This window comes from Enterobacter sp. AC1 (assembly GCF_050434705.1).
Classification (GTDB): Bacteria; Pseudomonadota; Gammaproteobacteria; order Enterobacterales; family Enterobacteriaceae; genus Enterobacter; species Enterobacter cloacae_L.
In genome coordinates this window covers 115,344-311,131 of the sequence record NZ_JBNDIZ010000006.1, presented here as the reverse complement: position 1 = coordinate 311,131, position 195,788 = coordinate 115,344, and the positions used below count along the sequence as shown (strand labels likewise).

Annotated in this window: 185 protein-coding genes, 2 tRNA genes, 1 rRNA gene, 1 other RNA gene and 1 pseudogene (1 of these 190 only partly in view); 94 read left to right on the top strand and 96 right to left on the bottom strand. The window is 55.5% G+C overall.

What is annotated here, in order from left to right:
- A 5S ribosomal RNA gene (gene rrf / locus M2433_RS18185) occupies positions 1 to 97 on the top strand; the annotation flags it as partial.
- A gap of 142 nt (positions 98 to 239) precedes the next feature.
- Here the strand turns inward: rrf and M2433_RS18180 are convergent.
- The 7 genes from M2433_RS18180 to M2433_RS18150 form a co-directional block, all read right to left on the bottom strand.
- Positions 240 to 998, bottom strand: coding sequence for an amino acid ABC transporter ATP-binding protein (locus tag M2433_RS18180; RefSeq protein ID WP_050859728.1), 759 nt, complete (start codon positions 996 to 998; stop codon positions 240 to 242).
- Positions 999 to 1,005: 7 nt separating this feature from the next.
- Positions 1,006 to 2,109 carry an amino acid ABC transporter permease gene (locus tag M2433_RS18175; protein WP_059312125.1) on the bottom strand — a complete coding sequence of 368 codons (1,104 nt, stop codon included), beginning with the start codon at positions 2,107 to 2,109 and terminating at the stop codon, positions 1,006 to 1,008.
- 9 nt (positions 2,110 to 2,118) lie between these two features.
- On the bottom strand, positions 2,119 to 3,300 hold the full coding sequence (locus M2433_RS18170) for an amino acid ABC transporter permease (protein WP_429055688.1): 1,182 nt from the start codon (positions 3,298 to 3,300) through the stop codon (positions 2,119 to 2,121).
- A gap of 67 nt (positions 3,301 to 3,367) precedes the next feature.
- The gene (locus tag M2433_RS18165; protein ID WP_429055690.1) at positions 3,368 to 4,393 is read right to left on the bottom strand and encodes an amino acid ABC transporter substrate-binding protein; all 1,026 of its coding nucleotides are present in this window, start codon (positions 4,391 to 4,393) and stop codon (positions 3,368 to 3,370) included.
- Positions 4,394 to 4,867: 474 nt separating this feature from the next.
- Complete coding sequence (locus M2433_RS18160) at positions 4,868 to 5,089, bottom strand: lipoprotein (protein ID WP_008502867.1); 222 nt, start codon at positions 5,087 to 5,089, stop codon at positions 4,868 to 4,870.
- Between the two features lie 303 nt (positions 5,090 to 5,392).
- Positions 5,393 to 8,638 (bottom strand): efflux RND transporter permease subunit, encoded by a 3,246-nt coding sequence (locus M2433_RS18155; RefSeq protein ID WP_429055692.1) that lies wholly within the window; start codon positions 8,636 to 8,638, stop codon positions 5,393 to 5,395.
- 11 nt (positions 8,639 to 8,649) lie between these two features.
- On the bottom strand, positions 8,650 to 9,789 hold the full coding sequence (locus M2433_RS18150) for an efflux RND transporter periplasmic adaptor subunit (protein WP_429055694.1): 1,140 nt from the start codon (positions 9,787 to 9,789) through the stop codon (positions 8,650 to 8,652).
- A gap of 387 nt (positions 9,790 to 10,176) precedes the next feature.
- Between M2433_RS18150 and envR the strand changes: the two genes are divergently transcribed.
- On the top strand, positions 10,177 to 10,896 hold the full coding sequence (gene envR / locus M2433_RS18145) for an acrEF/envCD operon transcriptional regulator (protein WP_429055695.1): 720 nt from the start codon (positions 10,177 to 10,179) through the stop codon (positions 10,894 to 10,896).
- Here envR and M2433_RS18140 read toward each other — a convergent pair.
- The 14 genes from M2433_RS18140 to M2433_RS18075 all read right to left on the bottom strand — a co-directional run bounded on the left by M2433_RS18140 (position 10,812) and on the right by M2433_RS18075 (position 23,729).
- Positions 10,812 to 12,893, bottom strand: a complete 2,082-nt coding sequence (locus M2433_RS18140) for a putative bifunctional diguanylate cyclase/phosphodiesterase (protein WP_429055697.1) — start codon at positions 12,891 to 12,893, stop codon at positions 10,812 to 10,814. The two genes, envR and M2433_RS18140, sit on opposite strands and share 85 nt — an antisense overlap.
- A 139-nt stretch (positions 12,894 to 13,032) precedes the next feature.
- Positions 13,033 to 13,197 carry a DUF2556 family protein gene (locus M2433_RS18135; protein WP_023309432.1) on the bottom strand — a complete coding sequence of 55 codons (165 nt, stop codon included), beginning with the start codon at positions 13,195 to 13,197 and terminating at the stop codon, positions 13,033 to 13,035.
- Positions 13,198 to 13,376: 179 nt separating this feature from the next.
- Positions 13,377 to 13,673 carry a DNA-binding transcriptional regulator Fis gene (fis, locus tag M2433_RS18130; protein ID WP_000462905.1) on the bottom strand — a complete coding sequence of 99 codons (297 nt, stop codon included), beginning with the start codon at positions 13,671 to 13,673 and terminating at the stop codon, positions 13,377 to 13,379.
- A gap of 23 nt (positions 13,674 to 13,696) precedes the next feature.
- Complete coding sequence (gene dusB, locus M2433_RS18125; protein WP_047347654.1) at positions 13,697 to 14,662, bottom strand: tRNA dihydrouridine synthase DusB; 966 nt, start codon at positions 14,660 to 14,662, stop codon at positions 13,697 to 13,699.
- A gap of 330 nt (positions 14,663 to 14,992) precedes the next feature.
- Positions 14,993 to 15,733 carry a carbonic anhydrase gene (locus tag M2433_RS18120; protein WP_429055718.1) on the bottom strand — a complete coding sequence of 247 codons (741 nt, stop codon included), beginning with the start codon at positions 15,731 to 15,733 and terminating at the stop codon, positions 14,993 to 14,995.
- A gap of 127 nt (positions 15,734 to 15,860) precedes the next feature.
- Positions 15,861 to 16,742 carry a 50S ribosomal protein L11 methyltransferase gene (gene prmA / locus M2433_RS18115; protein WP_429055720.1) on the bottom strand — a complete coding sequence of 294 codons (882 nt, stop codon included), beginning with the start codon at positions 16,740 to 16,742 and terminating at the stop codon, positions 15,861 to 15,863.
- Between the two features lie 11 nt (positions 16,743 to 16,753).
- Complete coding sequence (gene panF / locus M2433_RS18110) at positions 16,754 to 18,205, bottom strand: sodium/pantothenate symporter (protein ID WP_429055721.1); 1,452 nt, start codon at positions 18,203 to 18,205, stop codon at positions 16,754 to 16,756.
- Positions 18,195 to 18,437 (bottom strand): YhdT family protein, encoded by a 243-nt coding sequence (locus tag M2433_RS18105; protein WP_429055722.1) that lies wholly within the window; start codon positions 18,435 to 18,437, stop codon positions 18,195 to 18,197. Before M2433_RS18105 ends, panF begins: the two co-directional genes overlap by 11 nt.
- 108 nt (positions 18,438 to 18,545) lie before the next feature.
- Positions 18,546 to 19,895, bottom strand: a complete 1,350-nt coding sequence (gene accC / locus M2433_RS18100; protein ID WP_023333644.1) for an acetyl-CoA carboxylase biotin carboxylase subunit — start codon at positions 19,893 to 19,895, stop codon at positions 18,546 to 18,548.
- 10 nt (positions 19,896 to 19,905) lie between these two features.
- Positions 19,906 to 20,367 (bottom strand): acetyl-CoA carboxylase biotin carboxyl carrier protein, encoded by a 462-nt coding sequence (gene accB / locus M2433_RS18095; protein WP_010436174.1) that lies wholly within the window; start codon positions 20,365 to 20,367, stop codon positions 19,906 to 19,908.
- 21 nt (positions 20,368 to 20,388) lie between these two features.
- Positions 20,389 to 20,841 carry a type II 3-dehydroquinate dehydratase gene (gene aroQ, locus M2433_RS18090; protein ID WP_032642454.1) on the bottom strand — a complete coding sequence of 151 codons (453 nt, stop codon included), beginning with the start codon at positions 20,839 to 20,841 and terminating at the stop codon, positions 20,389 to 20,391.
- A gap of 234 nt (positions 20,842 to 21,075) precedes the next feature.
- Complete coding sequence (gene msrQ, locus M2433_RS18085) at positions 21,076 to 21,675, bottom strand: protein-methionine-sulfoxide reductase heme-binding subunit MsrQ (protein ID WP_059312136.1); 600 nt, start codon at positions 21,673 to 21,675, stop codon at positions 21,076 to 21,078.
- Positions 21,676 to 22,677: a protein-methionine-sulfoxide reductase catalytic subunit MsrP gene (gene msrP, locus M2433_RS18080; protein WP_047347660.1), complete on the bottom strand. Its 1,002-nt coding sequence runs from the start codon at positions 22,675 to 22,677 to the stop codon at positions 21,676 to 21,678.
- Between the two features lie 77 nt (positions 22,678 to 22,754).
- Positions 22,755 to 23,729, bottom strand: a complete 975-nt coding sequence (locus M2433_RS18075; protein ID WP_429055725.1) for an MDR family oxidoreductase — start codon at positions 23,727 to 23,729, stop codon at positions 22,755 to 22,757.
- A gap of 182 nt (positions 23,730 to 23,911) precedes the next feature.
- On the opposite strand from M2433_RS18075, the gene csrD reads away from it, so the two are divergent.
- The 8 genes from csrD (at position 23,912) to tldD (ending at position 36,180) form a co-directional block, all read left to right on the top strand.
- Positions 23,912 to 25,852: an RNase E specificity factor CsrD gene (csrD, locus tag M2433_RS18070; RefSeq protein ID WP_429055726.1), complete on the top strand. Its 1,941-nt coding sequence runs from the start codon at positions 23,912 to 23,914 to the stop codon at positions 25,850 to 25,852.
- 282 nt (positions 25,853 to 26,134) lie between these two features.
- Positions 26,135 to 27,178: a rod shape-determining protein MreB gene (mreB, locus tag M2433_RS18065; RefSeq protein ID WP_000913396.1), complete on the top strand. Its 1,044-nt coding sequence runs from the start codon at positions 26,135 to 26,137 to the stop codon at positions 27,176 to 27,178.
- A 62-nt stretch (positions 27,179 to 27,240) separates the two neighbouring features.
- Positions 27,241 to 28,257, top strand: a complete 1,017-nt coding sequence (mreC, locus tag M2433_RS18060) for a rod shape-determining protein MreC (protein ID WP_023309400.1) — start codon at positions 27,241 to 27,243, stop codon at positions 28,255 to 28,257.
- Positions 28,257 to 28,745 carry a rod shape-determining protein MreD gene (gene mreD / locus M2433_RS18055; protein ID WP_023309399.1) on the top strand — a complete coding sequence of 163 codons (489 nt, stop codon included), beginning with the start codon at positions 28,257 to 28,259 and terminating at the stop codon, positions 28,743 to 28,745. Before mreC ends, mreD begins: the two co-directional genes overlap by 1 nt.
- Positions 28,746 to 28,754: 9 nt before the next feature.
- Positions 28,755 to 29,348 (top strand): Maf family protein, encoded by a 594-nt coding sequence (locus tag M2433_RS18050; protein WP_059312140.1) that lies wholly within the window; start codon positions 28,755 to 28,757, stop codon positions 29,346 to 29,348.
- Positions 29,338 to 30,807, top strand: coding sequence for a ribonuclease G (gene rng, locus M2433_RS18045; protein WP_010436156.1), 1,470 nt, complete (start codon positions 29,338 to 29,340; stop codon positions 30,805 to 30,807). The genes M2433_RS18050 and rng overlap by 11 nt, the downstream gene beginning before the upstream one ends.
- A 42-nt stretch (positions 30,808 to 30,849) precedes the next feature.
- Complete coding sequence (gene yhdP, locus M2433_RS18040; protein WP_429055742.1) at positions 30,850 to 34,650, top strand: AsmA2 domain-containing protein YhdP; 3,801 nt, start codon at positions 30,850 to 30,852, stop codon at positions 34,648 to 34,650.
- Between the two features lie 84 nt (positions 34,651 to 34,734).
- Complete coding sequence (tldD, locus tag M2433_RS18035; RefSeq protein ID WP_429055744.1) at positions 34,735 to 36,180, top strand: metalloprotease TldD; 1,446 nt, start codon at positions 34,735 to 34,737, stop codon at positions 36,178 to 36,180.
- A 44-nt stretch (positions 36,181 to 36,224) separates the two neighbouring features.
- Here tldD and M2433_RS18030 read toward each other — a convergent pair whose 3' ends face one another.
- The gene (locus M2433_RS18030; protein ID WP_248228430.1) at positions 36,225 to 36,839 is read right to left on the bottom strand and encodes a YagU family protein; all 615 of its coding nucleotides are present in this window, start codon (positions 36,837 to 36,839) and stop codon (positions 36,225 to 36,227) included.
- Positions 36,840 to 37,056: 217 nt separating this feature from the next.
- Positions 37,057 to 37,983 carry an HTH-type transcriptional activator AaeR gene (aaeR, locus tag M2433_RS18025; protein ID WP_429055746.1) on the bottom strand — a complete coding sequence of 309 codons (927 nt, stop codon included), beginning with the start codon at positions 37,981 to 37,983 and terminating at the stop codon, positions 37,057 to 37,059.
- Between the two features lie 179 nt (positions 37,984 to 38,162).
- On the opposite strand from aaeR, the gene aaeX reads away from it, so the two are divergent.
- The 5 genes from aaeX (at position 38,163) to M2433_RS18000 (ending at position 43,143) form a co-directional block, all read left to right on the top strand.
- Positions 38,163 to 38,366: a p-hydroxybenzoic acid efflux pump operon protein AaeX gene (gene aaeX, locus M2433_RS18020; RefSeq protein WP_003860416.1), complete on the top strand. Its 204-nt coding sequence runs from the start codon at positions 38,163 to 38,165 to the stop codon at positions 38,364 to 38,366.
- A gap of 7 nt (positions 38,367 to 38,373) precedes the next feature.
- Positions 38,374 to 39,306, top strand: coding sequence for a p-hydroxybenzoic acid efflux pump subunit AaeA (aaeA, locus tag M2433_RS18015; protein WP_429055749.1), 933 nt, complete (start codon positions 38,374 to 38,376; stop codon positions 39,304 to 39,306).
- Between the two features lie 5 nt (positions 39,307 to 39,311).
- Complete coding sequence (aaeB, locus tag M2433_RS18010) at positions 39,312 to 41,279, top strand: p-hydroxybenzoic acid efflux pump subunit AaeB (RefSeq protein ID WP_429055750.1); 1,968 nt, start codon at positions 39,312 to 39,314, stop codon at positions 41,277 to 41,279.
- A gap of 91 nt (positions 41,280 to 41,370) precedes the next feature.
- A complete protein-coding gene (locus M2433_RS18005; protein ID WP_429055752.1) occupies positions 41,371 to 42,825 on the top strand; it encodes an NAD-dependent succinate-semialdehyde dehydrogenase in 1,455 nt (484 codons plus the stop codon).
- Positions 42,826 to 42,870: 45 nt separating this feature from the next.
- A complete protein-coding gene (locus M2433_RS18000) occupies positions 42,871 to 43,143 on the top strand; it encodes a barstar family protein (RefSeq protein WP_429055753.1) in 273 nt (90 codons plus the stop codon).
- Positions 43,144 to 43,207: 64 nt separating this feature from the next.
- Here the strand turns inward: M2433_RS18000 and yhcN (M2433_RS17995) are convergent, their stop codons facing one another.
- From yhcN (M2433_RS17995) to argR, 3 genes are all read right to left on the bottom strand, one after another.
- Positions 43,208 to 43,474: a peroxide/acid stress response protein YhcN gene (gene yhcN, locus M2433_RS17995; RefSeq protein ID WP_032659672.1), complete on the bottom strand. Its 267-nt coding sequence runs from the start codon at positions 43,472 to 43,474 to the stop codon at positions 43,208 to 43,210.
- 110 nt (positions 43,475 to 43,584) lie between these two features.
- The gene (yhcN, locus tag M2433_RS17990; protein ID WP_047347671.1) at positions 43,585 to 43,848 is read right to left on the bottom strand and encodes a peroxide/acid stress response protein YhcN; all 264 of its coding nucleotides are present in this window, start codon (positions 43,846 to 43,848) and stop codon (positions 43,585 to 43,587) included.
- 375 nt (positions 43,849 to 44,223) lie between these two features.
- Positions 44,224 to 44,694, bottom strand: a complete 471-nt coding sequence (gene argR / locus M2433_RS17985; RefSeq protein ID WP_047347672.1) for a transcriptional regulator ArgR — start codon at positions 44,692 to 44,694, stop codon at positions 44,224 to 44,226.
- A gap of 397 nt (positions 44,695 to 45,091) precedes the next feature.
- On the opposite strand from argR, the gene mdh reads away from it, so the two are divergent.
- Positions 45,092 to 46,030, top strand: coding sequence for a malate dehydrogenase (gene mdh / locus M2433_RS17980; RefSeq protein ID WP_023309387.1), 939 nt, complete (start codon positions 45,092 to 45,094; stop codon positions 46,028 to 46,030).
- Between the two features lie 57 nt (positions 46,031 to 46,087).
- Here mdh and degS read toward each other — a convergent pair whose 3' ends face one another.
- The 3 genes from degS to zapG all read right to left on the bottom strand — a co-directional run bounded on the left by degS (position 46,088) and on the right by zapG (position 49,185).
- A complete protein-coding gene (gene degS / locus M2433_RS17975) occupies positions 46,088 to 47,155 on the bottom strand; it encodes an outer membrane-stress sensor serine endopeptidase DegS (RefSeq protein ID WP_429055754.1) in 1,068 nt (355 codons plus the stop codon).
- Between the two features lie 92 nt (positions 47,156 to 47,247).
- Positions 47,248 to 48,615, bottom strand: a complete 1,368-nt coding sequence (gene degQ, locus M2433_RS17970) for a serine endoprotease DegQ (protein ID WP_059312149.1) — start codon at positions 48,613 to 48,615, stop codon at positions 47,248 to 47,250.
- 171 nt (positions 48,616 to 48,786) lie between these two features.
- Positions 48,787 to 49,185: a Z-ring associated protein ZapG gene (gene zapG, locus M2433_RS17965; RefSeq protein WP_008502832.1), complete on the bottom strand. Its 399-nt coding sequence runs from the start codon at positions 49,183 to 49,185 to the stop codon at positions 48,787 to 48,789.
- Between the two features lie 189 nt (positions 49,186 to 49,374).
- Here zapG and zapE point away from each other — a divergent pair, with 189 nt between their 5' ends.
- The 10 genes from zapE (at position 49,375) to nanQ (ending at position 57,855) form a co-directional block, all read left to right on the top strand.
- Positions 49,375 to 50,499: a cell division protein ZapE gene (zapE, locus tag M2433_RS17960; protein ID WP_429055756.1), complete on the top strand. Its 1,125-nt coding sequence runs from the start codon at positions 49,375 to 49,377 to the stop codon at positions 50,497 to 50,499.
- A 291-nt stretch (positions 50,500 to 50,790) separates the two neighbouring features.
- Complete coding sequence (rplM, locus tag M2433_RS17955; protein WP_006178824.1) at positions 50,791 to 51,219, top strand: 50S ribosomal protein L13; 429 nt, start codon at positions 50,791 to 50,793, stop codon at positions 51,217 to 51,219.
- 15 nt (positions 51,220 to 51,234) lie between these two features.
- A complete protein-coding gene (rpsI, locus tag M2433_RS17950) occupies positions 51,235 to 51,627 on the top strand; it encodes a 30S ribosomal protein S9 (protein WP_003860436.1) in 393 nt (130 codons plus the stop codon).
- A gap of 308 nt (positions 51,628 to 51,935) precedes the next feature.
- On the top strand, positions 51,936 to 52,574 hold the full coding sequence (sspA, locus tag M2433_RS17945) for a stringent starvation protein SspA (protein ID WP_014071978.1): 639 nt from the start codon (positions 51,936 to 51,938) through the stop codon (positions 52,572 to 52,574).
- A gap of 5 nt (positions 52,575 to 52,579) precedes the next feature.
- Complete coding sequence (gene sspB, locus M2433_RS17940; RefSeq protein WP_429055759.1) at positions 52,580 to 53,077, top strand: ClpXP protease specificity-enhancing factor; 498 nt, start codon at positions 52,580 to 52,582, stop codon at positions 53,075 to 53,077.
- Positions 53,078 to 53,179: 102 nt separating this feature from the next.
- Positions 53,180 to 53,962, top strand: coding sequence for a transcriptional regulator NanR (nanR, locus tag M2433_RS17935; RefSeq protein ID WP_429055761.1), 783 nt, complete (start codon positions 53,180 to 53,182; stop codon positions 53,960 to 53,962).
- A gap of 122 nt (positions 53,963 to 54,084) precedes the next feature.
- Positions 54,085 to 54,978, top strand: a complete 894-nt coding sequence (gene nanA, locus M2433_RS17930; RefSeq protein WP_429055763.1) for an N-acetylneuraminate lyase — start codon at positions 54,085 to 54,087, stop codon at positions 54,976 to 54,978.
- Between the two features lie 71 nt (positions 54,979 to 55,049).
- Positions 55,050 to 56,534 (top strand): MFS transporter, encoded by a 1,485-nt coding sequence (locus tag M2433_RS17925; protein ID WP_429055764.1) that lies wholly within the window; start codon positions 55,050 to 55,052, stop codon positions 56,532 to 56,534.
- The gene (nanK, locus tag M2433_RS17920; protein ID WP_429055766.1) at positions 56,531 to 57,391 is read left to right on the top strand and encodes an N-acetylmannosamine kinase; all 861 of its coding nucleotides are present in this window, start codon (positions 56,531 to 56,533) and stop codon (positions 57,389 to 57,391) included. Before M2433_RS17925 ends, nanK begins: the two co-directional genes overlap by 4 nt.
- Positions 57,388 to 57,855, top strand: coding sequence for an N-acetylneuraminate anomerase (gene nanQ / locus M2433_RS17915; protein ID WP_429055768.1), 468 nt, complete (start codon positions 57,388 to 57,390; stop codon positions 57,853 to 57,855). The genes nanK and nanQ overlap by 4 nt, the downstream gene beginning before the upstream one ends.
- A 35-nt stretch (positions 57,856 to 57,890) precedes the next feature.
- Here the strand turns inward: nanQ and gltD are convergent, their stop codons facing one another.
- Positions 57,891 to 59,309, bottom strand: coding sequence for a glutamate synthase subunit GltD (gene gltD, locus M2433_RS17910; RefSeq protein ID WP_023309377.1), 1,419 nt, complete (start codon positions 59,307 to 59,309; stop codon positions 57,891 to 57,893).
- 9 nt (positions 59,310 to 59,318) lie between these two features.
- Positions 59,319 to 63,779 (bottom strand): glutamate synthase large subunit, encoded by a 4,461-nt coding sequence (gltB, locus tag M2433_RS17905; protein ID WP_429055770.1) that lies wholly within the window; start codon positions 63,777 to 63,779, stop codon positions 59,319 to 59,321.
- A gap of 687 nt (positions 63,780 to 64,466) precedes the next feature.
- Between gltB and M2433_RS17900 the strand changes: the two genes are divergently transcribed.
- Complete coding sequence (locus tag M2433_RS17900) at positions 64,467 to 65,408, top strand: TIGR01212 family radical SAM protein (protein ID WP_429055772.1); 942 nt, start codon at positions 64,467 to 64,469, stop codon at positions 65,406 to 65,408.
- Here the strand turns inward: M2433_RS17900 and M2433_RS17895 are convergent.
- Entirely contained in the window at positions 65,388 to 66,890 is a 1,503-nt protein-coding gene (locus tag M2433_RS17895) for a helicase HerA-like C-terminal domain-containing protein (RefSeq protein WP_429055774.1), read from the bottom strand. The genes M2433_RS17900 and M2433_RS17895 overlap by 21 nt on opposite strands.
- Positions 66,891 to 67,027: 137 nt before the next feature.
- On the opposite strand from M2433_RS17895, the gene M2433_RS17890 reads away from it, so the two are divergent.
- Entirely contained in the window at positions 67,028 to 68,674 is a 1,647-nt protein-coding gene (locus M2433_RS17890; protein WP_429055775.1) for a glycerone kinase, read from the top strand.
- Positions 68,675 to 68,762: 88 nt separating this feature from the next.
- Here the strand turns inward: M2433_RS17890 and ahr are convergent, their stop codons facing one another.
- From ahr to pepA, 5 genes are all read right to left on the bottom strand, one after another.
- Complete coding sequence (gene ahr, locus M2433_RS17885) at positions 68,763 to 69,782, bottom strand: NADPH-dependent aldehyde reductase Ahr (protein WP_032650403.1); 1,020 nt, start codon at positions 69,780 to 69,782, stop codon at positions 68,763 to 68,765.
- An 83-nt stretch (positions 69,783 to 69,865) separates the two neighbouring features.
- Positions 69,866 to 70,369, bottom strand: coding sequence for a GNAT family N-acetyltransferase (locus tag M2433_RS17880; RefSeq protein ID WP_059312161.1), 504 nt, complete (start codon positions 70,367 to 70,369; stop codon positions 69,866 to 69,868).
- A gap of 123 nt (positions 70,370 to 70,492) precedes the next feature.
- Positions 70,493 to 73,348: a valine--tRNA ligase gene (locus tag M2433_RS17875; protein ID WP_429055777.1), complete on the bottom strand. Its 2,856-nt coding sequence runs from the start codon at positions 73,346 to 73,348 to the stop codon at positions 70,493 to 70,495.
- The gene (gene holC, locus M2433_RS17870) at positions 73,348 to 73,791 is read right to left on the bottom strand and encodes a DNA polymerase III subunit chi (RefSeq protein WP_083020544.1); all 444 of its coding nucleotides are present in this window, start codon (positions 73,789 to 73,791) and stop codon (positions 73,348 to 73,350) included. Before holC ends, M2433_RS17875 begins: the two co-directional genes overlap by 1 nt.
- Before the next feature lie 118 nt (positions 73,792 to 73,909).
- Positions 73,910 to 75,421 carry a leucyl aminopeptidase gene (gene pepA / locus M2433_RS17865; protein ID WP_023309366.1) on the bottom strand — a complete coding sequence of 504 codons (1,512 nt, stop codon included), beginning with the start codon at positions 75,419 to 75,421 and terminating at the stop codon, positions 73,910 to 73,912.
- A gap of 266 nt (positions 75,422 to 75,687) precedes the next feature.
- Between pepA and lptF the strand changes: the two genes are divergently transcribed.
- The 5 genes from lptF to mtgA all read left to right on the top strand — a co-directional run bounded on the left by lptF (position 75,688) and on the right by mtgA (position 81,947).
- On the top strand, positions 75,688 to 76,788 hold the full coding sequence (gene lptF, locus M2433_RS17860) for an LPS export ABC transporter permease LptF (RefSeq protein WP_047347688.1): 1,101 nt from the start codon (positions 75,688 to 75,690) through the stop codon (positions 76,786 to 76,788).
- Positions 76,788 to 77,870 (top strand): LPS export ABC transporter permease LptG, encoded by a 1,083-nt coding sequence (lptG, locus tag M2433_RS17855; protein WP_429055779.1) that lies wholly within the window; start codon positions 76,788 to 76,790, stop codon positions 77,868 to 77,870. Before lptF ends, lptG begins: the two co-directional genes overlap by 1 nt.
- A gap of 135 nt (positions 77,871 to 78,005) precedes the next feature.
- Positions 78,006 to 80,339, top strand: a complete 2,334-nt coding sequence (gene arcB, locus M2433_RS17850; protein ID WP_429055781.1) for an aerobic respiration two-component sensor histidine kinase ArcB — start codon at positions 78,006 to 78,008, stop codon at positions 80,337 to 80,339.
- A 232-nt stretch (positions 80,340 to 80,571) separates the two neighbouring features.
- The gene (elbB, locus tag M2433_RS17845; protein ID WP_429056029.1) at positions 80,572 to 81,225 is read left to right on the top strand and encodes an isoprenoid biosynthesis glyoxalase ElbB; all 654 of its coding nucleotides are present in this window, start codon (positions 80,572 to 80,574) and stop codon (positions 81,223 to 81,225) included.
- Positions 81,222 to 81,947 carry a monofunctional biosynthetic peptidoglycan transglycosylase gene (gene mtgA / locus M2433_RS17840; protein ID WP_429055782.1) on the top strand — a complete coding sequence of 242 codons (726 nt, stop codon included), beginning with the start codon at positions 81,222 to 81,224 and terminating at the stop codon, positions 81,945 to 81,947. The genes elbB and mtgA overlap by 4 nt, the downstream gene beginning before the upstream one ends.
- A 39-nt stretch (positions 81,948 to 81,986) precedes the next feature.
- Here mtgA and npr read toward each other — a convergent pair whose 3' ends face one another.
- From npr to M2433_RS17785, 11 genes are all read right to left on the bottom strand, one after another.
- Entirely contained in the window at positions 81,987 to 82,259 is a 273-nt protein-coding gene (gene npr, locus M2433_RS17835; RefSeq protein WP_003861872.1) for a PTS phosphocarrier protein NPr, read from the bottom strand.
- On the bottom strand, positions 82,256 to 83,110 hold the full coding sequence (gene rapZ / locus M2433_RS17830) for an RNase adapter RapZ (RefSeq protein ID WP_429055784.1): 855 nt from the start codon (positions 83,108 to 83,110) through the stop codon (positions 82,256 to 82,258). The genes npr and rapZ overlap by 4 nt, the downstream gene beginning before the upstream one ends.
- A 45-nt stretch (positions 83,111 to 83,155) precedes the next feature.
- The gene (ptsN, locus tag M2433_RS17825) at positions 83,156 to 83,647 is read right to left on the bottom strand and encodes a PTS IIA-like nitrogen regulatory protein PtsN (protein WP_008501443.1); all 492 of its coding nucleotides are present in this window, start codon (positions 83,645 to 83,647) and stop codon (positions 83,156 to 83,158) included.
- An 82-nt stretch (positions 83,648 to 83,729) separates the two neighbouring features.
- On the bottom strand, positions 83,730 to 84,017 hold the full coding sequence (gene hpf / locus M2433_RS17820; RefSeq protein ID WP_013098943.1) for a ribosome hibernation promoting factor: 288 nt from the start codon (positions 84,015 to 84,017) through the stop codon (positions 83,730 to 83,732).
- A gap of 22 nt (positions 84,018 to 84,039) precedes the next feature.
- On the bottom strand, positions 84,040 to 85,473 hold the full coding sequence (gene rpoN / locus M2433_RS17815) for an RNA polymerase factor sigma-54 (RefSeq protein WP_429055785.1): 1,434 nt from the start codon (positions 85,471 to 85,473) through the stop codon (positions 84,040 to 84,042).
- Between the two features lie 47 nt (positions 85,474 to 85,520).
- Positions 85,521 to 86,246, bottom strand: a complete 726-nt coding sequence (lptB, locus tag M2433_RS17810) for an LPS export ABC transporter ATP-binding protein (protein WP_023309359.1) — start codon at positions 86,244 to 86,246, stop codon at positions 85,521 to 85,523.
- A gap of 6 nt (positions 86,247 to 86,252) precedes the next feature.
- Positions 86,253 to 86,807, bottom strand: a complete 555-nt coding sequence (lptA, locus tag M2433_RS17805; RefSeq protein ID WP_024906352.1) for a lipopolysaccharide ABC transporter substrate-binding protein LptA — start codon at positions 86,805 to 86,807, stop codon at positions 86,253 to 86,255.
- On the bottom strand, positions 86,776 to 87,351 hold the full coding sequence (gene lptC, locus M2433_RS17800) for an LPS export ABC transporter periplasmic protein LptC (RefSeq protein ID WP_047347694.1): 576 nt from the start codon (positions 87,349 to 87,351) through the stop codon (positions 86,776 to 86,778). The genes lptA and lptC overlap by 32 nt, the downstream gene beginning before the upstream one ends.
- Positions 87,348 to 87,914 (bottom strand): 3-deoxy-manno-octulosonate-8-phosphatase KdsC, encoded by a 567-nt coding sequence (gene kdsC / locus M2433_RS17795; protein ID WP_429055787.1) that lies wholly within the window; start codon positions 87,912 to 87,914, stop codon positions 87,348 to 87,350. The genes lptC and kdsC overlap by 4 nt, the downstream gene beginning before the upstream one ends.
- A gap of 14 nt (positions 87,915 to 87,928) precedes the next feature.
- On the bottom strand, positions 87,929 to 88,915 hold the full coding sequence (gene kdsD / locus M2433_RS17790) for an arabinose-5-phosphate isomerase KdsD (RefSeq protein ID WP_059312167.1): 987 nt from the start codon (positions 88,913 to 88,915) through the stop codon (positions 87,929 to 87,931).
- Between the two features lie 13 nt (positions 88,916 to 88,928).
- Positions 88,929 to 89,906: a calcium/sodium antiporter gene (locus M2433_RS17785; RefSeq protein WP_429055789.1), complete on the bottom strand. Its 978-nt coding sequence runs from the start codon at positions 89,904 to 89,906 to the stop codon at positions 88,929 to 88,931.
- A 227-nt stretch (positions 89,907 to 90,133) separates the two neighbouring features.
- Here M2433_RS17785 and mlaF point away from each other — a divergent pair, with 227 nt between their 5' ends.
- The 7 genes from mlaF to murA all read left to right on the top strand — a co-directional run bounded on the left by mlaF (position 90,134) and on the right by murA (position 94,927).
- Positions 90,134 to 90,946, top strand: a complete 813-nt coding sequence (gene mlaF, locus M2433_RS17780) for a phospholipid ABC transporter ATP-binding protein MlaF (RefSeq protein WP_047347697.1) — start codon at positions 90,134 to 90,136, stop codon at positions 90,944 to 90,946.
- Positions 90,947 to 90,953: 7 nt separating this feature from the next.
- The gene (gene mlaE / locus M2433_RS17775) at positions 90,954 to 91,736 is read left to right on the top strand and encodes a lipid asymmetry maintenance ABC transporter permease subunit MlaE (RefSeq protein WP_047347698.1); all 783 of its coding nucleotides are present in this window, start codon (positions 90,954 to 90,956) and stop codon (positions 91,734 to 91,736) included.
- Positions 91,737 to 91,740: 4 nt separating this feature from the next.
- Positions 91,741 to 92,289, top strand: a complete 549-nt coding sequence (mlaD, locus tag M2433_RS17770; protein WP_047347699.1) for an outer membrane lipid asymmetry maintenance protein MlaD — start codon at positions 91,741 to 91,743, stop codon at positions 92,287 to 92,289.
- An 18-nt stretch (positions 92,290 to 92,307) separates the two neighbouring features.
- Positions 92,308 to 92,943 carry a phospholipid-binding protein MlaC gene (mlaC, locus tag M2433_RS17765; protein WP_429055792.1) on the top strand — a complete coding sequence of 212 codons (636 nt, stop codon included), beginning with the start codon at positions 92,308 to 92,310 and terminating at the stop codon, positions 92,941 to 92,943.
- Positions 92,943 to 93,236 carry a lipid asymmetry maintenance protein MlaB gene (mlaB, locus tag M2433_RS17760; protein ID WP_429055794.1) on the top strand — a complete coding sequence of 98 codons (294 nt, stop codon included), beginning with the start codon at positions 92,943 to 92,945 and terminating at the stop codon, positions 93,234 to 93,236. The genes mlaC and mlaB overlap by 1 nt, the downstream gene beginning before the upstream one ends.
- Positions 93,237 to 93,362: 126 nt before the next feature.
- Positions 93,363 to 93,617: a BolA family iron metabolism protein IbaG gene (gene ibaG / locus M2433_RS17755; protein WP_008501458.1), complete on the top strand. Its 255-nt coding sequence runs from the start codon at positions 93,363 to 93,365 to the stop codon at positions 93,615 to 93,617.
- A gap of 50 nt (positions 93,618 to 93,667) precedes the next feature.
- Complete coding sequence (gene murA, locus M2433_RS17750; RefSeq protein WP_025756701.1) at positions 93,668 to 94,927, top strand: UDP-N-acetylglucosamine 1-carboxyvinyltransferase; 1,260 nt, start codon at positions 93,668 to 93,670, stop codon at positions 94,925 to 94,927.
- Between the two features lie 61 nt (positions 94,928 to 94,988).
- On the opposite strand, the gene sfsB is transcribed toward murA, so the two are convergent.
- Both sfsB and ispB read right to left on the bottom strand, forming a co-directional pair.
- Positions 94,989 to 95,276 (bottom strand): DNA-binding transcriptional regulator SfsB, encoded by a 288-nt coding sequence (sfsB, locus tag M2433_RS17745; RefSeq protein WP_429055795.1) that lies wholly within the window; start codon positions 95,274 to 95,276, stop codon positions 94,989 to 94,991.
- 228 nt (positions 95,277 to 95,504) lie between these two features.
- A complete protein-coding gene (gene ispB / locus M2433_RS17740) occupies positions 95,505 to 96,476 on the bottom strand; it encodes an octaprenyl diphosphate synthase (protein ID WP_429055797.1) in 972 nt (323 codons plus the stop codon).
- A gap of 257 nt (positions 96,477 to 96,733) precedes the next feature.
- On the opposite strand from ispB, the gene rplU reads away from it, so the two are divergent.
- The 4 genes from rplU (at position 96,734) to cgtA (ending at position 99,574) form a co-directional block, all read left to right on the top strand.
- Positions 96,734 to 97,045 (top strand): 50S ribosomal protein L21, encoded by a 312-nt coding sequence (rplU, locus tag M2433_RS17735; RefSeq protein ID WP_003025032.1) that lies wholly within the window; start codon positions 96,734 to 96,736, stop codon positions 97,043 to 97,045.
- Between the two features lie 19 nt (positions 97,046 to 97,064).
- Complete coding sequence (rpmA, locus tag M2433_RS17730; protein ID WP_004385076.1) at positions 97,065 to 97,322, top strand: 50S ribosomal protein L27; 258 nt, start codon at positions 97,065 to 97,067, stop codon at positions 97,320 to 97,322.
- Between the two features lie 95 nt (positions 97,323 to 97,417).
- Entirely contained in the window at positions 97,418 to 98,383 is a 966-nt protein-coding gene (locus tag M2433_RS17725) for a DMT family transporter (RefSeq protein ID WP_047347705.1), read from the top strand.
- A 15-nt stretch (positions 98,384 to 98,398) separates the two neighbouring features.
- Complete coding sequence (gene cgtA / locus M2433_RS17720) at positions 98,399 to 99,574, top strand: Obg family GTPase CgtA (protein WP_429055800.1); 1,176 nt, start codon at positions 98,399 to 98,401, stop codon at positions 99,572 to 99,574.
- A gap of 34 nt (positions 99,575 to 99,608) precedes the next feature.
- Here cgtA and pmrB read toward each other — a convergent pair whose 3' ends face one another.
- Genes pmrB through dacB form a run of 3 tightly spaced genes read right to left on the bottom strand, consistent with a single transcriptional unit; the run spans position 99,609 to position 102,747 of the window.
- Positions 99,609 to 100,652 carry a two-component system sensor histidine kinase PmrB gene (pmrB, locus tag M2433_RS17715; RefSeq protein WP_429055802.1) on the bottom strand — a complete coding sequence of 348 codons (1,044 nt, stop codon included), beginning with the start codon at positions 100,650 to 100,652 and terminating at the stop codon, positions 99,609 to 99,611.
- Positions 100,649 to 101,311 carry a two-component system response regulator PmrA gene (gene pmrA, locus M2433_RS17710; protein ID WP_047347708.1) on the bottom strand — a complete coding sequence of 221 codons (663 nt, stop codon included), beginning with the start codon at positions 101,309 to 101,311 and terminating at the stop codon, positions 100,649 to 100,651. Before pmrA ends, pmrB begins: the two co-directional genes overlap by 4 nt.
- 2 nt (positions 101,312 to 101,313) lie before the next feature.
- Positions 101,314 to 102,747, bottom strand: coding sequence for a serine-type D-Ala-D-Ala carboxypeptidase (dacB, locus tag M2433_RS17705; RefSeq protein ID WP_429055804.1), 1,434 nt, complete (start codon positions 102,745 to 102,747; stop codon positions 101,314 to 101,316).
- A 227-nt stretch (positions 102,748 to 102,974) separates the two neighbouring features.
- Here dacB and greA point away from each other — a divergent pair, with 227 nt between their 5' ends.
- On the top strand, positions 102,975 to 103,451 hold the full coding sequence (gene greA, locus M2433_RS17700) for a transcription elongation factor GreA (RefSeq protein WP_047347710.1): 477 nt from the start codon (positions 102,975 to 102,977) through the stop codon (positions 103,449 to 103,451).
- A 151-nt stretch (positions 103,452 to 103,602) separates the two neighbouring features.
- Here the strand turns inward: greA and yhbY are convergent, their stop codons facing one another.
- A complete protein-coding gene (gene yhbY, locus M2433_RS17695; protein WP_003861814.1) occupies positions 103,603 to 103,896 on the bottom strand; it encodes a ribosome assembly RNA-binding protein YhbY in 294 nt (97 codons plus the stop codon).
- Positions 103,897 to 104,023: 127 nt separating this feature from the next.
- On the opposite strand from yhbY, the gene rlmE reads away from it, so the two are divergent.
- The 6 genes from rlmE (at position 104,024) to M2433_RS17665 (ending at position 109,616) form a co-directional block, all read left to right on the top strand.
- Entirely contained in the window at positions 104,024 to 104,650 is a 627-nt protein-coding gene (gene rlmE, locus M2433_RS17690) for a 23S rRNA (uridine(2552)-2'-O)-methyltransferase RlmE (RefSeq protein WP_010436004.1), read from the top strand.
- 102 nt (positions 104,651 to 104,752) lie between these two features.
- Complete coding sequence (gene ftsH, locus M2433_RS17685) at positions 104,753 to 106,687, top strand: ATP-dependent zinc metalloprotease FtsH (protein WP_010436002.1); 1,935 nt, start codon at positions 104,753 to 104,755, stop codon at positions 106,685 to 106,687.
- A 98-nt stretch (positions 106,688 to 106,785) separates the two neighbouring features.
- Complete coding sequence (gene folP, locus M2433_RS17680; RefSeq protein ID WP_047347711.1) at positions 106,786 to 107,634, top strand: dihydropteroate synthase; 849 nt, start codon at positions 106,786 to 106,788, stop codon at positions 107,632 to 107,634.
- Positions 107,627 to 108,964, top strand: a complete 1,338-nt coding sequence (gene glmM / locus M2433_RS17675; RefSeq protein ID WP_429055807.1) for a phosphoglucosamine mutase — start codon at positions 107,627 to 107,629, stop codon at positions 108,962 to 108,964. The genes folP and glmM overlap by 8 nt, the downstream gene beginning before the upstream one ends.
- 223 nt (positions 108,965 to 109,187) lie before the next feature.
- Entirely contained in the window at positions 109,188 to 109,520 is a 333-nt protein-coding gene (gene secG / locus M2433_RS17670; RefSeq protein WP_023333590.1) for a preprotein translocase subunit SecG, read from the top strand.
- A 9-nt stretch (positions 109,521 to 109,529) separates the two neighbouring features.
- Positions 109,530 to 109,616 (top strand) — tRNA-Leu (locus tag M2433_RS17665).
- 178 nt (positions 109,617 to 109,794) lie between these two features.
- On the opposite strand, the gene argG is transcribed toward M2433_RS17665, so the two are convergent.
- Positions 109,795 to 111,141, bottom strand: coding sequence for an argininosuccinate synthase (gene argG, locus M2433_RS17660; protein ID WP_429055809.1), 1,347 nt, complete (start codon positions 111,139 to 111,141; stop codon positions 109,795 to 109,797).
- Positions 111,142 to 111,428: 287 nt separating this feature from the next.
- Between argG and M2433_RS17655 the strand changes: the two genes are divergently transcribed.
- The 12 genes and pseudogenes from M2433_RS17655 to mtr all read left to right on the top strand — a co-directional run bounded on the left by M2433_RS17655 (position 111,429) and on the right by mtr (position 125,231).
- Positions 111,429 to 111,505: transfer RNA gene (locus tag M2433_RS17655), tRNA-Met, on the top strand.
- A gap of 207 nt (positions 111,506 to 111,712) precedes the next feature.
- Positions 111,713 to 112,165 (top strand): ribosome maturation factor RimP, encoded by a 453-nt coding sequence (gene rimP, locus M2433_RS17650; protein ID WP_032639709.1) that lies wholly within the window; start codon positions 111,713 to 111,715, stop codon positions 112,163 to 112,165.
- A gap of 28 nt (positions 112,166 to 112,193) precedes the next feature.
- The gene (gene nusA, locus M2433_RS17645; protein ID WP_029739628.1) at positions 112,194 to 113,696 is read left to right on the top strand and encodes a transcription termination factor NusA; all 1,503 of its coding nucleotides are present in this window, start codon (positions 112,194 to 112,196) and stop codon (positions 113,694 to 113,696) included.
- Between the two features lie 24 nt (positions 113,697 to 113,720).
- The gene (gene infB, locus M2433_RS17640) at positions 113,721 to 116,408 is read left to right on the top strand and encodes a translation initiation factor IF-2 (protein ID WP_429055812.1); all 2,688 of its coding nucleotides are present in this window, start codon (positions 113,721 to 113,723) and stop codon (positions 116,406 to 116,408) included.
- A gap of 212 nt (positions 116,409 to 116,620) precedes the next feature.
- On the top strand, positions 116,621 to 117,025 hold the full coding sequence (rbfA, locus tag M2433_RS17635; protein WP_003024988.1) for a 30S ribosome-binding factor RbfA: 405 nt from the start codon (positions 116,621 to 116,623) through the stop codon (positions 117,023 to 117,025).
- The gene (gene truB, locus M2433_RS17630) at positions 117,025 to 117,975 is read left to right on the top strand and encodes a tRNA pseudouridine(55) synthase TruB (RefSeq protein ID WP_429055813.1); all 951 of its coding nucleotides are present in this window, start codon (positions 117,025 to 117,027) and stop codon (positions 117,973 to 117,975) included. The genes rbfA and truB overlap by 1 nt, the downstream gene beginning before the upstream one ends.
- 154 nt (positions 117,976 to 118,129) lie before the next feature.
- Positions 118,130 to 118,399: a 30S ribosomal protein S15 gene (rpsO, locus tag M2433_RS17625; RefSeq protein ID WP_003861789.1), complete on the top strand. Its 270-nt coding sequence runs from the start codon at positions 118,130 to 118,132 to the stop codon at positions 118,397 to 118,399.
- Positions 118,400 to 118,641: 242 nt separating this feature from the next.
- Positions 118,642 to 120,781 (top strand): annotated as a pseudogene (pnp, locus tag M2433_RS17620) (polyribonucleotide nucleotidyltransferase).
- A 108-nt stretch (positions 120,782 to 120,889) separates the two neighbouring features.
- Positions 120,890 to 121,774, top strand: coding sequence for a lipoprotein NlpI (gene nlpI / locus M2433_RS17615; RefSeq protein ID WP_017693920.1), 885 nt, complete (start codon positions 120,890 to 120,892; stop codon positions 121,772 to 121,774).
- Positions 121,775 to 121,881: 107 nt separating this feature from the next.
- Positions 121,882 to 121,962: a protein YrbN gene (gene yrbN, locus M2433_RS17610; RefSeq protein ID WP_097397692.1), complete on the top strand. Its 81-nt coding sequence runs from the start codon at positions 121,882 to 121,884 to the stop codon at positions 121,960 to 121,962.
- Positions 121,955 to 123,844, top strand: coding sequence for a DEAD/DEAH family ATP-dependent RNA helicase (locus M2433_RS17605; RefSeq protein WP_429055816.1), 1,890 nt, complete (start codon positions 121,955 to 121,957; stop codon positions 123,842 to 123,844). The genes yrbN and M2433_RS17605 overlap by 8 nt, the downstream gene beginning before the upstream one ends.
- A 142-nt stretch (positions 123,845 to 123,986) precedes the next feature.
- Positions 123,987 to 125,231, top strand: coding sequence for a tryptophan permease (mtr, locus tag M2433_RS17600; protein ID WP_429055818.1), 1,245 nt, complete (start codon positions 123,987 to 123,989; stop codon positions 125,229 to 125,231).
- A gap of 96 nt (positions 125,232 to 125,327) precedes the next feature.
- On the opposite strand, the gene M2433_RS17595 is transcribed toward mtr, so the two are convergent.
- From M2433_RS17595 to ubiU, 3 genes are all read right to left on the bottom strand, one after another.
- Positions 125,328 to 126,335, bottom strand: a complete 1,008-nt coding sequence (locus tag M2433_RS17595) for a luciferase-like monooxygenase (RefSeq protein WP_134347427.1) — start codon at positions 126,333 to 126,335, stop codon at positions 125,328 to 125,330.
- Positions 126,336 to 126,413: 78 nt separating this feature from the next.
- Positions 126,414 to 127,292, bottom strand: coding sequence for a U32 family peptidase (locus tag M2433_RS17590; RefSeq protein ID WP_429055820.1), 879 nt, complete (start codon positions 127,290 to 127,292; stop codon positions 126,414 to 126,416).
- A gap of 7 nt (positions 127,293 to 127,299) precedes the next feature.
- Complete coding sequence (gene ubiU, locus M2433_RS17585) at positions 127,300 to 128,295, bottom strand: ubiquinone anaerobic biosynthesis protein UbiU (protein ID WP_028017054.1); 996 nt, start codon at positions 128,293 to 128,295, stop codon at positions 127,300 to 127,302.
- Between the two features lie 211 nt (positions 128,296 to 128,506).
- On the opposite strand from ubiU, the gene ubiT reads away from it, so the two are divergent.
- Both ubiT and M2433_RS17575 read left to right on the top strand, forming a co-directional pair.
- Complete coding sequence (gene ubiT / locus M2433_RS17580) at positions 128,507 to 129,031, top strand: ubiquinone anaerobic biosynthesis accessory factor UbiT (protein WP_429055822.1); 525 nt, start codon at positions 128,507 to 128,509, stop codon at positions 129,029 to 129,031.
- Complete coding sequence (locus M2433_RS17575; RefSeq protein ID WP_429055824.1) at positions 129,025 to 129,528, top strand: GNAT family N-acetyltransferase; 504 nt, start codon at positions 129,025 to 129,027, stop codon at positions 129,526 to 129,528. The genes ubiT and M2433_RS17575 overlap by 7 nt, the downstream gene beginning before the upstream one ends.
- Here M2433_RS17575 and M2433_RS17570 read toward each other — a convergent pair.
- Positions 129,515 to 129,844, bottom strand: coding sequence for a GIY-YIG nuclease family protein (locus tag M2433_RS17570; RefSeq protein ID WP_023309323.1), 330 nt, complete (start codon positions 129,842 to 129,844; stop codon positions 129,515 to 129,517). The two genes, M2433_RS17575 and M2433_RS17570, sit on opposite strands and share 14 nt — an antisense overlap.
- Positions 129,845 to 129,858: 14 nt before the next feature.
- Between M2433_RS17570 and M2433_RS17565 the strand changes: the two genes are divergently transcribed.
- Positions 129,859 to 130,293 (top strand): YhbP family protein, encoded by a 435-nt coding sequence (locus M2433_RS17565; protein ID WP_008501485.1) that lies wholly within the window; start codon positions 129,859 to 129,861, stop codon positions 130,291 to 130,293.
- On the opposite strand, the gene M2433_RS17560 is transcribed toward M2433_RS17565, so the two are convergent.
- A complete protein-coding gene (locus M2433_RS17560) occupies positions 130,273 to 130,791 on the bottom strand; it encodes a type 1 glutamine amidotransferase domain-containing protein (RefSeq protein ID WP_059312183.1) in 519 nt (172 codons plus the stop codon). The genes M2433_RS17565 and M2433_RS17560 overlap by 21 nt on opposite strands.
- Positions 130,792 to 130,919: 128 nt before the next feature.
- Here M2433_RS17560 and M2433_RS17555 point away from each other — a divergent pair, with 128 nt between their 5' ends.
- Positions 130,920 to 131,564 carry an NAD(P)H-binding protein gene (locus tag M2433_RS17555; RefSeq protein ID WP_429055827.1) on the top strand — a complete coding sequence of 215 codons (645 nt, stop codon included), beginning with the start codon at positions 130,920 to 130,922 and terminating at the stop codon, positions 131,562 to 131,564.
- A gap of 40 nt (positions 131,565 to 131,604) precedes the next feature.
- Positions 131,605 to 132,642, top strand: a complete 1,038-nt coding sequence (locus tag M2433_RS17550) for a permease (RefSeq protein ID WP_429055829.1) — start codon at positions 131,605 to 131,607, stop codon at positions 132,640 to 132,642.
- Positions 132,643 to 132,692: 50 nt separating this feature from the next.
- Here M2433_RS17550 and dolP read toward each other — a convergent pair whose 3' ends face one another.
- Genes dolP through M2433_RS17530 form a run of 4 tightly spaced genes read right to left on the bottom strand, consistent with a single transcriptional unit; the run spans position 132,693 to position 136,414 of the window.
- Positions 132,693 to 133,268 (bottom strand): division/outer membrane stress-associated lipid-binding lipoprotein, encoded by a 576-nt coding sequence (gene dolP / locus M2433_RS17545; protein ID WP_008501489.1) that lies wholly within the window; start codon positions 133,266 to 133,268, stop codon positions 132,693 to 132,695.
- Between the two features lie 9 nt (positions 133,269 to 133,277).
- Positions 133,278 to 133,868: a DnaA initiator-associating protein DiaA gene (gene diaA / locus M2433_RS17540; protein ID WP_003861754.1), complete on the bottom strand. Its 591-nt coding sequence runs from the start codon at positions 133,866 to 133,868 to the stop codon at positions 133,278 to 133,280.
- A gap of 21 nt (positions 133,869 to 133,889) precedes the next feature.
- Positions 133,890 to 134,285 (bottom strand): YraN family protein, encoded by a 396-nt coding sequence (locus tag M2433_RS17535; protein WP_023333573.1) that lies wholly within the window; start codon positions 134,283 to 134,285, stop codon positions 133,890 to 133,892.
- The gene (locus tag M2433_RS17530) at positions 134,243 to 136,414 is read right to left on the bottom strand and encodes a penicillin-binding protein activator (RefSeq protein WP_429055831.1); all 2,172 of its coding nucleotides are present in this window, start codon (positions 136,412 to 136,414) and stop codon (positions 134,243 to 134,245) included. Before M2433_RS17530 ends, M2433_RS17535 begins: the two co-directional genes overlap by 43 nt.
- Positions 136,415 to 136,476: 62 nt before the next feature.
- Between M2433_RS17530 and rsmI the strand changes: the two genes are divergently transcribed.
- Together rsmI and M2433_RS17520 are read left to right on the top strand one after the other, a co-directional pair.
- On the top strand, positions 136,477 to 137,340 hold the full coding sequence (rsmI, locus tag M2433_RS17525; protein ID WP_000809144.1) for a 16S rRNA (cytidine(1402)-2'-O)-methyltransferase: 864 nt from the start codon (positions 136,477 to 136,479) through the stop codon (positions 137,338 to 137,340).
- Between the two features lie 5 nt (positions 137,341 to 137,345).
- On the top strand, positions 137,346 to 138,326 hold the full coding sequence (locus tag M2433_RS17520) for a Fic family protein (protein WP_429055832.1): 981 nt from the start codon (positions 137,346 to 137,348) through the stop codon (positions 138,324 to 138,326).
- An 18-nt stretch (positions 138,327 to 138,344) separates the two neighbouring features.
- On the opposite strand, the gene M2433_RS17515 is transcribed toward M2433_RS17520, so the two are convergent.
- The 9 genes from M2433_RS17515 to kbaZ all read right to left on the bottom strand — a co-directional run bounded on the left by M2433_RS17515 (position 138,345) and on the right by kbaZ (position 147,573).
- Positions 138,345 to 140,234, bottom strand: a complete 1,890-nt coding sequence (locus M2433_RS17515; RefSeq protein WP_429055833.1) for an enterotoxin — start codon at positions 140,232 to 140,234, stop codon at positions 138,345 to 138,347.
- Positions 140,235 to 140,254: 20 nt separating this feature from the next.
- Positions 140,255 to 141,127, bottom strand: a complete 873-nt coding sequence (kbaY, locus tag M2433_RS17510; protein ID WP_059312188.1) for a tagatose-bisphosphate aldolase subunit KbaY — start codon at positions 141,125 to 141,127, stop codon at positions 140,255 to 140,257.
- 12 nt (positions 141,128 to 141,139) lie between these two features.
- Positions 141,140 to 142,288 carry an SIS domain-containing protein gene (locus M2433_RS17505; protein ID WP_429055835.1) on the bottom strand — a complete coding sequence of 383 codons (1,149 nt, stop codon included), beginning with the start codon at positions 142,286 to 142,288 and terminating at the stop codon, positions 141,140 to 141,142.
- 246 nt (positions 142,289 to 142,534) lie between these two features.
- Complete coding sequence (gene nagA / locus M2433_RS17500; protein WP_429055837.1) at positions 142,535 to 143,668, bottom strand: N-acetylglucosamine-6-phosphate deacetylase; 1,134 nt, start codon at positions 143,666 to 143,668, stop codon at positions 142,535 to 142,537.
- Positions 143,665 to 144,099 (bottom strand): PTS galactosamine/N-acetylgalactosamine transporter subunit IIA, encoded by a 435-nt coding sequence (gene agaF, locus M2433_RS17495; RefSeq protein WP_047347731.1) that lies wholly within the window; start codon positions 144,097 to 144,099, stop codon positions 143,665 to 143,667. The genes nagA and agaF overlap by 4 nt, the downstream gene beginning before the upstream one ends.
- A 16-nt stretch (positions 144,100 to 144,115) precedes the next feature.
- Positions 144,116 to 144,994 (bottom strand): PTS N-acetylgalactosamine transporter subunit IID, encoded by an 879-nt coding sequence (agaE, locus tag M2433_RS17490; protein WP_059312191.1) that lies wholly within the window; start codon positions 144,992 to 144,994, stop codon positions 144,116 to 144,118.
- Positions 144,984 to 145,763, bottom strand: coding sequence for a PTS N-acetylgalactosamine transporter subunit IIC (gene agaW, locus M2433_RS17485; protein ID WP_429055839.1), 780 nt, complete (start codon positions 145,761 to 145,763; stop codon positions 144,984 to 144,986). The genes agaE and agaW overlap by 11 nt, the downstream gene beginning before the upstream one ends.
- A 10-nt stretch (positions 145,764 to 145,773) precedes the next feature.
- Positions 145,774 to 146,247, bottom strand: a complete 474-nt coding sequence (gene agaV, locus M2433_RS17480) for a PTS N-acetylgalactosamine transporter subunit IIB (protein ID WP_429055841.1) — start codon at positions 146,245 to 146,247, stop codon at positions 145,774 to 145,776.
- Positions 146,248 to 146,265: 18 nt separating this feature from the next.
- Positions 146,266 to 147,573, bottom strand: a complete 1,308-nt coding sequence (kbaZ, locus tag M2433_RS17475; protein ID WP_429055842.1) for a tagatose-bisphosphate aldolase subunit KbaZ — start codon at positions 147,571 to 147,573, stop codon at positions 146,266 to 146,268.
- Positions 147,574 to 147,812: 239 nt separating this feature from the next.
- On the opposite strand from kbaZ, the gene M2433_RS17470 reads away from it, so the two are divergent.
- Positions 147,813 to 148,616, top strand: coding sequence for a DeoR family transcriptional regulator (locus M2433_RS17470; RefSeq protein ID WP_429055843.1), 804 nt, complete (start codon positions 147,813 to 147,815; stop codon positions 148,614 to 148,616).
- Positions 148,617 to 148,722: 106 nt separating this feature from the next.
- Here M2433_RS17470 and garD read toward each other — a convergent pair whose 3' ends face one another.
- Complete coding sequence (gene garD, locus M2433_RS17465; protein WP_429055845.1) at positions 148,723 to 150,294, bottom strand: galactarate dehydratase; 1,572 nt, start codon at positions 150,292 to 150,294, stop codon at positions 148,723 to 148,725.
- A gap of 374 nt (positions 150,295 to 150,668) precedes the next feature.
- Between garD and garL the strand changes: the two genes are divergently transcribed.
- From garL to M2433_RS17405, 12 genes are all read left to right on the top strand, one after another.
- Positions 150,669 to 151,439: a 2-dehydro-3-deoxyglucarate aldolase gene (gene garL / locus M2433_RS17460; RefSeq protein ID WP_429055847.1), complete on the top strand. Its 771-nt coding sequence runs from the start codon at positions 150,669 to 150,671 to the stop codon at positions 151,437 to 151,439.
- Positions 151,440 to 151,459: 20 nt separating this feature from the next.
- Positions 151,460 to 152,350: a 2-hydroxy-3-oxopropionate reductase gene (garR, locus tag M2433_RS17455; RefSeq protein WP_429055848.1), complete on the top strand. Its 891-nt coding sequence runs from the start codon at positions 151,460 to 151,462 to the stop codon at positions 152,348 to 152,350.
- A 59-nt stretch (positions 152,351 to 152,409) separates the two neighbouring features.
- An RNA gene (rnpB, locus tag M2433_RS17450) (RNase P RNA component class A) lies at positions 152,410 to 152,786 on the top strand.
- 386 nt (positions 152,787 to 153,172) lie between these two features.
- Complete coding sequence (locus M2433_RS17445; RefSeq protein ID WP_429055850.1) at positions 153,173 to 153,691, top strand: hypothetical protein; 519 nt, start codon at positions 153,173 to 153,175, stop codon at positions 153,689 to 153,691.
- A 10-nt stretch (positions 153,692 to 153,701) separates the two neighbouring features.
- Complete coding sequence (locus M2433_RS17440; protein ID WP_429055851.1) at positions 153,702 to 155,108, top strand: PAAR domain-containing protein; 1,407 nt, start codon at positions 153,702 to 153,704, stop codon at positions 155,106 to 155,108.
- Positions 155,098 to 155,514 carry a hypothetical protein gene (locus M2433_RS17435; RefSeq protein WP_429055852.1) on the top strand — a complete coding sequence of 139 codons (417 nt, stop codon included), beginning with the start codon at positions 155,098 to 155,100 and terminating at the stop codon, positions 155,512 to 155,514. Before M2433_RS17440 ends, M2433_RS17435 begins: the two co-directional genes overlap by 11 nt.
- 818 nt (positions 155,515 to 156,332) lie before the next feature.
- Entirely contained in the window at positions 156,333 to 157,253 is a 921-nt protein-coding gene (gene tdcA, locus M2433_RS17430) for a transcriptional regulator TdcA (RefSeq protein WP_429055853.1), read from the top strand.
- A 114-nt stretch (positions 157,254 to 157,367) separates the two neighbouring features.
- Positions 157,368 to 158,357 (top strand): bifunctional threonine ammonia-lyase/L-serine ammonia-lyase TdcB, encoded by a 990-nt coding sequence (gene tdcB / locus M2433_RS17425; protein WP_429055855.1) that lies wholly within the window; start codon positions 157,368 to 157,370, stop codon positions 158,355 to 158,357.
- A gap of 9 nt (positions 158,358 to 158,366) precedes the next feature.
- Positions 158,367 to 159,698: a threonine/serine transporter TdcC gene (tdcC, locus tag M2433_RS17420; RefSeq protein ID WP_429055857.1), complete on the top strand. Its 1,332-nt coding sequence runs from the start codon at positions 158,367 to 158,369 to the stop codon at positions 159,696 to 159,698.
- 29 nt (positions 159,699 to 159,727) lie between these two features.
- Positions 159,728 to 160,936 carry a propionate kinase gene (gene tdcD / locus M2433_RS17415; RefSeq protein WP_429056031.1) on the top strand — a complete coding sequence of 403 codons (1,209 nt, stop codon included), beginning with the start codon at positions 159,728 to 159,730 and terminating at the stop codon, positions 160,934 to 160,936.
- 15 nt (positions 160,937 to 160,951) lie between these two features.
- Positions 160,952 to 163,246, top strand: coding sequence for a formate C-acetyltransferase (gene pflB / locus M2433_RS17410; RefSeq protein WP_429055859.1), 2,295 nt, complete (start codon positions 160,952 to 160,954; stop codon positions 163,244 to 163,246).
- Between the two features lie 152 nt (positions 163,247 to 163,398).
- On the top strand, positions 163,399 to 163,809 hold the full coding sequence (locus M2433_RS17405; protein WP_047347743.1) for a Spy/CpxP family protein refolding chaperone: 411 nt from the start codon (positions 163,399 to 163,401) through the stop codon (positions 163,807 to 163,809).
- Positions 163,810 to 163,898: 89 nt separating this feature from the next.
- On the opposite strand, the gene M2433_RS17400 is transcribed toward M2433_RS17405, so the two are convergent.
- Complete coding sequence (locus M2433_RS17400) at positions 163,899 to 164,600, bottom strand: pirin family protein (RefSeq protein WP_023294637.1); 702 nt, start codon at positions 164,598 to 164,600, stop codon at positions 163,899 to 163,901.
- 104 nt (positions 164,601 to 164,704) lie between these two features.
- Here M2433_RS17400 and M2433_RS17395 point away from each other — a divergent pair, with 104 nt between their 5' ends.
- Complete coding sequence (locus M2433_RS17395) at positions 164,705 to 165,607, top strand: LysR family transcriptional regulator (RefSeq protein WP_023333543.1); 903 nt, start codon at positions 164,705 to 164,707, stop codon at positions 165,605 to 165,607.
- Positions 165,608 to 165,647: 40 nt separating this feature from the next.
- Here the strand turns inward: M2433_RS17395 and M2433_RS17390 are convergent, their stop codons facing one another.
- The 11 genes from M2433_RS17390 to M2433_RS17340 all read right to left on the bottom strand — a co-directional run bounded on the left by M2433_RS17390 (position 165,648) and on the right by M2433_RS17340 (position 172,944).
- Positions 165,648 to 166,013, bottom strand: a complete 366-nt coding sequence (locus M2433_RS17390) for a DUF805 domain-containing protein (RefSeq protein ID WP_063430965.1) — start codon at positions 166,011 to 166,013, stop codon at positions 165,648 to 165,650.
- Positions 166,014 to 166,119: 106 nt separating this feature from the next.
- Positions 166,120 to 167,106, bottom strand: a complete 987-nt coding sequence (locus M2433_RS17385) for a glutathione S-transferase family protein (protein ID WP_429055861.1) — start codon at positions 167,104 to 167,106, stop codon at positions 166,120 to 166,122.
- A 71-nt stretch (positions 167,107 to 167,177) separates the two neighbouring features.
- Positions 167,178 to 167,570, bottom strand: a complete 393-nt coding sequence (locus M2433_RS17380; protein ID WP_014833394.1) for a DoxX family protein — start codon at positions 167,568 to 167,570, stop codon at positions 167,178 to 167,180.
- Between the two features lie 250 nt (positions 167,571 to 167,820).
- Positions 167,821 to 168,117, bottom strand: a complete 297-nt coding sequence (locus tag M2433_RS17375; RefSeq protein WP_429055863.1) for a YqjK-like family protein — start codon at positions 168,115 to 168,117, stop codon at positions 167,821 to 167,823.
- Complete coding sequence (locus M2433_RS17370; RefSeq protein ID WP_014885329.1) at positions 168,114 to 168,512, bottom strand: phage holin family protein; 399 nt, start codon at positions 168,510 to 168,512, stop codon at positions 168,114 to 168,116. The genes M2433_RS17375 and M2433_RS17370 overlap by 4 nt, the downstream gene beginning before the upstream one ends.
- A gap of 1 nt (position 168,513) precedes the next feature.
- Positions 168,514 to 168,819 carry a DUF883 family protein gene (locus tag M2433_RS17365; protein ID WP_008503141.1) on the bottom strand — a complete coding sequence of 102 codons (306 nt, stop codon included), beginning with the start codon at positions 168,817 to 168,819 and terminating at the stop codon, positions 168,514 to 168,516.
- Positions 168,820 to 168,848: 29 nt separating this feature from the next.
- Positions 168,849 to 169,217 (bottom strand): DUF1090 domain-containing protein, encoded by a 369-nt coding sequence (locus M2433_RS17360; protein WP_429055865.1) that lies wholly within the window; start codon positions 169,215 to 169,217, stop codon positions 168,849 to 168,851.
- A gap of 143 nt (positions 169,218 to 169,360) precedes the next feature.
- Positions 169,361 to 169,744, bottom strand: coding sequence for an EnvZ/OmpR regulon moderator MzrA (gene mzrA / locus M2433_RS17355; RefSeq protein WP_429055867.1), 384 nt, complete (start codon positions 169,742 to 169,744; stop codon positions 169,361 to 169,363).
- Positions 169,745 to 169,746: 2 nt separating this feature from the next.
- Positions 169,747 to 170,409 carry a DedA family general envelope maintenance protein YqjA gene (gene yqjA, locus M2433_RS17350; protein ID WP_008503144.1) on the bottom strand — a complete coding sequence of 221 codons (663 nt, stop codon included), beginning with the start codon at positions 170,407 to 170,409 and terminating at the stop codon, positions 169,747 to 169,749.
- 344 nt (positions 170,410 to 170,753) lie between these two features.
- Positions 170,754 to 171,530 (bottom strand): transcriptional regulator ExuR, encoded by a 777-nt coding sequence (gene exuR, locus M2433_RS17345; protein WP_023333538.1) that lies wholly within the window; start codon positions 171,528 to 171,530, stop codon positions 170,754 to 170,756.
- Between the two features lie 115 nt (positions 171,531 to 171,645).
- A complete protein-coding gene (locus M2433_RS17340; RefSeq protein WP_024906406.1) occupies positions 171,646 to 172,944 on the bottom strand; it encodes an MFS transporter in 1,299 nt (432 codons plus the stop codon).
- A gap of 476 nt (positions 172,945 to 173,420) precedes the next feature.
- Here M2433_RS17340 and uxaC point away from each other — a divergent pair, with 476 nt between their 5' ends.
- Both uxaC and M2433_RS17330 read left to right on the top strand, forming a co-directional pair.
- Positions 173,421 to 174,833, top strand: a complete 1,413-nt coding sequence (gene uxaC, locus M2433_RS17335; protein ID WP_429055870.1) for a glucuronate isomerase — start codon at positions 173,421 to 173,423, stop codon at positions 174,831 to 174,833.
- Between the two features lie 17 nt (positions 174,834 to 174,850).
- A complete protein-coding gene (locus M2433_RS17330) occupies positions 174,851 to 176,338 on the top strand; it encodes a UxaA family hydrolase (protein WP_429055872.1) in 1,488 nt (495 codons plus the stop codon).
- Between the two features lie 86 nt (positions 176,339 to 176,424).
- On the opposite strand, the gene sstT is transcribed toward M2433_RS17330, so the two are convergent.
- From sstT to M2433_RS17310, 4 genes are all read right to left on the bottom strand, one after another.
- Complete coding sequence (gene sstT, locus M2433_RS17325; RefSeq protein WP_429055874.1) at positions 176,425 to 177,666, bottom strand: serine/threonine transporter SstT; 1,242 nt, start codon at positions 177,664 to 177,666, stop codon at positions 176,425 to 176,427.
- A 218-nt stretch (positions 177,667 to 177,884) separates the two neighbouring features.
- Positions 177,885 to 178,853 carry a TerC family protein gene (locus M2433_RS17320; RefSeq protein ID WP_429055876.1) on the bottom strand — a complete coding sequence of 323 codons (969 nt, stop codon included), beginning with the start codon at positions 178,851 to 178,853 and terminating at the stop codon, positions 177,885 to 177,887.
- 251 nt (positions 178,854 to 179,104) lie between these two features.
- Positions 179,105 to 180,103, bottom strand: a complete 999-nt coding sequence (locus M2433_RS17315; RefSeq protein ID WP_429055878.1) for a Gfo/Idh/MocA family protein — start codon at positions 180,101 to 180,103, stop codon at positions 179,105 to 179,107.
- Between the two features lie 70 nt (positions 180,104 to 180,173).
- Complete coding sequence (locus M2433_RS17310; RefSeq protein WP_233002746.1) at positions 180,174 to 180,677, bottom strand: YgjP-like metallopeptidase domain-containing protein; 504 nt, start codon at positions 180,675 to 180,677, stop codon at positions 180,174 to 180,176.
- An 85-nt stretch (positions 180,678 to 180,762) separates the two neighbouring features.
- Between M2433_RS17310 and rlmG the strand changes: the two genes are divergently transcribed.
- A complete protein-coding gene (gene rlmG, locus M2433_RS17305) occupies positions 180,763 to 181,899 on the top strand; it encodes a 23S rRNA (guanine(1835)-N(2))-methyltransferase RlmG (protein ID WP_429055879.1) in 1,137 nt (378 codons plus the stop codon).
- Positions 181,900 to 182,018: 119 nt separating this feature from the next.
- Here the strand turns inward: rlmG and M2433_RS17300 are convergent, their stop codons facing one another.
- The 3 genes from M2433_RS17300 to lsrR form a co-directional block, all read right to left on the bottom strand.
- Complete coding sequence (locus M2433_RS17300; protein ID WP_429055881.1) at positions 182,019 to 184,040, bottom strand: FAD-dependent oxidoreductase; 2,022 nt, start codon at positions 184,038 to 184,040, stop codon at positions 182,019 to 182,021.
- A gap of 207 nt (positions 184,041 to 184,247) precedes the next feature.
- Positions 184,248 to 185,846 (bottom strand): autoinducer-2 kinase, encoded by a 1,599-nt coding sequence (lsrK, locus tag M2433_RS17295; protein ID WP_429055883.1) that lies wholly within the window; start codon positions 185,844 to 185,846, stop codon positions 184,248 to 184,250.
- Positions 185,847 to 185,880: 34 nt separating this feature from the next.
- Positions 185,881 to 186,849 (bottom strand): transcriptional regulator LsrR, encoded by a 969-nt coding sequence (gene lsrR / locus M2433_RS17290; RefSeq protein ID WP_010435856.1) that lies wholly within the window; start codon positions 186,847 to 186,849, stop codon positions 185,881 to 185,883.
- Between the two features lie 215 nt (positions 186,850 to 187,064).
- Between lsrR and lsrA the strand changes: the two genes are divergently transcribed.
- Genes lsrA through lsrG form a run of 6 tightly spaced genes read left to right on the top strand, consistent with a single transcriptional unit; the run spans position 187,065 to position 192,750 of the window.
- On the top strand, positions 187,065 to 188,552 hold the full coding sequence (gene lsrA / locus M2433_RS17285; RefSeq protein ID WP_429055885.1) for an autoinducer 2 ABC transporter ATP-binding protein LsrA: 1,488 nt from the start codon (positions 187,065 to 187,067) through the stop codon (positions 188,550 to 188,552).
- On the top strand, positions 188,549 to 189,580 hold the full coding sequence (gene lsrC, locus M2433_RS17280) for an autoinducer 2 ABC transporter permease LsrC (RefSeq protein ID WP_429055886.1): 1,032 nt from the start codon (positions 188,549 to 188,551) through the stop codon (positions 189,578 to 189,580). Before lsrA ends, lsrC begins: the two co-directional genes overlap by 4 nt.
- A complete protein-coding gene (lsrD, locus tag M2433_RS17275) occupies positions 189,581 to 190,558 on the top strand; it encodes an autoinducer 2 ABC transporter permease LsrD (RefSeq protein WP_429055888.1) in 978 nt (325 codons plus the stop codon). It abuts the gene before it with no gap.
- Position 190,559: 1 nt separating this feature from the next.
- Entirely contained in the window at positions 190,560 to 191,561 is a 1,002-nt protein-coding gene (lsrB, locus tag M2433_RS17270) for an autoinducer 2 ABC transporter substrate-binding protein LsrB (protein WP_429055890.1), read from the top strand.
- 11 nt (positions 191,562 to 191,572) lie between these two features.
- Positions 191,573 to 192,460 carry a 3-hydroxy-5-phosphonooxypentane-2,4-dione thiolase gene (lsrF, locus tag M2433_RS17265; RefSeq protein ID WP_429055892.1) on the top strand — a complete coding sequence of 296 codons (888 nt, stop codon included), beginning with the start codon at positions 191,573 to 191,575 and terminating at the stop codon, positions 192,458 to 192,460.
- Positions 192,457 to 192,750, top strand: a complete 294-nt coding sequence (gene lsrG / locus M2433_RS17260) for a (4S)-4-hydroxy-5-phosphonooxypentane-2,3-dione isomerase (protein ID WP_003862606.1) — start codon at positions 192,457 to 192,459, stop codon at positions 192,748 to 192,750. Before lsrF ends, lsrG begins: the two co-directional genes overlap by 4 nt.
- A gap of 31 nt (positions 192,751 to 192,781) precedes the next feature.
- Here lsrG and M2433_RS17255 read toward each other — a convergent pair whose 3' ends face one another.
- Both M2433_RS17255 and M2433_RS17250 read right to left on the bottom strand, forming a co-directional pair.
- Positions 192,782 to 193,735 carry a hypothetical protein gene (locus tag M2433_RS17255; RefSeq protein WP_429055894.1) on the bottom strand — a complete coding sequence of 318 codons (954 nt, stop codon included), beginning with the start codon at positions 193,733 to 193,735 and terminating at the stop codon, positions 192,782 to 192,784.
- A gap of 72 nt (positions 193,736 to 193,807) precedes the next feature.
- Complete coding sequence (locus M2433_RS17250; RefSeq protein WP_429055896.1) at positions 193,808 to 194,494, bottom strand: B3/B4 domain-containing protein; 687 nt, start codon at positions 194,492 to 194,494, stop codon at positions 193,808 to 193,810.
- Positions 194,495 to 194,536: 42 nt separating this feature from the next.
- On the opposite strand from M2433_RS17250, the gene M2433_RS17245 reads away from it, so the two are divergent.
- Positions 194,537 to 195,139 (top strand): helix-turn-helix domain-containing protein, encoded by a 603-nt coding sequence (locus M2433_RS17245; RefSeq protein WP_429055898.1) that lies wholly within the window; start codon positions 194,537 to 194,539, stop codon positions 195,137 to 195,139.
- 85 nt (positions 195,140 to 195,224) lie between these two features.
- Here the strand turns inward: M2433_RS17245 and ygjG are convergent, their stop codons facing one another.
- On the bottom strand, positions 195,225 to 195,788 hold the end of the coding sequence (gene ygjG / locus M2433_RS17240; RefSeq protein ID WP_429055899.1) for a putrescine aminotransferase. 816 nt of this gene lie beyond the right edge of the window; the window shows 564 of its 1,380 coding nt (coding positions 817–1,380); its start codon lies off the right edge, out of view — the gene reads right to left on this strand; its stop codon occupies positions 195,225 to 195,227.

The following is a 195,788-nucleotide window of genomic DNA, read 5'->3' as shown; positions in this document are numbered from 1 at the left end:
TGGTCCCACCTGACCCCATGCCGAACTCAGAAGTGAAACGCCGTAGCGCCGATGGTAGTGTGGGGTCTCCCCATGTGAGAGTAGGGAACTGCCAGACATCAAATAAGAAGAACCCCGTACCGTAAGGTGCGGGGTTTTTTGCTTTGTGCGGTCTGAAAAGTCGGGTGGCGGCTTCGCCTTACCCGACCTACATAGCCCAGAGGCCCGGCAGGCAACGCGCCACCGGGCAAGACACCAGATTAATGAATCACCTGCGACAGGAAGGCTCGCGTACGTTCTGACTTAGGATGCGCAAAGAACTCATCCGGTGGCGCCTGCTCAACAATCTCCCCGCGGTCCATGAAGATCACCCGGTCGGCCACGGTTCTCGCGAATCCCATTTCATGCGTCACACACAGCATAGTCATGCCGGATTGAGCCAGCCCAATCATGGTGTCCAGAACCTCCTTCACCATTTCTGGATCGAGGGCAGATGTCGGTTCATCAAACAGCATAATTTTAGGTTTCATACACAGAGAGCGGGCGATAGCCACACGCTGCTGCTGGCCACCCGATATCTGGCCAGGAAATTTATTGGCATGCTCTGCAATACGGACGCGTTCCAGGTAATGCATGGCCAGCGCCTCCGCTTCCTTTTTCGGCATCTTTCGAACCCAAATTGGCGCGAGCGTGCAGTTCTGCAGAACGGTCAGGTGCGGAAACAGATTAAAGTGCTGAAATACCATTCCCACTTCCTGACGCACGCGTTCGATGTTGCGGATATCTTCATTTAGCTCAATACCATCAACCACAATGCGTCCTTGCTGATGTTCTTCAAGATGGTTAATGCAGCGAATGGTTGTGGATTTCCCGGATCCCGAAGGGCCGCAAAGGACGATGCGTTCTCCCTGCTTTACCTTGAGATTGATGTCTTTCAGTACATGGAACTGTCCGTACCATTTATTCACGTTTTCCAGCGTAATCATCGCGTCGGCAGGTGTCATAGTCATTTGGCTCATAATTTCCTCAGTGCGGTGTACGCCCGGTGTTAAAGCGCTTTTCCAGGTGCTGGCTGTAGCGCGACATGCTAAAACAAAAGATCCAGTAGATCAGAGCTGCAAAGACATATCCCTCGGTGGACATACCCAGCCAGACAGGGTCAACGGTTGCCTGTTGCACGCTGCTAAAGAGATCGAACAATCCGATGATGATCACCAGACTGGTATCTTTGAAGAGGGCAATGATCGTGTTGACCAGTCCCGGAATGACCAGCTTGAGTGCCTGGGGAAGAATGACCAGCCCCTGCGTTTTCCAGTAGCCGAGCGCCAGTGATTCCGCCGCTTCGTACTGGCCTTTAGGTAACGCCTGTAAACCACCTCGCACAACTTCAGCGACATAGGCGGACTGGAAGAGAATCACCCCAACCAGGGCACGGATCAGCTTGTCGATCGTTGTACCTTCTGCCATAAACAGCGGCAGCATGACCGAAGACATAAACAGAACGGTGATAAGCGGTACGCCGCGCCAGAACTCAATGAAGATAACGGAGAGTACGCGGACGATCGGCATTTTTGAGCGCCGTCCCAGGGCAAGTAAAATCCCCCACGGTAGAGCGCCGGCTATCCCCACTGAAGCGATAATCAACGTCAGCGTCAGGCCGCCCCACTGGCGAGTTTCTACCCGTTCCAGCCCCAGAAAACCGCCATACAACAGCACCCAGACAATAACGGGATAAACCACTGCCCAGCCGGCAATGTAGCGTCCACGGTGAGGCAGCTTTTTCCAGAACATGACCGCGACAGAGAGCAGGCCGATAACCAGCGCCAGATTAATCCGCCAGCGCTGTTCATGCGGATACAACCCATACATGAACTGACCGAAGCGCTCGTGAATAAACACCCAGCAAGCTCCCGCTTTTGTACAGTCTGCCCGGGTTGAACCGACCCAGTTGGCCTGCAGAAACGCCCAGTTCAAAAGGGGCGGGATTAATTCCCACATCAGCCACAGACAGACAATCGTCAGCAGGCTGTTACTCCAGCTGGAGAAGAGATTCTTACGCGCCCAGAGAATAAAACGTCCACCTGTCGAGTTGGCAGGGCGCGAGGAGTGCGACAGTATCGCTTTTGTCATCATAGATCCTTAGCGCTCGACCAGTGCTATACGACGGTTATAAAGGTTCATCAGCAATGAAATCACCAGGCTGATGATCAGATAGACAGACATTGTGATGGCGATAGTTTCAATGGCTTGCCCGGTCTGGTTAAGTACGGTTCCGGCGAAGAGTGACACCATATCGGGGTAGCCAATGGCAGCGGCCAGCGACGAGTTTTTGACGATGTTGAGATACTGGCTGGTCAGGGGCGGAATGATGACCCGTAAAGCCTGCGGAATGATGACCTGGCGAAGCGTCACGGTGTGGGGCAATCCAAGAGAGCGCGCTGCCTCGTGCTGTCCGTACGGTACGGCCTGGATCCCCGCACGGATAATCTCGGCGATAAACGCGGACGTATAAATCGACAGCGCCAGCGTCAGGGCTGCCAGCTCAGGAATTAATACCATTCCACCCTGAAAGTTAAAGCCACGCAGATGCGGAATGTCCCAGTGCAGCGCGGCGCCAAACAGCCAGTGTGCCACCAGGGGCAGGCTAACGATCAGGACGGCAGCCGTCGGCCAGGTTCTGCGAAGCTGGCCGGTTTTGACCTGATGCTTGCGGTTAAAACGAAATACCCCCGCAGAGAGAGCAAGCGCTATCACAATCGCGCCGATGAACGCGTACAGTCCTTCACCTGGCTGAGGAGAAGGAATGGACAGCCCACGATTGCTCAGGAAAAACAGCTCAAATGCGTCAACGGCCTGACGAGGGCCGGGAAGGTTACGTAATACGGCGAAATACCAGAAGAAGATCTGCAGCAGCGGTGGGATGTTGCGGAACGTCTCGATATAAATGGTAGACAGTTTTCGCAGGAGCCAGTTTTCAGAAAGGCGCGCCAGGCCAATGAAGAAGCCCAGTATCGATGCGAAGACAATACAAAGCGCCGACACCAACAGCGTATTCAATAAGCCGACCACGAACACGCGGCCGTAGGTGTCTCCTTCCTGGTAATCAATAAGGTGCTGAACAATGCCAAACCCCGCGCTGCGATCCAAAAAAGCAAAACCGGAGGTAATGCCGCGGTTATTCAGGTTGGTGATTGTGTTATGGATGAGATACACGGCGATGAGAACAACCGCAACGATAGCAATAATCTGGAATAGCCAGGCGCGGACCGCGGGATGAGAAAAGGATAGCGATCCTTTTACGGCTGAGCGGCGATGGGACATAAAGAAACCTCAGTAACCATGACTCTGGAGTGGGCACTGCCTGAGCAGTGCCCGTTACAGCTATGACTTAACGTACTGGTGGCGCGTACTGAATACCGCCGTTGTTCCAGAGATTGTTCTGGCCGCGTTTGATCTTCAACGGGCTTTCCGATCCCACGTTGCGCTCAAAGATCTCAGAGTAGTTGCCCACCTGCTTGATGATGTTGTAAGCCCACTTGTTATCCAGCTTCAGATCCTTGCCGAAATCACCCTCTTTACCCAGCAGGTGTGCCATATCCGGGTTGGATGGATTCGCGGCTTTCTCATCAACGTTTTTCGAGTTAATGCCCATCTCTTCTGCGTTCAGCATGGCAAACAGCGTCCAGCGAACAATGGAGAACCAGTCTTCATCGCCACGGCGCACCACGGGTCCGAGAGGTTCTTTGGAGATCACTTCAGGCAGGACAATCCACTCTGTCGGGTTGCTCAGCTTAATACGTAAGGCATACAGCTGTGACTGGTCAGAGGCCAGCGTGTCACAACGACCGGATTCCAGCGCTTTAGCGGATTCATCCGAGCGGTCGAATGTCACAGGAGTGTATTTCATGTTATTCGCTTTGAAATAATCCGCGACGTTGAGCTCGGTATCGGTGCCCGCCTGGATACAAACGGTCGCGCCATCCAGTTCTTTGGCGCTTTTCAGCCCAGCTTTATTGTGGGTCAGGAAACCGATGCCGTCATAATAGGTCACACCCGTAAATGACATCCCCATACCTGCATCACGGGAGGAGGTCCAGGTGGTATTACGGGAGAGCATGTCAACCTCGCCGGATTGCAGCGCCGTAAAACGTTCTTTCGCCGTCAGCGGGGTATATTTTACTTTGCTGTCATCACCAAAAACGGCGGCGGCGACGCCACGGCAGACATCCACATCAATACCGGTAAATTTGCCGTTCGCATCGGCATAAGAGAAGCCAGGCAAACCGTCACTGATACCACATTGAACAAAACCTTTCTTTTTAACGGCATCCAGTGTCGTTCCCGCATGGGCTTGACCGGCTACGGCAAACAACATGCCTGCAGCGGCCAGGCTGGCTATCATCGTCTTTTTCATAATGCATCCTGTGTGGCGAAATTTATCGTTATAGAGGCGCTTTTAAACGCTTTACCTGTCTGTGGCGTTGGCCAACGTTTATAAAGCAAACGTAATGCCAGTTTTGCGTTCGATAAAATAAGTGATGAGTGAACGCTTAATGCTGAGTGTAGACAGGCTTAAATAAAACGAGCGCCCCGAAACGGTGCGAAATTACAACCTGTGCCACAAATCGGAGCAAAAGTTTTAAGGACAGTGAGAGGAAAGGGAAAGATAGTTTCCAGAGTGAATATTGGCAGGGTATTCAATAGTATTAATGGGTGAAAATCATCACGATAGAATATGAAATTTAAAGAAGTATACGAAAAAGATGTGACTGGCTTCTGACTAAAATTAATTGCGTTTATAAATAGGGGGCTATTTTTTTACTTATTTAAAAATCCTGCACTCTTTAAAAGCAAAAGCGCGGCCAGAGCCGCGCTTTCTTAACAGATGTTACTTGGTCAGGGCAACGATACCCAGCGTCAAACCCGCCACTGCGGCAGCACCGCCGGCAATAGCACCCGCTGTTTCCCAGTTATCCTGGGTGGTGCCTTTCATACAGGTATTGGTATGAACCAGTCGGCCCTGGTCATCGTAAACCGGTACACATGGAGAGTCGTGCGCGCAACCAGCGAGCAGCGCAGCGAGTAGTGCAACGGAAATGAATCTTTTCATGATGTTACCTCAGTATTATTTCTCATCCGCTATAAAGCCAGGAGGGCTATTAACGAACTGATGGTTATTTTACCACCGGGGTAACTCCTCGTTACACGAGGAATAATCTCAAATTATGTAGTTTGTAAAAATCGTGGAGAAAAAGCGGTTTCAGGATGAATTAATGGAGAAATTATGAAGCTGCAAGAGGCTGTTTTTACTTAATGCAAACCATCGTATTTTTAACGCTGCTTTTGTGTAATACCTAATTCATTGTTTATGTTAAAAATAAAAAAGGCACCAGAGGTGCCTTTCAGGGAAAGATTAATCCTTATGGTTTGTAAACCGTCGCCGGACAACCACAAAGAAGACGGGTACGAAGAAAATCGCCAGAAGCGTTGCGGAAAGCATTCCTCCCATAACGCCCGTACCGACGGCGTTTTGCGCGCCGCTCCCGGCCCCGGTGCTGATCACCAGCGGCATGACGCCAAGAATAAAGGCCAGGGACGTCATCAGGATAGGTCGAAGGCGCATCCTTGAGGCTTCCAGCGTGGCCTCAATAATACCTTTACCCTCTTTATCCATCAGGTCCTTAGCAAATTCGACGATCAGGATGGCGTTTTTCGCCGATAAACCAATCGTCGTCAGCAGGCCGACCTGGAAATAAACGTCATTGTTTAACCCGCGCAATGATGCTGCGAGAAGCGCTCCGATGACGCCCAGCGGTACAACCAGCATGACAGAGAACGGAATGGACCAGCTTTCATACAGGGCTGCCAGGCACAGGAACACGACGATCAGTGAAATGGCGTACAGTGCTGGCGCCTGGTTACCCGAAAGCCGCTCCTGATAAGACATTCCTGTCCAGTCATATCCGATGCCGGAAGGCAGTTTTGCCGCGAGGTTTTCCATCATGACCATCGCCTCACCGGTACTTTTTCCAGGCGCTGATTCACCGAGGATCTCCATCGATGGCATTCCATTGTAGCGCTCCAGGCGAGGTGAACCATAAACCCAGTGAGCGTTGCTAAAGGCTGAGAACGGGACCATTTCCCCATTCGCGCTGCGCACGTAAAGGTTATTGATATCCCCCGGCAACATACGGAATTTTGCGTCGGCCTGGACGTAGACCTTTTTCACGCGACCGTGATCGATAAAGTCGTTCACATAGGTGCCACCTAAAGCCGTCGAGATCGTCTGGTTGACGTCAGAAAGACTGACGCCCAGCGCCTGCGCTTTCTCCTGATCGACATCGAGCTTGAACTGAGGAGTATCTTCAAGCCCGTTAGGACGCACGCGAACCAGAAGGTCAGGATGCTCCTTCACCATGCCGAGCAGTTGGTTTCGCGCCTGAGTCAGCTGCGTATGCCCCAGGTTGGCCTGGTCAATCAACTCAAAGTCGAAGCCCGTAGCGGTACCCAGCTCAATAATTGCAGGCAGGTTAAACGGGAACACGAGTCCATCTTTAATCTGGCTGAAGGCTTTGGTCGCGCGACCGACAATGGCCTCGACGCCATTTTTCTCCCCCGGGCGCTCCTCCCAGGGCTTCAGGCTGACGAAGGCAATACCGGAGTTCTGACCCTGGCCGCTAAAGCTAAAGCCGTTAACGGTAAAGACAGATTCCACGTTCGCCTTTTCGTTGTTCAGATAGTAGTCCTGAACCTGGTCGAGTACCTGCTGAGTCCGCGTCTGGGTTGCACCTGCCGGGAGTTGAACCATCGTCATAAACACGCCCTGATCTTCCTCGGGCAGGAAGGAGGTGGGCAAGCGAAGGAAGAGCACCGCCATCCCGGCGACGATAATGACGTACACCACCAGATAGCGGCCGGTCTTGCGCAGAATACCGCTCACGCTGTTGCTGTAGTGCTCCACGCTCTTAGGCAGGAAGGAGGTGGGCAAGCGAAGGAAGAGCACCGCCATCCCGGCGACGATAATGACGTACACCACCAGATAGCGGCCGGTCTTGCGCAGAATACCGCTCACGCTGTTGCTGTAGTGCTCCACGCTCTTATCAAAGCGCGCATTAAACCAGCCAAAGAAGCCACCCTTCTTCTCGTGACGATCGTGGGATATGGGCTTAAGCAACGTTGCACAGAGTGCTGGCGTCAGGATCAGCGCCACCAGTACCGACAGCGCCATGGCGGAGACGATAGTCAGCGAAAACTGGCGATAGATAGCCCCCGTCGAACCGCCAAAAAAGGCCATTGGAATAAAGACCGCCGAGAGCACCATGGCGATCCCCACCAGCGCGCCCTGGATCTGCTCCATCGACTTCTGCGTGGCCTCTTTCGGCGGCAGGTTGTCCTCGACCATGACGCGTTCAACGTTCTCAACGACCACGATAGCGTCATCGACCAGCAGGCCTATCGCCAGCACCATACCGAACATCGTCAGGGTATTGATAGAAAACCCGAACGCTGCCAGAACCGCGAAGGTGCCCAGCAGAACGACCGGCACCGCAATAGTCGGGATGAGCGTCGCCCGCAGGTTTTGCAGGAACAGGTACATAACCAGGAAGACGAGAACGATCGCTTCAAACAGGGTCTTCACCACTTCGTGGATAGAGATTTTCACAAATGGCGTGGTGTCATAGGGGTAGACGACTTTTAGCCCCTGCGGGAAGAACTGCTGCAGCTGCGCCAGTTTGCTCTTGATGGCTGCCGCCGTGTCCAGCGCATTTGCCCCGGTTGCCAGCTTAATCCCCAGGCCGGTTGCCGCCTGCCCGTTGATTTTGGTCACCATATTGTAGTTTTCGCCACCGAGCTCAATGCGAGCCACATCCTTCAGATGAACCATCGAACCGTCCTGGTTCACCTTGAGCGTCACGCGGCCAAACTCTTCCGGTGATTTCAGGCGGGTTTGCGCGATGATCGAGGCATTCAGCTGCTGCCCGGGAATGGATGGCGTTCCGCCCAGCTGGCCTGCCGCTATCTGGTCGTTCTGCGTTTTAAGCTGGTTGATAATATCCAGCGGCGTCAGCTGGTATTTGTTCATCGCGTTGCTGTCGAGCCAGATGCGCATCGCATACTGAGCGCCAAACAGCTGAACGTCACCGACGCCAGACGTTCGGCTGATAGCATCTTTAACGTTCGACGCGACATAGTCTGAGATGTCATTCTGCGAGAGGTTCTTGTTGTCTGAAACAAAACCGGCAACCAGCAGGAAGCTGCTACTGGATTTCTCAACGCCAATCCCTTGCTGCTGAACCTCTTGCGGCAGCAGCGGCATGGCGAGCTGCAGCTTGTTCTGAACCTGCACCTGGGCGATATCCGGATCGGTTCCTGATTCGAAGGTCAGGGTGATAGTGACGTTACCCGCTGAATCGCTGGTGGAGGACATATACATCAGGTTATCGATACCGTTCATGTTCTGTTCGATAACCTGGGTCACGGTATCCTGCACCGTTTGAGCATCCGCACCCGGGTAGGTCGCGGATATCGCCACGGCGGGAGGCGCAATGGTCGGATACTGTGCGACGGGAAGTTTGAGAATGGCCAGCCCGCCTGCAATCATTAAAATGATGGCAAGTACCCAGGCGAAAACCGGTCTCTGAATAAAGAAATTAGCCATGTCATCGTCCCTTAACTGGCTGGCGCTGTGGAGGTATCAGGCGTGGCGACGACGGTTGCCCCCGGTCTGACTTTCTGTAACCCGCTGACGATGACGCGATCGCCGTTTTTCAGCCCTTCCGTCACCAGCCAGCGATCGCCAATCGCCTGAGGGGCTACGACGGTACGTGATTCAACCTGGTTTTTATCATTCACCACCAGAACGGTTGCATCGCCTCGCGGCGTACGTGTTACCCCTTGCTGGGGAACCAGAATCGCATCCGGCTGCGTGCCTTCATCAATGCGGGCGCGAACAAACATGCCGGGTAACAGCAGATGCTGAGGATTCGGGAAAATAGCGCGCAGGGTAATCGAGCCGGTACTTTCATCGACCGTGACGTCAGAGAATTGCAATGTGCCTTTCAGCGGATAGGGCTGACCATTTTCCATTAGCAGCTCAACGGTGCTGGCGGTATCACCTTTTTGCAGACTCGTCTGTTTCAGGCGCAAAAAATCATTACTGGACTGAGTGACATCGACATACATCGGATCAAGCTGCTGGACAGTTGCCAGCGCTGCGGCTTGTCCGTTCGTGACGAGTGCGCCTTCGGTCACGCTGGATTTACCGATGCGGCCATCGACAGGAGACGTCACTTTGGTATAGGCAAGGTTGATACGCGCGCTTTCAACGCCGGCTTTTGCGGCAACGACGCTGGCATCTGCCTGCTGCGCCGTGGCAACGGCCTGGTCATACTCTTGCTTGCTGACATACTGTGTTCCCACCAGCGGGAGATAACGTTTCACCGTCAGGTGTGCAATGCTGGCCGCCGCCTGGGCCTTCGCCAGCTCGCCTTTCGCGCTGTCATAGGCCGCCTGATAGGTCGCAGGATCAATCTGATAAAGTGATTCACCCGCTTTTACATCGCTACCTTCCGCGAAGTTGCGACGCAGGATAATGCCGCTAACCTGAGGTCGAACCTCCGCAACCCGAAATGCATCTGTTCTGCCCGGGAGTTCAGTGGTGACAGCCAGAGGTGCGCTTTTCACGACGTGCACGCTGACCTGAGGCGCCTGCGGGGACTGTTGTTGTTTTTCCTGACCATCGCATCCAGTGAGCAGTACCGCGCAGACAATGAAACCGGATAAGGGTAAGCGTCTGAAATAATTCGTCATTGCTGTTCCTTTAAATACCCACTAACCGATATATGCCGTGAACCGGTAGCTGGGGCAGAGGGATAAAAATAAAATGTAGCTGCGTATAATAATGAGGGTATTTAATGTTTTTTAATTTATAAGTGCGAATGCCCAGGCCTGAGGGAAAAATCAGAATCGGTCCCGGCATTTTCAGCGGTATACTTCTGGCGAATTAATCAGATAATCAGGGCTTAATATTCTCTAATTATTCATGTCATGAATTTATTCGCCTTGATGTATTTGTATTAATTATAAATTATGTCTGTTGACTTTTTTTGTGCAAAATTAAAACGGATTTTGGTGAATACTTTCATTTCCATGTACGCAGTAATACCTTTAAACCTTGTGCATAACGAGTAGTTGTCTATGGCGCGTAAAAAGAAAGAAGAGGCTCAACAAACCCGGCAGCAGCTGATTGAGGCAGCTATCGGACAGTTTGCGACGCGTGGCGTAGCCAGCACGACGCTGACGGATATCGCGGATGCCGCCAGGGTGACGCGCGGCGCGATCTACTGGCACTTCACCAGTAAATCTGAAATATTTAATGCCATCTGGGAACAGCAATTGCCGCTTCGCGACATTATTCGCGACAGGCTTTCTCTTTCCGAAAATGATGACCCGTTGTTAATGCTTCGTGAGCAATTTATTACTGCGCTGCAGTATATTGCGCATGAGCCTCGGCAATGCGCGCTTTTGCAAATTCTGTATCATAAATGTGAATTTAGCAGCGATATGATTTCAGAGAGTGAAATCCGAAAGCGTATTGGATTCAATTATGAGACGCTACGCGCCGCGCTGGAGGCCTGTATTTCGCGGGAAATTATTTCGTCAAAGGTGAATGTTGATCTTACCTTGATCGTCTTCCACGGTTTTTTTAGCGGAATAATTAAAAACTGGTTAATGAATAACGACAGTTTTAATCTTTATCAGCAGGCTCCAGCCCTGGTCGATAGCATTCTGGCGACACTCCCTGTCATTCGCGTACCGCCTCATGATGATGCTTACAGCTCCGCGCCGGGTAACATTTCCCCTCGGGCACAAAGTGCCTCTATGGTCTGCGCGCTGACCGGTTTACCTAACAGATAACCCTGAAGGGTATTACAGCCCAGTTCGGTCAAAAAGGTTTGCTGAGCCTCAGTTTCCACACCCTCTGCCACGACTTTCAGGTTAAGCGTTTTTGCAAGGGCCACAATCGCTGAGACAATGGTGGCGTCCTCGCTTTCCCCGCTTAGCTCGTTCACAAACGCTCTGTCGATTTTCAATTCGCAAGCCGGTAAGCGCTTGAGATATAGCAGGCTGGAATATCCGGTGCCAAAATCATCAATGGAGGCCTTCACGCCAGCATCAGTCAGCTCTGTCAGCACCCGTACACTTTCATCCGGGTTGCTCATTGCCGTGGTTTCCGTCACTTCCAGAATCAACATTTCCGGTGGCACATGGTGAAGTGCCAGGCAGTCGAGAACTGTTTTAACCAGCGAAGGTTGTTCGAACTGCAATGTTGACAGGTTTACCGCCATTGACCAGTTTTGATGCCCCTGAAGATGCCATTCCCGCAGCTGGCGGCAGGCTTCATTCATCACCCAGTTGCCAATGGGGATAATAAGCCCCGTTTTTTCCGCCAGCGGCAGGAAAAGATCCGGGGTGAGTAATCCCTGTTTAGGATGCTGCCAGCGCAATAGCGCCTCAAATCCAAGGATAGGCCCAGCGGGTGCATGAAATTTTGGCTGATAGAGCAGGCGCAGCTCATTGCGATCGATCGCCATCCAAAGATCGTTCATGAGCTGGAGATGGGTCTGCGCCAGGGTGTTCATGGAAGGCTGGAAAAAGTGGTAACCGTTCCGGCCCATATGCTTCGTGTGGTACATCGCCGCATCGGCGTTAAACATCAGCTCGCGCTCGGTTTTGCCGTCGTGAGGATAAAGTGCGATACCGATACTGAGGGTCACCACCAGTTCATAGGGATCGAGATTGAACGGGCTATCGATCGCGCGCACCAGGGAATTGGCCAGGGAGGCCGCATCGTCCGGACCTTCTCCCTCTGCCAGCAGGACAAACTCATCACCCCCGATGCGAGCGAGGGTAAACTGGCCTTTCAGCAGAAGCAGCAGGCGCTGCGTAACGGCGACCAGCAGTTTGTCACCGACATCATGGCCGTAGGCGTCATTGATGGCTTTAAAACCGTCGAGATCCATGAACATCAGGGCAAAATGGGTACCTTCACGGTCGGCTTTGCTGATGGCCTGATCGAGTCTGTCTTCCAGCAGGATGCGGTTCGGCAGACGCGTCAGCGTATCCTGCAGCGCCAGCTGAGCGAGCTCCCGGTTCGCTTCTGCAAGCGACGAGGCCAGAAGGGCGGTACGTGCCTGAAGGCGGGCATCCAGCATCGACACCAGCAGGGTGATCCCAAGAATAGAGAGCGCGACGACGCTGACCAGCACCGCCAGCCAGCTTCCGTTAATGCCGTCATGATGAACCATTGTGGACATCGGAAACTGTGCGGCTTTCATCCCGGCGTAGTGCATACCGGCAATGGCAATTCCCATCGTGATGGCGGCACCCATGCGCATCAGCACGACCTGCGCGGCTTCGTGACGCAGACGGAAGGTCAGCCATAGGGCCGCGAGTGAAGCAGCAAGCGCTATCGCGACCGAAATGGCCACCCAAACCTTGTCCCAGATAATCCCTGGCATCACTTCCAGCGCCGCCATGCCGGTGTAATGCATAGCAACAATACCGCTCCCCATCACCAGCGCGCCGGGCACCAGCCGGCGCAGGCGTAATTGCTCGCAGCTCACGAGCCATAGCGCAAACAGCGACGAACCCACGGCGATGACCATGGATAACACCGTCAGGGTGGCGTTGTAGCTCATGCTCATGGAGAGGTCCATCGCCAGCATGCCGATAAAATGCATGGCCCATACGCCAATGCCCATTGCTATTCCGCCGCCAGCCAGCCAGACGCGGGCAGCAACGCCCTGACTCCCGGCGACACGTGCAGCCATATTGAGTGCGGTATACGCCGCAAGGATGGCAACAACGAAGGAGAGGACTACAAGGATATGGTTGTATTGGCTAACCAGCATGTTCGGTTCTACTCGAGTGTGAGGTTACGCTAGAGCGGTTGAGAAGGGCGAGACATTATCACCGTAAGGTAACGGCTCAAAGGGATTTAAATCCCCGTTTTTAGTGGGTAATAAGGGGGCGGTTTGCGCGATCGGGCGGTTAGTCGAGCTCTGAGCAGTTCACTAATTTCAGCGGATTCACGGAGTTCATATTGCGACACTTATCGGTCTCGGTGCTCATCAGTTCAATCCACTGCATCAGGAGCGTATCGAAGATGAGAACGGAGATTGCAAAGACAACCAGCCACCAGTATTTACGAATCATTGTGTCATTCCGCGAGAAGAGCGCCAGTAGAGTGGGGGAAAATATACACGAAAAGAGGCGCTTTAAAAGCGGGATAAGCGAAGGTTTACAAAGCGTTGACGGAGAGGGGGGAGGAAATAAAAAAGGCGCATCCCCATGCCAGGTAGCGCCTTTTTAAACAAGCATTTCGCTAACCGAAATTAGTTCATGCCGTATTTTTTCAGTTTCTTACGCAGAGTACCACGGTTGATACCCATCATCAGCGCAGCGCGGGTTTGGTTACCGCGGGTGTATTGCATCACCATGTCCAACAGTGGCTGTTCAACTTCAGCCAGTACCAGCTCATACAGATCATTAACATCCTGACCATTCAGTTGAGCAAAATAGTTCTTCAGTGCCTGTTTAACCGAGTCACGCAGGGGCTTTTGAGTTACCTGATCCTGAGAGTTTACGGTAGATACGGTCAGTACGTCAGAATTTACGCGTTGTTCGAACATAGTTCTGTCAGCTCTTTATTTCATTACGCAAGATTTTCGAAGTATGCCTCCAACGCCTCCAGCTGTACGCTGGCATCCTCTATGGCGTTGAATGTGCGCCGAAACTGGTCATCTGGAGCATGCTCCTGGAGATACCAGGAGACGTGTTTACGCGCAATTCGGTACCCTTTTGCCTGACCATAAAAGTCATGCAATTCCCGAACATGCGAGCAAAGCAAACGCTTAACCTCTGCCAGAGGCAGCGGGGCAAGCAGCTCCCCAGTGTCCAGATAATGCTGGATTTCCCGAAAGATCCAGGGTCTTCCCTGAGCGGCACGTCCTATCATCAGAGCATCAGCTCCCGTATAGTCGAGTACAGCTCTGGCTTTAAGCGGGTCAGTAATGTCGCCATTCGCGATAATCGGAATGGAAACTTTCTGCTTAACTGCCCGAATGCTGTCGTATTCAGCTTCACCGTTGAACAAACAGGCGCGAGTGCGTCCATGAATGGTCAGGGCCTGAATGCCACAATCTTCGGCCAGTTGGGCAATTTCTACACAGTTACGGTGTTCCGGCGACCAACCCGTGCGAATCTTCAACGTAACAGGAACGTCCACTGCGCTGACAACCGCCGTCAGGATAGATTTCACCTGGTCGGGGTATTGCAGAAGGGCTGAACCTGCAAGCTTGCGATTCACCTTTTTGGCCGGGCACCCCATATTGATATCAATAATCTGGGCACCACTTTCCACGTTAATCCGCGCGGCATCTGCCATCTCTTCAGGCACGCTTCCGGCAATTTGCACGGTGCGAATACCTGGTTCATCAACGTGCACCATCCGAAGGCGGGATTTATCGCTTTCCCAAACCTGCGGGTTAGACGACATCATCTCGGATACGGTTAAACCGGCTCCCATCTCATAACACAGCGTCCTGAACGGCCGGTCTGTAATACCTGCCATTGGGGCTGCGATCAGGCGATTTCTAAGCTGGTGGTGTCCGATGCGCATGAGTTAAGAAATGACCATACTGTGACTGCAAGGCGGCGTATATTACGCATTTTTTGCACGAGATGAAAGGCCAAACTTTGAACAATCCACTGTTGTAGATCAAGGAATCGCCGCACAATCTGTTCGTTCAAAATTATTCATTATTTAAATCATTAAGTTATGATGAAATGGTTATTTTATGGACGCTTACAATTTCCCGTAACTTCTCATCATTTCTGAATAAATGCGTCACTGACGCGGGATAATCTGCTGTTTTTAGCAGCAGATTATCCCGCTTCTTTGCGATCTGCGTCGCATTTTAGAACATGATCGTTATGCGAAAAATGCGTCTTATTCGACCACAACACGCCCATGCAGCGACTGTACCGGACGGTTATTATCGTGGTGCATGGTATGGGTGAATTTTTCGAGCTGTTCTGCAGAAGCCGTCATGGGGTGCTTAAGCACAATCCATGTGACGCCTTCTGAGCACGGTGGGGTGGTCAGTGAACCGCTAAAGCGCCAGTACGTTTTATCTTTCGGCAGGAGTGTGTTCAGGTTGAGACTGCCTTTGATGGAGACGTTTTGTTCGGCCAGCTGCGGCATAACGTTCCACAATTTTTCAAGCTCCGGGTTTGCGGTCCCTTTATCGAACATGACCGCTACCACCGCCAGTTCTCCGCCGGCATTTTTATGAACCAGGTGCATTTCCATCGCATATCTCTTGCCGTGAACGGTGTTTTCGCTCGGCGCGTGAAAATGGAACTGTTGTAACGTCCAGGTTTGCTTATCCAGAGTAAGGGTATCGCGGGTATCAGCCGGTTCACTGGCCTGAATGGTATGGCCGTTGTTTGTCAGCGTCACGGGGCCATCAATGTAGTGCGTTTGAAGCGGGGAGAGATGGGCGTCAACGGTTGAATCAATATTAATGGGAGACTGGTTCATTCCGTTTTGACAGGTCTTGTATGCCTCGTCCAGTTCGCCCCAGTGTTCCGGTGAACTATTTCCTTCGTAGCCCCAGTGTGATGCGAATGCTGAAGCCGAGATCATGCTCAGCGTCAGCAGCGCTGCCTTGCCTGTAATGTGTTTCATCATATTCTTCCGGTGAATTTTTGTAATACAAATCAACATGATTTGTAGGGGTATATTACCGAAGAATGACCGGGGGAAAGAAAATTATCAGCGGAGAAGGGCGTGGTCAGATGACCACGCCAGATTCTTATTTTTTACGACCGGTGATACGACACCACTCTTCTTTTTCCATTACCGGGTCGAGATCAAAGAGATCGGCATAGGCTTCACACACGCTGTCAGCCTGGCTTGCAAGAATGCCGGAAAGCCCCAGCAGACCGCCCTCAACGGGCAGCACACTGATTAACGGGGCAAGCTCGCGCAGCGGGCCCGCCAGAATGTTGGCGACCACCACATCGGCTTTCATGGCTTCTGGCTGCGCATCCGGCAGATACAGCTCCAGGCGATCGGAGACGCCGTTGCGTTCTGCGTTATCGCGGCTGGCCTGAATCGCCTGCGGATCGATATCGATCCCGATGGCTTTTGCCGCGCCCAGCTTCAGGGCGGCAATCGCGAGGATCCCGGATCCACAGCCGAAGTCGATCACCGTCTTACCGTTAAGATCCAGACCATCCAGCCACTGCAGGCACAGGGAGGTCGTTGGATGGGTGCCGGTACCAAACGCCAGACCCGGGTCGAGCATCACGTTGACCGCGCTTTCATCGGGAACATCGCGCCAGCTTGGGCAGATCCACAGACGTTTGCCGAACTGCATCGGGTGGAAGTTATCCATCCACTCTCGTTCCCAGTCTTTGTCTTCAAGCTGTTCGATTTTGTGCGCAAAACCCGCGCCCAGCAGAGGATGATTTTCCAGAATCGCGACCACTTCTTTCATGTCGGTTTCGGCATCAAACAGACCAATAACGTCGGTGTCGCCCCACAGGCGGGTTTCGCCCGGCAATGGCTCAAAGACCGGCGTGTCATGCGTGTCCTGGAAGGTGATAGAAACCGAGCCGGCCTCCATCAGCGCATCGCTCAGTTCCTCGGCGTTAGCGCCGGTTGTGTTCAGTTTTAGTTGGATCCACGGCATGGCAAAACTCTTTATTTATCAGAAGAAATCATAGCGGATTGTGGCGCGGGCTGACCGAAACGGTTCCCCACCACAAACGCCAGTAAACTTAGCAGTAACGAAGGCACAATCGGATGGAAGCCCAGGTACTGAATTTTAAACGTAGCGAGAACGGCATACAGCACACCGCCGACAATCATGCCGCTCAGCGCGCCCGCAGCGTTCGCGCGTTCCCAGTAGAGCCCTAACACCAGCGGCCACAGGAAAACGGCTTCAAGGCCGCCAAACGCCAGCAGATTCAGCCAGATGATCATCTCCGGCGGGCGCCATGCGGCGAGCATCATCAGAATGCCGAGCACCAGCGTGGTCCAGGTCGAGATGCGTTTAAGCTTTTGCTCATTATGCATTTTAGCTGGACGCGCGCTAAGCCACAGATCTTTGATGATGGTGGCAGAAGCCTGCAGCAGATGCGCGTTAACGTTGGACATGATGGCCGCCATCGGTGCAGCAAGGAACAATCCTGCGGCCCACGGCGGAAGCACCTGCACCATTAGCGTTGGAATGACCTGATCCGGCACGGTCAGGTGGGGTAAAACCGCCCGTCCCAGCGCACCCGCCAGATGCATGCCCAGCATCAGAAGCGCGACAACGACGGTGCCAATCACAATCCCCCGGTGAACGGCTTTGCTGTCTTTATAGGAGATACAGCGCACGGCCGTGTGAGGCAGGCCAATTACGCCAAAGCAGACCAGCACCCAGAAGGAGGTCATAAACGCCGGCGTCAGGATATCATCTGCACCGTGGGGGCTGACCAGTTTAGGATCGATCTGTTCCAGCGTTTGCACCGCATTGTGTAATCCGCCGGCCGAATAGATGACGCCAACCAGCAGCACAAGCGTACCTATCAGCATCACCATGCCCTGCATGGTGTCGTTCAGAACGCTGGCCCGGAAGCCGCCAAACGCGGTGTACAGCGCAATCGTTACCCCGAAGATGAGCAACCCGGTCTCGTACTTGATACCCGCCGCCGTTTCCAGCAATCGCGCGCCGCCAATAAACTGAACGGCAATGGCGCCGACGAAGGCGACAATCAGGCTGATACTGGCAATCCAGACCACCGCGCGGCTCTGATAGCGTGCCTGCAGCATGTCGTTAAGCGTAATGGCGTTATAGCGGCGGGCGAGAATGGCAAATTTTTTGCCCAGAATGCCCAGCGACAGCCAGATAGTGGGCACCTGGATCATGGCCAGCAATACCCAGCCGAGCCCATATTTATATGCCGCTCCCGGTCCGCCGATGAACGAACTGGCGCTCACGTAGGTAGCGGTCAGCGTCATCGCCAGCACAAACCCGCCCATGGAACGGCTGCCGAGGAAATATTCGCTCAGAAACGAACCGGTGCTGCGCTTGCGCATGGCATAGAAAGAGAGGCCAAACACCACGATCAAATAGACAATCAGCACGGTGATAATTTCAGTTTGCATCGCTATCCTCCAGCGGGAAATCGCGGAAGATAAAGCGCACCATCAGCCAGCTGAGCAGAATGAAAATCAGCGGTACCAACAGACAGGCCATTTCAAACCAGTGCGGCAGGCCGGTTATGCCGATAGTGGAATTAGGTAAGTAAGCGGTCACTAACCATGCTGCGAGATAGAGAAGGGTCAGCCACAGCGCCCAGCGCGCTTCTTTATGGGCCTGAACAAAACGTTTGTCCATTGTTTGTCCCTTGTGGATGAAGAAAGCGGGGATTGTACATGATGAGGCTTTCCAGGCCCCAGAAATAAAAAAGGCCGGAAAATCCGGCCTTTTAGCAAAGATGCTGTATTACTTCTCGTTCAGACCGAGTTTTTTCTCCAGATAGTGGATATTGGTTCCACCATTCTGGAAGTGCTCGTCGCTCATGATACGCATCTGCAGATCAACGTTGGTTTTGATTCCGTCGATGATCAGCTCCTGCAGGGCGTTCTTCATGCGGGCAATCGCCACGTCACGGTTTTCGCCATAGCAGATAAGCTTGCCGATCATTGAGTCATAGTACGGCGGTACGGTGTAACCGGCGTAGATATGAGACTCCCAGCGCACGCCAAAGCCACCCGGCGCGTGGAAACGCGTGATTTTACCCGGGCTTGGCAGGAAGGTGTTCGGGTCTTCGGCGTTAATACGGCACTCTACCGCATGGCCTTTTACCACAACTTCTTCCTGCTTGATGGACAGCGGCTGGCCTGCAGCGATGCGCAGCTGTTCTTTGATCAGGTCAACGCCGGTGATCATTTCGGTAACCGGGTGTTCAACCTGAATACGGGTGTTCATTTCAATGAAGTAGAACTCGCCGTTTTCGAACAGGAACTCGAAGGTACCCGCACCGCGATAGCCGATATCGACACACGCTTTGGAGCAACGCTCGCCGATGTAGCGACGCAGTTCCGGGGTAATGCCCGGTGCTGGTGCTTCTTCGACCACTTTCTGGTGACGACGCTGCATGGAGCAGTCACGTTCTGCCAGATAGATGGCGTTACCCTGACCGTCTGCCAGCACCTGAATTTCGATGTGGCGTGGGTTTTCCAGGTATTTTTCCATGTACACCATGTCATTGCTGAAAGCGGCTTTCGCTTCAGCTTTGGTCATGGAGATGGACTGAGCCAGTTCAGCATCGCTGCGCACAACGCGCATACCGCGACCGCCACCGCCGCCGGACGCTTTGATGATAACCGGGTAGCCAATGCGTTTAGCATGAGCACGGTTAGCATCCATGTCGTCGGTCAGAGGGCCGTCAGAGCCTGGTACGGTTGGTACACCGGCTTTTTTCATCGCGGTGATTGCAGACACTTTGTCGCCCATCAGGCGGATAGTGTCGGCTTTCGGGCCGATGAAGATAAAGCCAGAGCGTTCAACCTGCTCAGCAAAGTTGGCGTTCTCAGAGAGGAAGCCGTAACCCGGATGAATTGCCACCGCGCCGGTGATTTCAGCGGCGCTGATGATAGCCGGGATGTTCAGATAGCTTTTTACGGACGGAGCCGGGCCAATACAGACCGTCTCATCCGCCAGCAATACGTGTTTTAAATCGCGATCCGCGCTTGAGTGCACAGCGACGGTCTTGATGCCCAGTTCTTTACAGGCACGAAGAATACGCAGAGCAATCTCGCCGCGGTTGGCGATAACAATTTTATCCAGCATGTTCGCCTCGTTACTCGATGACGACCAGCGGCTCGTCAAATTCAACCGGCTGACCACTTTCGACCAGAATCGCTTTCACAGTACCTGATTTGTCTGCTTCGATCTGGTTCATCATTTTCATCGCTTCAACGATGCACAGGGTATCGCCTACGTTGACTTTCTGACCCACTTCGATGAACGCCTTCGCGTCCGGGCTCGGGGTGCGGTAGAAAGTACCAACCATTGGGGAACGTACGATGTGACCACTGATTTCTGCTGCAGCGGCAGGTGCGGCTTCAGCTGCTGGTGCAACGGCTGCGGAGAGCGCAGGCTGCTGCACTGGCGCAGCATAAGCCTGCTGCATTACCGGGAAGCTAGCGGCTGGGGCTGCACGGCTGATGCGTACAGACTCTTCGCCTTCAGAAATTTCCAGTTCGGAGATGCCTGATTCTTCAACCAGCTCGATCAGTTTTTTAATCTTACGAATATCCATGAGTGGGTTCCGTACTCTTGTTTAGTGTGATTGTGACAAGCGTTTTACCGCTGTCTGTAAAGCGTATGAATAGCCGTCAGCGCCCAGTCCGCAGATAACGCCAGCAGCGATATCCGACAGATACGAATGGTGGCGGAACGGCTCTCGGGCGTGCACATTACTCAGGTGGATCTCGATAAACGGGATACTCACCGCGAGCAGTGCGTCGCGGATAGCAACACTGGTGTGCGTAAACGCGGCCGGATTAATCAGGATATAGTCCACAGTGTCTTTAGCCTGATGAATACGGTCGATGAGTGCGTACTCCGCATTCGACTGAAAATGATCCAAATCCACATTCAGTGACGCTGCTTCCGTTCCCAGACGGTTAACAATTTCACTTAATGTCAGCGTGCCGTACTTCTCTGGCTCACGGGTGCCGAGCATGTTCAGGTTCGGTCCGTTCAAAACTAAGATATGGAACTTATCAGTCATTGTGCTGCCATCTCCTGCGATTTTCCGGTAAAAAACAAAATATACCTTCGAAGCGCAATTGTCACCTTTTCAGAGGCTTAAAACCGCTGTCAGGCGAACCAAGGTCGCACATTATAACGATTTCGTAGCATTTAGCAGCTAAATACTGGTCTTATCAGGGAAGATTATCAACCGCTATCCGAAAAAGATTTGCGGTTGACGGGGAATCTGCGGGAAAACGCACAGTTTCGCTAACTATCGCAACCACTGGCGGAACTTCTTGTAACGCCATGCTAAAAGCGCCACGGCCGCCAGTGCGTAAAGGACTGGCTGAGGCGAGAGGATCTTCACCGACCAAAGGTAATGAATGGGGGCGAGGATCGCGACAAGATAGACGAAGTTGTGCAACAGTTGCCAGCGCCTGCCCAGCTTACGCTGCGCATACTGCGTAGACGTCAGCGCTAACGCCAGTAAAACCAGCCAGCTCACGATACCCAGCGTCAGATAAGGACGTGTCACCAGTTCGCGGCCCAGCAGCGCCAGATTGTTAATGCCCAGTTCCAGCAGGGCATAGCTGGTAAGGTGCAGCGTCGCCCAGGCAAAACACCATAGCCCCAAAAGCCGACGGGTTCGTATCAATAATGGCTGTTTAGCGTAACGCGCCAGCGGCGAGACGAGCAAGGTCGCCAGCAAAAATTTCAGAGCCATCCGACCCGTAAAATGCTGAATATCCTTGGCCGGGTCTGCGCTAAAGAGCCCCTGGCTGGCGGCCCAGAACAGCCATATAAAAGGAAGTAACCCGGCCAGGTGCAGCAGCACCTTCAGCCAGGTAATCTGCTTTGCCGTTAAACGCACTTAGAAATTCTCCCGTAAATTCAGCCCACGGTAGAGAGAGGCCACTTCATCCGCGTAGCCGTTAAACAGCAGCGTAGGCTGGCGCTTGACGTCCAGCGCGCCGCCGGAACCGATAAAACGCTCGGTTGCCTGCGACCAGCGTGGGTGATCTACATGCGGATTCACGTTCGCGAAGAAACCGTATTCGTCCGGCGCCGCCAGATTCCAGGTGGTTGGCGGACGTTCGCGAGTGAGCTTAATGCTGACGATAGATTTAATCCCTTTGAAGCCATATTTCCACGGTACGGTTAAACGGATGGGGGCGCCGTTCTGCGGGGGAAGCGCTTTGCCATAAACGCCGACGGTCAGCAGGGTAAGGGGATGCATCGCTTCGTCGAGACGTAACCCTTCAACATAGGGATACTCCAGCCCGCCGCCGATAAACCGGTCTTTCTGCCCTGGCATCTCGTCCGGCGCATAACGCGTCTGAAAAGCGACATATTTTGCGTTGCTGGTGGGCTCAGCCATCGCCAGCAATTTATGCAGCGGGAAGCCTACCCAGGGCACCACCATCGACCACGCTTCCACGCAGCGCATGCGATAGATACGCTCTTCGAGGGGAAAACGGGTGGTGAGATCGTGATGGTCCAGCGTCAGGGGTTTTGCCACTTCGCCCTCAATTTTCAACGTCCACGGATCGGTTTTGAGGCTGCCTGCGTTAGCAGCAGGATCGGCCTTATCGAGACCAAATTCGTAGAAGTTGTTGTAGCCGGTAACTTTATCTTCCGGCGTGAGCGTCAGTTTATTTTGCCATTGGGCGGGTTTCGTGAAGGTGAGCGGTGCGCCGGAAGGCGCCTTTGGCCGATCGTTACCTTTAAACCAGTCGAGCAGGTCGGCGTGTGCCGCCGGTGAGAGCGTGAGCGCGGTGGCGCTGATGCCAAGCATTTTCAGGATCTGGCGGCGCTGTAACATAAAGACAGACTCAGACGTTACGTCGGCTTCCGTCAGTTTTCGGTTTTTCATGGCATCCTCCGTCATGCGTTTTTCTAAGCATGACGGAGGAGAGGGATTCGCGCGAATATGTCACGAAAATTTGAAGATTAGGCGATTTTCACCAGCGCGCGACCGTGGAACTGATTATCCATGATTTTACTGGCGTATTCCGGCGCCTGGCTGAGGGTTATCTCCGTTGCGCTCTGGGTATAGAAGGAGTCCGGCAGATCGCGCACCAGCCGTTCCCAGGCTTCAAGACGGCGGGCTGGCGGGGTCATCACGGAATCCACACCCTGCAGGCGTACGTTACGCAGAATAAATGGCATCACGGTGGTTGGCAGGGCAAACCCTCCCGCCAGTCCGCAGGCTGCGACGCAGCCGCCGTAGTTCATCTGCGCCAGCACTTTTGCCAGCACCTTATCACCGACGGTATCCACCGCGCCTGCCCAGAGCTGTTTTTCCAGAGGACGGGTTTCGGCAAACTCGTCGCGGCCAAGAATGCGGCTGGCACCGAGCTGACGCAGGTAATCGTGGGTGCTTTCGCGGCCCGACACCGCAGCGACCTGATAGCCCAGCTTGTGCAGTAGCGTTACGGCCGTGCTGCCCACGCCACCGCTGGCGCCGGTGACGACCACTTCACCCGACTCAGGGCGGACGCCCGCATCCTCCAGCGCCATCACGCACAGCATGGCGGTAAAGCCTGCCGTGCCGATAATCATCGCTTTGCGGCCATCCATGCCTTTCGGCATCGGCACAAGCCAGTCGCCCTTAACGCGCGCCTGCGTTGCCAGACCGCCCCAGTGATTTTCACCGACGCCCCACCCGGTAAGCAGCACCTGCTGGCCCGGATGGAAGCGCGGATCCTCGCTGGTATGAACCCGGCCAGCAAAATCAATTCCTGGCACCATCGGGAAATTTCGGATGATTTTACCCTTACCGGTGATAGCCAGCGCGTCTTTATAATTTAAACTGGACCAGTCGATGTCGACGGTTACTTCGCCTTCCGGCAGGCGACCCTCTTCAACCGCCTGCACTGAGGCAAGCGTTTTGCCGTCCTGCTGTTCTAAGATCAAAGCCTGCATACGGGGTCCTCTCGACTCAGATGATTGGAAAATAATTTCTGAAGACTATACTCGCTCAGGGAAACGCAGTGCCGATTTAACGCAATAAATTGCCAGATACACCAGGTTTGGTAGTATGCCGCATTTGAAATGCAAGTTAGCGCTTACTCGCTACCCCATCAACCCACGGAGTAATCTCAAGGATGCGATTAACGACGAAGTTCTCAGCTTTTATCACCTTGCTGACGGGGCTGACCATTTTTGTCACGCTTCTGGGCTGCTCTCTAAGCTTTTACAACGCCATTCAGGACAAGCTGGTCAACCGGGTACAGTCTGTCGCATCGGTGATTGATACGCGTCTGCTAACGACGCCGCTGCCGGCGCTCTCACGCGAGCTCGATGAGTTGATGGTACCTGTTGATATTGTTCAGATCGACATCCAGCAGGGAAAGCATCGCGTTTTAAGCCATGAACGTCAGGGTAGTTATCGCCCCGCGGGCGTGGTGAGCCAGTACCGGGAAGTGACGGTGCACTCCCTCAAAAATCCGGGCATGACCATCCACATGGTCTACCTCGATCCGATGGCCAGCTATTTCCGTTCCATGATGACCACCGCGCCGCTCACCGTCGCCGTGGTGTTTATTGTCCTGCTGATCTTTCTCGCGGTCCGCTGGCTGCGGCGCCAACTTTCTGGTCAGGAGCTGCTGGAGCTCCGCTCCTTGCGGATCCTTAACGGTGAACGCGGCCCGCAGGTGCGCGGCTCAGTTCATGAATGGCCTTCACGCGCCAGCAGCGCGCTGGATACGCTACTCTCCGAAATCCAGTTTGCCAGCGACCAGCGCAGCCGTATGGATACGCTGATCCGCTCGTATGCCGCACAGGATAATAAAACTGGCCTGAACAACCGCCTCTTCTTTGATAATCAGCTCGCCACGCTGCTCGACGATTCGGAAAAGGTGGGGACACACGGGGTGGTGATGATGATTCGCCTGCCCGATTTCGATCTCCTGCGCGACACCTGGGGACAGCGGGCCGCGGAAGAAAATCTCTTTACGCTGATTAACCTGCTCTCCACCTTTATTATGCGCTACCCGGGCGCGCTGCTGGCCCGCTATCACCGCAGCGACTTTGCCGTATTGCTGCCTCATCGCACGCTGAAGGAGTCCGAAAGCATCGCCAGCCAGCTGCTGAAGGCGGTGGATGCGCTGCCGCAGAGCAAAATGCTCGACAGGGACGATATGGTGCACATGGGGATCTGCGCCTGGCGCGGTGGGCAATCGACAGAACAGGTGATGGAACACGCCGAAGCCGCCACCCGCAACGCCGTTCTGCAGGGGGCAAACGGGTGGGCGGTTTATGATGACTCACTGCCGGAAAAAGGGCGCGGTAACGTGCGCTGGCGAACGCTGATTGAGCAAATGCTTAGCCGCGGCGGGCCTCGCATTTATCAAAAACCCGCGGTCATGAAAAATGGCAACGTCCACCACCGTGAATTGATGTGTCGTATTTTTGACGGCACGGAAGAGGTTATCTCTGCGGAATATCTGCCGATGGTGCTGCAATTTGGGCTGTCCGAAGAGTATGACCGGCAGCAAATTACCCGGCTGATTCCGTTTTTATCCTTCTGGCCTGAAGAAAACCTCGCGTTACAGGTCACCGTGGAGTCGTTAATACGCCCACGTTTTCAGCGCTGGCTGCGTGATACATTAATGCAATGCGAAAAATCGCAACGCAAACACATTATTTTTGAACTTGCTGAGGCGGATGTAGGTCAACACATCAGCCGGTTACGCCCGGTGGTACGTTTGATCAATGCGCTCGGCGCGCGTGTCGCGGTGACGCAGGCAGGTTTAACGCTGGTCAGTACCAACTGGATCAAGGAGCTGGATGTGGAGTTATTAAAGCTACATCCAGGCCTGGTAAGGAATATTGAGAAGCGTACGGAAAACCAGCTGCTGGTACAGAGTCTGGTAGAAGCATGCAAGGGAACGCGGACACAAGTATTTGCTACGGGCGTGCGCTCCAGAAGCGAATGGCAGATGTTAAAAGAGCGCGGTGTTATGGGTGGTCAGGGGGATTTTTTTGCTGCCTCTCAACCGCTTGACACCAACGTGAAAAAATATTTGCAAAGATACTCTGTTTGACCTGCCGTTTACGCTGTTTTCACGTAGAATATCGCGCCTGTAGCTTTGAGTATATCGAGCAAAAAGCCAGTGAACGACCTTTAACGGGTTACAAATGTCAGTGGGGAACGCTACTGTTTACTCAGCCCTGAGGGAGTCAGGGGATGATTTTGTAACATCAGGAAACGTACTGCACAAATTTTCACCGTTGCAGATGATTTTTGCGCCTTGTCGCTGCTGCGTGTGGTTGGTAAAGTAAGCGGATTTTGTTTTCCGCCCCAGCTTTCAGGATTATCCCTTAGTATGTTGAAAAAATTTCGTGGCATGTTTTCCAATGACCTGTCCATTGACCTGGGTACCGCGAATACCCTTATTTATGTAAAAGGACAAGGCATCGTATTGAATGAGCCTTCAGTTGTGGCCATTCGTCAGGATCGTGCAGGCTCGCCGAAAAGCGTGGCCGCAGTGGGTCATGACGCGAAGCAGATGCTGGGTCGTACCCCTGGCAACATCGCCGCCATTCGCCCAATGAAAGACGGCGTTATCGCTGACTTCTTCGTGACTGAAAAAATGCTTCAGCACTTCATCAAGCAGGTTCACAGCAACAGCTTCATGCGTCCAAGCCCGCGTGTTCTGGTGTGTGTGCCGGTTGGCGCAACCCAGGTTGAACGTCGCGCAATTCGTGAATCTGCCCAGGGGGCAGGTGCACGTGAAGTGTTCCTGATTGAAGAGCCGATGGCTGCGGCAATCGGTGCAGGTCTGCCTGTTTCTGAAGCGACCGGTTCTATGGTGGTGGATATCGGTGGTGGTACCACTGAAGTGGCCGTTATCTCCCTGAACGGCGTGGTGTACTCCTCTTCCGTACGTATCGGTGGTGACCGCTTCGACGAAGCCATCATTAATTATGTACGCCGTAACTACGGTTCTCTGATCGGTGAAGCTACCGCAGAGCGTATCAAACACGAAATCGGCTCTGCTTATCCGGGCGATGAAGTGCGTGAGATCGAAGTACGTGGCCGTAACCTGGCTGAAGGTGTTCCACGCGGTTTTACCCTGAACTCCAACGAAATTCTGGAAGCACTGCAGGAACCACTGACTGGCATCGTGAGCGCAGTAATGGTTGCGCTGGAACAGTGCCCACCAGAGCTGGCGTCCGACATCTCCGAGCGCGGTATGGTTCTGACCGGTGGTGGTGCGCTGCTGCGTAACCTCGACCGCCTGTTAATGGAAGAGACAGGTATTCCTGTCGTAGTTGCAGAAGATCCACTGACTTGCGTCGCCCGTGGTGGTGGCAAGGCGCTGGAAATGATCGACATGCACGGCGGCGATTTGTTCAGCGAAGAGTAGTCGAGTTTGAGAGGGTAGCAATTTGCTACCCTTTCTCTCTGACGCGAGAATACGCATAGCCTATGAAGCCAATTTTTAGCCGTGGCCCATCGCTACAGTTTCGCCTCATTCTGGCGGTCCTGGTTGCGCTTGGGGTCATTATTGCCGATAGCCGCCTCGGTACGTTCAGCCAAATTAGAACGTACATGGATACCGCCGTCAGTCCTTTCTACTTTGTATCAAATGGTCCCCGTGAACTGCTCGACTCCGTTTCTCAAACGCTGTCTTCGCGTGACCAACTCGAACTCGAAAACCGGGCATTACGTCAGGAACTGCTGCTGAAAAACAGCGAGCTGCTGATGCTGGGGCAGTATAAGCAGGAAAACGCGCGTCTGCGTGAGCTGCTCGGCTCGCCGCTGCGTCAGGATGAGCAGAAAATGGTGACGCAGGTGATCTCCACCGTGAACGACCCTTACAGCGATCAGGTTGTGATCGACAAAGGAAGCGTGAACGGCGTGTATGAAGGTCAGCCTGTTATCAGTGATAAAGGCGTTGTGGGACAAGTTGTTGCCGTGGCCAAACTGACCAGCCGCGTGCTGCTGATTTGCGATGCCACGCATGCGCTGCCGATCCAGGTTCTGCGTAACGATATTCGCGTAATTGCAGCCGGTAACGGCTGTACGGACGATCTGCAGCTGGAACACCTGCCTGCTAACACGGATATCCGCGTGGGTGACGTCCTGGTGACCTCCGGTCTGGGCGGACGCTTCCCTGAAGGCTATCCGGTTGCGGTTGTCTCGTCAGTGAAGCTGGATACTCAGCGTGCCTATACCGTGATTCAGGCGCGTCCAACCGCCGGTTTACAGCGTCTGCGCTATCTGCTGCTGCTGTGGGGTGCCGATCGCAATGGTGCTAACCCGATGACGCCTGAAGAGGTGCATCGTGTGGCGAATGAACGCCTGATGCAGATGATGCCGCAGGTTCTTCCGCCTGCGGATTCCATGGGGCCGCCTGCGCCAGTCCCGGCGCCGGCAACAGGGTTAACGCAGCCGCTGCCGGATGCGCCGCCACCGCCTAAACTCTCTTCGGGAGGGCAGTAGTGGCAAGCTATCGTAGCCAGGGGCGCTGGGTCATCTGGCTCTCGTTTCTCATTGCACTGTTACTGCAAGTGATGCCCTGGCCGGATGACATTCTCGTTTTCCGGCCAAACTGGGTATTGCTCATTTTGCTCTACTGGATCCTCGCCCTGCCGCATCGCGTAAATGTCGGCACAGGTTTTGTGATGGGTGCCATACTGGATCTCATTAGCGGCTCTACGCTTGGCGTGCGTGCCTTGTCCATGAGCATTATTGCGTACCTCGTCGCACTCAAGTTCCAGCTCTTTCGTAACCTTGCGCTCTGGCAACAGGCCCTGGTGGTGATGTTATTGTCGCTCGCGGCGGATATCGTTGTTTTCTGGGCAGAGTTTTTAGTGATCAACGTCTCTTTCCGACCGGAAGTATTCTGGAGTAGTGTAGTAAACGGTGTGCTCTGGCCATGGCTGTTCCTGCTGATGCGTAAGGTTCGCCAGCAGTTTGCTGTGCAATAAAAGGTTTCTATGACGTCTTTGTATCTCGCTTCCGGCTCCCCGCGCCGTCAGGAACTCCTGACGCAGCTAGGGGTGTCTTTTGAACGCATTGTGACCGGCATTGAAGAAAAACGTGCTGAGGGCGAAAGTGCTCAACAGTACGTGTCTCGCCTGGCGCGTGAGAAAGCGCAGGCTGGCGTAGCCAGCGTGCCTCGCGATCTCCCCGTGCTGGGGGCAGATACCATCGTTATCCTTAACGGTGAAGTGCTTGAGAAACCGCGCGACGCCGCTCATGCAGCGCGCATGCTGCGCAAACTGTCCGGACAAACGCATCAGGTGATGACGGCCGTCGCGCTGGCTGACAGCCAGCACGTGCTGGATTGCCTGGTGGTGACGGATGTGACATTCAGAGTACTTACCGACGACGACATCGCCGCTTATATTGCCAGCGGTGAACCGATGGATAAAGCAGGTGCATACGGTATTCAGGGGCTGGGTGGCTGTTTTGTCAGGAAGATTCATGGCAGCTATCACGCCGTAGTCGGCTTACCGCTGGTGGAAACGTATGAGTTGCTGAGCAATTTTAACTCACTGCGTGAGGGAAGGGATAATTATGACGGCTGAATTGTTGGTAAACGTAACGCCATCGGAAACCCGTGTGGCCTATATTGATGGTGGCATTCTTCAGGAAATTCATATTGAGCGTGAAGCGCGGCGCGGAATAGTAGGCAATATCTACAAAGGTCGTGTCAGTCGTGTACTACCGGGTATGCAGGCGGCTTTTGTAGATATTGGACTGGATAAGGCGGCATTTTTACATGCCTCCGATATCATGCCGCACACCGAGTGCGTTGCGGGCGAAGAGCAAAAGCAGTTTGCCGTGCGCGATATTTCTGAACTGGTGCGTCAGGGACAGGATCTGATGGTGCAGGTGGTGAAAGACCCCCTCGGTACCAAAGGCGCGCGACTGACCACCGACATCACCTTACCTTCCCGCTATCTGGTCTTTATGCCCGGCGCGTCGCACGTGGGTGTTTCGCAGCGTATAGAGAGCGAAACCGAGCGCGAGCGTCTTAAAAAAGTGGTCAGCGCCTACTGCGATGAACAGGGTGGGTTTATCATCCGTACTGCCGCGGAAGGGATCAGCGAAGAAGATCTGGCGTCTGATGCGGCCTATCTGAAGCGCGTCTGGACCAAAGTGATGGAGCGTAAGAAACGCAACCAGACCCGCTACCAGCTCTATGGTGAGCTGGCCCTGGCTCAGCGTGTTTTGCGTGACTTTGCCGATGCGCAGCTCGACCGCATTCGCGTGGACTCTCGCCTGACCTATGAAGCCCTGCTGGAGTTTACCGCCGAATATATCCCCGAGATGCCCGGCCTGCTGGAGCATTACTCAGGGCGTCAGCCGATCTTCGATCTCTATGATGTTGAAAACGAGATCCAGCGCGCGCTGGAGCGTAAGGTCGAGCTGAAATCCGGCGGGTATCTGATCATCGATCAGACCGAAGCGATGACCACCGTCGATATCAACACCGGCGCGTTTGTTGGCCATCGCAACCTGGATGACACTATCTTCAATACCAACATCGAAGCCACCCAGGCGATTGCGCGCCAGCTTCGTCTGCGCAACCTGGGCGGCATTATCATCATCGACTTTATCGATATGAGTAATGAAGACCATCGCCGCCGCGTGCTGCACTCGCTTGAGCAGGCGCTGAGTAAAGATCGCGTGAAAACCAGCATCAACGGTTTCTCACAGCTGGGGCTGGTGGAAATGACGCGCAAGCGTACCCGTGAAAGCGTTGAGCATGTGCTGTGTAATGAATGCCCAACCTGCCATGGACGCGGAACGGTAAAGACGGTTGAGACCGTCTGCTACGAAATCATGCGTGAGATCGTTCGTGTTCATCATGCCTACGACTCCGATCGTTTTCTGGTCTATGCTTCCCCTGCGGTGGCTGAAGCGCTGAAAGGCGAAGAGTCACACGCGCTGGCGGAAGTGGAAATCTTTGTCGGCAAACAGGTAAAAGTACAAATTGAACCGCTCTATAACCAGGAGCAGTTCGACGTCGTGATGATGTAAGACGCAGTACGCTGCGTGACGAAAGCTGACAAGGAGAGATGCGTGAGGCGATTGCCGGGGATTTTATTGCTTACAGGGGCAACGCTGGTCGTGATTGTCGCGTTGCTCGTGAGCGGGCTACGCCTCGTTTTACCGCATCTGGACAGCTGGCGTCCGCAGCTGCTGGCAAAAATCGAATCCACCACTGGCGTGCCGGTGAATGTAAGCCAGCTCAGCGCCAACTGGCAGAATTTTGGCCCGACGCTTGATGTCCGGGATATCAATGCCAGCCTGAAAGACGGCGGCTACCTCAAAATTAAACGCGTGACCCTGGCGCTGGACGTCTGGCAAAGTCTGCTGCATCTGCGCTGGCAGTTTCGCGATCTCACCTTTTATCAACTCCAGTTTCTGACCAACACGCCGCTCTCTGGTGGCGATAGCAGCCAGGGGCTTGAAGCCAACCGCTTCAGCGATCTCTTCCTTCGCCAGTTCGATCATTTCGATCTGCGCGACAGCGAAGTGAGCTTTATTACCCTTTCTGGCCAGCGCGCCGAGCTCGCGATCCCCCAGCTAACCTGGCTCAACGGCAAAGATCGGCACCGCGCCGAGGGGCAGGTTAGTCTCTCAAGCCTGAACGGCCAGCACGGCGTGATGCAGGTGCGCATGGATCTGCGGGACGATGACGGCTTGCTCAACAACGGCAAAGTCTGGCTACAGGCCGACGATGTGGATGTGAAGCCGTGGTTAGGCGACTGGATCCAGCAAAATATGCAGCTGGAAACGGCACGTTTCAGCCTTGAAGGCTGGCTGACCCTGACAAAAGGGGAATTTGCCAGCGGTGATATCTGGCTCAAGCAGGGGGGCGCAAGCTGGAAAGGTGAAAAACAGCAGCATCAGCTTTCCGTGGATAACCTCACTGCGCACGTGACGCAGGAGAAAGAGGGCTGGCAGTTCGCCATTCCGAACACGCGCATCACTATGGACGATAAGCCGTGGCCGCGCGGTGCGCTGACGCTGGCCTGGATGCCGGAGCAGGACGTTGGCGGTGCGGCCAGCAAACGCAGCGACGAGCTGCGCATCCGTGCCAGTAACCTGGATTTGGCCGCCATTGAAGGGCTGCGCTCAATGGCAGCAAAGATCTCTCCGGATCTGGGAGAGATCTGGCTGGCCACGCAGCCGAGCGGGAAGATAGACGCCCTGGCGCTGGATATTCCGCTACAGGCGACAGAAAAAACCCGTTTCCAGGCAGCGTGGAAAGATCTCGCCTGGAAGCAGTGGAAGCTGCTGCCGGGTGCGGAGCACTTTAGCGGCAAGCTGGAAGGCAGCGTGGAGAACGGCAGGCTGACGGTTGATATGCACGACGCCCGAATGCCTTACGAAACGGTCTTCCGCGCGCCGCTGGAAATCGAACAGGGCAGCGCGGTGCTTAACTGGCTCCGTAACGATAAAGGTTTCCAGCTTGATGGCCGCCATATCGACGTAAAAGCCAAAGCGGTACATGCGCGCGGCGATTTTCGCTATCTGCAGCCAGAAGGTGATGAGCCGTGGCTGGGTATTCTGGCTGGTATTAGCACCAGTGACGGTTCTCAGGCCTGGCGCTATTTCCCGGAAAACCTGATGGGTAAAGCGCTGGTGGACTATCTGAGCGGTGCAATTCAGGGCGGTCAGGCCGAGAGTGCCACCCTGGTCTACGGCGGTAATCCGCATCTTTTCCCGTACAAGCATAATGAAGGTCAGTTCCAGGTGCTGGTGCCGTTACACAACGCCACCTTCGCGTTCCAGCCAGGCTGGCCCGCGCTGAAAAACCTGGACATCGAGCTTAACTTTCTCAATGACGGGCTATGGATGAAGTCAGACAGCGTTGCGCTGGGCGGCGTGACGGCCAGCAACCTGACGGCAAACATCCCGGATTATTCAAAAGAGAAACTGCTTATTGATGCCGACATCAATGGGCCGGGCAAAGCGGTGGGACCGTACTTTGAGGAGACCCCGCTGAAAGAATCGCTGGCGGCGACGCTCCAGCAGCTGCAGCTTGATGGCGATGTGAATGCTCGCTTACATCTTGATATTCCGCTGGACGGTGAAATGACCACCGCCAAAGGCGACGTCCGTCTGAAGAATAACAGCCTGTTCATCAAACCCCTTGAGAGCACCCTGAAAAACCTCAGCGGGCAGTTCAGCTTTGAGAACGGCAACCTGAAGAGCGAGCCGCTTACCGCCAGCTGGTTTAATCAGCCCGTGAATATCGACTTCACGACCGCTGAGGGGGAAAAGGCTTATCAGGTGGCCGTCAATCTGGACGGTAACTGGCAGCCATCGCGTATGGATGTTCTTCCGAAGGCCATTGAGGGATCCGTGGACGGTGCGGTCGCCTGGCAGGGCAAAGTCGCTATAGAGCTGCCTTATCACGCGGGTGCGCATTATCAGGTCGACATCACCGGCGATCTGAAAAACCTTCATAGCCAGCTGCCTGCACCGCTGGATAAAAAGGCCGGACAGGCGCTGCCGGTAAAGCTGAACGTCGATGGCAACCTGAACAGCTTCGAGCTGACCGGAAGCGCGGGCGGGACGAACCACTTCAACAGCCGCTGGCTGCTTAACCGCAAGCTCACCCTCGACAAAGCTATCTGGACGACGGATAGTCGCTCCACGCCGCCGCTGCCGGAGCAGGCGGGCGTTGAGCTGAATCTCCCGCCGATGGACGGTGCGGAGTGGCTGGCGCTATTCCAGAAAGGCGTTGGGCAAAACGTCGATCAAACCGCCCAGTTCCCGCAGGCCATTACCGTACGCACACCGTCGCTGATGCTGGGCGGGCAGCAGTGGAATAACCTGAGTATTGTTTCACAGCCCACCGTTAACGGCTCGAAGGTGGAGGCCCATGGCAGAGAGATCAACGGTACGCTGACCATGCGCAATAACGCGCCGTGGCAGGCGGCGATCCGCTATCTCTACTACAACCCGGCAAGCGCGAGCGGGAAAGACCGGCCGGCAGAAACGTCGCCGTTGAGTAAGACATCCCGCGTCGATTTTAGCGGCTGGCCCGATCTCCAGCTGCGCTGTGCGGAGTGCTGGCTGTGGGGGCAAAAATATGGCCGTATCGACGGTGATTTTGCCATCAAGGGAAACACGCTAACGCTCTCCGGCGGGCTGGTTGATACCGGTTTTGGCCGCATGACGGCTGCAGGGGAATGGGTGAATAACCCCGGCGAGCAGCGTACGTCTCTGAAAGGCGACATTAAAGGTAACAAGCTGGATGCAGCTGCCAATTTCTTTGGCGTCAGCACGCCGCTGCGCGGCTCGTCATTTGACGTCGATTACGATCTTCACTGGCGCGCCGCGCCGTGGACGCCGGATGAAGCTTCCCTGAACGGCATTCTGAAAACCCGCTTCGGCAAAGGTGAAATCGCCGACGTGAGCACGGGGCGCGCCGGGCAGATCCTGCGCCTGCTGAGTTTTGATGCGCTGCTGCGCAAGCTGCGCTTCGATTTCAGCGATACCTTCAACGAAGGTTTCTACTACGATTCCATCCGCAGTACGGCGTGGATCAAGGACGGCGTTCTGCATACGGACGACACGCTGGTGGACGGCCTGGAAGCGGATATTGCGATGAAAGGCTCAGTCAACCTCGTGCGTCGCGAGCTGGATATGGAAGCCGTGGTGGCGCCGGAAATTTCCGCGAGCGTGGGCGTGGCGGCAGCCTTTGTGGTGAACCCGATTGTCGGTGCGGCGGTGTTTGCCGCCAGTAAAGTGCTGGGACCGCTCTGGAGCAAGGTCTCCATTCTGCGCTACCGCATTACCGGTCCGGTGGATAAACCGCAGATTAACGAGGTACTCCGCCAGCCGCGCAAAGATGCACAGCAATGATTTGACGTGGGCAGGTAATTGCCTCACTCTCAATAAATACGATCTTTATACCGCCACGGGCGGCAACGAACGAGTAGCAATACGATGAGTCTGAACCTGGTAAGTGAACATTTGCTCGCAGCGAACGGCCTGAGCCATCAGGACCTGTTCTCCATTCTTGGTCAACTGACCGAACGCCGTCTCGACTACGGCGATCTCTATTTCCAGTCGAGCTATCACGAATCCTGGGTTTTAGAAGACAGCATCATCAAAGATGGTTCTTATAACATCGACCAGGGCGTCGGCGTTCGTGCCGTCAGCGGCGAGAAAACCGGTTTTGCCTATGCCGATCAGATTAGCCTGGCCGCACTTGAGCAGAGCGCGCAGGCCGCGCGGACCATTGTGCGCGATACCGGTGATGGGCGCGTGAAAACCCTGGGTGAAGTCTCGCACTCTGCGCTCTATACCAGCATCGATCCGCTGCAGAGCATGAGCCGTGAAGAGAAGCTGGATATCCTTCGCCGCGTCGACAAAGTGGCGCGTGCTGCCGATAAACGCGTGCAGGAAGTCTCCGCCAGCCTGAGCGGCGTTTATGAATTGATTCTGGTTGCGTCCACTGACGGCACTCTGGCGGCGGATGTTCGTCCGCTGGTGCGTCTCTCTATCAGCGTGCAGGTCGATGACGACGGTAAACGCGAGCGCGGCTCAAGCGGCGGCGGCGGTCGTTTCGGCTATGACTGGTTCCTGGGGGATGTTGACGGTGAAGCGCGCGCTGACGCGTGGGCAAAAGAAGCCGTGCGCATGGCGCTGGTGAATCTGAATGCTGTTGCGGCACCGGCGGGCTCATTCCCGGTGGTGCTGGGTGCCGGCTGGCCGGGCGTGCTGTTGCACGAAGCGGTAGGACACGGTCTGGAAGGCGATTTTAACCGTCGCGGTACGTCCGTATTCAGCGGCCAAATCGGGCAACTCGTCTCCTCTGAGCTGTGCACCGTTGTGGATGACGGCACCCTGCGCGATCGCCGTGGCTCGGTGGCTATCGACGACGAAGGTACGCCAGGCCAGTACAACGTGCTGATTGAAAACGGTGTGCTGAAAGGCTATATGCAGGACAAACTCAACGCGCGCCTGATGGGCGTAGCACCAACGGGTAACGGTCGTCGTGAATCCTATGCGCACCTGCCAATGCCGCGCATGACCAATACCTATATGCTGCCGGGCAAATCCACGCCGCAGGAGATTATCGAATCCGTTGATTACGGTATCTTTGCGCCTAACTTTGGCGGCGGCCAGGTGGACATCACCTCCGGTAAATTCGTTTTCTCCACGTCAGAAGCGTATCTGATCGAGAAAGGCAAAGTGACCAAAGCGGTGAAAGGCGCGACGCTGATTGGCTCCGGTATTGAAGCGATGCAGCAGATCTCCATGGTCGGTAACGATCTGAAGCTGGATAACGGCGTGGGCGTCTGCGGTAAAGAGGGCCAGAGCCTGCCGGTTGGCGTGGGCCAGCCAACCCTGAAAGTGGACAACCTGACGGTGGGCGGCACGGCCTGACCTGACCACTCATAAAAAAGGCGCTACCGAGTAGCGCCTTTTTTTTAACGTAAGTGACCCAGCGGTATCTCCGGATCCGGTTCGTGCGTGATGCGGTTGCGTAAATCGCGGCGAATGATTTCGATCGACCAGAACCAGATCAGATGACCCACAATCTCTGATACGTGTTCATACCAGGGAAGGTCGAACAGCGGTGGTGTCAGCCCCATCAGAGGGAAGGAGATCATATGAACAAAAAGCTGGGCTAACGCACCCGCCAGCAAACCCTGCCAGAGTTTAATTTTCGGAAAGACTTCAGCAACTACACAATACCCTACAGCGAACACGATTGAGAAAATAATATGTGTTACGCCAACCCAGTTAAATATATGTCCGGCAAAGGTATAAACCGCCGCGTTAGGATCGACGACGCCCAGCCAGTCGCGTAAAAATACATAGGGAGGGTTTAAAAAATTACGGGAGCAATCAATCTGGCTTGCGGCTCTTATTAATTGTTCAGGCCCGCACGCGGCGGTGAATAAATCGGTGGGGCTTCGTGGCGGGAGCGGCACCTCGGCTCCCCATTTGACAAAAGCGGAGACAATCCCTGCAATTAAACCGATGAACGCGGCGAGTCCATAGCGCCTGCGTGAAGGCGGTGTTTGTTCAAATATATTCATTTCTTTTCCTTGTTTAACGTCATCCTGCGGAATACATTTTATTATTCAAATCAGCAACAAATTAATAACAGTCTGAATGGCAGACTGTTTATAAGGTAAAGGGCAGGCAGCGGCAGTGTCAATTCGCTATTCCTGATAGCGGGGTAAATATTGTCGGATGAATGTATGTTTCATCCGGGAAATATTAATAACGCATATACTTTCAGGAATTAATCGATTATTCCTTCCTTCTTCCCCGCATCCCCTGAAAAAGCTCCGCCACGTCCACAAAATACTCGGTCAGATAGTTAATACACACCTGGACTTTGAGCGGCAGCTTGTCTTTTTCGGTATACAGGGCGTACACCGGACGCGGATCGGACTGGTAGCGTGGGAACAGGATCTCCAGCACGCCGCTGTTGATCTCGTTGATCACCCACATCAGCGGCACGTAGGCGATCCCGGCGCCGGCCACCAGCCAGCGCGAAATGGTCATGGGGTCGTTGGTGACAAACCGCCCTTCCGGCAGCAGTCGGGTAGAGATCCCTTCCGGGGCGATCAGCTCAAATTCATTATCGGGCCGCACGCTGTACTCCAGCCACGAGTGGTTGGTGAGATCGGCGGGTTTCTCCGGTACACCGTACTGCGCAAGATAGCTCTTCGAGGCGCAAACCACCATCGGCATGCTGCCCAGCCGACGTGAGAACAGGCTGGAATCCTGCAGCGCGCCGACGCGGATCACCACGTCCAGGCCGTCGGCAATCAGATCCGGCGCCGGGATGCCCGTCACCAGGTTGACGGTAAGCCCGGGGTACTCTTTCAGCATATCCGCGGTCATGGCAGCGAGAACATTTTGTGCCATAGTTGAAGAACATCCGATGCGCAGCGTGCCGATGGGGGTGTTGTTAAATGCATAGAGCTGTTCGTGAACATCCTGCACTTCAAGCAGCATGCGGCGACAGCCTTGATAGTAAATTTTACCCGCTTCCGTCAGCCCAATGCTGCGGGTACTGCGGTTGAGCAGCTTAACCTGAAGCTCATTTTCCAGTTTGGAGACCGTCTGGCTAATGGATGAGACGCTCATCTGAAGCTGGCGTGCCGCCGCGGTGAAAGAGCCCAGTTCGACCACTTTGGCGAAGACCGACATGCGTTTTAAACGTTCCATTGTTCACTCTGGCTTAAAAGTGATTTAGATCACATATTATAGATAACAGCATAACAGTTACGTTAATATACTATTAATTACATAACGGCTGCGCCATTCTCGCCCGGCGTTTCTTGCTCTCCTGCGGTGGCGTGCGCTAAAAAATTCTGAAGCCTGCACTCTCTCTTATCAAGGTCAACATGAGTCTGTTTCCCGTTATCGTGGTGTTCGGTCTGTCGTTCCCACCGATATTTTTCGAGCTTCTTTTATCACTGGCGATCTTCTGGCTGGTGCGCAAGGTGCTGGTCCCTACCGGGATCTATGATTTCGTCTGGCATCCTGCATTGTTCAATACCGCGCTGTATTGCTGCCTGTTTTACCTGATATCGCGCATGTTTGTCTGAGGTTGATGTGAAAACGCTAACAAGAAAAATCTCCCGCACTGCCATTACGATGGCGCTGGTTATCCTCGCCTTCATCGCTATTTTCCGCGCCTGGGTCTATTACACCGAATCACCGTGGACGCGTGATGCGCGCTTCAGCGCCGACGTCGTGGCGATAGCGCCCGACGTGGCCGGTCTTATCACGGCGGTTAACGTTCACGATAACCAGCTGGTGAAAAAAGATCAGGTCCTGTTCACCATTGACCAGCCTCGTTACCAGAAAGCGCTGGAAGAGGCGGAAGCGGATGTCGCCTACTACCAGGCGCTGGCTGCTGAGAAGCGCCGTGAGGCAGGTCGCCGTAACCAGCTGGGCGTGCAGGCAATGTCCCGTGAAGAGATTGACCAGTCTAACAACGTGCTGCAAACCGTGCTGCACCAGCTGGCTAAAGCGCAAGCGACGCGCGACCTGGCGAAGCTCGATCTCGAGCGCACCGTGATCCGCGCGCCGTCCGATGGCTGGGTCACTAACCTGAACGTCTATGCCGGTGAATTTATTACCCGCGGCTCAACCGCCGTGGCGCTGGTTAAACAGAACTCCTTCTACGTGCTCGCCTATATGGAAGAGACCAAGCTGGAAGGCGTGCGCCCAGGTTACCGGGCGGAAATCACGCCGCTTGGCAGCAACCGCGTCTTTAAGGGCACCGTTGACAGCGTTGCCGCGGGAGTGACCAACTCCAGCAGCTCTAACGATGCTAAAGGGATGGCCACGGTGGATTCCAACCTGGAGTGGGTGCGTCTGGCCCAGCGTGTGCCGGTGCGTATCCACCTTGACGAGCAGCTGGGAAATCTGTGGCCTGCGGGAACCACGGCCACGGTGGTGATTACCGGTGAAAAAGACAGGGATGCCAGCCAGGACTCGATCTTCCGTAAAATCGCCCATCGCCTGCGCGAGTTTGGTTAACCGCTATGGGGATCTTTTCCATCGCCAGCCAGCACATTCGCTTCGCCGTGAAGCTGGCCTGTGCCATCGTGCTGGCGCTGTTTGTCGGTTTTCATTTCCAGCTTGAAACCCCTCGCTGGGCGGTGCTGACGGCTGCGATTGTCGCGGCGGGTCCAGCTTTTGCCGCGGGTGGGGAGCCCTATTCAGGCGCCATCCGCTACCGCGGGATGCTGCGTATCATCGGAACGTTCATCGGCTGTTTCGCGGCGCTCACCATTATTATTCTGATGATCCGCACGCCGCTGCTGATGCTGATGGTCTGCTGTATCTGGGCGGGTTTCTGCACCTGGATTTCGTCTCTGGTGAAAGTAGAGAACTCCTACGCCTGGGGTCTCGCGGGCTATACGGCTCTGATTATTGTCATCACCATTCAGTCCGAGCCGCTGCTCGCCCCGCAGTTTGCGGTTGAACGCTGCAGCGAGATTGTCATTGGTATCGTCTGCGCCATTATCGCTGACCTGCTTTTCTCCCCGCGCTCCATCAAGCAGGAAGTTGACCGTGAACTCGACGCGCTGATCGTGGCCCAGTACCAGCTGATGCAGCTCTGTATTAAGCATGGCGACAGCGAAGAGGTGGATAAAGCCTGGAGCGGGCTGGTACGCCGCACGCAGGCGCTGGAAGGGATGCGCAGCAATCTCAATATGGAGTCTTCGCGCTGGGCCCGCGCTAACCGTCGCCTTAAAGCGCTCAACACCGTCTCTCTGACGCTGATTACCCAGGCATGCGAAACCTACCTTATTCAGAACACGCGCCCGGAAGCGGTGACCGATACGTTCCGCGAGCTGTTTGCCGAGCCGGTGGAAACGGTGCAGGACGTGCACAAGCAGCTTAAGCGCATGCGCCGGATCATCGCCTGGACCGGGGAACGCGATACGCCCGTGACAATCTACACCTGGGCCGGCGCCGCGACGCGCTACCTGTTGCTAAAACGCGGCGTGATCGGTAACACCAAAATCAGCGCGGCGGAAGAAGAGGTCCTTCAGGGTGAAGTGGTGATCAAGGCGGAATCTGCCGAGCGTCATCATGCGATGGTCAACTTCTGGCGTACAACGCTTGCCTGTATGCTCGGCACGCTGTTCTGGCTCTGGACGGGCTGGACGTCCGGCAGCGGCGCGATGGTGATGATTGCCGTTGTGACCGCACTGGCGATGCGTCTGCCTAACCCGCGTATGGTCGCCATTGATTTCCTGTACGGCACGATTGCCGCGTTGCCGATAGGCGCACTCTATTTCCTGGTGATCATTCCCTCTACGCAACAGAGCATGTTGCTGCTCTGTATTAGCCTGGCGGTGATGGCGTTCTTTATCGGCATTGAAGTCCAAAAGCGGCGTCTGGGATCGCTGGGGGCGCTGGCGAGTACGATAAACATTATTGTGCTGGATAACCCGATGACCTTCCACTTCAGCCAGTTTCTCGACAGCGCGTTAGGTCAGCTGGTGGGCTGTTTCCTGGCGATGATGGTCATTCTGCTGGTAAGGGATAACTCACAGGCAAGAACGGGCCGCGTGTTGTTGAACCAGTTTGTGTCGGCTGCCGTATCGTCTATGACCACCAATACCGCGCGCCGTAAAGAGAACCACCTGCCCGCGCTCTATCAGCAGCTGTTTTTATTGCTGAACAAATTCCCGGGCGATATCGCGAAGTTCCGGCTGGCGTTAACCATGATCATTGCGCACCAGCGTCTGCGTAACGCGCCTGTGCCGATCAACGACGATCTGTCGGCCTACCACCGTCAGCTGCGTCGTACCGCCGACCACGTGCTTTCCGCGAGCAGCGATGACAAACGACGCCGTTACTTCACGCAACTGCTTGAAGAGCTCGATATCTACCAGGAGAAGCTTAAGGTCTGGGAAGCTCCGCCTCAGGTGACCGAGCCGGTGGGGCGGCTGGTATCAATGCTGCATCGCTACCAGAGTGCCCTCACGGATAACTGACTGAAGTAAAAAAGCCGACGCCAAAAGCGTCGGTTTTTTTGTGGCTATACTTAATTCCAGCACGTTCTTACATTTCAGAAAGGGAGGGCATATGACGACCCAGGCGCTACAGGACCACATCCTTTTTCAGACCGGATATCTGGTCAATGGAATCTGGAAAACGCTGGACACGACGTTTGATGTGCTTAACCCCGCGACCGGTGAGGTCATCGCCAGAGTGGCAAAAGCGGGTAAAGCAGAAACTGAAGACGCTATCGCAGCGGCCACCAAAGCTTTCCCGGCATGGCGCGCCAAAACCGCGAAAGAGCGCTCGACTATCCTCTATCGCTGGTACGAGCTGATTATTGAGAATAAAAGCTGGCTCGGGCGGTTAATGACCACCGAGCAGGGCAAGCCCCTCAAAGAAGCGGAAGGGGAGGTGGAGTACGCTGCCAGCTTTATCCAGTGGTTCGCCGAAGAGGCCAAGCGCGCTAACGGTGAAATTATTCCCCCTGTTAAACCCGGATCGCGCATTCTGGCGACCCGAGAACCGATTGGCGTGGTCGCGGCGATTACGCCGTGGAACTTCCCGATGGCGATGCTCACCCGCAAGCTAGGCCCGGCGCTGGCTGCTGGGTGTACCGGGGTGATCAAACCGGCAAATAACACGCCGCTCAGCGCTTTTGCATTGCTTACGCTGGCAAAACAGGCCGGTGTGCCCGACGGCGTGCTCAACGCCGTGGCCGGGAATACGCATGAAATCAGCGACGCGATTATGGCAAGCCGGGACGTGCGTAAAATTTCCTTCACCGGCTCGACCTCCGTCGGCAAAACGCTGGTGCGTAATGCTGCGGAAACCATGAAGAAAGTCTCCATGGAGCTGGGGGGAAATGCCCCGTATATCGTTTTTGAAGATGCGGATATCGACGCAGCGGTTAAAGGGGCGATTGCCAACAAGTTCCGCAATGCCGGGCAGGTTTGCGTCAGCGTGAACCGTTTCTATATTCAGGAAACCGTCTACGACAAGTTTGTGAACAAACTGGCCGATGCGGTGAACGCGCTGAAGGTGGGAAATGGTCTGGACGACGGTGTGGTCGTAGGTCCGCTGATTGAACCCTCAGCGGTGAACAAAGTGCGCGAGCATGTGGAAGACGCTGTTACCCGGGGGGCGACCGTACTGGTAGGCGGTAAGCCTCATCCGCTTGGCGGGAATTTCTGGATGCCAACCGTGCTGGGCGACTGCCATGAAGGCATGAAGCTGGCAGAAGAAGAGACGTTTGGCCCTGTTGCCGCGTGCTTCCGTTTCACCTCTGAAGATGAAGTCATCCAGCGCGCCAACAACACGCCCTACGGGCTGGCGGCTTACTTCTACACCCAGAATCTCTCGCGGGTTTTCCACGTTTCACAGGCCATCGAGAGCGGGATGATTGGCATTAACGAGTGCGCCGTGTCCACGGAGCTGGGGCCATTTGGTGGCGTTAAAGAGTCAGGTCTTGGACGTGAGGGCTCCGTGCTGGGGCTGGAAGAGTATCTGGAAGTTAAAACCCTGCACATCGGGGGATTATAATAGACAGGGCGGCATCTGCCGCTCGCCTGGACTGGGTGGCTGGCAATGAAAACCTATACCTTTGATTTTGACGAGATCGATGATCAGGAAGACTTTTATCGTGAATTTATCCGGGTGTTTGATCTTGAACGGGGAAGCGTGACGAATCTGGACACGCTGTGGGACGTAGTGACCGGAAGTCTGTTGCCGCTACCGCTGGAGATCGAATTCATCCATTTGCCCGATAAGCTGCGCAGACGTTTTGGCGCACTGATATTGCTGTTCGATGAAGCAGAAGAAGAGCTGGAAGGGCAGCTGCGCTTTAACACGCGCCATTGAATGCAAAAAAAAGCCCCTGACCACGAGGCCAGGGGCAAGTCGTATGATGAGATACGACGAGGGTTTATTTATACAGTTCTGCCGTAGCATGCCAGTGGTCACCCTGATTCAGTTCGGTGACGCGATAGCTGCTGGCGCCTGCTTTTTCAGCTTTGGCGGCAAGTTCGTGACGAATATCCATCGGTGAGCCGGTGACTGACGTGACGGATACGCTGCCCATACGCTGCAGATTTTGAGCCTGGTCGGCGTTCACTTGCTGTACGGCTGCGCTCGCGCCGAAAGAGAGAACGGAAGCCAGACCGAGGGTTGCGATGATCAATTTAGTTTTCATAGTCTTTACTCCTGAATAGGGTTTTTGCTCAACGGCAGGAAGGGTTGAACCGCTATTTTTATGCCTGGTGCCGTTGAGTGGAGATTTACGTTTTCAGTTATTACTAAAACTTATTTGTACAGCTCAGCGGTAGCGTGCCAGTGGTCACCTGAACGCGCTTCGATGATGCGATAGGATGACGCACCCTGTTCTTCCGCTTTTTTGTTCAGCATTTCATGCATGTCCATTGGAGACGTGCCGATCGCGCCGACAGAAACCGTACCGATTGCCTGGCGGGATTGCGCCTGGTCAGCATTGATAGAGTCAGCAGCGAAAGCACCGAATGACAGAACAGACAGGACGCTCAGCGCCGCTACAGTAGTTTTGATTTTCATGATTCTTACCTCGTCGAATTTTTTAGTGGGGTCTTGTTTCGTGACCCCCATCACAAAATCAAGTATACACTAATAACGTCAAAAATTAATACCAGACTAATGGTTTCTATTGTTATTACGTGTTAACCAGTCTTTTTTTTATAACGAAATTGCATAATGTTGGCCGTTTTTTGGTCATTATGTGTGGTTATATCTAATTAAATCATATGGATATCTGCTTTTGATTTTTTGTGCGATTTTTTGATTTATCATTCACTGGGTGAATGTTAATGGGTGGTAAAAAGCACTATTTGTCAAAGCCAGAGGCAGTAGAAGACAGTGGGAAATGATGCGGGAGCAGAATGATCCCCGCAGCGGCGCTACGGGGAGAGAGGATTACAGTTCCTGTTCGAAGAGAGCCAGAATCGCTTCGTGGAGATCTTTAACGGAGAAACCGCTGGCCGGGATGGTAAAGATGGTGTCATCGCCGGCGATAGTCCCGAGGATACCCTCCGTTTTACCTACCGAGTCCAGCATGCGGGCAATCAGCTGCGCGGCACCAGGGCTTGTGCGGATCACCACAACGGCGTCGTTGTAATCGATATCCAGAACCAGATTCTTGAGCGGGCTGGTGGTGGTCGGCACGCCAAGTTCTGCAGGCAGGCAATAAACCATCTCCATTTTGGCGTTACGGGTACGCACTGCGCCAAATTTGGTTAACATGCGGGAGACTTTCGACTGATTGATGTTATCGAAGCCTTGTTCCTGCAGCGCCTGAACAATTTCTCCCTGAGAACTGAATTTCTCTTCTTTAAGTAGCGCCTTAAACGCTTTAACTAATTCTTCTTGCTTAGACGAGCTTCGCATAAGTCACCCGGAATATGACGATAGAAACAACATTATTATGCATGTGGATGAATTTTTATGCAAATTATCTACTCAGCGCCAGGCTGAAATAATGTTATGAAAGGGAGTGATTTTATCAGATTTCGTTATCAGAAAACATGCCTGGGTCACGCCGCGCAAATAAGCTTAAAAGTAAATTAAATGTTATCAAAATGATGTTGTTTTGGTGGCGGGGCAGGGTGTATTGTAACCACCTCTTAATTCGTTGCCATCTGTCGTCAGATAGTCTTCTGAAGAGAGATAAAGCCGCGTGACCTCAAATTCTTTAGCTACGAAAATTGTAATTAAACACTTGCTGAATTATGGTCGCCGCAACGGATTTACAGATACTTAAGTTAACCATAATAAGGAGTTTAGGATGAAAGTCGCAGTCCTCGGCGCTGCTGGTGGTATCGGCCAGGCGCTTGCCCTACTACTGAAAACCCAACTGCCTTCAGGCTCAGAACTCTCCCTGTACGATATTGCTCCGGTAACCCCAGGTGTGGCGGTTGACCTGAGCCACATCCCAACCGCTGTAAAAATCAAAGGCTTCTCCGGTGAAGATGCGCGTCCTGCACTGCAGGGTGCCGACGTGGTGCTGATTTCTGCAGGCGTGGCGCGTAAGCCAGGCATGGATCGTTCAGACCTGTTCAACGTCAACGCAGGCATTGTGAAAAACCTGGTGCAGCAGATTGCTGAAATCTGCCCGAAAGCATGCATCGGCATCATCACTAACCCGGTAAACACCACCGTTGCTATCGCGGCAGAAGTGCTGAAGAAAGCAGGTGTTTACGACAAAAACAAACTGTTCGGCGTAACCACGCTGGATATTATCCGTTCCAACACCTTTGTTGCTGAGCTGAAAGGCAAACAGCCAACAGAAGTGGAAGTTCCGGTTATTGGTGGACACTCTGGCGTCACCATTCTGCCTCTGCTGTCGCAGATCCCAGGCGTGAGCTTCACCGAGCAGGAAGTGGCTGACCTGACTAAACGTATCCAGAACGCAGGCACCGAAGTGGTGGAAGCGAAGGCGGGTGGCGGTTCTGCGACCCTGTCTATGGGCCAGGCGGCTGCGCGTTTCGGTCTGTCACTGGTTCGCGCTCTGCAGGGCGAGAAAGGCGTTGTTGAATGCGCTTACGTTGAAGGCGATGGCGAACACGCTCGCTTCTTCTCTCAGCCGCTGCTGCTGGGTAAAAACGGTATCGAAGAGCGTAAATCCATTGGTACGCTGAGCGCGTTTGAACAACACGCGATGGAAGGCATGCTGGACACGCTGAAGAAAGATATCACCCTGGGCGAAGAGTTCGTTAACAAGTAAAGCGCACCCCCACCCGGTAAAAAAAACGGAGCTTATCGCTCCGTTTTTTTATGCCTGTCAGTTAGTGGCCGGGTATTCCTGAATCGTCACATGCAGCGTCAGTTTCTTATCGTTGCGCATGACTTCAACAGGGATGATAGAGCCTGGGCGAATTTCTGCCACCTGGTCCATCGTCTCCAGCGCAGAGACCGCCGGCGTGCCGTTGACCGACACAATGACATCATTTACCTGAATCCCCGCATTCGCCGCCGGACCGCCTGGCGACACCTCGTTCACCACGATGCCCTGAATCTGATCGATACCGCCGCCCTGGGTATGCATAGGTGCAATTTCACGGCCGCCAATACCGATATAGCCGCGAATCACGCGTCCATCGCGGATCAGCTTATCCATAATTTTGGTCGCCAGCTGGAACGGAATGGCAAAGCCGATCCCTTCCGGCGTCTCACCGTCGTTACTCTTATCGAACGAGAGGGTGTTGATGCCCATCAGCTCGCCCAGCGAGTTGACCAGCGCACCGCCGGAGTTACCGTGGTTGATTGAGGCATCGGTTTGCAGGAAGTTCTGCCGTCCCGATGGGTTGAGACCAATACGGCCGGTCGCGCTGATAATCCCCTGGGTGATGGTCTGGCCCAGGTTGTAAGGGTTGCCGATAGCCAGTACGACGTCACCAATATGCGGGGTACGTTTACGGTTGATCGGGATGACCGGTAAACCGCCCGTGGCGTTAATTTTCAGGACGGCCAGGTCGGTCAGGCTATCAGATCCAACAAGTAATGCCTCAAACACGCGGCCATCCTGCAGGGCAACGATGATCTGGTCGGCATCGTTAATCACATGCTTGTTGGTAATAATGTAGCCACGCTCGTCCATAATTACCCCGGAGCCGAGGGTGCGGATCTCCAGCTGGTTATGGGCTGAGGTATTGAGGCCACGGTTATAGACGTTAACCACGGCAGGTGCGGCACGGCGAACGGCCTGGTTATAGGTGGCCGGCGTTTCATCCGTGCTATCGAACTTGGGAGCCGACAGTTTGTTGAACTGACGTAAAGACGGCAGCGCCAGCAGCAGCAGGCCTGCGACAATCAAACCGATGACAGTAGAACGTAAGAGCTTTAAAAGCATGATGCGCGTGTCGTTAAAAAAGGAACGATTTGCAGCATAACATGAGTTATCCGGACATCACACGCAGCGGTGAGGTCCGGGGTCGCAAATGCTTAGCGCAACAGAATATAGATGGACTCATTGCCACGCATGACCTGCAGGGCAATGACCGCCGGTTTACTTTCCAGCACCTTGCGCATTTCGGCAATGGACTGCACGCGATTGCGGTTTACGCCAATGATAACGTCATCCTGATGCAATCCGGCCTGCGCGGCAGGGCTGCCCTTTTCGACGGTGTCGATACTGATGCCTTTCGTACCGTCTTTCAGCTGCCCGTCGCTCAACGTAGCGCCTTGCAGCGCCGGCGCGATAAGCTCTGCGCTGGCTGAGGAAGAGGTGCTCTTATCCAGCGTCACTTCAACGTTCAGCGGCTTACCGTCACGAATCAGACCCAGCTTCACTTTGGCTCCAGGTTCGGTTGTGGCAATCCGCGAACGCAGTTCTGCAAAGCTGCTCAGCGGTTTGTCGTTCAGGCTGACGATCACATCGCCCGATTTCACGCCTGCTTTTGCCGAGCCGGAGTTTGGCAATACTTCACTGACAAACGCCCCGCGCTGTACATTAATGTTGAACGCTTTTGCGATATCCGCGCTCATCTCCATACCTTTAATACCCAGCAGACCGCGTTTGATTTCGCCGAACTGGATGAGCTGCTGCGCCAGCGTTTTGGCCATATTACTGGGGATAGCAAAACCGATCCCAATGCTGCCGCCGCCCGGGGCCAGGATCGCCGTGTTGATCCCAATCAGCTCGCCGTTCAGGTTTAGCAATGCCCCGCCGGAATTCCCACGGTTGATAGAGGCATCGGTCTGGATAAAGTTTTCCAGCCCTTCAAGATTCAGGCCGCTGCGCCCGAGCGCCGAGACGATCCCGGAAGTTGCAGTCTGCCCTAAACCAAAGGGGTTGCCCACGGCGACGGCAAAATCACCGACGCGCAGTTTGTCGGAATCCGCAATGGCAATCTGGGTCAGGTTGCTCGGGTTTTGCACCTGCAGCAGCGCGATGTCGCTCTGGTCATCGCCGCCGATCAGTTTGGCATCAAATTCGCGGCCATCATTAAGCTGGACGCTGATTTTATCGGCCTGGCTGATGACATGATTGTTGGTCAGAATGTAGCCTTTTGCTGCATCAATAATGACGCCAGAACCGAGGCCTTCAAAAGGCTGAGCCTGCTGGTCGGGAGACTCATCGCCAAAATATTTTTTCAGTTCTTCAGGGACGCGTTGGCTTTGTACTGCGGTGCCCTCAACCTGAACGCTGACCACCGCAGGCAACACTTTTTCCAGCATTGGCGCGAGGCTTGGGATGGCCGCCTGCCCTGGCACCTGGGAGGGAATGGCGGCGAATACCGGGACGGACGCCGAGAGAGATAACCCGACACTTAACGCGATAGCGCTCAACAGCTGGTTTTTTTTCTTCATCGATGTTGACTCTCGTAACCTGGAATAAAGGAAAAACGGCCCCAAAAACACGTTGATGTTATTGAATTTTAAACCGCTGAACAATGAGGTGTTTAACTAAATGATAGCTGGGGTCATCAAGAAAGGACGGGCGCAATCGCTGCGCCCGTAAAATAAATTCTGGTTGTGCGATTAATCGCGTTTTACGCCACCGCGCAGCAGGCCGGACGCGCCATCTGAGTAGTCGCGTGGCATCTGAACCGGAGCCTGATCGTTACCGGCTTCAGAGTCTGCCAGACGGTTGCGGAACGGGTTGGTTTCCGCCGTCATTTCCGGCAGCAGGCTGCTGGAGCTTTTCGCCATGTGTTGATACAGCTGGCGATAGTCGGTCGCCATGTTGTCCAGCAGCTCGGCGCTACGGGCAAAGTGGCTGACCAGCTCTTCACGATACTCTTCCAGTTCGGCTTTGTTCTTTTCCAGTTCGTACTGCAGTGACTGCTGCTGACGCAATTTGCGATTACCGAAACGCATGGCCACAGCACCAATGACGATGCCGACGACTAAACCGATTAGCGCATATTCCCAGGTCATGAACTTCTCCCGTTGTCTTGTTGTTCCGTAGGGTGTTGGCTCGGCTCCTGCCTGTGCCTGATAATGCCACTATAACCGCTATTTCCGCAGAAGTGGAATCCTGACGTATCATCGCGTAGTGTAGAACGGCCTTTTTTTCATCAGTCATGCCTGCTGGTGAGCTTTAATTGAGGGAATAACAATAAGATTATGCAAAACCTGTCCCCTGCATCGCGATATCAACTGGCCCTGAACGAGGGCACTCATCAGCCGGATGACGTTCAACGTGAGGCGGTAAGCCGTCTGGAGACGATCTATCAGGAGCTCACGGCAAAACCCGCGGAAGCTGAGCAGAGCAATGGGCTCAAGGCGGCCTTTGGACGGCTGCTTGGGAAAAAAGCGCCGCAGGAGCACGCTCCGGTGCGCGGTCTCTATATGTGGGGCGGGGTCGGACGTGGCAAAACCTGGCTGATGGACATGTTCTACCAGAGCCTGCCGGGCGCACGTAAGCAACGCCTGCACTTCCATCGTTTTATGCTGCGGGTGCATGAGGAACTGACGGCACTGCAGGGCAAAAGCGATCCGCTGGATATTGTGGCTGACAGATTCAAGGCGGAAACGGACGTGCTCTGCTTCGACGAGTTTTTTGTGTCTGACATCACCGATGCCATGCTGTTAGGCGGCCTGATGAAAGCGTTATTTGCTCGTGGGATAACGCTGGTCGCCACGTCGAATATTCCGCCTGATGAGCTGTATCGCAATGGCCTGCAGCGGGCGCGCTTCCTGCCTGCTATCGACGCTATCAAACAGCATTGCGACATTATGAACGTTGATGCAGGGGTAGATTACCGGCTACGCACGCTGACCCAGGCCCACCTGTGGCTCTCACCGTTAAATGCAGAGACCACCCAACAGATGGATAAACTGTGGCTGGCGCTGTCGGGCGCAAAACGCGAGTACGCCCCGGAACTCGAGATTAACCATCGCCCGTTGCCAACGCTCGGCGTTGAAAACCAAACGCTGGCGGTCTCCTTTACGACGCTATGTGTTGATGCCCGCAGCCAGCACGACTACATTGCGCTCTCGCGTCTGTTCCACACCGTGATGGTGCTGGATGTTCCAGTGATGACACGGCTAATGGAGAGCGAAGCACGGCGCTTCATCGCGCTGGTGGATGAGTTTTATGAGCGCCACGTCAAGCTGGTAATTAGCGCCGAGGTTCCTTTATATGAGATCTACCAGGGGGAGCGGCTGAAGTTTGAGTTCCAGCGCTGCCTCTCGCGCCTGCAGGAGATGCAGAGCGAGGAATACCTCAAGCTGGAGCATATGCCGTAACAAATGCCACCCTCTCCCTGTGGGAGAGGGGCTGGGGTGAGGGCACCAGACCGCACAGTGCTCACCCCCGAAAAACCCATTCCAAATCACATTTAAGGGTCGATCTTTGACCTCAACTTCTCTATAATCTTGCGACCCCACGTTACGAGAAGGTTTTTTTCCCGAAACTTTCTATGTGTCGGCATTAGCTATTCGAAGGGGTAGGTTTGCCGGACTTTGTCGTGTGAACCTCAACTGACTAAACGTTTGGGTGTTCACCAACGTGTAACTTATTATTTGGGTAAGCTTTTAATGAAAACTTTTACAGCTAAACCAGAAACCGTACAGCGCGACTGGTATGTTGTTGACGCGACCGGTAAAACTCTGGGCCGTCTGGCTACTGAACTGGCTCGTCGCCTGCGCGGTAAGCATAAAGCGGAATACACTCCGCACGTTGATACCGGTGATTACATCATCGTTCTGAACGCTGATAAAGTTGCTGTAACCGGCAACAAGCGTACTGACAAAGTGTACTATCACCACACCGGCCACATCGGTGGTATCAAAGAAGCGACCTTTGAAGAGATGATTGCTCGCCGTCCTGAGCGTGTGATTGAAATCGCGGTTAAAGGCATGCTGCCAAAAGGCCCGCTGGGTCGTGCTATGTTCCGTAAACTGAAAGTTTACGCAGGCAACGAGCACAACCACGCGGCACAGCAACCGCAAGTTCTTGACATCTAATCGGGATTATAGGCAATGGCTGAAAATCAATACTACGGCACTGGTCGCCGCAAAAGTTCCGCAGCTCGCGTTTTCATCAAACCGGGCAGTGGTAAAATCGTAATCAACCAGCGTTCTCTGGAACAATACTTCGGTCGCGAAACTGCCCGCATGGTAGTTCGCCAGCCGCTGGAACTGGTTGACATGGTAGAAAAACTGGATCTGTACATCACTGTTAAAGGTGGTGGTATCTCCGGTCAGGCAGGTGCGATCCGTCATGGTATCACCCGCGCTCTGATGGAGTACGACGAATCCCTGCGTTCTGAACTGCGTAAAGCTGGCTTCGTTACTCGTGACGCGCGTCAGGTTGAACGTAAGAAAGTGGGTCTGCGTAAAGCACGTCGTCGTCCACAGTTCTCCAAACGTTAATCCATTCTGCTTACGCAGAACGATTGGCGAAAAACCCGCTTCGGCGGGTTTTTTTATGGATAATGCGCAGGTTATCCACAATATACATGCATATATCTTCTCTTTTTCCACATTTCCAGAATCCCCTCACCACAAAGCCATCAAAATCTGGTAAACTATCATCCAATTTTCTGCCCAAATATCGGTGAATACTCGATTTTTGTTCGTTTCTTGAACAATGTGTTTTCTCTGGGATGGGCGATACAACATCTGGCTGGCCCCTGTTGGGCTGGTAGCAGTAAAAATTCTGAATATACCTGGAGGTTTTCATGGCTGTCGCTGCCAACAAACGTTCGGTAATGACGCTGTTTTCTGGTCCTACTGACATTTATAGCCATCAGGTTCGTATCGTGCTGGCCGAGAAGGGTGTCAGTTTTGAGATCGAGCATGTGGAAAAGGATAACCCGCCTCAGGATCTGATCGATCTCAACCCGAGCCAAAGCGTACCGACGCTAGTGGATCGCGAGCTGACCCTGTGGGAATCCCGTATCATTATGGAATACCTGGATGAGCGTTTCCCGCATCCACCACTGATGCCTGTTTACCCTGTTGCGCGTGGTGAAAGCCGCCTGTACATGCAGCGTATTGAGAAAGACTGGTATACGCTGATGAACGTCATCGTTAACGGTTCCTCTTCTGAAGCCGATGCTGCGCGTAAGCAGCTGCGTGAAGAGCTGCTGGCCATCGCCCCTGTGTTCGGTCAGAAACCGTTCTTCCTGAGCGATGAGTTCAGCCTGGTGGATTGCTACCTGGCTCCGCTGCTGTGGCGTCTGCCTACCCTGGGCGTAGAGTTTAGCGGTCCTGGTGCGAAAGAGCTGAAGGGCTATATGACTCGCGTATTTGAGCGCGACTCTTTCCTGGCATCCTTAACTGAACCGGAACGTGAAATGCGTCTCGGCCGAGGCTAATAACTGTGGAAATGTCACAACTAACCCCACGCCGTCCGTATCTGCTGCGCGCCTTCTATGAATGGCTGCTGGATAACCAGCTCACGCCGCACCTGGTGGTGGATGTGACGTTGCCGGGCGTGCAGGTTCCAATGGAATATGCACGTGACGGACAGATCGTGCTGAACATTGCGCCGCGTGCAGTGGGTAACCTGGAGCTGGCAAACGACGAAGTGCGCTTCAACGCGCGTTTCGGCGGCGTACCGCGTCAGGTTTCTGTGCCGCTGGCTGCCGTGCTGGCTGTGTACGCGCGTGAAAACGGTGCGGGTACCATGTTTGAGCCGGAAGCGGCTTACGACGAAGACGTTGCCAGCCTGAATGATGACGATGCAGCCGAGGAGCGCGAGAGCGACACGGTGATGTCCGTTATCGATGGCGACAAACCCGATCGCCAGGATGATAACGATCCGGATGACGACCCGCCTCCGCGCGGGGGCCGTCCGGCGCTACGCGTAGTGAAATAATCAAACAGGCCCTCAGGGCCTGTTTTGCTTTCTGCCCCTTTTCGCCCCCTCTAATTTCCTGTGTTATGATGAGCCGTTTTCCTTCTATGGCACCGGACTGCAATGAAACCGACCGATCTTAAAGCTGAAAACTCTGATGAAACTATTGGCCGCAGCCTGCATCGTCGTCCGCTGGCGCGCAAAAAGCTGTCTGATATGGTGGAAGAAGAGCTGGAGCAGATGATCCGCCGCAAGGAGTTCGCCCAGGGAGAACAACTGCCCTCCGAACGCGAGCTGATGGAGTTCTTCAACGTGGGTCGCCCTTCGGTGCGTGAGGCGCTGGCGGCGTTAAAGCGCAAAGGACTGGTGCAGATCAACAACGGTGAACGTGCCCGCGTCTCCATGCCTTCAGCCGATACCATCATCAGCGAACTTTCTGGCATGGCGAAAGATTTCCTGACCCAGCCCGGCGGCATTGCCCATTTTGAGCAGCTACGCCTGTTCTTTGAATCCAGCCTCGTTCGATTTGCCGCTGAGTTTGCCACTGACGATCAAATCGCTCAGCTGACAAAAGCGCTGGAGATCAACAGCCAGTCTTTGGATGATAATGCCCTGTTTATTCGATCCGACGTCGATTTCCACCGCGTGCTGGCGGAGATCCCCGGCAATCCGATCTTTAACGCGATCCACTTTGCGCTGCTCGACTGGCTGATCGCCGCGCGTCCGAAAGTGCCGGATGCCGAGCTGTATAAGCATAATGAAGTCAGCTATCGGCAGCATATTGCAATCGTCGATGCGATCCGCCACCGCGATCCGGATGAGGCCGATCGCGCGCTCCAAACCCACCTCAACAGCGTTTCTGCCACCTGGCACGCTTTCGGCCAACATTCAAAAGCCAAAAAATAACGATCCTTTAGTGAAGCAGATCGCAATATAAGCGTTCTGTATTCCACTGTTGCTTAATTGATCTGGTATAACAGGTATAAAGGTATGTCGTTATAACAAACACAAGATCGATTGAGGTAACTATGGCAACGCAATTACGCGGCGTAATGGCCGCACTCCTGACCCCGTTTACTCAGCAGCAAATGCTGGATAAAGAGAGCCTGCGCCGTCTGGTGCAGTTCAATATTGAGCAGGGCATCGACGGGCTTTATGTGGGTGGCTCAACGGGAGAGGCTTTTGTACAAAGCCTTTCAGAACGCGAGCAGGTAATGGAGATCGTGGCGGATGAGGCGAAGGGGAAAATCACCCTCATTGCCCATGTTGGCTGTGTCAGCACCGCAGAAAGCCAGCAGCTGGCAACTGCTGCCGCCCGCTTTGGGTTTGACGCCGTGTCCGCCGTCACACCGTTCTACTATCCCTTCAGCTTTGAAGAGCACTGCGACCACTACCGTGCAATTATTGACTCCGCTGATGGTTTGCCGATGGTGGTCTACAACATCCCTGCGTTGAGCGGCGTTAAGTTAACGCTGGAGCAGATCAACACGCTGGTGACGCTGCCGGGCGTCGGAGCGCTGAAGCAAACCTCTGGCGATCTCTTCCAGATGGAGCAGATCCGCCGCGCGCATCCGGATCTGGTGCTCTACAACGGCTACGACGAGATCTTCGCTTCCGGCCTGCTGGCAGGCGCTGACGGAGGGATCGGCAGTACGTACAACATTATGGGCTGGCGCTATCAGGCGATCGCTAAAGCGGTTCGGGAAGGGGATAACGCCACCGCGCAGCGTCTGCAGGGCGAGTGCAACAAGGTGATCGACCTGCTGATTGTCACCGGCGTCTTCCGTGGTCTGAAAACGGTGCTGCACTATATGGACGTGCTCTCCGTACCGCTGTGCCGCAAGCCGTTTTCACCCGTGGACGAAAAATTCGTGCCCGCGCTAAAAGCCCTGGCAGAGCAGCTAATGGCGGAAAAACGCTAACGCATTACGTAGGCCGGGCAAGGCACAGCCGCCGTCCGGCAAAACGACAGAGAAATCGTCGGGAGAGTGAAATGAGTGTATCTACCCAAAGCATCCCGTGGTACCGCCATCTTAGCCGCCCTCAGTGGCGCGCCTTCTCCGCTGCCTGGCTGGGATATTTGCTTGATGGCTTCGATTTTGTACTGATTGCCTTAGTTCTGACGGAAGTGAAAAGCGAGTTCGGCCTGACGACGGTGGAAGCCGCGAGCCTGATTTCGGCGGCCTTTATCTCACGCTGGTTCGGTGGCCTGCTGCTGGGGGCGATGGGCGATCGCTATGGCCGCAAGCTGGCGATGATTACCAGCATTGTTCTTTTCTCCTGCGGCACCCTGGCCTGCGGGTTTGCGCCGGGCTACGTCACCATGTTTATCGCCAGAATGGTGATCGGCATGGGGATGGCGGGCGAATATGGTTCCAGCGCAACCTACGTGATCGAAAGCTGGCCAAAGCAGTTGCGCAACAAGGCGAGCGGCTTTTTGATTTCCGGTTTCTCCGTGGGGGCCGTCATCGCCGCGCAGGTCTACAGCCTCGTGGTCCCCGTCTGGGGCTGGCGCGCGCTGTTCTTAATCGGCATCTTGCCTATCGTCTTTGCCCTGTGGCTGCGCAAAAACATCCCTGAAGCCGAGGACTGGAAAGCGAAGCACGCTGGCAAAGCGCCGGTGCGCACGATGGTCGATATTCTTTATCGCGGTAAGTACCGCGTAATCAATATTGTTATGACGCTGTTTGCCGGTGCGGCGCTGTGGCTCTGCTTTGCCGGAGAGCTAAACAACGTCGGGACGGTGGTTATTCTGGGGCTGCTGTGCGCCGTCGTTTTTATCAGCTTTATGGTGCAAAGCAGCGGTAAACGCTGGCCCACTGGCGTAACGCTGATGGTTGTGGTGCTGTTTGCCTTTCTCTATTCGTGGCCGATTCAGGCGCTGCTGCCAACCTATTTGAAAACGGAGCTGGCCTACGATCCGGCTACGGTGGCCCGCGTGCTGTTCTTCAGCGGATTTGGCGCGGCGGTGGGCTGCTGCGTAGGCGGTTTTCTTGGCGACTGGCTGGGCACGCGTAAAGCGTACGTCTGCAGCCTGCTGGCCTCGCAGTTGCTTATTATTCCGGTGTTCGCGATCGGCGGCGCGAATATCTGGGTGCTCGGGCTGTTGCTCTTTTTCCAGCAGATGCTGGGTCAGGGCATTTCCGGGATCTTACCGAAGCTCATCGGCGGCTATTTCGATACCGACCAGCGTGCGGCCGGGCTTGGATTTACCTATAACGTCGGCGCGCTGGGCGGGGCGCTTGCACCGGTGATCGGCGCTCTACTGTCCCAGCGGATGGAGCTGGGAACCGCGCTGGGATCGCTCTCCTTTGGCCTGACATTTGTCGTGATCCTGTTGATCGGCCTCGATATGCCTTCCCGCGTTCAGCGCTGGATCAGGCCGGAAGCGCTGCGCACTCACGACGCCATCGACGGTAAACCGCTGAGCGGAGCCTTTCCTGCGGGAGCGGTCAAATGCGAGCAGGTGATGAAATGACAACGCTGGCAATTGATATTGGCGGCACGAAGCTCGCTGCCGCCCTGGTTGAAGGGGACGTTCTGTCGATGCGCAGGGCGTGCCCGACCCCCGGCAGCCAGACGCCGGGGGCGCTTGAGGAGGCGCTACGTGCCTTGGTTTTACCTCTGGTTAGGCATGCCGGGCGCGTGGCGGTGGCGTCGACAGGGATTATTCATAACGGCGTGCTCACCTCCATCAATCCGGCCAACCTGGGTGGCCTGGAGCAGTTTCCGCTGGTCGCCTTTCTGGAAGCCGCTACGCAATTACCGGTCATGGCGGTTAACGACGCGCAGTCCGCCGCATGGGCAGAGTTTTGCGCGCTGCCCGGGAGGGACGATATGGTGTTCCTGACGGTTTCAACTGGCGTGGGCGGCGGCGTTGTACTCAATGGAAAACTTCAGACGGGCAGCGGGGGGCTGGCCGGGCATCTTGGGCATACGCTGGCCGATCCCGCCGGGCCGCTTTGTGGCTGTGGACGAAGAGGATGCGTTGAAGCCATTGCTTCAGGCCGGGGCATCGCAGCTCAGGCGCAGGGTGAACTGGCAGGGCTGGATGCAAAGGCGATATTCAGCCGGGATACGCCGCAGGCTCGCAGGCTGGTGGCAAATTCGGCACACGCGCTGGCGCGACTGATCGCCGATGTTAAAGCCGTTACCGACTGTCAGGTTATCGTGGTCGGCGGCAGCGTGGGGCTGGCGGAAGGGTATCTACCTCTGGTGAGAGCCTGTTTATCGCAGGAGCCAGAAGTGTATCAGGTGCCTCTTCGGGCGGCGCATTATCGTCACGACGCCGGGCTATTGGGCGCGGCGCTGTTAGCTACAGGAGACGCGTTATGATGATGGGAGAGCTGCAGTTCCTGACATCGTCGGGCCTGCCCGCCGCACTGGTGAATGCTCTCACGCTGGCGGTTGCCGCCCGGCCAAAGGAGAAAGCGCCGGGTCACTACGAACTGCAGGGTGATGCTATTTTTATGAATGTTATGCAGTTTGCTACACAAGCTCCGGAGCTGAAAAAGGCAGAGCTGCACGCGGAGTATATTGATATCCAGCTTCTGTTAGCCGGTGAAGAGCGGATTCTGTTTGGCGTTGCGGAGTCCGCGCGCGGGTGTGAGGAAATGCATAGCGCCGAGGATTATCAGCTTTGCAGCCGCATCGAAGGGGAGCAGTCGGTAGCGTTAAGAGCGGGGATGTTCGTGGTGTTTATGCCGGGGGAGCCGCATAAGCCAGGGTGCATCACCGACTCGGCGGGAGAGATTAAAAAGGCCGTGGTGAAGGTTCGCGCCAGCCTGTTAACCGCATAAAAAAAGCCGGATGGTTTTCCATCCGGCTCGATCTTTTACACTTCCAGGTAGTTCAGTATACCGTCAGCGGCTTTACGCCCTTCGGCAATCGCCGTTACCACCAGATCGGAACCGCGAACAATATCGCCACCGGCGAAGATTTTCGGGTTGCTGGTCTGGAACGCATTGTCGCTGCCTTCAGGTGCAATCACGCGGCCCTGTGAATCCAGCTCAACGCTGTGCTTCGCAAGCCATTCCATGCTATGAGGACGGAAACCAAACGCCATGACGACGGCATCGGCCGGGATCACATGTTCGGAGCCTGCCACGATCTCAGCGCGACGACGACCCTTGGCATCTGGTGCACCCATCTCGGTGCGCGCCATCTTCACGCCGCTCACTTTACCGTTGGCATTCACTTCAATACCCAGAGGCTGGATGTTGAACTGGAACTCTACGCCCTCTTCACGCGCGTTTTTCACTTCGCGTTTAGAGCCCGGCATGTTCTCTTCGTCACGACGATAGGCGCAGATCACGTGTGCCGCATTCTGACGAATGGAGGTACGCACGCAGTCCATCGCGGTATCTCCCCCGCCCAGCACCACCACGCGTTTGCCTTCCATGCTGACGAAAGGTTCATCGGCCGTTTCGCCATAACCCATAATCTGCTTGGTATTGGCAATCAGGAACGGCAGAGCATCGTACACGCCCGGCGCATCTTCGTTCTCCAGACCGCCGCGCATGGACTGATAGGTACCCACGCCCAGGAACACGGCGTCGTAATCCTTCAGCAGATCGTCGAGCTGCACGTCGCGACCCACTTCCACGTTCAGTTTGAACTCAATACCCATGCCGGTGAAAATTTCACGGCGGCGGGTCATGACCTCTTTCTCCAGCTTGAAGGCCGGGATACCGAAGGTCAGCAGACCGCCGATCTCAGGATGACGGTCAAAGACCACCGCCTTCACGCCGTTACGGGTAAGCACGTCCGCACAGGCCAGGCCCGCCGGGCCCGCGCCGATAATCGCCACGCGCTTGTCGGTTTGCTTCACGCCGGTCATATCCGGACGCCAGCCCATCTCGAACGCTTTATCGTTGATATAGCGTTCGATATTACCGATGGTCACCGCGCCAAACTCGTCGTTCAGCGTACAGGAACCCTCACACAGACGGTCCTGAGGACACACGCGGCCGCACACTTCCGGCAGGGTGTTGGTCTGGTGAGACAGCTCGGCGGCTTCAAAAATACGTCCTTCATTGGCCAGCTTCAGCCAGTTCGGGATGTAGTTATGTACCGGACATTTCCATTCGCAGTAAGGGTTACCGCAGGACAGGCAGCGGTCTGCCTGTGCTTTGGCCTGGCCTTCTGAAAACGGCTCGTAGATTTCTACAAATTCAATTTTACGGATCTTCAGCGGTTTCTTTGGCGGATCAACACGCTGCAGGTCGATAAACTGGTATACGTTCTGGCTCATCTGAATTCCTTACTGCGCCTGCACACGCAGCTCTGCTGCGCTACGACTACGGTGACCCAACAGGGCTTTAACATCGCTGGACTTCGGCTTAACCAGCGCGAATTTCGCAGAGAACGCCGGCCAGTTCGCCAGGATCTCTTCGCCGCGCGAAGAACCGGTATGCTGCACGTGTTCGGTAATCAAACCGCGCAGATGTTCTTCGTGGATGGCCAGCGTATCAACGTCCAGCACTTCCACCAGCTCCGGGTTCACGCGTTTGCGGAACTCACCGTCTTCATCCAGGACGTATGCAAAACCGCCCGTCATGCCTGCGCCAAAGTTCACGCCGGTTTTACCCAGGACGCAAACAATCCCGCCCGTCATATATTCACAACCGTTATCGCCAATGCCTTCCACCACGGTGATAGCACCGGAGTTACGCACCGCAAAACGTTCACCCGCACGGCCCGCTGCAAACAGACGACCGCCGGTCGCGCCGTACAGACAGGTGTTACCGATGATGCTTGCTTCATGGCTGCGGAAGGCTGAGCCGACCGGAGGACGCACCGCCAGCAGACCGCCCGCCATGCCTTTACCGACGTAGTCGTTGGCATCACCGGTCAGGTAGAGCTCAACGCCGCCTGCGTTCCACACGCCGAAGCTCTGACCCGCGGTACCGCTGAAGTGTGCGGTGATCGGATCCGCTGCCAGCCCCTGGTCACCGTGCGTCTGCGCGATGTAGCCGGAGAGCGACGCGCCGACTGAACGGTCGGTGTTGCGGATATCAAACCAGAACGTTTTGCTCTGCTTGTCATCCACGTACGCTTTTGCCTGCTGCAGCAGCTGCGCGTTCAGCACGCCGTTATCGAACGGCGGGTTGTTCTCGGTGCAGTAAACCGCTTTGCCTGGGTGCGGCTGCGCGGTTTCCAGCAGCTTGCTCAGTTCAAGTTTCTGCTGCTTAGCCGTGAAGCCTTCCAGCTCTTTCAGCAGGTCGGTACGGCCGATCAGGTCGACCAGGCGCTTCACGCCCAGCTGGGCCATCAGCTCGCGGGTTTCGCGGGCGATGAAGTCAAAGTAGTTGGTCACTTTGAACGGCAGGCCGTGGTAGTGATTCTTACGCAGCTTCTCGTCCTGGGTCGCAACACCGGTAGCGCAGTTGTTCAGGTGGCAAATACGCAGGTATTTACAGCCGAGCGCAACCATCGGGCCGGTACCGAAGCCGAAGCTTTCCGCGCCCAGAATCGCCGCTTTAATGATGTCGAGGCCGGTTTTCAGGCCGCCATCCACCTGCAGGCGGATCTTGTGACGCAGACCGTTAGCCACCAGCGCCTGCTGGGTTTCCACCAGACCAAGTTCCCACGGGCAGCCCGCATATTTCACGGAGGAGAGCGGGCTTGCACCGGTGCCGCCGTCGTAACCGGCAATGGTGATGAGATCCGCATAGGCTTTCGCCACGCCGGTGGCGATGGTACCGACACCCGGTTCGGAAACCAGCTTCACGGAGATCATCGCTTTCGGGTTGACCTGTTTCAGGTCGAAAATCAGCTGCGCTAAGTCCTCGATAGAGTAGATATCGTGGTGCGGTGGCGGAGAAATCAGCGTTACGCCCGGTACGGAGTAGCGCAGTTTGGCGATGTACGGGGTGACTTTATCACCCGGCAGCTGACCGCCTTCGCCCGGTTTTGCACCCTGAGCGACTTTAATCTGAATCACGTCGGCGTTGACCAGGTACGCAGGCGTCACGCCAAAGCGACCGGATGCCACCTGCTTGATACGGGAGACTTTGTTGGTGCCGTAACGCGCAGGGTCTTCACCGCCTTCGCCGGAGTTGGAGTTGCCGCCGATGCTGTTCATGGCTTCCGCCAGCGCTTCGTGGGCTTCCGGGCTCAGCGCGCCGATGGACATCGCCGCGGTATCGAAGCGTTTGAACAGCTCGGTTGCAGGCTCTACGTCGTCGATGCTGACGGCTTCGTCACCCGGATTGAGGGCAATGAGGTCGCGCAGCGTTGCCGCCGGACGGTTGTTTACCAGCTCAGCGTATTGCTGATAATCGCTGTATTCGCCGCTCTGAACCGCCTGCTGCAACGTACGCACCACGTCCGGGTTATAGGCATGATACTCGCCGCCGTGAACGTATTTGAGCAGACCGCCCTGATCCAGCGGCTTACGTGCCAGCCAGGCGCGTTTTGACAGGTTCACCAGATCCTGCTGGAAGTCAGCAAAACCAGCGCCGCCGATGCGGCTGATCACGCCCTGGAAGCAGAGATTTGCGACATCGTCATGCAGGCCCACCGCCTCAAACAGCTTCGAACAGCGGTAAGAGGCGATAGTCGAGATGCCCATTTTGGACATGATCTTGTACAGGCCTTTGTTGATACCGTTGCGGTAGTTCAGCATTACCGCGCGGTAATCTTTGTCTATCGCGCGGGTATCCACCAGACGGGCCAGCGTTTCATAGGCCAGATACGGGTAGATCGCCGTCGCACCGAAGCCTAACAGCACGGCAAAGTGGTGCGGGTCGCGGGCGCTGGCGGTTTCAACAATGATGTTGGCATCGCAGCGCAGGCTCTTATCGACCAGACGCGTCTGGATAGCACCCACCGCCATTGGCGCGGGTACCGGCAGACGGTTTTTCGCGATATTGCGATCGGACAGCACCAGCAGAACGGTACCGTTACGCACCATCTGTTCAGCTTTATCACACAGCGCATTCACCGTCTCTTCGAGGGTCGCCTCGGTCACGTCGAACGTAATATCGAGCGTATCGGCGCGGTAGTGATCCTCTTTCAGCGTAGTGAGCTGTTTGAAATCGGAGTACAGCAGGATCGGCGATTTAAAGGTCAGACGGTGCGCCTGGCCTTCGGCTTCGCAGAAGACGTTCATCTCGCGGCCGATGCTGGTTGCCAGCGACATCACGTGCGCTTCACGCAGCGGATCGATCGGCGGGTTGGTGACCTGCGCGAACTGCTGACGGAAGTAGTCATAAATAATGCGCGGCTGGCTGGAGAGCACGGCAAACGGGGTATCGTCACCCATGGAGCCGACCGCTTCCTGACCGTTTTCACCCAGTACGCGGATAACCGAATCCAGCTCTTCCGCGCTGTAGTTAAACTGCTTCTGGAAGCTTGCGAGGGTATCGTCGTCCAGCTGGCGGCTGCCCACTTCTTCGTCCGGCAGCTCTTCGAACGGCACCAGACGACGGACGTTTTTCTCCATCCACTCTTTGTACGGATGGCGACTTTTCAGATCGTTGTCGGTTTCGGCGGAGTGCAGGATGCGCCCACCGCGGGTGTCGATAACCATCAGCTCGCCCGGACCGACGCGGCCCTTCTCGACCACTTCGTCAGGCTGGTAATCCCAGATCCCGACCTCAGAGGCGCAGGTGATGAGCTTATCTTTGGTGATGACATAGCGCGCCGGACGCAGACCGTTACGGTCCAGGTTACAGGCGGCAAAACGACCGTCGGACATCACGATGCCCGCCGGGCCGTCCCACGGCTCCATGTGCATGGAGTTAAAGTCGAAGAACGCGCGCAGCTCAGGGTCCATATCCGGGTTGTTCTGCCAGGCCGGTGGCACGAGCAGACGCATGGCGCGTACGATGTCCATCCCGCCCGCCAGCAGCAGTTCCAGCATGTTATCCATGGAGCTGGAGTCCGAGCCGGTTTCGTTCACGAACGGTGCGGCATCGTGCAGGTCAGGGATCAGTGGCGTCTGGAACTTATAGGTACGGGCGCGGGCCCACTGGCGGTTACCGGTAATGGTGTTGATTTCGCCATTGTGCGCCAGATAGCGGAACGGCTGAGCCAGCGGCCAGCGAGGTACGGTGTTGGTGGAGAAGCGCTGGTGGAACAGGCAAATGGCCGATTCCAGACGCAGGTCCGCCAGGTCCAGGTAGAAGCGCGGCAGGTCAGCCGGCATACACAGACCTTTATAGATGTTGACCAGGTTTGAAAGGCTACAGACGTAGAACTCTTTATCGTCCTGGAGACGTTTTTCAATGCGGCGACGAGCGATAAACAGACGGCGTTCCATATCACGTGGACGCCAGCCCGCAGGCGCATTGACGAAAATCTGTTCAATGCGAGGCAGCGAGGAGAGGGCGATTTCACCGAGCACCCCTTCGTTGGTTGGCACATTACGCCAGCCGACAATAGACAGGGTTTCACGCTGAAGTTCTTCTTCGACGATGCGGCGTGAGGCGGCAGCCTTTTCAGGATCCTGATTCAGGAACAGCATGCCGACAGCGTAGTTTTTGGCTAAACGCCAGCCGCGCTCTTCCGCCACGATGCGGAAGAAACGATCGGGTTTTTGCAGCAGCAGGCCGCAACCGTCGCCGGTTTTACCATCGGCAAGGATGGCGCCACGGTGCTGCATTCGGGCCAGTGCGTGAATAGCAGTACGCACTACCTTGTGGCTAGGTTCGCCTTCTATGTGGGCGATCAGGCCGAAACCACAGTTATCCTTCTCAAGGGATTTATCGTACAACATATCAGTGAACCTCCCCAGGCTCGTCGGGCTTCTCTCTGAACGTAACCGCGGCGCACAGGCGCAGAAAGAGCATGGCGACGGGGTTTGCGTTTCATACGCGGACCTCGCATTCGCCCTCTTTTTCATCCTTTCGCGCAGGTAAACAAGTTTGAGGACTTGCTTCAGAGGGAATCTCAATTACTGCATAAATATGATGAGCAGGCCGCTCATCCAGAAAGCTTCCAGCGGATTTCCAACTTATCGGGAATTGGTACACAGGTCAAATGGCAATCTTATTTATACAAAAATGTGCTAAAGAGGGTTTATCTAATTGTAATTAAAGGTTATTTAACTATTTTTACATTGATTGTATGCCCTGGCAGAACGCTGCGGAGTGTGATCTTACTCACTATATGAAAGCGGTATTATCAATGTAGCGTGCTGAATAGCCGTTTTATAGCAGAATAATAATCTGGCATTGACTGCAAACCCGCATAAACCCACTGTTTTTCAGTGGTGGCGCTATAAATGAAAAAAACAATCAGAACATAAGGAAAAGTAATCACGAGTGGCGTGAATGAAATTGCAGTAATCTTGGATATTTATTCATATGGATAAAGGCCGTCCAGGGCGATTGATCCAGGTCATCGCCGACAGAGGCTAAAAATGGCAGGCTTGTCCCCTTTCTCCGGGACGGACTATCAGATTATGCAGTTACAGAAATTAGTCAATATGTTTGGTGGGGATCTTTTGCAGCGATACGGACAAAAGGTTCATAAGCTGACGCTGCACGGCGGGTTTAGCTGCCCGAATCGCGATGGCACCATCGGGCGCGGCGGCTGCACCTTCTGTAACGTTGCGTCCTTTGCTGACGAAGCTCAGCAGCATCACTCTATCGCGGAACAGCTCGCGCATCAGGCGAGCCTGGTGAACCGCGCGAAGCAGTATCTGGCCTATTTCCAGGCCTACACCAGCACGTGGGCGGAGGTACAGGTGCTGCGCTCGATGTATCAGCAGGCGGTCAGCCAGGCTAACATCGTAGGGCTGTGCGTGGGGACGCGCCCGGACTGCGTACCGGACGCGGTGCTTGACCTGCTCAGCGAGTACAAAGAACAAGGCTACGAGATCTGGCTGGAGCTGGGCTTGCAAACCGCGCACGACAAAACCCTGCACCGCATCAATCGCGGTCATGATTTCGCCTGCTACCAGCGCACCACGCGGCTGGCCCGTGAGCGCGGGCTGAAAGTCTGCTCGCATCTGATTGTTGGGTTACCCGGCGAAGGTCAACAGCATGGCCTTGAAACGCTGGAAAGGGTGGTTGAAACCGGCGTGGACGGCATTAAGCTGCATCCGCTGCATATCGTTACGGGAAGCATTATGGCGAAAGCCTGGGAAGCAGGGCGGTTAAGCGGTATTGAGCTCGACGACTATACGGTGACGGCGGGGGAAATGATTCGCCACACGCCGCCGGAGATTGTTTACCACCGCATTTCCGCCAGCGCCCGCCGCCCAACGCTTCTGGCACCGCTGTGGTGTGAGAACCGCTGGACGGGGATGGTGGAAATCGACCGCTATCTGCATGAGCACGGCGTACAGGGTTCGGCGCTTGGCCGCCCGTGGGTTCCCCGTCTAACGACGGCGGCCGCCTAGTAAACTCCCCAGCATGCCGCGCACTATCTGATTCGTGACCTGCCGCGCGGCGCTTTTCGCCATGGTCTGCACCACGCCATCACGCTTGCCGCCGCGCGGCCCGGTGCTGCCGAACAGAATATCTTTGAGTCCACCGAGGATACCGTCATCTACCGCGACTGATTGCCCTTTGGCAGCTGGCGCATCCTGCGATTCCGTGGTCGCCTGAACCCCTTTTTGCAGCATTTCGAACGCAGATTCGCGATCCACCTCGTCTTCATACTTTCCGTACCCCGGGGAGTGGTTAATCAGGCCGTTGCGTTCATCGTCAGTCACCGGCCCCATGCGCGAGCAGGGCGCGATCACCATAGCGCGTTCCACCACGGACGGGCTGCCCTTCGCATCAAGGAACGAGATCAGCGCTTCACCGGTGCCTAATGCCTGAATCGCCGCTTCGGTATCAAAGGCCGGATTAGCGCGCATTGTTTGCGCCGCGGCTTTCACCGCTTTCTGATCTTTCGGCGTAAAGGCGCGCAGGGCGTGTTGTACGCGGTTGCCGAGCTGGCCCAGTACGTTGTCCGGAATATCCGATGGGTTTTGTGACACAAACCAGACGCCGACGCCTTTGGAGCGGATCAGGCGAATGACCTGTTCAATTTTATCCAGCAATACCTGCGGCGCATCGTTAAACAGCAGGTGCGCTTCGTCAAAGAAGAAGACCAGCTTCGGTTTATCCAGATCGCCCGCTTCGGGTAACTGTTCGTACAGTTCGGAGAGCATCCACAGCAGGCTGGCGGCGTAGAGCTTTGGCATCTGGTAGAGCTTTTCTGAACTCAGAATGTTGATGATGCCTTTGCCGCTGCTGTCGGTGCGCATCCAGTCTTTGATATCCAGCATCGGCTCGCCGAAGAAGTGCTCGGCGCCCTGTTGCTCCAGGGTCAGCAACCCACGCTGAATGGCGCCCACCGACGCGCTGCTGATGTTGCCGTACTGGTTCTGGAAGGATTTCGCATTATCGCCGATGTACTGGGTAATGGCCCGCAGATCTTTGAAATCGAGCAGCAGCAGGCCCTGGTCATCGGCAATGCGGAAGATAATGTTCAGCACCCCGGACTGCACGTCGTTGAGGTTAAGCAGGCGAGCCAGCAGCAGCGGGCCGAGATCGGAGACGGTAGCGCGTACCGGGTGGCCTTTCTCGCCGAAGATGTCCCAGACGACCACCGGATTACCGTGCGGGGTCCAGTCCGTGATGCCAATATTCTTCAGCCGTTCGAGCAGTTTTTCAGAGGCGGTACCCTCCTGAGCCACACCGGTTAAATCGCCTTTCACGTCAGCCATAAAGACCGGTACGCCAATCTCTGAAAGCGACTCCGCCAGTTTTTGCAGGGTGACGGTTTTACCTGTGCCGGTTGCACCGGTGATCAGACCGTGGCGGTTTGCCATCGCGGGCAGTAAATACAGCTCATTTTCCAGCGTCCGGGCAATTAACAATGGTGTACTCATGATGCGCTTCCTCTCTTAGTCCTGGGTGCAGTATAGGCAACCTGACGGCAATTTGGCTGAGTAAATTGCTGACTTTGCGGCGCATTATCCAGTGCGGACTATGCTTTTGCATACGGTTCACAAAATAGTGGGAAACTATGTCCAGATTCTTCTTTAACGACCGCAAACAGCTGGTCAACGATGCCATAGAAGGCATACTGCTCTCTGCGCCGCACGCAAACCTTGTCAAACTCGATATCGATCCGGCTATCAGGATTGTTGCGCGCGGCGACTGGGACAAAAGCCGCGTGGCGGTGATCTCCGGCGGCGGTTCAGGTCACGAACCCGCGCACGCCGGGTTTGTCGGTAAAGGCATGCTGACGGCGGCAGTGTGTGGCGATCTGTTTGCCTCGCCGAGCGTGGATGCGGTGCTCAATGCCATCGTTGCGGTCACGGGCGATCGCGGCTGTCTGCTGATCGTCAAAAACTATACCGGTGACCGCCTGAACTTCGGCCTGGCCGCTGAAAAGGCTAAACGCTATGGACTGAAGGTCGAGATGGTAATTGTGGCGGACGACATCGCGCTGCCGGACAACAAACAGCCGCGCGGTATTGCCGGTACGGCACTGGTGCACAAGATTGCGGGCTATGCGGCGGAGCACGGGAAATCGCTGAGCGACGTGCGGGAGATTGCGCAACAGGCCTGCGATAACCTCTGGAGCCTGGGCGTGGCGATGCAAACCTGTAACCTGCCGGGCAGCGATGATGACGAGGGGCGCATTAAGCAAGGCCACGTCGAGCTGGGTCTGGGCATTCACGGCGAGCCCGGAGCTTCCGTGGTGGATACGCAGAACAGCAAAGCGATTATCGACACGCTGGTGGCACCGTTGAGGGCGCAGGCGGGTAAGGGGCGCTTTGCGGTATTGATTAACAATCTTGGCGGCGTATCGGCGCTGGAGATGGCGCTGCTGACGAAAGAGCTGGCGCACTCGGCGCTGAAAGAGGATATCGCGTACCTGATTGGCCCTGCGCCGCTGGTGAGTGCCCTGGATATGAAGGGTTTTTCGCTGACGCTGCTGAAGCTCAACGATTTCTTTGAAAAGGCGCTGCATGAAGACGTGGAAACGCTGGGCTGGCAGAAGCCGGTGGCGTTTGCGCCGCTGCGTACCGTGGCGCATAGCGCCATTCACGATCGTGTGGAATACACCCCGTCGGACAACACGCGGGTGAGAGAATGTGTCTCCTCAGTGACGAACACGCTGATCCAGCTGGAAAACCGCCTGAACGCGCTGGATGCGAAAGTGGGGGATGGCGATACCGGTTCCACCTTTGCGCAAGGCGCGCGGGATATTGCGCAGCATCTGGAGGAAAAGACGCTCCCGCTTAACGATGTGTCTACGCTGCTGTTGCTGGTGGGCGAGCGGCTGGCCACGGTGATGGGCGGATCGAGCGGGGTATTAATGTCGATCTTCTTTACCGCGGCCGGGCAAAAGCTGCATGACGGCCAACCGCTACCGGAAGCGTTGCTGAGCGGGCTGGCGCAGATGAAGCAGTACGGCGGGGCGGATCTCGGCGATCGCACGCTGATCGATGCGCTGCAGCCGGCGCTGGAAGCCTTGCAGAAAGGCGATCTTCAGGCGGCAGTGCAGGCGGCACAGCAGGGGGCAGAGGCAACGGCGAAAATGGAGAAAGCCGGTGCAGGGCGCTCATCGTATGTGAACAAAGAGAATCTGGACGGCGTGATGGATCCGGGAGCGGTCGCGGTGGCAGAGGTGTTTAAGGCCATGGTAGATGCAAAACGGTAACAGCCGTTACCGTTTTTAGTGTTTGCGCCCTCTCCCCGTGGGAGAGGGGGGGAGGGCATCAGGCCGCACATTCCCCGGCAATGTCACATCAGAAATCCGCTTTCAACACCACGCGATAACGGGCTTTGCCGTCGCGCACGTGCTGGATGGCTTCGTTGATTTTCGACATCGGGTACAGTTCCGTAGTCGGCGCCACTTTGGTGCGTCCGGCAAACTTCATCAGTTTGCGCAACTCGAACGGCGTGCCGGTTGCAGAGCCGGACACGCTGCGATCCCCGCCGATCAGGGTAAACGCCGGAACCGGCAGCGGCTTCATGACGGCACCCACGGTGTGGAAGTTACCGCCGTAGGCCAGCGCTTCAAAGTACGGCTGCCAGTTGAGATCGACGTTAACGGTGTTGATGATCAGATCAAATTGTCCCGCCAGCGCGTTCAGGGCTTCGGGATCGCGGCTGTTCACCACTTTATCCGCACCCATCGCCAGCACTTCTTTCTCTTTGGCTGGGTTAGAGCTGAACGCCGTCACTTCACAGCCCATCGCGTGCAGCAGTTTGATGGCAATATGGCCCAGGCCGCCAATACCGATGACGCCCACGCGGCTGGTGGCAGTAATATGGTGCATCAGCAGCGGTTTGAAGACGGTAATACCGCCGCACAGCAGCGGACCGGCGGACTCAATATCAATGCTGTCCGGCAGCGGGATGACCCATTGCCAGTCGGCGCGTAGCTTATCGGCAAAACCGCCTTTGTTCAGAATAGTGGGAACGGCGCCTTCGAGGCAGTTGATTTGGTTACCGCTGATACAGGCGTCGCAGTGGCCGCAGCTGCGTGCCGTCCAGCCAATGCCCACGCGCTGGCCGACCTTCAGCCCTTTGTCCTGCGCGGCGCTACCGAGCGCAACAACGCGGCCAATGACCTCGTGCCCGGCAATCAGTGGATAGCTTGAAAAGCCCCATTCGTTGTCGATCATCGAGAGATCCGAGTGGCAGATCCCGCAGTAATCAACCTGTACTTCGACGTCTTCTGCTTTTAGTTCGCCCGCATCGTATTCGTACAGCTCAAGTTCTGCACCCGCCTGCGGTGCGGCGTAGCTTTTTATCTTCGACATCGTGTTTCCCCCGTTGTGGTGTGAACTGAGAGTGTAGAGCATTCAGTTCAGCGCCGCTTAACAGAAGGGGGCAACAAAGATAGTTACAGAATTTTCAGCATCCTGACTTCGCAATCAACGTGGCCTGTACAGCCCAGCGGTGCATCAATATGCTCAAAGCCCAGATGTTCATACAGGCCGATGGCCTCTTTGAGGAAGGCGGTAGTTTCGAGGTAACAGCGTTTAAAACCCTGAGTGCGCGCGTGGTCCAGAGCCACCAGTGCCAGCTTTTTCGCCAGACCTTGCCCGCGCGCCGCTGGCAGGAAATACATTTTCTGCAGTTCACAGATATCCGGCTCGCTGCAGCTGAGTGGCGCTACGCCGCCACCACCCACAACCTGGCCGTTCTGCTCGATTATCCAGTAGGCATGACCCGGCTGGCTGTACAGTTGAAACAGCTCGTCGAGATTTGGGTCGGCAACCGTATAGCCTTTGTCAGCCGTCAGGCCATATTCGGCAGAAACCGTACGGATAACGGCGGCGATAGCCGGGTTGTCCTGCACAGCGATCCGACGCATCGTCGTCGCGACGGGGGTAATCACGCTCATAGCATTACTCATTACAAAAATTGACACACAACTGCTGTTAATAGCACCGCAGAAAAAGGAGTGCAAGCGAGGAGTTTTCAGGAAGGGTACCCCTTACGCCCTGAAGCGTAAGGGGTAATAGCATTACAGGGCTGCAATTACCGCCTGCTGCTCAATCAGCTTGGTCTTCGCATCGGCGAAGGCAACCAGACGCTCACGCTCTTTCGCGATGACCGCTTCCGGCGCACGGGCGACAAAGCCTTCGTTCGCCAGCTTGCTTTCGATTTTGCCGATTTCCACGTCGACTTTCGCCACTTCTTTCGCCAGACGAGCCAGCTCGGCATCTTTGTCGATGAGACCCGCCATCGGGATTAGCAGCTCGGCGCCGTCGATGATTTTGGTCACGGATACCGGACCTTTGTCATCAGCAGGCAGCACGGTGATGCTTTCCAGACGCGCCATGGTTTTCAGGAAGGTGTTGTTCTCGGTGACGCGACGAACAGCTGCTTCGCTGCAGCCGCGCAGCAGCAGCTCCAGTGGTTTGCCCGGGGCGATGTTCATTTCAGCACGGATGTTACGTACCGCAACGATCGCCTGTTTCAGCCACTCGGTATCCGCTGATGCGGCTTCATCAACCTTAGCAGCATCGAATTCCGGGAACGGCTGCAGCATGATGGTGTCTGCGTTAATGCCCGCAATCACCTTCACGCGCTGCCAGATGGTTTCGGTGATGAATGGAATGACCGGATGCGCCAGGCGCAGCAGACCTTCCAGAACGGTAATCAGCGTGTTGCGCGTGCCGCGCAGCTCTGCTTCAGAACCGCCGTTCATCACCGGCTTCGCCAGCTCCAGATACCAGTCGCAGAACTGGTTCCAGGTGAATTCGTACAGGATGCCCGCTGCGATATCGAAGCGGTAGCTGTCCAGCGCGTCGCGGAACGCTTTTACCGTCTGGTTGAATTCCGCCAGGATCCAGCGGTCCGCCAGTGAGAGAGTCATCTCGCCGCCGTTGAAGCCGCAGTCCTGATCTTCCGTGTTCATCAGCACGAAGCGGCTGGCGTTCCACAGCTTGTTACAGAAGTTGCGGTAACCTTCCAGACGCTTCATGTCCCAGTTGATGTCGCGGCCGGTAGAGGCCAGCGCCGCCAGGGTGAAACGCAGGGCGTCGGTACCGTGAGACTCGATCCCGTTCGGGAACTGCTTCTCGGTGCGCTTGCGGATTTTCTCAGCCAGCTGCGGCTGCATCATGTTGCCGGTGCGTTTTTCCAGCAGGTCTTCCAGAGAAATACCGTCAACCATATCCAGCGGGTCAATCACGTTGCCCTTGGACTTGGACATCTTCTGGCCTTCGTCGTCGCGAATAAGGCCGGTCATGTAGACGGTATGGAACGGAACCTGCGGCTTGCCGTCTTCGTCTTTGATGAAGTGCATGGTCATCATGATCATGCGGGCAATCCAGAAGAAGATAATGTCGAAGCCGGACACCATTACGCTGGTTGGGTGGAACTGACGCAGCGCGTCGGTGTTTTCTGGCCAGCCGAGGGTGGAGAAGGTCCACAGCGCGGAGGAGAACCAGGTATCCAGCACGTCTTCATCCTGACGCAGGGCAACATCCGCGCCCAGGTTGTTTTCCTGACGCACTTCGTCTTCAGTACGGCCAACGTAAACGTTGCCTTCGTTGTCATACCATGCCGGGATACGGTGGCCCCACCACAGCTGACGGGAGATACACCAGTCCTGAATATCGCGCATCCAGGAGAAGTACATGTTTTCGTACTGCTTCGGCACGAACTGGATGCTGCCATTCTCAACCGCTTCAACGGCCGGTTTCGCCAGCACGTCGGCACGTACGTACCACTGGTCGGTCAGCATTGGCTCGATAACCACGCCGCCACGGTCGCCGTACGGCACGGTCAGATCGTGAGGTTTTATCTCTTCCAGCAGGCCGAGTGCGTCGACGGCAGCCACAATCGCTTTACGCGCGGCAAAACGTTCCAGCTTCTGGAACTCAGCCGGGATGTCGCTGGAGTAAACGTCAGACTCTTCGCCTTTGGTGTCATACACTTCTGCGCTTTCGCGGATATCACCGTCGAAGGTCAGAATGTTGATCATTGGCAGGGCGTGACGACGACCGACTTCGTAGTCGTTAAAGTCGTGCGCCGGGGTGATTTTTACGCAGCCGGTGCCTTTTTCCATGTCGGCGTGTTCGTCGCCCACAATCGGAATACGGCGGTTCACCAGCGGCAGCACCACGAATTTGCCGATCAGATCTTTATAACGCGGATCTTCCGGGTTAACGGCAACGCCGGTATCGCCCAGCAGGGTTTCCGGACGGGTGGTCGCGACCACCAGGTAATCTTTACCGTCGGCGGTTTTTGCGCCGTCGGCCAGCGGATAGCGGATGTGCCACATGGAGCCTTTAGACTCGCGGTTTTCCACTTCCAGGTCAGAAATTGCGGTGCGCAGTTTCGGATCCCAGTTTACCAGGCGCTTGCCGCGGTAAATCAGGTCTTCTTTGTAGAGGCGGACGAAGACTTCTTTCACGGCGTTGGACAGGCCTTCATCCATTGTGAAGCGCTCGCGCTCCCAGTCAACGGAGTTGCCGAGGCGGCGCATCTGACGGGTAATGGTGCCGCCGGATTCTGCCTTCCACTGCCAGATTTTGTCGATGAACGCGTCGCGACCGTAGTCGTGGCGGGTTTTTCCTTCTTCAGCGGCAATTTTACGCTCAACTACCATCTGGGTCGCGATACCCGCGTGGTCAGTTCCCGCCTGCCACAGGGTGTTTTTACCCTGCATGCGCTGGTAGCGTATCATGGTGTCCATGATGGTCTGCTGGAAAGCATGACCCATATGCAAACTGCCGGTGACGTTCGGCGGCGGGATCATGATGCAGAAGGACTCTTTGCTTTCGTCGCCGTTAGGCTTGAAATAGCCCTGCTGTTCCCAGTGCTCGTAAAGCGGCTGTTCGATATCGCGTGGGTTATATGTCTTTTCCATTATTTCCAGGTTGCCGTATTCAGGTTAAAACCAGCCAGGCGGTACGCTTTATAGCGTTCGCGCGCCAGTTGTTTCAAAGATTCTTCGTAAGGGACAAAGTCTACCACTTCTGTGAAAGCGGTGGCAAAATCTGCAAAATCTATCCGCAGGCTAATCAGAATATCGCGCGCGCTGCTGTTGCGCTTTTGCGGCCAGGCGATTTCAACCGGTGCGCCGCCGCGTGGACCTTCGCCTGACAGGTTATGCGGCACAAAACTTTCCGGTGGGCGCGCCCACAGCGCTTCGTCAAGACGAATCGCCTGCTGTTCATCTTCACAGGCAATCAGAACGCGTTTACCTGCGCGCCAACGTTCTGCGGCAATGTCACACACCAGCTGTTCAACGGCGCTGAGGCCATCCTGATGGGTGTCGTTGTCCAGAAGGTAGAACGTTGCATTCTTCATATATGGGGCTTCTTAGTTTGGATTCAAATGCAAAGCCGGGTGGCGCTTCGCTTACCCGGCCTACGGTTGAATGACGATGTAGGCCGGGTAAGGCGAAGCCGCCACCCGGCATTTTATATCATTCGTCGCCGTTAAAACCCGCGCGGTTCAGCAGGAACTGCGACAGCAGCGCGACCGGACGACCGGTTGCGCCTTTGGCCTTACCGGAGCGCCATGCGGTGCCCGCGATATCAAGGTGCGCCCAGTTGTACTTGCGGGTGAAGCGCGCAAGGAAGCAGCCCGCGGTGATCGCACCGCCAGGACGTCCGCCGATGTTCGCCATATCCGCAAAGTTAGACTCCAGCTGATCCTGATACTCGTCACCCAGCGGCAGACGCCATGCGCGGTCGCCGGCCTGCTCCGAGGCACCGATAAGCTCGTGCGCCAGCGGATTGTGGTTCGACATCAGGCCGGTGATGTGGTGGCCCAGTGCAATCACGCAGGCGCCGGTGAGCGTGGCGACGTCAATCACCGCTTCCGGCTCGAAGCGTTCCACGTAGGTCAGCACGTCACAGAGTACCAGACGGCCTTCGGCGTCGGTGTTCAGCACTTCAACCGTCTGCCCGGACATGGTGGTCAGGACGTCACCCGGACGATAAGCGCGACCGCCAGGCATGTTTTCGCAGCCGGCCAGCACGCCAATCACGTTAATCGGCAGCTGAAGCTCCGCCACCATGCGCATCACGCCATAAACCGCCGCCGCGCCGCACATGTCGTACTTCATCTCATCCATGCCTTCGGCAGGCTTGATGGAGATACCGCCGGAGTCGAAGGTCAGGCCTTTACCGACGAGCACGATAGGGCGCGCGTCTTCGGACGGATTGCCTTTGTACTCAATGACGGACATCAGGGATTCGTTCTGAGAGCCATTACCGACTGCCAGATAAGAGTGCATCCCCAGCTCTTTCATCTGCTGTTCGCCAATAACGCGGGTAATGACATTTTTGCTGTAGGCGTCGGCCAGCTGACGCGCCTGCGAGGCCAGGTACGCGGCGTTACAGATGTTAGGCGGCATGTTGCCGAGATCTTTGGCGGCTTTAATGCCGGCAGCAATGGCCAGACCGTGCTGGATGGCGCGCTCGCCGCTGGTCAGTTCGCGACGGGTTGGCACGTTAAAGACCATTTTACGCAGCGGACGACGCGGTTCGCTTTTATTGGTCTTCAGCTGATCGAAGCTGTACAGGCTCTCTTTTGCCGTTTCGACCGCCTGGCGCACTTTCCAGTAGGTGTTACGCCCCTTAACGTGCAGCTCTGTCAGGAAGCAGACGGCTTCCATTGAACCGGTGTCATTCAGCGTATTAATCGTTTTCTGAATCACCTGCTTATACTGACGTTCATCCAGCTCGCGTTCTTTGCCGCAGCCAATCAGCAAAATACGTTCTGACAGTACGTTCGGAACATGGTGCAGTAACAGCGTCTGCCCAGGTTTGCCTTCCAGTTCGCCACGGCGCAGCAGGGCGCTAATATAGCCGTCACTGATTTTATCGAGTTGCTCGGCGATCGGGGAGAGTCGGCGTGGTTCAAAGACGCCCACAACGATGCAGGCACTCCGCTGTTTCTCCGGGCTACCGCTTTTTACACTGAACTCCATGCACTACGCTCCTGAATCTTAAAGACAACGGCGGCAGCTACGGATAGAATTGAAACCTTTCGTAACTCATGTCCGCTGTTGTGGTGACTTCGTGTTAATCTTACGTTACTACGGTTTCGACACGTCAGAAAAAGTCCTGAAGCGTGAATCCGCCGGATGTTTTAATCTTAGCGATGATTTCGACGACTCAAGAGAATAAATGACGTTTAAGCCATGAAACAAGCGATTTTCCAGCAAAGAGACGGGTTTTTACGGGCGTATTTAAAGTGATAATCATAAGATATCTGGTGCGGGAGACGCTCAAAAGCCAACTGGCGATCCTCTTCATCCTGCTGCTGATTTTTTTCTGTCAGAAGCTGGTTAAGATCCTCGGTGCGGCCGTTGACGGCGAAATTCCAACGAATCTGGTGCTTTCCCTGCTTGGTTTAGGGATCCCGGAAATGGCGCAGCTTATCCTGCCGCTTAGTCTTTTCCTTGGCCTGCTCATGACGCTTGGGAAGCTCTACACCGAGAGTGAAATCACGGTGATGCATGCCTGTGGCCTGAGCAAAGCCGTACTGGTGAAAGCCGCCATGATACTGGCGCTGTTCACGGGTATTGTTGCGGCGGTGAATGTGATGTGGGCAGGCCCCATGTCTTCCCGTCATCAGGACGAAGTGCTAGCTGAAGCGAAAGCAAACCCCGGCATGGCGGCGTTAGCCCAGGGGCAGTTCCAGCAGGCGACCGACGGAAACTCCGTGCTGTTTATTGAGAGCGTTGACGGCAGTAAATTTAACGACGTATTCCTGGCGCAGCTGCGGACTAAAGGTAACGCCCGTCCGTCAGTGGTCATTGCTGACTCTGGTCAACTGGCGCAGCGTAAAGACGGTTCGCAGATCGTGACGCTGAATAAGGGCACCCGTTTCGAAGGCACCGCGATGCTGCGTGACTTCCGTATTACGGATTTCCAGAACTACCAGGCCATTATCGGCCATCAGGCTGTGGCGCTCGATCCAACGGATACCGAGCAAATGGACATGCGTACCCTGTGGAATACCGATACCGACAGAGCGCGCGCTGAGTTCCACTGGCGTATTACTCTCGTCTTTACCGTGTTTATGATGGCGCTGATTGTTGTTCCGCTGAGCGTGGTGAACCCGCGTCAGGGACGCGTGCTCTCTATGCTGCCGGCGATGCTGCTTTACCTGATCTACTTCCTGCTGCAAACCTCGATTCGCTCCAACGGCGCAAAGGGCAAGCTGGATCCTATGGTCTGGACATGGTTCGTCAACAGCCTGTACATCCTGCTGGCGCTGGGATTAAACCTGTGGGATACGGTGCCTGTGCGCCGCATACGTGCCCGATTCTCGCGTAAAGGAGCCATCTAATGCAGGCGTTTGGCGTTCTCGATCGCTATATCGGTAAAACCATTTTTACCACCATCATGATGACGTTGTTCATGCTGGTGTCGCTCTCCGGCATTATCAAATTTGTCGATCAGCTGAAAAAAGCCGGACAGGGGAGCTACGACGCGCTGGGCGCGGGGATGTATACCCTACTCAGCGTGCCGAAAGACGTGCAGATCTTCTTCCCGATGGCGGCCCTGCTGGGGGCGCTGCTGGGGCTGGGTATGCTGGCGCAGCGCAGCGAGCTGGTCGTTATGCAGGCATCAGGCTTTACCCGAATGCAGGTCGCGCTGTCGGTCATGAAAACCGCAATCCCGCTGGTGCTGCTGACCATGGCGATTGGCGAGTGGGTCGCGCCGCAGGGCGAACAGACGGCCCGTAACTACCGCGCTCAGGCGATGTACGGCGGTTCTCTGCTTTCCACTCAGCAAGGGTTATGGGCGAAAGATGGCAAAAGCTTCGTCTACATCGAACGTGTAAAAGGCAACGATGAGTTAGGCGGCGTCAGTATCTACGCCTTCAACGATCAGCGCCGCTTACAGTCCGTTAGACACGCCTCTTCGGCAAAGTTTGACCCTGAACATAAGCAGTGGCGTTTGTCACAGGTTGATGAGTCTGACCTGACAGATCCGAAGCAAATCACCGGTTCTCAGAAGGTGACCGGTACGTGGAAGACCAACCTCACGCCCGATAAGCTCGGCGTCGTGGCGCTGGATCCTGACGCGCTCTCCATCAGTGGCTTACACAACTATGTGAAATACCTGAAGTCGAGCGGGCAGGATGCCGGGCGTTATCAGCTCAACATGTGGAGCAAAATCTTCCAGCCGATGTCCGTGGCGGTGATGATGCTGATGGCGCTGTCGTTTATCTTCGGCCCGTTGCGCAGTGTGCCGATGGGGGTACGCGTTGTGACCGGTATCAGCTTCGGCTTTGTCTTCTACGTGCTCGATCAGATCTTCGGTCCACTGACGCTGGTGTATGGCATTCCGCCGATTATTGGTGCGCTGTTGCCAAGCGCCAGTTTCCTCCTGATCAGCCTCTGGCTGCTGCTGAAGCGCTCCTGATTGACCTCTCCTCGCTTCCGGTTCGCCGGGAGCGAGGCTAATCTCCTGTTTCATCCTGCACTTTTTCTCAGAACCTTCAACGTCCCGCCGCGAATTTGAGTATTATTGAGCGATAAAGTCGTGAAGGGATCCTCTATGAAGCAAATTCGAATGCTTGCCCAGTATTACGTCGACCTGATGATGAAGCTTGGGCTGGTGCGTTTCTCCATGCTACTTGCTCTGGCGCTGGTCGTTCTGGCCATTGTCGTGCAAATGGCCGTCACCATGGTGCTGCATGGTCAGGTCGAGAGCATCGACGTCATCCGCTCTATCTTCTTTGGCTTGCTCATTACTCCCTGGGCGGTCTATTTCCTGTCTGTGGTGGTTGAACAGCTGGAAGAGTCCCGTCAGCGTCTGTCAAAACTGGTCGATAAGCTTGAGGAGATGCGCGAGCGCGACCTGAAGCTCAACGTCCAGCTTAAGGACAACATTGCGCAGCTCAATCAGGAGATTTCAGATCGCGAGAAGGCGGAGGCCGAGCGCCAGGCCACGCTGGAGCAGCTGAAAATCGAAATGAAAGAGCGCGAGGTCACGCAGATCCAGCTTGAGCAGCAATCTTCTTTCCTGCGTTCGTTCCTCGATGCTTCACCGGATCTGGTGTTCTACCGCAATGAAGATAAAGAGTTTTCCGGCTGTAACCGGGCGATGGAGCTGCTCACCGGGAAAAGTGAGAAGCAGCTGATTCACCTCAAGCCGCAGGACGTTTACTCCGAAGAGGCGGCCGCCAAGGTCATGGAGACGGACGAGAAAGTGTTCCGCCATAACGTCTCGCTGACCTATGAACAGTGGCTGGATTACCCGGACGGACGCAAAGCCTGCTTCGAGATCCGAAAGGTGCCCTACTATGATCGCGTGGGGAAACGCCACGGCCTGATGGGCTTTGGGCGGGATATCACCGAGCGTAAGCGCTATCAGGATGCCCTGGAGCGCGCCAGCCGCGATAAGACCACCTTCATCTCGACCATCAGCCACGAACTGCGTACGCCGCTGAACGGCATTGTCGGGTTGAGCCGTATTCTGCTGGATACTGACCTGACCGCGGAGCAGGAAAAATACCTCAAAACTATCCATGTCTCGGCGGTCACGCTGGGGAATATCTTCAACGATATTATTGATATGGATAAGATGGAGCGTCGTAAAGTTCAGCTTGATAACCAGCCGGTCGATTTCACCAGCTTCCTTGCCGATCTGGAAAACCTCTCCGGCCTGCAGGCGCAGCAGAAGGGTCTGAGCTTTGTGATGGATCCCACCCTGCCGCTGCCGCATAAAGTGGTGACTGACGGTACGCGGCTGCGCCAGATCCTCTGGAACCTGATCAGCAACGCGGTGAAATTTACCCAGAAGGGACAGGTGACGGTGCGTATCCGCTTTGACGAAGGCGATATGCTGCACTTCGAGGTGGAAGACTCCGGGATGGGTATTCCGCAGGAGGAGCAGGACAAAATTTTCGCGATGTACTACCAGGTGAAGGACAGCAACGGCGGGAAACCCGCCACGGGGACGGGCATTGGCCTGGCGGTGTCTAAGCGGCTGGCGAAGAGCATGGGTGGCGATATCACCGTTGTAAGCCAGCCGGGCAAAGGATCAACCTTCACGCTGACGGTCCATGCGCCGGCGGTGGCTGAAGAGGTTGAAGACACCTTTGATAACGACGACATGCCGCTGCCTGCGCTGCACGTCCTGCTGGTGGAAGATATTGAGCTTAACGTGATTGTGGCGCGCTCCGTGCTGGAAAAACTGGGCAACAGTGTTGATGTCGCGATGACGGGTAAAGCCGCTCTGGAGATGTTTAAACCGGACGAATACGACCTCGTTCTGCTGGATATTCAATTACCGGATATGACCGGGCTGGATATCTCCCGTGAGCTGACGCGTCAGTATGCGGCCGATGAACTGCCGCCGCTGGTTGCGCTGACCGCGAACGTACTGAAAGATAAAAAAGAGTATCTCGATGCCGGTATGGACGATGTACTCAGCAAGCCGCTGGCGGTGCCTGCTCTGACCGCCATGATTAAGAAGTTCTGGGATACCCATGATGAAGAGGAGAGCACCATGACGTCTGTTGATAGCGCGAAAGCCCAAACGATACTCGATACGGGGATGCTTGAGCAGTACATCGATCTGGTTGGTCCAAAACTGATTACCGACGGTCTGGCGGTGTTTGAAAAAATGATGCCTGGCTATCTGAGCGTGCTGGAATCAAACCTGACCGCCCGCGACCAGAAGGGCATCGTCGAAGAAGGACATAAAATCAAAGGTGCAGCCGGCTCGGTCGGCTTACGCCACCTGCAGCAGCTGGGTCAACAGATTCAGTCGCCTGATTTACCTGCATGGGAAGATAACGTGGGTGATTGGGTGGAAGAGATGAAACAAGAGTGGCAAAACGATGTTGCGGTGCTTAAAGCCTGGGTCGACGCCAGAAAAAAATGACCCCGGCTTAACCGGGGTGCGCGAATACTGCGCCAACACCAGGGAAATCGTGGCTGCGCCTGTTTTTTAAAGTTATTTTCGAATCGGCGCCGCCTGAAAAATTTAGGCCGCACGCAGATAAGATAGCAAATCTTAAATGGTTTGTTACATGAATCAGTGAAATGTGTGAAGCATAGCGTTTTAATCAAAATTATTAATGTGCTTCAGCCAGTTGCAGAAAAGGATAGTCATGATGAAAAAGATTGGTGTCGTGCTGAGCGGATGCGGTGTTTACGATGGTTCTGAGATACACGAAGCCGTCATTACGCTGCTGGCTTTGGCAAAACAGGGAGCAGAGGTGATTTGCTTTGCGCCAGACAAAAATCAGGCTGATGTGATTAACCATCTGACCGGTGAGCCAATGGCGGAAACCCGTAACGTGCTGATTGAAGCCGCGCGTATCGCGCGCGGGGACATCCATCCTCTTATTCAGGCAGATGCCGCAGAGCTTGATGCGCTAATTGTCCCGGGCGGATTTGGCGCGGCCAAAAATCTCAGCACCTTTGCCGCACAGGGCGCGGAGTGTCAGGTCGATCCTCATCTAAAAACGTTGTCGCAGGCCATGCACGCGGCGGGTAAACCGCTGGGCTTTATCTGTATCGCGCCAGCCATGCTGCCTAAAATTTTTGATTTCCCGCTGCGGCTGACGATAGGCACCGATATTGATACCGCAGAGATCGTGGAGGAAATGGGGGGCGAACACGTTCCGTGCCCGGTTGATGACATTGTGGTTGATGAAGATAACAAGATTGTCACCACGCCGGCGTATATGCTGGCAAATAATATCGCTGAGGCCGCCTCCGGTATTGAAAAGCTGGTGGCCCGCGTTCTGGTGCTCACTGAATGAGACGTCAATTTGGCGCAGGCGCATGGGTGAAACGTATTCTCTTGCGCATCGTTCTTGTGCTGGCGGTATTCTGGGGAGGCGGGCTGGCATTATTCAGCATTATGCCGGTTCCGTTCTCTGCCGTTATGGTTGAGCGTCAGCTCGGCGCGTGGCTCACCGGCGATTTCAGCTATGTGGCCCACTCGGACTGGGTAAGCATGGACGCAATCTCACCGTTTATGGGGCTGGCGGTCATCGCGGCGGAGGATCAGAAATTCCCGGAGCACTGGGGGTTCGACGTTGCGGCCATTGAGAAGGCGCTTGCCCATAACGAACGCCACGAAAACCGCGTGCGAGGCGCGTCAACGCTGTCGCAACAGACGGCCAAAAACCTGTTTCTGTGGGATGGGCGAAGCTGGGTACGAAAAGGGCTGGAAGCGGGACTGACCCTGGGGATGGAATCGGTCTGGAGCAAAAAGCGCATCCTGACTGTGTATCTCAACGTCGCCGAGTTCGGTGACGGCATATTCGGTGTGGAAGCTGCCGCACAGCGTTATTTCAATAAACCGGCCAGCCGTCTGAGTATGTCAGAAGCGGCACTCCTGGCTGCTGTCTTACCTAATCCTATCCGCTTTAAAGCCAGTGCCCCATCAGGGTACGTGCGAAGCCGACAGGCGTGGATTATGCGCCAGATGAGTCAGTTGGGAGGGGAAGGGTTTATGGAGCGTAATAAATTAATGTAGGGCGGGTAAGCGCAGCGCCACCCGCCTGGATAGCCGAGCTTAATCTTCGTCGAACCCTGCGTTAAACAGGGCAATGACCGCCGCCAGTGCTTCCTCTTCCTGAGGGCCGGTGGCTTCTACTTCAATCTGGCGCCCTTTAGCGGAGTCCAGCATCAGCAGCGCGATCACGCTGTTTGCTTCCGCTTCGGTACCTTCGTCATTCCGCAGCAGAACTTCCGCATCGAAACCCTGCATCAGTTCAAACAGTTTCATCGCCGGGCGTGCATGCATGCCCAGCTTATTGGTGATCTCAACGGTTTGTTTTACGGTCATGTTTTACGTTTTTCCAGCGTGCGATGACGGGACTGGACGTTCTTCCCGCGCGAGCGGAAATAGTCGGCCAGCTGTTCGGCGATGTAAACCGAACGATGCTTACCGCCGGTACAGCCAATCGCCACCGTCAGGTAGCTACGATTGTTTGTCTCCAGCATAGGTAACCATAGCTCAAGGTAGCTTCGCGTCTGGTAGATAAAATTGTGAACTTCTGTGTGCCTGTCGAGGAAGGCTGCGACGGGTTTATCCAGACCTGTCATTGGACGCAGTTTCGGATCCCAGTGCGGGTTCGGCAGGAAGCGAACGTCGAAAACATAATCCGCATCAATTGGAATACCGTGCTTGAAGCCAAAGGACTCGAACACCATTGTCAGTTCGCGCTCGCGCTTGCCCAACAGCCGGGTACGCAGCATTTCCGCCAGCTCGTGCACGGACATCTCAGAAGTGTCAACAATCAGGTCGGCACGAGAGCGCAGCGGCTCCAGCAGATCGCTCTCTTCATCGATCGCGCTCTCCAGAGAGAGGTTCTTACTGGAAAGCGGGTGCAAACGGCGGGTATCGCTGTAGCGGCGGATCAGGGTATTGCGGTCTGCATCGAGGAACAGCAGCTGAGGCGAAAACGCCTCAGGCAGATTGCTCATCGCCTGCTCAAAAATTTCTGGCGATTCAGGCATGTTACGAACGTCGATACTGACGGCGGCAGAGGTTTGTCTTTCCGCAAGCGTCTGAGCCAGGTCGGGCAACAATACAACCGGCAGGTTATCTACGCAGTAAAAACCCATGTCTTCCAGCGCGCGCAGAGCAACGGATTTCCCCGACCCTGAACGGCCACTGACAATCATCAGCACCATGTTCCGTTTCTCCTCAGGACAACAGATGTGAAGGCCATCTCCTGGTTATGCATCATCCTGATTGCCTTCTGCTTCAGTGATAATTTGATAGAGTTCTTCATCACTTTGGGCCGAGCGCAGCCGGCGGCAAATGGTTTTATCGGCCAGGCGTTTTGCGACCAGCGACAGCGTATGCAGATGGGTTTTCGTCTGGTCGGCAGGAACCAGCAGCGCGAAGAGGAGATCGACGGGCTGGTTATCAATGGCATCGAAGGCGATAGGTGTTTCAAGCTGCACAAACACACCGACGGCGCGCAGGGTATCCTCTTCCAGTTTGCCGTGCGGGATCGCGATGCCGTTGCCGATACCGGTACTGCCCATTTTTTCACGGGTCAGGATCGCTTCGAACACCACCTGCGGCGGCAGGCCCAGCTGTTTTGCGGCCAGTTCACTGATGATCTCCAGCGCACGTTTTTTGCTCTGGCAGTGAACAGCACTGCGGGTACATTCCTGGTTAAGGACATTGCTCAGTTGAAGAGCGGAATCGTTGTTCATCATAATTTCACCTAAGCGCTAACTGTACAAATGGCCTGTTGTGTTTCACAACAGGCCGTCCTGCACCCGTTAACTGCCCGGACAATTAGTGTTGTTTCAGTTTATCTTTATGTTTATTGAGCTGTCGCGCAAGCTTATCAATCAAGCCGTCGATAGCCGCGTACATGTCTTGCCCTTCCGCACTGGCATGGAGTTCACCCCCGTTAACATGCAGGGTGGCATCCGAGATATGAGTCACTTTCTCCACTTTCAACACAATATAGACCTGGTTGATCCTTTCGAAATACTGCTCGAGTTTGGCAAACTTCGTGTTCACAAAGTCGCGTAAAGCCTCAGTAATTTCGACGTTTTGTCCAGTGATGTTGAGCTGCATAGTGTCTTCCTTATCGGTTGTGTCAGACCAGCTGTTTACGCTGGTTGGACGGCGGAATGGATAAAGACTCTCGATACTTCGCAACAGTACGACGTGCCACCATAATACCCTGATCGGACAGCATGGTGGTTAACTTACTGTCACTCAGTGGCTTCGCGGGGTTTTCCGCGGCGATCAACTTCTTCACCAGGGCACGAATCGCCGTTGACGACGCTTCGCCGCCGCCCTCGGTATTCACGTGGCTGGAGAAGAAATACTTAAGCTCAAAAATACCGCGCGGACTGTGCAGATACTTCTGCGTGGTTACACGGGAAATGGTTGATTCATGCATCTCGACGGCCTGAGCGATATCTGCCAGCACCATCGGTTTCATATACTCTTCGCCCTGCTCAAAGAAAGCCTGCTGCTGTTCGACAATGCAGCGGCTGACGCGTAGCAGCGTATCATTTCGGCTCTCCAGACTTTTGATCAACCATCGCGCTTCCTGCAAATTGCTACGAATATATTGATTGTCGGAGTCGTTACGCACGCTGGTGCACATGGAGGCATACTGCTGATTGATTTGCAGGCGAGGGATGCTATCAGAGTTCAGTTCAACGACCCAGCGGTCATTGTGTTTTCTGACCAGCACATCCGGGATCACGTACTCCGGTTCGCTGGTCTGGATCGACTGACCGGGACGCGGATCGAGCGACTGGATCAGATTCACCGCTTCTTTCAGCACGTCTTCTTTCAGGCGCGTGACCCGCATCAGGCTGCGGAAATCGTGGTTAGCCAACAGATCCAGATGATCGCTGATGATGACGCGCGCCTCATCAAGCCATGGCGTCTCTTTGCTGAACTGAGAAAGCTGGATCAGCAGGCAGTCGCGCAGATCTTTTGCGGCAACGCCTACCGGGTCGAAACGCTGGATACGCTTGAGTACGGCTTCTACTTCCTCAAGCTCAATCTCTTCGTCGCCCATGCTTTCGAGGATATCGTCCAGCGTGACGGTTAAATAGCCCGTGTCATCAACGGCATCGACAATGGATGTGGCAATTGCACGATCGGTGTCGGAAAAGGGGGTCAGCTCGACCTGCCACATCAGGTAGTCCTGAAGCGACTGGGTGGTTTCGCCCTGATAGACCGGTAGCTCATCGTCCTGGTAGTCTGCACGCGTACCGGAAGGGGTTCCGGCGGTGTAGATTTCGTCCCAGCTGGCATCCAGCGGAAGCTCGTCCGGCATCTCTTTTTGTTCGAGTGCATCCGCGGTGTCGAGCGTTTCTGTATCCTGCGACTGCTGGGTTTCTACCTCGTCATGAAGATCGGTTTGTTCCAGCAGGGGATTACTGTCCAGCGCCTGCTGGAGCTCCTGCTGAAGTTCTAACGTGGACAGTTGCAACAGGCGAATTGCCTGCTGTAGCTGCGGCGTCATCGCCAGTTGTTGGCTGAGCCTTAATTGCAAACCTTGCTTCATGTTCAGAGCATTTTTCTCCGGTTCGGCGTTACATTACCTCTACCCTATCAGAGTCTGAAGTCTTCCCCAAGATAGACGCGCTTAACATGATCGTCTTCGAGGATCTGTTGCGGCGTACCGTGGGCGATCAGATTGCCCTGGCTCACAATATACGCGCGTTCACACACGGCCAGCGTTTCGCGCACGTTGTGGTCGGTGATCAATACGCCAAGCCCGCTGTCACGCAGGTGCTCAATGATACGTTTAATGTCGATAACGGAGATGGGGTCAACGCCCGCAAACGGTTCATCCAGAAGGATAAATTTCGGGTTTGCGGCCAGCGCACGCGCGATCTCAACGCGGCGACGTTCACCCCCTGAGAGCGCCTGACCGAGGCTGTCACGCAGATGCTCAATATGGAACTCTTCCATCAGCTCGTTGGCACGATCCTGACGCTGTTCGCTGGTCAGATCGTTACGAATCTGCAGGACCGCCATCAGGTTATCGTAAACGCTAAGACGACGGAAAATGGAAGCTTCCTGCGGCAGATAGCCGATCCCGCGGCGCGCGCGCGCGTGCAGCGGCAGAAGGCTGATGTCTTCATCGTCAATGATAATGTTGCCGGCATCGCGCGGCACAATGCCAACGACCATGTAGAAGGTTGTGGTTTTACCCGCACCGTTAGGGCCAAGCAGGCCCACAATTTCGCCGGAGTTGACTGTCAGACTGACATCTTCTACGACACGGCGGCCCTTATAGGCCTTCGCGAGGTTTTTTGCAGTTAATGTTGCCATAACGAATTAGTTACTCTTCTTCTGTGCCGGGGCCTGGCCTTTGCCTTTGTCCTGCAGCTGCGACGGAACCAGTACGGTGGTCACGCGTTTGCCTTTCTCGCTGGAGGCCTGCATTTTTTGCTCTTTAACCAGATAGGTGATCTGGTCGCCGGTAATGTTGCTGTCCAGCTGTTCCAGATACGCATTCCCGGTCAGGATGACCAGGTCTTTCGCCAGCTCATAGTGCATATGCGTGGCGTGGCCCTTCACCGGCTTGCCGTTGTCCTGCATCTGGTAGAAGGTCGCCGGATTACCATAGCCATCGATAATCTCTTTGCCCTGCTCGCCACCCGGACGGGTGACGACCACTTTGTCGGCGTTAATTTTAATGGTGCCCTGGGTCATGACGACGTTACCTGTAAAGGTGACGACGTTGCCCTGCATATCGAGAGACTGGGTGTCGGACTCGATATGAATCGGCTGGTCGGTATCGCCCGTTACAGCAAGCGCGGGGAGACTGGTTGCCAGCATCGCGCTGGCGATAATTACTTTAAGGCTGAGTTTGTTTGTTTTGAATTTCATAGGAGGTTCTAACCTTTTCAATCAGCTCGGCGTTTTTGCTGCGTAAGTTCCCGCGCATTCTTAAACCGCTGGAATTAAATGTTGTGCCATACAGGGTGACCAGATCCTGCGACGTCACGTCCTGGGTTACCAGGTTGATCTGGGCATTATCCGTCGTAATTTTTCGCAGTTGTGAATCAGCGGTCAGGGCGTTGACTTCAACGTGACCATACAGATAAAGCATACGGTCATTTGTCAGTTTTGCCCGATCTGACTTGATTGACCACGTCGGCACTTTGTCTTTATCAAACGTGGTCATGACAGGCTGGGTAAACCACGAAATACCGTCATCTGAAAAATATTCAACATGCTGGGCAATCAGGCGATAGTTCAGCGCGCCTTCCGGGCTATAGACCACGGTGTCGCTGTGATCGCTTTTATAAGTTGGATCGTTAGTGTTGATCGCTTCCGTTTGCGTATCGTCGCGATCGGCAAGGTTCACGCCAATCAATACCAGTGCGACAAGCGAAAGCAAAATGATAATCCAACGTCTGGTTTTACTCATATCGATTGCCCTTTGGCCTCATCAAGCTTGCCCTGCGCCAGCAGGAGCAGATCGCAGACTTCACGGACGGCACCGCGGCCACCGTTGATGTGGGTAACGTAGTCCGCGCGGGGGATCAGCAGCGGATGCGCATCGGCAACGGCGATACTCAGCCCGACTTCAGCCATCACTGGCCAGTCAATCAGATCGTCCCCGACGTAGGCCACATTTTCCGGCGCGATGGCCAGTTTACCCACTAAATCATTGAACGCCTCCATCTTATCGGATTGACCCTGATACAAATGGGTAATGCCTAAGGTTTCACAGCGGTCTTCTACCAGTTTAGCTTTCCGCCCGGTGATGATAGCAACCTCGATACCCGAGGTCAGCGCACAGCGGATACCGTAGCCGTCGCGAACGTTAAACGCTTTTAGCTCTTCACCGTTATTGCCCATATAAATCAGGCCATCGGAGAGGACCCCATCCACATCCAGAATCAGCAGGCGAATATTCTCCGCCTTTGCCATCATCTGGGTGCTGACCGGACCATAACAGGTTGCAAGGGATGCACCCGCATTACTCATTGTCTTATCCTTCATTACACTACGCCTGCGCGCAGCAGATCATGCATATGTACCACACCCAGCAACTGGTCGCCATCGGCAACCATAACGGAGGTGATATGACGGGACTGCATCAGGTTCAGCACATCCACTGCCAGCGTGCCTGGACGCACGCGAATACCGCCGGGCGTCATCACATCGGCAATGCCCAGCGTGCGGACATCGACGCCCATGTCGAACACGCGTCGCAGGTCGCCATCGGTGAAGATCCCCTGAATTTTCATCAGATCGTCGCACACGACCGTCATACCCAGATTCTTACGGGTGATTTCCAGCAGCGCATCGCGCAGGGAGGCCGCTTTACTGACGTGAGGGATTTCATCCCCGGTGTGCATAATATCGTTAACCCGAAGCAGCAGCTTGCGCCCCAGCGCGCCACCCGGGTGGGAAAGCGCGAAATCTTCCGGCGTAAAACCGCGGGCTTCCAGCAGCGCGACGGCGAGCGCATCGCCCATGACCAGCGCAGCGGTGGTGCTGGAGGTCGGTGCCAGGCCCAGCGGGCAGGCTTCTTTGGGGACTTTAACGCACAGGTGAATATCGGCCGCGCGCGCCATGCTACTTTCCGGACGGCTGGTCATGCAAATAAGCGGCACCTGCAAACGTTTCAGTACCGGGATCAGCGCCAGGATTTCATTCGACTCACCGGAGTTGGACAGCGCGATGACGATATCCTGCGGCGTGACCATACCCAGGTCCCCGTGCGCGGCTTCCCCTGGATGAACAAAGAAGGAAGAGGTTCCGGTGCTGGCAAACGTCGCCGCCATTTTGCGTCCAATGTGGCCGGACTTACCCATCCCCATCACCACGACTTTGCCGGCGCAGTAGAATATCTTCTCACATGCCTGACTAAAATCCTGATTAATGTACTGATCTAACTGCGCCAGACCTTCACGTTCAATCTCCAGAACGTCTTTGCCTGCTTTCTGAAAGTCAAAACCCGGCTGCAATTCTATTTGCGACATAATGCGTTTCCGTTTACCCAGAGAGAAGAGGCGAGAGCCAGTACAGCATCGCCATCCATACGATAAATCCACCCGTCAACAGCGCGCCTGCGCCTTTGCCAATCTGTCGTTGCCGCCGCCAGCAGAGCAGGGCAAATATCACGCTGACCAGCAGCATCACGCCGTAATCACGTGAGAACGCCAGGGGGTTAAAGGGTCCTGGCGTAATCAGGGCCGGCAGGCCCATCACAATGGCGATATTAAAAATATTGGAGCCGATGATATTACCAATGGCAATGTCATCCTCACCTTTCCGTGCCCCCGCAATGGCCGTGGCCAGCTCCGGCAGGCTGGTGCCGATGGCAATAACCGTCAGGCCAATGGTCAGTTCACTCATCGCGAAAGAGTTCGCCAGCACCGTCGCGTTATCCACGACCATGCGCGTTGCCATCGGCATGATGATCAGCGCAACGCCAAGCCAGAGCAGGGCAACAGGCAGCGTGCCTTCTCGCGGAAGCTCGGCGACCTGCTCACGCGTGAGGCTATCCTGACCCTGCTTTTCAGCGAGACGGGCGATTTTAACACTATACAGCAACCAAATGACGGCCAGCGCCAGCAGGAAAATCCCGTCGCTGACGCTCAGTTCGCCATCATAAAATACGCAGCCTGCCAGCAGGCTTACGATTAACATTAGCGGCAATTCACGGCGCAGAACATCAGAATGCACGCGAAATGGATGCAGCAGTGCCGCCAGGCCTAAAATCAATAATATGTTGACGATATTGGAGCCAATCGCGGTGCCTACCGCCAGGTCTAACTGGCCGTGCAGCGATGCCGAGACAGAGACGATGATTTCAGGGAGTGACGTTCCCACACTGACAACGGTCATCCCGATGACAACAGGCGGTACGCCAGTCAGGCGACACAGGATAGATGCAGCAAACACTAAACGGTCAGCACTGTAGACCACCAAAAGTAAACCAATTATTAACAGTGCTGTTGCTAAAAGCATCAAAAGTCCTTTCTTCAGGTATACTCGTCGGTCCATCGCACGGGAATGGCTGGACTGTATACAGTCTGAGGCGTAACGAATTCCTAATTTTGACTTTATGCGCCGGAAAAGTAAAACAAATGCCAGCTTTCGCTAACCTCTCCAGCCAATATTCTGTAAAAATGTGGGGTTTAGGGCTGATTTAAGCTTCACGCTTCGCATGAAGCAGGGCAAGAAAGGAACCGTAAATGAGCCAAACGCTGGCGAATATAGTCGATGTCCGTGGAGTAAGCTTTTCTCGCTCCAACAGATTGATATTTGATGATATTTCGTTGACCGTACCGCGCGGCAAGATCACTGCCATCATGGGGCCGTCCGGGATCGGTAAAACGACCCTGCTGCGCCTTATTGGCGGGCAGATCCCACCTGATAGCGGTGAAATCCTCTTTGATGGCGAAAACATCCCGGAGATGTCACGCTCGCGCCTGTATACTGTTCGCAAACGTATGAGCATGCTCTTTCAGTCGGGGGCCTTGTTCACCGATATGAACGTGTTTGATAACGTGGCCTATCCGCTGCGCGAACATACCAGCCTGCCGCCTGCGTTGCTGAAAAGCACGGTGATGATGAAGCTTGAGGCCGTTGGTTTGCGGGGGGCGGCGAAACTGATGCCTTCGGAACTCTCCGGCGGTATGGCGCGCCGCGCCGCGCTGGCGCGAGCTATTGCATTAGAACCCGATTTAATCATGTTCGACGAACCGTTCGTTGGGCAGGATCCCATCACGATGGGCGTGCTGGTGAAACTCATCTCTGAACTGAACAGCGCGCTTGGCGTAACCTGCATTGTGGTTTCTCACGATGTACCGGAAGTATTGAGCATTGCCGATTACGCCTATATCGTGGCGGACAAAAAGATCGTCGCACACGGTAGCGCCCAGGCGCTGCAGGAAAATTGCGATCCGCGCGTGCGGCAGTTCCTTGACGGTATTGCCGATGGCCCGGTGCCGTTCCGCTACCCGGCGGGCGACTACCGTGACGATTTACTGGGAATAGGGAGTTAAGCCACTCATGCTGTTAAATGCGTTGGCCGCTCTCGGACACCGTGGCATAAAAACCATCAGGACGTTCGGGCGTGCCGGATTGATGTTATTCAACGCCCTGTTCGGCAAGCCGGAATTCCGTAAGCACGCCCCTCTGCTGGTGCGGCAGCTTTATAATGTCGGCGTGCTGTCGATGCTCATCATCATTGTTTCCGGCCTGTTTATCGGTATGGTGCTTGGGCTGCAGGGTTACCTTGTGCTGACAACCTACAGTGCGGAAACCAGCCTTGGGATGCTGGTGGCGCTCTCGCTGCTGCGTGAACTGGGGCCGGTTGTGGCGGCGCTGTTGTTCGCCGGGCGCGCGGGGTCGGCATTAACGGCTGAAATTGGCCTGATGCGTGCAACCGAGCAGCTCTCCAGCATGGAGATGATGGCGGTCGATCCGCTGCGTCGCGTGATCTCACCGCGTTTCTGGGCTGGCGTGATCTCTTTACCGTTACTGACTATTCTGTTTGTCGCCGTGGGCATCTGGGGCGGTTCGCTGGTTGGCGTCCACTGGAAAGGCATTGATGCCGGTTTCTTCTGGTCCGCCATGCAGGACGCCATTGACCTGCGAATGGATCTGGTTAACTGTCTGATTAAAAGCGTGGTATTTGCCATTACGGTCACCTGGATTGCCTTGTTCAATGGTTACGATGCCATCCCGACGTCGGCAGGCATTAGCCGTGCAACTACACGTACCGTCGTACATTCGTCGCTGGCCGTACTGGGTCTGGATTTTGTGCTCACCGCACTGATGTTTGGGAATTGAATTCATGCAAACGAAAAAAAATGAAATTTGGGTCGGCATATTCCTGCTACTGGCGCTGCTGGCCGCGCTGTTTATCTGCCTGAGAGCGGCGGATATCACGTCTGTGCGTACCGAGCCGACGTATCGCATCTATGCCACCTTCGATAATATCGGCGGGCTGAAGGCCCGTTCACCGGTCCGTATTGGCGGCGTGGTGATCGGACGCGTATCTGACATTACGCTTGATGAGAAAACCTACCTGCCACGCGTCGCGATGGATATCGAAGAGCGTTACAACCATATTCCGGACACCAGTTCCCTTTCGATCCGGACTTCGGGCCTGCTGGGCGAACAATATCTGGCGCTTAACGTCGGTTTTGAAGACCCTGAGCTGGGAACGACTATCCTTAAAGACGGTAGCGTCATCCAGGATACGAAGTCCGCGATGGTGCTGGAGGATATGATTGGTCAGTTCCTTTACAACAGTAAAGGGGATGAGAAAAAATCCGACGCTGCCCCTGCGCAGAGCGAAGATCATACCAACGTCGCACCGACACCTGGCACGACGAATTAATTTCAGGAGAAGTCATTCATGTTTAAACGACTGTTAATGGTTGCCATGCTGGTCATTGCCCCTCTCACCGCGGTGCATGCTGCGGATCAGAGTAACCCGTACAAACTGATGGACGAAGCCGCGAAGAAAACCTTCGACCGTCTTAAGAACGATCAGCCTAAAATTCGTGCTAATCCTGATTACCTGCGTGACGTCGTTGATCAGGAACTGCTGCCGTACGTGCAGATTAAATACGCGGGTGCGCTGGTGCTGGGCCGCTATTACAAAGACGCGACTCCTGCTCAGCGTGAAGCCTACTTCGCCGCGTTCCGTGAATACCTGAAACAGGCTTACGGTCAGGCGCTGGCGATGTACCACGGCCAGACCTACCAGATTGCGCCTGAGCAGCCGCTGGGCGATGCGACCATCGTGCCTATCCGCGTGACGATCAACGATCCTAACGGTCGCCCGCCGGTTCGCCTGGATTTCCAGTGGCGTAAAAACAGCCAGACCGGTAACTGGCAGGCGTATGACATGATTGCTGAAGGGGTAAGCATGATCACCACCAAACAGAACGAGTGGAGCGACCTGCTGCGTACCAAAGGCATTGATGGCCTGACCGCACAACTGCAGTCCATTTCTCGTCAGAAAATTAGCCTGGACGAGAAGAAGTAATGTCACAGCAACTCAGCTGGTCGCGCGAAGGCGAGACATTAAAGCTGTCCGGTGAGCTGGATCAGGATCTGCTGAACCCGTTGTGGGACAAACGCCTTGAAGCCATGCAGGGCGTGACGCTTATCGACTTAAGCGACGTCACGCGGGTAGATACGGCAGGTGTTGCGCTGCTTGCCCATCTGATTGCCGTGGGGAAAAAGCAGGGGGCTAGCGTCATGCTTCACGGCGCGAGCGATAATGTGGTCACCCTTGCGCAGCTCTACAATCTCCCTCAGGACGTGCTGCCTCGTTAATATTTTCAGTGCGTTACTTCTGAAAGCCCTGACTGTTTCATCGTCGGGGCTTTTTGCTTGTTTAAGACGACGCCACTTTGCTCTAAGATGTTGGGCTTGTTTTCACTATCAGATGATTAAGAACCCATGGAAAATCATGAAATCCAGACAGTGCTGATGAATGCACTCTCCCTTCAGGAAGCCCACGTCACTGGCGATGGCAGTCACTTCCAGGTTATTGCTGTGGGTGAGATGTTCGACGGTATGAGCCGTGTGAAAAAGCAGCAGGCTGTGTACGCGCCGCTGATGGAATATATTGCGGATAACCGCATCCACGCCCTGTCGATTAAAGCGTTCACCCCGCAAGAGTGGGCACGCGATCGCAAACTAAACGGTTTTTGAGCTGAGGGCGACAGGCCCGCAGCACGGTTGAATTTATAAGAGAGCACACAATGGATAAATTTCGTGTACAGGGGCCAACGCGTCTCCAGGGCGAAGTCACAATTTCTGGCGCGAAAAACGCCGCGCTGCCAATCCTTTTTGCTGCGCTGCTCGCGGAAGAGCCGGTAGAAATTCAGAACGTACCCAAGCTGAAAGATATCGACACCACCATGAAGTTGCTCACCCAGTTGGGCACTAAAGTCGAGCGTAATGGTTCCGTCTGGATCGACGCCAGCAACGTAAACAACTTCTCTGCCCCTTACGATCTGGTGAAAACCATGCGTGCTTCCATCTGGGCGCTTGGCCCGCTGGTGGCGCGTTTTGGCCAGGGACAGGTTTCACTGCCGGGCGGTTGCGCCATCGGTGCACGTCCGGTTGACCTGCATATCTTTGGTCTGGAAAAACTGGGCGCAGAGATCAAGCTGGAAGAAGGTTACGTCAAAGCGTCCGTCAACGGTCGTCTGAAAGGCGCGCACATTGTCATGGACAAAGTGAGCGTGGGCGCAACGGTTACCATTATGTCTGCGGCGACGCTGGCAGAAGGCACCACGATCATCGAAAACGCCGCGCGTGAGCCGGAAATTGTGGATACTGCCAACTTCCTCGTGGCGCTGGGTGCGAAGATCTCCGGTCAGGGTACCGACCGTATCACCATCGAAGGCGTTGAGCGTCTGGGCGGCGGTGTTTATCGCGTACTGCCGGACCGTATCGAAACCGGTACTTTCCTGGTGGCTGCGGCGATCTCTGGCGGTAAAATTGTCTGCCGTAATGCACAGCCTGACACCCTGGACGCAGTGCTGGCGAAGCTGCGCGATGCGGGTGCGGATATCGAAATCGGTGAAGACTGGATCAGCCTGGATATGCACGGTCAGCGTCCTAAAGCGGTCAATGTACGTACGGCGCCGCATCCGGCGTTCCCGACCGACATGCAGGCGCAGTTCACCCTGCTGAACCTGGTCGCTGAAGGCACCGGCTTCATCACTGAAACCATTTTCGAGAACCGCTTCATGCACGTACCGGAGCTGATCCGTATGGGTGCACATGCAGAGATCGAAAGTAATACTGTGATTTGCCACGGCGTTGAGAAACTGTCTGGCGCTCAGGTGATGGCAACCGATCTGCGTGCATCTGCAAGCCTGGTGCTGGCGGGTTGTATCGCGGAAGGGACAACGATTGTGGATCGTATTTATCACATCGATCGTGGTTACGAACGTATCGAAGATAAACTGCGCGCGCTGGGTGCGAATATCGAGCGTGTGAAGGGCGAGTAATCGTTCCGGCAGCCCCCTGCCAGAAATGACCGGGGGGTTGCTGTTCCTGTCAAAAAACGCATTATTCCTGCGTTTTTTTCTTTGCCTTTCTCTGGCGAATCATCCGCGATCTGTCGATAAATTCATGGGTTACGGGATCGTGGTAGCGCGAAGGCCAAATGACCCACGGATGCGTATCCAGTGCCGTTGCGATAATTAACTCTCCTTTGGGCCAGGGGCGGGTCAGGGCGTTTGCGAGGGTTGAAGAACTCAGTCCATGGCGGCGGGACTCTGCAGCCAGCGAAGTGCCTCTTTTGCGCAGTGCCGCAATGATATCAGCCGTGTGCCAGTCGATAAATTTCGTATCCATAACGCTGTCCTTAAGTTCGGATTCACCTACGCCGTTTCGTCTGAAACGACGGGCTTACTATACCCATTTCAAACTGTTGTTCTAAAAAGTTCGCGTTACTTGAAGGGATATTCAGAATAAGGAATGGCTTTATTCATGCGGTCTCTAAACCGATAAATTTACATGAATACGTAATTTACTGGGGTGTACTGGAATCTCCCCGCTATGATGCGGGGAGAAACAGGGGGATTACCGGTCGCGCTGAACGGCGATGTGGGCCAGACCAATTAACGCGTCGCGCCATGGGCTGTCTGGAATTACCTGCAGTGCCGCGATGGCTTTATCCGCTTCTTCTTCCGCGCGCTGACGGGTCCACTCCAGCGATCCGCAGATGGCCATCGTTTCCAGTACAGTTTCCAGAAGATGGCGGCCATTTCCCTGCTCAATCGCTTCACGGATCATTTTCGCCTGGTCGGCAGTTCCGTTGCGCATGGCGTGAAGCAGCGGCAGGGTTGGTTTACCTTCGTTCAGGTCATCACCCACGTTTTTGCCGAGCGTTTCACCGTCCGCACTGTAGTCCAGCAAATCATCAATTAACTGGAATGCAGTACCCAGATAACGACCATAGTCCTGGAGCCCTTTTTCCTGTGCCTCGGTACAGTCCGCCAGAATGCCGGAGCACTGGGCGGCCGCCTCAAACAGGCGCGCGGTTTTACTGTAAATCACACGCATGTAGTTTTCTTCGGTGATATCAGGGTCGTTGACGTTCATCAGCTGCAGCACTTCGCCTTCTGCAATGACGTTAACGGCTTCGGACATCACCTCCAGCACTTTCAGGGAACCCAGACTGGTCATCATCTGGAAGGCGCGGGTATAAATAAAATCCCCCACCAGTACGCTGGCTGCGTTTCCGAAAGCGGCATTTGCCGTGGCTTTGCCACGACGCATATCTGATTCATCCACAACGTCATCATGCAGAAGCGTCGCCGTGTGAATAAATTCGATAAGTGCTGCGATCGTGATGTGGGCATTTCCCTCATAACCAACGGCTCTGGCAGCCAGAATGGCGATCATCGGACGAATGCGTTTACCGCCGCCGCTGACAATGTAATAGCCCAACTGATTGATCAGCTGAACGTCAGAGTTGAGTTGCTCCAGGATTGCTGCATTCACACCCGCCATATCTTGCGCGGTTAACTCGTTGATTTTTTCTAAATTCATCGCAAAAGCCGGGCTTTTTATCCTGTTGATCCCATCTACAATGGGGTAACGAAGGGTTTCGGTTTATCAATAGTAGTGCTGATTGTACTGAAAAAACGGCTCAGATAAACGTTACCGTACGCGTTGTGTTTTTTTTCTTCATGTATTGACGGTAGCACTTGTCAAAGGCTCGCGTTTTGCGTAATATTCGCGCCCTATTGTGAATATTTATAGCGCACTCTGAATCATACGAGGACGTGCGCGGAAGCGGAGTTTATATGTACGCGGTTTTCCAAAGTGGTGGTAAACAACACCGAGTAAGCGAAGGTCAGACCGTTCGCCTGGAAAAGCTGGACATCGCAACTGGCGAATCTGTTGAATTCGCAGAAGTTCTGATGATCGCAAACGGTGAAGAAGTCAAAATCGGCGTTCCTTTCGTTGATGGCGGCGTTATCAAAGCTGAAGTTGTTGCACACGGTCGTGGCGAGAAAGTTAAAATCGTTAAGTTTCGTCGTCGTAAGCACTACCGTAAGCAGCAGGGCCACCGTCAGTGGTTCACTGATGTGAAAATTACTGGCATCAGCGCCTAAGACCTGAGGAGAGATTTAAATGGCACATAAAAAGGCTGGCGGCTCCACACGTAACGGTCGCGATTCAGAAGCTAAACGCCTTGGCGTTAAGCGTTTCGGTGGCGAATCCGTTCTGGCGGGTAGCATCATCGTTCGTCAACGTGGTACCAAATTCCACGCTGGCAACAACGTAGGTTGCGGTCGTGACCACACTCTGTTTGCTAAAGCAGACGGTAAAGTGAAATTTGAAGTCAAAGGCCCGAACAACCGTAAATACATCAGCATCGTTGCTGAGTAAGGTTTTCTCGGTCCGGTAACGGATTAAAGCCCCGCAACGTGTTGCGGGGCTTTTTACATTGGAAACCCGGAAAATTTTCTGTAGGGAAAACGGGCATGAAGCAGCAGGCCGGCATAGGTATTCTTTTGGCGCTCACCACCGCAATGTGCTGGGGCGCGCTGCCAATTGCAATGAAGCAGGTACTGGAAGTGATGGAGCCGCCTACGGTGGTCTTTTATCGCTTTCTGATGGCAAGCATCGGCCTCGGGGCCATTCTGGCTGTCAAAGGTAAGCTTCCACCTTTGCGACTCTTCCGTAAACCGCGCTGGCTGGTGTTGCTGGCTATCGCGACGGGCGGTCTGTTTGGTAACTTCATCCTGTTCAGCTCTTCCCTGCAATATCTTAGCCCTACAGCGTCACAGGTGATTGGTCAGCTTTCACCTGTAGGCATGATGGTCGCCAGCGTCTTTATCCTTAAGGAGAAGATGCGCGGTACGCAGATTATCGGGGCGAGCATGCTGCTATGCGGTCTGGTGATGTTCTTCAACACCAGTCTGCTGGAGATTTTTACCCGACTGACGGATTACACGTGGGGTGTGATCTTCGGTGTAGGGGCAGCAACGGTCTGGGTGAGTTATGGCGTCGCGCAAAAGGTGTTATTGCGTCGTCTTGCCTCACAGCAGATCCTCTTTTTGCTGTACACTTTGTGTACAATAGCATTGCTGCCATTAGCAAAGCCGGGTGTGATTACCCAGCTCAGCGACTGGCAACTGGCGTGCCTCATTTTTTGTGGTTTAAACACGCTGGTCGGTTATGGCGCGCTGGCCGAAGCGATGGCGCGCTGGCAGGCAGCACAGGTGAGCGCATTAATTACGCTTACTCCGCTGTTTACGCTGTTATTTTCAGATTTGTTATCAATGGCCTGGCCCGATGTCTTCGTCAGACCGATGCTCAACCTGTTGGGTTATCTCGGTGCGTTTGTCGTGGTTGCGGGCGCGATGTATTCCGCCATTGGTCATCGTCTTTGGGGACGTTGGCGCAAAAATGAAGCGGTTGTAGTAGTCCCCCGCTCAGGCGAATGAGTTACGGAGAGTAAAATGAAGTTTGTTGATGAAGCGACGATCCTGGTCGTGGCTGGTGATGGCGGCAACGGTTGCGTGAGCTTCCGCCGTGAAAAATATATCCCACGTGGCGGTCCTGACGGCGGCGACGGCGGGGATGGTGGTGACGTGTGGCTGGAGGCGGATGAGAACCTCAACACGCTGATCGACTACCGTTTCGAGAAATCCTTCCGCGCTGAACGTGGCCAGAACGGCCAGAGCCGTGACTGTACCGGGAAACGTGGAAAAGACGTCACCATTAAGGTTCCGGTCGGTACGCGTGTGATTGACCAGGGAACCGGTGAAACCATGGGTGACATGACCAAACACGGTCAGCGCCTGATGGTTGCGAAAGGCGGCTGGCACGGTCTGGGTAACAGCCGTTTCAAGTCCTCCGTTAACCGTACGCCGCGTCAGAAAACGATGGGTACGCCGGGCGATAAGCGCGATCTGCAGCTGGAGCTGATGCTTCTGGCAGATGTGGGCATGTTGGGTATGCCAAACGCCGGTAAATCGACGTTTATTCGCGCCGTCTCTGCGGCGAAACCAAAAGTGGCGGACTATCCGTTTACCACCCTGGTACCAAGCCTGGGCGTGGTCCGTATGGATAACGAGAAGAGCTTTGTGGTTGCCGATATCCCGGGCCTGATTGAAGGTGCGGCCGAAGGGGCCGGACTGGGTATTCGCTTCCTGAAACACCTTGAGCGTTGCCGTGTACTGCTTCACCTCATCGATATCGATCCTATCGACGGTTCCGATCCGGTTGAAAATGCCCGCATCATTATCGGAGAGCTGGAAAAATACAGCGAAAAACTGGCGACTAAACCACGCTGGCTGGTCTTCAACAAGATCGACCTGATGGATAAAGCCGAAGCGGAAGCGAAAGCCAAAGCGATTGCAGAAGCGATGGGTTGGGAAGATAAATACTACCTGATCTCTGCGGCAAGCCAGGTTGGCGTGAAAGATCTGTGCTGGGATGTGATGACCTTTATCATCGAAAACCCAATTGTTCAGGCGGAAGAAGCTAAGCAGCCTGAAAAAGTCGAATTCATGTGGGATGACTACCACCGCCAGCAGCTCGAAGAGCTGGAAGCGGAAGAAGATGATGAAGACTGGGACGATGACTGGGATGAAGACGACGAAGAAGGCGTCGAGTTCATCTACAAGCACTAATATCTGTCCAAAGCCCCCATTATGGGGGCTTTTTTTATTCCAGCGTTGAGGGTAACCAGCAGCTGGCGATTAAGCCGCCCTCAGCGCCATTTTCAAGCGTCAGCTTGCCGCGGTGGAGCTGCACGATGCGCTGCACGATGCTCAGGCCCAGACCACTGCCACCGTAGCGCTGGTCAAGTCGACGGAATGGCTCCGTAATTGACTGTCGGTGAGCTTCATCAATACCGGGTCCCTGATCGATAACGCTGACCTGAGTACCACCTTCGACTTCGTTTAATGTCACTTCAATCGTTGTCCCTGACGGGCTGTATCGTCCGGCATTCTCCAGCAGGTTGCGCAGCATCAGACGCAGAAGCACTGCGTCTCCCTGAACCGTGAGCGCGCTCCTGGCGGGCCATATTACCGTATGTTCTTTGGCTTCATGCTCAAGACCAAGCGGCATAAGGATATTGTCCGTCCAGTTAACGGTATCGTAGTGGCCGCTGGCCATTGCCTGTCCGGCCCGGGCCAGCATCAGCAATTGTTCAACGGTATGCATGAGCTGATCGATGCGGCTGATTAACGTCGCGGCCTGTGGCGCGCCAGACTGCGCCATGAGCTCCAGATGGAGCCGGATCCCGGCAAGGGGCGTTCGCAGTTCGTGTGCGGCGTCCGCGGTGAAGAGACGCTCCTGCTGAATGGTATTATCCAGCCTGGCGAGTAGCTGGTTGAGGGAAGTGGTGACCGCGCCAATTTCCTCCATGTCGGAATACATAGGGAGCGGGGTTAAGTTATCCGCCGAACGGTTAGCCAGGCTGGTACGCAGTTTATTCAGGGGCCGGGTTATCCAGGTGACTGCCCAGAATGAAAACAGCAGCGTGAAACCGACCATCACCAGAGAAGGAACCAGAAGAGAGGCAATCGCTTCGCGGATCTCTTTCTCGACATGGTTATTGCGGGCTTTGGCAGACAACGTTTCACTGACAAGGAAACCAATCTGCTCACGGCTTTCATGCCACAGCCAGATAACGCTTATCAACTGGAAAAATAACAGAATGACCGCCAGCAGCACCATCAGGCGCCGACGCATGCTGTTCATTTCTGGCTCTCCAGACGATAGCCAACGCCACGGACGGTTTTGATCCTGTCCTTGCCCAGCTTACGACGCAGGTTGTGAATATGGACTTCAAGGGTATTTGACCCCGGATCGTCCTGCCAGGAGTAGATATCCTGCTGGAGGGTTTCTCTGTGCACCGTTTGCCCGCTGCGCATGATCAGACGCGTAAGCAGGGCGAACTCTTTTGGGGTCACCTCAACCGGTTGGGCCTGGCGCAGTACCTGCTGGGTTTGCAGATTCAGCGTAATATCGCCGTCGGTGAGTAAGTTGTCACTGTGCCCCTGATAGCGGCGAATCAACGCGCGCACCCGGGCCTGCAGCTCCGCAAGTGCAAAAGGCTTCACCAGGTAATCATCAGCACCGGCATCAAGGCCGGTGATACGATCTTCAATGGCATCGCGTGCCGTCAGGATCAATACCGGGTTGGCGATACCACGACGTCGCCACTGGGTCAGGAGCGTGGCGCCGTCTTTGTCAGGCAAGCCCAAATCGAGGATCACCAGACTGTATTCGCCGCTCTGAATCAGGGCATCCGCCTCCGCCGCCGTGCTGGCACAGTCGAGGGCATACCCTTCATTGGCCAGACCCAGCGCCAGCCCTTCCTGCAATAACAGATCGTCTTCAACTATGAGTAGTTTCATCGCTAGTTATTCTGATAAATGTCCTTATAGAGCCTGCTTTCGAAGCGAACAAGCGGAATACGGCGATTGCGCTGGTCGGTCGGTTCGACGGCATAGCCGGAAAGATACTGCACGAATGCCATGCGTTGTCCGCTGGCGGTAGTGATGAAGCCTGCAAGGTTGTAAACCCCCTGCAGTGAACCGGTTTTGGCGGATACTTTGCCATCCACACCGGCAGCGTGAAGCCCGGCGCGGTACTGCAACGAACCGTCATGACCAGCCAGTGGCAGCATTGAAATAAAGTTTAGCTCAGTGTCATGCTGTGCAATGTACTGTAGCACTTGCATCATTGTGGCCGGAGAGATCAAATTATGACGCGATAATCCGGAGCCATCGACGGCAATGGTATTACCCAGATCGATCCCTGCCTGCTGGCGCAGGATCTGACGAACCGCGTCTGAGCCCGCGCGCCAGGTTCCCGGCACGCCAAAACGCGCGTGACCAATCATGCGGAACACGGTGTCGGCAATCATGTTGTCCGACTTTTTCAGCATAATTCGCAGCAAATCGTGCAGCGGCGGAGACTGCTTGCTGGCGATGACCGTGCCGGGCTGGTTGAACTGCGTCTGACGAAGCAACGTGCCGGAGTAAGTTATTCCCGCTTGTTTCAGCTCATCTTTCAGAATAGCGCCCGCGTAGCTGGCACCGTCCTGTATCGCAAAGGCCAAGGGCAGCGGATCGGCACGCTGCGTCAGGCAGCCGGTGAGCGTGAAGCGGTTAAGATCGCCTGGCACCACATCCAGTTCGCAATACTGTGCATCCGGGGAGCCCTTGGCCAGCGTGCGGACCTGGCTAAACATCATGACCGGGTAGTAGGATGCTATGCGGATGAACGCTAAATCATCCGGCTTTGGCGCGCTGTAAAGCGAAACCGAGAAGCAGTTACGGTCAACAATCGCGGCGGCGGGTGGGGCGCTAAAGCATTGCGTCATATCGTTCCACGGCCAGCCAGGGGCTTTATCGTGGCTGGCAAAGATGGACGTATCTATCAGCACATTGCCATCAATCCTCTGCACGCCGGTTTTTTTCAGCACCGCAACCATATTGCGGATATCCTGGCGTTTAAAGGTCGGGTCACCGCCAAAGCGGGCGATAAGATCGCCTTTCAGTTCGCCACCCTCGACGTTACCTTTGGTCTCGAGTGTGGTGGTAAACCGGAAGTCAGGCCCAAGCTGAAGGAGGGCGGCAAGCGCAGTAATCACCTTCTGGGTACTGGCAGGCAGGGCCATCTGTTGACTATGGTAGTCAATCTCTGGCGTCTGCGCCCCGACCTTTTGCACCATCAAGGCAAGGTTGGCACCTGCGGGCAGTTGATTAATATACTCATCAACATTCGCGGCCTGAACGCTGAACGTTATACTGGTAGTCAATCCGATGATAAATCTGGAAAATCGCATAATCTCGCGCTAACAACCCGAAAACAAACCGTCATACTACGGTGCATAGCACTGCAAAGTAAACGATGACCCATAGTGAACTTCGCGGTAAAATGCATATCAAATTGAAAATTGCTGCTGACCTGGGGCGTTGCTCCCGGGTCGGTTTTCTTTTTGCTTCTGGCCTGCTCATGAGGGCCGGGGCAGGGAACACTGCTCCCAACAGGAATGTTTAAGAGGTATAACAAATGCAAGCTATTCCGATGACCTTACGTGGTGCCGAAAAACTGCGCGAAGAGCTGGATTTCCTGAAATCCGTTCGTCGTCCCGAAATCATCGCCGCTATCGCGGATGCGCGCGAGCATGGCGACCTGAAAGAGAACGCTGAATATCACGCCGCGCGTGAGCAGCAGGGCTTCTGTGAAGGGCGTATTAAAGATATCGAAGCAAAACTGTCCAATGCGCAGGTTATTGATATCACTAAGATGCCTAATAATGGCCGCGTGATTTTCGGTGCAACCGTTACCGTGCTTAACCTCGACAGCGACGAAGAGCAGACCTATCGCATCGTGGGTGATGATGAAGCAGACTTCAAACAGAACCTGATTTCGGTGAACTCACCGATCGCTCGCGGCCTGATTGGCAAAGAGCAGGATGATGTTGTCACCATCCGCACCCCAGGTGGTGAAGTGGAATATGAAATTATCAAGGTTGAATACCTGTAATTCGCCTCTCTGCTAAGATGTTGATACATTGTAAAGAAAAGAAAAAGGCCGCATAGCGGCCTTTTAACAACTCAAGGAGCATGGCATTTTGCTCACCTGCTGACAGAAATCCCTCGTTTAACACAGAAAATGTGTTTGATTCAGGATATCCTTAGCGTGGCAGCGAGATTTTGCGCTCTTTAGATGGGCGATAGAGCACCAGCGTTTTACCGATGACCTGTACATTACAGGCACCGGTTTCGCGCACGATGGCTTCCACGATCAGGTTTTTAGTGTCTCTGTCTTCAGAGGCGATTTTCACCTTGATCAGCTCGTGGTGTTCCAGCGCTTGTTCAATCTCGGCAAGCACCCCTTCGGTCAAACCATTGTTGCCAAGCATAACTACAGGCTTGAGCGGATGTGCCAGACCTTTAAGGTGCTGTTTTTGTTTAGTACTCAGATTCATCGTATATTTTTGCTTACGTTGGGATTGAAAACGGTTCATTCTACCGCCATCTCCCTAATATCGCCAAACAGCAGCGTAGAAATTTACGCCAAAGGTAAGCAACGATGAACCCGGACGGAAATGTTAAATGACAGGTAAAAAGCGTTCTGCCAGTTCCAGCCGCTGGCTTCAGGAACACTTTAGCGATAAATATGTTCTGCAGGCGCAGAAAAAGGGGTTACGTTCCCGCGCCTGGTTTAAACTTGATGAAATACAGCAAAGTGACAAACTTTTTAAGCCGGGGATGACGGTTGTCGACCTCGGTGCAGCACCTGGCGGATGGTCCCAGTATGCGGTAACGCAGATCGGCGGAGCGGGCCGAATCATCGCATGCGATCTTTTACCAATGGATCCCATCGTCGGTGTCGACTTCCTTCAGGGCGACTTTCGTGATGAATTAGTACTGAAAGCGTTACTTGAACGTGTGGGTGACAGTAAGGTTCAGGTTGTCATGTCTGATATGGCGCCAAATATGTGCGGAACACCGGCGGTGGATATCCCCCGCGGCATGTATCTGGTGGAGCTAGCGTTAGAAATGTGTCGTGATGTACTAGCGCCTGGTGGTAGTTTTGTTGTGAAGGTGTTTCAGGGCGAAGGTTTCGAGGAGTACCTTAAGGAAATTCGCTCCCTGTTTGCGAAGGTCAAAGTTCGTAAGCCGGACTCTTCCCGGGCCCGTTCCCGAGAAGTGTATATTGTAGCGACCGGGCGAAAGTGATAACCGGTGGATTTCAGGCGAAAGTTTGAATGAAACTGGATATAGAGTATCCTGACGCTGTTTTTAACACAGTTGTAATATGAGGTTAATCCCTTGAGTGACATGGCGAAAAACCTAATACTCTGGCTGGTCATTGCCGTTGTGCTGATGTCAGTATTCCAGAGCTTTGGGCCCAGCGAGTCGAATGGCCGCAAGGTGGATTATTCTACCTTCCTGCAGGAGGTCAATCAGGACCAGGTTCGCGAAGCGCGTATCAACGGACGTGAGATCAACGTTACCAAGAAAGATAGTAACCGTTACACGACTTACATCCCGGTGAACGATCCTAAGCTGCTTGATAACCTTCTGACCAAAAACGTCAAGGTGGTCGGCGAGCCGCCAGAAGAACCAAGCCTGCTGGCTTCTATCTTCATTTCCTGGTTCCCAATGCTGCTTCTTATCGGCGTCTGGATCTTCTTTATGCGTCAGATGCAGGGCGGCGGTGGCAAAGGTGCCATGTCGTTCGGTAAGAGCAAGGCGCGTATGCTGACGGAAGACCAGATCAAGACCACGTTCGCTGACGTCGCCGGGTGTGACGAAGCGAAAGAAGAGGTGGGAGAGCTGGTTGAATACCTGCGCGAACCGAGCCGTTTCCAGAAACTGGGCGGTAAGATCCCGAAAGGCGTGCTGATGGTTGGCCCTCCGGGTACCGGTAAAACCCTGCTGGCGAAAGCCATTGCGGGTGAAGCGAAGGTGCCGTTCTTTACTATTTCTGGTTCTGACTTCGTAGAAATGTTCGTGGGTGTCGGTGCATCTCGTGTGCGTGACATGTTCGAGCAGGCCAAGAAGGCAGCACCGTGCATTATCTTCATCGATGAAATCGACGCCGTAGGCCGCCAGCGTGGCGCAGGTCTGGGCGGTGGTCACGATGAACGCGAGCAGACGTTGAACCAGATGCTGGTTGAGATGGACGGCTTCGAAGGTAACGAAGGTATCATCGTTATCGCAGCAACTAACCGTCCGGACGTACTTGACCCCGCGCTGCTGCGTCCAGGCCGTTTCGACCGTCAGGTTGTGGTCGGTCTGCCGGATGTTCGCGGTCGTGAACAGATTCTGAAAGTCCATATGCGTCGCGTACCGCTGGCGCCAGATATCGACGCGGCAATCATTGCGCGTGGTACCCCGGGCTTCTCTGGTGCGGACCTGGCTAACCTGGTCAACGAAGCAGCACTGTTTGCCGCTCGCGGTAACAAGCGTGTCGTGTCGATGGTGGAGTTCGAGAAAGCGAAAGACAAGATCATGATGGGTGCGGAACGCCGCTCCATGGTGATGACGGAAGCGCAGAAAGAGTCCACGGCATACCACGAAGCAGGCCACGCGATTATCGGTCGTCTGGTGCCGGAACACGATCCGGTGCATAAAGTGACGATTATTCCTCGCGGTCGTGCACTGGGTGTCACCTTCTTCCTGCCTGAGGGCGACGCGATCAGCGCCAGCCGTCAGAAACTGGAAAGCCAGATTTCTACCCTCTACGGTGGTCGTCTGGCAGAAGAGATTATCTACGGTGTTGAACATGTTTCTACCGGTGCGTCCAACGACATTAAAGTTGCGACAAACCTGGCGCGTAACATGGTGACGCAGTGGGGCTTCTCCGACAAACTCGGTCCGCTGCTGTACGCAGAGGAAGAGGGCGAAGTCTTCCTGGGCCGTTCTGTGGCGAAAGCGAAACATATGTCCGATGAGACGGCACGTATCATCGATCAGGAAGTAAAATCTCTGGTTGAGCGTAACTATGCACGTGCTCGCCAGATCCTGAACGACAATATGGACATCCTGCATTCGATGAAAGATGCGCTCATGAAATATGAGACCATCGATGCACCGCAGATTGACGACCTGATGGCGCGCCGCGAAGTGCGTCCGCCAGCGGGCTGGGAAGATCCAGGCGCGTCCAATAATTCTGACAATAATGGCACCCCGCGTGCGCCGCGTCCGGTTGATGAACCGCGTACGCCAAACCCGGGCAACACCATGTCAGAACAGTTGGGCGATAAGTAAGTCACTGCTGTTGAAGCATTTGTCCGTACCTCAAACCCTGGAGCTTGCTCCGGGGTTTTTCATTTCTGTTTAACCATATAGATACCAGGGATTTCACCATGAAATTATTCGCCCAGGACTCGCATCTCGATCTTTCACATCCTCATGTGATGGGGATCCTGAATGTTACCCCTGATTCCTTCTCTGACGGCGGCACGCATAACACGCTTATTGAGGCGGTTAAGCACGCAAATTTAATGATTAATGCGGGTGCCACCATCATTGACGTTGGCGGCGAATCGACGCGTCCGGGGGCGGCGGACGTGTCCGTGGAAGAAGAGCTGGCACGCGTGGTGCCGGTGGTGGAAGCAATTGCACAACGCTTCGAAGTATGGATATCCGTAGACACTTCCAAACCTGAAGTGATCCGTGAAGTGGCGAGAGTGGGCGCTCACATTATCAATGATATTCGTTCACTCACCGAGCCGGGCGCGATTGAAGCGGCAGCGGAAACCGGGCTGCCCGTTTGTCTTATGCATATGCAGGGTCAGCCGAAAACGATGCAGGAAGCGCCGAAGTACGACGATGTCTTTGCCGACGTGAATCGCTTCTTTATTGAGCATATCGCGCGCTGCGAACGTGCAGGTATCCCAAAAGAGAAATTGCTGCTCGACCCGGGGTTCGGTTTCGGTAAAAATCTCTCACACAATTATGCGCTGCTTGCGCGCTTGTCGGAATTTCATCACTTTGACCTGCCGCTACTGGTGGGGATGTCGAGAAAGTCGATGATTGGTCAGTTACTGAATGTTGGGCCAGGTGAGCGCCTGAGCGGTAGTCTGGCCTGCGCGGTGATTGCGGCGATGCAGGGCGCACATATTATTCGTGTCCATGATGTCAAAGAAACAGTAGAAGCCATGCGTGTGGTGGAAGCCACACTGGCAGCGAAGGAAAACAAACGCTATGAGTAATCGTAAATATTTTGGTACCGATGGTATCCGTGGGCGTGTAGGCGATGCTCCAATCACCCCTGATTTTGTTTTGAAACTCGGCTGGGCTGCTGGCAAGGTACTGGCGCGTCATGGTTCCCGTAAGATCATTATCGGTAAAGATACCCGTATTTCAGGCTATATGCTGGAGTCTGCCCTGGAAGCCGGCCTGGCGGCGGCTGGGCTTTCTGCCTCCTTTACTGGCCCAATGCCAACGCCTGCGGTTGCATACCTGACCCGCACCTTCCGCGCGGAAGCGGGGATTGTCATCTCGGCTTCTCACAACCCGTTCTATGACAACGGCATCAAGTTCTTCTCCATCGATGGCACCAAGCTGCCGGACGAAGTGGAAGAAGCAATTGAAGCCGAAATGGAAAAAGAGATCACCTGTGTTGATTCCGCAGAGCTGGGTAAAGCGAACCGTATTGTCGATGCGGCGGGTCGTTATATCGAATTCTGTAAAGGCACTTTCCCAAATGAGCTGAGCCTGGCGCACCTTAAAATTGTGGTGGACTGTGCCAATGGCGCGACCTATCACATCGCCCCGAATGTCTTCCGCGAGCTGGGTGCGAAGGTCATTACCATTGGCTGTGAGCCGGATGGTCTGAACATTAACGAACAGGTCGGTGCGACTGACGTTCGTGCCCTGCAGGCGCGCGTTCTGGCTGAAAAAGCCGATCTGGGCATTGCGCTTGACGGCGACGGCGACCGCGTGATCATGGTCGACCACGAAGGCAATAAAGTCGACGGGGACCAGATCCTTTACATCATCGCGCGTGAAGGCCTGCGTCAGGGTCAGCTGCGCGGCGGTGCCGTCGGTACCCTGATGAGTAACATGGGCCTGGAGCTGGCGCTGAAACAGCTCGGTATTCCGTTTGTCCGCGCGAAAGTGGGTGACCGCTATGTGCTGGAAAAACTGCAGGAGAAGGGCTGGCGTATTGGTGCGGAAAACTCCGGTCACGTGATCCTGCTCGACAAGACCACCACCGGAGACGGCATCGTGGCCGCGCTGCAGGTGGTTGCCGCGATGGCGCGCAACCATATGAGCCTGCACGATCTCTGCAGCGGAATGAAAATGTTCCCACAGATCCTGGTGAACGTGCGCTTCACTGCCGGCAAAGGCGATCCGCTGGAAAATGAGAACGTGAAAGCGGTAATGGCTGACGTTGAAGCGGCGCTGGGCAGTCGTGGACGCGTGCTGCTGCGTAAGTCTGGCACCGAACCGCTGATCCGCGTCATGGTGGAAGGTGAGGACGAAGCGCAGGTTAATGAGTTTGCGCACCGTATTGCGGATGCTGTAAAAGCTGCATAATCTTGCACGCTAAATGTTTAAAAAGGCGGCTTTTGTCGCCTTTGTTTTAAGCAATTACTGGCTTTTTGCTGTTTTTTTCCGCAGTTGATACAATGCGTCAAAAATGCCCTTGCGAAGGTCATTCGCTTTGGTTAGTATTCACACCCGCTTCAGTGGGAAACAAAAATCCTGCTAATTGGTCGAAGCATTGGTATGCGGCAAATCCGCAAGGAACAGGTTGATTATGTACGAAGCTCTTTTAGTTATTTTCCTTATTGTAGCCATCGCTCTCGTAGCGCTGATTATGCTGCAGCAAGGTAAAGGCGCTGATATGGGAGCCTCCTTCGGAGCAGGCGCTTCCGGTACGCTGTTTGGTTCAAGTGGTTCTGCGAACTTCATGACCCGCACAACGGCGATTCTGGCTACGCTGTTCTTCATCATCAGCCTGGTGCTTGGCAATATCAACAGCAACAAAACCAGCAAAGGAAGCGAGTGGGAAAATCTGAGCGCGCCAGCAAAAACTGAGCAAACTCAGCCAGCTGCACCGGCTAAGCCGACCAGCGATATCCCGCACTAAGTATTCTGTACCGAGGTGGTGGAATTGGTAGACACGCTACCTTGAGGTGGTAGTGCCCTAACGGGCTTGTGGGTTCGAGTCCCATCCTCGGTACCAATATTCCAGAAGAAAGACGTCGAAAGACGTCTTTTTTTTCGTCTGTACTTTTTGTTGTTCGTAGGCCCGGTCAGCGCAGCGCCACCGGGCAAAATGGCGGGTGGCGCTGCGCTGACCCGCCCTACAAAAGGCCACAAAAAAGGCGTCCAGTGGACGCCTTTTACATTCACATCAGCGATTACTTCTTATCGCTGTGCTCCAGGTTTTCAACCTGCGGCAGGCCGTTACCTGAGTTTGCGGAGAGCAGGCCATTCTCAACATAGTTGAACAGCTTCTCACGGGTATCGGTGATATCCAGGTTACGCATGGTCAGCTGCCCAATACGATCGTCCGGCGAGAACACGGATTCACCTTTCTCCATGGTCAGACGCTCTGCTTTATAGGTCAGGTTGTCAGACACGGTATTCAGGATGGAGTAGTCGTTACCGCGACGCAGCTCCAGGGTAACTTCACCGGTGATCGCACTTGCTACCCAACGCTGCAGCGCATCACGCAGCATCAGCGCCTGTGGATCGAACCAGCGGCCCTGATACAGCAGTTTACCCAACTGGCGGCCATGAGAGTGATACTGCTCAATGGTGTCTTCGTTGTGAATACCAGTCAGCAGACGCTCGTAAGCGATGTGCAGCAGCGCCATTCCCGGGGCTTCATAGATGCCACGGCTCTTCGCTTCGATGATACGGTTTTCAATCTGATCGCTCATGCCCAGACCGTGACGACCGCCAATATGGTTAGCTTCCAGCATCAGCTCAACGTCATCAGAGAAGGTTTTACCGTTCAGCGCAACCGGATGGCCGCGTTCAAAACGTACGGTCACTTCTTCGGCCTGGATTTTGACATTCTCGTCCCAGAACTTCACGCCCATGATTGGGTTCACGATCTTCACGCTGGAGTTCAGGAACTCCAGGTCTTTCGCTTCGTGCGTCGCACCCAGCATATTGGAGTCGGTGGAGTAGGCTTTCTCAACGGACATCTTATAGTCAAAACCGCAGGCGATCATAAACTCGGACATCTCATGACGACCACCCAGCTCGTCGATGAAGTCGGTATCCAGCCACGGTTTGTAGATCTGCAGTTCGGCGTTGGTCAGCAGGCCATAACGATAGAAGCGTTCGATATCGTTACCTTTATAGGTACTGCCGTCGCCCCAGATGTTCACGCCGTCTTCTTTCATGGCGGCAACCAGCATGGTGCCGGTGACTGCACGGCCCAGCGGAGTGGTGTTGAAATAGGTCAGGCCGCCGGTGGTGTTATGGAACGCACCACACTGAATAGCCGCGATACCTTCAGCGACCAGTTGTTTACGGCAGTCAATCAGGCGCGCGTTCTCTGCACCATACTCTTTAGCGCGACGAGGAATAGCATCATAGTCTTCCTCGTCCGGTTGACCCAGGTTCGCAGTATATGCATACGGAACCGCTCCCTTCTGGCGCATCCACAGCAGTGCAGCGCTGGTATCCAGGCCGCCTGAGAAAGCGATGCCAATACGTTGTCCTACAGGAAGATGCTTGAGAATCGTCGTCATAGAATAAAACCCTGCTTGATTGACTGATTAGAGACCGCTTTCGCTCTCTTGTGCATTTTTATGCAAAATAAGTGAGTATTCATTTAATCATCTTTTGGCGAAGACCGGAAGAGACTCATGCGTTTTTTGTAAAAATTTTGGTCTGATTGAGCTGGCGGAAGTCGCCTTGACAGGTGGGGTCAACTATCAATATACTAAACGCCGATTTTACGTCCCGTCTTCGGTACCAAATCCCAGCATTATTTGCAAATTCTGTCCAAAACGCGTAGAATTTGCCACGTTTCAGGCGCGGGGTGGAGCAGCCTGGTAGCTCGTCGGGCTCATAACCCGAAGGTCGTCGGTTCAAATCCGGCCCCCGCAACCACTTTCCCATAAAGTTCTTTTTCAAATATACTGTGAAGACTTAGAGCCTTCGTAGCTGGATTTGAAAAAATTCTTTCGGAGAGTGCTCCAGGCCACGGTTGTGGCTATAGGGTTCAGTTATCTAAAGCCCCGATTTATCGGGGTTTTTTGTTATCTGACTACAGAATAACTGGGCTTTACGCCCTTTTTTTATGTCTTGGGGGTGGGCTTGTCCACATTAGAGCAAAAATTAACAGAGATGATTACTGCACCGGTCGAAGCACTGGGCTACGAACTGGTCGGCATCGAATTCGTTCGCGGCCGTACATCGACGCTGCGCATCTATATTGATAGTGAAGATGGCATCAATGTTGATGATTGTGCTGATGTTAGCCACCAGGTGAGTGCGGTTCTTGATGTTGAAGACCCAATTACCGTTGCGTACAACCTGGAAGTTTCCTCACCTGGCCTCGATCGCCCGATGTTCACGGCCGAGCACTATGTGCGCTTTACCGGTGAAGAAGTGGCTCTCGTTCTGCGTATGGCCGTACAGAACCGCCGTAAATGGCAGGGAATTATCAAAGCCGTTGATGGTGAAATGATCACGGTGACAGTCGACGGCAAAGATGAAGTGTTCGCGCTGAGTAATATCCAGAAGGCGAACCTGGTTCCCCACTTTTAACAGTCTGGATTGAGGTGAAAAGCCCGCGATGAACAAAGAAATTTTGGCTGTTGTTGAAGCCGTCTCCAACGAGAAATCACTGCCGCGTGAGAAGATTTTCGAAGCGCTGGAAAGTGCACTGGCTACAGCAACCAAGAAAAAATACGAACAAGAGATCGATGTTCGCGTAGAAATCGATCGTAAAAGCGGTGACTTCGATACATTCCGTCGTTGGGTAATCGTTGAAGAAGTGACCCAGCCGACCAAAGAGATCACGCTGGAAGCGGCACGTTTTGAAGACGAAAGTCTGAACGTGGGTGAATACGTTGAAGATCAGATTGAATCTGTTACGTTTGACCGTATCACCACCCAGACCGCTAAACAGGTTATCGTGCAGAAAGTTCGCGAAGCCGAGCGCGCGCTGGTTGTCGATCAGTTCCGCGATCAGGAAGGCGAGATCATCACTGGCGTGGTGAAGAAGGTTAACCGCGACAATATCTCCCTGGAGATCAAATCCGAAGGGTTGCCGGGTAACGCTGAAGCCGTCATCCTGCGTGAAGATATGCTGCCGCGTGAAAACTTCCGTCCAGGCGACCGTATCCGCGGTGTTCTGTACGCTGTGCGTCCAGAAGCGCGCGGTGCGCAGCTGTTCGTGACCCGTTCTAAACCAGAAATGCTGGTAGAACTGTTCCGAATTGAAGTACCGGAAATCGGCGAAGAAGTTATCGAGATTAAAGCGGCGGCTCGCGATCCGGGCTCCCGTGCGAAAATTGCGGTGAAAACCAACGACAAGCGTATCGACCCGGTCGGTGCTTGCGTCGGTATGCGCGGTGCGCGCGTTCAGGCAGTCTCCACTGAACTGGGCGGCGAACGTATTGATATCGTTCTGTGGGATGATAACCCGGCGCAGTTCGTGATTAACGCAATGGCTCCAGCTGACGTGGCGTCTATCGTTGTTGACGAAGACAAACACACCATGGATATCGCTGTTGAAGCGGGCAACCTGGCGCAGGCAATCGGCCGTAACGGTCAGAACGTGCGCCTGGCATCGCAGCTGAGCGGCTGGGAACTCAACGTCATGACCGTTGATGACCTGCAGGCTAAGCATCAGGCTGAAGCCCATGCGGCGATCGATACCTTCACTAAATACCTGGATATTGACGAAGATTTCGCCACTGTTCTGGTTGAAGAAGGTTTCTCTACGCTGGAAGAACTGGCCTATGTGCCAATGAAAGAGCTGCTGGAAATTGACGGCCTGGATGAACCAACCGTTGAAGCCCTGCGTGAACGCGCTAAAAACGCACTGACCACCCTGGCACTGGCTCAGGAAGAAAGCCTTGGCGATAAGAAGCCGGCTGATGACCTGCTGAATCTGGAAGGTCTTGATCGTGCGATTGCGTTCAAGCTGGCTGCCCGTGGTGTTTGTACGCTGGAAGATCTCGCTGAGCAAGGCGTTGATGACCTGGCTGATATCGAAGGTTTAACCGACGAGAAAGCCGGCGAGCTCATCATGGCCGCACGTAATATTTGCTGGTTCGGCGACGAAGCGTAATAAACTGTAGCAGGAAGGAACAGCATGACTGATGTAACTGTAAAATCGCTGGCTGCTGAGATTCAGACCTCCGTGGACCGCCTGGTACAGCAATTTGCTGATGCAGGGATCCCGAAGTCCGCTGATGACTCGGTGACCGCGCAAGAAAAACAAACCTTGTTAACGCACCTGAACCGCGAACACGGTTCTACGCCTGACAAGTTAACGCTGCAGCGCAAAACGCGTAGCACGTTAAACATCCCTGGTACCGGTGGCAAAAGCAAATCGGTACAAATTGAAGTCCGCAAGACGCGCACCTTTGTAAAACGTGATCCGCAAGAGGCAGAACGCCTTGCCGCGGAAGAGCAGGCACAGCGTGAAGCGGAAGAACAAGCTCAGCGTGAGGCGGAAGCAACCGCCAAACGTGAAGCAGAATTAAAAGCTGAACGTGAGGCCGCAGAAAAAGCGAAACGCGACGCAAGTGATAAAGCGAAGCGTGACGCTGCGGAAAAAGACAAAGTGAGCAATCAACAGACAGACGAAATGACAAAAACCGCCCAGGCTGAAAAAGCCCGCCGTGAAAATGAAGCTGCCGAGCTGAAGCGTAAAGCGGAAGAAGAAGCCCGCCGTAAGCTTGAAGAAGAAGCTCGTCGTGTGGCTGAAGAAGCGCGCCGTATGGCAGAAGAAAACGAGAAGAATGGTGTGAATACCGCTGAACCGACTGAAGATACCAGCGATTATCACGTGACCACTTCTCAGCACGCGCGTCAGGCTGAAGATGACAACGACCGTGAAGTTGAAGGTGGTCGCGGTCGTACTCGCAGTACTAAAGCTGCGCGCCCTGCGAAAAAAGGCAATAAGCACGCTGAATCCAAAGCTGATCGTGAAGAAGCACGCGCAGCCGTTCGCGGTGGTAAAGGCGGTAAGCGTAAAGGTTCCGCTCTGCAGCAGGGCTTCCAGAAGCCAGCTCAGGCCGTTAACCGTGACGTTGTGATTGGCGAAACCATCACCGTTGGCGATCTGGCGAACAAGATGGCCGTAAAAGGCTCTCAGGTCATCAAAGCGATGATGAAGCTGGGCGCCATGGCAACCATCAACCAGGTCATCGACCAGGAAACCGCGCAGCTGGTTGCTGAAGAGATGGGCCACAAAGTTATCCTGCGTCGTGAAAACGAGCTGGAAGAAGCAGTAATGAGCGACCGTGACACTGGTGCTGCGGCTGAACCGCGTGCACCGGTTGTGACCATCATGGGTCACGTTGACCACGGTAAAACCTCTCTGCTCGACTACATTCGTTCGACGAAGGTTGCCTCTGGTGAAGCGGGTGGTATTACCCAGCACATCGGTGCTTACCACGTTGAGACAGAAAACGGCATGATCACCTTCCTGGATACCCCAGGCCACGCAGCGTTTACCTCAATGCGTGCTCGTGGTGCTCAGGCTACGGATATCGTTGTACTGGTTGTTGCAGCAGACGACGGCGTGATGCCGCAGACCATCGAAGCTATTCAGCACGCGAAAGCGGCGCAGGTGCCTCTGGTTGTTGCAGTCAACAAAATCGATAAGCCAGAAGCCGATATGGACCGCGTGAAGAACGAACTGTCCCAATACGGCGTTATGCCGGAAGAGTGGGGCGGTGAAGCGCAGTTCATCCCAGTATCTGCTAAAGCGGGTACCGGTATTGACGACCTGCTGAACGCTATCCTGCTGCAGGCTGAAGTTCTGGAGCTGAAAGCGATTCGTAACGGTATGGCGAGCGGCGCGGTGATCGAATCCTTCCTGGATAAAGGTCGTGGTCCGGTTGCTACTGTTCTGGTTCGTGAAGGTACGCTGAACAAGGGCGACATCGTTCTGTGTGGCTTCGAATACGGCCGCGTTCGTGCGATGCGTAACGAACTGGGTCAGGAAGTGCTGGAAGCGGGTCCGTCCATTCCAGTTGAAATCCTGGGTCTGTCCGGTGTTCCGGCTGCCGGTGACGAAGTGACCGTTGTGCGTGACGAGAAGAAAGCGCGTGAAGTTGCACTGTATCGTCAGGGTAAATTCCGTGAAGTTAAACTGGCTCGTCAGCAGAAATCTAAACTCGAGAACATGTTCGCGAACATGACCGAGGGCGAAGTTCACGAAGTGAACGTTGTTCTGAAAGCTGACGTTCAGGGTTCTGTGGAAGCGATCTCCGACTCCTTGCTGAAACTGTCTACCGACGAAGTGAAAGTGAAGATCATCGGTTCTGGCGTAGGTGGTATCACCGAAACCGACGCAACCCTGGCTGCTGCATCCAACGCGATCCTGGTTGGCTTCAACGTTCGTGCTGACGCCTCTGCGCGTAAAGTTATCGACGCTGAGAGTCTGGATCTGCGTTACTACTCCGTCATCTATAACCTGATTGACGAAGTGAAAGCAGCAATGAGCGGCATGCTGTCGCCAGAGCTGAAACAGCAGATCATCGGTCTGGCTGAAGTGCGTGACGTGTTCAAATCACCGAAATTCGGTGCGATCGCGGGCTGTATGGTTACCGAAGGTACCATCAAACGTCACAACCCAATCCGCGTCCTGCGTGACAACGTGGTTATCTACGAAGGTGAGCTGGAATCTCTGCGCCGCTTCAAAGATGACGTTAACGAAGTTCGTAACGGCATGGAATGTGGTATCGGCGTGAAGAACTACAACGACGTTCGCGTTGGCGATATGATCGAAGTGTTCGAGATCATCGAAATTCAGCGTACCATCGCTTAATCTTCGTCGGCTTTTGGGCCGCCACTGCGTTGGCTGCGCTCGTTCACCCCGGTCACATAGTTATCTATGCTCCCGGGGATTCACGAGCTTGCCGCCTTGTTGCAACCCAAAATCCTTAGAAGATTAACTAGCGTAGGCCGGGTAAGCGAAGCGCCACCCGGCAATAATTTCAAAAAGGGGCTTTAGCCCCTTTTTTGTCTGGAGAATTTATTATGGCGAAAGAATTTGGTCGCCCACAGCGCGTAGCGCAGGAAATGCAGAAAGAGATCGCACTCATTCTGCAACGTGAAATTAAAGACCCACGCGTTGGCATGATGACCACCGTTTCCGGTGTGGAAATGTCCCGTGATCTGGCCTATGCCAAAGTGTTCGTCACCTTCCTGAACGATCAGGACGAAGCCGCAGTGAAAAACGGCATTAAAGCGCTGCAGGAAGCTTCTGGTTTCATCCGCTCTCTGCTCGGCAAAGCGATGCGCCTGCGTATCGTGCCTGAACTGACCTTCTTCTACGACAACTCGCTGGTCGAAGGTATGCGCATGTCCAACCTGGTGACCAGCGTGGTTAAACATGACGACGAGCGTCGTGTTAACCCGGCGGACGACAGCAAGGAGGACTAATGAGTCGTCCTCGTCGTCGTGGTCGCGACGTGCATGGTGTGCTGCTGCTGGATAAACCCCAGGGCGCTTCCAGCAACGACGTGCTGCAAAAAGTTAAGCGTATTTATAACGCCAACCGTGCGGGCCACACTGGCGCGCTCGATCCGCTGGCAACCGGTATGCTGCCGGTCTGTCTGGGAGAGGCAACAAAGTTTTCCCAGTACCTGCTCGACTCCGATAAGCGTTATCGCGTCATCGCGAAACTGGGCCAGCGCACGGATACCTCCGATGCGGATGGCCAGGTGGTGGAAGAGCGACCGGTGACGTTCAGCGCTGAACAGCTTGATGCTGCGCTGGAGAGCTTCCGCGGGGACACGATGCAGGTACCGTCGATGTATTCGGCGCTGAAATATCAGGGAAAAAAACTCTACGAATATGCGCGTCAGGGCATTGACGTCCCGCGTGAAGCCCGTCCGATAACCGTGTATGAGCTGCTCTTTATTCGCCACGAAGATGACGAGCTGGAGCTGGAAGTACACTGTTCTAAAGGGACGTATATTCGCACCATTATCGACGACCTCGGGGAAAAGCTGGGCTGCGGCGCGCATGTGATTTACCTGCGCCGACTGGCGGTGAGCAAGTACCCGGTAGAGCGGATGGTGACCCTGGAACAGCTGCGCGAGCTGGTTGAACAGGCGGAATCGCAGGGGATTGCATCGGCAGATTTGCTCGATCCGCTGCTGATGCCGATGGACAGTCCGGCAGCAGACTTCCCGGTCGTTAATCTTCCTTTAACATCGTCCGTTTACTTTAAGAACGGCAATCCGGTTCGTACGGCGCAAGCGCCGCTGGAAGGGCTGGTCCGCGTTACCGAGGGTGACGAAGGCAAGTTCATCGGGATGGGCGAAATGGATGGCGAAGGGCGCGTTGCGCCGCGTCGTCTGGTCGTCGAATATCCGGTCGAAGCGTGACGGCGATAACGGCTCACCTTGCGATAAGCAGGGGAGACGAGTAGAATATCGCCGCTTAACGCCTGGTAAATTGTTTAACAATCTGCGGGGCGTACATTGGATTGCTGAATTAGAGATCGGCATCCTTACATTCTTTATACTTTGGAGTTTGAAAATGTCTCTAAGCGTTGAAGCTAAAGCTAAAATCGTTTCTGAGTTTGGTCGTGGTACTAACGACAGCGGTTCTACCGAAGTTCAGGTTGCACTGCTGACTGCACAGATTAACCACCTGCAGGGTCACTTTGCAGAGCACAAAAAAGATCACCACAGCCGTCGTGGTCTGCTGCGTATGGTTTCTCAGCGTCGTAAACTGCTCGACTACCTGAAACGTAAAGATGTTGCACGCTACACCGCGCTGATCGAGCGTCTGGGCCTGCGTCGCTAAGTCTTGCGAGTTTCAGAAAAGGGGGCCTGATGGCCCCTTTTTTCAACCAGACGGCAGCAATTCACTGGAAACTATTGTATTGTTGCTATAAATGATCTTCATTGCAGAGGTTCGCGCGGCTAATGAGAGGCTTCACCCATGGGGGTGTTGGTTGTCATTAGTCGCGAGGATGCGAAGAAGGTCGGGTTAAATCGACAGCACACCGGTGGTGTGCTGTCAAACATTTAAGAAAGGACAGAACTTTGCTGAATCCGATCGTTCGTAAATTCCAGTATGGTCAACATACCGTCACGCTGGAAACCGGCATGATGGCACGTCAGGCTACTGCTGCCGTTATGGTAAGCATGGATGACACCGCGGTATTCGTTACCGTAGTTGGCCAGAAAAAAGCTAAACCTGGTCAGGACTTCTTCCCACTGACCGTTAACTACCAGGAGCGTACCTACGCTGCCGGTAAAATCCCGGGTGGTTTCTTCCGTCGTGAAGGCCGTCCAAGCGAAGGCGAAACCCTGATCGCGCGTCTGATTGACCGCCCGGTTCGTCCGCTGTTCCCGGAAGGCTTCGTTAACGAAGTGCAGGTTATTGCGACCGTTGTTTCCGTTAACCCACAGGTTAACCCGGACATCGTGGCGATGATCGGTGCATCCGCTGCCCTGTCACTGTCTGGTATTCCATTCAATGGCCCAATCGGTGCCGCGCGCGTTGGTTACATCAACGACCAGTATGTGCTGAACCCAACCCAGGAAGAGCTGAAAGAAAGTAAGCTGGATCTGGTTGTTGCGGGTACTGAAGCCGCTGTGCTGATGGTTGAATCCGAAGCTGAACTGCTGAGCGAAGACCAGATGCTGGGCGCAGTGGTCTTTGGCCACGATCAGCAGCAGGTTGTTATCCAGAACATCAACGACCTGGTGAAAGAAGCCGGTAAACCACGTTGGGACTGGCAGCCAGAAGCGGTAAACGACGCGCTGAACGCACGCGTTGCTGCACTGGCAGAATCTCGCCTGAGCGATGCATACCGTATCACTGACAAACAGGAGCGTTATGCTCAGGTTGACGTGATCAAGTCTGAAACTATCGCGACGCTGGTTGCTGAAGACGAAGCGCTGGATGCTAACGAGCTGAGCGAAATTCTGCACGCAATCGAGAAAAACGTTGTTCGTAGCCGCGTTCTGGCAGGCGAGCCGCGTATCGATGGCCGCGAAAAAGACATGATCCGTGGTCTGGATGTGCGTACTGGCGTACTGCCACGTACTCACGGTTCTGCACTGTTCACCCGTGGCGAAACGCAGGCGCTGGTTACCGCAACGCTGGGTACCGCGCGTGATGCACAGAACATCGACGAACTGATGGGGCGAGCGTACCGACAGCTTCCTGTTCCACTATAACTTCCCTCCGTACTCCGTGGGTGAAACCGGTATGGTAGGTTCGCCTAAGCGTCGTGAAATTGGTCACGGTCGTCTGGCGAAGCGCGGCGTGCTGGCAGTGATGCCAGAAGCGGATAAATTCCCGTACACCGTTCGTGTGGTTTCTGAAATCACCGAATCCAACGGTTCTTCTTCCATGGCTTCCGTGTGTGGCGCATCTCTGGCGCTGATGGATGCAGGCGTGCCGATCAAAGCCGCCGTTGCGGGTATCGCAATGGGCCTGGTGAAAGAAGGCGACAACTATGTTGTTCTGTCTGACATTCTGGGCGACGAAGACCACCTGGGCGATATGGACTTCAAAGTGGCGGGTTCCCGCGACGGTATCTCTGCTCTGCAGATGGATATCAAAATTGAAGGTATCACCAAAGAGATCATGCAGGTTGCTCTGAACCAGGCTAAAGGTGCGCGTCTGCACATCCTGGGCGTGATGGAACAGGCGATTAACGCGCCACGCGGCGACATTTCCCAGTTCGCACCGCGTATCCACACCATCAAGATCAATCCAGACAAGATCAAAGATGTTATCGGTAAGGGCGGTTCCGTCATCCGTGCGCTGACCGAAGAGACTGGCACCACTATCGAAATCGAAGATGACGGTACTGTGAAAATCGCAGCAACCGACGGCGAGAAAGCGAAATTCGCGATTCGTCGCATCGAAGAAATCACGGCAGAAATCGAAGTGGGCCGCGTCTACGCAGGTAAAGTGACCCGTATCGTTGACTTTGGCGCGTTCGTTGCCATCGGTGGCGGTAAAGAAGGTCTGGTTCACATCTCTCAGATCGCTGATAAGCGCGTTGAGAAAGTGACTGATTACCTGCAGATGGGTCAGGAAGTACCGGTTAAAGTTCTGGAAGTTGATCGCCAGGGCCGCATCCGTCTGAGCATTAAAGAAGCAACCGAGCAGTCTCAGCCAGCTGCTGCGCCAGAAGCACAGGCCGCAGAACAGCAAGGCGAATAAGTTGCAATTTGCCCTCCGCTTTGCGGAGGGCCTATTATCAGGCAGGACGCCTTGTTAAGCCGCCGGGGGACAGGACGTTCATCCAATTGTTGTCTTCGGGAGTGGGAAATGAAGCCTTTTTTGCGCTGGTGTTTCGTTGCGACAGCTTTAACGCTGGCAGGATGCAGCAACTCTGCCTGGCGTAAGAGCGAAGTCCTCGCAGTGCCATTGCAACCGACTTTGCAGCAGGAAGTGATCCTGGCACGCATGGAACAAATACTTGCCAGTCGGGCTTTAACCGATGACGAACGCGCACAGCTTTTATATGAGCGCGGAGTGTTGTATGATAGTCTCGGTCTGAGGGCATTAGCGCGAAATGATTTTTCACAAGCGCTGGCTATCCGACCTGATATGCCTGAAGTATTCAATTACTTAGGCATTTATTTAACGCAGGCAGGCAATTTTGATGCTGCCTATGAAGCGTTTGATTCTGTACTTGAGCTTGATCCAACTTACAACTACGCGCACTTGAATCGCGGTATCGCATTGTATTACGGCGGTCGTGATAAGTTAGCGCAAGATGATCTGCTGGCGTTTTATCAAGACGATCCTAATGATCCTTTCCGTAGCCTGTGGCTTTACATCGTTGAGCAGAAGCTTGATGAGAAGCAGGCAAAAGAGGCACTGAAACAGCGCTTCGATAAATCGGACAAGGAACAGTGGGGATGGAACATTGTCGAGTTCTACCTGGGCAACATTAGCGAAGCAACGCTGATGGAACGCCTCAAGGCGGACGCAACGGATAACACCTCGCTCGCTGAGCATCTCAGTGAAACCAACTTCTATTTAGGTAAGTACTACCTAAGTCTGGGGGATATGGACAGCGCTACGGCACTGTTCAAATTAGCGGTTGCTAACAACGTACACAACTTCGTTGAGCACCGTTATGCATTGTTGGAATTATCGCTCTTGGGCCAGGAGCAAGACGACCTGGCAGAATCGGACCAGCAATAGCTGACGACATAAACATCAGCCCGTAATCTTTTGATTGCCATCACCTTAACTGGTGAGGGCGTTGTTGTTCGTCAATACACCTACTTTGAGCCGGTTCACACTTTTCAATGAAAATTGCTAATCATTTTCACGATGAGCTAAGTAGACTGGCCGCCATTAATATCGAGGCACTTGTACTACATGGCTGAATTCGAAACCACTTTTGCAGATCTGGGCCTGAAGGCTCCTATCCTTGAAGCCCTTACCGATCTGGGTTACGAAAAACCATCTCCGATCCAGGCTGAGTGTATCCCACACCTGCTTTCTGGTCGTGACGTGCTGGGCATGGCCCAGACTGGTAGCGGTAAAACTGCAGCATTCTCGTTGCCGCTGCTGAACAACATTGATCCGGACCTGCGTGCACCGCAGATCCTCGTCCTGGCTCCAACCCGTGAACTGGCTGTTCAGGTTGCAGAAGCCATGACGGAATTCTCTAAACATATGCGCGGCGTAAACGTGGTAGCCCTGTACGGCGGCCAGCGTTATGACGTGCAGTTACGCGCCCTGCGTCAGGGCCCACAGATTGTTGTCGGTACGCCGGGCCGTCTGCTGGATCACCTGAAGCGCGGTACGCTGGATCTCTCTAAACTGAGCGGTCTGGTGCTGGATGAAGCAGACGAAATGCTGCGTATGGGCTTCATCGAAGACGTTGAAACCATCATGGCGCAGATCCCGGACGGTCATCAGACCGCGCTGTTCTCTGCAACCATGCCAGAAGCTATCCGTCGCATTACCCGCCGCTTCATGAAAGAGCCGCAGGAAGTGCGCATTCAGTCAAGCGTGACCACTCGCCCGGACATCAGCCAGAGCTACTGGTCTGTGTACGGCATGCGTAAAAACGAAGCGCTGGTACGTTTCCTGGAAGCGGAAGATTTTGATGCGGCGATTATCTTCGTTCGTACCAAAAACGCGACCCTGGAAGTGGCTGAAGCGCTGGAGCGCAGCGGTTACAACAGCGCAGCGCTGAACGGCGACATGAACCAGGCCCTGCGTGAGCAGACTCTGGAGCGTCTGAAAGACGGTCGTCTGGATATCCTGATTGCAACCGACGTGGCAGCACGTGGCCTGGACGTTGAGCGTATCAGCCTGGTTGTTAACTACGACATCCCGATGGATTCAGAGTCTTACGTTCACCGTATCGGTCGTACCGGTCGTGCGGGTCGTGCTGGCCGTGCGCTGCTGTTCGTTGAGAACCGCGAGCGTCGTCTGCTGCGTAACATCGAACGCACCATGAAGCTGACCATTCCAGAAGCTGACCTGCCAAACGCAGATCTGCTGGGCAAACGCCGTCTGGAAAAATTCGCCGCGAAAGTACAGCAGCAGCTGGAAAGCAGCGATCTGGATCAGTACCGTGCACTGCTGTCGCAGATTCAGCCTACCGCTGAAGGCGAAGAGCTGGACATGGAAACCCTGGCTGCAGCACTGCTGAAAATGGCTCAGGGCGAACGTAGCCTGATCGTACCACCAGATGCACCAATGCGTCCTAAGCGTGAATTCCGTGACCGTGACGATCGCTTCGAACGTCGTGGCGACCGTAATGACCGTGGCCCACGTGGTGACCGTCCAGAGCGTGGTGGTGAAGACCGTCCACGTCGCGAACGCCGTGACGCGGGTGACATGGAGCTGTACCGCATTGAAGTGGGCCGTGATGATGGTGTTGAAGTTCGTCACATCGTTGGCGCGATCGCTAACGAAGGCGACATCAGCAGCCGTTACATTGGTAACATCAAGCTGTTCGCATCCCACTCCACCATCGAACTGCCAAAAGGCATGCCGGGTGAAGTACTGCAGCACTTTACGCGTACCCGCATCCTGAACAAGCCGATGAACATGCAGCTGATGGGCGATGCACAGCCACGTCCTGACCGCGGTGGTGAACGTCGTGGCGGTGGTCGCAGCTTCGGTGGCGAACGTCGTGAAGGCGGTCGCAGCGAAGGCCGCGGTGGTGAAGGTCGTCGTTTCTCCGGCGAGCGCCGCGAAAGTCGTGGCCCGCGCCGTGAAGAAGGCACCAGCCGTCGCCGTGATGCGTAAGCCTTACGCAACTGACGTAAAGTAAAATATACAGCCCCGATACACGCTATCGGGGCTTTTTTTATTCCTTTTGTACTCTTGTACTGGTACATTGCGTCACATTAAAATACAGAACCACATTTTTGACTGGAGATAAGGCTGTATGGCGACACTAACCACCACCCAAACGTCACCTTCGCTGCTTGGCGGCGTGGTGATCATCGGCGGAACCATAATTGGTGCCGGGATGTTCTCCCTGCCCGTGGTTATGTCCGGTGCGTGGTTCTTCTGGTCGCTGGCCGCGCTGGTCTTTACCTGGTTCTGCATGCTCCACTCAGGGCTGATGATCCTCGAAGCCAACCTGAACTACCGCATTGGCTCCAGCTTCGACACCATCACCAAAGATCTGCTGGGCAAAGGCTGGAACCTGGTCAACGGCCTCTCCATCGCGTTTGCGCTCTATATCCTGACGTACGCGTATATTTCAGCGAGCGGCTCGATTCTGCATCACACCTTCTCGGAGATGTCGCTGAACGTTCCGGCGCGTCTGGCGGGATTGTGCTTTGCGCTGGGCGTGGCGTTTATCGTCTGGATGAGTACCAAAGCGGTGAGCCGGATGACGGCCATCGTACTGGGCGCTAAGGTCATCACCTTCTTCCTGACCTTCGGCAGCCTGCTGGGGCACGTGACGCCGGCAACGCTGTTTAACGTCGCCGAAGTGAACACCTCCTACACGCCGTATCTGCTGATGACGCTGCCGTTCTGTCTGGCGTCGTTTGGTTACCACGGTAATGTGCCGAGTCTGATGAAGTACTACGGCAAGGATCCGCGTACCATCGTGAAGTGCCTGGTCTACGGTACGCTGCTGGCGCTGGGGCTGTACGTGATTTGGCTGCTGGGGACAATGGGCAACATCCCGCGCCCGGAATTTATCGGCATTGCGCAGAAGGGCGGTAATATCGATGTGCTGGTGCAGGCGCTGAGCGGCGTGTTGAACAGCCGTAGCCTGGATCTGCTGCTGGTTGTGTTCTCCAACTTTGCGGTGGCGAGCTCTTTCCTCGGCGTGACGCTGGGTCTGTTTGACTACCTGGCCGATCTGTTTGGCTTTGATGATTCGGCAATGGGGCGCTTTAAAACCGCGCTGCTGACCTTCCTGCCACCGATTGTGGGTGGCCTGCTGTGGCCAAACGGTTTCCTGTACGCTATCGGCTATGCCGGACTGGCGGCCACCATCTGGGCGGCAATTGTGCCGGCGCTGCTGGCACGTAAATCACGTAAACGCTTCGGCAGCCCTAAATTCCGCGTCTGGGGCGGCAAGCCGATGATAGCACTGATTCTGGTGTTTGGTGTGGGTAACGCCCTGGTCCACGTGCTGTCGAGTTTTAACCTGCTGCCTGTTTACCATTAAACCGTGCGGCCTGATCCCCTCACCCCGCCCCTCTCCCGAAGGGAGAGGGAGAAAACCGTAGGCCGGATAAGGCGAAGCCGCCATCCGGCAAAAAAACTACCCCACCAGCTCCTCTTTCACCTGCATCGCCAGCTCAAACGAGTGCAAACGCGCCTGGTGATCGAAAATCTGGCCGTTAACCATAATCTCATCGGCCTGCGTCTCCCGCAGCACCGCTTCAAGCCCGTGACGCACCTTCGCTTTATCACCTACCAGCGACATGCTCAGCGCCTGCTGAACGCCATACTGCTCGGAGGCTGACCACAGCTGATGCATATTCTCCACCGGCGGCGGCAGCTGGCCCGTCTCACCGCGACGCAGCTTCACAAACGCCTGCTGCATGGAGGTAAACAGGAATTCCGCGTCGCGATTGCTGTCGGCGGCAATGATGTTGATACACACCATCGCGTACGGTTTCTCCAGACGCTCGGACGGTTTGAAGTTCGTGCGGTAAAGATGCAACGCCTGATGCAGCATATCCGGTGCGAAGTGCGAGGCAAACGCAAACGGCAGCCCTAGCTGTGCGGCGAGCTGCGCGCTATAAAGACTTGAGCCTAACAGCCATACCGGGATCTTCTCACCGTAACCCGGGACCGGGCGCACGTGCGGGTTAGGATCGCGCGCGTCGAACCAGTCCACCAGCTCGGCCACGTCGCGCGGGAAGTTGTCGATATCGCCGCTCATATGGCGGCGCAGGGCGCGCATGGTCGGCTGGTCGCTGCCCGGCGCACGACCAAGCCCTAAATCTATGCGGCCCGGATAGAGCGTATTCAGCGTGCCAAACTGCTCAGCGATCACCAGCGGGGCGTGGTTTGGCAGCATTACGCCGCCGGAGCCCAGGTGCAGGGTAGTGGTATTGGCTGCCAGATAGCCAATCAGTACCGAGGTGGCGGCGCTGGCGATGCCCACCATGTTGTGGTGCTCGGCCAGCCAGTAGCGGTGATAGCCACGCTTTTCGGCCAGCTGAGCGAGATCGAGAGAGTGCGAAAAGGCTTCTCGAGCCGAGGAACCCTGAGGGATCGGCGCCAGATCCAGCACCGAAAACGGAATGGTTTTGTCAGTCATAACAGCTCACTTTGTCGACGGTGAATCTTTAATACTGCATTAAAAAATGATAACCGTTGTTAACAAAGTGAGCCTTTTTTACGCCTGAAGTTCCAGCCCAGCGAGACGTTTCCAGTAACCGTTGCAGTCGCTGTTTGCCGTCAGCGGCAGCGGAGCGGTGCCGTTTTCATTGGCGCGGAAGGCGTCCAGCATCGCGAACACGCCGGTATCCAGCGGCGACAAACGCACCATATCCACCAGCCCGTCCATCGACGCCAGCTCGTTGCCGAGGTTATAGACATAGCCGCTCATGGTCTGAATGCCGTTGAGGACAAACACCTGCTGGTTTTCCTGCGACAGCATGCTGCGACCGTTCGGGTACTTGATGCAGCAGGTTTCGCACTCGTCTTTCGGGCGGTCTTCCGAGCGCGCGGTAAAGCAGCGGGCGGAGTAAGCCAGCGGCAGATGTCCGTAGCTCAGCACCTCCACTTCAAACTTATTGCGAATGCCCAGCTCTTCACACTGCGTGAGCAGGTTTGCCAGCCAGTCGCGGGAGAGTTCCACCGGCATGCACCAGCGCGTCATTCCCTGCTTGAGCAGCAGGCGCAGGGTCACGGCGTTGTAGCAGTTCAACGCGTGGCCCGCGACGAACGGCAGCTTGCGTTCGGCGCACATGTTTACCACGCCCAGATCGCTCGCTTCCAACAGGAACTCGCCGTTCTCCACGTAGCGTTTTAGCTCGCCTAGTTCAGAAGAGGCCTGAACCAGCGCGAGCGTCGAAAGCACCACCTGCTTGCCGCTTCCGGCGAGGGTTTTCGCCATGTCCAGCCAGTCGCCCACTTTGGTCGCCCGGCGTTTGCTGCACACCGCTTCGCCCAGGTAAATCACATCGGCGCTGCTAGTGGCGGCCTGTTGGTAAAAATCTTCCAGCGTCTCTTTTGGCCAGTAGTAGAGCACCGGTCCTAATGAATATTTCATGATTTTCTCACTGCCATTTACGGTGATACGCGCCCAGCGTGGTTTGCGTGCCTTCGGACATCGACCCAAGCGTCTCCATCCACGCCGGCTGCGGGGCGTAGTTCTGCGGATCCGCCATGCAGCGGTCAATGGCCTGACGCCAGACTTTCGCTACCTGGCTCACGTAGGCCGGGCTGCGCTGGCGACCTTCGATCTTCACCGAGGCAATATTGGCCGCCAGCAGTTCCGGCAGCAGCTCCAGCGTGTTGAGGCTGGTGGGCTCTTCCAGCGCGTGGTAGCGCTCACCATCGACCAGATAGCGGCCTTTACACAGGGTTGGGTAACCAGCGTTTTCACCGTCCTGATAGCGGTCGATCAGCACCTCATTCAGGCGAGATTCCAGCCCCTGCGGCGTTTGCTGCCAGCGGACAAAGCGGGCAGGGGAGCAGGCTCCGACGGTATTAGGCGATTCCCCGGTTAAATAAGACGAGAGGTAGCACCGGCCTTCGGCCATGATGCACAGGCTGCCGAAGGCGAAAACTTCCAGCGGCACTGGCGTGACGCGCGCGAGTTGCTTAACCTGATGAATAGAGAGCACGCGCGGCAGCACCACGCGGGCTACGTCAAAGTGTTGATGATAAAAACGTACGGCCTCTTCGTTGGTGGCCGATGCCTGAACAGAGACGTGGCGCTCAATATGGGGATAGCGTTCTGCCGCATACTCAAGCATGGCGAGATCGGCCAGGATCAGCGCATCGGCCCCCAGCTGTGCTGCCATATCCACCGCGCGCTGCCAGCGGGCGTAGCCGTCAGGATGGGCAAAGGTATTGATGGCGATATGCAGTTTGCGGCGGTGCTGGTGAACGAAGTTAACGGCTTCCTGAAGCTTTTTCTCCGTAAAGTTGAGGCCAGCAAAATGGCGGGCGTTGGTATCATCCTTCAGCCCGATATAGACCGCATCGGCCCCATTTTCGATGGCCGCCTTAAGCGCCGGAAGGTTTCCGGCAGGGCAGAGCAGCTCCATAATTTATCCTGATGTAGTCGATCGCAAAATTGTTAACGAGCTGGGATTTTAATTAACCCATACGCGACAATTTTTGATTTAAGGCAGCTAATGGCGTATTGATGACACCAATAATGAGGTACGCCGGAGGATGGTTTGTTGATTTACGCCGCTATGTTGTTCTTCGAATATGGCAAAATAGCAGGACTATAGATATCAGGGAGTAAAGCTCGTGCTGGATAAACTGCGTTCACGTCTCGTACAATTTGGACCATCAATGCTGAGCGTGCCGGTAAAGCTGGCGCCGTTCGCGCTTAAACGCCAGGTGCTGGAGCAGGTCCTGAGCTGGCAGTTTCGTCAGGCGCTGCAGGATGGCGAGCTGGAATTCCTGGAAGGCCGCTGGTTAAGCATTGAGGTGCGCGATATCGGGCTGCGCTGGTTTACCTCTGTTGAGAATGACCAGCTGATCGTACGCGAATCCGCCGACGCGGATGTGAGCTTTAGCGCCAGCGCCAGCGATCTGTTAATGATCGCCGCGCGCAAGCAAGATCCGGACACGCTCTTCTTCCAGCGCCGTCTGGTGATTGAAGGCGACACGGAGCTTGGCCTGTACGTTAAGAATTTAATGGATGCCATTGAGCTGGAGCAGATGCCGAAAGCGCTGCGCGTGATGTTAATGCAAATGGCAGATTTCGTTGAGGCCGGGCTCAAAACCCCGCCGGACGGTAAACACACTTCAGTAGGTGAGCCATGCTGATTCGAGTCGAAATTGGGATTGATGCGCCGGGGATCGATGCGCTGCTGCGCCGCGCCTTTGAGAGCGATGCCGAAGCTCAACTGGTCCACGATCTTCGCGAAGACGGCCTGATTACGCTGGGGCTGGTTGCCACCGATGACGAAGGTCAGGTGGTGGGCTATGTTGCCTTCAGTCCGGTCATCGTTCAGGGCGAAGAGCTCCAGTGGGTAGGAATGGCGCCGCTGGCGGTGGATGAAGGCTATCGCGGGCAGGGTCTGGCGCGCCAGATGGTCTATGAAGGACTGGATTCGCTCAATGAGTTCGGTTATGCGGCCGTTGTGACGCTGGGCGATCCGGCGTTCTATGGCCGTTTAGGCTTTGAGCAGGCCGCACATTACGATCTCCGCTGCCGCTGGCCGGGGACGGAATCCGCCTTCCAGGTACATCGTCTGGCGGACGACGCGCTCAACGGCGTAAATGGCCTGGTAGAGTACCACGACCATTTCAATCGCTTTTAATCAGGCTCTCGCGTAGCGCCTCAAAGGAGCCGTCTCCGGTCACGAGGCGTTCTTTCTGGCGCTTCGTCAGCTGCTTAATTCGGTATTCCAGCCTGAGCGCCAGCGATCTGTCGCCCACGGCGGCTGAAAATGCCAGCTGCAATTCCCCTTTTCCCCGCAGCGCCTTCGCCCCTTTCCCCGTTTGGTGCTGTAAAAAACGCCGTGCCACATCGGTGGTGATCCCGGTGTAGAGAGCGTTATCAGCGGTTCGGACAAGATAGAGAAACCAGCACACGGTAAACGGATTCAGTATGTTAAGGTGAACGCACCATAGCATGAGAGAGAACGAAAATGGAAACACTGGCCGCCATTAACCGCTGGCTGGCGAAGCAGCATGTCGTCACCTGGTGCGTATACAGCGAGGGTGAGATGTGGTGTGCAAATGCGTTTTACTACTACGATCCCGAGCGCGTCGCGTTTTACGTCATGAGTGAAGACAAAACGCGTCATGCGCAGATGACCGGCCAGCAGGCAAAGGTGGCGGGCACGGTGAATGGCCAGCCTAAAACGGTCGCGCTGATCCGTGGGGTGCAGTTTAAAGGCGAAATTCGTCGTCTGGACGGAGAAGAGAGCGACGCGCGTCGTAAGCACTACACGCGCCGCTTTCCGGTTGCCGCTGCGCTAAAAGCCCCGGTGTGGGAAATCCGCCTTGATGAGCTGAAATTTACCGACAACACCCTGGGCTTTGGCAAGAAGCTGCACTGGCTACGCGCCGAGCAGGCGTAGCGCTTCGCGGTTAAACGCCGGAAGATCGTCCGGGGTCCGGCTGGTGATCAGCTGGTCTTTGTCGTTGACCACTTCCTGATCGTAAAACTCGGCCCCCGCGTTTTTCAGATCGATAACGATCGGCTTCACGGCCGTGAGCTTACGCCCGCGGACAACCTCCGCGCTGATGAGCAACTGCGGGCCGTGACAGATGGCAAAGACCGGTTTGCCGGTCGAGACAAAGTCCCGGGTAAAGGTCACGAAACGCTCGTCCCCGCGCAGTGAGTCAGGGGAATGGCCGCCCGGTAACAGCAGGGCGTCAAAATCGGAGGGGCTAACGTTATCGATACTCGCGTCGATAGTCACGCTGGCCTCGCCCTTATGGCCCTTCACCGTTTTGCCCGCTTCCTTCTCAATGGTGATGACCTCATGTCCCGCCTTGCGGAACGCCTCTGCAGGAGAGGTGAATTCTGAATCTTCAAACTCGTCGGTAATCAAGACTGCGATTTTCTTGCCCATGCTTCCTCCGTTGTTTTGGCTTCAGACTGATTTTTCTCCGCTTGTGGTAAATACTTACCTGTAACAGACTTTTAAGTGTGGTCGACCACGGCGAGTTCGCAAACGGACAATTCTGTAAAGGGGATAAGATGAGTCAGGTACTGATAGCAGGCGCAACCGGGCTGGTGGGCGGGCATTTGCTGCGCCTGCTGATTCAGGATCGTCACGTGAACTACATCGCTGCCCCGACGCGACGCCCGCTCGCGGACGTTTCCGGCGTTTTTAACCCGCACGACCCGCAGCTGACTGACGCGCTGGCGCAGGTTCAGGATCCGATTGATATCGCGTTTTGCTGTCTCGGCACGACCCGGCGCGAGGCGGGCAGTAAAGAGGCGTTTGTGCATGCCGACTACACGCTGGTGGTGGATACGGCACTCACGGCCAAAAGGCTGGGGGCCAAACATTTTCTGGTGGTCAGCGCGCTCGGCGCCAGTGCCGGCTCGCCCTTTTTCTACAACAAAGTGAAGGGCAAAATGGAAGAGGCGCTGATTGCCCAGAAGTGGGAGCACCTGACGATTGTTCGCCCCTCCATGCTGCTGGGACACCGCGACGAACGGCGTTTTAATGAGTCAATTTTCGCACCGCTGTTCCGCATTCTTCCGGGAAACTGGAAATCCGTTGAGGCGCGGGACGTGGCGCGCGCGATGCTGAAAGAGGCGCTTTCACCTTCGAAGGAAGGCGTGAACATTATCCCTTCGGCAAAACTGCGTGAAATCGCGCAGGGCGAGGCGTAAACTCCCCCGGCTAATTATCTACTACTCTCCGGGGAATGCTATGACTGGTCAGTCTTCATCTCAGGCGGCAACACCTGTTCAATGGTGGAAGCCCGCACTCTTCTTTCTCGTGGTCATTATTGGCCTCTGGTATGTGAAATGGCAGCCGTACTACGGTAAAGCCTTCACGGCTGCCGAAACGCACAGTATCGGAAAATCTATTCTTGCTCAGGCTGATGCCCGCCCGCTGCAGGCGGCGTGGGATTACGCTATGGTCTACTTCCTTGCCGTCTGGAAAGCCGCCGTGTTAGGCGTCATTCTGGGGTCGCTGATTCAGGTGCTTATTCCGCGTAACTGGCTGGTGAAAACCCTGGGGCAGCCGCGCTTTCAGGGCACGCTGCTGGGGACGATTTTCTCCCTGCCGGGCATGATGTGTTCCTGCTGTGCCGCGCCTGTGGCGGCAGGGATGCGCCGTCAGCGCGTATCGATGGGCGGCGCGCTGGCGTTCTGGATGGGCAACCCGCTGCTCAACCCGGCGACGCTGGTGTTTATGGGCTTTGTGCTGGGCTGGCATTTCGCGTTCATCCGTCTGGTAGCCGGGCTGCTGACCGTGCTGGTCGTCGCGACGCTGGTGCAAAAATGGGTGAAGGAGCCTGCCGCAGAACCGGCGTCAGTTGAGCTGGACGTCAGCGAGCCGCAGGGCGGTTTCTTCACACGCTGGGGTAAGGCGCTATGGCAGCTTTTCTGGAGCACCATCCCGGTCTATATCCTGGCGGTACTGGTGCTGGGGGCGGCGCGCGTCTGGCTGTTCCCGCATGCGGATGGCGCTATCGACAACACGCTGATGTGGGTGATTGCGATGGCCGTTGCAGGCTGCCTGTTCGTTATCCCGACGGCCGCTGAAATTCCGATTGTTCAGACCATGATGCTGGCCGGCATGGGCACTGCGCCTGCGCTGGTGCTGCTCATTACTCTGCCTGCGATCAGTCTGCCGTCGCTCATTATGCTGCGTAAGTCATTCCCGGCGAAAGCGCTATGGCTCACCGCAGGACTGGTGGCGTTGAGTGGGGTGATTGTGGGGAGTATTGCGTTGCTGTAAAAAAAAGCCCGGTAGCGCTGGCGCTTACCGGGCCTGTAGTCAGGTGTGGCTTACTTGATGTAAGTAAACGCGGTGGTGACGTGCTTCACGCCGCTCACCCGGCTGGCGATATCGGCCGCCGCTTTCCCTTCACGTTCGGTCACCAGACCCAGCAGGAATACTTCACCGTTTTCCGTCGTCACTTTCACGTTGGACGATTTCACCTGGTCCGAGCCCAGCAGTTGGGAACGCACTTTGGTGGTTATCCAGGTATCGGAAGAAGCATCACCTAAACCAATTGGCTTGCCCTGGCGCACTTCGTTAAACACCTCAGTGGTACCTTCTACACCCATCGCAATTTGCTTCGCACGAGAGGCGAGTTCCATATTCGGCGCCTGGCCTGCCAGCAGCACTTTGCCCTGATAAGCCGTCACGTTGATCCGCGCTTCTTTCTTAATTTGTTCGTCTTTCGACAGCGCACTGTTGACGCGCAGCTCCAGCGTACCGTCATCCACCTGTGTACCCACAGTGCGCGGATCGGTTGCCGCTTTGGTGCCTACCGCGGCGGTACCCACAACGGCCGCAGCGATACATCCCTGAAGCAGTAATGCAGACATAAGGACTGCGAGGGTCGATAAAGCCTTCATAAGAACTCCTTAATCATCCTGGTGAGGGAAAAGCGTGTTATCGATCAAATCACATAAGCAGTTCACCGTGAGCATATGCATCTCCTGAATACGTGCGCTCCGGTGAGACGGAATGCGGATTTCCACATCCTGCGGCCCAAGCAGACCCGCCAGCTCGCCACCGTCATAGCCGGTTAAGGCCACGATAGTCATGTCGCGGGTAACGGCGGCTTCAACGGCTTTGACAATATCCCGGCTGTTGCCGCGCGTGGAGATTGCCAGCAGCACGTCTCCGGCATGACCCAGGGCTCGCACCTGCTTTGCGTAAATTTCGTCATGCAGACGATCGTTAGCAATCGCTGTTAAGACCACATTATCGGTATTAAGTGCAATGGCAGGTAAACTCGGGCGTTCTGTTTCAAAACGGTTGATCATGCTGGCAGCAAAATGCTGTGCGTTGGCGGCAGACGTGCCGTTGCCACAACAGAGGATTTTGTTGCCGTTAAGCAGGGACTGCACCAGCGTCATCGCGGCACGAGAGATAGCATCCGGAAGGGCTTCCGCCGCGGCAATCTGAGTCTGGATGCTTTCTGTGAAGCACACTTTAATTCTTTCGAGCACGTTATCCCTTTTAAATCTTAATTATGCGTCTTCGCCAAAAGCGTTTTTAAGCCATTCGATCTCATTTCCGGTGAAGGCTATCACATCGAACCGGCAATCCACAGTATCAAAACTCCCATTATGGCGGGCAAGCCACAAGTGGGCAGTCTGTAATAATTTATGTTGTTTGGCGAGCGTCACGCTGGCGGCAGCACCGCCAAAACGGGAGGACTGTCGAAAGCGGACTTCTACAAACACAATGACCTGACCGTCTTTCATGATCAGGTCAATTTCGCCGCCGCGCCCTCGGACGTTAGCGGCGATAAAGCGCAGTCCATTGCCTTCAAGCCAGCGACGCGCTTTTAACTCCCACGCATCGCCGGTCTCTTTACGGCTTAACTGGCCGGGACGATTTGCCCCTGCTGGTATTTGAGCCATGATAACTTCCTGTTGATCACGCAGTCCTGAGTTGCGGTCAGATCGCCGGTGTTGCCGTTAAGCTCAAAGCCCGGCACCTGACGCATTTGGGTAAAGTGGTTCGCCAGCGCCCACGCATCGACACCCATCGCATACAGACGCGCCAGAGAGTAATCGTTACGCACCGTGCTGAGCGCCTGCTGCATCAGCGCCGGATTGCTGCCAGCCAGCATAGGGATTTCACTGTACTGCAGGCCGTCCATTTCCAGACGGAAATCAGGACCCGCGGTGCCCTGCGCGCTGCGCGAGCTGGCGTACAGCGTTGCGCCGCTCTGGCTGCCGTTACGCATCGCAATCATCGGTTTGATAAAGGCGATCTCCTGCGGTGTGGCAACGATATAGGCCGCATCCACTTTACCGCCACCGCTAATCTGCGCGTCGGTAGGTGGGGCAGGGATCGTCAGACCGCCAATCGTCACGCCCTGCTGCTGCGGCAGGCTCGAGGTCACCGGGCTACCGTTAAGCGCGATACCCGCTCCGCCGTTTACGCCCGCGCGCAGTTCAGAGACGGAACCGAATTTCTGCTGCAGCACCACGCCACCGCCCAGCTTCTGCCACTCATCGGCAAAGGCATTGGCCACGCGATCGCCAAGCGTGCTGCGTGGGATGAGCAGTAGCGGAGCCTGCTTACCCTGCTCGTGAATATGACGTGCCGCATCGCGGGCCTCATCTTCAGGAGAAAGCGCGAAGTAACAAATATTGGCTCGGTTCTGAACCTGCTCAGGCTGGTTGAGCGCCAGCACGTTCAGCGTGGTATTGCTCTTCATCAGCTCTTCAACGTTGTTTTTCAGCAGCGGGCCGACAACGATGCTCGCACCGTCCTGTTGAACCTGCGCCAGCACCTGGTCAAGCGGCTGCGAGCTGGTGTCATAGATTTTCAACTCAGCGCCCGGGTTGGCGCTGGTGGCCGCAACGGCCTGCGGCTGTGCGGCAGGTTGAACGGCGGGTTGTGCAGGCTGCTGTTGAGTCTGTTGAGTCTCCTGGGGCTGTGCGGCTGCGGCTGCGGCGTCAGGGGCAGGCGCTGCCTGTGTCTCAGCCGGAGCCTGCGTCGCAGGGGCTGCAGTAGCCGCAGGCGTCGTCGGGGCCGTCACCGGGTTTTGCATCGTGCCCTGCGCCGGGGTTTGCGCGGTGGTCAGGTCGCTGGTCTCCGCGGCGGAAGGGCTGACAACGTCATTCACGTTGGCCGCCTGGGCCGCCTGGGCGGGAACCGCGCTGCCCGTTACCGAGGTGGTGCCGTTTTTCGCCGCTTCAAAGCCCTGCTGAATGGTTCGGCCGAACACTGCCGCCTGACCGTTGAGCGGCAGAAGCAGGGCGATTTTGCTGGTGGATGCAGGCTTAAAGTTCTGCACGTTCACCAGCTGGGTTGGCAGCATTTTCGCGCCCGGGTTTTGCGGGTAGCGCGTCTGCCAGTCCGTAATACCGGCTTTCAACATTTTTGGATCGCTGCGGTTGTTAAACCACATCTGCTGCAGATCCAGCCAGCCCTGAAGAACGTTTTCATCCGCGTTAATGACCAGCGCCTGCGCCTGTTCCTGGGTCATAGAGGCAAGCGCTTGCCAGGTGGCATCAATATTTTTCTGCTTATCCGCGCCGCCGAGCAGTGGCTCTTGTGCGACGAGCGCCCGAAGCAGCGTCAGCGAAGGACGCCCCTGCTCAGCGGTAATGCCCGCCTGCCAGAAGCGGGCCTGCTGATTTTTATCCAGCGCGCTCACGTCAATGTCACCGAGGGTCTTCTTCGCGGCGGCGTAATCTTTCAGTGCGACTTTCAGTTCGGCAGAGAGCAGGCTCTGTTCACGACGCTGGGTGTCGTTAAGATCTTTCGGCAACTGGTTAAACAGCTCGGCGGCCCGCTGGGTTTTACCCTCTTTCAGCAGTGCACGAATGGCGAGTAATTGCCAGTTGATCCTGGTATCATTTGAACTCTGCGACATTTGTTGCAGATAAAAGCCAGAATCAGCCTGAGCGGAACCCTGAAGATGGGCCGTGCTCTGGTCAGGTGCCTGGGTGCCACAGCCTGCAAAGATCAGGGCTGCCAGCAGAAGCGGCACGCTGCGCGTGGCTTTTTTTCGAAGAAACGTTAACGGTACCATACTGTATCCAGTGATTTTTTTTACGCAATGCTCAATATTAAATCGGCAATACGGACGAAACAATGAAACAACACGAAACGGCAGATAATTCTCAAGGCCAGCTTTATATTGTACCTACTCCTATCGGGAATTTATCTGATATTACCCAACGTGCGCTCACCGTATTGCAAGCTGTTGATTTAATTGCCGCCGAAGATACCCGACACACCGGATTACTGCTGCAGCATTTCGCGATTAACGCTCGTTTGTTCGCCCTGCACGATCACAATGAGCAACAAAAAGCCGAAACGCTGGTGGCGAAGCTGAAGGAGGGGCAGAACATTGCGCTGGTCTCCGATGCTGGTACGCCGCTGATTAACGACCCTGGCTACCATCTGGTGCGTACCTGTCGCGAAGCCGGTATCCGCGTTGTGCCGCTGCCGGGGCCGTGCGCCGCCATTGCCGCGCTGAGCGCCGCGGGTCTGCCGTCCGACCGTTTCTGCTATGAAGGCTTCCTCCCAGCCAAATCCAAAGGCCGCCGCGACGTGTTGAAGGATCTGGAAGCGGAGCCGCGTACCCTGATTTTTTACGAATCCACGCATCGCCTGCTGGAGAGCCTGGAAGACATGGTCACCGTCTGGGGAGAAGGCCGCTACGTGGTGCTGGCGCGCGAGCTGACCAAAACCTGGGAGACCATTCACGGCGCGCCGGTGGGCGAACTGCTGGCGTGGGTAAAGGAAGATGAAAACCGCCGCAAGGGTGAAATGGTGCTGATTGTCGAAGGGCATAAAGCGCAGGAGGATGCGCTCCCTGCCGACGCGCTGCGCACGCTGGCGCTGCTGCAGGCAGAACTGCCGCTTAAGAAAGCGGCTGCACTGGCGGCGGAGATCCACGGCGTGAAAAAGAATGCGCTCTATAAGTATGCGCTGGAGCAGCAGGGAGAGTAATCCAGATGAGCCGCTATCAGCCTCCTTTTACTATCACGCCATCGATTCTCAATCAGGTTGTTGAGATTGGTGAGCTGTTAGGGCACTGGGCGGCACATTCAGGAAGAACCTCTCCGCTACTGCGCAAAGAGAACCGAATCCGCACAATCCAGGCTTCTCTGGCGATCGAGCATAACTCTCTGACGACCGGGCAAGTGACGGCAATCATGGAGGGTAAGCGCGTGCTCGCACCTGAAAAAGATATTCAGGAAGTACGTAACGCGATTCTTGCTTATGAAAAATTGCCCGAATGGAAGCCCTGGAAGCTTAAAGACTTACTCAGTGCACACCGGTTATTAATGACGGGTCTGGTCGATAATCCTGGCAAGCTCAGGCATGGGGATGTAGGGATATACCGTGGGAACCAGTTAGTCCACATGGCTCCGCCAGCCTCGCAGATGAACCGCCTTATCGACGATCTTCTTGCCTGGCTTAAGCAAACCGATCTTCACCCTTTGATTGCCAGCTCGGTATTTCATTACGAGTTTGAATTCATCCATCCTTTTTCAGATGGAAATGGCCGCATGGGGCGGCTGTGGCAAACGTTGATCTTAAGCCAGTGGCGTGCAGAACTTGCCTGGCTGCCCGTTGAGACTCTCATTCACTTCCAGCAGGCGCACTATTACCAGATTTTAGGACAATGCGATCGGGCCAGTGATTGCACGGCATTCGTGGAGTTTATGCTGCAAAATATGGCCGAAGCTTTGCGGGAAGGCATAGGTATGTCGTCCGTAATGTCGGAAAAGATGCCGGAAGAAATGTCGGAAAAGGAAAAGGCAATCCTTGAGCTTCTTACCGTTCAACCGCAAATGACTGCGGTAATGCTGGCATCCGTATTGGGCGTGACTTCCCGCACCGCGGAACGTTATCTCTGTTCTTTGCAAACAAAAGGTAAATTAAAACGCCTGGGGGCAAGGAAAGGGGGAAGCTGGCAGGTCATGGCTTAACCTGCCAGCTGAACACTTTTATTTTCCTGGTAATGCCTCAAACACCAGCGTTTCCAGCGGCTTCAGGGTAATCACCACCGCGTTTTTATACTCCTCCGGTACGCTATCGTTACTGCCGTACACCGCTTTCAAACCAAATTGTGTCGTGCCGTCTGTCGGGATTTCAAAGTCTCTTGCCAGATCCAGATAGTAGCTTTGTGGCTTATCCGACGGGTTACGCAAGCCGATAATCGCTTTGTCCTTGCTCCAGGATGCCCAGCCGTAAACCTGCAATGCCGTCGGGTCACCGCCAATCCAGTGGGTATCCACCAGCACGCTGGCGTTCTCCCGGGACCACTTCGCGGCCTGCGCCAGGACATCCCACTTCGCCTTGTTGAGCATGGATGGGGTGATATACAGTTCCTGTAACTGGGTCCCGGTGGCGAAGTAGCTCCAGACCTGGTCGGCAAAATCGCTGTCCGTTTGCACCTTCTCCAGACCGTAATACGCGTTCTCCGCGCTGACGATCCCGTGATACATCAGGGAGTTCAGCGGGAACAGCGGACCTTTACGCACAATGGATCGATACGTTTCCGCATCGCGGTAGGTCATCCACTGCTGCACCGGCGTGCCGGGGCCGTACAGGTTGATATCATCTCCCTGACGCCAGATGGAATCGGCGTAGAACAGCCAGGAGGGGCTGGCGTTTGTACCGGTCGTCAGGTTAATAAACAGATTCGGATTGGCGCTGCGCATGTTATGCAGCAGATCGATAGAGGCGTCAAAATCCGAGGCGAACGGGCTCCCCTTAATATGTGAATTGGCATTACCCATCCCGTCGAGCTTGAACGAGGTAATGTGCTCATTTTTGATAAGCTTAACGATCTGCTCATTAAAGTTTTTAAAATAGTTCGGGCCTGACAGCGCCAGCTTCCCGTCTACCGTTTCGAAACCGTACTCTTTTGCATGCGAGACGCGCGTATCGCGCGGTTTGTTATAGCCGCCCCACGGCGAGAGCCACAGGCCGACGGAGCTGTGCAGGCTGTCAGCTTTCTCCCGTACCTTGCCAAAACCCTTGCTGAAAGCCGGGCCAAACAGCCAGCGCCCGGTCAGGTCATCCCAGCCATCGTCAAGCAGGAACGCATCCAGCGCCACGCCGCGCCCGGTGATAAATTCTTTATTCCATTCATCCATCCGCCCCAGCACATCCTGCTCGGAGTACGGGGTAAAGAAGCCGATATCCATCCAGCTGTTGTAGTGTAAATAAGGCTTATACGGACGCGGACGGACGGCATCGATAAACTGGTTTACGCTACGTCGCAGCTGGCTGGTCTCCGGGAAGGTACCAAAGTACGTGGTGTAGCTGACCGGAGTTGCGGGCTGAATAGGGGTTTTCAGCTCCACGTTGAGGTTGGTCGTCGCTTCATAGGCGTAAGTGTTAACGATGGGCTTATCCGGCAGAATAAAGAACGAGTCTGCGACGATCGGCGAGCTGTTAATTGCCCCGTCTACGTAAGGGGCCTGAGCCTGCTTTTTGGTCGGGAAGAAGGTGATTTTCGCCACGTCCCGAGGCTGACCAACGGCGGCGATGGTGTAGTCGATGCTGGCGTATTTGCCCTTCACCAGGTTCAGCTTCACCGTCACGTTAAATTCCGGATGGGTGAAATCAACGACAATCCCGCTGTCCTGCTTTTCGACATGCTTGATTTTAAAATCCGCGGTGTGGATTTTAGTCTCGTCCGGCAGCGTCAGAAAGAACAGCTCCTGCGGCGTGAGCGGATGGTTAGCTTTGCTGTCCTTAACCACAACCGTTGAGTTTGCATCATCAAATGACAGGGCGATATTGTCGTTACTGAGCGTGTAGTTCGCGGCCACCGCGCTATGGGATACGCACAGGGCCAGCACTGAGAGTGCGAGAATTTTTTTCATCAGCGTAAGCTCCATTTTAATCAGGCTTCTGCCGGAAGCAGCAATCGGTTTGCCGAGCCGCAAACGGTGATTTTGCTTCTGACCACCTCTTTCATGGCGTCCATACCGACCCGCATATAGAAGCGCGGATCGTTACCCTGCGGGTTTTCAGCAAACCAGGCCTTCACCGCGTCAGAGAAGGCGATTTTCAGTTCGGTAGCCACGTTGACTTTGCACACGCCCAGCGCGATGGTGCGGCGAACATCTTCATCCGGCACATCGCTCGCGCCGTGCAGCACCAGCGGCACGGTGACCACGTCGCGGATCTCGGCCAGCCGCTGGAAGTCGATTTTCGGGCGTTTGGTATACAGGCCGTGTGCGGTGCCGATGGCGACGGCGAGGCTATCGACGCCGGTCAGTTCGACAAAGCGTTTCGCTTCCTGCGGGTCGGTGAGAAACGCGCTTTCGGCGTCGACGCTCATGTCATCTTCCACGCCGCCAAGACGCCCCAGCTCGGCCTCGACGCTACAGTCGTTGAGGTGGCAAAAATCGACCACCGATTTCACCAGCTTCACGTTTTGTTCGAACGGATAGTGGCTGCCGTCTATCATCGCGCTACGCACGCCCGCGTTAACCTTGCGACGAATATCGTCGAGGGATTCGTGGTGATCGAGATGCAGCGCCAGCGGCATGTCGTAGGTTAGCGAGTAGGCGCTGCACAGGGCGTAGATCTCCTCCAGCGCAATGTGCTTAAACGTGCCCGGCGTACCCGCGAGGATCACCGGCGATCGCATTTCGCTGCACACTTCGAGGATCGCCTGGATCGTCTCCGCGTTGTGGATGTTGAACGCCGGCACCGCGTAGCCTTTTGCCTGCGCGTCCTGCAGAAGATATTTCGTTGAGATAATGCTCATAGTGCGATCCTCTTAAGCCTGCCACGGATGAATAACAACGCCCTGCACCACGCGGTTGACCGTGCCGCTGGCAGATGGCGTATCGGGCGTATTGCCCACGCTGAGGGACTGAGACAGCGCAAAGACCTGGGCGTACATCAGGAAGCAGAACGCCTGTTCCATATCGATAAACGGGCGGGAAGGCGGCAGCAGGATGTGCGGACCCGCTTCAATAACCGGATCGTTTTCAGCGGCGATGGCGACGACGCGCAGAGCCTGGCGTTCGCGGCGCAGTTCGGCCAGCAGATCGAGATCGTACTGACGCGTATACGGATGGCTGGAGACAAACACCACCACCAGCGTTTCGCTATCCACCAGTGATTTAGGCCCGTGACGGAAGCCGGTTGGGGACTCGTAGAACGCCGCCAGCTTGCCCGCCGTCAGCTCCAGCACCTTCAGCGCCGATTCACGCGCCGCGCCCTGCAGGCCACCGCTTCCCAGGTAAACGATCCTTTTCCACGGTTCGTTGCCAAAGACCCCTTGGCGGAAATCGCCGAGTGAGGTGAGGATCGCCTGACAGCGATCGGCCACGTCGCGGAAGGTGCGGCTACCGATCGTCTCTGGCGCGAATACCGCCAGGCAGCTCACCATCATGGTGGTGATACTGCTGGTCATCGCGAAGCCGCGATCGTGCGTTTCGGCAGGCATCAGCAGGGCATAGGCGTTATCGCTGTCGACGGCGTTCTGATACAGGCTGCCCGCCTCGTTACAGGTGATCGACAGGTGGTAGCACTCCGGCACGAACTGATTGGCAAGCTCTACTGCAGCCACGCTTTCCGGGCTATTGCCGGAGCGGGCAAACGAAACCAGCAGCAGCGGATATGCCGGGCTGAAGTAATCCATCGGGTTCGTGACCAGATCGGTTGTGGGCACGGCGGAGATGTTTTTCCCGGTGTGGCTCGCAAGCCATGGCGCAATGATATCGCCAATAAACGCGGACGTGCCCGCGCCGGTCAGGACGATCCGCAGATCGCGCTTGCGCAGCAGCGGGGTCAGGAAACCGTCAATTGAGGAACGCAGATTATCGATGTTGTTGAGCGAGCGGATCCAGCTGGCAGGCTGCTGGCGGATCTCTTCTTCGGTCCAGGTGCCGGTTGTGGCGGCGGGGGTGATTTGTGGCATAACTCAGTCCTTAGTCGTGTGAATTCCACATCAGACGCTGGCAAACGTGTCGCTATCTTTCGTTTCGTTTCACTTTTTCACTTTAGCAGTTAAATAAAATCTATAGAAAAGAAATCGAAAGTTCAATGAAAGAAAAGAAATAAAACGAAAAGTGTGATCGTGAAAGAAAAGGGCAAATTTAAGGAAAGGAAAAGAAAGGCCTTACGGTTTCAGGCCGTAAAGCCAAAAGGAGACACAATGAAAGGGCTAAAGGGGGAGAGCCTGGCCCTGAATCCAGATCTGCTGAAGGTGTAAACCCCCGTCCAGCGCAATCATATTGGCGCGTTTTCCCGGCGTTAAGGATCCGAGCTGACGATCGATGCCCAGCAGGCGGGCAGGGTGCAGCGAGGCCATATGAATAGCGTCTTCAGCGGCGACGCCCGCGTGCTCCACCATATTCCTGACTGCGGCATCCAGTGACAGCGTGCTGCCCGCCAGTCCGCCGGAGGCGGTTTTCACCACGCCGTGGTGCATCGTGACCTCTTCACCGCAGAGCGTATACCGCCCATCCGGCATACCTGCCGCCTGCATGGCATCGGTAATCAGCACCACCCTCTCTTTCGCACAGCAACTGCATAAACGCAGGGCTCCAGGATGAACATGGTGGCCGTCGGCGATAAGCTCCAGCCACGCCCGTTGGTCAGTAAGCCCCGCGCCGACCATGCCGGGCCCTCTGTGATGCAGCCCCGTCATGCCGTTGTAGCAGTGCACCAGCCCGTCCGCGCCGGCGTCAAAGGCGGCGAGGGTTTGCTCGTAGGTGGCGGCACTGTGGCCCAGCATCACGCGTAAACCCCGCTGCTTCAGGTGGCGGATCGCCCGTAGCGCGCCGGGCTTTTCCGGCGCCAGCGCCACCACCTTCAGCGTGTGGTGCGAAAGCGTAATTAGCGCGTCCAGCTCGGCGATATCCAGCTCCCGAAACAGCGCCGGCGGGTGCGCCCCTTTGTTCTGCGGGGTGAAGTACGGCCCTTCCAGATAGCTGCCCAGGATCTGCGCGCCGGGGCCGCCCAATCGACAGCGCCGGGCGATGCGCGTGAGGGCACCGTGAATGACCTCCAGCGGTGCGGTGACGGTAGTGGGCAAAAATGCCCCTACCCCTTCACGCGCTTTATGGATGGCTAAAACGTCCAGCGTATCGGGTGCGTCATCCATCACGTCCACACCCATGCCACCATGCACGTGAATATCAATGTACGCCGGGCAGAGCTTATCGGCATCGCGGGCGTGAACGCCCGTGGGGATGGGCTCAATCGCCGCGATAACGCCGTTCTCGATACGAAGCTGGTGGTCATCCAGCCAGCCCTGTTCGGTCAGCACCCGTCGGGCGCGCAGCAGCTGGCTCATATCCCTTCCTCAGCGGGCGCTTCCTCGCGGCAGCGGCCCAGCTCGTCCACCAGGCTTGTCAGGCCGCGGTGTCCGCACTCCAGTGCCTGCAGGCGAAACGCTTCGCTGGTTAATCCGTCGCGCTCCAGCACCATCTCCAGCAGGAGCTGCAGGTTGGTGCCGGTGATGACTTCGCTGCCCGGTCTTTGCATCGCGAGCGTTGAGGCCACGCGAAACGGCGTGCCGCCCAGCAAATCGGTGAGAAACACAATGTCGTGCCGGGCGTCGAGTTCACTCACTGCCTGCTCAAGCTGAGCGGTCAGCCGCGCCGTGGTGGACGTTTCAGGAAAATCGATGGCGATAAACTGCGGCTGCTCGCCGAGGATCTGCTTCATTGCCTGCTCAAGCCCGCTGGCAAAACCGCCGTGACCCGTCAAAATAATGCCTAACATCGCTACCTCTTTGCTTTTACAGGAAGTGACAGAACTTACCGACAACGCCCAGCACCACGGTGATACCAATCAGCCGCAGCGGGCTCCAGCCACGGCGCACCAGCCAGAACATGGTCAGGGTGTAGACCAGCGGCAGAAATGCGGGCATCAGCTTGTCGATAACGTCGGCCTGCAGCTTGACGACCGCATCCCCGGCTTTGATTTCGAGGGTAGTGTTGAGACGGACATAGGTTGCTACCAGCGCGCCGATCACCGTCATCCCGACGATGGAGGCCGCATGGCCGACCTTTTTGGTGTTGGCCTTGATCAGCGGAATGGCCGCAACGCCCATCCGGTAAGCGTAGTGCGCCAGACCAAAACGCAGGCCGAGGTGCACAACGTTAAACAGTACGATAAAGACCACCGCGCCCAGAATCGATCCCTGCAGCGCCAGGCTGGCACCAATGCCGCCGCAGATGGGCAGAAGGGTAAGCCAGAACATGGCGTCACCGATGCCGCCGAGCGGCGCACCGACGGCAATTTTGGTGCTCTGGATGCTGTTCACATCCTGCTTGGAGCGCTCCATCGCCAGAATAATGCCGATAACAAAGGTCACGAGGAACGGGTGGGTATTGAAGAAGCCCATATGGCCTTTCATCGCCCGCGCCAGGTCCCGCTTGTTGGTGTGGATCTTTTTCAGCGCGGGCAGCAACCCGTACAGCCAGCCGGAGGCCTGCATACGTTCATAGTTGAACGAGGCCTGCAGCAGCATTGAACGCCAGGCGACGCGGTTAATATCTTTTTTCGTCAGTTCGGCACCAATGCTTTGGTCTTCGTAGACGTTTTCGTTGACGCCGGTCAGCAGGGTCTCTTCGGTTTCAGACACGCCCGGTAACGTTGTTTGATTAGATGCCATCTTCGAATTCCTCTTTCTGGGCCGCTGGAGCCGTCGGTTCAGGTGATTTACGCATCAGGTCGATCAGCGCCATAGCCAGCGCGGCGGCCGCAATCGCCAGGACCGGAAGCTTGAGCCAGGCCGCGGCGACAAAGCCGATAATGAAGTAGGGGATGTAGACGTTTTTCATCATGATCTTCAGCAGCACGGCGAAGCCGATAGCTGGCATGATGCCGCCCGCGACGCCGAGGCCGTCAATCAGGCGTGTCGGCAGAACGTCAATGGCGGTTTTCGCGTGCTCCGCACCGAAATAAATAGGCAGAAACGCGCACAAGAAATAGAAGATGCCGAGCGCCAGCAGGGCCAGATAGTTAACCCGTTCAATGCCGTTGGTATCCGCATTGGCCGCCATGCGATCGCAGCGGGACATCACGCCAGACATCACCGAGAAGAGGAACGTAATCCCCATCTGTACCGCAACAGCAAACGGCACGGCGACGCCAACGGCAACTTCTGGCTTCACGCCTGTGCTGATGGCAAATGCGGTACCCACAATCGTGCCGATAATGACGTTTGGCGGCTGTGCGCCCGCGAGTGGCGCCAGGCCCATCCAGACCAGCTCTAACGTCCCGCCGGTCAAAATCCCGGTGTGCAGATCGCCAAGAATCAGGCCAACCAGCGGCCCGAGAACGACCGGGCGGTGCATGTGCGTTAACCCGTTAAACATATCCAGACCCGCGATAAAGGCGAGAAGCCCCAGCGCGAATGCCTGCAACAGACTGATTTCCATTGTGAATCCCTCAGAGCAGTTTAAAGAGATCCAAAGCAGCTTCTGTCGGAACGCCCTGAACAAAGCATTCCACCCCGGCCGTTTTCAGGCCGTTGAACGCGGCGATATCGTTCGCGTCGACGGAGACCGTTTTGGCAATTTGTTGTTTGCCGCTGGCGTAGTGCATGTTTCCTACGTTGATACGGGTGATGGGCACGCCGCCCTCAACCAGCTTCAGAAAATCGGCGGGAGATTTACAGACCAGCAGGATTTTCTGGCGATCAGCGGCGCGATGAATGTTGTCGATGACTTTTTGTAATGACCAGAACCGCACGGCGATCCCTTCCGCGAGCACCATTTCCATCAGGTTCTGTTGAACAGGATCCTCAGCCACCTCATCGTTGGCGACCAGAACCAGGTTTGCCCCCGCAAACCCTACCCACTGCACGCCCACCTGACCGTGAATCAGGCGTTCATCAATGCGGCATAAGACAATGTTTGGCATCGTGCTTTCCTCTTTTTATTATGCGTTTTGCGTCGTTACGCCTTCGCAGGCGGCGTGGTATTGCTGGAGTATGTCCTGAATGTGGTCGAGGATGAGTTCCCGAGGCGTTGACTTGAGAGCGCCCTCGCGAACTTTGCTGTACTGCAGCGGCAGGTACTGGCTGATCAGCGGCAATGGAATGGGGTCGTTTGCCAGGTTGCGTACCAGCCGCGCGAAGGCTTCGTCGATCTGGCTGTCCGGCCAGTAATAACGCACGCGGTCAGAGTAGCTGTAGCCGCGCGCCAGGCGACGCGCGTTGCCGTCACCGTGGTAATGGCTTTGCCAGTACTCCGGTCGGTCGAGCATCACGTTTTCCAGCACGTGGCGCAGGCCAGAACTGGCCTTCGCTGGCAGCAGCTCCTCTTCGATAGCGGCCAGTGAGAAGAGGGCTTCGCGCAGGGCAAAGGTCAGAGCCGGACCGACTTTTAAGATGGCGAAGTGATCGTTTACCAGTTGGCGCAGCGCCTGCGGCGTCTGGTAGTCAGTGGAGTGCGCTTCAAAAACCAGCGTATCGTAGGTTTCCACCATTTCGCTCAGGGCGATGGCTTTTTCCGGCCGGTAGTCGCAGACGTGTGCGTGGTCGAACTCCACGCCGGGCTGCACCACCAGGCCAATAATGCGCGGCCAGATGTCGCTTAATCCTTCCTTTTCGAACGCGTGACGATGCGCTTCAAGCGTCGCGCGCGCCGCGTCTGGCGTGGTGACCTCAAGCTCGGTGAGCGTGTCGTGCGCGCCACCCGGCACCGGCACCTCCGTGCCGATAACGTAGACCAGATCGGATTCACCAAACTGTTCCCGGCAGGTCGTTTCGGCAATTTTCGCCAGACGTGCGGCGCGTTCGGCGACGATCGCGTCGGTCAGGGGAACCGGATCGTCCTCACAGGACATGCTGCAGTCGAGGTGGATCTTTTTGAACCCGGCAGCGACATAGCTTTTAATGAGATCGTCGGCATTGGCCATGGCTTCCCGCGCGGGCAGGTGTTGCCAGCGGTTTGGCCCTAAGTGATCGCCACCGAGGATCAGCCGTGACGCCGGGAATCCAAGAGAATCTGCCAGCCTGCAGACGAACCCGTGAAAGTCGGCGGGCGTCATGCCGGTGTAGCCGCCAAACTGATCGACCTGATTAGAGGTGGCCTCAATCAGCAGCGGCGTCTGCTGTGAACGGGCGTAACGAATTGCGGCTTCAAGTACCAGCGGATGCGCGGAGCAGACAGCATAAATTCCGTTTGTCTTCCCCCGTTTATGCTGCTCCACCATTTCTGTCAGATGTTTCACTTTCCTCTCCATGTCGGATGGTAATGATACTTATCTTTCGTTTTGTTTCATTTAATCCTGCATCATGGTGATATAAAAATAAAACGAAAGATAATAGTTTTCCGATCTGTTTCACAAAAGAAACATAATGAAAGGTTTCAGCGCAGGTCAAGCGAATATCAGGCGGGCTTTCAGAGCTTGCATTCCCCCAAAAGAAAGGCGTTAATAGGCAAAACGAAATAAAACGAAAGTGTTTTTACTAAGGAGCTGGCATGGGCAGTACCGATCCATCCGCAGAAAAGCGCATCACCGGCACCAGTGAAAGGCGAGAGCAGATCATTCAGCGACTGCGGGCGCAGGGAAGCGTACAGGTTAACGATCTTTCTCATTTATATGGCGTATCAACGGTAACGATCCGCAACGATCTGGCATTCCTGGAAAAACAGGGCATTGCCGTGCGCGCTTACGGCGGTGCGCTCATCTGCGAGGGCAATACGCCGGGCGCTGAGCCTTCTGTGGAAGACAAAAGCGCGCTCAACACGGCGGTGAAACGCAGCATCGCGCAGGCCGCTGCCGCGCTGGTGAAGCCCGGACACCGCATTATTCTGGACTCCGGTACCACGACCTTTGAAATTGCCCGCATGCTGCGTCAGCACACGGATGTCATTGCCATGACCAATGGGATGAACGTGGCGAATGCGTTGCTGGAGGCGGAAGGCATTGAGCTGCTGATGACCGGCGGGCACTTGCGCCGCCAGTCGCAATCCTTCTACGGCGACCAGGCGGAGCAGTCCTTACAGAATTATCACTTCGATCTGCTGTTCCTGGGCGTTGACGCCATCGATCTCGATCGCGGCGTGAGCACGCATAACGAAGACGAGGCCCGCCTGAACCGCCGGATGTGTGAAGTTGCGGAGCGTATTATTGTCGTGACCGACTCCAGCAAGTTTAACCGCTCAAGCCTGCATAAAATCATTGATACGCAGCGGATTGATATGATTATCGTCGACGAGGGGATCCCGGCGGAGAGCCTGGACGGATTGCGTAAAAGCGGGATTGAGGTGGTGCTGGTTTAAAGGGGGTTTTTCCCCTCACCCTAACCCTCTCCCCATAGGGGAGAGGGGACTGCTCGGTGCGGTTTTTACCCTCTCCCCTATGGAGAGAGGGCAGGGTGAGGGGCAATCACGTCACCGGCGCCGGGTTAAACACCGCCAGCTGGTTATGCAGTCCCCATTGGTCAGAGAAGGTTTTCTTCCGCCCGCTCGCCACATCCAGAATGAAGTGGAACAGCTTCCAGCCTACCTCTTCAATACTCTCTTCCCCGGTAGCGATGGTGCCCGCGTTGATATCCATTAAGTCATACCAGCGGTTTGCCAGCTCGGTGCGCGTCGCCATTTTAATCACCGGCACCGCCATCAGGCCGTACGGCGTACCGCGCCCGGTGGTGAAGACCTGCACCGTAATACCTGATGCGACCTGCTGCGTGCCGCAGACGAAATCGCTGGCCGGCGTTGCCGCGTAGATCAGGCCGCGCTTCGTCGGGCGCTGGCCGGGAGAGAGCACTTCGGCAATGGCGCTCTGGCCGGATTTGGCAATGGATCCGAGGGCTTTTTCCACCACGTTTGCCAGACCGCCCTTTTTATTCCCCGGAGAGGGGTTGGCGCTGCGGTCGGTTTTGCCCATGTCGAGATAGTTGTCGTACCAGGCCATCTCCTCAAGCAGGCGCTTGCCGACCTCTTCATTGACGGCGCGCGGGGTAAGCAAATGGATGGCGTCACGGACTTCGGTCACTTCGGAGAACATCACCGTGGCGCCGCAGCGAACAAGCAGATCGGACGCATAGCCCACCGCCGGGTTGGCCGTCACGCCGGAGAATGCATCGCTGCCGCCGCACTGGGTGCCCACCACCAGTTCCGAGACCGGACACGTTTCGCGCTGGCGGCGGTTGAGTTTGTTCAGATGGCGCTCCGCGACCTGCAGAATATCGTCGACCATTGAACGAAAACCGACGTGGCGTTCGTCCTGCAGGCGCACAATGCTGGCCTCGTCTGCCGGGATGGCTTTGACATCTTCCGGGCCCTGCAGCAGACGCTCGGGCTGGAGCTTTTCGCAACCCAGACCGATCACCATCACCTCACCGCCAAAGTTCGGGTTAAGGGCGATGTTGTGGATGGTTCTGATGGGCACAACCGCTGCAGGCGCGTTAATTGCCACGCCGCAGCCGTAAAGGTGATTCAGGCCGACCACGCCGTCCACGTTCGGGTACTTCGGCAGCAGATCGCGCTCGATGATTTTCACCACGTAATCCACTACGCCCGCCACGCAGTGCACGCTGGTGGTAATGCCGAGCAGGTTTTTGGTGCCGACGCTGCCATCTGCATTGCGATAGCCTTCAAAGGTATAGCCTTCCAGTGGGGGAAGCGGCTCCGGCACGCGGGTTGCCAGGGGCAGCGTATTGAGCGGCGGTGCTTTTGGCAGCTCAACCAGCGACTCCTCAATCCAGCTACCCTTCGGAATGAAGCGGACGGCATAGCCGATCACTTCGCCGTAACGCACGATTTCGCTTTGAGCAGGAATGTCCACCAGGGCGACTTTATGTCCCTGCGGAATATGCTCTGTCAGCTCCAGCCCGTCCGGGAAGCGGGTTCCTGCTTTTAAGCCATTGTCGTTGACAATAATCGCCACGTTATCGGTGTCATGCACTTTTATATAGAACGCCGTCGGCGATGCGTGTCGAATTTCAATGTCGGCCATTGTTCACTATTCTCCAGCAAAGTGTCTGATAATAAATTCAGCCAATTTTCTAATGGTAGAAATAAATACGCGGCTTTCAGAAATAAAGCATGTCAGCAGATGGGATATGAAAATGTGATCCCGATCGCTCCCGAACCAGTAATGCCTGATTCTGTGCATTAGCGCCCAGTGCTTTGTGCATATGCTCAAAATATTATCAAAATGCACCGGAATGCTTGAGCATTAAAACAATGTGCAGTGGTGGATAGCGTCTTATACTGAATGACGATTTTATAACGCCAAACCAGCTCAGAATAATAAATATAACCCTGTCGCTGCGTCGGAATAAATAAAATGATATTGAACAAGGCTGCGGAATTAAAAAGGTAAACGCGATGAATAACGATATCTTCCCGAATAAGTTTAAAGCGGCCCTTGCGGCACATCAGATTCAGATTGGCTGCTGGTCCGCGCTGGCCAACCCCATCAGCACGGAAGTGCTGGGTCTGGCCGGTTTCGACTGGCTGGTGCTGGACGGCGAGCATGCGCCGAATGATATCAGCACCTTTATTCCACAGCTGATGGCGCTGAAGGGCAGCCGCAGCGCGCCCGTGGTCCGCGTCCCCACCAACGAGCCGGTGATCGTTAAGCGTTTGCTGGATATCGGTTTCTATAACTTCCTGATCCCGTTTGTCGAAACGCAGGAGGAGGCGGCACAAGCCGTGGCGTCAACACGCTATCCCCCGGAAGGGATCCGCGGCGTCTCCGTTTCACACCGCGCCAACATGTTTGGCACCGTACCGGACTACTTCGCCCAGTCCAACAGCAACATCACCATCCTGGTCCAGATCGAGAGCCAGCAGGGCGTCGATAACGTCGATGCGATTGCCGCCACCGACGGCGTGGACGGTATCTTCGTCGGCCCAAGCGATCTGGCTGCCGCGTTCGGACACCTGGGGAATGCCGGTCATCCGGACGTACAGCGTGCCATTCAGCACATCTTTGCCCGCGCCAAAGCGCACGAAAAACCGTGCGGCATTCTGGCACCGGTTGAGGCGGATGCCCGCCGCTATCTGGAGTGGGGAGCCACGTTTGTTGCCGTCGGCAGCGATCTCGGCGTATTCCGCTCGGCCACGCAGAAACTAGCGGACGCTTTTAAAAAATAACCATCATTGAGGAAAAGACTATGACGCTGAAAGTGGGTTTTATTGGCCTGGGGATTATGGGTAAACCAATGAGTAAGAACCTCATTAAAGCAGGTTACTCACTGGTGGTATCCGATCATAATCCGCAGGCCGTGGCTGAGGTGATAGCGGCTGGCGCAGAAGCGGCCACCACCGCTAAAGCGATTGCTGAGCAGTGCGATGTCATCATCACCATGCTGCCAAACTCACCGCATGTAAAAGAGGTTGCGCTGGGTGAGAATGGCATTATCGACGGTGCGAAACCTGGCCTGGTGCTGATCGATATGAGCTCTATCGCGCCGCTCGCAAGCCGTGAAATCAGCGAGGCGTTAAAAGCGAAGGGCGTTGATATGCTGGACGCGCCGGTCAGCGGCGGTGAGCCGAAAGCGATCGACGGCACGCTGTCGGTCATGGTCGGCGGTGACAAGGCTGTTTTCGACAAATACTACGATCTGATGAAAGCGATGGCGGGCTCCGTGGTGCATACCGGGGACATCGGTGCCGGTAACGTGACCAAGCTGGCAAACCAGGTAATTGTGGCGCTAAACATTGCCGCCATGTCGGAAGCGCTGACGCTGGCAACCAAAGCGGGCGTCAACCCGGACCTGGTCTATCAGGCGATTCGCGGTGGTCTGGCGGGCAGTACCGTGCTGGATGCCAAAGCGCCGATGGTCATGGACCGAAATTTCAAACCCGGCTTTCGCATCGACCTGCATATTAAAGACCTGGCCAACGCGCTGGATACCTCTCACGGCGTGGGGGCACAGCTGCCGCTGACCGCAGCGGTTATGGAGATGATGCAGGCGCTGCGCGCGGATGGCCTGGGCACAGCCGACCACAGCGCGATTGCATGCTACTACGAAAAGCTGGCGAAGGTGGAAGTCGCGCGTTAATCGCGTCTTGCCCACGCCTGAGGGTGACAGCGGCGCGCAAACCCTCTATACTGCGCGCCGAAGCTGACCAGACAGTCGCCGCTTCGTCGTCGTCCCCTTCGGGGGAGACGGGCGGAGGGGAGGAAAGTCCGGGCTCCATAGGGCAGGGTGCCAGGTAACGCCTGGGGGGGAAACCCACGACCAGTGCAACAGAGAGCAAACCGCCGATGGCCCGCGCAAGCGGGATCAGGTAAGGGTGAAAGGGTGCGGTAAGAGCGCACCGCGCGGCTGGTAACAGTCCGTGGCACGGTAAACTCCACCCGGAGCAAGGCCAAATAGGGGTTCACATGGTACGGCCCGTACTGAACCCGGGTAGGCTGCTTGAGCCAGTGAGCGATTGCTGGCCTAGATGAATGACTGTCCACGACAGAACCCGGCTTATCGGTCAGCTTCAACTTCTTCTAAAACAATGCGTTGGTGTGTCTCAGGCTTTCTAAGGCAAAACTGTGACACAGGCTGTGATACAAACGAGGCACACCAACGACTGTTCCATCCCGAATATCCTAAAGCGTGGCAACCGCTACGGCCTTCATTTCCAACTACCTTCAGGTGGCTTTTTTTGCATGTCTCAGGGTTGCGATTCAGCCAACAGGGCAAAGTTTATATTGTCCGTAATGCAAAAGTTTCAATACTTCACATTCTGAATACAATTCCAGAAAATATTCATTTAAATAATATATTGAAATGATGTTTCATTTTTTTTGCAGGCTACTTCCGATACTAGGGTGTTATTTGTACAATGAGTATTGAATACAGACAAATTCACAGCAAGCAGAGGGAGTTATGCAGCAGTATACCAACGAACTTACTCTAGAGATTCAGGCTTCTTTTGATAAACCAGCTTTCAGTAATGAGCAACTTTCCGGAATGACTGAGGAATGGCAGGAGTTCCTTGCTAAACAGCAGGCTGACTTGAAACAGAATCCTATTATTGAGATCTACCGCATCGCGGTTGAAGGAAGTCTGACTCGTGGCGGCGGCATACTCAAAACCGCAACTGCTACTACGGAAATAGAGATCAGCAGCGGTCAAAAACTGCGAGTAGCTCAAACTCTGGATACTGTTGTTTATCCCGATGCCACAGAAGCGGCAATAATCAGTGGCGCAGGAGAAGCTGGACATAATAGCAGTGGTCAAAGCGTTGCGCTTGTTGGCAGTCGCCTCAGTAACGGTGATGAAATAATAAGCACACCACAAGGTACGGCAATACTGGTGCTTCGCCGTGGCATCCCAGCAGCTAAAGGATTTCTTGTTGACCATTTCGAAGTAAAAAAAGTATCTGAAACTGAGCTTATTCATTGAGAGATCACTGATGGTTACGCAAAGAACGCTTGCAAAGCTGGGTAATAAAACGAGGTTCGGCCACATTGTTTCCGCCTCATCAACTATTTTTGATGAAGACCATAATCCATTGGTGAGGGCTGGTGATAAAGCATGGTGCGATGTTTGCAAAGGTGCTTTTGAAATCAATGCAACCTATACCGGACTCCTCGAAGATGGCCTTATCGCGGGTGATGGTGATCTGGTTTTATGCAACTGCAAAGATAACTTTGTGATCGCTATATCTGGTTATACAGGTGAACGTCATCCGGGAATGATGACTGCTAAACCATCAACCTTTGGATTAGCCCCAGAACAACAAACTCAGCAAGAGCCAGAACAACTTGCCCAGACAGCTAAAAAGAAACGCACTGGTGTAGATGCTGGTTTTTGCGTAGTCCCTCGACAGTCGACAACCGAATCTTTCGAAAGCATCCTGTTTACTGGCGGTCAGCCAGAAGGAACCCGAGAACTTTACCGCTCACTTAACGGCGCGGGTAAGGAATACAGAGCAGGATCTATTCTGCTGGTGGTTGATCCTGATAGGCAGGACAGCGAACAGATCGCACATATGCAAGCTGCTAAACAGCGCATTGATACTGCTTTAGCGCCCCTCTCACACCAGCAAGCCAACTTCCTTTTCAAACACAAAGACACCATTGAGATGTTCGCCGCTGCTGCCAGTACGGCGAGCGATACTTATGGATACTCAGGACAAGCAACCGAAGCCGCGAAAGGGTATTTCGAACATGTAGAAAAAATCCTTGTCGAGATCGAGAAGACCTACAAAAACCAGTACATCACCAGCGGCACGCTGATCGGAGAACAATTTTTTGTTGAGCGCCGCCGCCTGTTTGGCCAGCTTGATAGCGTCCTTAAACTGTTCATGAAGCACCGATTCATGTTCAATGAATATGCAGATCTGAAACGCGCACTTGGCTTGTCCAGCAGTTCAATCACCCATCGCTGGAATGAAACAGGCGTTAGTGATATTGAAGGTTACGCGACACACATCGAGAAGCTGGCGAAATACGTCAAATGGATGGAAACCGCCGGGAAGATAGGCATTGGCCTTTCTGCCTTTGATGCCGCAGCGAAGATCACCGAAGCCTGCACGGTTGGACGAGATTGTGAGAAAACCGCTTTTACTTCCATTGGTGAGTTTACCGGTAGCCTGATCGGCGGTGCGATAGCTGGAAAAATTGCGGGTACAGCCGCAGCAAATACCGTCTGTGCGATAGTGCTTAGCGCTGCAACCATAGAAGCCGCAGGTGCCGGAGCATTACTTTGTACGCTTGGCGTAAATGGCGCTATTGCATATGGGAGTGATAAAGCCGCATCTGCGTTCGGTGGATTCGTTGGTGAATCGCTATATGAGGTTACAAGCAATGACCATTAATGATCTACTTAGCGCCAAGGCAACAGTAATTATTGGAGCACTTGCTTTCGGCTTCGGTATAGCCAGTATCATAGCCTCAGTTCTGAACAGGGATAGATTTAAAGAGATCTGCATCCTGTACAAAGAAAAATACGGTAGTCTGCCCGATGCTGTATTGCTGTTCGAGAACGTCAACACGCTTTATGTCAAAGTGGCATACAGCACAAAAGTGAGTTTTATATACATGCCGCTGTTGTGGAATAAAAGCTCAATCCTGACCAAAAACGATGACAAGGACTTTATTCGTGGGCTACCAAAACGGCTTATTGGCCCATTCTACGTGGAGATATACCTGGCGGTTGTCAGTCTGTTGTTTTTTGTCATTGGTGTATTACAAATGCTAGCAATTAGGCATGGCTGGGTGTGAAAAGTGCCTCACTCGGTGGCTTTACTCTGCCACACAAACTGAGATACAGTCTGCGACACAAGACAACTTCAGCGCCGCAGATGCCTGACGTATGGTTGAACGAAGCCGCCTTATCGGTCAGCTTCACCTTCTTAAAAAATCCCCGCTTCGGCGGGGTTTTTGCTTTCAGGGGATTGCAGGCCGGATAAGCGTAGCGTCATCCGGTAATCGCCTGAGCGACATCAATTCTCATATTTGCGATATTAAGCACATTTCACTGTTTTTATCGCCTCATGGTCTATGCAGCATCTGCTTACGATCGACATCACAAAATTTCACGCTAAAAAATCATCAATCTTCAGTGTTGATAGTTTGTTATGTTCGTTACCTTAATGATCGCGAATGTTTTCTCGTTTGATATGTAAATATTGAATTTAAAAACATTCGCCCCGTGAATGTGTGACGTATTCCTCTCTTTATCGGTAATCTGCAAAATTACGTCAGAAAATTTTGATAAATTAAAAGAATGTTTCAAATTAATAGTGGTTATTTATTGCCCTTTAATTGTCTGAAAGATCGTCTTTATTGATTTTTTATGAACGGTAAAATTTACGCTGGTTATCGCCATAAAATAAATTTATTACCGTGTGTTTTATTGATCAATATCAGCGTAATGACGTATTTTAATTTGCTTATTTTATTGATATTAAAGGTTTTTTATTGGCTTTTGTAGTGGCTTTGTTGGATGCGAAAAGGCAAATTGTGAGTAACAGCACATACCCCTTTAAACATTATTGAGTAGAATTCACCCCGTCATAGGGAAATAAGCGCAGAATATTATGAACACTATTATTCTACCGAAAACACAGCACCTCGTGGTATTTCAGGAAGTCATTAAAAGTGGCTCCATAGGTTCTGCAGCAAGACAGTTGGGCCTGACGCAGCCCGCCGTCAGCAAAATCATCAGCGATATCGAATCCTACTTTGGCGTGGAAGTGATGGTGCGTAAAAACACCGGCGTAAAACTCACTGCCGCGGGCCAGGTTCTGCTCTCGTACTCCGAGTCGATCACGCGTGAAATGAAAAATATGGTGAGCGAAATCAACAGCCTGAGCTTCAGCACCGTCATGGACGTCTCCTTTGGCTATCCGTCGCTGATCGGCTTTACCTTCCTGTCCGGGATGATCAAAAAATTTAAGGAAGTGTTCCCGAAAGCACGCGTCTCGATGTATGAAGCGCAGCTGTCGTCTTTCCTGCCGGCCATTCGCGACGGTCGGCTGGATTTTGCCATCGGCACGCTGAGCGATGAAATGCTGCTGCAGGATCTGCACGTCGAGCCGCTGTTTGAGTCCGAGTTTGTGCTGGTCGCCAGCAAGTCACGAACGTGCACCGGCCCGACGACACTGGCATCGCTCACGCACGAGCAGTGGGTGATGCCGCAAACCGATATGGGCTACTACAAAGAACTTCTGACCACCCTGCAAGACAACCACATCAGCATTGAAAACATCGTCCAGACCGATTCCGTCGTTACCATTTATAACCTTGTGCTGAATGCCGATTATCTGACGGTCATTCCCCGCGACATGATTGCCCCTTTCGGTTCCGATCAATTCATCGTCCTGCCGGTGGAAGATGAATTACCCGTGGCGCGTTATGCCGCCGTGTGGTCAAAAAATTACAGAATTAAAAAATCGGCGTCAGTATTAGTTGAGCTGGCAAAACAATATGCCTCACTCACCGGCGAAAGACGACGATGATGTATTAATCCCTGAGAGTGATTAAACCTTTATAAAACACCCAGAGTTTATATTAAAAATGCTCTGATACCCTGACTTTGCCCGAAAAGAATGAATTATTATAACGAGGATATTATGCATATTACCTACGATCTCCCGGTAACAATTGAAGATATTCAGGATGCCAGAAAACGGCTGGCAGGAAAGGTATATAAAACCGGCATGCCGCGTTCGAATTATCTCAGCGAACGCTGTAAGGGCGAAATATTCCTGAAGTTTGAGAACATGCAGCGCACCGGTTCGTTTAAGATCCGCGGTGCGTTTAACAAATTAAGCTCGCTGACCGACGCTGAAAAACGCAAAGGCGTGGTCGCCTGCTCCGCGGGAAACCACGCGCAGGGGGTCTCTCTCTCATGCGCCATGCTGGGCATTGACGGCAAAGTGGTGATGCCGATGGGCGCGCCAAAGTCTAAAGTGGCCGCAACGCGCGACTACTCGGCGGAGGTGGTGCTGCACGGCGAGAACTTTAACGACACCATCGCCAAAGTCAGCGAAATCGTCGAGATGGAAGGACGTATTTTTATTCCACCTTACGATGACGCCAAAGTGATCGCCGGGCAGGGCACCATCGGTCTGGAAATCCTCGAAGATTTATACGATGTGGATAACGTCATTGTGCCAATCGGCGGCGGCGGATTAATTGCCGGGATTGCCACGGCGATTAAATCCATCAACCCGACCATTAATATTATCGGTGTGCAGTCAGAAAATGTTCACGGCATGGCGGCGTCTTATCAGGCCGGGGAAATCGTCAATCATCGCGTCACCGGCACATTAGCGGACGGCTGCGATGTTTCTCGTCCCGGTAAATTAACCTTCGAGATTGTTCGTGAATTAGTCGATGACATTGTGCTGGTCACTGAAGACAACATTCGCGACAGCATGATTGCGCTTATTCAGCGAAATAAAGTGGTGACGGAAGGTGCCGGCGCGCTGGCCTGTGCCGCGTTATTAAGCGGCAAGCTTGACCACTATATTCAGGGTCGTAAAACCGTCTGCATTATTTCCGGCGGCAATATTGACCTGTCCCGTGTTTCCCAAATTACCGGCTTCGTTGACGCATAAAGGTGACCTATGAGCAACACAGAAAGCATTATCGTTGGCCAGACGAAAACGTCCTCCTGGCGTAAGTCTGATACCACCTGGACGCTTGGCCTGTTCGGCACCGCCATTGGCGCAGGTGTGCTGTTCTTCCCCATTCGCGCAGGCTTTGGTGGCCTGATCCCTATCCTGCTGATGCTGGTTCTCGCGTTCCCGATTGCGTTTTACTGCCACCGCGCGCTGGCGCGCCTGTGCCTGTCCGGCAGCAACGTCTCGGGCAACATCACCGAAACGGTGGAAGAGCACTTTGGCAAGACCGGTGGGGTGGTTATCACGTTCCTCTACTTCTTCGCGATTTGCCCGCTGCTGTGGATTTACGGCGTCACCATTACCAACACCTTTATGACCTTCTGGGAAAACCAGCTCCAGTTGCCTGCGCTGAACCGCGGCCTGGTGGCGCTGTTCCTGCTGCTGCTGATGGCTTTTGTTATCTGGTTCGGTAAAGACCTGATGGTGAAGGTGATGAGCTTCCTGGTGTTCCCGTTTATCGCCAGTCTGGTGCTGATTTCCCTGTCGCTGATCCCTTACTGGAACTCGGCAGTCATCGACCAGGTGAACCTGAGCGATATCGCCTTCACCGGTCATGACGGCATCCTGGTCACGGTGTGGCTTGGGATCTCCATCATGGTCTTCTCCTTTAACTTCTCTCCCATCGTCTCTTCGTTTGTGGTCTCCAAGCGCGAAGAGTACGAGCCACAGTTCGGTAAAGAGTTTACCGAGCAGAAATGTTCCAGAATCATCGGTCGCGCCAGCCTGCTGATGGTTGCCGTGGTGATGTTCTTCGCCTTTAGCTGCCTGTTTACGCTCTCCCCGCAGAACATGGCGGAAGCCAAAGCGCAGAATATTCCGGTGCTCTCCTACCTGGCGAACCACTTCGCCTCGATGTCGGGAACTAAATCGACGTTCGCGACGGTACTGGAATACGGTGCCTCCATCATCGCACTGGTGGCTATCTTCAAATCCTTCTTCGGCCACTACCTGGGGACGCTGGAAGGGCTCAACGGTCTGATCCTCAAGTTCGGCTATAAGGGCGATAAGAAGAAAGTGTCCGTGGGCAAACTGAACACCATCAGCATGGTGTTCATCATGGGCTCCACCTGGGTTGTTGCGTACGCTAACCCGAATATTCTTGACCTTATCGAAGCAATGGGTGCGCCGATCATCGCCTCTCTGCTGTGCCTGCTGCCAATGTATGCCATCCGTAAAGCGCCGGCCATGGCGAAATACAAAGGCAGACCGGAGAACATCTTCGTCACGATTGTGGGTCTGCTGACCATTCTGAATATCGTTTACAAACTGTTCTAACCAAAGCTCAGGAAGAGCGGAGTCACATGATGAATGAGTTTCCGGTTGTACTGGTTATTAACTGCGGTTCGTCCTCCGTTAAGTTTTCGGTGCTTGATGCCGGCAGCTGTGACGCCCTGCTGACGGGCATTGCGGACGGCATAAACACTGAAAAGGCCTTTATTTCCGTGAACGGGGGTGAGCCGGTCAGGCTGGCTCACCATGACTACGAAGGGGCGCTGGCAGCCATCGCCCTGGAGCTGGAGAAGCGTAACCTGATGAGCAGCGTGGCCTTAATTGGCCACCGCATTGCGCACGGCGGCGATCTCTTCAGCGAGTCGACCCTGATCACGGAAGAGGTGATTGCGCAGATCCGCCAGGTTTCCCCGCTGGCGCCATTGCATAACTACGCCAACTTAAGCGGCGTGGAAGCCGCAGAGCGCCTGTTCCCGGGCGTGCAGCAGGTCGCGGTGTTTGATACCAGCTTCCACCAGACGCTGTCGCCGCAGGCGTATCTGTACGGATTACCGTACCGCTATTTTGAAGAGCTGGGCGTGCGTCGCTATGGCTTTCACGGTACCTCTCACCGCTACGTGGCCGGGCAGGCGCAGGCGCTTCTCGGGCTGTCCCCCGATGACAGCGGCCTGGTGATTGCCCATCTCGGCAACGGGGCGTCCATCTGCGCGGTGCGAAATGGCGAAAGCGTCGATACCTCGATGGGGATGACGCCGCTGGAAGGGCTAGTGATGGGCACGCGCTGTGGCGACGTGGATTTTGGCGCAATGGCGTGGATTGCCCAGCAGACCGGCCAGTCGTTCGAGGACCTGGAGCGGGTGGTTAACAAAGAGTCGGGGCTGCTTGGCATCTCCGGCATCTCTTCAGATCTGCGGACGCTGGAAAAAGCCTGGCACGCGGGCAATGAACGGGCCCAGCTGGCAATCCAGACCTTTGTGCACCGTATCGCCCGGCATATCGCCGGTCACGCCGCGTCGCTGCACCGCCTGGATGGGCTGGTCTTTACCGGCGGCATCGGTGAAAACTCAACGCTTGTCCGCGCGCTGGTGGCGGAACGCCTGAAGGTGTTTGGCATCATCCTCGACGACGCCAAAAATGCCCTGCCGGGCAGCGCGGGTGAACGCGTCATCAGCACCGGGTCGTCCCGCGTGGCCTGCGCGGTTGTCCCTACCAACGAAGAAAAAATGATCGCACTGGACGCCCTCCGTCTTGGGAAGGTTACCCCGGCTGCGGCTTACGCCTGATAAAGCGAGAATAAGATGAAAGTAACAATCGATACGGGCGTCGCGCCCTACAGCGACGCATGGGCCGGGTTTCGCGGTGAAGAATGGAAAGACACCGTCAACGTGCGCGATTTTATTCAGCATAACTACACCCCTTATGACGGCGACGAAGCTTTCCTCGCGCAGGCGACGCCAGCAACGACGGCGCTGTGGCAGAAGGTAATGGTCGGCATTCGCCAGGAGAACGCCACCCACGCCCCGGTGGATTTTGACACCAATATCGCCACCACCATTACCGCGCACGGGCCAGGCTATATCGACCAGGATCTGGAGACGATCGTCGGCCTGCAAACCGATAAACCGCTCAAGCGCGCCCTGCATCCGTACGGCGGGATCAACATGATCCGCAGCTCTTTTGAAGCCTACGGCCGCGAGATGGATCCGCAGTTTGAATACCTGTTTACCGATCTGCGCAAAACCCACAACCAGGGCGTGTTTGACGTGTATTCGCCGGAGATGATGCGCTGCCGTAAATCCGGCGTGCTGACCGGTCTGCCGGACGGCTACGGGCGCGGGCGCATCATTGGCGACTATCGCCGCGTGGCGCTGTACGGCATCAGCTATCTGGTGCGCGAGCGTGAACTGCAGTTTGCCGATCTGCAGGGGAAACTGGAGCGCGGGGAAGATCTCGAGGCGACGATCCGCCTGCGTGAGGAGCTGGCGGAGCACAAACGCGCGCTGCTGCAGATCCAGCAGATGGCGGCGAACTACGGCTTTGATATCTCACGTCCGGCGATGAACGCCCAGGAAGCGGTGCAGTGGGTCTATTTTGCCTACCTGGCGGCGGTGAAATCTCAGAACGGCGGGGCGATGTCGCTGGGGCGCACGGCCTCGTTCCTCGATATCTACATTGAGCGCGACATGCAGGCCGGGCGGCTGAATGAGGTTCAGGCGCAGGAGCTGATCGACCACTTCATTATGAAGATCCGCATGGTGCGCTTCCTGCGCACGCCGGAGTTCGACACGCTCTTCTCCGGCGATCCGATCTGGGCGACGGAAGTGATCGGCGGCATGGGGCTGGACGGGCGCACGCTGGTGACCAAAAACAGCTTCCGCTATCTGCATACGCTGCACACCATGGGGCCTGCACCGGAGCCTAACCTGACGATCCTCTGGTCAGAACAGCTGCCGATCGCGTTTAAGAAATATGCCGCGCAGGTATCGATCGTCACCTCGTCGCTGCAGTATGAGAACGACGACCTGATGCGAGCCGACTTCAACAGCGATGATTACGCCATTGCCTGCTGCGTCAGCCCGATGGTGATTGGCAAGCAGATGCAGTTCTTTGGCGCCCGCGCCAACCTCGCCAAAACGCTGCTGTACGCGATCAACGGCGGGGTGGACGAGAAGCTGAAGATTCAGGTTGGCCCGAAAACCGAGCCGCTGCTGGATGACGTGCTGGACTACGACACCGTGATGGCGAGCCTCGATCACTTTATGGACTGGCTGGCGGTGCAGTACATCAGCGCGCTGAATCTCATTCATTACATGCACGACAAGTACAGCTACGAAGCCTCGCTGATGGCGCTGCACGACCGGGACGTTTACCGCACCATGGCCTGCGGCATTGCTGGCCTGTCGGTGGCGGCGGATTCCCTGTCCGCCATTAAATACGCCACGGTAAAACCGGTGCGCGACCACACCGGCCTGGCGGTCGATTTTGTGATAGAAGGGGACTACCCGCAGTACGGCAACAACGACGACCGCGTGGACAGTATTGCCTGCGATCTGGTGGAGCGCTTTATGAAGAAAATTCAGGCGCTACCGACCTACCGCAACGCGGTGCCGACCCAGTCGATCCTGACCATCACCTCCAACGTGGTTTACGGCCAGAAGACCGGCAACACGCCGGACGGACGCCGCGGCGGCACGCCGTTTGCGCCAGGCGCAAACCCGATGCACGGTCGCGACAAAAAAGGAGCGGTGGCCTCGTTAACCTCGGTTGCCAAGCTGCCGTTCACCTATGCCAAGGACGGGATCTCCTACACCTTCTCCATCGTGCCGCAGGCGCTGGGCAAGGACGAGCTGGTGCGCAAAACCAACCTGGTCGGGCTGCTGGACGGGTACTTCCACCATGAAGCGGCCATCGAGGGCGGGCAGCATCTGAACGTCAACGTCATGAACAGGGAAATGCTGCTGGATGCCATTGCGCATCCGGAAAATTACCCGAACCTGACCATCCGCGTTTCGGGTTATGCGGTGCGGTTTAATGCCCTGACGCGCGAGCAGCAGCAGGATGTAATTTCAAGGACGTTTACGCATTCCATCTAACGCAAAAAATGCCTCATGCCCCCTCAGCGCAGGGGGCATTTTTTTGCCCGCTTAACATACAAAATTGTTTATATAATTACTCACACATATTCATCCGCTCTTGAAAAACAATACGCCTGCTTTCCCCTATAACAGCTTGTAAGGACAGTAAGATGATGAAAATGACCCGTATTGCGTTGGCCGCCGCCGCGCTGGCCCTGTGCAGTTTTACGGCGCAGGCCGCGAACGTTGAGGCTGCCCCTTCTCCATCGCAGGATCCGCTGGTCCAGCACCTGAAGCTCAGCAATGAGCAGGTGAAGAAAATAGAAGACCTGCATAAGCAGCTGGAACAAAATGTCAGCAAAATTCCGATGACGGGCGTGAAGGACGGGGCGCTTATCGACATGTTCCAGGCGGGTAAATGGGACGAAAGTACGGTGAAAAGCCAGCTTACCGCGTTCAGCAAAATTGAAGAGCAGACCCGTTATTACCGCGTGAAGTATTACTTCGACGTCAGTCAGGTATTGACGCCGGAACAGCGTAAGCAGATCAGAACCGATATGGCTAACGCGCTGGCAGAGTGATTTCATCGTCGCGTACGGCGCTGGATGATTCTGCCGTGGCTCGATCGGTCCCCTCTCCCACCGGGAGAGGGTTAGGGTGAGGGCATTCTCTAAACCGGCAAATCAATCAGCAGCGCGCGCAGCGGCGTATCCGCCACCAGCGTGATATTCGCTTCATCACGAATAAACGCCCCGTCACCGCAGGTGAGCGCTTCTTTCTCTTCCGCATGCGTCACCGCATGCACCGTGCCGTGAATCGACTGTAAATAGGCGCGCGGGCCGTGAAGCTGGAAGCTCGCCTGTTCGCCTTTCTTCAGCTCGATATGGTGCAGCCACACCTGCTGGCGTAGCTGCAGACTACCTTTGCTGCCGTCCGGGGACGCGATCAACTGCTGCTTATCGCCCGTTAAATCTAACTTCTGTACCAGCGGATTTTCCCGCTCAGGGCAGGCATCGAGCCACAGCTGCATGCGGGTCAGCGTTTTGTCTTTGCTGAGGTTATGCTCGCTGTAGCTTATGCCCGGCTGCGTGGAAATTAACAACGCTTCGCCAGCCTTTGCCTGGACATGATTGCCCTCGCTATCGCGGTATTCTGCCTCGCCTTCCAGGATCAGGTTCAGGATATCGACTTTCGGATACGTACGCGGCTGGAAGGAGGCGCCCGGAGCGAGCACTTCCTGATTCAGCACGCGTAGTGATGCGTAACCGAGGAGTTTAGGGTCAAAGTAGTGTCCAAAGGAAAAGGTGTAGCGGGCCTGCAGCCAACCGAAATCGGCTTGTCCGCACTGTTTAGCTGTTCTTGTCGTAATCATAAACTTGACCTCTCTTTACACTAAAACAATGGTAAAGGTATGGACGCTGCATTGTTAGCCAGATATTCTGCCCGGTATGTTCAAATTTCCTGAATGAGAACGAGATGGCTAAAGAGAGAGCATTGACGCTTGAGGCGCTGCGCGTCATGGACGCGATTGACCGACGCGGCAGTTTTGCTGCGGCGGCTGATGAACTAGGGCGCGTTCCGTCTGCGCTGAGCTACACCATGCAAAAGCTGGAGGAAGAGCTGGACGTGGTGCTGTTTGACCGCTCCGGTCATCGAACAAAATTCACCAACGTTGGGCGGATGCTGCTGGAGCGCGGTCGCGTGCTGCTGGAAGCGGCGGATAAGCTCACGACGGACGCCGAAGCGCTGGCGCGCGGCTGGGAAACCCACCTGACGCTGGTGACGGAAGCGCTGGTGCCGACAGAAGCGCTGTTCCCGCTGGTGGACCGCCTGGCGGCGAAGGCCAACACGCAGCTGTCAATTATCACCGAGGTGCTGGCAGGCGCATGGGAGCGTCTGGAGACGGGCAGGGCGGACATCGTCATTGCGCCTGACATGCACTTTCGTTCCTCATCGGAAATCAACTCGCGCAAGCTTTACAGCGTGATGAACGTCTACGTTGCCGCCCCCAATCATCCGATTCACCAGGAGCCGGAGCCGCTCTCTGAAGTCACGCGCGTGAAGTATCGCGGCGTGGCGGTCGCGGATACCGCGCGCGAGCGCCCGGTGCTGACGGTGCAGCTGCTGGATAAACAGCCTCGTCTGACGGTGACCTCACTGGAAGACAAACGGCAGGCGCTGCTGGCCGGTCTTGGCGTGGCGACGATGCCGTACCCGTTTGTGGAAAAAGATATTGCGGAAGGACGGCTGCGCGTTGTCAGCCCGGAATATAGCCACGAGGTGGATATCATTATGGCGTGGCGTCGCGACAGCATGGGCGAAGCCAAATCGTGGTGCCTGCGCGAAATACCCAAACTCTTCGCCCACCACAATAAATAAGCGTATAGCCCGGTAAGCGTAGGCGCCACCGGGCTTTGATTTACACGCCGGCTTTCGGATCCGGACCAAAGCGGTTTTCACCTGGGGTGCCGCTCTGACAGTTGAAGATCAGAATCACGATCCAGCCGACAATCGGGATCAACAGCAGCAGTAACCACCACGCCGAACGATCGGTATCGTGCAGCCGACGGAACAGTACCGCCCACGATGGCAGCAGGACTAACAGGCCATAGATGGTAGTCAGCACGCCTTCTCCGCCAGCCCGCTCCCAGCCAAGAATTTTATCAATAATACCCAGCACCATAATGAGAATGAAGTTCACCAGAACAAACATCCAGTACTCTTTACGGCGGGCACGGCCACCAAATCCAATATAGTTACGCAGTACTTTTAAATACCAGTCCATTTTCCTTGCCTCATTAGTCAGTCAATCACTTGTTTTCTAAGCGATCGAGGTAAGGATAGATGGAGATTGTGAATTAAAAAAGGGCATCTATTGATGCCCTTAATATTTAACCAAACCGAACGTCGCGCCCGTGCGGTTCGTCCAGATCCTGCCACGGGCCAATGGAGATAATGCCCGTTGGGTTAATGGTCTTGTGGCTGCGGAAATAGTGGGTGCGGATATGGTCGAAGTCGACCGTGTCGGCGATGCCCGGCATCTGGTAGATGTCGCGCAGGAAACCATACAGGTTCAGGTAGTCGCTGATGCGGTGTTTATCGCACTTAAAGTGGGTAACGTACACCGGATCAAAGCGAACCAGCGTGGTCCACAGGCGAATGTCCGCTTCCGTCAGGCGGTCACCCGTCAGATAGCGGTGCTGGCCGAGGATCTGTTCCAGGCGCTCCAGCGATTCAAACACCTTCCCGACCGCTTCGTCATACGCTTCCTGGCTGGTGGCGAAACCGGCTTTGTAGACGCCGTTGTTGACGTTGTCGTAGATCCAGCCGTTCAGCTCATCAATCTTGTCGCGCAGTTCAACCGGATAGTAATCCCCGGCGCGGGCGCCGTGGGCGTCAAACGCGGTATTGAACATGCGGATGATTTCCGCAGACTCATTGCTGACAATCGTCTGGTTTTTCTTGTCCCACAGCACCGGCACGGTAACGCGCCCGGTGTAGTGCGGGTCGGCGCGCAGATAGAGCTGGTAAAGGAAATCGTGGTGGTAAAGATCGTCGCCGGTCGCGGCAGGGAAATCACCGTCAAACGTCCAGCCGTTTTCCAGCATCAGCGGGTTCACCACCGAAACCGGAATTAAAGATTCGAGACCTTTGAGCTTGCGCACAATCAGCGTGCGGTGTGCCCACGGGCAGGCAAGGGAAACATAAAGATGATAACGGTCTTTCTCAGCGGCGAAGCCGCCTTCGCCGCTCGGGCCAGGCGCACCGTCAGCGGTGAGCCAGTTACGGAAGGCCGAAGCTGAGCGCTTGAAGCGACCACCGGTGGATTTGGTGTCATACCAGACATCCTGCCAGACGCCGTCTACGAGTTGTCCCATTTTTTCTCCTCCGTCAGATAGCAAAAGCGAGGAGATATCTCCTCGCTTTGTGTTCATTCAGTATAGCGTGCTTACCACTTCTTATTCAGAACGCGGTCGATGCTGTATGCGCCTGGACCAGTGATGGCCAGCAGCAGGAAGCCACCCGCGATGGTCAGGTTTTTCATGAACATCAGAGAGTTTACGCCTTCCGCAAAGTTGCTGTGGAAGATAAATGCTGTCAGCAGGGTGAAGCCTGCGGTAAACAGCGCGGTCGTACGGGTCAGGAAGCCGAACAGTACCGCCAGGCCGCCGCCGAACTCAAGAAGAATGGTCAGTGGCAACAGGAACCCCGGAACGCCCATGGCTTCCATGTATTGCTGGGTACCCGCATAGCCGGTGATTTTTCCCCAACCTGCGACGATGAACAGAATTGGCATCAGAATACGTGCTACCAGTACACCAACATCTTCTAATTTTTTCATTTTACTCTCCAGGAAACCACATCAGCGGCTGAACTTTATTTGTCTGCAATTCCGGGTAGATACCGCGTCATTGCTGTCGATGGAGAGCATCATAAACGTGACGGTTGGCGATTGTTAGCAAGGAAAACTGTCAATCTAATTCAAAGATATTGAGTAAGGGGGCGCGCGCGGGTGCCCTCACCCCAGCCCTCTCCCACGGGAGAGGGGGCAAAAACAAAAAACGGTAACCAGGGTTACCGTTTTGCTTTTATCACCGCAGCTGCTGCTGTCGAATCGTGGATTTCACCAGCCGCCAGGCGCTCCAGGCACCAAATCCACGACGCGCCCAGCGGATCAGCATATTCGGATGACGAACCGTCCAGATAGCCATCACGCTGCTGCCGACCAGTGCCCATGAACGCAGGCTCAGGACGGTATTCCAGCCACGGTCAAAGCGTCTCGTCGCATCAATCCAGTCGCGACGGCTGGCAGACAGGTCCAGCCGTTGCTGCTGGATCTGACTTAACAGGTACGCTTTTCGCTTCTGACGTTCGGCTTTACCGCTCACGGCTTGTCATCCTCCAGCAGGGCGCGATCGTTAGCCAGCTCCTGGCGCGTATGGCGCAGGAACGTGGATTTACGCGCTTTGCGCAGCGTCCAGATACCGCCAATCAATGCCGCGACCAGGAGAACGACGGTGGTGGCAATCATCGCGTTGAGACGATACTGCGGGTCAATGGCCCAGATGATTAACACCATCAGGCTCATCAAACCAAACGCGGCGAAGAGCATGGTCAGCCCGAGCATCAGCAGCATCTGGAAGAGGTTTGCTTTCTCCTCTTCCAGCTCGACCACTGCCAGCCGGACGCGCGTTTCGGCAATCCCAACCAGCGTCGTTAAAATACGCTGGCCGATGCCGAGGACGTTGTTAGCAGGCCCTTGTGCGTGACGAGGATCTTCCATATCAACGACGCGTCAGAAGGACACCCAGTACCACACCGACTGCGGCACCAATTCCTACGCCCGTCCATGGGTTATCACGCACGTATTCGTCCGCACGGGCAGCCGCTTCGCGGGTCTGTTTCGCCAGCGCATCGCCGGTTTCACCCAGACGATAGCGGCTCTCCTTGAGCGCCTGCTCTGCTTTGCTGCGCAGTTTGCTGACCTCTTCTTTTGACTTATCAGCAGAGGAGTTCAGCACCTCTTCAAGGGTATCGGCCAGGGATTTCAGTTCAGCGCGCAGATGTTCAGACGTCGTATCTTTTGACATGATTCTCTCCTGTTGAGATTTCCGTTAACTCAATAATCGCGAGCTTCCAGCGCTTTCAGGTCGTCCTGCGCTTCTTTCAACTTCTTCTCGCGCTTGGCAATTTTTTCCGCATCCCCTTTCTCTTTCGCTTCCTGCAGGTCGCGACGGCGCTCGGCTATCTCGTCCTTCTGTTCAGCGATTTTTTTCTGGTGATCGGCACGAAGCTTGCTGTCTGAACAGTTCGCTTTCACTTCGCTCAGCGCCTTTTTAAGACCATCAACACGGTGCTGATTGTTATGCTTTTCGGCATAATCGATCTCACGCTGAATATCCTGTTCTTTCTCCTGACAGAGAGAGGTTGCGAAGGATGCTGTGCTTAAAGAAAAAAGGGCCAGAGCCAGAGTAATGCGGAATTTCATTATCGAAACCTTCCATTGTGTTACGGCGTAAGCCGTTATCCAAAGTTATGCGGAGTACATTCGAGGGATGCTCCGCGTACTTAAGCATAGTAAGTAAACGGGGGATTCACCAAAGTGAGTGAAAAGATTCGGAATCGTGGTAATTATCCAAACCGATGCGACGTATCGCGAATCAGTGACAGCCAGGCTGCAGGCTGGCTGTCTTCTTCCTGCTGAGCAATGATATACCCGTGCGGCAGCGTACGGTCGAGAACCACTTTCGCGGCGGCACTTTGCGCACGGGAATCAAACTTGATCAGTAAAACATCGTCCTGCGGGGTAATGCTCTTAAAGCGGATCCCGTTCGCATCCAGATGATGCCAGACAGAAAAACCGTCTGGCACGCTGGCACCCTGGTTTACCGGGCGAATGGCCAGCGTCGATTCCTGATGCGAAAGCGCGCTCCAGGCCAGCAGCATAGCGCTGAGTACCACCAGTGCAACCACAGCAAAGGCGAAACGGCGTAGAGCGAGCGGTGAGATAACCATCGTTAACCTCTGGCTCCGTATTTCTTTTTCCACAGGACAACCAGGGAGCCAATCAGGCCAAAGACCAGCAGCACAACGGGCAGCAGCATCAGGCAGGACATCAGCTGGTCCTCATATTTCATGAAGACCGGGGTTTTACCCAACGCATAGCCCAGCGTCGTCAGAATAAGCACCCATAGCAGGCCGCTCATCCAGTTGAAGAACTGGAAGCGCGCGCTGCTCAGACCGGACAGGCCGGCAATCGTAGGCAGCAGGGTACGAACAAAAGCGATAAAGCGGCCAATCAGCAGCGCAGAAAGCCCGTGCTTATGGAACAGGTGGTGCGCCCGCTGGTGATAATGCGCCGGAAGATGAGAAAGCCAGTTCTGGACGATCCGGGTATTGCCCAGCCATCGTCCCTGGATGTAGCTCACCCAGCAGCCGAGGCTTGCGGCGACGGTCAGTAGCAATATGGTCTGTGGAAACGCCATCGCCCCTTTGGCACACAGCACGCCAACGAGCACCAGCAGGCTGTCACCGGGCAGGAAGGCAGCAGGCAGCAAACCGTTCTCAAGGAACAGGATCATAAACAAGACGAAATAGAGCATGCCAATCATGGAGGGGTTGGCCAGCGTTTCAAAATCCTGCGCCCAGAGGGCATGCAGTAGTTGGGTCAAAAGTTCCATTCAATGTTCCTGGAAATCGGTTAACGTCACGCCTGTTATCCGGGACAAACAGCACGGCGACATTGTTGTGATTTCATTATGGTCGCTCGCGGACACATTGCGGTGTGGCCAACACTGTTCCCTGTTAATTGGCTGGTTAGCAAGCACTAACTTACAAAATAACGAATTGAATCCAATTGTAACAAAGCCCAACGTTCTGCGTCACAGAATTTGCAGGGGTGAGTTGATTTTGGCGTAAGCCATGGAGGGGAGCGAGGGGATTTACAAAGGCTGACACTATATATGTTTTGCTTACCCACCTAAGCCGGAGGGCGCAGCGAAGCGCCTGCCGGCAGAAAGGTCATCTATTTTACGGCACTGGACGCCGTATCGAGATGAACAACGGGATTATCGGCAAAAAGATAGCGATCAGCGTTAAATTCGAAGTCATCGCTGGTTTCATTGAACAGCATCTGCTTGGTGTTTTCCAGGTGCTGCCACATCGCCAGCTTAGCGGCATGCGGGTCTTTACGAATCAGCGCCTTGAGGATTTGATCGTGGTCGTCACACCAGTTATCGACGGTACGGGAATCAATGTGATCGTGCAGTTTTTTCCAGTACGGGTTGTGAACGCGCTGAGTCCACATTTTCTCAACAATTGCCGCCAGCGCCGTGTTTTGGGTTGCCAGGGCGACCTGAACGTGGAACTGCAGATCCCACTCTGAATCGCGGAAACATTTTTCCTTGCGGGCATTCTCCTGGATTTCCATCAGCTTCATGATGTCCTGCTTGGTCACCTGCGTCGCGGCAAATTCGGCAATATTGCTTTCGATCAGCTGGCGAGCCTGGAGCAGCTCAAACGGACCATAGCTGGCGAATTCCAGACTTTCGTCTGCAACGGGAGAGTGTTTCGGCAAATTAGAAATCACGTGAATGCCGGAGCCTTTGCGTACCTCAACGTAGCCTTCCACTTCCAGCATGATGATCGCTTCGCGCACGACGGTGCGGCTCACGCTTTTTTCATCCGCGATAAAGCGCTCGGCGGGAAGTTTATCACCGACAAGATAGACCCCTTGCTCGATGCGATCTTTCAGCTCGGCAGCAAGTTGTTGATATAAACGACGTGGTTCGGTGATTTCCATATGCGCTCCAGGCAGGGTACGGCAGATGATTTGTTATACCACTTTTGCGTGCCACTCTCCAGATTATGCCATTAAAAAAGCCGCCCGGAGGCGGCTTCGGTGAGACGCATTTTCGCTAACTCTGCGTTGCCGGTTTTCCGAGGGACTCTTTCGCCAGCTCTTCTGCCGATTTGCTTTTCAGCACCGTCCAGATAACCACCGCGCCAAGCAGGTCGAAGATCGCCAGCACCGCGAACAGCGGGCTGAAGCCGATGGTATCCGCCAGCGCGCCGACCACCAGAGCAAACATCGTGCTTGCGGTCCAGGCGGCCATCCCGGTCAGGCCGTTGGCGGTTGCCACTTCGTTACGGCCGAAAACGTCGGAGGAGAGCGTAATCAGCGCGCCGGACAGGGACTGGTGCGCAAAACCACCGATGCACAGCAGGGCGATAGCCACATACGGGCTGGTGAACAGGCCGATCATGCCCGGGCCAATCATCAGCAGCGCACCCATGGTCACCACCATCTTACGGGAAACGATCAGGTTCACCCCAAACCAGCGCTGGAACAGCGGTGGCAGGTAGCCGCCAACGATACAGCCCAGGTCAGCAAACAGCATTGGCATCCAGGCGAACATCGCGATCTCTTTCAGGTTAAAGCCGTAGACTTTAAACATGAACAGGGGTATCCACGCGTTGAAGGTACCCCAGGCCGGTTCAGCCAGGAAACGCGGCAGGGCGATACCCCAGAACTGACGGGTGCCCAGGATCTGCCAGACGGTCATCTTTTTGCCGTTGTTGGTCTGATGCTGCGCTTCCTGACCCCCAATGATGTACTCGCGTTCTTCTTCAGACAGTTTTTTCTGATCGCGCGGGTGTTTATAGAAAATCAGCCACGCCATGGCCCACGCAAAGCTCAGCACGCCAGAGATGATGAACGCCATCTGCCAGCTGTGCATCACGATAGCCCACACCACCAGCGGCGGCGCTATCATCGCCCCGATGGACGAGCCGACGTTGAAGTAACCGACCGCAATGGAACGCTCTTTTGCCGGGAACCACTCGGAGCTGGCCTTCAGCCCTGCGGGGATCATGGCGGCTTCAGCTGCACCTACCGCGCCGCGCGCCAGCGCAAGACCACCCCAGCTGCCCGCCAGCGCGGTTGCTCCGCAGAACACCGCCCAGGCGATGGCGAAGAAGGCATAACCGATTTTGGTGCCGAGTATGTCCAGCACATAGCCTGCCACGGGCTGCATGATGGTATACGCCGCGGAATAGGCGGCAATGATGTAGGAGTATTGCTGCGTGGAGATATGCAGCTCTTCCATCAACGTTGGCGCAGCTGCTGCCACGGTGTTACGCGTCAGGTAGCCCAGCACGGTGCCTAACGTCACCAGCGCGATCATATACCAACGTAACCCTTTAATTTTACGCATCTAAAACCTCATCGTTATGTTATTTCCGCGCCAGAACGCGGCAACTTCTCAACCGTTTCCGGGAGCAGTTGTGTAACGGGAGGGGCGTAGCCGGGAGCATGTCCCGGAACGGCCCGAACCTTGCCATAAGTAAGCGTGCATAAGTCGGTATCCGTACCGTTAAACCCGATGTCTCTCACACCGGTAATGCATTCCGTCGGCTGAGTGTTTGCGACGGCGAAAAGATAACTTGTCATACAACTTTAAAAGGTGAGTGATATCACAAATGTATGATTCTTTGTGGGGACATTCATCATCGCGGGCGAAGCCAGTATTGGCGCGGGTTGCAGAAGGGATTACTCCATTGAGGGTAATTTATTTGTTGACGTTTATTGATCTCACTCACGAAAAAAGCTTCGGTGGGTGGAAATTGGTGTGATAACTTTGCAGCATATGAACATACGCTTTCTGACGCTCCCGTAATGAGGAAGACGATAATGACGCCGTTTATGACCGACGATTTTCTGTTAGATACCGAATTTGCTCGCCGCCTGTACCACGACTACGCAAAAGACCAGCCGATTTTCGACTACCACTGCCACCTGCCGCCGCAGCAGGTTGCCGAAAATTACCGTTTCAAAAACCTGTATGACATCTGGCTGAAGGGTGACCACTATAAATGGCGCGCCATGCGCACCAACGGCGTCGCTGAGCGCCTGTGTACCGGTGACGCCAGCGACCGCGAGAAGTTTGACGCCTGGGCGTCGACCGTTCCGCACACCATCGGCAACCCGCTCTACCACTGGACGCATCTTGAGCTTCGCCGCCCGTTTGGTATTACCGGAACGCTGCTCTCCCCAACGACCGCCGATGAAATCTGGGAGCGCTGCAATGCGCTGCTGGCGCAGGATAACTTCTCCGCGCGCGGCATCATGAAGCAGATGAACGTGAAGATGGTGGGCACCACCGACGATCCGATTGACTCTCTGGAACACCATGCGGCGATCGCCAAAGACGGCGCGTTTGACATTAAAGTGCTGCCAAGCTGGCGTCCGGATAAAGCCTTTAATATCGAACAGGCCACGTTCAGCGATTACATGGCGAAGCTGGCAGAAGTCTCTGATACCGACATTCGTCGTTTCGCAGACCTGCAAGCCGCGCTGACCAAACGTCTGGATCACTTCGCGGCACATGGCTGTAAAGTTTCTGACCACGCGCTGGACGTGGTGCTGTTTGCGGAATCAAACGAAGCCGAGCTGGACAGCATTCTGGCGCGTCGTCTCTCCGGCGAGGGCCTGAGCGAGCACGAAGTGGCACAGTTTAAAACGGCGGTGCTGGTGTTCCTCGGCGCGGAATATGCACGCCGCGGCTGGGTACAGCAGTACCATATCGGCGCGCTGCGCAATAACAACCAGCGCCAGTTTAAGCTGCTGGGCGCTGATGTAGGCTTCGACTCCATCAACGACCGTCCGCTGGCCGAAGAGCTGTCTAAGCTGCTGAGCAAACAGAACGAACAAAACCTGCTGCCAAAAACCATTCTCTATTGCCTGAACCCGCGCGATAACGAAGTGCTGGGCACCATGGTCGGCAACTTCCAGGGCGAAGGGATGCCGGGCAAGATGCAGTTCGGCTCCGGCTGGTGGTTCAACGATCAGAAAGACGGCATGGAACGTCAAATGACGCAGCTGGCGCAGCTTGGCCTGTTAAGCCGCTTTGTCGGCATGCTGACCGACAGCCGCAGCTTCCTGTCCTATACCCGTCATGAATATTTCCGCCGCATTCTGTGCCAGATGATTGGCCGCTGGGTCCACGCAGGCGAAGCGCCAGCGGATATCCAGCTGCTGGGCGAAATGGTGAAAAACATCTGCTTTAACAATGCGCGTGACTACTTCGCCATTGAACTGAACTAGGGCCGTTTGAGGTTGATATGCAATACATCAAAATCCATTCGCTGGATAACGTGGCCGTCGCGCTGACGGATCTCTGTGAAGGCGACGTGGTGACCGTCGATAACCAGAGCGTCACCCTGCGTCAGGCGATCGTTCGCGGGCATAAGTTTGCCGTGAAGCCTCTCGCTAAGGGGGACAACGTCGTGAAGTACGGCCTGCCGATTGGGCATACGTTAGCGGATATCGCGCCGGGTGAACATATTCATTCCCACAATACCCGCACCAATCTTAGCGATCTGGACGAGTACAGCTATCAACCTGAATTACCTGCGGAAGCGATGCAGGCGGCGGATCGTGAGGTGCAGATCTACCGTCGCGCCAGCGGTGACGTGGGGATCCGCAACGAGCTGTGGATCCTCCCGACCGTCGGCTGCGTGAACGGGATTGCGCGTCAGATCCAGACGCGCTTTCTGAAAGAGACCAACAATGCCGAAGGCACTGACGGGGTGCATCTGTTCAGCCATACCTATGGCTGCTCCCAGCTCGGCGACGACCACATCAATACCCGTACCATGCTGCAAAATATGGTGCGTCACCCGAATGCGGGCGCGGTGCTGGTGATCGGCCTTGGCTGCGAGAACAATCAGGTGGACGCCTTCCGCGAGACGCTGGGTGAGTTTGACCCTGAGCGCGTGCATTTTATGGTGTGTCAGCATCAGGACGATGAGGTGGAAGCGGGCATTGAAGAGCTTCATCAGCTGTACGAAGTGATGCGCCATGACAGGCGCGAGCCGGGCAAGCTGAGCGAGCTGAAGTTTGGTCTGGAATGCGGCGGGTCTGATGGCCTGTCCGGTATCACCGCCAACCCTATGCTGGGCCGCTTCTCGGACTACGTGATCGCCAACGGCGGCACGACGGTGCTGACCGAAGTGCCGGAAATGTTCGGCGCGGAGCGTATTCTGATGAGCCACTGCCGCGACGAAGAGACGTTTGAGAAGACCGTCACCATGGTGAACGACTTCAAGCAGTACTTCATCGCCCACAACCAGCCTATTTATGAGAACCCGTCTCCGGGTAACAAGGCGGGCGGGATTACCACACTTGAGGAGAAGTCCCTCGGCTGCACCCAGAAAGCGGGCGCGAGCCAGGTGGTGGATGTTCTGCGCTACGGCGAACGCCTGAAAACGCACGGTCTGAATCTGCTGAGCGCGCCCGGGAACGATGCGGTTGCCACCAGCGCGCTGGCCGGGGCAGGCTGCCACATGGTGCTGTTCAGCACCGGACGCGGCACGCCGTACGGCGGCTTTGTACCGACGGTGAAAATTGCCACCAACAGCGAGCTGGCGGCGAAGAAAAAACACTGGATCGATTTTGATGCGGGCCAGCTGATACACGGCAAAGCGATGCCTGAATTGCTGACGGAGTTTGTGGACACGATTGTGGAATTGGCTAACGGCAAGCAGACCTGCAATGAGAAGAACGACTTCCGCGAGCTGGCGATCTTTAAGAGTGGTGTGACGCTTTAATCGATGCGGCCTGATGCCCTCACCCTCTCCCACAGGGAGAGGGTACAAACACTAAAAACGGCAACCTCAGGGTTGCCGTTTTGCTGTTAACCTCGCAGGGCGTTCTTTGCCAGGCGCGCGTCTTCCGCCTGGCATACGGCGGCGGTGAACATCACGTCGGTAGAGGAGTTAATCGCGGTCTCGCAGGAGTCCTGCAATACGCCGATGATAAAGCCTACCGCAACCACCTGCATGGCGATCTCGTTCGGAATGCCGAACATGTTACACGCCAGCGGGATCAGCAGCAGAGAGCCGCCCGCCACGCCTGATGCACCGCAGGCACAGAGAGACGCTACCACGCTCAGCAACAGCGCAGTAGGTAGATCCACAGGAATACCCAGCGTATGCACGGCCGCCAGGGTTAAAACGGTAATCGTGATCGCCGCCCCCGCCATATTGACCGTCGCCCCCAGCGGGATCGAGACGGAATAGGTGTCCCGGTCCAGATTGAGCTTTTCGCACAGCGACATATTGACCGGAATGTTCGCCGCCGAGCTGCGGGTGAAGAAGGCGGTCACACCGCTTTCGCGCAGGCACATCAGCACCAGCGGATACGGGTTGCGGCGGGTCTGCAGGAACACCAGCAGCGGGTTAATCACCAGTGCCACCACGGCCATACAGCCAATCAGTACCAGCAGCAGCTGCGCATAACCCCAGAGCGCGCCGAAACCGGTGGTTGCCAGCGTTGACGCTACCAGGCCAAAAATACCTATCGGCGCAAAGCGGATGACCACCGTCACGATAAACGTCACGGCGTGTGAAAGGTCGTTGACCAGGTTTTTTGTCGTGTCGTTGCTATGACGCAGGGCAAAGCCCAAACCGACTGCCCATACCAGGATCCCGATGTAGTTTGCGTTGATAAGCGCGTGGATCGGGTTGGCAACAATGCTCATCAGCAGGCCATGCATGACTTCAACGATCCCCGCCGGCGGCGTAATGTCGGTTGCGCCGGTGGTCAGCTGCAGCGTGGACGGGAAGATAAAGCTCACCACCACAGCCGTCAGGGCCGCAGAGAATGTGCCCAGCAGGTACATCCACAGAATGGGGCGGATATTGGTTTTTTGCCCTTGCTGATGATTCGCGATAGAGGCCATCACCAGGGTCAGAACCAGCACCGGTGCGACCGCTTTCAGTGCGCCGACGAAGAGGGTACCGAGAAGGCCAGTTGCCTCTGCGGCAGATTTTGAGATCAATGCCAGCGCGACGCCGAGCACCAGGCCAACCAGTATTTGCTTAACGAGGCTGCCGCGCGAGAGGCGCGCAAACATACCCGACGAAGATGTAGTCATAGGTGTTCCTTAAGTGAAATTGCGTTCCATCCCGGATGTGCTCTAAGTCACATTTATGTCCGGATGTAAGTAAATGTTTGCCTGGTCGAGTATAGGGAATGCAAGAAAGGAGGGAAGCGTAAAATGCTGGATTTTACGTGTTGCATCATATTTTTTAACTACTGCGTTACAAAAGTGTGTTCACCCTCTCCCTGTGGGAGAGGGCCGGGGTGAGGGAATTACTCCACCTGCTGCTTCTTATCGTGCTGGCGGTTAACCCAGGTATTGATAATCAGCGTCACGATCAGAATGCCAAACACCACGCCGAGCGAAATGGCGATCGGGATGTGGTAGAAATCGACGATCAGCATCTTGATACCGATAAACACCAGGATCACCGACAGGCCGTACTTCAGCATCGAGAAGCGCTCCGCCGCGCCTGCCAGCAGGAAATACATGGCGCGCAGACCGAGGATCGCGAACAGGTTTGAGGTCAGGACGATGAACGGGTCGGTGGTTACCGCGAAAATGGCCGGGATGCTGTCCACCGCGAAAATCACGTCGCTCAGCTCAACCAGAATCAGCACCAGCAGAAGCGGGGTGGCGAACAGCAGACCGTTCTTGCGCACGAAGAAGTGCTCGCTCTCGATCCTGTCAGTCATGCGCAGATGTCCACGGATCCACTTCACCAGCGGACGATCGCCAATCGCAGAGCCGTCCTCTTTCGCCAGCGCCATTTTGACCCCGGTGAACAGCAGGAACGCGCCGAAGACGTACAGCAGCCACTCGAACTGGGTAATCAGCCAGCTGCCGGCGAAGATCATAATGGTACGCAGGATAATCGCGCCCAGTACGCCGTAGACCAGCACGCGGCGCTGCAGGGCAGCAGGCACGGCGAAGTAGCTGAACAGCATCAGCCAGACGAAGACGTTATCAACCGCCAGGGCTTTTTCAATCAAATAGCCGGTGAGGAAGGCGAGCGCCTGAGGATCGGCCACCGCGCGGCCTTCGGTCGAGGCCAGATACCACCAGAAGGCAGCACAGAACAGCAGGGAAAGGGTAACCCATACCAGAGACCAGGCCGCGGCCTGCTTCATGGTCATGCCGTGCGCGCCGCGACGTCCCTGCAAAAAGAGGTCGATCGCCAGCATGATGAGCACGACAACCGCGAATCCGCCCCACAACATTGGAGTGCCGACAGAATGCATACTATTTTCCTTACACATAAAAAACAAAAACGGCCATGGTCAGAAGACGATAGCCGTTAGCTTTTTATGCATCGACCTCGCCTTCCGGCAAGGTCTCACTTACAACCACGAAGGTTGCCCGGCGACCGGATGCGGTATTGCACGCATCGTAATGACGATCCACCGACGAAGAAGTTACTCCCCTTTGCAGGTAACAAAATATGTCAGACCATTGGTTTCGTCAATGGTCTGCGCCGTTTCATTACACAGCTTTACGCGATAGCTTCCGCGCTCACGCCGTCTGCCGGGAACACCACGCCGGTCTGACGGCGGATCTCCGTTTGCAGCTTCGCCGTGGTGCGGCTGACCGCGAGACCCGGGTGATTCACTTCGTCGTCTTCCACCAGACGGGCGAAGACCTCTGCCTCATAGAGCATAGTGTTTATATGCTGAGGCTGCGTCAGCTCCTGCGCTTTACCGCCGCGCGGCACAAAGCTCACCTTCTGGCACTCGGAGATCTTCTCGATCACCAGCGAGCCCGCTTCGCCCTGAATTTCGCTCGGCAGCACGGAATCGCTCACCTTGGAGTGCTGCAGCGTGACGCTGAAATCGCCGTAGTCCAGCACCACTAAACCGTGCGCATCCACGCCGCTCTCCAGCAGGCTGGCGGTGGCCGTTACGCCATGCGGCTCGCCCCACAGGGCCACGGCAGAGGCCAGGCAGTAGAAGCCGATATCCATGATCGAACCGTTAGAGAAGGCCGGGTTAAAGGTATTTGGGTTCTCGCCGTCGAGATAGCGCTGGTAGCGCGACGAGTACTGGCAGTAGTTGATAAAGGCTTTACGCACTTTGCCAATTTTCGGCAGCGACTGCTGCAGCAGCAGGAAATTCGGCAGGCTGGCGGTTTTGAAGGCTTCGAACAGCACCACCTGGTTTTCGCGGGCAAGCGCAATGGCCGCTTCCACTTCTTCGATATTCGACGCCAGCGGCTTCTCGCAAATCACATGCTTTTTATGGCTGAGGAACAGCTTCGTTTGCGGGAAGTGCAGGGAGTTCGGACTGGCGATATACACCGCGTCAATGGCGTCACTCTGCGCCATTTCATCGAGCGAGGTGAACAGATGTTCAACCAGATAGTCGTTCGCGAAGCTCTGCGCCTGCTCGAGGCTGCGGGAATAGACTGCGGTAAGCTTATATTTGCCGGTTTCATGGGCGGCGTCGACGAACTGGCGCGTGATCCAGTTCGTACCAATGACTGCGAAACGTATCATAAACGTTTACGTACTCCGTAGCGGGGAACCTTTAGCCACTGTAGCACGGGATTATTGCAAAACCAGTGCGCTATTCCGCATTACCATTTAACGATAAATGCGTAAGCCATAGCCGGGTATCAAACTCCAGCTGGTGGTACTGCGGCTCCATGTGGCAGCAAAGGGAGTAAAACGCTTTGTCGTGCTCTTTCTCTTTCAGGTGCGCCAGCTCATGGACGACGATCATCCGCAGAAACGCTTCCGGTGCGTTACGGAACACGGTCGCGACGCGGATCTCGGCTTTGGCTTTCAGCTTGCCGCCCTGCACGCGGGAGATGGCGGTGTGCAGGCCGAGCGCGTTTTTCAGCACGTGGATCTTGTTGTCGTACATCACCTTGTTGATCGGCGGCGCGCTCTTCAGATAGCGGCTTTTCAGATCCTGCGTATACTGCCAGAGGGCTTTATCGGTCGCAAAATCGTGCGTGCCGGGGTAGCGTTTTTCCAGTACCGCCCCCAGTTTTTGCTCGGCAATTAACGTGCGTACCTGGGAAAGCAGATGCTCCGGGTAGCCCTGAAGATAAGTCAGCTGGTTCATCAAAACCCCAAAATAAGTTGAAAACGGGTATACTCACGCACCCTTTTCAGGGATAACGCCGAAATTTTACCATTCAGGAGGGCCGATGAGCCACTTAGACAACGGTTTCCGTTCACTCAACCTTAAACGTTTCCCGGAAACGGACGACGTCAACCCGCTTATGGCGTGGGAAGCGGCGGATGAATATCTGCTGCAGCAGTTGGATGAGACTGAAATCCGCGGCCCGGTACTGATCCTGAATGACGCGTTTGGCGCGCTGGGCTGCGCGCTGGCTGAACACACCCCGTACAGCATCGGCGACTCCTACTTAAGCGAGCTGGCGACGCGTGAAAACCTGCGTCACAACGACATCGAAGAGTCCAGCGTGAAGTTCCTCGACAGCACTGCGGACTACCCGCAGGCGCCGGGCGTGGTATTGATTAAGGTGCCAAAAACCATGGCGCTGCTGGAGCAGCAGCTGCGCGCGCTGCGTAAGGTCGTGACGCCAGAAACCCGCATTATCGCGGGTGCCAAAGCGCGCGATATTCACACCTCGACGCTGGAGTTGTTCGAGAAAGTCCTCGGCCCAACCACCACCACGCTGGCGTGGAAAAAAGCGCGCCTGATCAACTGCACCTTCAGCGCGCCGGAACTGGCCGACGCGCCGGAGACCCTGAGCTGGAAGCTGGAAGGCACTGACTGGACCATCCACAACCATGCGAACGTTTTCTCCCGCACCGGTCTGGATATCGGCGCGCGTTTCTTTATGGAACATCTGCCGGAAAATCTGGAAGGGGAAATCGTCGATCTGGGCTGCGGTAACGGCGTGATTGGCCTGACGCTGCTGGCGAAGAACCCGAACGCCAGCGTGGTGTTCAGCGACGAGTCGCCGATGGCGGTGGCCTCCAGCCGTCTGAACGTGGAAACCAACCTGCCGGAAGCGCTGGATCGCTGCGAGTTTATGATCAACAACGCGCTGTCGGGCGTAGAGCCTTTCCGCTTCAACGCCGTGTTCTGTAACCCGCCGTTCCACCAGAAGCACGCCCTGACGGATAACGTCGCCTGGGAGATGTTCCACCACGCGCGCCGCTGCCTGAAAATCAACGGCGAGCTGTACATCGTGGCAAACCGCCACCTGGACTACTTCCACAAGCTGAAGAAGATTTTCGGCAACTGCGTCACCATTGCAACCAATAACAAGTTCGTGGTGCTGAAGGCGGTGAAGCTGGGGCGTCGTCGTTAAGATTGGGGATGTGCGGCCTGATGCCCTCACCCCAACCCTCTCCCACAGGGAGAGGGGGCAAATACTAAAAACGGCAACGGGGTTGCCGTTTTGCTTTTACCCTGCCGCCCGGCAATGCCCTAGATCGCCAGAGCCAACTTCGTCCCCTGCGCAATTGCCCGCCGCGCGTCCAGCTCCATCGCCACGTCGCACCCGCCAATCAAATGCACCGTTTTACCGGCTTCGCGCAGCGGATCCGCCATATCGCGCTTCGGCTCCTGCCCGGCACATAAAATGACATGATCCACGCGCAGCAGGTGCGGCTCGCCGCCGATCGTGACGTGCAGGCCCTCGTCGTCGATCTTCTGATAGCTCACCGCTGGGATCATCTTCACCCCGCGCGAGAGCAGGGTGGCGCGGTGGATCCAGCCCGTGGTTTTACCCAGCCCTTCGCCCGGCTTGCTGGCTTTACGCTGGAGCATCACGATCTGGCGCGGGCTTTTCGGCAGTTGCGGCCCTTCCGGGCGTAGCCCGCCGGACTGGTTCAGGCTGGTGTCGATACCCCATTCCACGCAAAACTCGGCAATGTTCTGGCTGGTGGCCTCGCCCGGCTGGCTTAAGTACATGGCGGTATCAAAGCCGATCCCGCCGCAGCCGATAATCGCCACCTTCTCGCCAACCGGCGCTTTGTCACGCAATACATCCAGATAGCTCAACACCTTCGGATGATCGATACCCTCGATCGCCGGCATGCGCGGTACGATCCCGCTTGCCAGGATCACCTCGTCGAAACCGATCAGGTCCGCCGCGCTGACAAACTGGTTAAGCCGCAGATCGATGCCTGTAAGCGCGATCATCCGGCGGTAGTAGCGCAGGGTTTCATAGAACTCCTCTTTGCCGGGGATCTGCTTGGCGATATTAAACTGACCGCCAATTTCCCCGGCTGCATCAAACAGCGTCACGCTGTGCCCGCGGGAAGCGGCATTCACCGCAAACGCCAGCCCTGCCGGGCCTGCGCCCACCACGGCCAGGCGTTTTTTACTGACCGCCGCAACGACCGGCATTTTGGTTTCATGGCAGGCGCGCGGGTTAACCAGGCATGAGGTGACCTTGCCGACGAAAATCTGATCCAGACAGGCCTGGTTACAGCCGATGCAGGTGTTGATTTCATCCGCACGGCCGCTTTGCGCTTTGGAGAGCAGTTCGGCATCCGCCAGGAACGGACGCGCCATCGACACCATATCGGCGTCGCCTCGCGAAATCACATCGTCCGCCACCTGCGGATCGTTAATGCGGTTAGTGGTGACCAGCGGAACAGATACTTTGCCTTTCAGCCTGCGCGTCACCCAGCTGAACGCCGCGCGCGGTACCGGCGTGGCGATGGTCGGGATGCGCGCCTCGTGCCAGCCGATGCCGGTGTTGATAATGGTGGCGCCAGCGGCTTCAATCGCCTGCGCCAGCTGCACGGTTTCGACGAAGGTGCCGCCGCCCTCTACCAGGTCGAGCATCGACAGGCGGAAGACGATAATAAAATCAGCGCCCGCACGTTCGCGCACGGCGCGCACGACCTCCACGGCAAAACGCATGCGGCGGGCATAGTCGCCGCCCCATTCGTCGTCGCGCTGGTTGGTGCGGGCGGCGAGGAACTCGTTAATCAGGTAGCCTTCTGAGCCCATCACCTCGACGCCGTCGTAACCCGCCTCGCGCGCCAGCGCCGCACAGCGGGCGAAGTCGTCAATCAATGCCAGGATCTCGTCGTGGGTGAGGGCGTGAGGTTTAAAGCGGTTAATCGGCGCCTGAAGAGCCGACGGCGCGACAAGGTTCGGCTGGTAGCTGTAGCGTCCGGTGTGCAGGATTTGCAGGGCGATTTTACCGCCCTCGCGGTGGACCGCGTCGGTCACCATGCGGTGGTGCGGCAGCTGTGACGCATCGTTCAGGACCGCGCCGCCCTCCATGCCGACGCCGGAAGGGGCAGGGGCCACGCCGCCAGTGACTATCAGCGCCACGCCGTGGCGCGCGCGCTCGGCGTAGAAGGCCGCCAGACGCTCGGCCCCGTCCGGATGCTCCTCCAGCCCGGTGTGCATCGAGCCCATCAACACGCGGTTTTTGAGTGTGGTGAACCCCAGATCGAGGGGGGCGAATAACGACGGGTAGCGGCTCATAGTCTCTTCCAGTGTAAAATTATTGTTATGTGGTCGGATGAGTTACTAATTTAGCCAGCGGCAGCGGAAAGGTAAAAGCGGGATCGAATGATTGTGATAGATCTCAAAGAACTTCATCCTTCACCCTAACCCTCTCCCCTAAGGGGAGAGGAGACTGGCCGGTGCGGCCTTAAAGAATTGGCTCGATCGGGTTTTTTCCCTCTCCCCTTAGGGGAGAGGGGCAGGGTGAGGGGTGTGGGTTTTTACCAGCCCCGGCGCCTGCCACATCGACGTCGTCAACCCGCTGTCCACCAGCCCAAGCTGATCGGCGTACACCGCCTGCCACTTCTGCATCATGCCGTCGTACAGCTCGCGGTGCTGCGGGTTCGGCGTGAACTCGCGGCTCCACTTCACCAGCCGCTCGCCCGTCGAGGCCATATCCGCAAATAGCCCCGCGCCCGCGCCTGCCGCAATTGCGCAGCCCAGCGCCGTCGCCTCTTTCACTTCCGGCACGCGCACCGGCAGCCCGGTGACGTCGCTTAAAATTTGACTCCACAACGCCCCTTTGGCCCCGCCGCCCGCAAACACCAGGCTCTCAAACGTCACGCCGGAAAAGCGCGAGATCTGCGCCAGGTTGCAGGCCGAGACGATCGCCGCGTTCTCCTCCAGGGCGCGGAACAGCGTCGCTTTGTTGCACTTTTCCGGGTCGATGGAGAGGTTAATAAACGACGGCGCGGCGTGGTACCACTGCTTAAAATGCATCGCGTCAGAGAAGATCGGCATTACCCCGTGGGAGCCTGCCGGCACGCGGCTGGCCATCTCTTCCATCAGGGAATAGGTGTCCATGCCCATCCGCTCGGCAATCAGCTTTTCCTCGGCGCAGAAGGCGTCGCGGAACCAGCGCATGGTCAGCCCGGTAAAGAAGCTGATCGACTCAGCCTGCGCCATGCCGGGGATAACGTGCGGGTTCACGCGGATGTTCATCTCGGGATCGGTGCGCACCTGCGGCAGGTTCACTACCTGCTGCCAGAAGGTGCCGCCCAGCACCGCCGTCTGCCCGGCGCGGACCACGCCCAGCCCAAGACAGCCCAGCTGCACGTCGCCGCCGCCCATCACCACCGGTGTGCCCTCGCGCAGGCCGCTCTGCTGCGCGGCCTCTTTGGTGATAGCGCCCAGCACGGTGCCGGTCTCTTTCACCGGGGAGAGGATATCGGCGCGCAGGCCGGCCATGTCGAGCAGCGCCGGCCGCCAGTCTCGGGAGAAGAGATCGAGCATGCCGGTGGTGCCGGCGTTAGACGGGTCGACCGCCAGCTCGCCCGAGAGCTTCGCCGCCAGCCAGTCGCTGATCATGGTGATGGTGGCGGCCTTGCGGTAAATATCCGGGCGATGGTGTGCCAGCCACAGCAGGCGCGGCATGGCGCTCAGGGCAAGAGTTTGCCCGGAGACGTCATACACCTCGGATTCAAAACGGTCGTCGTGGATCTCTTTGAGTTCGGCCACCTCGCGGCTGGCGCGGGCGTCGACGTTGGCGCAGGCCCAGATGGCCTCGCCGTTGCGGTCGTACAGCACGATCCCTTCGCGCATCGAGCAGCAGGCGACGGACTGAATATCCGCCGCGCTCAGGTGCGCACGTTCCAGCGCCTGATAAATACACTGGCAGGCCAGCCGCCAGTTGGTCTCCAGGTCGAACTCCATCGAGCCCGGCACGTTCTCCACGCTCAGGTGTTTCCACTCGGCCTGACCGACGGCAATCTGGTTGCCCTGTAAATCGAAAATCACGGCGCGAACGCTGCCTGTCCCTGCATCTAACGCTAAAAGGTAACTCATGAGCTTGCCTCGTTGTTAGCGCAGGGCAACCCCGTTACGTCAGGGCCAGCACCGCGCGGGCTGTCGTCTCCTCCGTCACCAGGCCATTGATACGGCGGCCCTTCAGTGCGGCATAAATCGCATCGGCTTTCTCTTCTCCTCCGGCCACGCCAACGATGGTGGGCAGCTGCGCCAGTTCATCGAGCGTGACGCCCAGCAGTTCTTTGTGGATCTCCAGCTCCTCGACGCATTCACCTTCGGCATTGAGGAAATAGCCGAGAATATCGCCGACCGCGCCTTTGCGGGCGTACATCAGCTGCTCGCCTTCGCTGATATAGCCGGAGCGCAGGATGGTTGCGTCACGGCGCTGGTTCACCGAACCAATGCCGACCACCGCCACGTCGGCTGCGGTGGCGGCGAGGATCACGTCCCGCACGCTGGTTTCACGTTTTAAGATCCCGGCCACCTCGGCGGATGACACGCGAAGCGGGGCGGGGATCATGCTGACGCTGCAGGCCGCGTCCAGCTGGCCGATACCGGTCATATACGGCCCCACGCCGCCGGAGAGCGTCACCAGGCGGATCTGCTGCGAGCTGATAAAGCCGCTCAGATGCTGCAGGCTGCTCATGGTGGTTTCACCAAACCCCACCGCCAGCAGCTGGCCGGGCTCCAGTACGCCCATCAGCGACTGCGCGGCGCCAATGCCCAGCCGCACGTTCATCGGCGGGGTATTCAGGGCGGGCATGACACGCACCAGCTTCAGGCCAAAGCGCTGCTGGAGCTCGGTTTCCAGCGCCAGGCAGCCCTCGTATCGGGAGTTGATCTGCACCCGGATCACCCCGGACTGACGGCCTTTCTCCAGCAGGCGGGAGATCTTCAGGCGCGGCAGCCCGAGTCGCTCGCCGATATCGTTCTGGGTCAGCCCGTCGTGGTAGTAGCACCAGGCCACGCGGGCCACCAGCTCCTCTTCCGCCAGCGCCAGCCCGGCAAACCGTCCTTCTTCCGCAGTGCGTTTATCGCTCATAGTTGAACTCTTATAAAAATTTAGATCATATGTTCGTGATGGCGCGAAGGGAAAATGTGAGCCACGCGACAAAACGGATCTTTTAGATCGTTTCTGGTTTATCTGTATCTCAATCGATAAAACTGTGATCCCTGCACGGTTGTAAATATAGTTCACCGTCTACGCTTTTGAACATTATTGAATCTAAAAATCATTTGTTCAATAGCGGAGCGATGATGACCTCACTTCTTGAAGCGCGAAATATCAGCAAGCAGTTTTCCGGCGTGCCGGTTCTAAAAGGCATTGATTTCACGCTGCTTGCGGGCCAGGTGCACGCGCTGATGGGCGGTAACGGCGCGGGAAAATCGACGCTGATGAAGATTATCGCCGGGGTGGAAACGCCGGACAGCGGTGAACTTACTGTCGAGGGGCAGTCATATGGGCGGCTCACGCCCGCGCAGGCGCACAGGTTAGGCATTTACCTGGTGCCGCAGGAGCCGCTGCTGTTCCCCAACCTGACGGTGCGGGAAAACATCCTGTTCCGCCTGCCGCGCGAACGCGATCTGGAAAAGCGGCTGGCGGAGAAGCTCCAGCAGCTGCAGTGCCCGCTTAACCTCGACGCCGCCGCCAGCACCCTGGAAGTGGCGGATCAGCAGATGGTCGAGATCCTGCGCGGATTAATGCGCAACGCCAGGATCCTGATCCTTGATGAACCCACAGCGTCGCTCACGCCGGGCGAAACCGAGCGGCTGTTTCGCCAGATCCGCGCCCTGCAGGCGCTCGGCGTGGGCATTGTTTTTATTTCGCACAAGCTGCCGGAAATTCGCATGCTTTCGAGCCACGTCTCGGTGATGCGCGACGGCGCGGTGGTGCTCAGCGGCGAAACGGCACACTTTGACGATAACGCCCTCATCGCCGCCATGACGCCGGTGAGCCGGGAGAAAGGCTTGAGCGACGCGCAAAAGCTGTGGCTGGCGCTGCCGGGCAACCGCCGCACGCAGCCGCAGGATTTTCCGGTGCTGCGGGTGGACGATCTTACCGGGGAGGGGTTTATCGATCTGAGCCTTGAGATCTACGCCGGGGAGATCGTCGGCCTGGCCGGTCTGGTGGGATCCGGGCGCACCGAGTTTGCCGAAACCCTTTACGGCCTGCGGCCGGTACGCGGCGGGCGGATCTGGCTGGAAAACCAGGAGATCACCGGCGATCCGGTCAGTTCACGCCTGGACAAAGGGCTGGTCTACCTGCCGGAAGACAGGCAGGTGTCCGGCCTGTTCCTCGACGCGCCGATCCGCTGGAACACCGTGGCGCTGAACGAGCCGTCTCTCTGGCAGCAGCGCAGGCGGGAGACTGCGGTGGTGGAGCGTTACCACCGGGCGCTGGGGATCAAGCTTAACCATGCGGATCAAACCGTACGCACGCTCTCCGGCGGTAACCAGCAGAAGGTGCTGCTGGCGCGCTGCCTGGAGGCCAATCCTTTACTGCTGATCGTCGATGAACCGACGCGCGGCGTGGACGTGGCGGCGCGCGCCGATATCTATCAGCTGCTCAAAAGCGTGGCGGCGCAGAACGTGGCGGTGCTGATGATCTCAAGCGATCTCGATGAGTTCCCGGGCCTCGCGGACCGCGTGCTGGTGATGCACCAGGGCGTACTCAGCGGCGAACTGCCGCGCCACGCCGTCAGCCTCGACCGGATGATGGCGCTGGCGTTCGGAGGACAATCATGAAGATCTTACTGAGAAACCGCGAGCTGAGCGCCTTTCTCGCGATTCTGGCGCTGTTCGCCGTGCTGGTGGCGCTGAATCCGTCCTACCTGAGCCTGCAGACGCTGGGGATGATCTTCGCCAGCTCGCAGATCCTGATCCTGCTGGCGCTCGGCGCCGCGCTGGTGATGCTGACCCGCAATATTGACGTCTCCGTCGGCTCTACCGTCGGGCTTTCGGCGATCGCCGTCGGCGTGGCGCTGAACAGCGGCTACAGCCTGCCCGTTTCCATACTCTTCGCGCTGTCGATTGGCGCGCTGGCGGGGGCGTTCAACGGTTTTCTGGTGGTGGGGCTGCGCATTCCGGCGATTGTCGCCACCCTCGGCACGCTGGGGCTGTACCGCGGGGCGATGCTGCTCTGGACGGGCGGGAAGTGGATTGAAGGACTGCCGCCAGCGTTAAAATCCCTCTCTGAGCCTGCCGCCATCGGCATTTCACCGCTCGGAATAGTCGTGTTGATTATCGCGGCCACAGGAGCGTGGACGCTGTCGCGCACCGCGTTCGGTCGTGATTTCTATGCCGTGGGCGATAACCTTGCCGCCGCGCGCCAGCTGGGCGTGGCGGTGAACCGCACCCGCATGATTGCCTTTACCCTGAACGGCATGCTGGCGGCCTGCGCCGGAATTGTCTTTGCCGCGCAGATTGGCTTTGTGCCGAACCAGACCGGCAGCGGGCTGGAGATGAAGGCCATTGCCGCCTGCGTGCTCGGCGGCATTTCACTGCTGGGCGGCACGGGCACACTGGTTGGCGCGCTGCTCGGCGCCTTCTTCCTGACCCAAATCGACACCGTGCTGGTGCTGTTCAGGCTCCCGGCGTGGTGGAACGACTTTATCGCCGGGCTGGTGCTGCTGGGCGTGCTGGTGCTCGACGGGCGCCTGCGCCAGGCGCTGGCGCGCCACCAGCGGGCGCTGAAGTACGGCCGCTTCCAGCCGGGCAACAGAGGGGGAAAGCACGTTACCCCCTTTCCCAAACGCAAAAAAGAGGTGGCGTAAATGAGGCTTAACTGGGAAAGCGCGCTGCTCATTTTACTGGTGCTGGAGATCCTTCTCTTTGGCGCCATCAACCCGCGCATGCTTGATATCAACATGCTGCTGTTCAGCACCAGCGACTTCATTTGTATTGGCATCGTGGCGCTGCCGCTCACGCTGGTGATTATCAGCGGTGGGATCGACATCTCCCTCGGCTCGACTATCGGCCTGTGCGCCATTGCGCTGGGCGTCATGATGCAGGCGGGGTGGCCGATGGCGATTGCCATCCCCCTGACGCTGCTGCTGGGTCTGCTCTGCGGGCTGGTGAATGCGGCGCTGATCCACTACACCGGCATCAGCCCTCTGGTGATTACCCTCGGCACGCTCTACCTCTACGGCGGCGGGGCGCTGCTGCTCTCCGGCATGGCGGGCGCGACGGGCTACGAGGGCATCGGCGGCTTCCCGGACAGCTTTACCGCGTTCGCCAACCTTACCGTTTTAGGGCTGCCGATCCCGCTGGTGCTGTTCGCGGTGATTACGTTTTTCTTCTGGCTGATTACCCATCGCGGGCGCTTTGGTCGTCACCTGTTTTTAATCGGGCAAAACCCGCGCGCAGCGCGCTATGCGGCGCTGTCGGTGAACGGCATGCCCTATGCGCTGTACGGCCTGGTGGGCGTGGCCTCGGCGGTTGCCGCGCTGGTGATGGTCTCCTATTTCGGCTCAGCGCGTTCGGATCTGGGGCGCGATCTGCTGATGCCAGCCCTCACCGCCGCCGTGCTCGGCGGGGCCAATATCTACGGCGGGTCAGGTTCGGTTGTCGGTACGGCGCTGGCGGCGCTGCTGGTGGGCTACCTGCAGCAGGGTTTACAGATGGTCGGCATACCTAATCAGGTGTCGAGCGCGCTGTCAGGGGCGCTGCTGGTTGTGGTGGTGATGGGACGTTCGCTGAGTCTGCACCGTGAATGGGTGCGATCTTTCTTTAGAAAACTATCCGGAGCGTAAGATGAAAACAAAACTGTTCGTCCTGGCAATGGCCCTCAGCTTCGCCTCGGCGCAGGCGGCGGACCGCATTGCATTTATCCCAAAACTGGTGGGGGTCGGCTTCTTCACCAGCGGCGGCAACGGCGCGAAAGAGGCGGGGAAAGATCTCGGCGTGGACGTCACCTACGACGGCCCAACCGAGCCGAGCGTCTCCGGCCAGGTGCAGCTCATCAATAACTTCGTCAACCAGGGCTATAACGCCATCATCGTCTCCGCCGTATCGCCGGACGGCCTCTGCCCGGCGCTGAAGCGCGCGATGCAGCGCGGCGTCAAGGTGCTGACCTGGGATTCCGACACCAAGCCGGAGTGCCGCAGCATCTACATCAACCAGGGGACGCCGGAACAGCTCGGCGGCCTGCTGGTGGAGATGGCGGGCAAGCAGGTCACCAAACCGAATGCCAAAGTGGCGTTCTTCTACTCCAGCCCGACCGTTACCGACCAGAACCAGTGGGTGAAAGAGGCGAAGGTCAAAATTGAGAAAGACCATCCCCAGTGGCAGGTCGTCACCACGCAGTTTGGCTATAACGACGCCACCAAATCCCTGCAAACCGCCGAAGGGATCTTAAAAGCGTATCCGGATCTGGATGCCATCATCGCGCCGGACGCTAACGCGCTCCCGGCCGCCGCGCAGGCGGCAGAAAACCTGAAGCGGGAAGGGGTGGCGATTGTCGGGTTCAGTACGCCGAACGTGATGCGTCCGTACGTTGAGCGCGGCACGGTAAAAGCCTTTGGCCTGTGGGATGTCGTACAACAGGGCAAAATTGCGGTCAATGTCGCCGATCGCCTGTTGAAAAAGGGCGATCTTAACGTGGGCGACAGCGTGGACGTAAAAAATATCGGGGCGCTGAAGGTCGAGCCGAACAGCGTGCAGGGCTACCAGTATGAGGCGAAGGGCAACGGCATCGTGCTGTTGCCGGAGCGCGTGGTGTTCACCAAAGAGAACATCAATAAATACGATTTCTGACGGGGGAGCAAATGGCTGATTTAGACGACATCAAAGACGGTAAGGATTTTGGCATCGGCACGCCGCAGCAGAATGTGCCGTTCACTTTGAAAGGCTGCGGCTCGCTGGACTGGGGCATGCAGTCCCGGCTGGCGCGCATCTTTAACCCGCAAAGCAACCGCACGGTAATGCTGGCCTTTGACCACGGCTATTTTCAGGGGCCGACCACCGGCCTTGAGCGTATCGATCTCTCCATCGCGCCGCTGTTCGGTGAAACCGACGTGCTGATGTGTACCCGCGGCATCCTCAGGAGCCAGGTGCCTGCCGCGACGAACAAACCGGTGGTGCTGCGCGCCTCCGGCGGTAACTCGATTCTTGGCGAACTCTCCAACGAGTGCGTGGCGGTGGCGATGGAGGACGCGCTGCGCCTGAACGTCTGCGCGGTCGCGGCGCAGGTGTATATCGGAAGCCCGTTCGAGCATCAGTCGATCAACAACATCATCAAGCTGGTGGACGCGGGCGCGCGCTACGGCATGCCGACGCTGGCGGTGACGGGCGTCGGGAAAGAGATGGCGCGCGACGCGCGCTATTTCTCGCTGGCCAGCCGCATCGCCGCCGAAATGGGGGCGCAGTTCGTCAAAACCTACTACGTGGACGAGGGCTTTGAAAAAGTGACCGCCAGCTGCCCGGTGCCGATCGTCATCGCAGGCGGTAAAAAGCTGCCGGAGCATGAGGCGCTGGAGATGTGCTGGCGCGCGATTGACCAGGGCGCCTCCGGCGTGGACATGGGGCGCAATATCTTCCAGTCCAGCGCGCCGCTCGCCATGCTGAAGGCGGTGAAAAAAGTGGTACACGAGAACATGAGCGCCCGGGAGGCGTTCCATTTCTGGCAGGAAGAGAAACAGGGAGAAGCACAATGAACGTGACGTTAGTGGAGATCAACATCAAACCCGAGCGGGTGGACGAGTTTCTGGAGGTATTTCGCGCCAACCACGAGGGGGCAATCAAGGAGCCGGGGAACCTGCGCTTTGACGTCCTGCAGGACCCGCGCGTAAAAACCCGGTTCTTTATCTACGAGGCCTATAAAGACGAAGAGGCGGTGCTGGCGCACAAGCAAACCCCGCACTATCTGGCGTGCGTGGATAAGCTCGAGGAATTGATGTCGGAACCGCGCAAAAAGCGCAGCTTTGTGGGGTTGTTGCCGGAGTAAAATATCCCCCTCAGTATGAGGGGATAGATTTTTATTCGATTATTTTTTTTAACATTGCATCGGCAGTATAGTTTTCAATGACTTGAGGATCGACTGCTGGGATGGCTTTGTTTAAAAAAGTATGTAATTTTTCAGGGTTGTCATGTCCCCAAATAAATATTCTGTCTTGATCATAGAAAGGTGATTTATTTATTTCAAGGTTGGTAGTTATTAGTTTTTTATTATAAAATAAAGCTTCAAGAGCTCTTAATGTTAAGCCAATCTGACCTGGTCTGTTGATCTCAATAAGAACATCAGCATGTTGAGTTTTTGATAGGTTATCAAAATAATCGATTTTTTTATTTTTGCAATAGGGAGGCAAAACTATTTCGTCATTAGATATTAGGTTAAAATCAATGTCATAACCATAGTTTTTAATTAGGTTATATATTTCCTTGATTTTTTCCTCTCGGTAATTATCATGAGCACCAACATAGTAGCAAATTTTATTCGTTGTGCATGTCAGAGATTTTATATCGTACTGATCGCTCGTGAAGCTAAGAAAGGGTGGCAGATAATTAAGGTTATATATATTGCAGTCACCTTGATCAAAACTGTATATTTTATCGAAAACGTTTGATATTTCATCAAGATAATTTTTATTCGGTCCCAAAAGTCCTTTTGCCATCATATTAGTATTAAGTTTTTCAATAGTATCCCTCAGTACTACAATTTTTCTTGATGGGACGTGAGAGAGTAATTTTATAAGTGGCAAAGTACTATACCCATTACATACGATTAAATCATCTTTACCGATGTTTTTAAATTTTAGCCAGCTATGTAATTTGTTATGCGCGTTTTTAAAGAATTCCCATGGGATTTTTTTGTTCAGCGACTTATAATTACGTAAAACATGATTAATTAATTTGACATCATGGCTTTTGGCCAAGTTCTCAATCATTAATTTACCGTAATCGGCATTCCATTCTAAAAAATAAACACGCATTTTTTTTACCTTCATGTTGTATGAGATAATTTTACAAAAAGATGTTCATACGGAGCAAGATAAAATTAGGCATTAAAATTCCAATAATTGGCTGTATGTTGTGGCCCCCGGCATCAGCCGCTGCAGGCTATCCACCAATTCCTCTCCCGCCTCTTCCAGCGCCGCAAGCGGCATTGACGGCAGGCTCTCAAGAATAAACCACATGGTTTGCGCCTGGCTGTCCAGACGCGTCCGTATCCCCTGGCGCCAGTTCCAGCGGCGGCAGGTGACGCCGAGATCGTCGCGCCAGATAACCTCGCCCGGTTCCGGATGTTCCACCACCGGCTGTCCCTCTTTGAAGGTATCAAACGGCTCGCTGCCGTCGGCCAACGTCAGACGCGGCGCGCCTGAATAAGCCGCGAGATTTTCGCCGCCAACCGGAATGGCGTAGCGAATGCTCACCGCGTTATAAATATCCACCACCGGGTCCAGCGGCGGCAGCGAGCCGTCTTTCAGCACCCGCTTACGCAGGGCGGATGCCGAGCAGGGCGTGCGTTTCGGTTTCGCACCGAAGGCTTTAAACACCTCATCCCAGCCTGAAAGGTGTGCAGCAGCCCATGGCACATCATCATTAAGCATCTGCTGGCAGGCCTGCGCCAGCGCGGCAGCCGCCACCTCCGGGTGGGTAATCGGCGCAGCTTCAACCAGAATGCTCAGCGCCCGAAAGCCTGGGGCAATCCCGGCAAGACGCGAGTCTATTGACGGCGTAACGAGAGACATAAATAATCCTGTATTGACTGTTTTATACCATGGTAGTGACCAATGACTGATAAAGTCAATATAATGACTACGCAGGGCGCCGACGTTGCCCAGGTAAGCCTGGCCGTGGCGAACCGCATCCGCAACTGGCGGAAAGAGAAAAAACTGTCGCTGGACGAGCTGTCCCGCCGCGCCAGCGTCAGCAAAGGCATGCTGGTGGAGATCGAAAAGGGCGCTGCCAACCCCAGCATCGCCATTTTGTGCAAGCTGGCCGCCGCGCTCGGGATCTCAGTGGCGGATATCGTTAACGTCTCCAGCGAGCCGCAGGTGCACGTTATCGAAGAGGCTGCAATTCCGGTGCTGTGGCAGGGCGCACGGGGCGGTTACGCCAGGCTGCTGGCGGGCACCGCAGGCCCGGATATGATTGAGCTATGGCAGTGGGAGATGCAGCCGGGAGAGCGCTTTACCTCTTCGGGGCATCCGGCGGGAACCTTTGAGCTGCTGCACGTGAACGAAGGGATGTTAACCCTGACGGTGGACGAGACGCTAACGCAGGTTGCTGCCGGGGCGTCGGCGGTGGCGAAAACGGAAGCCGCGCACGGCTATGCCAATGAAGGCGTTACTGTACTTCGCTTCACCATGACGGTGGCGGAGTTTCACCGATAAAAAGCAGCCCGGTGGCGCTACGCTTACCGGGCTAACATATGCAGTATTTGGTAGGCAGGGTAAGCGTAGCGCCACCCGGCGTTGATTACGCCTCTTCCACGCTCACGCGCAGCGCTGCCAGCGCTTTGCGTGCCGCTTTCAGCACCTGCTCACACTGCTCAATGGTCAGCGTCAGCGGCGGTTCAATGCGGATGGTTTTCGAGTTGTTCAGCGTGCCGGCCACCAGCACCCGCTGGCGGAACATCTCGCTCGCGAAGCTGTAGCCGATTTCGTTATCAACAAACTCAATAGCCATCAGCATCCCTTTGCCGCGCGCCTCCTGAACCAGATCCGGATATTCACGCCCCAGCTGGCGGAAGCCGTCCAGCAGCATGTCGCCTTTCTGCTCCGCCTGCGCAGGCAGGTTTTGATCCAGCAACACGTTGATGGTCGCCAGCGCTGCCGCACAGGCCAGCGGGTTGCCGCCAAAGGTGGTGGTATGCAGGAACGGGTTGTCGAACAGCACCGAGAAGACCTCTTCGGTTGCAACCGTCGCACCAATTGGCATAACGCCGCCGCCCAGCGCTTTCGCCAGGCACAGGATGTCCGGCTGAACGTTCTCGTGCTCGCAGGCAAACATCTTGCCGGTGCGACCCATCCCGGTCTGGAC

Bases quoted from the DNA above. Each gene is read 5' to 3' on its own strand.
- M2433_RS18180 (WP_050859728.1), bottom strand. From the start codon at position 998: ATGAGCCAAATGACTATGACACCTGCCGACGCGATGATTACGCTGGAA.
- M2433_RS18175 (WP_059312125.1), bottom strand. From the start codon at position 2,109: ATGACAAAAGCGATACTGTCGCACTCCTCGCGCCCTGCCAACTCGACA.
- M2433_RS18170 (WP_429055688.1), bottom strand. From the start codon at position 3,300: ATGTCCCATCGCCGCTCAGCCGTAAAAGGATCGCTATCCTTTTCTCAT.
- M2433_RS18165 (WP_429055690.1), bottom strand. From the start codon at position 4,393: ATGAAAAAGACGATGATAGCCAGCCTGGCCGCTGCAGGCATGTTGTTT.
- M2433_RS18160 (WP_008502867.1), bottom strand. From the start codon at position 5,089: ATGAAAAGATTCATTTCCGTTGCACTACTCGCTGCGCTGCTCGCTGGT.
- M2433_RS18155 (WP_429055692.1), bottom strand. From the start codon at position 8,638: ATGGCTAATTTCTTTATTCAGAGACCGGTTTTCGCCTGGGTACTTGCC.
- M2433_RS18150 (WP_429055694.1), bottom strand. From the start codon at position 9,789: ATGACGAATTATTTCAGACGCTTACCCTTATCCGGTTTCATTGTCTGC.
- envR (WP_429055695.1), top strand. From the start codon at position 10,177: ATGGCGCGTAAAAAGAAAGAAGAGGCTCAACAAACCCGGCAGCAGCTG.
- M2433_RS18140 (WP_429055697.1), bottom strand. From the start codon at position 12,893: ATGCTGGTTAGCCAATACAACCATATCCTTGTAGTCCTCTCCTTCGTT.
- M2433_RS18135 (WP_023309432.1), bottom strand. From the start codon at position 13,197: ATGATTCGTAAATACTGGTGGCTGGTTGTCTTTGCAATCTCCGTTCTC.
- fis (WP_000462905.1), bottom strand. From the start codon at position 13,673: ATGTTCGAACAACGCGTAAATTCTGACGTACTGACCGTATCTACCGTA.
- dusB (WP_047347654.1), bottom strand. From the start codon at position 14,662: ATGCGCATCGGACACCACCAGCTTAGAAATCGCCTGATCGCAGCCCCA.
- M2433_RS18120 (WP_429055718.1), bottom strand. From the start codon at position 15,733: ATGAAACACATTACAGGCAAGGCAGCGCTGCTGACGCTGAGCATGATC.
- prmA (WP_429055720.1), bottom strand. From the start codon at position 16,742: ATGCCGTGGATCCAACTAAAACTGAACACAACCGGCGCTAACGCCGAG.
- panF (WP_429055721.1), bottom strand. From the start codon at position 18,205: ATGCAAACTGAAATTATCACCGTGCTGATTGTCTATTTGATCGTGGTG.
- M2433_RS18105 (WP_429055722.1), bottom strand. From the start codon at position 18,437: ATGGACAAACGTTTTGTTCAGGCCCATAAAGAAGCGCGCTGGGCGCTG.
- accC (WP_023333644.1), bottom strand. From the start codon at position 19,895: ATGCTGGATAAAATTGTTATCGCCAACCGCGGCGAGATTGCTCTGCGT.
- accB (WP_010436174.1), bottom strand. From the start codon at position 20,367: ATGGATATTCGTAAGATTAAAAAACTGATCGAGCTGGTTGAAGAATCA.
- aroQ (WP_032642454.1), bottom strand. From the start codon at position 20,841: ATGACTGATAAGTTCCATATCTTAGTTTTGAACGGACCGAACCTGAAC.
- msrP (WP_047347660.1), bottom strand. From the start codon at position 22,677: ATGAAAAACCGAAAACTGACGGAAGCCGACGTAACGTCTGAGTCTGTC.
- M2433_RS18075 (WP_429055725.1), bottom strand. From the start codon at position 23,729: ATGCAGGCTTTGATCTTAGAACAGCAGGACGGCAAAACGCTTGCCTCA.
- csrD (WP_429055726.1), top strand. From the start codon at position 23,912: ATGCGATTAACGACGAAGTTCTCAGCTTTTATCACCTTGCTGACGGGG.
- mreB (WP_000913396.1), top strand. From the start codon at position 26,135: ATGTTGAAAAAATTTCGTGGCATGTTTTCCAATGACCTGTCCATTGAC.
- mreC (WP_023309400.1), top strand. From the start codon at position 27,241: ATGAAGCCAATTTTTAGCCGTGGCCCATCGCTACAGTTTCGCCTCATT.
- M2433_RS18050 (WP_059312140.1), top strand. From the start codon at position 28,755: ATGACGTCTTTGTATCTCGCTTCCGGCTCCCCGCGCCGTCAGGAACTC.
- rng (WP_010436156.1), top strand. From the start codon at position 29,338: ATGACGGCTGAATTGTTGGTAAACGTAACGCCATCGGAAACCCGTGTG.
- tldD (WP_429055744.1), top strand. From the start codon at position 34,735: ATGAGTCTGAACCTGGTAAGTGAACATTTGCTCGCAGCGAACGGCCTG.
- M2433_RS18030 (WP_248228430.1), bottom strand. From the start codon at position 36,839: ATGAATATATTTGAACAAACACCGCCTTCACGCAGGCGCTATGGACTC.
- aaeR (WP_429055746.1), bottom strand. From the start codon at position 37,983: ATGGAACGTTTAAAACGCATGTCGGTCTTCGCCAAAGTGGTCGAACTG.
- aaeX (WP_003860416.1), top strand. From the start codon at position 38,163: ATGAGTCTGTTTCCCGTTATCGTGGTGTTCGGTCTGTCGTTCCCACCG.
- aaeB (WP_429055750.1), top strand. From the start codon at position 39,312: ATGGGGATCTTTTCCATCGCCAGCCAGCACATTCGCTTCGCCGTGAAG.
- M2433_RS18005 (WP_429055752.1), top strand. From the start codon at position 41,371: ATGACGACCCAGGCGCTACAGGACCACATCCTTTTTCAGACCGGATAT.
- M2433_RS18000 (WP_429055753.1), top strand. From the start codon at position 42,871: ATGAAAACCTATACCTTTGATTTTGACGAGATCGATGATCAGGAAGAC.
- yhcN (WP_032659672.1), bottom strand. From the start codon at position 43,474: ATGAAAACTAAATTGATCATCGCAACCCTCGGTCTGGCTTCCGTTCTC.
- yhcN (WP_047347671.1), bottom strand. From the start codon at position 43,848: ATGAAAATCAAAACTACTGTAGCGGCGCTGAGCGTCCTGTCTGTTCTG.
- argR (WP_047347672.1), bottom strand. From the start codon at position 44,694: ATGCGAAGCTCGTCTAAGCAAGAAGAATTAGTTAAAGCGTTTAAGGCG.
- mdh (WP_023309387.1), top strand. From the start codon at position 45,092: ATGAAAGTCGCAGTCCTCGGCGCTGCTGGTGGTATCGGCCAGGCGCTT.
- degS (WP_429055754.1), bottom strand. From the start codon at position 47,155: ATGCTTTTAAAGCTCTTACGTTCTACTGTCATCGGTTTGATTGTCGCA.
- degQ (WP_059312149.1), bottom strand. From the start codon at position 48,615: ATGAAGAAAAAAAACCAGCTGTTGAGCGCTATCGCGTTAAGTGTCGGG.
- zapG (WP_008502832.1), bottom strand. From the start codon at position 49,185: ATGACCTGGGAATATGCGCTAATCGGTTTAGTCGTCGGCATCGTCATT.
- zapE (WP_429055756.1), top strand. From the start codon at position 49,375: ATGCAAAACCTGTCCCCTGCATCGCGATATCAACTGGCCCTGAACGAG.
- rplM (WP_006178824.1), top strand. From the start codon at position 50,791: ATGAAAACTTTTACAGCTAAACCAGAAACCGTACAGCGCGACTGGTAT.
- rpsI (WP_003860436.1), top strand. From the start codon at position 51,235: ATGGCTGAAAATCAATACTACGGCACTGGTCGCCGCAAAAGTTCCGCA.
- sspA (WP_014071978.1), top strand. From the start codon at position 51,936: ATGGCTGTCGCTGCCAACAAACGTTCGGTAATGACGCTGTTTTCTGGT.
- nanR (WP_429055761.1), top strand. From the start codon at position 53,180: ATGAAACCGACCGATCTTAAAGCTGAAAACTCTGATGAAACTATTGGC.
- nanA (WP_429055763.1), top strand. From the start codon at position 54,085: ATGGCAACGCAATTACGCGGCGTAATGGCCGCACTCCTGACCCCGTTT.
- M2433_RS17925 (WP_429055764.1), top strand. From the start codon at position 55,050: ATGAGTGTATCTACCCAAAGCATCCCGTGGTACCGCCATCTTAGCCGC.
- nanK (WP_429055766.1), top strand. From the start codon at position 56,531: ATGACAACGCTGGCAATTGATATTGGCGGCACGAAGCTCGCTGCCGCC.
- nanQ (WP_429055768.1), top strand. From the start codon at position 57,388: ATGATGATGGGAGAGCTGCAGTTCCTGACATCGTCGGGCCTGCCCGCC.
- gltD (WP_023309377.1), bottom strand. From the start codon at position 59,309: ATGAGCCAGAACGTATACCAGTTTATCGACCTGCAGCGTGTTGATCCG.
- gltB (WP_429055770.1), bottom strand. From the start codon at position 63,779: ATGTTGTACGATAAATCCCTTGAGAAGGATAACTGTGGTTTCGGCCTG.
- M2433_RS17900 (WP_429055772.1), top strand. From the start codon at position 64,467: ATGCAGTTACAGAAATTAGTCAATATGTTTGGTGGGGATCTTTTGCAG.
- M2433_RS17895 (WP_429055774.1), bottom strand. From the start codon at position 66,890: ATGAGTACACCATTGTTAATTGCCCGGACGCTGGAAAATGAGCTGTAT.
- M2433_RS17890 (WP_429055775.1), top strand. From the start codon at position 67,028: ATGTCCAGATTCTTCTTTAACGACCGCAAACAGCTGGTCAACGATGCC.
- ahr (WP_032650403.1), bottom strand. From the start codon at position 69,782: ATGTCGAAGATAAAAAGCTACGCCGCACCGCAGGCGGGTGCAGAACTT.
- M2433_RS17880 (WP_059312161.1), bottom strand. From the start codon at position 70,369: ATGAGCGTGATTACCCCCGTCGCGACGACGATGCGTCGGATCGCTGTG.
- M2433_RS17875 (WP_429055777.1), bottom strand. From the start codon at position 73,348: ATGGAAAAGACATATAACCCACGCGATATCGAACAGCCGCTTTACGAG.
- holC (WP_083020544.1), bottom strand. From the start codon at position 73,791: ATGAAGAATGCAACGTTCTACCTTCTGGACAACGACACCCATCAGGAT.
- pepA (WP_023309366.1), bottom strand. From the start codon at position 75,421: ATGGAGTTCAGTGTAAAAAGCGGTAGCCCGGAGAAACAGCGGAGTGCC.
- lptG (WP_429055779.1), top strand. From the start codon at position 76,788: ATGCAGGCGTTTGGCGTTCTCGATCGCTATATCGGTAAAACCATTTTT.
- arcB (WP_429055781.1), top strand. From the start codon at position 78,006: ATGAAGCAAATTCGAATGCTTGCCCAGTATTACGTCGACCTGATGATG.
- elbB (WP_429056029.1), top strand. From the start codon at position 80,572: ATGAAAAAGATTGGTGTCGTGCTGAGCGGATGCGGTGTTTACGATGGT.
- mtgA (WP_429055782.1), top strand. From the start codon at position 81,222: ATGAGACGTCAATTTGGCGCAGGCGCATGGGTGAAACGTATTCTCTTG.
- npr (WP_003861872.1), bottom strand. From the start codon at position 82,259: ATGACCGTAAAACAAACCGTTGAGATCACCAATAAGCTGGGCATGCAT.
- rapZ (WP_429055784.1), bottom strand. From the start codon at position 83,110: ATGGTGCTGATGATTGTCAGTGGCCGTTCAGGGTCGGGGAAATCCGTT.
- ptsN (WP_008501443.1), bottom strand. From the start codon at position 83,647: ATGATGAACAACGATTCCGCTCTTCAACTGAGCAATGTCCTTAACCAG.
- hpf (WP_013098943.1), bottom strand. From the start codon at position 84,017: ATGCAGCTCAACATCACTGGACAAAACGTCGAAATTACTGAGGCTTTA.
- rpoN (WP_429055785.1), bottom strand. From the start codon at position 85,473: ATGAAGCAAGGTTTGCAATTAAGGCTCAGCCAACAACTGGCGATGACG.
- lptB (WP_023309359.1), bottom strand. From the start codon at position 86,246: ATGGCAACATTAACTGCAAAAAACCTCGCGAAGGCCTATAAGGGCCGC.
- lptA (WP_024906352.1), bottom strand. From the start codon at position 86,807: ATGAAATTCAAAACAAACAAACTCAGCCTTAAAGTAATTATCGCCAGC.
- lptC (WP_047347694.1), bottom strand. From the start codon at position 87,351: ATGAGTAAAACCAGACGTTGGATTATCATTTTGCTTTCGCTTGTCGCA.
- kdsC (WP_429055787.1), bottom strand. From the start codon at position 87,914: ATGAGTAATGCGGGTGCATCCCTTGCAACCTGTTATGGTCCGGTCAGC.
- kdsD (WP_059312167.1), bottom strand. From the start codon at position 88,915: ATGTCGCAAATAGAATTGCAGCCGGGTTTTGACTTTCAGAAAGCAGGC.
- M2433_RS17785 (WP_429055789.1), bottom strand. From the start codon at position 89,906: ATGCTTTTAGCAACAGCACTGTTAATAATTGGTTTACTTTTGGTGGTC.
- mlaF (WP_047347697.1), top strand. From the start codon at position 90,134: ATGAGCCAAACGCTGGCGAATATAGTCGATGTCCGTGGAGTAAGCTTT.
- mlaE (WP_047347698.1), top strand. From the start codon at position 90,954: ATGCTGTTAAATGCGTTGGCCGCTCTCGGACACCGTGGCATAAAAACC.
- mlaD (WP_047347699.1), top strand. From the start codon at position 91,741: ATGCAAACGAAAAAAAATGAAATTTGGGTCGGCATATTCCTGCTACTG.
- mlaC (WP_429055792.1), top strand. From the start codon at position 92,308: ATGTTTAAACGACTGTTAATGGTTGCCATGCTGGTCATTGCCCCTCTC.
- mlaB (WP_429055794.1), top strand. From the start codon at position 92,943: ATGTCACAGCAACTCAGCTGGTCGCGCGAAGGCGAGACATTAAAGCTG.
- ibaG (WP_008501458.1), top strand. From the start codon at position 93,363: ATGGAAAATCATGAAATCCAGACAGTGCTGATGAATGCACTCTCCCTT.
- murA (WP_025756701.1), top strand. From the start codon at position 93,668: ATGGATAAATTTCGTGTACAGGGGCCAACGCGTCTCCAGGGCGAAGTC.
- sfsB (WP_429055795.1), bottom strand. From the start codon at position 95,276: ATGGATACGAAATTTATCGACTGGCACACGGCTGATATCATTGCGGCA.
- ispB (WP_429055797.1), bottom strand. From the start codon at position 96,476: ATGAATTTAGAAAAAATCAACGAGTTAACCGCGCAAGATATGGCGGGT.
- rplU (WP_003025032.1), top strand. From the start codon at position 96,734: ATGTACGCGGTTTTCCAAAGTGGTGGTAAACAACACCGAGTAAGCGAA.
- rpmA (WP_004385076.1), top strand. From the start codon at position 97,065: ATGGCACATAAAAAGGCTGGCGGCTCCACACGTAACGGTCGCGATTCA.
- M2433_RS17725 (WP_047347705.1), top strand. From the start codon at position 97,418: ATGAAGCAGCAGGCCGGCATAGGTATTCTTTTGGCGCTCACCACCGCA.
- cgtA (WP_429055800.1), top strand. From the start codon at position 98,399: ATGAAGTTTGTTGATGAAGCGACGATCCTGGTCGTGGCTGGTGATGGC.
- pmrB (WP_429055802.1), bottom strand. From the start codon at position 100,652: ATGAACAGCATGCGTCGGCGCCTGATGGTGCTGCTGGCGGTCATTCTG.
- pmrA (WP_047347708.1), bottom strand. From the start codon at position 101,311: ATGAAACTACTCATAGTTGAAGACGATCTGTTATTGCAGGAAGGGCTG.
- dacB (WP_429055804.1), bottom strand. From the start codon at position 102,747: ATGCGATTTTCCAGATTTATCATCGGATTGACTACCAGTATAACGTTC.
- greA (WP_047347710.1), top strand. From the start codon at position 102,975: ATGCAAGCTATTCCGATGACCTTACGTGGTGCCGAAAAACTGCGCGAA.
- yhbY (WP_003861814.1), bottom strand. From the start codon at position 103,896: ATGAATCTGAGTACTAAACAAAAACAGCACCTTAAAGGTCTGGCACAT.
- rlmE (WP_010436004.1), top strand. From the start codon at position 104,024: ATGACAGGTAAAAAGCGTTCTGCCAGTTCCAGCCGCTGGCTTCAGGAA.
- ftsH (WP_010436002.1), top strand. From the start codon at position 104,753: ATGGCGAAAAACCTAATACTCTGGCTGGTCATTGCCGTTGTGCTGATG.
- folP (WP_047347711.1), top strand. From the start codon at position 106,786: ATGAAATTATTCGCCCAGGACTCGCATCTCGATCTTTCACATCCTCAT.
- glmM (WP_429055807.1), top strand. From the start codon at position 107,627: ATGAGTAATCGTAAATATTTTGGTACCGATGGTATCCGTGGGCGTGTA.
- secG (WP_023333590.1), top strand. From the start codon at position 109,188: ATGTACGAAGCTCTTTTAGTTATTTTCCTTATTGTAGCCATCGCTCTC.
- argG (WP_429055809.1), bottom strand. From the start codon at position 111,141: ATGACGACGATTCTCAAGCATCTTCCTGTAGGACAACGTATTGGCATC.
- nusA (WP_029739628.1), top strand. From the start codon at position 112,194: ATGAACAAAGAAATTTTGGCTGTTGTTGAAGCCGTCTCCAACGAGAAA.
- infB (WP_429055812.1), top strand. From the start codon at position 113,721: ATGACTGATGTAACTGTAAAATCGCTGGCTGCTGAGATTCAGACCTCC.
- rbfA (WP_003024988.1), top strand. From the start codon at position 116,621: ATGGCGAAAGAATTTGGTCGCCCACAGCGCGTAGCGCAGGAAATGCAG.
- truB (WP_429055813.1), top strand. From the start codon at position 117,025: ATGAGTCGTCCTCGTCGTCGTGGTCGCGACGTGCATGGTGTGCTGCTG.
- rpsO (WP_003861789.1), top strand. From the start codon at position 118,130: ATGTCTCTAAGCGTTGAAGCTAAAGCTAAAATCGTTTCTGAGTTTGGT.
- nlpI (WP_017693920.1), top strand. From the start codon at position 120,890: ATGAAGCCTTTTTTGCGCTGGTGTTTCGTTGCGACAGCTTTAACGCTG.
- yrbN (WP_097397692.1), top strand. From the start codon at position 121,882: ATGAAAATTGCTAATCATTTTCACGATGAGCTAAGTAGACTGGCCGCC.
- M2433_RS17605 (WP_429055816.1), top strand. From the start codon at position 121,955: ATGGCTGAATTCGAAACCACTTTTGCAGATCTGGGCCTGAAGGCTCCT.
- mtr (WP_429055818.1), top strand. From the start codon at position 123,987: ATGGCGACACTAACCACCACCCAAACGTCACCTTCGCTGCTTGGCGGC.
- M2433_RS17595 (WP_134347427.1), bottom strand. From the start codon at position 126,335: ATGACTGACAAAACCATTCCGTTTTCGGTGCTGGATCTGGCGCCGATC.
- M2433_RS17590 (WP_429055820.1), bottom strand. From the start codon at position 127,292: ATGAAATATTCATTAGGACCGGTGCTCTACTACTGGCCAAAAGAGACG.
- ubiU (WP_028017054.1), bottom strand. From the start codon at position 128,295: ATGGAGCTGCTCTGCCCTGCCGGAAACCTTCCGGCGCTTAAGGCGGCC.
- M2433_RS17575 (WP_429055824.1), top strand. From the start codon at position 129,025: ATGCTGATTCGAGTCGAAATTGGGATTGATGCGCCGGGGATCGATGCG.
- M2433_RS17570 (WP_023309323.1), bottom strand. From the start codon at position 129,844: ATGCTATGGTGCGTTCACCTTAACATACTGAATCCGTTTACCGTGTGC.
- M2433_RS17565 (WP_008501485.1), top strand. From the start codon at position 129,859: ATGGAAACACTGGCCGCCATTAACCGCTGGCTGGCGAAGCAGCATGTC.
- M2433_RS17560 (WP_059312183.1), bottom strand. From the start codon at position 130,791: ATGGGCAAGAAAATCGCAGTCTTGATTACCGACGAGTTTGAAGATTCA.
- M2433_RS17555 (WP_429055827.1), top strand. From the start codon at position 130,920: ATGAGTCAGGTACTGATAGCAGGCGCAACCGGGCTGGTGGGCGGGCAT.
- M2433_RS17550 (WP_429055829.1), top strand. From the start codon at position 131,605: ATGACTGGTCAGTCTTCATCTCAGGCGGCAACACCTGTTCAATGGTGG.
- dolP (WP_008501489.1), bottom strand. From the start codon at position 133,268: ATGAAGGCTTTATCGACCCTCGCAGTCCTTATGTCTGCATTACTGCTT.
- M2433_RS17535 (WP_023333573.1), bottom strand. From the start codon at position 134,285: ATGGCTCAAATACCAGCAGGGGCAAATCGTCCCGGCCAGTTAAGCCGT.
- M2433_RS17530 (WP_429055831.1), bottom strand. From the start codon at position 136,414: ATGGTACCGTTAACGTTTCTTCGAAAAAAAGCCACGCGCAGCGTGCCG.
- rsmI (WP_000809144.1), top strand. From the start codon at position 136,477: ATGAAACAACACGAAACGGCAGATAATTCTCAAGGCCAGCTTTATATT.
- M2433_RS17520 (WP_429055832.1), top strand. From the start codon at position 137,346: ATGAGCCGCTATCAGCCTCCTTTTACTATCACGCCATCGATTCTCAAT.
- M2433_RS17515 (WP_429055833.1), bottom strand. From the start codon at position 140,234: ATGAAAAAAATTCTCGCACTCTCAGTGCTGGCCCTGTGCGTATCCCAT.
- kbaY (WP_059312188.1), bottom strand. From the start codon at position 141,127: ATGAGCATTATCTCAACGAAATATCTTCTGCAGGACGCGCAGGCAAAA.
- M2433_RS17505 (WP_429055835.1), bottom strand. From the start codon at position 142,288: ATGCCACAAATCACCCCCGCCGCCACAACCGGCACCTGGACCGAAGAA.
- nagA (WP_429055837.1), bottom strand. From the start codon at position 143,668: ATGAGCCAGCTGCTGCGCGCCCGACGGGTGCTGACCGAACAGGGCTGG.
- agaF (WP_047347731.1), bottom strand. From the start codon at position 144,099: ATGTTAGGCATTATTTTGACGGGTCACGGCGGTTTTGCCAGCGGGCTT.
- agaE (WP_059312191.1), bottom strand. From the start codon at position 144,994: ATGGCATCTAATCAAACAACGTTACCGGGCGTGTCTGAAACCGAAGAG.
- agaW (WP_429055839.1), bottom strand. From the start codon at position 145,763: ATGGAAATCAGTCTGTTGCAGGCATTCGCGCTGGGGCTTCTCGCCTTT.
- agaV (WP_429055841.1), bottom strand. From the start codon at position 146,247: ATGCCAAACATTGTCTTATGCCGCATTGATGAACGCCTGATTCACGGT.
- kbaZ (WP_429055842.1), bottom strand. From the start codon at position 147,573: ATGGAGAGGAAAGTGAAACATCTGACAGAAATGGTGGAGCAGCATAAA.
- M2433_RS17470 (WP_429055843.1), top strand. From the start codon at position 147,813: ATGGGCAGTACCGATCCATCCGCAGAAAAGCGCATCACCGGCACCAGT.
- garD (WP_429055845.1), bottom strand. From the start codon at position 150,294: ATGGCCGACATTGAAATTCGACACGCATCGCCGACGGCGTTCTATATA.
- garL (WP_429055847.1), top strand. From the start codon at position 150,669: ATGAATAACGATATCTTCCCGAATAAGTTTAAAGCGGCCCTTGCGGCA.
- garR (WP_429055848.1), top strand. From the start codon at position 151,460: ATGACGCTGAAAGTGGGTTTTATTGGCCTGGGGATTATGGGTAAACCA.
- M2433_RS17445 (WP_429055850.1), top strand. From the start codon at position 153,173: ATGCAGCAGTATACCAACGAACTTACTCTAGAGATTCAGGCTTCTTTT.
- M2433_RS17440 (WP_429055851.1), top strand. From the start codon at position 153,702: ATGGTTACGCAAAGAACGCTTGCAAAGCTGGGTAATAAAACGAGGTTC.
- M2433_RS17435 (WP_429055852.1), top strand. From the start codon at position 155,098: ATGACCATTAATGATCTACTTAGCGCCAAGGCAACAGTAATTATTGGA.
- tdcA (WP_429055853.1), top strand. From the start codon at position 156,333: ATGAACACTATTATTCTACCGAAAACACAGCACCTCGTGGTATTTCAG.
- tdcB (WP_429055855.1), top strand. From the start codon at position 157,368: ATGCATATTACCTACGATCTCCCGGTAACAATTGAAGATATTCAGGAT.
- tdcC (WP_429055857.1), top strand. From the start codon at position 158,367: ATGAGCAACACAGAAAGCATTATCGTTGGCCAGACGAAAACGTCCTCC.
- tdcD (WP_429056031.1), top strand. From the start codon at position 159,728: ATGAATGAGTTTCCGGTTGTACTGGTTATTAACTGCGGTTCGTCCTCC.
- pflB (WP_429055859.1), top strand. From the start codon at position 160,952: ATGAAAGTAACAATCGATACGGGCGTCGCGCCCTACAGCGACGCATGG.
- M2433_RS17405 (WP_047347743.1), top strand. From the start codon at position 163,399: ATGATGAAAATGACCCGTATTGCGTTGGCCGCCGCCGCGCTGGCCCTG.
- M2433_RS17400 (WP_023294637.1), bottom strand. From the start codon at position 164,600: ATGATTACGACAAGAACAGCTAAACAGTGCGGACAAGCCGATTTCGGT.
- M2433_RS17395 (WP_023333543.1), top strand. From the start codon at position 164,705: ATGGCTAAAGAGAGAGCATTGACGCTTGAGGCGCTGCGCGTCATGGAC.
- M2433_RS17390 (WP_063430965.1), bottom strand. From the start codon at position 166,013: ATGGACTGGTATTTAAAAGTACTGCGTAACTATATTGGATTTGGTGGC.
- M2433_RS17385 (WP_429055861.1), bottom strand. From the start codon at position 167,106: ATGGGACAACTCGTAGACGGCGTCTGGCAGGATGTCTGGTATGACACC.
- M2433_RS17380 (WP_014833394.1), bottom strand. From the start codon at position 167,570: ATGAAAAAATTAGAAGATGTTGGTGTACTGGTAGCACGTATTCTGATG.
- M2433_RS17370 (WP_014885329.1), bottom strand. From the start codon at position 168,512: ATGGAAGATCCTCGTCACGCACAAGGGCCTGCTAACAACGTCCTCGGC.
- M2433_RS17365 (WP_008503141.1), bottom strand. From the start codon at position 168,819: ATGTCAAAAGATACGACGTCTGAACATCTGCGCGCTGAACTGAAATCC.
- M2433_RS17360 (WP_429055865.1), bottom strand. From the start codon at position 169,217: ATGAAATTCCGCATTACTCTGGCTCTGGCCCTTTTTTCTTTAAGCACA.
- mzrA (WP_429055867.1), bottom strand. From the start codon at position 169,744: ATGGTTATCTCACCGCTCGCTCTACGCCGTTTCGCCTTTGCTGTGGTT.
- yqjA (WP_008503144.1), bottom strand. From the start codon at position 170,409: ATGGAACTTTTGACCCAACTACTGCATGCCCTCTGGGCGCAGGATTTT.
- exuR (WP_023333538.1), bottom strand. From the start codon at position 171,530: ATGGAAATCACCGAACCACGTCGTTTATATCAACAACTTGCTGCCGAG.
- M2433_RS17340 (WP_024906406.1), bottom strand. From the start codon at position 172,944: ATGCGTAAAATTAAAGGGTTACGTTGGTATATGATCGCGCTGGTGACG.
- uxaC (WP_429055870.1), top strand. From the start codon at position 173,421: ATGACGCCGTTTATGACCGACGATTTTCTGTTAGATACCGAATTTGCT.
- M2433_RS17330 (WP_429055872.1), top strand. From the start codon at position 174,851: ATGCAATACATCAAAATCCATTCGCTGGATAACGTGGCCGTCGCGCTG.
- sstT (WP_429055874.1), bottom strand. From the start codon at position 177,666: ATGACTACATCTTCGTCGGGTATGTTTGCGCGCCTCTCGCGCGGCAGC.
- M2433_RS17320 (WP_429055876.1), bottom strand. From the start codon at position 178,853: ATGCATTCTGTCGGCACTCCAATGTTGTGGGGCGGATTCGCGGTTGTC.
- M2433_RS17315 (WP_429055878.1), bottom strand. From the start codon at position 180,103: ATGATACGTTTCGCAGTCATTGGTACGAACTGGATCACGCGCCAGTTC.
- M2433_RS17310 (WP_233002746.1), bottom strand. From the start codon at position 180,677: ATGAACCAGCTGACTTATCTTCAGGGCTACCCGGAGCATCTGCTTTCC.
- rlmG (WP_429055879.1), top strand. From the start codon at position 180,763: ATGAGCCACTTAGACAACGGTTTCCGTTCACTCAACCTTAAACGTTTC.
- M2433_RS17300 (WP_429055881.1), bottom strand. From the start codon at position 184,040: ATGAGCCGCTACCCGTCGTTATTCGCCCCCCTCGATCTGGGGTTCACC.
- lsrK (WP_429055883.1), bottom strand. From the start codon at position 185,846: ATGAGTTACCTTTTAGCGTTAGATGCAGGGACAGGCAGCGTTCGCGCC.
- lsrR (WP_010435856.1), bottom strand. From the start codon at position 186,849: ATGAGCGATAAACGCACTGCGGAAGAAGGACGGTTTGCCGGGCTGGCG.
- lsrA (WP_429055885.1), top strand. From the start codon at position 187,065: ATGACCTCACTTCTTGAAGCGCGAAATATCAGCAAGCAGTTTTCCGGC.
- lsrC (WP_429055886.1), top strand. From the start codon at position 188,549: ATGAAGATCTTACTGAGAAACCGCGAGCTGAGCGCCTTTCTCGCGATT.
- lsrD (WP_429055888.1), top strand. From the start codon at position 189,581: ATGAGGCTTAACTGGGAAAGCGCGCTGCTCATTTTACTGGTGCTGGAG.
- lsrB (WP_429055890.1), top strand. From the start codon at position 190,560: ATGAAAACAAAACTGTTCGTCCTGGCAATGGCCCTCAGCTTCGCCTCG.
- lsrF (WP_429055892.1), top strand. From the start codon at position 191,573: ATGGCTGATTTAGACGACATCAAAGACGGTAAGGATTTTGGCATCGGC.
- lsrG (WP_003862606.1), top strand. From the start codon at position 192,457: ATGAACGTGACGTTAGTGGAGATCAACATCAAACCCGAGCGGGTGGAC.
- M2433_RS17255 (WP_429055894.1), bottom strand. From the start codon at position 193,735: ATGCGTGTTTATTTTTTAGAATGGAATGCCGATTACGGTAAATTAATG.
- M2433_RS17250 (WP_429055896.1), bottom strand. From the start codon at position 194,494: ATGTCTCTCGTTACGCCGTCAATAGACTCGCGTCTTGCCGGGATTGCC.
- M2433_RS17245 (WP_429055898.1), top strand. From the start codon at position 194,537: ATGACTGATAAAGTCAATATAATGACTACGCAGGGCGCCGACGTTGCC.